Annotated in this window: 168 protein-coding genes; 75 read left to right on the top strand and 93 right to left on the bottom strand. The window is 63.2% G+C overall.

Features of this window, described 5'->3' with window-relative positions; all coding sequences use genetic code 11:
- Positions 1-574: 574 nt before the first annotated feature.
- The 8 genes from cysC to LJ656_RS24585 form a co-directional block, all read right to left on the bottom strand.
- The gene (gene cysC / locus LJ656_RS24620; RefSeq protein WP_230512126.1) at positions 575-1,177 is read right to left on the bottom strand and encodes an adenylyl-sulfate kinase; all 603 of its coding nucleotides are present in this window, start codon (positions 1,175-1,177) and stop codon (positions 575-577) included.
- 177 nt (positions 1,178-1,354) lie between these two features.
- A complete protein-coding gene (locus tag LJ656_RS24615) occupies positions 1,355-2,602 on the bottom strand; it encodes an MFS transporter (protein WP_230512125.1) in 1,248 nt (415 codons plus the stop codon).
- A gap of 28 nt (positions 2,603-2,630) precedes the next feature.
- Complete coding sequence (locus LJ656_RS24610) at positions 2,631-3,443, bottom strand: class I SAM-dependent methyltransferase (protein WP_230512124.1); 813 nt, start codon at positions 3,441-3,443, stop codon at positions 2,631-2,633.
- Positions 3,444-3,449: 6 nt separating this feature from the next.
- The gene (locus LJ656_RS24605; RefSeq protein ID WP_230512123.1) at positions 3,450-4,598 is read right to left on the bottom strand and encodes a hypothetical protein; all 1,149 of its coding nucleotides are present in this window, start codon (positions 4,596-4,598) and stop codon (positions 3,450-3,452) included.
- Between the two features lie 13 nt (positions 4,599-4,611).
- Positions 4,612-5,337 carry an SDR family NAD(P)-dependent oxidoreductase gene (locus LJ656_RS24600; protein WP_230512122.1) on the bottom strand — a complete coding sequence of 242 codons (726 nt, stop codon included), beginning with the start codon at positions 5,335-5,337 and terminating at the stop codon, positions 4,612-4,614.
- Positions 5,337-6,080, bottom strand: coding sequence for a sulfotransferase-like domain-containing protein (locus LJ656_RS24595; protein ID WP_230512133.1), 744 nt, complete (start codon positions 6,078-6,080; stop codon positions 5,337-5,339). The genes LJ656_RS24600 and LJ656_RS24595 overlap by 1 nt, the downstream gene beginning before the upstream one ends.
- A gap of 17 nt (positions 6,081-6,097) precedes the next feature.
- Entirely contained in the window at positions 6,098-7,324 is a 1,227-nt protein-coding gene (locus LJ656_RS24590; RefSeq protein WP_230512121.1) for a transaldolase family protein, read from the bottom strand.
- Positions 7,325-7,371: 47 nt separating this feature from the next.
- Positions 7,372-8,061 (bottom strand): HAD family hydrolase, encoded by a 690-nt coding sequence (locus LJ656_RS24585; RefSeq protein WP_230512120.1) that lies wholly within the window; start codon positions 8,059-8,061, stop codon positions 7,372-7,374.
- A gap of 170 nt (positions 8,062-8,231) precedes the next feature.
- Here LJ656_RS24585 and LJ656_RS24580 point away from each other — a divergent pair, with 170 nt between their 5' ends.
- Positions 8,232-8,873 (top strand): CGNR zinc finger domain-containing protein, encoded by a 642-nt coding sequence (locus LJ656_RS24580; RefSeq protein WP_230512119.1) that lies wholly within the window; start codon positions 8,232-8,234, stop codon positions 8,871-8,873.
- A gap of 26 nt (positions 8,874-8,899) precedes the next feature.
- On the opposite strand, the gene LJ656_RS24575 is transcribed toward LJ656_RS24580, so the two are convergent.
- From LJ656_RS24575 to LJ656_RS24525, 12 genes are all read right to left on the bottom strand, one after another.
- Positions 8,900-9,193, bottom strand: coding sequence for a contact-dependent growth inhibition system immunity protein (locus tag LJ656_RS24575; protein WP_230512118.1), 294 nt, complete (start codon positions 9,191-9,193; stop codon positions 8,900-8,902).
- Between the two features lie 4 nt (positions 9,194-9,197).
- A complete protein-coding gene (locus LJ656_RS24570) occupies positions 9,198-10,034 on the bottom strand; it encodes an RNase A-like domain-containing protein (RefSeq protein WP_230512117.1) in 837 nt (278 codons plus the stop codon).
- 322 nt (positions 10,035-10,356) lie between these two features.
- Positions 10,357-10,485 (bottom strand): hypothetical protein, encoded by a 129-nt coding sequence (locus LJ656_RS34910; protein ID WP_268998766.1) that lies wholly within the window; start codon positions 10,483-10,485, stop codon positions 10,357-10,359.
- Positions 10,486-10,867: 382 nt separating this feature from the next.
- A complete protein-coding gene (locus LJ656_RS24565; RefSeq protein WP_230512132.1) occupies positions 10,868-13,621 on the bottom strand; it encodes an ATP-dependent Clp protease ATP-binding subunit in 2,754 nt (917 codons plus the stop codon).
- Positions 13,622-14,033: 412 nt separating this feature from the next.
- Complete coding sequence (locus LJ656_RS24560) at positions 14,034-14,969, bottom strand: electron transfer flavoprotein subunit alpha/FixB family protein (RefSeq protein ID WP_230512116.1); 936 nt, start codon at positions 14,967-14,969, stop codon at positions 14,034-14,036.
- Positions 14,970-14,984: 15 nt separating this feature from the next.
- The gene (locus LJ656_RS24555) at positions 14,985-15,734 is read right to left on the bottom strand and encodes an electron transfer flavoprotein subunit beta/FixA family protein (protein ID WP_230512115.1); all 750 of its coding nucleotides are present in this window, start codon (positions 15,732-15,734) and stop codon (positions 14,985-14,987) included.
- Entirely contained in the window at positions 15,731-17,371 is a 1,641-nt protein-coding gene (locus LJ656_RS24550; protein ID WP_230512114.1) for a GMC family oxidoreductase, read from the bottom strand. The genes LJ656_RS24555 and LJ656_RS24550 overlap by 4 nt, the downstream gene beginning before the upstream one ends.
- Positions 17,368-18,591, bottom strand: a complete 1,224-nt coding sequence (locus tag LJ656_RS24545) for a CaiB/BaiF CoA transferase family protein (protein ID WP_230512113.1) — start codon at positions 18,589-18,591, stop codon at positions 17,368-17,370. The genes LJ656_RS24550 and LJ656_RS24545 overlap by 4 nt, the downstream gene beginning before the upstream one ends.
- Positions 18,584-20,362, bottom strand: a complete 1,779-nt coding sequence (locus LJ656_RS24540) for an FAD-binding protein (RefSeq protein ID WP_230512112.1) — start codon at positions 20,360-20,362, stop codon at positions 18,584-18,586. The genes LJ656_RS24545 and LJ656_RS24540 overlap by 8 nt, the downstream gene beginning before the upstream one ends.
- Before the next feature lie 12 nt (positions 20,363-20,374).
- Positions 20,375-21,556 (bottom strand): acyl-CoA dehydrogenase family protein, encoded by a 1,182-nt coding sequence (locus LJ656_RS24535; protein ID WP_230512111.1) that lies wholly within the window; start codon positions 21,554-21,556, stop codon positions 20,375-20,377.
- Positions 21,557-21,576: 20 nt separating this feature from the next.
- Complete coding sequence (locus tag LJ656_RS24530) at positions 21,577-22,401, bottom strand: HpcH/HpaI aldolase family protein (RefSeq protein ID WP_230512110.1); 825 nt, start codon at positions 22,399-22,401, stop codon at positions 21,577-21,579.
- Positions 22,402-22,413: 12 nt separating this feature from the next.
- Positions 22,414-23,895, bottom strand: coding sequence for an NAD-dependent succinate-semialdehyde dehydrogenase (locus tag LJ656_RS24525; RefSeq protein WP_230512109.1), 1,482 nt, complete (start codon positions 23,893-23,895; stop codon positions 22,414-22,416).
- 255 nt (positions 23,896-24,150) lie between these two features.
- On the opposite strand from LJ656_RS24525, the gene LJ656_RS24520 reads away from it, so the two are divergent.
- The 4 genes from LJ656_RS24520 to LJ656_RS24505 all read left to right on the top strand — a co-directional run bounded on the left by LJ656_RS24520 (position 24,151) and on the right by LJ656_RS24505 (position 28,819).
- The gene (locus LJ656_RS24520; RefSeq protein ID WP_230512108.1) at positions 24,151-25,179 is read left to right on the top strand and encodes a TRAP transporter substrate-binding protein; all 1,029 of its coding nucleotides are present in this window, start codon (positions 24,151-24,153) and stop codon (positions 25,177-25,179) included.
- A 77-nt stretch (positions 25,180-25,256) separates the two neighbouring features.
- A complete protein-coding gene (locus LJ656_RS24515; RefSeq protein ID WP_425606000.1) occupies positions 25,257-27,128 on the top strand; it encodes a TRAP transporter large permease in 1,872 nt (623 codons plus the stop codon).
- A 32-nt stretch (positions 27,129-27,160) separates the two neighbouring features.
- Entirely contained in the window at positions 27,161-27,871 is a 711-nt protein-coding gene (locus LJ656_RS24510) for a GntR family transcriptional regulator (RefSeq protein ID WP_230512106.1), read from the top strand.
- An 18-nt stretch (positions 27,872-27,889) separates the two neighbouring features.
- Positions 27,890-28,819 carry a D-2-hydroxyacid dehydrogenase gene (locus tag LJ656_RS24505; RefSeq protein ID WP_230512105.1) on the top strand — a complete coding sequence of 310 codons (930 nt, stop codon included), beginning with the start codon at positions 27,890-27,892 and terminating at the stop codon, positions 28,817-28,819.
- 29 nt (positions 28,820-28,848) lie between these two features.
- On the opposite strand, the gene LJ656_RS24500 is transcribed toward LJ656_RS24505, so the two are convergent.
- Entirely contained in the window at positions 28,849-29,073 is a 225-nt protein-coding gene (locus LJ656_RS24500; protein ID WP_230512104.1) for a hypothetical protein, read from the bottom strand.
- A gap of 276 nt (positions 29,074-29,349) precedes the next feature.
- Positions 29,350-29,553: a cold-shock protein gene (locus LJ656_RS24495; protein ID WP_230512103.1), complete on the bottom strand. Its 204-nt coding sequence runs from the start codon at positions 29,551-29,553 to the stop codon at positions 29,350-29,352.
- 801 nt (positions 29,554-30,354) lie between these two features.
- On the opposite strand from LJ656_RS24495, the gene LJ656_RS24490 reads away from it, so the two are divergent.
- The 8 genes from LJ656_RS24490 to LJ656_RS24455 all read left to right on the top strand — a co-directional run bounded on the left by LJ656_RS24490 (position 30,355) and on the right by LJ656_RS24455 (position 36,735).
- The gene (locus LJ656_RS24490; protein ID WP_230512102.1) at positions 30,355-31,341 is read left to right on the top strand and encodes a GNAT family N-acetyltransferase; all 987 of its coding nucleotides are present in this window, start codon (positions 30,355-30,357) and stop codon (positions 31,339-31,341) included.
- Positions 31,342-31,405: 64 nt separating this feature from the next.
- Entirely contained in the window at positions 31,406-32,164 is a 759-nt protein-coding gene (locus tag LJ656_RS24485; protein WP_230512101.1) for a DUF4118 domain-containing protein, read from the top strand.
- Positions 32,161-33,036, top strand: coding sequence for an alpha/beta hydrolase (locus LJ656_RS24480; protein ID WP_230512100.1), 876 nt, complete (start codon positions 32,161-32,163; stop codon positions 33,034-33,036). Before LJ656_RS24485 ends, LJ656_RS24480 begins: the two co-directional genes overlap by 4 nt.
- Before the next feature lie 143 nt (positions 33,037-33,179).
- Positions 33,180-33,929, top strand: coding sequence for a MipA/OmpV family protein (locus LJ656_RS24475; protein ID WP_230512099.1), 750 nt, complete (start codon positions 33,180-33,182; stop codon positions 33,927-33,929).
- A 723-nt stretch (positions 33,930-34,652) separates the two neighbouring features.
- Positions 34,653-35,072 carry a hypothetical protein gene (locus LJ656_RS24470; RefSeq protein ID WP_230512098.1) on the top strand — a complete coding sequence of 140 codons (420 nt, stop codon included), beginning with the start codon at positions 34,653-34,655 and terminating at the stop codon, positions 35,070-35,072.
- A complete protein-coding gene (locus LJ656_RS24465; RefSeq protein WP_230512097.1) occupies positions 35,069-35,776 on the top strand; it encodes a M35 family metalloendopeptidase in 708 nt (235 codons plus the stop codon). Before LJ656_RS24470 ends, LJ656_RS24465 begins: the two co-directional genes overlap by 4 nt.
- Positions 35,773-36,285, top strand: coding sequence for an OmpA family protein (locus LJ656_RS24460; RefSeq protein WP_230512096.1), 513 nt, complete (start codon positions 35,773-35,775; stop codon positions 36,283-36,285). Before LJ656_RS24465 ends, LJ656_RS24460 begins: the two co-directional genes overlap by 4 nt.
- Positions 36,286-36,498: 213 nt before the next feature.
- Positions 36,499-36,735, top strand: a complete 237-nt coding sequence (locus tag LJ656_RS24455; protein WP_230512095.1) for a hypothetical protein — start codon at positions 36,499-36,501, stop codon at positions 36,733-36,735.
- A gap of 207 nt (positions 36,736-36,942) precedes the next feature.
- Here LJ656_RS24455 and LJ656_RS24450 read toward each other — a convergent pair whose 3' ends face one another.
- From LJ656_RS24450 to LJ656_RS24440, 3 genes are all read right to left on the bottom strand, one after another.
- Positions 36,943-39,654, bottom strand: coding sequence for a response regulator (locus LJ656_RS24450; protein ID WP_230512094.1), 2,712 nt, complete (start codon positions 39,652-39,654; stop codon positions 36,943-36,945).
- Between the two features lie 27 nt (positions 39,655-39,681).
- A complete protein-coding gene (locus LJ656_RS24445) occupies positions 39,682-41,184 on the bottom strand; it encodes a chemotaxis protein CheB (protein ID WP_230512093.1) in 1,503 nt (500 codons plus the stop codon).
- 127 nt (positions 41,185-41,311) lie between these two features.
- Positions 41,312-42,211: a DMT family transporter gene (locus tag LJ656_RS24440; protein ID WP_230512092.1), complete on the bottom strand. Its 900-nt coding sequence runs from the start codon at positions 42,209-42,211 to the stop codon at positions 41,312-41,314.
- 455 nt (positions 42,212-42,666) lie between these two features.
- On the opposite strand from LJ656_RS24440, the gene LJ656_RS24435 reads away from it, so the two are divergent.
- Entirely contained in the window at positions 42,667-43,137 is a 471-nt protein-coding gene (locus LJ656_RS24435; protein ID WP_230512091.1) for a carboxypeptidase regulatory-like domain-containing protein, read from the top strand.
- A gap of 48 nt (positions 43,138-43,185) precedes the next feature.
- On the opposite strand, the gene LJ656_RS24430 is transcribed toward LJ656_RS24435, so the two are convergent.
- The gene (locus LJ656_RS24430; RefSeq protein WP_230512090.1) at positions 43,186-44,097 is read right to left on the bottom strand and encodes a LysR family transcriptional regulator; all 912 of its coding nucleotides are present in this window, start codon (positions 44,095-44,097) and stop codon (positions 43,186-43,188) included.
- 146 nt (positions 44,098-44,243) lie between these two features.
- Between LJ656_RS24430 and metE the strand changes: the two genes are divergently transcribed.
- On the top strand, positions 44,244-46,538 hold the full coding sequence (gene metE / locus LJ656_RS24425; RefSeq protein ID WP_230512089.1) for a 5-methyltetrahydropteroyltriglutamate--homocysteine S-methyltransferase: 2,295 nt from the start codon (positions 44,244-44,246) through the stop codon (positions 46,536-46,538).
- Between the two features lie 30 nt (positions 46,539-46,568).
- Here metE and LJ656_RS24420 read toward each other — a convergent pair whose 3' ends face one another.
- From LJ656_RS24420 to LJ656_RS24345, 16 genes are all read right to left on the bottom strand, one after another.
- Positions 46,569-47,438 (bottom strand): alpha/beta hydrolase, encoded by an 870-nt coding sequence (locus LJ656_RS24420; RefSeq protein WP_230512088.1) that lies wholly within the window; start codon positions 47,436-47,438, stop codon positions 46,569-46,571.
- A gap of 121 nt (positions 47,439-47,559) precedes the next feature.
- Positions 47,560-48,270, bottom strand: a complete 711-nt coding sequence (locus LJ656_RS24415; protein WP_230512087.1) for an ABC transporter ATP-binding protein — start codon at positions 48,268-48,270, stop codon at positions 47,560-47,562.
- Entirely contained in the window at positions 48,267-49,040 is a 774-nt protein-coding gene (locus tag LJ656_RS24410) for an ABC transporter ATP-binding protein (protein WP_230512086.1), read from the bottom strand. Before LJ656_RS24410 ends, LJ656_RS24415 begins: the two co-directional genes overlap by 4 nt.
- Positions 49,037-50,101, bottom strand: coding sequence for a branched-chain amino acid ABC transporter permease (locus LJ656_RS24405; protein WP_230512085.1), 1,065 nt, complete (start codon positions 50,099-50,101; stop codon positions 49,037-49,039). The genes LJ656_RS24410 and LJ656_RS24405 overlap by 4 nt, the downstream gene beginning before the upstream one ends.
- Positions 50,102-50,108: 7 nt before the next feature.
- The gene (locus tag LJ656_RS24400; protein ID WP_230512084.1) at positions 50,109-51,029 is read right to left on the bottom strand and encodes a branched-chain amino acid ABC transporter permease; all 921 of its coding nucleotides are present in this window, start codon (positions 51,027-51,029) and stop codon (positions 50,109-50,111) included.
- Positions 51,030-51,042: 13 nt separating this feature from the next.
- Positions 51,043-52,323, bottom strand: a complete 1,281-nt coding sequence (locus LJ656_RS24395; protein WP_230512083.1) for an ABC transporter substrate-binding protein — start codon at positions 52,321-52,323, stop codon at positions 51,043-51,045.
- Between the two features lie 95 nt (positions 52,324-52,418).
- On the bottom strand, positions 52,419-53,432 hold the full coding sequence (locus LJ656_RS24390) for an amidohydrolase family protein (protein ID WP_230512082.1): 1,014 nt from the start codon (positions 53,430-53,432) through the stop codon (positions 52,419-52,421).
- Between the two features lie 160 nt (positions 53,433-53,592).
- The gene (locus LJ656_RS24385) at positions 53,593-54,126 is read right to left on the bottom strand and encodes a 3-hydroxyanthranilate 3,4-dioxygenase (protein WP_230512081.1); all 534 of its coding nucleotides are present in this window, start codon (positions 54,124-54,126) and stop codon (positions 53,593-53,595) included.
- A gap of 45 nt (positions 54,127-54,171) precedes the next feature.
- Complete coding sequence (locus LJ656_RS24380; protein ID WP_062132788.1) at positions 54,172-54,588, bottom strand: RidA family protein; 417 nt, start codon at positions 54,586-54,588, stop codon at positions 54,172-54,174.
- A 7-nt stretch (positions 54,589-54,595) separates the two neighbouring features.
- Entirely contained in the window at positions 54,596-56,095 is a 1,500-nt protein-coding gene (locus LJ656_RS24375; RefSeq protein WP_230512080.1) for a 2-hydroxymuconic semialdehyde dehydrogenase, read from the bottom strand.
- 146 nt (positions 56,096-56,241) lie between these two features.
- Positions 56,242-57,228 carry a LysR substrate-binding domain-containing protein gene (locus LJ656_RS24370; protein WP_230512079.1) on the bottom strand — a complete coding sequence of 329 codons (987 nt, stop codon included), beginning with the start codon at positions 57,226-57,228 and terminating at the stop codon, positions 56,242-56,244.
- Between the two features lie 378 nt (positions 57,229-57,606).
- Positions 57,607-59,442: an acyl-CoA dehydrogenase gene (locus LJ656_RS24365; RefSeq protein WP_230512078.1), complete on the bottom strand. Its 1,836-nt coding sequence runs from the start codon at positions 59,440-59,442 to the stop codon at positions 57,607-57,609.
- A gap of 368 nt (positions 59,443-59,810) precedes the next feature.
- On the bottom strand, positions 59,811-60,257 hold the full coding sequence (locus LJ656_RS24360; RefSeq protein WP_230512077.1) for an SRPBCC family protein: 447 nt from the start codon (positions 60,255-60,257) through the stop codon (positions 59,811-59,813).
- A 145-nt stretch (positions 60,258-60,402) separates the two neighbouring features.
- On the bottom strand, positions 60,403-61,290 hold the full coding sequence (locus LJ656_RS24355) for a LysR family transcriptional regulator (RefSeq protein ID WP_230512076.1): 888 nt from the start codon (positions 61,288-61,290) through the stop codon (positions 60,403-60,405).
- Between the two features lie 78 nt (positions 61,291-61,368).
- On the bottom strand, positions 61,369-62,841 hold the full coding sequence (locus tag LJ656_RS24350) for a M81 family metallopeptidase (protein ID WP_230512075.1): 1,473 nt from the start codon (positions 62,839-62,841) through the stop codon (positions 61,369-61,371).
- The gene (locus LJ656_RS24345) at positions 62,838-63,653 is read right to left on the bottom strand and encodes an FAD-dependent oxidoreductase (protein WP_230512074.1); all 816 of its coding nucleotides are present in this window, start codon (positions 63,651-63,653) and stop codon (positions 62,838-62,840) included. Before LJ656_RS24345 ends, LJ656_RS24350 begins: the two co-directional genes overlap by 4 nt.
- Here LJ656_RS24345 and LJ656_RS35125 point away from each other — a divergent pair.
- Together LJ656_RS35125 and LJ656_RS24340 are read left to right on the top strand one after the other, a co-directional pair.
- On the top strand, positions 63,607-63,990 hold the full coding sequence (locus tag LJ656_RS35125) for a BON domain-containing protein (RefSeq protein WP_425605999.1): 384 nt from the start codon (positions 63,607-63,609) through the stop codon (positions 63,988-63,990). The genes LJ656_RS24345 and LJ656_RS35125 overlap by 47 nt on opposite strands.
- Positions 63,991-64,183: 193 nt before the next feature.
- Positions 64,184-64,576, top strand: a complete 393-nt coding sequence (locus LJ656_RS24340) for a VOC family protein (protein ID WP_230512073.1) — start codon at positions 64,184-64,186, stop codon at positions 64,574-64,576.
- 19 nt (positions 64,577-64,595) lie between these two features.
- Here the strand turns inward: LJ656_RS24340 and LJ656_RS24335 are convergent, their stop codons facing one another.
- Positions 64,596-65,195, bottom strand: coding sequence for an NUDIX domain-containing protein (locus LJ656_RS24335; protein ID WP_230512072.1), 600 nt, complete (start codon positions 65,193-65,195; stop codon positions 64,596-64,598).
- Positions 65,196-65,274: 79 nt separating this feature from the next.
- Here LJ656_RS24335 and LJ656_RS24330 point away from each other — a divergent pair, with 79 nt between their 5' ends.
- From LJ656_RS24330 to LJ656_RS24315, 4 genes are all read left to right on the top strand, one after another.
- On the top strand, positions 65,275-66,030 hold the full coding sequence (locus tag LJ656_RS24330) for a DeoR/GlpR family DNA-binding transcription regulator (protein ID WP_230512071.1): 756 nt from the start codon (positions 65,275-65,277) through the stop codon (positions 66,028-66,030).
- Between the two features lie 304 nt (positions 66,031-66,334).
- Positions 66,335-67,138, top strand: a complete 804-nt coding sequence (locus LJ656_RS24325) for a transporter substrate-binding domain-containing protein (RefSeq protein ID WP_230512070.1) — start codon at positions 66,335-66,337, stop codon at positions 67,136-67,138.
- Positions 67,139-67,502: 364 nt separating this feature from the next.
- Positions 67,503-69,227, top strand: coding sequence for an alpha,alpha-trehalase TreA (gene treA / locus LJ656_RS24320; protein WP_268998764.1), 1,725 nt, complete (start codon positions 67,503-67,505; stop codon positions 69,225-69,227).
- 171 nt (positions 69,228-69,398) lie between these two features.
- Positions 69,399-69,959 (top strand): hypothetical protein, encoded by a 561-nt coding sequence (locus LJ656_RS24315; protein WP_230512069.1) that lies wholly within the window; start codon positions 69,399-69,401, stop codon positions 69,957-69,959.
- A 126-nt stretch (positions 69,960-70,085) separates the two neighbouring features.
- Here LJ656_RS24315 and LJ656_RS24310 read toward each other — a convergent pair whose 3' ends face one another.
- The 3 genes from LJ656_RS24310 to LJ656_RS24300 form a co-directional block, all read right to left on the bottom strand.
- Complete coding sequence (locus LJ656_RS24310; protein ID WP_230512068.1) at positions 70,086-70,502, bottom strand: VOC family protein; 417 nt, start codon at positions 70,500-70,502, stop codon at positions 70,086-70,088.
- Entirely contained in the window at positions 70,502-71,035 is a 534-nt protein-coding gene (locus LJ656_RS24305; RefSeq protein WP_230512067.1) for a helix-turn-helix domain-containing protein, read from the bottom strand. Before LJ656_RS24305 ends, LJ656_RS24310 begins: the two co-directional genes overlap by 1 nt.
- A 101-nt stretch (positions 71,036-71,136) precedes the next feature.
- Entirely contained in the window at positions 71,137-72,210 is a 1,074-nt protein-coding gene (locus LJ656_RS24300; protein WP_230512066.1) for an AI-2E family transporter, read from the bottom strand.
- A gap of 412 nt (positions 72,211-72,622) precedes the next feature.
- Between LJ656_RS24300 and LJ656_RS24295 the strand changes: the two genes are divergently transcribed.
- A complete protein-coding gene (locus tag LJ656_RS24295) occupies positions 72,623-73,879 on the top strand; it encodes a hypothetical protein (RefSeq protein WP_230512065.1) in 1,257 nt (418 codons plus the stop codon).
- 99 nt (positions 73,880-73,978) lie between these two features.
- Here LJ656_RS24295 and LJ656_RS24290 read toward each other — a convergent pair whose 3' ends face one another.
- Positions 73,979-74,767: a ceramidase gene (locus tag LJ656_RS24290; protein WP_230512064.1), complete on the bottom strand. Its 789-nt coding sequence runs from the start codon at positions 74,765-74,767 to the stop codon at positions 73,979-73,981.
- Between the two features lie 266 nt (positions 74,768-75,033).
- On the opposite strand from LJ656_RS24290, the gene LJ656_RS24285 reads away from it, so the two are divergent.
- Positions 75,034-76,635 (top strand): phospholipase D family protein, encoded by a 1,602-nt coding sequence (locus tag LJ656_RS24285; RefSeq protein WP_230512063.1) that lies wholly within the window; start codon positions 75,034-75,036, stop codon positions 76,633-76,635.
- Between the two features lie 102 nt (positions 76,636-76,737).
- Here the strand turns inward: LJ656_RS24285 and LJ656_RS24280 are convergent, their stop codons facing one another.
- The gene (locus LJ656_RS24280; RefSeq protein ID WP_230512062.1) at positions 76,738-77,292 is read right to left on the bottom strand and encodes a hypothetical protein; all 555 of its coding nucleotides are present in this window, start codon (positions 77,290-77,292) and stop codon (positions 76,738-76,740) included.
- 165 nt (positions 77,293-77,457) lie between these two features.
- Positions 77,458-77,841 (bottom strand): SHOCT domain-containing protein, encoded by a 384-nt coding sequence (locus LJ656_RS24275; RefSeq protein WP_075305081.1) that lies wholly within the window; start codon positions 77,839-77,841, stop codon positions 77,458-77,460.
- A 632-nt stretch (positions 77,842-78,473) separates the two neighbouring features.
- Between LJ656_RS24275 and LJ656_RS24270 the strand changes: the two genes are divergently transcribed.
- On the top strand, positions 78,474-81,908 hold the full coding sequence (locus tag LJ656_RS24270; RefSeq protein WP_230512061.1) for an ATP-binding protein: 3,435 nt from the start codon (positions 78,474-78,476) through the stop codon (positions 81,906-81,908).
- Positions 81,909-81,958: 50 nt separating this feature from the next.
- On the opposite strand, the gene tssH is transcribed toward LJ656_RS24270, so the two are convergent.
- On the bottom strand, positions 81,959-84,679 hold the full coding sequence (gene tssH / locus LJ656_RS24265) for a type VI secretion system ATPase TssH (RefSeq protein ID WP_230512060.1): 2,721 nt from the start codon (positions 84,677-84,679) through the stop codon (positions 81,959-81,961).
- A gap of 390 nt (positions 84,680-85,069) precedes the next feature.
- On the opposite strand from tssH, the gene LJ656_RS24260 reads away from it, so the two are divergent.
- From LJ656_RS24260 to LJ656_RS24225, 8 genes are all read left to right on the top strand, one after another.
- On the top strand, positions 85,070-85,849 hold the full coding sequence (locus LJ656_RS24260) for a TagK domain-containing protein (RefSeq protein WP_230512059.1): 780 nt from the start codon (positions 85,070-85,072) through the stop codon (positions 85,847-85,849).
- Positions 85,833-86,669 (top strand): type VI secretion system accessory protein TagJ, encoded by an 837-nt coding sequence (locus LJ656_RS24255; protein ID WP_230512058.1) that lies wholly within the window; start codon positions 85,833-85,835, stop codon positions 86,667-86,669. Before LJ656_RS24260 ends, LJ656_RS24255 begins: the two co-directional genes overlap by 17 nt.
- On the top strand, positions 86,666-87,184 hold the full coding sequence (gene tssE, locus LJ656_RS24250) for a type VI secretion system baseplate subunit TssE (RefSeq protein WP_230512057.1): 519 nt from the start codon (positions 86,666-86,668) through the stop codon (positions 87,182-87,184). The genes LJ656_RS24255 and tssE overlap by 4 nt, the downstream gene beginning before the upstream one ends.
- Position 87,185: 1 nt before the next feature.
- On the top strand, positions 87,186-89,066 hold the full coding sequence (tssF, locus tag LJ656_RS24245; protein WP_230512056.1) for a type VI secretion system baseplate subunit TssF: 1,881 nt from the start codon (positions 87,186-87,188) through the stop codon (positions 89,064-89,066).
- On the top strand, positions 89,063-90,112 hold the full coding sequence (tssG, locus tag LJ656_RS24240; protein ID WP_230512055.1) for a type VI secretion system baseplate subunit TssG: 1,050 nt from the start codon (positions 89,063-89,065) through the stop codon (positions 90,110-90,112). The genes tssF and tssG overlap by 4 nt, the downstream gene beginning before the upstream one ends.
- A gap of 17 nt (positions 90,113-90,129) precedes the next feature.
- Entirely contained in the window at positions 90,130-91,245 is a 1,116-nt protein-coding gene (locus LJ656_RS24235; RefSeq protein WP_230512054.1) for a type VI secretion system protein TssA, read from the top strand.
- Between the two features lie 78 nt (positions 91,246-91,323).
- Positions 91,324-92,340 carry a fimbrial protein gene (locus tag LJ656_RS24230; protein ID WP_230512053.1) on the top strand — a complete coding sequence of 339 codons (1,017 nt, stop codon included), beginning with the start codon at positions 91,324-91,326 and terminating at the stop codon, positions 92,338-92,340.
- A gap of 38 nt (positions 92,341-92,378) precedes the next feature.
- Positions 92,379-93,791 carry a GlcNAc-transferase family protein gene (locus LJ656_RS24225; RefSeq protein WP_230512052.1) on the top strand — a complete coding sequence of 471 codons (1,413 nt, stop codon included), beginning with the start codon at positions 92,379-92,381 and terminating at the stop codon, positions 93,789-93,791.
- Here the strand turns inward: LJ656_RS24225 and LJ656_RS24220 are convergent.
- From LJ656_RS24220 to LJ656_RS24115, 22 genes are all read right to left on the bottom strand, one after another.
- Positions 93,696-97,154 (bottom strand): RHS repeat-associated core domain-containing protein, encoded by a 3,459-nt coding sequence (locus tag LJ656_RS24220; protein ID WP_230512051.1) that lies wholly within the window; start codon positions 97,152-97,154, stop codon positions 93,696-93,698. The two genes, LJ656_RS24225 and LJ656_RS24220, sit on opposite strands and share 96 nt — an antisense overlap.
- Positions 97,155-97,170: 16 nt before the next feature.
- The gene (locus LJ656_RS24215; RefSeq protein ID WP_230512050.1) at positions 97,171-97,437 is read right to left on the bottom strand and encodes a PAAR domain-containing protein; all 267 of its coding nucleotides are present in this window, start codon (positions 97,435-97,437) and stop codon (positions 97,171-97,173) included.
- A gap of 90 nt (positions 97,438-97,527) precedes the next feature.
- Positions 97,528-100,107: a type VI secretion system Vgr family protein gene (locus LJ656_RS24210; RefSeq protein ID WP_230512049.1), complete on the bottom strand. Its 2,580-nt coding sequence runs from the start codon at positions 100,105-100,107 to the stop codon at positions 97,528-97,530.
- A gap of 96 nt (positions 100,108-100,203) precedes the next feature.
- The gene (tssM, locus tag LJ656_RS24205) at positions 100,204-104,229 is read right to left on the bottom strand and encodes a type VI secretion system membrane subunit TssM (RefSeq protein WP_230512048.1); all 4,026 of its coding nucleotides are present in this window, start codon (positions 104,227-104,229) and stop codon (positions 100,204-100,206) included.
- A 12-nt stretch (positions 104,230-104,241) separates the two neighbouring features.
- Complete coding sequence (tssL, locus tag LJ656_RS24200; protein WP_230512047.1) at positions 104,242-105,588, bottom strand: type VI secretion system protein TssL, long form; 1,347 nt, start codon at positions 105,586-105,588, stop codon at positions 104,242-104,244.
- Positions 105,585-106,934 (bottom strand): type VI secretion system baseplate subunit TssK, encoded by a 1,350-nt coding sequence (tssK, locus tag LJ656_RS24195; protein ID WP_230512046.1) that lies wholly within the window; start codon positions 106,932-106,934, stop codon positions 105,585-105,587. The genes tssL and tssK overlap by 4 nt, the downstream gene beginning before the upstream one ends.
- A gap of 5 nt (positions 106,935-106,939) precedes the next feature.
- A complete protein-coding gene (gene tssJ, locus LJ656_RS24190; protein WP_230512045.1) occupies positions 106,940-107,485 on the bottom strand; it encodes a type VI secretion system lipoprotein TssJ in 546 nt (181 codons plus the stop codon).
- Positions 107,486-107,624: 139 nt separating this feature from the next.
- On the bottom strand, positions 107,625-108,107 hold the full coding sequence (locus LJ656_RS24185; RefSeq protein ID WP_230512044.1) for an Hcp family type VI secretion system effector: 483 nt from the start codon (positions 108,105-108,107) through the stop codon (positions 107,625-107,627).
- Positions 108,108-108,284: 177 nt separating this feature from the next.
- Entirely contained in the window at positions 108,285-109,766 is a 1,482-nt protein-coding gene (gene tssC, locus LJ656_RS24180) for a type VI secretion system contractile sheath large subunit (RefSeq protein WP_230512043.1), read from the bottom strand.
- A 68-nt stretch (positions 109,767-109,834) separates the two neighbouring features.
- Complete coding sequence (gene tssB / locus LJ656_RS24175) at positions 109,835-110,368, bottom strand: type VI secretion system contractile sheath small subunit (protein ID WP_230512042.1); 534 nt, start codon at positions 110,366-110,368, stop codon at positions 109,835-109,837.
- Between the two features lie 212 nt (positions 110,369-110,580).
- The gene (locus LJ656_RS24170; protein ID WP_230512041.1) at positions 110,581-112,242 is read right to left on the bottom strand and encodes an OmpA family protein; all 1,662 of its coding nucleotides are present in this window, start codon (positions 112,240-112,242) and stop codon (positions 110,581-110,583) included.
- Positions 112,242-112,928 carry a DotU family type IV/VI secretion system protein gene (locus tag LJ656_RS24165; RefSeq protein ID WP_230512040.1) on the bottom strand — a complete coding sequence of 229 codons (687 nt, stop codon included), beginning with the start codon at positions 112,926-112,928 and terminating at the stop codon, positions 112,242-112,244. The genes LJ656_RS24170 and LJ656_RS24165 overlap by 1 nt, the downstream gene beginning before the upstream one ends.
- A gap of 51 nt (positions 112,929-112,979) precedes the next feature.
- Complete coding sequence (locus tag LJ656_RS24160) at positions 112,980-113,564, bottom strand: fimbrial protein (protein WP_230512039.1); 585 nt, start codon at positions 113,562-113,564, stop codon at positions 112,980-112,982.
- 72 nt (positions 113,565-113,636) lie between these two features.
- Positions 113,637-116,474: a fimbria/pilus outer membrane usher protein gene (locus LJ656_RS24155; RefSeq protein WP_268998762.1), complete on the bottom strand. Its 2,838-nt coding sequence runs from the start codon at positions 116,472-116,474 to the stop codon at positions 113,637-113,639.
- Between the two features lie 12 nt (positions 116,475-116,486).
- Complete coding sequence (locus LJ656_RS24150; protein ID WP_425605998.1) at positions 116,487-117,260, bottom strand: fimbria/pilus periplasmic chaperone; 774 nt, start codon at positions 117,258-117,260, stop codon at positions 116,487-116,489.
- A 93-nt stretch (positions 117,261-117,353) separates the two neighbouring features.
- A complete protein-coding gene (locus LJ656_RS24145; protein WP_230512037.1) occupies positions 117,354-117,890 on the bottom strand; it encodes a fimbrial protein in 537 nt (178 codons plus the stop codon).
- Positions 117,891-118,147: 257 nt separating this feature from the next.
- Positions 118,148-118,798 (bottom strand): response regulator, encoded by a 651-nt coding sequence (locus LJ656_RS24140; protein ID WP_230512036.1) that lies wholly within the window; start codon positions 118,796-118,798, stop codon positions 118,148-118,150.
- A gap of 390 nt (positions 118,799-119,188) precedes the next feature.
- On the bottom strand, positions 119,189-119,905 hold the full coding sequence (locus tag LJ656_RS24135; protein ID WP_230512035.1) for a response regulator: 717 nt from the start codon (positions 119,903-119,905) through the stop codon (positions 119,189-119,191).
- Positions 119,906-120,372: 467 nt separating this feature from the next.
- A complete protein-coding gene (locus tag LJ656_RS24130; RefSeq protein WP_230512034.1) occupies positions 120,373-120,762 on the bottom strand; it encodes a BON domain-containing protein in 390 nt (129 codons plus the stop codon).
- A 49-nt stretch (positions 120,763-120,811) separates the two neighbouring features.
- Positions 120,812-122,137 carry an MFS transporter gene (locus tag LJ656_RS24125; protein WP_230512033.1) on the bottom strand — a complete coding sequence of 442 codons (1,326 nt, stop codon included), beginning with the start codon at positions 122,135-122,137 and terminating at the stop codon, positions 120,812-120,814.
- An 81-nt stretch (positions 122,138-122,218) separates the two neighbouring features.
- On the bottom strand, positions 122,219-123,406 hold the full coding sequence (locus tag LJ656_RS24120; protein WP_230512032.1) for a porin: 1,188 nt from the start codon (positions 123,404-123,406) through the stop codon (positions 122,219-122,221).
- Between the two features lie 76 nt (positions 123,407-123,482).
- Positions 123,483-124,664: a M20 aminoacylase family protein gene (locus tag LJ656_RS24115; protein ID WP_230512031.1), complete on the bottom strand. Its 1,182-nt coding sequence runs from the start codon at positions 124,662-124,664 to the stop codon at positions 123,483-123,485.
- Between the two features lie 111 nt (positions 124,665-124,775).
- Between LJ656_RS24115 and LJ656_RS24110 the strand changes: the two genes are divergently transcribed.
- On the top strand, positions 124,776-125,720 hold the full coding sequence (locus tag LJ656_RS24110; RefSeq protein ID WP_230512030.1) for a LysR substrate-binding domain-containing protein: 945 nt from the start codon (positions 124,776-124,778) through the stop codon (positions 125,718-125,720).
- Between the two features lie 33 nt (positions 125,721-125,753).
- On the opposite strand, the gene LJ656_RS24105 is transcribed toward LJ656_RS24110, so the two are convergent.
- Positions 125,754-126,023 (bottom strand): hypothetical protein, encoded by a 270-nt coding sequence (locus LJ656_RS24105; RefSeq protein WP_230512029.1) that lies wholly within the window; start codon positions 126,021-126,023, stop codon positions 125,754-125,756.
- A 337-nt stretch (positions 126,024-126,360) separates the two neighbouring features.
- Here LJ656_RS24105 and LJ656_RS24100 point away from each other — a divergent pair, with 337 nt between their 5' ends.
- The gene (locus LJ656_RS24100) at positions 126,361-127,509 is read left to right on the top strand and encodes a branched-chain amino acid ABC transporter substrate-binding protein (RefSeq protein WP_230512028.1); all 1,149 of its coding nucleotides are present in this window, start codon (positions 126,361-126,363) and stop codon (positions 127,507-127,509) included.
- A 78-nt stretch (positions 127,510-127,587) separates the two neighbouring features.
- Here the strand turns inward: LJ656_RS24100 and LJ656_RS24095 are convergent, their stop codons facing one another.
- From LJ656_RS24095 to LJ656_RS24085, 3 genes are all read right to left on the bottom strand, one after another.
- Entirely contained in the window at positions 127,588-128,031 is a 444-nt protein-coding gene (locus LJ656_RS24095) for a Fur family transcriptional regulator (RefSeq protein ID WP_230512027.1), read from the bottom strand.
- A 180-nt stretch (positions 128,032-128,211) separates the two neighbouring features.
- A complete protein-coding gene (locus tag LJ656_RS24090; RefSeq protein WP_230512026.1) occupies positions 128,212-129,639 on the bottom strand; it encodes a basic amino acid/polyamine antiporter in 1,428 nt (475 codons plus the stop codon).
- 11 nt (positions 129,640-129,650) lie between these two features.
- A complete protein-coding gene (locus LJ656_RS24085) occupies positions 129,651-131,087 on the bottom strand; it encodes a basic amino acid/polyamine antiporter (RefSeq protein WP_230512025.1) in 1,437 nt (478 codons plus the stop codon).
- A gap of 521 nt (positions 131,088-131,608) precedes the next feature.
- On the opposite strand from LJ656_RS24085, the gene LJ656_RS24080 reads away from it, so the two are divergent.
- Positions 131,609-131,950 carry a hypothetical protein gene (locus tag LJ656_RS24080; protein ID WP_230512024.1) on the top strand — a complete coding sequence of 114 codons (342 nt, stop codon included), beginning with the start codon at positions 131,609-131,611 and terminating at the stop codon, positions 131,948-131,950.
- Between the two features lie 165 nt (positions 131,951-132,115).
- Here LJ656_RS24080 and LJ656_RS24075 read toward each other — a convergent pair whose 3' ends face one another.
- Genes LJ656_RS24075 through LJ656_RS24065 form a run of 3 tightly spaced genes read right to left on the bottom strand, consistent with a single transcriptional unit; the run spans position 132,116 to position 137,687 of the window.
- A complete protein-coding gene (locus LJ656_RS24075) occupies positions 132,116-133,639 on the bottom strand; it encodes an efflux transporter outer membrane subunit (protein ID WP_230512023.1) in 1,524 nt (507 codons plus the stop codon).
- A complete protein-coding gene (locus tag LJ656_RS24070) occupies positions 133,636-136,695 on the bottom strand; it encodes an efflux RND transporter permease subunit (protein WP_230512022.1) in 3,060 nt (1,019 codons plus the stop codon). The genes LJ656_RS24075 and LJ656_RS24070 overlap by 4 nt, the downstream gene beginning before the upstream one ends.
- Entirely contained in the window at positions 136,692-137,687 is a 996-nt protein-coding gene (locus tag LJ656_RS24065; RefSeq protein ID WP_230512021.1) for an efflux RND transporter periplasmic adaptor subunit, read from the bottom strand. Before LJ656_RS24065 ends, LJ656_RS24070 begins: the two co-directional genes overlap by 4 nt.
- 1,248 nt (positions 137,688-138,935) lie before the next feature.
- On the opposite strand from LJ656_RS24065, the gene LJ656_RS24060 reads away from it, so the two are divergent.
- The gene (locus LJ656_RS24060; protein WP_230512020.1) at positions 138,936-141,050 is read left to right on the top strand and encodes an esterase/lipase family protein; all 2,115 of its coding nucleotides are present in this window, start codon (positions 138,936-138,938) and stop codon (positions 141,048-141,050) included.
- A 3,186-nt stretch (positions 141,051-144,236) separates the two neighbouring features.
- Here LJ656_RS24060 and LJ656_RS24055 read toward each other — a convergent pair.
- Both LJ656_RS24055 and LJ656_RS24050 read right to left on the bottom strand, forming a co-directional pair.
- Positions 144,237-145,214: a ParB/RepB/Spo0J family partition protein gene (locus tag LJ656_RS24055; RefSeq protein WP_230512129.1), complete on the bottom strand. Its 978-nt coding sequence runs from the start codon at positions 145,212-145,214 to the stop codon at positions 144,237-144,239.
- Positions 145,211-146,422, bottom strand: a complete 1,212-nt coding sequence (locus tag LJ656_RS24050) for a ParA family protein (protein WP_230512019.1) — start codon at positions 146,420-146,422, stop codon at positions 145,211-145,213. The genes LJ656_RS24055 and LJ656_RS24050 overlap by 4 nt, the downstream gene beginning before the upstream one ends.
- Before the next feature lie 1,053 nt (positions 146,423-147,475).
- Here LJ656_RS24050 and LJ656_RS24045 point away from each other — a divergent pair.
- Positions 147,476-148,879, top strand: a complete 1,404-nt coding sequence (locus tag LJ656_RS24045) for a replication initiation protein (RefSeq protein ID WP_230512018.1) — start codon at positions 147,476-147,478, stop codon at positions 148,877-148,879.
- A 246-nt stretch (positions 148,880-149,125) separates the two neighbouring features.
- On the opposite strand, the gene LJ656_RS24040 is transcribed toward LJ656_RS24045, so the two are convergent.
- Positions 149,126-150,658, bottom strand: coding sequence for a GntP family permease (locus tag LJ656_RS24040; RefSeq protein WP_230512017.1), 1,533 nt, complete (start codon positions 150,656-150,658; stop codon positions 149,126-149,128).
- Positions 150,659-150,660: 2 nt separating this feature from the next.
- Positions 150,661-151,647, bottom strand: coding sequence for a patatin-like phospholipase family protein (locus tag LJ656_RS24035; RefSeq protein WP_230512128.1), 987 nt, complete (start codon positions 151,645-151,647; stop codon positions 150,661-150,663).
- A gap of 394 nt (positions 151,648-152,041) precedes the next feature.
- Between LJ656_RS24035 and LJ656_RS24030 the strand changes: the two genes are divergently transcribed.
- From LJ656_RS24030 to LJ656_RS24000, 8 genes are all read left to right on the top strand, one after another.
- Entirely contained in the window at positions 152,042-152,413 is a 372-nt protein-coding gene (locus LJ656_RS24030) for a GFA family protein (RefSeq protein ID WP_230512016.1), read from the top strand.
- Positions 152,410-152,532 (top strand): hypothetical protein, encoded by a 123-nt coding sequence (locus tag LJ656_RS34905; protein WP_268998760.1) that lies wholly within the window; start codon positions 152,410-152,412, stop codon positions 152,530-152,532. Before LJ656_RS24030 ends, LJ656_RS34905 begins: the two co-directional genes overlap by 4 nt.
- 7 nt (positions 152,533-152,539) lie before the next feature.
- Entirely contained in the window at positions 152,540-153,280 is a 741-nt protein-coding gene (locus tag LJ656_RS24025) for a response regulator (protein ID WP_230512015.1), read from the top strand.
- Positions 153,277-154,623 (top strand): ATP-binding protein, encoded by a 1,347-nt coding sequence (locus LJ656_RS24020; protein WP_230512014.1) that lies wholly within the window; start codon positions 153,277-153,279, stop codon positions 154,621-154,623. The genes LJ656_RS24025 and LJ656_RS24020 overlap by 4 nt, the downstream gene beginning before the upstream one ends.
- A gap of 559 nt (positions 154,624-155,182) precedes the next feature.
- The gene (locus LJ656_RS24015; RefSeq protein WP_230512013.1) at positions 155,183-156,604 is read left to right on the top strand and encodes a basic amino acid/polyamine antiporter; all 1,422 of its coding nucleotides are present in this window, start codon (positions 155,183-155,185) and stop codon (positions 156,602-156,604) included.
- Between the two features lie 46 nt (positions 156,605-156,650).
- Positions 156,651-157,913 carry an arginine deiminase gene (arcA, locus tag LJ656_RS24010; protein ID WP_425605997.1) on the top strand — a complete coding sequence of 421 codons (1,263 nt, stop codon included), beginning with the start codon at positions 156,651-156,653 and terminating at the stop codon, positions 157,911-157,913.
- Positions 157,914-158,062: 149 nt separating this feature from the next.
- Positions 158,063-159,556 (top strand): Na+/H+ antiporter NhaC, encoded by a 1,494-nt coding sequence (nhaC, locus tag LJ656_RS24005; RefSeq protein WP_230512012.1) that lies wholly within the window; start codon positions 158,063-158,065, stop codon positions 159,554-159,556.
- 239 nt (positions 159,557-159,795) lie between these two features.
- Positions 159,796-160,134: an RcnB family protein gene (locus LJ656_RS24000; protein WP_230512011.1), complete on the top strand. Its 339-nt coding sequence runs from the start codon at positions 159,796-159,798 to the stop codon at positions 160,132-160,134.
- 120 nt (positions 160,135-160,254) lie between these two features.
- On the opposite strand, the gene LJ656_RS23995 is transcribed toward LJ656_RS24000, so the two are convergent.
- From LJ656_RS23995 to LJ656_RS23985, 3 genes are all read right to left on the bottom strand, one after another.
- Positions 160,255-160,944, bottom strand: coding sequence for a phosphatase PAP2 family protein (locus LJ656_RS23995; protein WP_230512010.1), 690 nt, complete (start codon positions 160,942-160,944; stop codon positions 160,255-160,257).
- A 277-nt stretch (positions 160,945-161,221) separates the two neighbouring features.
- On the bottom strand, positions 161,222-162,547 hold the full coding sequence (locus LJ656_RS23990; RefSeq protein ID WP_230512009.1) for a type II toxin-antitoxin system HipA family toxin: 1,326 nt from the start codon (positions 162,545-162,547) through the stop codon (positions 161,222-161,224).
- Positions 162,548-162,549: 2 nt separating this feature from the next.
- Entirely contained in the window at positions 162,550-163,041 is a 492-nt protein-coding gene (locus tag LJ656_RS23985; protein WP_230512008.1) for a helix-turn-helix transcriptional regulator, read from the bottom strand.
- A 603-nt stretch (positions 163,042-163,644) separates the two neighbouring features.
- Here LJ656_RS23985 and LJ656_RS23980 point away from each other — a divergent pair.
- The 3 genes from LJ656_RS23980 (at position 163,645) to LJ656_RS23970 (ending at position 166,067) form a co-directional block, all read left to right on the top strand.
- Positions 163,645-164,022: a hypothetical protein gene (locus LJ656_RS23980; protein WP_230512007.1), complete on the top strand. Its 378-nt coding sequence runs from the start codon at positions 163,645-163,647 to the stop codon at positions 164,020-164,022.
- Between the two features lie 11 nt (positions 164,023-164,033).
- Positions 164,034-164,249: a YMGG-like glycine zipper-containing protein gene (locus LJ656_RS23975; RefSeq protein WP_230512006.1), complete on the top strand. Its 216-nt coding sequence runs from the start codon at positions 164,034-164,036 to the stop codon at positions 164,247-164,249.
- Positions 164,250-164,501: 252 nt separating this feature from the next.
- Positions 164,502-166,067 (top strand): alpha/beta hydrolase, encoded by a 1,566-nt coding sequence (locus LJ656_RS23970; protein WP_230512005.1) that lies wholly within the window; start codon positions 164,502-164,504, stop codon positions 166,065-166,067.
- Between the two features lie 130 nt (positions 166,068-166,197).
- On the opposite strand, the gene LJ656_RS23965 is transcribed toward LJ656_RS23970, so the two are convergent.
- A complete protein-coding gene (locus tag LJ656_RS23965) occupies positions 166,198-167,382 on the bottom strand; it encodes an endo-1,4-beta-xylanase (RefSeq protein ID WP_230512004.1) in 1,185 nt (394 codons plus the stop codon).
- Positions 167,383-167,588: 206 nt separating this feature from the next.
- On the bottom strand, positions 167,589-167,900 hold the full coding sequence (locus tag LJ656_RS23960) for a BON domain-containing protein (protein ID WP_230512003.1): 312 nt from the start codon (positions 167,898-167,900) through the stop codon (positions 167,589-167,591).
- Between the two features lie 718 nt (positions 167,901-168,618).
- Between LJ656_RS23960 and LJ656_RS23955 the strand changes: the two genes are divergently transcribed.
- The 9 genes from LJ656_RS23955 to LJ656_RS23915 all read left to right on the top strand — a co-directional run bounded on the left by LJ656_RS23955 (position 168,619) and on the right by LJ656_RS23915 (position 178,634).
- The gene (locus LJ656_RS23955; RefSeq protein WP_230512002.1) at positions 168,619-169,773 is read left to right on the top strand and encodes a porin; all 1,155 of its coding nucleotides are present in this window, start codon (positions 168,619-168,621) and stop codon (positions 169,771-169,773) included.
- 204 nt (positions 169,774-169,977) lie between these two features.
- The gene (locus tag LJ656_RS23950) at positions 169,978-171,069 is read left to right on the top strand and encodes a LacI family DNA-binding transcriptional regulator (RefSeq protein WP_230512001.1); all 1,092 of its coding nucleotides are present in this window, start codon (positions 169,978-169,980) and stop codon (positions 171,067-171,069) included.
- Between the two features lie 168 nt (positions 171,070-171,237).
- Positions 171,238-172,485, top strand: a complete 1,248-nt coding sequence (locus tag LJ656_RS23945; RefSeq protein ID WP_230512000.1) for an ABC transporter substrate-binding protein — start codon at positions 171,238-171,240, stop codon at positions 172,483-172,485.
- Between the two features lie 128 nt (positions 172,486-172,613).
- On the top strand, positions 172,614-173,633 hold the full coding sequence (locus tag LJ656_RS23940; protein WP_230511999.1) for a carbohydrate ABC transporter permease: 1,020 nt from the start codon (positions 172,614-172,616) through the stop codon (positions 173,631-173,633).
- On the top strand, positions 173,630-174,460 hold the full coding sequence (locus LJ656_RS23935) for a carbohydrate ABC transporter permease (protein ID WP_230511998.1): 831 nt from the start codon (positions 173,630-173,632) through the stop codon (positions 174,458-174,460). The genes LJ656_RS23940 and LJ656_RS23935 overlap by 4 nt, the downstream gene beginning before the upstream one ends.
- A 59-nt stretch (positions 174,461-174,519) precedes the next feature.
- A complete protein-coding gene (locus LJ656_RS23930; RefSeq protein WP_230511997.1) occupies positions 174,520-175,857 on the top strand; it encodes a GH1 family beta-glucosidase in 1,338 nt (445 codons plus the stop codon).
- Positions 175,858-175,956: 99 nt separating this feature from the next.
- Positions 175,957-177,087 (top strand): ABC transporter ATP-binding protein, encoded by a 1,131-nt coding sequence (locus LJ656_RS23925; protein WP_230511996.1) that lies wholly within the window; start codon positions 175,957-175,959, stop codon positions 177,085-177,087.
- Between the two features lie 927 nt (positions 177,088-178,014).
- A complete protein-coding gene (locus LJ656_RS23920; protein WP_230511995.1) occupies positions 178,015-178,248 on the top strand; it encodes a type II toxin-antitoxin system Phd/YefM family antitoxin in 234 nt (77 codons plus the stop codon).
- Positions 178,245-178,634 (top strand): type II toxin-antitoxin system VapC family toxin, encoded by a 390-nt coding sequence (locus tag LJ656_RS23915; RefSeq protein ID WP_230511994.1) that lies wholly within the window; start codon positions 178,245-178,247, stop codon positions 178,632-178,634. Before LJ656_RS23920 ends, LJ656_RS23915 begins: the two co-directional genes overlap by 4 nt.
- On the opposite strand, the gene LJ656_RS23910 is transcribed toward LJ656_RS23915, so the two are convergent.
- Positions 178,613-179,689: a LacI family DNA-binding transcriptional regulator gene (locus LJ656_RS23910; RefSeq protein ID WP_230511993.1), complete on the bottom strand. Its 1,077-nt coding sequence runs from the start codon at positions 179,687-179,689 to the stop codon at positions 178,613-178,615. The two genes, LJ656_RS23915 and LJ656_RS23910, sit on opposite strands and share 22 nt — an antisense overlap.
- Positions 179,690-180,047: 358 nt before the next feature.
- Between LJ656_RS23910 and LJ656_RS23905 the strand changes: the two genes are divergently transcribed.
- From LJ656_RS23905 to LJ656_RS23870, 8 genes are all read left to right on the top strand, one after another.
- Positions 180,048-181,229, top strand: a complete 1,182-nt coding sequence (locus LJ656_RS23905) for an extracellular solute-binding protein (RefSeq protein ID WP_230511992.1) — start codon at positions 180,048-180,050, stop codon at positions 181,227-181,229.
- A gap of 60 nt (positions 181,230-181,289) precedes the next feature.
- A complete protein-coding gene (locus LJ656_RS23900; protein ID WP_230511991.1) occupies positions 181,290-182,207 on the top strand; it encodes a carbohydrate ABC transporter permease in 918 nt (305 codons plus the stop codon).
- A 3-nt stretch (positions 182,208-182,210) separates the two neighbouring features.
- Positions 182,211-183,041: a carbohydrate ABC transporter permease gene (locus tag LJ656_RS23895; protein WP_230511990.1), complete on the top strand. Its 831-nt coding sequence runs from the start codon at positions 182,211-182,213 to the stop codon at positions 183,039-183,041.
- Positions 183,042-183,113: 72 nt separating this feature from the next.
- On the top strand, positions 183,114-184,244 hold the full coding sequence (locus tag LJ656_RS23890; protein WP_230511989.1) for an ABC transporter ATP-binding protein: 1,131 nt from the start codon (positions 183,114-183,116) through the stop codon (positions 184,242-184,244).
- Positions 184,245-184,453: 209 nt separating this feature from the next.
- Positions 184,454-186,862 (top strand): beta-glucosidase family protein, encoded by a 2,409-nt coding sequence (locus LJ656_RS23885; RefSeq protein WP_230511988.1) that lies wholly within the window; start codon positions 184,454-184,456, stop codon positions 186,860-186,862.
- A gap of 76 nt (positions 186,863-186,938) precedes the next feature.
- On the top strand, positions 186,939-187,706 hold the full coding sequence (xylB, locus tag LJ656_RS23880; protein ID WP_230511987.1) for a D-xylose 1-dehydrogenase: 768 nt from the start codon (positions 186,939-186,941) through the stop codon (positions 187,704-187,706).
- Entirely contained in the window at positions 187,703-188,587 is an 885-nt protein-coding gene (locus tag LJ656_RS23875; RefSeq protein ID WP_230511986.1) for an SMP-30/gluconolactonase/LRE family protein, read from the top strand. Before xylB ends, LJ656_RS23875 begins: the two co-directional genes overlap by 4 nt.
- Positions 188,588-188,729: 142 nt before the next feature.
- The gene (locus LJ656_RS23870) at positions 188,730-189,728 is read left to right on the top strand and encodes a LacI family DNA-binding transcriptional regulator (RefSeq protein WP_230511985.1); all 999 of its coding nucleotides are present in this window, start codon (positions 188,730-188,732) and stop codon (positions 189,726-189,728) included.
- A 127-nt stretch (positions 189,729-189,855) separates the two neighbouring features.
- Here the strand turns inward: LJ656_RS23870 and LJ656_RS23865 are convergent, their stop codons facing one another.
- The gene (locus LJ656_RS23865) at positions 189,856-190,191 is read right to left on the bottom strand and encodes a hypothetical protein (RefSeq protein ID WP_230511984.1); all 336 of its coding nucleotides are present in this window, start codon (positions 190,189-190,191) and stop codon (positions 189,856-189,858) included.
- A gap of 207 nt (positions 190,192-190,398) precedes the next feature.
- Positions 190,399-191,853, bottom strand: a complete 1,455-nt coding sequence (locus LJ656_RS23860; RefSeq protein WP_230511983.1) for an amidase — start codon at positions 191,851-191,853, stop codon at positions 190,399-190,401.
- Between the two features lie 141 nt (positions 191,854-191,994).
- Between LJ656_RS23860 and LJ656_RS23855 the strand changes: the two genes are divergently transcribed.
- Complete coding sequence (locus tag LJ656_RS23855) at positions 191,995-192,903, top strand: LysR family transcriptional regulator (RefSeq protein ID WP_230511982.1); 909 nt, start codon at positions 191,995-191,997, stop codon at positions 192,901-192,903.
- Positions 192,904-193,108: 205 nt separating this feature from the next.
- On the opposite strand, the gene LJ656_RS23850 is transcribed toward LJ656_RS23855, so the two are convergent.
- Positions 193,109-193,486: a winged helix-turn-helix transcriptional regulator gene (locus LJ656_RS23850; RefSeq protein ID WP_230511981.1), complete on the bottom strand. Its 378-nt coding sequence runs from the start codon at positions 193,484-193,486 to the stop codon at positions 193,109-193,111.
- Positions 193,487-193,651: 165 nt separating this feature from the next.
- Here LJ656_RS23850 and LJ656_RS23845 point away from each other — a divergent pair, with 165 nt between their 5' ends.
- Complete coding sequence (locus tag LJ656_RS23845; RefSeq protein ID WP_230511980.1) at positions 193,652-194,536, top strand: alpha/beta fold hydrolase; 885 nt, start codon at positions 193,652-193,654, stop codon at positions 194,534-194,536.
- Positions 194,537-194,632: 96 nt separating this feature from the next.
- On the opposite strand, the gene LJ656_RS23840 is transcribed toward LJ656_RS23845, so the two are convergent.
- Entirely contained in the window at positions 194,633-195,604 is a 972-nt protein-coding gene (locus LJ656_RS23840; RefSeq protein WP_230511979.1) for a LysR substrate-binding domain-containing protein, read from the bottom strand.
- Positions 195,605-195,675: 71 nt separating this feature from the next.
- Between LJ656_RS23840 and LJ656_RS23835 the strand changes: the two genes are divergently transcribed.
- From LJ656_RS23835 to LJ656_RS23800, 8 genes are all read left to right on the top strand, one after another.
- On the top strand, positions 195,676-196,569 hold the full coding sequence (locus tag LJ656_RS23835; RefSeq protein ID WP_230511978.1) for an MBL fold metallo-hydrolase: 894 nt from the start codon (positions 195,676-195,678) through the stop codon (positions 196,567-196,569).
- 55 nt (positions 196,570-196,624) lie between these two features.
- Positions 196,625-197,632, top strand: a complete 1,008-nt coding sequence (locus LJ656_RS23830; protein WP_230511977.1) for an alpha/beta hydrolase — start codon at positions 196,625-196,627, stop codon at positions 197,630-197,632.
- Between the two features lie 428 nt (positions 197,633-198,060).
- Positions 198,061-199,485: an MFS transporter gene (locus tag LJ656_RS23825; RefSeq protein ID WP_230511976.1), complete on the top strand. Its 1,425-nt coding sequence runs from the start codon at positions 198,061-198,063 to the stop codon at positions 199,483-199,485.
- A 16-nt stretch (positions 199,486-199,501) separates the two neighbouring features.
- Entirely contained in the window at positions 199,502-201,286 is a 1,785-nt protein-coding gene (locus LJ656_RS23820; protein ID WP_230511975.1) for an IlvD/Edd family dehydratase, read from the top strand.
- Between the two features lie 88 nt (positions 201,287-201,374).
- Entirely contained in the window at positions 201,375-202,571 is a 1,197-nt protein-coding gene (locus LJ656_RS23815; protein ID WP_230511974.1) for a fumarylacetoacetate hydrolase family protein, read from the top strand.
- A gap of 21 nt (positions 202,572-202,592) precedes the next feature.
- Entirely contained in the window at positions 202,593-204,035 is a 1,443-nt protein-coding gene (locus LJ656_RS23810) for an aldehyde dehydrogenase family protein (RefSeq protein WP_230511973.1), read from the top strand.
- A 378-nt stretch (positions 204,036-204,413) separates the two neighbouring features.
- Positions 204,414-213,281 carry a hemagglutinin repeat-containing protein gene (locus LJ656_RS23805; protein ID WP_230511972.1) on the top strand — a complete coding sequence of 2,956 codons (8,868 nt, stop codon included), beginning with the start codon at positions 204,414-204,416 and terminating at the stop codon, positions 213,279-213,281.
- Entirely contained in the window at positions 213,282-213,629 is a 348-nt protein-coding gene (locus LJ656_RS23800) for a hypothetical protein (RefSeq protein ID WP_230511971.1), read from the top strand.
- The last annotated feature ends 123 nt before the right edge of the window (positions 213,630-213,752 follow it).

The raw sequence follows: 213,752 nt of genomic DNA, 5'->3' as shown, positions 1-213,752 counted from the left end.
ACTGTTTTCGGTTTCGTCAGAAACCGGTCGCTCACTCAACGTACTGACGATGATTAATCCGTCTTTCGACAGACAAACCTTCCTCTAATACTGTGTGAGGCTTTTGATACTTTTGCTATCCGGCGGCTCCGAAGAACCACCGTCGCATTCCGCATCAAGCGCCCACACTTATCGGCTGTTAGTTTTTAAAGATCTTTCGCTAAGAAGCTCTGCTTTCTTCGCGTCCGTCATCAAACGGGAGGCGAATTATGAAGAGCCAATGCGACACCGTCAAGCCCATTTTTGAATTTATTTTTTGGCTCGCGTTCAGGTAACGCTCGTCCAGGGATCACGATACTTCGCCGCCGCAACTGCCGCGTTGCCGTTGCCATATACCCTCGCGGCTGGTTTTTAGCAACGCCCCCTGTCACGGACAGTCGTGCGCCTGGAATCGGTCTCCTCGCATCTTTCGCGTTCGCGACAAGACAGTCACTCGTCCCAAGGAGCTGCGCGGGCCGTGCCTGTTCAGTGGGCAGCATAAGGAGTCGCCTATCCGGTGCCCGGCTCCCGGCCTTCCGTCGCCAACTTCTTCTGTTCACCACTGCGCTTCAAACCATTTCAGAACTTCATCGACTCCGTCCTCGATCGACATCTCCGCTGTGCCGATGAATACATCCGGACTCTCCGGTGGCTCGTATGGCGAATCTATTCCTGTGAAGTTCTGGATCACTCCCGATCTCGCGAGTCGGTATAGTCCCTTCGGATCCCGTGCCTCTGCCACTTCGACCGGTGCGTGGACGTGAATTTCGGCGAATCTGTGTCCGGCCGCCGTGGCCCGCGCAATTACACGGTCCGCGCGGAACGGCGAGATGAAGCAGACCAGAACGATCATGCCGGCATCCGCCATCAGCCTTGCTACTTCCGCGACCCGGCGCACGTTCTCGTGCCGGTCTACATCGCTAAAGCCGAGGTCCTTGCATAGGCCGAGCCTTACCGAGTCGCCGTCGAGTATGTAGGTCAAGCGGCCGGATGCGTGCAATCGCATTTCGACGCTGTTCGCGATCGTCGATTTTCCCGCGCCGGAAAGTCCGGTGAACCAGAGAATCGCCGGCATCTGTCGGAGCAAGCGCGATCTCAACGCGCAGTCGACTCGAAAATCGTGCGTCTGAAGCTGGGATGCGGACACGTCTAAAGTCATTTTCGACACTCCGTTCAGATAACGGAACGAGCAAGGCAATCGTGCGTTCCGCGCATGCCGTATCACCAGTTCCGCGATTTCGGCGCGGCGAACCGCCTCGGTGACGCTCGATCAGATACTCGGCCGCCACGTTCGCTGAACCGATCGCGACATCGTGGCCGCTTAGCCCAGCGGCCATCACGGGCGCCTCGCGAGACTGCCTCCGATCGGCAGCGTGCTCTCGCTTCGGTCGCTACGCAAAGCACACGTGAGCGCGAATTGCAGACATAGCAGCGCGGCGATCGCGGCGTAGACGCCGGTCAGACTGCCCAGTTGCGCTTTCGCCCAACCGCCCGCGAAGTTGCCCAACATGCCGCCGATCCCGACCATAACGTTGGCAATCCCAAACGCCTTCGTCAGCGCCAGCGGCGCAAGCGTTTTGCTCATGTACGCGGGTACCAGCCCGAAGATCGGATAAAACGACAGGCCGAATAGCACCGCCGACAGATACAGGCCGGCCACCCCCATCGGCAACCAGATCAACGCCGCTGCCACAATCGCGAAAGCGAAGGTAATCAGCAGCGCACGGCGCACACCGATCCGGTCCGCCAGCGCGCCGAGTGCGAAACCCGCGAACATCCCTATCGCACCGATCAGCGACCACACGTGGCCCGCCGTGGCAATCGAGTGATGAAGCTCTTCCCGGATCATCGGCACCAGATAGGTCTGATACGGCAGCAGCGTCAAGCCGTTGATAAACGCGATACCCCAGATCACCGGAAGCTGGCTCCGGCCCCCGGCTTCGATCGCTTGGTGCCGCTTAGGTTCGGACTGCGGATTGCTTCGTTTCCCGAAGAGTCGATAGCGGGCGAACACAAAGGTCGCGAGCAGCGTCAACACCATGGTCGCGCTGCCGGAGACGATCCAGACCGAGCGCCAGCCATAGTGAGGCACCGCAAATGGCACGAACAGTCCGTTCGCAAACACGCCATAGCTCGTGCCACTCGAAATCAAGCCCAGCAAGCGCGCGCGGTATGCTTGCGGAACATGCCTTGTGACGATCTCCGCCAGCGGCACGTACACTGAAGCTGAGCAGCCCCCGAGTAGCGTCAGCAATACGCCGGCCTGCAGCGCACTGGTGCTGAACGCCAGCGCAAGCAGACAGAGACCGCACAAGCCGACCGACAACAATGCCAGCGTGCCGCCGCCAATCAATGGGCTCACGAGGCTTCCGGCAAATGCGAATGCGAGAAAGCCGATCTGCGCGGCCGCCGTGATCGTGCCGACCGTCGTGTAGCCGAAATCGAGCGCCGTCTTCATCTCGATCACGACGGTCGCGAACAGATACACGCCAAATCCGTACGTCGCCGCGACAAAAGCTGTCAGCGTGGCGGCCAGCACGGCTGTTTTTGCCAATGCATGAGTCGTGTCCGTGGTTGCTTGCATGAAGTCCTCCTCCGCGTGGACAGCCGCGTCAGCGCGCCCGATTGCGGCAAACGTGAAGCACGAAGCCGCATGTCAACGGGTCATACCGTTCTTCGAAATCGCCGTAGGCGTTCAGATATTCGAAGCCGGCTTCCTCGATCGCGCGGCGCAACGCCGCTGCTCGAATCGGATGAACGGACAGGCGGTATTGCTCGGCGGCGGCGAACGAATAGACGAAATCCACGTTCTCGTCACTCATGTTCTCGAACTCGACGCGCACCGTTTTTCCGCAATACGCGACGTTTCCGGCCGGGCGATAGGTTCCGGCGAGAATAGCGTCGAAATTGCGCTGATCGATCAGCAGCAGGCCTCCCGGCTTCAGCACCCAGCGAAACTGGGCGAGCGCGGCCTGCCGGTCTGCCTCGGAGCGAAGGTGGCAAAAAGAACTGCCCAGACAGATCACTGCGTCGAAAACTCCGTGGATTCCGGCTGTCAGCGAGCGCCAATCGGCGAGATACACCAGCATCGACTGTCCGCAAGCGCGGGCGTTTTCGATTGTTCTTTCGACCATCGTGGCGCTGCCGTCCGACGCGGTGACCGCGAAGCCGGCGCGAGAAAGATCGATCGCGTGATACCCGGTTCCGCACGCAGCGTCGAGTACGGTGTTTACACCGCGTTGCTTCAATAGCTTCTGGAAGAAGCCGTTCTCCGCTTTCGCCCTGCCGTCCCAGTTAATCAGTTCGTCCCAGCGCTCGACGAACGAGCGGTGATACTGCCCGGCGAAATCCGCCGCGGCCGACGTGGCCGGTTCGACAATGTCTTGTTCCATTGAAATGGTCCGTGAAGATGCGGGAAGGGACAATCGTGCTTATGCCGCGGCGTTGATGTACGTCGCGTATGCGCGGTATTTCGCAGCCAGCTCCGTCGCGCGATCGAGACTTTCGTCCGGACGCAGGATGCGGCAGTCGTAACCGAGCAGCCGCTTCATGATGTCCATCGACCAGTCGCAGAAGCGCACCGTGCCATCGAGCTCGATCTGCTCGATACCGTCGGCCATCTGGCATTGCTCGTTGATCCACACCGCGTCGGCGACAGTGACGTGTTTCGGCAGGTCGAGCCGAACCTTCAGTCCATCGATCTCGACCGGGTAGCCGCCTGGCAGCCCTAACGGTCCGGGCGCGTGGGTCCGTACCGGCCGCTCGGACAGAAGGCCACGCAGCACACTGACCGCGGATGCGGCCGTCAGAATCTGACCGTCGATGCCGCCAAGGCGGCGATGACGGCTGCCCACTGCTTCGAGGATCGCCTTCACCGGAACCTCGGCGCTCACATCACTCCCATCGAGTTCGACATCCATGCAGAACGGTGCATTGGTCGGCTCGCCGTAGCGCGGCACGTAATGGCTGAAATAGTGCTGCGCGATCAGCTTTACGCAGACCAGTCGTGGCGACACGCCGAAGTGCTCGGCGATCGCCGCGCGGATCGCTGGTACGACGTTGCACACGTTGCCGATGCCGACGAGCGGCGCCAACCCGAGATGGCTGAGGATCGGATTCACCGCGTCCGGATACGCGGGGTTCACGACCACCGGCTTGACGCCGGCCGCGACGATCGCGGTCATCAACCGATGCATCAGCGTCAAATGCATCGGCAGCCACGGGCCGAACTGAGCCGCGTCGAGTTCATCGAAGTGACGCTTCGGCAGGTTCGTGATAATGCGCCACGATTGCAGCGATGCGCCATTGAAGATCACCGCGGGGTTGTGCGTCGCGATCACCTCGGCCGTGCGCGCCGTATCCAGCAGGTCCGCCGCGTCGGGCGTCACCCGTACGGTCCGGCCCAGTTGCAGCGCCGTCAGACGAACCAGATTGGCCAACCGCGTGGCCGACTCCAGACTCCTGCCGACGACGACGAGGTCCGCATGATCGTCGCGGGCGAGCAGATGAAGCACGTTGCCGGTCAGGTTACCGGTGCCGAAAAGCATGATGCGGCTGTTGCGATCAGTGATGCGGGACATATGCGTTCTCCGCTCAGCGTGGGTAAGCGCCGTTGTCCACCGGCACGATTTTTCCGGTCAAATGCCGGCTCGCGTCCGACAGCAGGAACATCACGACGTCCGCGACGCCTTCCGGCAAAATCGGCTCTTTCAGCGTTTCCTGACGCTGATATTCTTCCAGCCGATATTGCGGAATCCGGTGATAGATCGCGGTCTCGCGGATCAATGCGGGCGACACCGCATTCACGCGAAGGTAAGGCGCGAAATTCATCGCATTGCTCTTCGTCAGACCAATCACCGCGGCCTTGGTCGAGCCATAGAGCGCGTCGGAACTTCCGACTTCTCCGGCCACCGACGTGAGGTTCACGATCGCCGCTCTTTTGCCGGTTTGCTGCACGTGTGCGGCGAAATCCTTCGATAGATGAATTAGCGCGGTGAGGTTGACCGCAATGATGCGGTCGATCTCATCGTCGGAGTACTTGTAGACACTCTTGCCGTGGTAAAGACCGGCGTTGTTGACAAGTCCGTCGAGGCAATCGAAGCGCTCCGTGCAGCGCCCGAAAAAGCGTCGCAATGCACCCAGGTCGCCGACGTCGACGACCTCGCCGAAGAAGCTATCGCGCGGAAACTCCCGCGCAAGCCGCTCGATTGCCGGCCCGTCGATGTCGCAACCGATAACGGTTGCGCCTTGTGCCACACACTTTCGCGCGACTGCCGCGCCGATTCCGTTGCCCACGCCCGTGACTATCACTTGTTGCATCACACAACCTCCACCGGTAGACGAAGCTTCTGTTGGTTCAGCAGTTCATAGAACGGAAGATGATGCCGGTAATAACTTTGCAAGCGCGGATTCGTATCGATATCCACGGTATAGGTGCGGGCCGTGTTCCGCGTAATTGCGGTGCTTGCGCCGGCTTCGCTGTGCCACTCGCGCCATGCCTCCCATTGCGCGGGCATACCGGCGTTCCATTGCAGCGCGTCGGCGCGGTGCGCAATCCCAGCCGCATCGCAGAACGCCTTCATCGTCGCGTCGGGCCGGCTTGCGAGATCCTGTGCATGAATCACGACCGGAGGATTTCCGGTCAACTCGCGAACCCGCTCGAAAACCCGGTAAAGCGCTTCGTAACCGATCGCATCGAGCTTCATGTCGGGAAACAGTTCGGCATGCGACAGAATCGTCGTCTTCGGATCGCGAATAATGAAAGCGTTGGTCTGGTAGGCGAGAAATTGCGCATCGGCGAGCAGTTCGTCGACGCAGTGGTAGCACATATCCTTGTGAAAAATGTTGCTGCGAGTCGCCGCTTCGAGCAGACCGTCGCGCACTTGCCGATACGAACCCGCAGCGCTTTGCGACAGATGGTTGAACGGGATGTACTCGGCGTTGCTGCCTGCGAACCGGCAACTCGCAAAGGGCTCGTGAAAAACCTGAAAATCGCCGCGCTCGATGAACACACGCTCGAACGCCGTCGAAAGGGAGCGTGGGTGGGCCCATAGCGCAATCATCCGTTTCATTGTGTCCCTCACACGGCCAATGGCGACGGCACCCTGGCGAGCGGCGGCAAACTCGGTTTCGGGTGATGGCAGTGACGGGCCTGAAAGCCCTGAGCAATGAAATCGTGCATTCGCCGGACGCTTGCGCACGCTTCCGCCGCGGTGGTGATGAACGCGCCCTGATGATGAAAGGACTCGGCCGGCATGCCTTCGGCCGTGCTCGCGCTGGCAAAGTACGGCAACGACATCAGCCGCGCATGCAGAGCTGCCGGAATCGTTTCGAGTTCCTGCATGCTCCCCCGCTTCGCCACGTCTGGCAGCGTATAGTTCGCGTCGATCAGGCTTTTGAGCAGCGTGGGCGTGAGCGTATAGGCGATCGGCGTGCCCGCCGTTTTCTCGAGATGCCAGCAACTGACGGAGTCACCGGTTAACCCGGGATCCGCTTTGATACTGGAAAGAAGCAGCTTCGCGGGAATTCCGGAATTCGTTATCTCACTGAGCATCTTGCGAAAGATCGCCACTTCCGCCCAGCGAACGTCGGCGAGCCTAAGGTCGATCCCTCGGGCACGCGCCTGATCCAACAGATCTCCCTGACTGCCGAAACGGCCGATCATGAACGTAATGACACTGCGCCACCGCACTGGTGCGCTTTTACGCCGCTGCAAACCTGCCTCGATCGCCCGCAGACAGCATCGCACCTGCGGCACGGTATAGGAGAACGTGCTGTTGATCGAAATGCCGCTCGCGACGAGTTGCTCCACCGTCTCGTACCCCGCCGCGCTTCCGGGTATCTTGACCATCACGTTCGGACCCAGTGCGGCGAGTTCGAGACCCTGCTGATACATGCGGTGGCCGTCGAGGCAATCGCGGGGATCGACCTGCGCGCAGACCCAGCCGTATTTCCCGTCGGTGCTCTCCCACAAATACCTGAGGCGAGCGGCCGCGTCGCGCAGTACTGCCTTGTAGAGGCGCCAGTAGATCGATTGCAGCGAGTCGTATGGTGTTTCGTCTATGAGCCGGTGAACCTCGGTTTGCCAGTGCGCGGGTTGCTCTGTAATGCAGTCGGCGATTAGACGCGGGTTCGTCGTAGCCCCTCTGAATAGTGACCCGAGCGGCTCCCGCGAATTGAACAGTTCGCTGATATCTTTGCTGGAAAGTCGAATAGCCTTCGTCCAACTGTCGAATACCGCCGGCGATGAGTCCCACCACAATTCGGCATCCGAATTATATGACGCGATTTCACTCAGAAACCTCATTCTCTCTCCTCCTCACTATCTTATTCGGATACCTGTTGAGCAGACTTCTATAGTAATTGGTAATGCGAAATGAGATCCGGCAGCAAATGCATCTTTGAGAATGTGGCGGTCGCGCCGGCCGCGCTCAACTGCGTTGCGCGATGCTCGGGAGCGAAGCCGAGTACCGTCATGCCGGCTGCGACGCCAGCCTGAACCCCGACCACGCTGTCCTCGATCACGATCGTCCGGGCGGGGTCCACGCCCATTTCCCGCGACGCGTGAGTGAATAGCGCCGGGTCCGGTTTCCACGCGCCAATTTCGTATGCACTGAAGATTCGCCCGTCGAACCGGGAAAGTAGTCCGGTCAGGGATAGCGTCAGCCGAACCTTTTCGGACGGACCACTGGAGGCAACACAGCTCGGCGTATCAATGGCGTCCAGCGCGTCCGCGACGCCCTCGACCGCGCTCAGATTGGCGGTGAAACCCTTCGCCGATTCGGCCCGGAAATTACGTTCGAACGCCTCGGGGAGCTTGAGGCGATACGAGCGTTCGACTTCCTCCAGACACTCGGCGATCCGCCTGCCGCGGAAGCGGTCGACCGCGTAGTCATCTTCGATATCCACGCCCAACTGCCGCAACATCCCCGCCAGAATCGACAGTCCCAGCGGCTCGCTATCGACCAGCACACCATCGCAATCGAAGATGATCAGGCGCTCGTCCTCTGGCACCTCGCAATCTTTCACTTTGCTTTCGCTCATTGGTCCCCTCGTTTGCAAGGTGGGCGCGGGTCATGTCGAACTGATTCTGGCTACCGAAAAATAACCTGTCAAGGAGTTATTACCGGTTAATCGTAACCGCTATTTGCGATTTTCCCGGGGGCGCGATTTTATTCATGTGACATAATCCATGCACTCATTGGGGACCCGTCATGCCTGAACATCGTGGAAGGATCGAGACCATTCGTTTGATTGGCGGGAGCGCCTGTCTGGACTTCGTCAACACGGCGAACGGCCGGCGCGCGAACGGATCGCTCGGTTCGTTCGAGGAAAACCTGTGCAGTCCGAACGATGTGGCCACCTGGGCCGCACGCGCCAACCTGACAACGCCCGAAGAGCAGGCCACTCTTCTTCGCGCGATCGCGTCGGATCCGGCGAGCGCTAATACCCGACTGGCCGAACTGATTGCGTTCCGGGACCGGCTGTATCGTCTATTTGAGGCGACGGTGGATGGACGAGCGTGCGCGGACGGGACCGCGGAGCTGAACCGGATGCTTGCTCATACGCTGCCGTATCGGCATATCGCGGAGGGTGGAGACGGTGCGCCTTTTCAGTGGAATTGGATGCAGGCGATTACCGCGGAGAATCTGTTCGATCGAATTTTGGGACCGGTGGCACTGTGCGCCGCGGAACTTCTGACCGGCGAACTCGGCCGTTTGCGACTCTGCGCGTCGGACGATTGCGACTGGATGTTTCTCGACACGAGCAAGAGCGGGAGACGGCGCTGGTGCCAGATGGATGTGTGCGGCAATCGGGCTAAAGCGCGACGGCATGCGCGAGCGGCGGGGCTTTGAGTAGGTGGACTGAGCCGCGCTAGGGTCTACTCCTTCAGAAGGCGCTTCACGAGCTCAAAGAATGATGCAGTAGTGTGTCCCCAAGGGACGGGGTCGAAAGTGAAGTCGTACGCGGCCGCAAACGCATCATCAAGATTTTGCCCGTGATCGCAAGAAAACCTATTGATGTCATCGATCAGAATTAACTGTGCTGCAGGAGGGTTTTCGCTTTTGTATAGTGCAACGATATCCTCTATGGTATCTCCCCATAGCTCGACATCTTCTCCGAAGCAACTCTCAAGAAAGTTTGTCAGTTGCGGGTACGATTCAGTTTTTTCCATGAATTTACTTGGCTAGATAAGCAGTAATGATGTAGTAAGGCATACCGTTGTATCGCTTTTTTACCAAGAACATCTGGACCTTACTCAGTTTTATTAATTGCCCAGTTTTCCTATCCAGTCCATGCCCTACAAATCTCCCGGTGTCCCAACTTAATGGGAGTCTTTGGGGTCCGGAGCCTGACTGTGCCCAAACTTTGATTTTCGACGCATGTGTTTGCATGACTTCGGAAATTGCTCGCTCAGCTATTTCCTGATTAAAGAATGATGTAACCATTCTAGGCGAAGTTTCGCGCGCGAGCCTTGCCTGTAGCCACGCTCTGTCCTTTCCCACGTGCTTCTCAAGCGTATGACCGCCGATCCGGCCACCAGCTTTCGCCTCATGCATTTCCAGGTTAACCCGGCCCATTGTGACACGCGCGACGCGTGCCGCCTTGATCGAGCCCGCAAAACCGAACGGCACGAGGATATCGAGCGACATGCCGATTCGGTCTGCGGTGTCCGGACTAGCTTTCATCGCCTCCGCGAGTTTCGCGGTACCTCGCTGCGTCAGCGTTTGCGTGTCGGTGCCCGTCCAAAGCTGTCTCAACCCAGTTGCCGCCGTGTCCGAGCCATGTGCGCCGAACACGACGCATCCGGCTTTACTTGCCATCGTCGGTTCGGGCAGCACGCAGAGTGCGCCCGCTCCTACCATTTCCAGCACGCCACCGACGACTTGCAGGCCGCCCCAAAGCCGGTTTGAGAGCATCTCGGTCTGACTAATCGATGCCTTGGCCAGCACCGCTGCCAACTGCGGCGCGCTGAACACAACGCGCACACCGTCACGATCTTCTTCTGTCGACATTTACATGCACCGTCTAGTTATTCGCATAGCTAAGTTACTGGCAAACGACGATGCATGAAATGGGCGAAGGATGATTTTCGACGACCGATTTTTCTAAGTGTCCTGACGCACGTGACGCTTACTGTTCCTACGCATTAGGTTCGGTAGGTAATCGGCAAAGCTGGAATCCATCACCCCCTACATCTTTTTGGGTGATAGAGAACTCCTGATAGGAGAGCCTCCGGGCAGCGGGCTCTAGCGTTTGGGGCCAGCAGCTGGCGGAGGGAACTTCGCGCTGAGGGGTCGTGACTCGCGGGCAGACGCACAAGAACACCCGCAAGCCTTACTTCTTCGTCGCCGCCAGCTTTTGCCCAGCAGCACCACCGGCATCAGCAGGAACGAGCGCGCCGAACAGCACGAGGTCGGGGCTCGGGATCGTGAGTGCGAGGCGGTCGGCCCCGGGCTCAAACATGCGTGGATTCGATAACTCGTACCGTTATGCGTTCGCGGCGCCGCGCACATTCGGCATAAACGCCGACTTATTTCTGATGATCCGCCCGACCGCCCGCAACCTGCGAAAGCAGCAACAGGTATTCGACTTCACCTCAACCTCGCGAGACCCACGCTCAGGCTGTATATCCGCAAGGGCGCACGCCTGCCGGACTAACGGCGGCGCAAGCCACGCAGCAGCGGTTTTCCGGGCGCGTCCGCCAAAGCTGCCTCCCGTCCGATGTCTTCAACGAACTGCATCCGAACGACCATGCGAATCAGGAGCCGCGCAGTAGAATGACCGCCCGGCTCCTTGATAGCGGCAACGGCAACGGCCGCGCTCAGCGTCCTCTCCTGTCCGACTCCTAACTGCGTTCCGCCGACTTTCCCCCATTCTTCTTGCTCGCCGGACCGGCCTTCTTTTGCTTTGGCTTCGCTTCGCCCTCCACCTTGGCAAACGTGATGATGTCCCTGTCCTTGTCGTAGCTCACGTCTACCGTGTCGCCCGACTTGAGTTTGCCGCCGAGAACCTCCTTCGCGAGCCGGGTCTCCAGTTGCTGACGGATCTGGCGTTTCAGTTCGCGCGCGCCGAATTCAGGCCGGTAACCGACATTGGCAAGGTGATCGATGACCGGGTCCTGCACCCTGAGCGTGATGTCCTGGGCCGCGGCCGTGCGGGCGACGCGATCTAACTGTATCTGCACAATCGAGCGGATGTTCTCACGCGAAAGTCCATGGAATACGATGATTTCATCGATGCGATTCAGGAACTCGGGGCGGAAGTGGCCTTTCAGCACGTCCATGAGCTTTTCACGCATGGCTGCCTCGGTGTCGCGGTCCTTTTCAGTTCTCTGAAGGTTGTCCATGATGATGGACGCGCCAAGATTGCTCGTCGAGATGATGATCGTGTTGCTGAAGTCGACGACGCGGCCTTTGCCATCGGTGAGGCGGCCATCGTCGAACACTTGCAGCAGCACATTGTTCACGTCTGGATGCGCCTTCTCGATTTCGTCGAGCAATATCACGCAGTAGGGACGGCGGCGTACGCGTTCGGTCAGTTGTCCCCCTTCGTCATAGCCGACGTATCCGGGCGGCGCGCCGATCAACCGCGCGACCGCGTGCCGTTCCATGTATTCGGACATGTCGATGCGGATTACCGCCTGCTCGTCACCGAACACGGTCTCCGCGAGCGCCTTCGCAAGCTCGGTCTTGCCGACGCCGGTCGGTCCGAGAAACAGGAACGTGGCAATGGGCCGGTGCACTTGCCCCATGCCCGCGCGCGATAAGCGCACCGCATCGCTCACCGCGACCACCGCTTCGTCCTGTCCGATCACGCGTTCACGCAGCTTGTTCTCCATTTCGAGCAGTCGTTCGCGTTCTTCCTGCGTGAGTTCCGTAACCGGAATACCGGTGAGACGCGACACCACTTCCGCGACCGCCGCCACCGTTACTTCGAGTGTCTCCGAGCCGGTCTTGCGCTGCCACGCCTCGGTGAGATCTTCGAGCTTCGTCTGCTTCTCCTTGATGCGCTCCTCGAAGTTCTTCGCTTCATCGAAACGCTTGCGCGACGACGCATAGTCCTGCTCGCGCTTCGACTGCGCGATTTCCGCTTCCAGTTCCTGGATCTCGGGCGGGCGCGACTTCGCGCCGATTCGCACGCGCGCCGCGGCTTGATCGATGAGATCGATAGCCTTGTCGGGCAGGTAGCGAGACGTGATGTAGCGGTCCGATAGCTCCGCCGCCGCGACAAACGCTTCATCGGCGAAAGTGACCTGATGGTGTGCTTCGAGTTTGTCGCGCAGACCGCGCAGAATGACGATGGTCTGCTCGACCGTCGGCTCGGGCACGAGCACCGGTTGAAAGCGCCGCTCGAGCGCCGCATCCTTCTCGATGTACTTCTGGTATTCGTTGAGCGTCGTCGCGCCTATCAGACTCAGCTCGCCGCGCGCGAGCGCCGGTTTCAGCACGTTTGCGATATCGAGTCCACCCTCCCCGCCGCCTTGCCCCGCGCCGACTATCGTGTGCAATTCGTCGATAAACACGATGAGTTCATCCTGCTTCGCGGTGATCTCGTCGATCAACTGCTTCGCACGCTCTTCGAATTCACCGCGATACTTCGCTCCGGCGACCATCGAATTGATGTTGATCTCGATGAGCCGCTTGTTGCGCAAGTCTTCTGGCACGTCGTCGTTCACGATGCGCTGTGCGAGCCCTTCGACGATCGCGGTCTTGCCCACACCGGGCTCGCCGATCAGCACCGGATTATTCTTCTTGCGCCTCGCGAGCACCTCGATGGTGCTTTCGATTTCCTGCGCGCGCCCTAGCACCGGGTCGAGCTTGCCCTCGCGCGCCATCGCGGTGAGATCGCGGCCGAACTTGTCGAGCGTCGGGGTGCCGGTTGGCGTATCGACGCGGCCGTCTTCCGCACCCTTGCCGACGATCTTCACCACTTTCTGGCGCAGGGCCTCCGGCGTAACGCCGTACTTTCTGAGAAGCGTGCCGGCGATGCTGTCGGGCACGCCCGCAAGCCCGATCAGCACATGTTCGGGACCGACATACGAGTGTCCAAGTTCGCGCGAGGCCTGGAACGCATACTGAAAGGCTTTCTTCAAGCGCGGCGAAATCGTCATCTTTTCGACCGGCGTATCTGAATCGGCTTTGCCTTTTTGCGCGTGCTCGTCGATATAGCGACGGATGTCGTCGGCCGAAAGCTTCAGCTCCTTGAGGAGTGCCTGCACGACATCCATGTCGGCGAGCACGTAAAGCACCTGCTCGGTGTCGAGTTCGGTCTTCTGCAATTCGTGCGCCTTCTCGGCGGCGCGTTGCAAAAGCTCCATTGTCTGCTCGCTGAAAGCATCGGTCACGTCGACGGACTCGCGCGGCACCGAAGCGACCATATCCTCGTCGTCTTCTTCGCCGGCGCCGCCCATGTCACCCATCAGACGCGATAGACCCGAGCCGCCCAGCAGGGAATCGAACGGATTCAGCATGGTTTGGTGCCGCATCAACTGGCGGTAGTCGTACTCGCAAATCGACATGGCTTTGCGGCGGCCGTTCTGCACGACGGTCACCTGCGCAACCGCCGGACGCGCGTGGCAAATCTCGCAAAGGGCTGGCATATCAGTAATCTCCGGTTCGGGGCGATTCGATACCGATGGCGCACAGCGCTGATTGCCTTCGAGCCGCCGGGGGTCGAGGGTCGGGAATTCGTGGCGCACGCGGTCGCTCGCCTCCATGGCGAGTCGGCGGGTGTATCGCGCGTGATTCTCTGCACTTCTCACCAACGCGGCCACCGCCATAAGAGTAGCATTCGGCGTTCCGTTCAAAGCGCCTGTTCTGCTGCGGGCACCTCGCTCAGCCTTGAGCCGCTTTTGCAAGATCTGCAGCTTGTTGCAACTTTTCCCGCGCCCACGGGATCCCCGTCGCATTCGTGAGCGGCCTCTGCCGCGTAGACCGGGCACGCGGATAGCTGCCCGTCGCCCGCGTATCGCCCAAATCTCCTTAAGTATCAGGGCGCGATCTGTCCCGACCTCACGGCAATTGCCCAACCAGCTCCGGGACACTCGTGAAAAGGTCGCCGATAAGGCCATAGTCCGCAACGCTGAAGATCGGTGCCTCGGGATCTTTATTGATGGCCACGATCACCTTTGAGTCCTTCATGCCGGCCAAATGCTGGATCGCGCCCGAAATGCCGACGGCCACGTAAAGCTGCGGCGCGACGATCTTGCCCGTCTGCCCCACCTGGTAGTCGTTCGGCACGTAGCCTGCGTCCACCGCCGCGCGCGAGGCGCCCAATGCCGCACCGAGCTTGTCCGCCAGCGGCTCGAGCACCTTCGTGTAGTTCTCGCCGCTACCGAGGCCGCGACCTCCCGACACGATGATGTTCGCGCTCGTCAGCTCCGGACGATCGAGCTTCGTGACTTCGCGCTTCACGAACTGCGAAACCCCGCGATCCGCCGCCGCTTCGATCTGTTCCACCGATGCGTTGCCTCCATCAGGCGCAACGGCATCGAAACCCGTCGCCCGCACGGTGATCACCTTGATCGCATCACCCGATTGCACGGTGGCGATCGCGTTGCCTGCATAGATCGGGCGCTCGAACGTATCGCTCGACACCACCGCCGTAATTTCGCTGATCTGCGCGACGTCGAGCTTCGCCGCCACGCGCGGCGCAACGTTCTTGCCGTAGGCCGTGGCCGGCGCCACGATGTGCGAGTAATCCTTCGCGACGTTCAGCACGGTCGCCTCGACGTTTTCCGCAAGCCCTTCGGCCAATTGCGGTGCATCGGCCAGCAGCACCTTCGCCACGCCAGCGATCTTCGCTGCCGCGTCCGCCGCGCGTTGCGCATTGTGGCCCGCGACCAGAACGTGGACGTCGCCGCCGATTTTCTGTGCGGCAGCAACGGTGTTCAACGTGGCGCCCTTGATCGCTACGTTGTCATGTTCGGCAATTACCAGAATCATCATTTCCTCGCGCTCCCGTTACAGCACCTTGGCTTCGGTCTGCAGTTTCTCGACCAGCATCTTCGCATCGGCCACCAGCACGCCCGCACCGCGCATGGGCGGCTCTGCCACCTTCAGCGTCTTCAGGCGGGGAGCGACATCAACGCCGAGATCCTCGGGCTTGAGCGTTTCCAGCGGCTTTTTCTTCGCCTTCATGATGTTGGGCAACGTCACGTAGCGCGGCTCGTTCAGACGCAGATCGGTCGTCACGACGGCCGGCAGCGTCAGCGACAGCGTTTCCGCGCCGCCGTCCACTTCACGCGACACGGCCGCCTTGCCGTCGGCAACCGTCACCTTCGAGGCGAACGCCGCCTGTGGCAAATTCGCGAGCGCGGCGAGCATCTGGCCGGTCTGGTTCGAGTCGTCGTCGATCGCCTGCTTGCCGAGAATGACGAGTTGCGGCTGCTCTTTATCGACGACCGTCTTCAGGAGCTTGGCCACCGCCAACGGCTGCAGGTCTTCATTCGACTCGATCAGGATCGCGCGGTCCGCGCCGATCGCCAGCGCGGTGCGCAGCGTGTCCTGCGCTTGCGTGACACCCGCAGACACGACGATCACTTCCGTTGCGACGCCCGCTTCCTTCAGGCGCACCGCCTCTTCCACGGCGATCTCGTCGAACGGGTTCATCGACATCTTCACATTCGCAATGTCGACCCCCGTGCCGTCCGACTTCACCCGGACTTTCACGTTGTAGTCGACCACTCGCTTTACAGCTACCAGCACTTTCATACCGTCTCCTTCGAATAGGTCGAAGCCGTGCGCGCCGTCACCGGCGAGCGGATCATGTCAGCCGCGCGCTCGGCCAGCATCAGCACCGTCGCATTGGTGTTGGTCGAGGTGATCGACGGCATCACCGACCCGTCGACGATGCGCAGCCCGGTCGTTCCGCGCACCCGCATTTCAGAATCGACGACGCTCATTTCGTCCTCTCCCATCCGGCACGTGCCAACCGCGTGATACACAGTCGAGCCATTGTCACGCACGTATTTCAGCAATGCGTCATCGGTGTCCGCCTGACGGCCGGGTACGGTTTCGTCGACGATATAGCGGGCGACCTCGGGCTGCGCGAAGATCCGGCGGCCGATCTTCAGTCCTTCCACCATCGTGTTGCGGTCCAGTTCGCTGCTCAGGTACGACGGTGCGATCGTCGGCGCCGCCGTGAGGTCGCTGCTGGTGATGTGCACGTGCCCACGGCTTTCCGGGCGCATCTGCCAGACGCCGCAGGAGACGCCGGGCTCCGGCTCCAGCACCCCGATGCGTCCCTCGGCGAAGCTGCCTGGCGCGATCACGAACTGGACGTCGGGCCGGGTTGCGAGCCGCGTCTGCGCAAAGCCGCCGACGATCGCCGCGCTATAGGTCAATACGCCGGTCCCCGACACGACGTAGCGCATCATCTCGCGCGCGAGCGCGAGTCCGTGCGAGCGTTCGTTCGCGGTACCCGCGCCCCGTACCCGATAGCCGAGCCGCACTACATAGTGATCCTGCAAATTGTTGCCGACGCCCGGCAACGCGATGCGGGTTCGAATGCCCGCATTGTCGAGCACGTCCTGATCGCCGATGCCGCTCATTTCGAGCAGCCTGGGCGTGCCGATCACGCCGGCGCTGAGTATGACCTCGCGGGTCGCGCGAAACTGCACCGAAACGCCTGCGCTCGTCGTCGCATTGACGCCGCTCACGTGCTTGCCGTTCATTTCGAGCCCGGACACCTGGACGCCGGTCACCACCTTGAGATTCGGCCGCGCCATCGCGGGCCGCAGATAAGCGCGCGCTGCGCTGGACCGGCGGCGTCCGTCGCGCGTTTGCTGGTAGTACCAGATCGACGGACCGCGCGTGTCGCTGTTCGGATCATCGACAAACTCGAGACCGGCCTTTTGGGCAGCTTGCACGACCGCACCGCAAATCTCCGGCGGATTCTGCACCCGGCTGACCTGGATCGGACCCTGGGTGCCGCGTTGTGCACTGTTGCCCTCGGTCCACGTTTCCGAGCGGCGGTAGAACGGCAGACAATTGTCGAAAGTCCAGCCCCTGGCGCCCGACTGCTCCCAGCTATCGATATCCTGCGCAAACGGGCGCACATAAAGCAGGCCGTTGATCGCGCTGGAACCGCCGAGTCCGCGTCCGCGCGGAAACAGGATTGCACGGCCGCCGGTCTCGGCGTCGGCCCGCGTGCGATAGCGCCATGTCACGGTCGGATGATCGAGCAATCGCACGAAGCCGGCCGGTACGTGGATAAACGGGTGACGATCGCGCTCGCCGGCTTCGACAAGAATCACGTTGACGTTCGGGTCTTCGGTCAGGCGGTTTGCGAGCACGCAACCGGCAGTCCCCGCGCCGACGATCACGTAGTCCGTTGTGTACGATTTCATGACTTCTCTCCGACAGCGGCCGGTTCACGACCTTCGAGTGCGGCGATCTCCTCGTCGGAGAAACCGAACTCGGCAAATACTTCAGCCGTATGTTGTCCGAGCGTGGGCGGCGCACGGCGATAAGCTACCGGGCTGCCGTGAAAATTCACCGGACTCGCGATGTTCGTGACCCTGCCCGCAAGCGGATGTTCGATCTCGATGACCGCGTGGTTATGCGCGATCTGCGGGTCCTGCGTCAACGCGGTGTGATAGTCCTGCACGAGCGCGCATGGCACGTCCGCGGCACTCAGATGCGCGACCCAGTACTCGGCGGTATGCAGCAGAAACTGCTGTTCGAGGATCACGTCGAGCGCATGCCGATTCGCAGTGCGCGCGGTGTTGCCGACAAAGCGTTCATCGCCCAGCAAGTCTTCGCGGGCCAATGCCCGGCACAGGTTCTGCCAGAATTTTTCGGTGAAGCAGGCCGCGAAGAAATAGCGGCCATCGGAGCCCTGATAGTTGCGATACGGCACCATCGTCGGATGCCCGCTGCCCAGGCGCTCCGGCGCCTTGCCGCTTCGTAGCGTCTCGCCGTCGCGCGGGATGGTGCTGAAAAGCGCGGCCGATAGCAGCGACGTATCGATGCGCTGACCTTCGCCGTGCCGTTCCCGATGCAACAGCGCCGCACAGATGCCGAACGCGAGCAGCGCAGCCGCGCCGAAGTCCGGCAACGGCGCCCCGAGCCGCACCGGATTGCCGCCGGCTTCGCCCGTCATGTCCATGAGACCCGCCACGGCCTGCACGATCGGATCGTTCGCGGGCCATGCGGCGTAAGGACCGCTTTGTCCGAACGCCGACACGCTTGCATAGACGATCATCGGATTGCGCGCTTTCACGGCCTCGTAGCCGATGCCGAGGCGATCCACCGTGCCCGGCCGGAAGTTTTCGACCACGACATCCGCCTGCTCCGCCATGCGCAGAAATGCATCGCGTCCTTCCGGCGACTTCAGGTCGAGGCGGATGCTGCGCTTGTTACGGTTCTGCGACAGGAACTGCACGCTTTCGCCCTCGACGAATTGATTACCGAGATTGCGCGACAGGTCACCGGCCTTCGGTTCCTCGACCTTGATCACGTCCGCGCCGAGGTCGGCAAGCAGCACTGTGCCGACCGGACCCGCGGTCATGACGGTGAGATCGAGAATGCGGTAGCCCGACAACGGGCCGACTTGCTTCTTATCCATGATTTGCCACCTGAGAATGCGATCCGTCCGTGAGTTCGGCACGGGGATAATCGAGTACGTCGAAGACGAGGCGGAACGGGTCGGCCTCACCGCGCGTGAGGGTCAATGCATGACCGAAATGGGCGTCGTCGCGCTCGGGACAGTCGGTGCGATAGTGGCTGCTGCGCGATTCGCGCCGCTCGATACACGCCTGCACGATGAGCTCGGCGGTCGTCGCCATGTTGTCGATCGTCAACGCATCGAGCACTTGCGGCGGCGTGGCCCCGCCCCCTTCGGCCAAAGCGTCGCGCGCGTCGCGAGCGGCGGCTAACGCGAGGTTCAGACCGCTTTCTGTCTTCTCGACGAGGCAATGCGCCTGCATCGCCGCGCGCAGATCGGAGGCGATACGTCGGGCGTCGAACGATGCATTCGGTTTTAGCGCTGTTTCCAGGCGCTGCGCCAGCGGCGCCACATCGGATGAGCCGGGCGCTGCGCTGCCGCGTGCGAACGCGGCCGCACCCACGCCCGCGCGATGACCGAAAACCTGACCCTCGGCAAGCGAGTTGCCGCCCGGACGATCCGGACCGCGCACGCCGCCCGCGAGTTCGCCGATCACGAAGAGCCCCTCGATGGTCGACATCGCGTCGGTGTTGGTCATCCGGACACCGCCATTCAGGCACTGAAAAGCAATCCCGACCTCGAGCAGATCGCGCTTCGGGTCGAGTCCCTTGGCGCGCATCCAGCGCATGGTGTTCGGAATGGTGGCCGCCAACCGATCCTCGGCGATGTCGGCGAAAGAGAAATGCACCGCGCCGCGCTCCGTGCCTCGGCCCTGAGCGATTTCCGTTGCGATCGCGATATCGATGTAGCGCGACTCGTTCGAGATCGTGAACGGGAACACCTTCTCGTTCATCGCAGCTTCGGGCGTCACGCCCGCCGGCAGATAGTCCGGAAGGAATTCGTGACCGTTGCGATTGAGCATCTTCGGATGCAGGATGAAGCACGACTTACTGAAGAGTTGCACGTAAGGGTGCACCATCGCCGGCCCGAACTGGTGGAACTCCATATTCACGAGTTCTGCGCCGTGGCGGAAACAGATCGCCTGGCCGTCACCGGTCATCTCCGCTGTCGACACCTGCTGCGAGAACAGACCGTGCGCGCCGCCCGTGCCGAGCACGACGGCCCCCGCCGAGACCACCAGCAGCCGCCGCGAAGCGACGTCCATCGCAACCACGCCGCTCACGCGCCCTGTCGAATCGCGCAGAAGGTCGATCAACGCCGCCGGCTGACGGGTCTGAACACCGAGCTTTCTGGCTTGCCCGGCGAGCGCGCTCACGAAGGCCTTGCCGGTTTTGCCCTGCACGCCGAGCGCGCGCGCATAGCTGCCGAAGTCGCTGCGGATGAGCTTATAGCCATCGGCGACGCGGTCGAACGGCACGCCGAGTTCGATCAGGTCCGCGATGCGCTTCGGTGCGTCCTCCGCCAGCACGCGCACCAGCTCGCGGTCGATGAAGCCGGCGGCCGGGCGCATCGTGTCTTCGTAGTGCACCGCAGCGCTATCGTCGGGACTGCCGTAGCCGGACGCCCCCATGCTCATGATTTCGCTGGCGCCGTGCACCGTGCTGCCACCCTGTCCGACCGGCGCCTTGGCCAGCATGAGGACCTTCGCACCCGCCTGGGCCGCCGACACGGCGGCACGCGACGCCGCGCCGCCGCCGCCGACCACCACGACGTCGGCTTGCGCGTAGTCGACGCCAAAGCCGAATTTCTCCAATGTCCGAACTGCCGTCACGTCTGTCTCCGCTTACGATTTGAGCGCGCGCGCCACGATGTTGCGCTGGATTTGATTGGTGCCGCCGAAGATCTGGAACATCTTGGCTTCGCGGTAATGACGCTGCATCGCGTATTCGGCGGAGTAGCCATTGGCGCCCATGATCTGGATGCCGTCGGTCGCGACCTGCACGTAGGTGTCCGAAGCGAAGTACTTCGCCTGCGACGACTCCACGTCGCAGCTTTCGCCTTCGTCGAGCAGCTTCGCCGCCCGAAACGCCATCATGCGAGCGGCGTCCACGCGCGTCTGCATATCGGCGAGCAGATGCGACACGGCCTGGAAATCGATGATCGACTGCCCGAACTGTTTCCGCTCGTTCGCATACCAGCGCGCCAGATCGATCGCTGCCTGCGCGCCGCCCACGCACATCGCCGACAACGCGATGCGCTCCTTCGACAGCACCGTGGTGAGCTTTTTCCAACCCACGTGCAGGCCGCCGACAATCATTTCTTTCGGGACCCGCACCCCGTCGTACACCACTTCGCAGGTCCGGATAGCGTGGCCGCCGAGCAAATCGATCGGATTGATGGTCAGGCCCGCGGACTCCTTCGGTACGAGCAGGAGGCTGATCCCGTCGTGCTTCTTCGCTTCGGGATCGGTGCGCACCGCGGTCAGAATGTAATCGGCCTGCAGCGCGCCGGAAATCCACATCTTGGTGCCGTCGACAATGAAGTCGTTGCCGTCGGCCACGCCGCGCGTCGTCAGTGAGGCGGCATCCGAGCCGGAGCCGTTTTCGCTCAGCGCGAACGCAAGAAAGGCACGCCCTTCGGCCAGCTTCGGCAACACCAGGGCCTTGATATCGTCCGGCGCAAAGCGCGCCAGCGCGCCGCCCACCATGTTCACGTTGGCGTTCCAGAAACGCGCGAGCGCGATGGTGTGATACGCGACGACCTCCAGATAGGCGGCCATGTCGAGATAGCCACCGACGCCGCCGTACGCTTCCGGCAGCGTGATGCCGAACCAGCCCTGTGCGGCGGCCACCTTCACGAGCTCCTCCGGGAAGCGCTTTTCCTCGTCGCACTGGCGAACGTATTCCGGCGATGCATGGCGAGTCAGCACCCGATTCACCGAATCTCGAAACTCGAATTGATCGGCATTCAGATACGGTTTCAGGTCACGCCGGTTGACCAGATTGCTTGCGTATTCGGGATTCACTGTGTCTCCTCCTTGTCCGGTCAGGACGCCTTGCGTTGAGCGATGTCGGGTTCGGCCTGGCCGAGCGGGATGGCACGCAACATCTCCGAGCGCGACTTCGCCCCTGTCATCAGGAACGCAAGATCCGAGCCGCTGAGAATGAAACGCGCGCCTTTTTGCACGTAGGCGGTCATCAGTCCCTCGTCGTACACCCCGCCGACGCCCGGCACCTTGCCGTGCCGGTGACATGCGGCGCATACCGCGTCGACGGCGGCCGCTACCCGCATATGGCCGAGTTGTCCGGTGATGCCGAGATCCGCCGCGAGATCGGTCGCGCCGACCAGCAGCACATCGATGCCCGGCACCGCCGCGATCGCGTCGACGTTCTCGAGCCCTTCGCGGGTTTCGATCATCGCGACGACCAGCACCTCTTCGTTGATCGCGCGAACCACATCGGCGATCGGCAGAGCCTGAAAGCCGACTTGCGGCAACATGCCCGGGATCGACCGCCCGCCGGCAGGCGGGAAGCGGCACATATCGGCGATCCGCACGGCCTGTTCGCGGGTACTCACGTGCGGCACCACGATGCCCATCGCGCCGGTATCGAGCAGTCGAGTGGCGTGGAACGGCTCGTGCCCCGGCACGCGGATGATCGGCGTCACGCCGCCCACCAGAGCGGCGGCGCAAATCTGTGCGGCCGTGTCGACGTCCATCGAGTTGTGCTCCATGTCGATGAACAGCCAGTCGAAACCCGCCGTCTGCGCGATCTGCGCGATGTCGACGGTGCGGGCCTGGCGCAGCCCCATGCCGAGTGCCAGTTCACCCGCGGCGAGTTGCGCTTTCGCGTGATTCTTGATGGTTCTCATGATGGCTTCCGTTCAGGCGGTGGCGTCGAGCGGCTCGTCGTTCGCCAGTTCGAGGTTGATGAATTTGGTGTCCATGTAGTCGCGGATCGCGTTCGGTCCGCCTTCGCGTCCGAATCCGCTGTCCTTGCTGCCGCCGAACGGCGTCTCCGCCGTCGACGCGACGAACGTGTTCACGCCGACCACGCCGGCCTGCAAGCGCTCCGTGGTTTCCAGCGTGTTGCGCAGCGAGCGCGTGAAGACATACGCGGCGAGCGCGAACGGCAGCCGGTTCGCCTCGGTAATGACTTCGTCCATCGTGGTGAACGGGGTGAGCGTGCCGACCGGACCGAACGGCTCGTCGTTCATCAGGCCGATGTGCGAAGCGGGGTTGGCGACGAGCGTCGGCTCGTAGAACCAGCCGCGATCGAATTGCGACGGGCGCCGGCCGCCGCATAGCACGCTGGCGCCTTCACTCACGGCTTCATCGACGAGACGTTCGATCGCGTCGCGGCGCCTGGCCGTGGTCAGCGGACCGAGATCGGTGTTCTGCTGCAACGGATCGCCGACGCGTAGCGCCTTGGAGCGCTCGACCAGCGCCTTCACGGTCTCGTCGAAAATCGATTCGTGGATATAAAAACGTGTCGGCGACGCGCAAACCTGGCCCGCATTGCGGAACTTGCCTAGCGACGCCAGATGCGCAAACGCGCCGATATCAGCGTCGCGATGCACGATCACGGGCGCATGGCCGCCCAGTTCCATCGTGACCTTCTTGAGAGTCTTCGCGGACATTTCGACAATCTGACGGCCGACCGGCACCGAGCCGGTGAAACTGATCTTCGCCACGCGCGGGTCGGCCATGATCGTCGGCGTAATCGTGTCGGCTTTGCCGATCACCAGGTTGACCGCGCCGTCGGGGAAACCGGCATCGACGAAACAACGCACCAGCGCCATCGTCGCGCCGGCCGCTTCGTTCGACGGCCGGATCACGATCGTGTTGCCGGCGGCCAGCGCCGGGCCGATCTTGCGGGCCAGCAGCAGCAGCGGGAAATTCCACGGCGTAAAGGCGGCGACCACCCCGAGCGGCTCGTAATGCACCAGATACCGTCCGCCCTTGACGCGGCTTTCGTAAGACATACCGAACACCCGGCGCGCTTCATCGGCGAACCAGTCGATCGACTCAGCGGATGCATTCGCTTCGCCGCTGGCCTGTGCGATCGGCTTGCCTGTTTCGAGCGCGACGAATCGCGCGAGCTGCGGCGTGCGTTCACGGATGAGCGTGGCTGCGCGGCGCAGCAGCGCCGAGCGCTCCCACGGCGTGAGCTTGCGCATTGCGACTGTCGCGTGGGTCGCGCTGTCGATGGCCTCGCTCACCTGTGCCTGCGTGGCCAGCGGCAGATAGCCCAGCCGCTGCTGCGTGGCCGGATTGATCGAAGGCTGGCCATTTTCAGCCGTCCCGGCTTGCCAGCGGCCGCCGAGCAGCAAGCCGTGCTCGCGGTAGTGCTCCTCTAGTTCCATTTGCTTCCTCCTGACAGATATCGCGGATGTTCCGGGCTTTCTAGGTGCTTTCCCGGGGAGTCTCTTGCATGCACTCTTTTTCTTATATCAACACCTTGACATCGAAGTGTCAACACTTTTACAGTTTGTGTCAGCGAAATACGATCTGTCGCATGCACTTCCAGCAACTGAGGTTCACCAGAGTTCACAAAAAGAACGCCACCGGCGCCGCCGAATGCGTCATCCAGCAATTCCTTTCCATGGAGCGAGACGAAAATGAATGAGTTTTCCCGTCGTACCTTTCTTCAAACGCTCGGGGCCGCCTCGGTGGCGGCAATAGGGACCGGCGCGTTGCCGTCGATCGCTCGGGCGCAGAGCGCGCAGTTCAAGCTGAAGTACGCGAACAACCTCGCGCTGTCCCATCCGCTCAACGTGCGCGCGAAAGAAGCCGCGGACGCCATCCAGAAGGAATCCGGCGGCCGTGTCGAGTTGCAGATCTTCCCGAACGGTCAGATGGGCACGGATACCGACATGCTGTCGCAGGTTCGCTCGGGCGCCATCGACTTCCTGACCCAGGGCGGCGTGGTGCTGTCGACGCTCGTGCCGGTCTCGGCGATCAACGGCATCGGCTTCGCGTTCAAGGATTACAACCAGGTGTGGGCAGCCATGGACGGCGAGCTCGGCAGCCATATCCGCACGGCGATCTCGAAGGTCGGGCTCGTCGCGATGGAAAAACCGTGGGACAACGGCTTTCGGCATCTCACGAGTTCGGTCAAGCCGGTGCAAAGCCCGGCCGACCTCAAGGGTCTGAAGATCCGCGTGCCGGTCAGCCCGCTGTGGACCTCGATGTTCAAAGCGCTCGACGCATCGCCCACCAGCATCAACTTCAGCGAGGCGTATTCGGCGCTCCAAACCAAGGTCGTCGATGCGGAAGAAAACCCCCTCGCGCTGATCGAAACCGGACGCTTCTACGAAGTCCAGAAGTTCTGCTCGTTGACCGGCCATATCTGGGACGGCTTCTGGTTTCTCGGCAACGCGCGCTCCTGGGGCAAGCTGCCGCCGGACTTGCAGACGATCGTCGCGAAACACCTGAATGCGGCCGCAGTGGCTGAACGCGCGGACGTCGCCGCCCTGAGCACATCGCTGATCGGCAAGTTGCAGTCACACGGCATGGCATTCAACAAGCCCGACATCCAGCCGTTCCGCGCGTCGCTGCAAAAGGGCGGTTTCTACGACCAGTGGCGCAAGAAATACGGCGATGAAGCGTGGGCGTTACTGGAGAAGTACACGCAGAAGCTCGCATGAGCGCGGACCACCGAAGAGTTTCTGGAGAACGAGTCATGACTTCCCGAGTTCATCCCGAGCAGGTGTTCGCCCACGACATGGGCACGCCGAACGAACGACCCGCGATATCGAAGGTCGTGCGCGTCGGCAGCGCACTCGAAACGGCCATCAAGTGGATCACCGAAGTGCCCGCTGCGTTGCTGCTAGTGGCCGAAGTGGTGCTGCTGCTGACCAACGTTTTCTGCCGCTACGTGCTGCAGCAGCCATTGATCTGGGGTGACGAACTCGCGTCGATCCTGTTCATCTGGCTGTCGATGCTCGGCGCAGTGGTGGCGTTGCGGCGCGGCGAACATCTGCGGCTGACGATGTTCGTTGCCAGAATGTCCCCGCAAAACCGCGCGTTTGCGCAAACGCTGGGCAATTTCATCGTGATGACCTTCGTGCTCCTGCTGGTACGGCCGGCAACCGACTGGGCGATGAACGAATGGATCATCAGCACGCCGGCGCTCGATCTGCCCAATGCCATCCCCGCTGCCGCGATTCCCGTGGCGGCTGTACTGATGCTCGTGCTCGCTGTCACGCGCCTGCTCGAGCACTCGTCACTGCGCGATTGCGTGAAGGCTTTCGTGCTGGTGGCCGGGGTCGCAACGGTGCTCTATTTCGCACGGCAAGCGCTCGCGCCGCTGACCGCAGTCAGCCTGTTCCTGTTTTTCGCTGTCGGCGTCGTCACGATCATCTGTCTCGGTGTGCCGATCATGGTCGCCTTCGGGGTGTGCACGTTTGCTTATCTCGCAACCGTCACCGGCGCACCGTTGACGATTGTCGTGAGCACCATGAATCAGGGGATGTCGAGCCTGATCCTGCTCGCCGTCCCGCTGTTCATCCTGCTAGGCGCGCTGATGGAAGCGATGGGGCTGGCCGAAGCGATGATCCGTTTCCTCGCCTCGCTGATCGGGCACAAGCGTGGCGGCCTCGCCTATGTGCTGATCGGCGCGATGTACCTCGTCTCCGGCATCTCCGGCTCGAAGGTGGCGGATATGGCTGCGCTCGCGCCGGGCCTGTTCCCGGAAATGAAAAAGCGCGGTGCGAATGAGGGCGACCTCGTCGCCATGCTCAGTTCGGCGGCGGCCATGTCGGAAACCATTCCGCCCAGCCTCGTGCTGATCACGATTGGATCGGTAACCGGCGTTTCGATTGCCGCGCTGTTCACCGGCGGCTTCATGCCGGCCGTGGTCGGCGCGGTGGCACTCGCGGCAGTGGTCTGGTTCAGAAGCCGCGGAGAAAGCCTGCAAGGCGTGCAACGGGCCTCCGCGGCCCAGGTCGGCCGCGCATTGCTGATCTCTGTGCCTGCGCTCGCGCTGCCTTTCGTGATCCGTGCGGCCGTGGTCGAAGGCATCGCGACGGCGACGGAGGTGGCGACAATCGGCGTCGCTTACACTTGTGTGGTGGGTTTGCTACTGTATCGCCGCTTCGACTGGAGCCGGCTCTATCCTATTCTGGTGGAAACGGCGTCGCTGTCCGGCGCGATTCTGATCATCATCGGGTGTGCAACCGCGATGGGATGGGCGCTCGCGCAGTCAGGCTTCTCCGCGCAACTCGCCACGTTGATGATGGCTGCGCCCGGCGGCAAGCTCGGCTTCCTCGCGATCTCCGCGATTACGTTCGTGATGCTCGGCAGCTTTCTTGAAGGTATCCCGGCGATCGTACTGTTCGGGCCGCTACTGTTTCCGATCGCGCGCGCGATGGGCATCTCGGACGTGCATTACGCAATGGTCGTGGTGTTCGCGATGGGACTGGGCCTGTTCGCCCCCCCGCTTGGCCTAGGCTTTTATGCGGCGTGCGCGGTCAGCAAGGTCGACCCGTCCACCGCGATGCGCCGCGTTTGGCCGTATCTGGGCGCATTGGCGGGGGCCCTCATCGTGATAGTGCTGGTTCCGTGGGTATCGACGGGTTTTCTGCAAGCAAAATAAAGGCATCGAATAGCACAGAAAGGGCAATCGACATGAAAAACGTGTTTAACAGTGAACCGAACGGCAAGGGGAACGCGCGCGCGCCCGAGGTAATCGCGTCGAAGCTCGACGACATTCGCGAACAGGTGCGCGCGATGATTCAGCGGGGGGACCTGCGCCCCGGGGAACGCGTGAATGAGCAGGCGCTCGCCAACCAGATCGGCGTGGGCCGCAATTCGGCCCGCGAGGCGCTGCGCTCGCTCGAACAGGCGGGGCTCGTGCGGATCGTCCCCAATCGGGGCGCCGAAGTGCGGCGGCTCTCGCTAGAAGAGGCGATGGATCTCTACGAGATTCGAGCAGGGCTCGCGCGCACGGCGGGACGTCTCGCCGCGCTGCGCCTGACCACCGACGAGGAGCAGTCGTTGAACCTTCTCGTTGACGAGATGGACTCCGCCGTGGCCGAGCGCAACAGCCTCGTGTATCAGACGCTGAACACCGAATTCCACCGTCAACTCATGGCAGCGACCAAGAATCCGCGGCTGATCACGATCAACCAGGCTGTCGAAGATGAACTGACGCTTTACATTCACAAAGGCGTGTATTCGTTCGCGCAGATGCAGCGTTCCTCGAAAGAACACCGCGAGCTTTTCGAGGCGCTACGTGCGGGTCACGCCGACGCCGCTGCACAGGCTTTCGAGAATCACGTGCAGACGGGCAAGAAGCGCATGCTCGATACCGTGTCCACGAGCCCGTCCGAACGTTAATGAGGTTGGAGTAGCCTGTTGAAAACCATCGTATTTCTGGACCGCGCGACGCTGTCGGCCGATCTTCCCGATTTTCCCTTCCCACATCGCTGGGTCGAATATTCGGCCACTACGCCAGAACAGGTGGTAGAGCGCTGCCGCGACGCGCAGATCGTCGTGACGAACAAAGTGCCGCTGACGGGGGAGATGCTCGCGCGGTTGCCGCAACTGGAAGTGATCGGCGTGCCGGCCGCGGGGGTCAATCATCTGGATATGGAAACATGCCGCCAACGGAGCATCGGAGTGGTCGCGTGTCCCGGCTATTCAACGATCTCCGTGCCGGAGCACGCGTTCGCACTGATGCTCGCGCTGCGCCGCAATCTGGTTCCTTACTGGAACGACGTTTATGCCGGACGCTGGAGCGGGTCACCCACTTTTTACGCTGAACTGCATCCAGTCCAGGATCTGCACGGTTCGACGCTCGGCATCGTCGGTGCCGGTCACGGTGGAAAGCGACTCGCCGAACTGGCCGGCGCGTTCGGCATGCGTGTGCTGTTCGCCGAGCGCAGGCACGCCACGGCGGTGCGCGAAGGTTACACCGCATTCGACGAGGTGCTGCGCGAGGCGGATGTGATCAGCCTGCACTGCCCGCTTACCGACGAAACGCGGCATCTGTTCGGTCTCGCCGAATTTGAGCGAATGAAGCGCAGCGCGTCGCTTGTCAATGCCGCGCGCGGCGGCATCGTCGACGAGGGGGCGCTGATCGAGGCGCTCGACCGCAAGCTGATTGCGAATGCAGCGCTCGACGTCCTCGAGCAGGAGCCGCCAGCGGTCGATCATCCGCTGTTGACCCGCGCGCGCGCGGATCTGATCGTGACTCCACATGTCGCATGGCGGACTCAGGTGGCGATGCAGCGGCTCGTCACACAGCTCGCGCAAGGCATCGAACAGCATTACGCGCGGCGCTGAAATTGAGCGTTTCGAACTGGCGCGTCGCTTTAACCGCGCGTGTCGACCCAGTTGCGAGCCCAGCGTGTGGAGTGCTGCAGCGCCTGCTCTTCGCTCTTGAAGTAGTCCAGCGAATAGAACTGGTAGCGGCCTTCGGCACGCATGCTATCGATGCGTTCGAGCAGCAGGTTGGATGAAAAACTACCGTCGGGCAAACGGTGCGTCGAGGGTTGAACGGCATAGCCGTTGTAGTGGTGAATTTGTTGGTTCTGCATTTTAATTTTAATGATATGCGGGCAAGCGCGCTCTTTGCGAATTTGCGCGGAGACGCCGATTCAAAGCCATTACTAGCCGGATTCGAAGCGTTCGGAAAAGCAAAGGCGGGCGTTCAAGCCCAAGGGGAGTGAGGTGCAACGAGGCGTATGGCGCTTGGCAGGCTGCTGAATCAACAGATGCAGCTAAAAGCGATCGCGCCAACTTTGGGAGACAGTGCTCCGCGAGGGTGTCGCTGCAGCCCGGCGTCCGTCTCCGGAGGCCGGGCCCTTCAAACTTTACAGCGGCTTGATGTTAGCCGCTTGCAGACCCTTCGGGCCTTGCTTCGTTTCGAAGGTCACCTTCTGATTTTCAGCCAGCGTCTTGAAACCGTCGCTTTTGATTTCGGAGAAGTGCGCGAACAGGTCGTCGCCGCCCTTGTCCGGGGTGATGAAGCCAAAGCCTTTGGTGTCGTTAAACCACTTTACGGTACCGGTATCCATGAAGAATCCTTGAAAAAAAATGCGGAAATTGCTCTGGTGAGCAGCGAATGAAGCGTCAAGGAGGGAGAGGACAACGAATACCGCTGAGGAGCGAGCAATTGATGAACAGCAATCGAACTTCTTGAACTTCGGCCGCCACACTAACCGGCGGATGACGCCAGCGTCAATACTTATCTTGTAACTGTTTGGCCAACAGTCCGTTTTGCGAACCAACGGATGCGGCGGCTCCGGGGCTCAGCGCCTTGCCTGGCATGGCGTGGCATCGCGCTCAGGTTAGACGGAGCTGGCAGGCAGCAACCGCTCCGAGCGCAGTCCTTGAGCTTGATCCCGGGCTTGCCATCAACGATTGCTCTCGAAGGGCAGCGGCCGAGGGCGTGCTGGGTGGTCTACGGTCGGTCTTAATGACCAGCACCTGCGTGTGCGGCCTTTCCATCGGCGCGGATTGAGTTTCAGATAAATGCTTAAGAAACGCTTAAGCGCCTTAAAAACTCGACAAATAAACTTCTCAAGCCTTATATGCCGGGGCCGATAGACAGAATGGAACAGACTTCATTGGACACCTCAAAGGTTGGCAGATGTCTCGCTAAGTGTTTCCTAAGCTTCGCGGACTATGGTGTCGGTAGTTCGGTGCATGTGAACCACTGGTTTGCTGGGAAGAGTCGCGCTGCACGGACGTGAAGCCGGGAGCGAACGCGATACCGCATCTGACCGGTAAGCGCTTACTGTTAAGCGACATAAAGCTGGCATAATCTGCGCGCCAGATTTTGTCCGCTCACTCTCCCCGCTCGCGCGCGCCACGTCATGCTACGACTCGAAGATCTGGAGCATCCTCCCGAAGGCTTTTTGAAAGACTTACCGGAAGGCGGCGCATTTTATGAATCGCTCCGCGGAACAGAAATTGAAGGTTGTCATTTCGGTTATTTCGCGGTGTATCGCGACGATCGGCTGGCAACGGTGGCGCCTTATTTCGTGATGGATTTTCACCTCAATACGCTGTTGCCCAATGGTGCGCTAAAAACGGCGTTGAGCTGGATAAAGTTCAGGCTCGGCTGCATCGGCAATCCGACGACCGACTACGGCCAGATCGAAGGCGAGGTGTCTGAAGAGACGCTCACCTGCATTCAGCGCGCGTTGTCGAACAAGGCCCGGCTTCTCGCGTTCAAGGGCTTCCCCGAAGGGCTGCCGCTTCCGGCTTTCGTATGTGCCAAAAGTTTGCCGGTGCCGGTCGTGTCACTCGACAGTAACTACTTCTCGTCCCTGAAGAGCGATCGTCGCAATCTGCTCAAACGCAAGCTCAAGAAGGCCGCGCCACTGCGTTACGAGGAGCATGATGGCGTGCCTGCGCATTTGCTTGAGCGGGTTTATGCGCTGTACCTGAAGACCTGGCAGAAGGCCGACATTAAATTCGAGCGGCTGACGCCAGACTATTTTGCGCACACCGCGCATATCAGCAAGTATTTGCTGTTTTTCGAGGGCGATACATTGATCGGTTTTACCCAGCTGATCGGTAGAAATGGGGTGCTGGTCAATCGCTACGTCGGGCTGGATTATGAACGCAGCGACGCCTATGGGCTGTACTTCGCGATGTTCGTTCGCACCATCGAATACGCGGTCCGGGAGCGTTATCGCGAGGCGGAACTTGGCGCGACGTCCTACGAATTCAAGCGGATTCTCGGCGCACGCCAAGTGCCTACCTGGAATTATTTCCGCCACACCAATCCGCTGGTACATCGCGTTCTTACGCTTCTGAAGGGGATGTTCGAGCCTTCCGCATCAGAGTTGCGATGAAGCTGGCCGCGTGCATTGGCGCACAAGTTAGCTCGCATCGGTCGTTGCACTGTTTCGAAGATATATGAAAGTAAAAAATTCCAATCGCTGGGCACCGCGGGGAATCCGACCCTGGCTTTACACCGCGTTCGCCGTCATCGCCGCGGGCACCGTCCGGATAATGCTTCATCCGCTCCTCGGGCCCATCATGCCAGGTACCGCCTTTCTGCTCGCCGCGGCGCTCGTCCAGTACTTCTTCGGAATGACGCGCGCGATCGTCGCGATGGTTCTGGGGCTCTTCATCGCCGATTACCTGTTCGTGCCGCCATACGGAGCGATCGCCACGCTCGATCAATCCGATCTCGCGCTCGTCATTTCATACCCGCTGATCACGCTGGTCGTGATCTGTTTGATCGAGCGGCTGCGTCGCGCGCAGTTCCGCGCGGAATTCATCGCGAGCGTCGCTCAATCGCGTTATGAAATGCTGCTGAGGCTCGACAACGAGCGGGCGCTGGCGAGCCGCGCTGCTGATGAAACGCATCGGCTGCTGCGGCATCTGCCGCACTATCACGACGACATCGTTCTGATCAAGGCATTCGAGCGGCGCGCGAGCGCCGTCGGTGCAGCGGGCTCTGCCCCAAGCGAGCCCGGCATCGCCGAAGGGACGCGATTCGGCAGCCTGCACCCCGAAGATCTCGTGCGGCTCTCAGCGACCACCCATCCTGGCAGCCAGCGCGTGAGGATCGGCACTGGGGGCGTCTATCGGGCGATTGTCTGTATCGCCGAGCGCTTCACGACCCATGCAGGCGACTTCCTCGTGTTCCGTTTGGAAGATCCGGCATGAATCCGGTTAAAAGCATCGTTTATGAAGCAGGCCAGCACGCGGTGTTATTGCTGCATGGGCTGTCGAGTTCGCCGCTCGAAATGCGCTTTCTCGCGCGGGCACTGTATCGGGAAGGCTATACGGTCATCGCGCCGACCTTCGACGGCTACAGTGCGGGAACGACTGAGCAGCGGATGGAAGCATGGCTCGCCGCGGCCGTGAGCGAATTCGATGCGCTCAAGGCGAAATATCACACTGTGTCGATCTGCGGACTGTCGATCGGGGCAACGCTCGCGATTGCGCTCGCCGCCGAGCGGCCGGCGGCTGCGGCGTTGATCCTGCTCTCCGTGACGCTCGAATACGACGGCTGGGCGATCCCCTGGTATCGCTTCCTGCTGGGCTGGGCCTGGTACACACCGCTGCGCCACCGCTGGCGCTATCGCGAAGGCGAGCCATACGGGTTGAAGAACGAAGCATTACGCGCGAAGATCGCGCGCGCGATGCAGAAGGACGCCATCAGCGAAGTGGGGCCGTCGACGATTTCGCTGCCTGCGCTACACGAAGCGAGCCGCCTGTCGGCCAAAGTGCGTCGGCAGCTTCCGGCGATCAAGGCGGACACCCTGATCATCCACGCGATCGACGACGAAACAGCGAGCCCGCTCAATGCGCGTTTCGTCGATTCGCAAATCGGCGCGAGTTTTTTGCGGACTATCTATCTCGACGATTCGTATCACATGATCACCTCGGACAACGAGCGCGAGATCGTTGCGCGGGAGATCGTCATGTTCCTGCGCGAGAGCGACGCCACGCGCCACGCCGGCGACGGGACTGCTCCGGTCGTGTCGAAGGCGCTTGCGCGAAGACTCCGCCAGATTGCGGCAGTGGGCAACTGAGTGATCGCCTGTGAGCCGTACGGCTTGTCGAAGCTACCTATGTTTGTTTGAGAATTCGAATGACATGTTCTGTTGTTTTACGCCTGGCCCTGCCGGCGCTCTGCGCAGCCTGGCTGGGCACCGCGGCGGCCGAAGATCTTCCCGTGACCGCAACGGCCGGCGCGACGAGCCCCGATGTGTCGTCCGGTACGGGTAACGCGTCGAAATGGAAGATCTCGGTGGGCCCCGGTGTCATGATTTCGCCGAAGTATCCGGGTTCGAGCGCGTTCAGCGTGTTGCCGCTGCCTTCGCTCGATATCTCTTACGATGACAACCGGATCTTCTCGCAAGGTTTCGACGTGCTCGGCGTGAACTGGCTGAAGAGCGATACGTATCACGTCGGCACGTCGATCACGTTCGACTTCCAGTCGCGCAGCGAATCCGACGATCCTCGTCTGCATGGCTTGGGCAACGTCCATGCCGGTCCCAAACTCAAGCTGTTCGCCGATTACTCGTACTCGTTCCTGATGGGTTCGGTGGCGGCGCTTCAGGACATCGCCGGGACTGGTCAGGGTCTTCTGCTTAGCGCGGATCTTGCGGCGAATCTGCCGGTGACATCGCGCTGGTTGGTGTCGATCGGGCCGGGTGTCACGTGGGCGAATGCGGTCTATATGAAGACGATATTCGGCGTGTCCGCGCAGCAGAGTGCCGCGTCGGCTCTTCCTGCGTATCGGACCTCGTCCGGGGTTCGCGACGTGCACCTGACCGGCTATACAAGCTATGACTTCTCGCCGCACTGGACGGGATCGGTGTTGTGCACGGTGGGTAAATTGCAGGGATATGCGGGCGGCAGTCCGATCACGCAGCAGCGCACTGAAATTACCGCGTTTACCGCGTTGAACTACAAGTTTTGACGGGCACGCGGTGAGCAACGGGTCTCGCATTGGCCGCCCTGACTCCGCCGCCCCGTCGGCCGCCTATACGCCCTTCCCCTCCGGCAGAACGAAAAGCGGATTGATCTCCGCTTCCCGCAAACGGGAGCCCAACTGAATCAGCCGTTCGGACTACGCCACCGCGCTGCGCCGTCTGTTGCCGCGCGGACGAATCTGGACGCGCGAGCCGCACACTGACGGCGGCAGGACTCAGGCGGCCGCGCTCGATGCGCTGGCGGCTACGCCCGCAACGCTCGACCGCGACGCGCTTGCGACTACACCGTGAGCGGTATCGAAGGTCATACAGGAAAGCTGAAGGTTCCGGCGAACTCGCCAGCTAGTGATGACGCTCCATATGCATTTCAAAGTACCGTTGAGGTTTTTCCCCCCTCGGGCCGCCGTTCGGTCGGCCTATCCTCCGCTTCATTCCCGCCAACTCCCGTTCTGCTTCTATCTTCCGATTTGATAAATGTCGTCTTTGCTGTTTTTAGGCCAAAGAAAAGGAGTTCTTTAGGAAAAGTCCTAAAGACGTGTGCGACGAAATCGCGCTAGCTTCCATCCGACCTCAGACCAATAAGAACTGAGGGTAACCGGTGGCGTTGCGTTGCAGTGCGGTCGGAATGCCCCGTACGCGATGCGCGCCATTCACCAATGGGAGACCATATGGCTGTGAGGATGCGGCCCGCAGCGGACATCATTGCGGACATGAAAAAGAAGTTCAACGAAGCGTTCGAGGGGGCGAACGGACAGGAGTGCATTCGTTGCCGCGTGACATTCAAGATATTCAAGAGCTTCCCGGATGTCCCTTACGCACAAACGATGAACCAGCAGACTGGCGAAATGATTCCGACCAGTTCTATCAAGGCATTGCCAAGCGGTTACGACATGCGGCAGGCGATCGGAGAGACGTTGGGTTGCAAGTGCATTCCTCGCTCACCGGGTCGTTACTACGAGCGGTACGTCGTCAAGGATGACGAAGGCAATCCCGTCGCGAACGTTCCATATCGCATTCTTGCGCGAGGCAAACCGATTCAGTCCGGAGTAACAGATTCAGAAGGCATGACGGAGCGCATCGCGACCCCGCAATCAAAGTATGTAACGCTCGAATTGGAGAATGAGGTATGAATAGCAATGAGTATGGCTTCAGAGTTCCGACGGAAGTAGAAGATGACGATTGGATTGTTGTTCATCCGGGAACATGGACAAATACGAACCCCAATTCGTTGGTGGAAGTGGTGATCAATACGACGCCGATCTGCCCGAACATGAGCAATAAGGAGTTCAGAAAGGAAGTCATGAGGGCACGTGATATCGGCGTCAGCTTGATCAAACAACGTATCAAGGCCGTGGCACTCTGGGAAGAAAAGGAGCAGGAACGCGCGCAAGCTTTTTTCGCCCGCTCAGACGTGGAAATGCGAACGTATCTCGGCACGAGACTGCCGCGATTGATGAAGGCGATGCAGCAACTGGTACCCGAAAATATAATTCGATGGGACAGTCGAACAGGTAAACCGATGTCATGTAGCCTCAAACCACACAAACCGGATTCCCAAGCCTCAGTGTGCAAGCCCGATTCGGAAAAGCGGATTATCGCTATCCATTCAGCTTACTGCGAGAAACCGTTCGGCAGGCTGTCGGTAGGTTGCAAGGTGAAGACGATTATCCACGAATGCACCCACTTCACCGACACTTTCAATTCCGATGATCACGTTTATGTGGACTCGGAAGCCGGGGCACGGTTCTGGGCTAGCAATAATCCCGAACGAGCGTTTGAGAACGCGGACAGCATAACGGGATATATCGCAACTTTCGATATCGAAAAGAAATGAAAGCCACAAGACTCAATCTACGGTGTCGCGCTCTGGCCGTCGCTCTCGCCTTGTGCGTGTGGAGTTGCGAATCGGCTTACGCCGAGCACTCGCAGGAAGTGGCTCCAAAGCCGGCGGGAACCTGCCGATTCCTTAAAAGCGTTGAATTGGAGTTGCCATTTAACACTACCGAGCTTTCGAAAGAACAGCGCCAGACAATTGCAGCGGCTTTTGAAGGTACAAAGGCGTGGCCAAAGGTCGATATTCAGGCATTTGTCACTGCTGGGGCTTATACAGGCGAACGCGATCTGGAAAATCTGAAACAGCGTCGCGGCGAGCTGGTAAAAGCGTATTTGACGGAACTGGGCATGAAAAGCGAGGCGATATACGTCTGGCCTAAAACCATGACGGATTTTTTTGTGGTGAAGCGTCCCGACGGCGAACCCGCTGTTCAAGCGATCTACATCGAATTGACTCCGATCTGCGCGGGCAGTTGTCAATGGATGTGCGATGATCCACGGCCGAAATAGCATCAAGAGTGGTGAGAGTAGCCGGATATGTAGCCACTTTTGATACAGACGAAATAGAAAAAATATGATTACAAGTTCCGCACCCTTGCCGGCGTGTTTAGCTTATGCGTGAGTCTTTGCGGACCAGCTTTCTCAGGGCAAGTAGTCGACGGCATGAAGGCGGAGCGGCAAACCTCCACCGGATGTCGCTTTGTTGAGCACGTGGATCTACAGTTGCCATTCAACACGACAGCGCTCTCGAAGGATGACCGGCAGGCAATCGAAAAAGCTGTGAGAAAAGCACAGGAATGGCAGAGACTTCCATATGTGGAGCTTCAGATTATCGTAGTCTCCGGCGCATATATCGGCGAGCGTGATCTGGATATCTTGCAGGATCGGCGTGGTGAGGTGGTTAAGAGACTTCTGGTGAAGCTTGGAGTCCGGAGTTCGGAGTTCGGAGATATATGTTGAACCTAAAACACTGACCGATGTGCATGCGAAAAAATTGCCTGACGGCAGGATTCTCGTCAACCAGATAGAAATTGAAATAAGTCCACTTTGTAAAGATGGCTGCGAGCGCATGTGCGACCATCCACGGCTGGCTCCGCAGGCGGAGTAGCATGAGCAGGGTTGCGCTTCGCGCATAGCGCTGACTGGCAACCGGACCGTGGGCGCGAATCACGCGCGATACTTCGCCTCCGACTGCCGCAGAGTCTCCTCGGCGCGTTCGCGCTCCTGCTTGTCCTGATGGCCGGCGATGATGACGGCGGCCGTCTGCGTCACGATGTCGGCAAACGCCAGGTCGTCCGGTGTCGCCTCGCGTGGCGCGCGAAAGTACATCGCCAGGGTTCCGACCGCCTGATGCTCGCGCGTCTTGATCGGAAACGACCAGCAACCGCGGTAGTCGTGCGCGAGCGCGATGTGCGTCCACGCCGCCCAGCGGGGCTCCTCCAGCACATCACGGGTCAGGACGGGCTGGCCGGTCGGCACCGCGAGCCCGCACGCGAGCGAGTCTTCGCCGATCACGAAGCCGTCGACCATATCGAGGTATGCGTCGGGCATGTTGCCCGCGCTGCGCACCGGGTGCAGGTACTTGCCCTCGCGATCGGCGATGTAGAACGCCGTTCGCGCCTGGCCAGCGGTTTCGGCCACAACCATCTCGGCGACCACGTTTAGCGACTTTTCAAGTGGCGCTCCGCGAGCGGCCAGTTGCAGCGCCTCGTTCTGCCGGCGCGTGCGTACCTCGCTCGCGCGCAAGGCCGCGGCACTGCGGCGCCGTTGCGAGATGTCGCTGAAGACGACGGCCACCCTGCGCTGCGCCGGCTCGCCGATGCGGAACGCGTGGACCTCGTACCAGCGATCGCCCAACGCCTTCGCGCTGGCCTCGAAACGCTGGGCCTGGCCGGTCAGCGCGACCTGGCCGTAGCGATCGAACCAGTACTGCTCGTGATCGGGGGCAATCTCGCGCATCCGGCGCCCTTTCGCGTCGACGATCCCCGTGTGTCGTTCGAAAGTAGGGTTGACGTCGATGAACCGGTAGTCGACTGGCTTTTCTGCTTCGAAAATCATCTCGAAAATGCAGAAGCCTTCGTCAATGCGCTCGAACAGTTGCCGGTACTTCTCTTCGCTCTCGCGCAGCGCGCGCTCGGCGCGCTTTCGTTCGGTGATGTCGGCGAAGATGACGGCGACCCGGTTCTGTGCGGTGTCGACCGAGAATATGTTGAGATCGAAGGTGCGCCCGAGCGTGCCTTCCGATTCTTCGACTCTCAACGGTTGGCCGGAGTCGATGGCCTGCCCGTAAAGCTCTGCCCAGCGGGGATTGGGCGTGCCCAACAGCTGCGTCGCTGTCTTGCCCACCGGGAAAGGCATGCCCGTCTGCCTGACAAAAGCCGGGTTCGCCTGAATGAAAAGAAAGTCGGCCCAATCGCCTCGTGCATCGCGCATCACTTCGACGACAGTGCAGGCCTCATCCATCGATTCGATCAGCCGGCGGTACTTTGCCTCGCTGTCACGCAACGCGGCGTCTGCCCGTGCGCGCTCCAGTGCCGCCTGCAGCCGGGCGATCAGTTCGCGCGGAGAGAACGGCTTGGCGATGTAATCGTCGGCGCCCGCCCGGAGCCCCTCTATCCCGGCTTCCTCGCCTGCCCGCGCGGTCAGCAGGACGACCGGCACATGCGCGAGCCGTGGGTCCTCGCGGATCTGCTGGAGCAGCTCGAAGCCGTCCAGCGCCGGCATCATCACGTCGGTCAGCACCAGGTCCGGCACCTGCTCGCGCGCGAGCGCCAGCGCCTGGGCGCCGTTGGCTGCCAAAGTCACACCCCAACGGCCGGCAAGCAGGCGGCGCAGGTAGGCGCGCAGATCGGCGTTGTCGTCGACGATCAGCAGATGTCCGCCGGCGAGCCGCGATGCTTCGGGTACAGGTGGATCGAGCAGATCTTCCACCACGTCCGACAGGGGTGCATCCGGCTGTGCCAGCCAGCGCGCCGCTTCGGTGGCGAGGTCCGTCGCCAGCAGCGGCTGCGACGGCTGCCCATCGCCGTCGACGACCTCGGTGCGCAGCGGCTGTGCATTGAGCGGCAACCACACAGTAAAGGTGCTTCCCTCGCCTTCGATGCTGCGCACCGTCAGCTGGCCACCCATGCGATGGACCAGGTCGTGCACCAGCGCGAGCCCGATGCCCGCGCCCTCCGAGGTACGCGCCTGTGAGCCGCGCACCCGGTGGAAGCGCTTGAAGATGTTCTGCATCTCGCCGGTCGGGATACCGATACCGGTATCGCTCACCTCGAGTTCCGCATGCAGCCGCAGCGCCTTGACCCGCACGGTGATCGACCCTTTGAAGGTGAATTTGAGGGCGTTCGCCAGCAGGTTGGAGACGATCTGCTCCCACATCCCGCTGTTGACCGGCACCGCGGGAAGAGTGGGCGCGATGTCGACATGCAGCGCGAGGCCTGCCGCCTCGATCGCGCTGCGGAACGCGCTGGCGATGTCGACGGTCAGTAGCCCGAGATCCGTCTGCACGACAAGCGCCTTGCGTCCGCGCACGTCGATTTGCGAGAAGTCCAGCAGGCTGTTCACCATCCGCAAAAGTCGCCGCGCGCTGCGCACGGCGGCATCGAGGTCCGCCTCGACGTGACGCGGTAGCGCGCCGCGCTCCCGGCTCAGCGCCTCAAGCGGTGCCAGCAGCAGCGTCAGCGGAGTTCGGAACTCGTGGCTGACGTTCGCGAAAAACTCGTTCCTGGCACGGTCCAGTGTCGCAAGCCGGTCCGAACGTTCGCGCTCCAGCTCCTTCGCACGGGCGTTGCCAAGGCCGGCCGCGATCTGCTGTACCAGTGTCTCAACGAAGCGGGCATGAGCCCCGTCGTAGGGCCGATGCCGCGCGTGGCCCAGCACCAGAATGCCGTGCGATGGGTCGGTCGGCTACGCGCGCAGAGGCGCCAGCATGACCTGCGACGCCCGCGGGCAGCCGGACTCGTCGGTGAGCGCTTCGGCCAGCTCCGACAGGCGGCCGTCGGTCAGGTCGACCAGCGTCGGGACGGCCGAAGCCGCTCCGGGTTCGCCGACAACCCGCGCCAACGGCCAGCCGGCAGCATGGGTGGACGCAACGTGGATGAGGTGCGGTGCCGCGACCGACCCCGCAACCAGGTTCGCGGAAGCCGCGAGCGTTGCCTGCAGACCGCGCGGATCGAGCAGATAGATGAGGCCGAACGGAACATTAGCCCGGTCGGTTTCCAACGCGCTGACCGCGGCGAGGCAGGCTTCGTGGCGCGTCGCAGCTTCCGCCTGGCGTACCGCGAGCTCGTGCAGCAGGCGCATGCGGCGCTGCGCGATTACGTCGAACGTAGTCTCCCAGAGCATGCACCGTATCCCCGCCACACGCCCGGCGGCGTCACGCAGCGGGGCGAGCGACAGGTTGGCAAAAACCTCCTCAGTGGCGCCGCCGCGCCGCACCAGCATCGCCAGATCAAGCTTGCCCGCGGGCCGCCCCTGGTTCAGCACCTGCTCGACCAACGGGTCGATTCGCTCCCATTCGCTGTCCCAGTTCAGTCTGGCCTCCCGGCCGAGCGCAGCCGGATGGCGCGCACCGAGAAAGGTGTTCCACGCCTCGTTGTAAACCTCGACCTGCTGACGACCCCACCAGAGCGCAACGGCATGCGGCGAATCGACCCCTTCGCGCACGAGGGCCCGGAACGGCTCCGGCCACCCCAGTGCGGGCCCCAGCGGCGTCGCATGCCAATCACGCTCGCGAGCGGCGAGCGCAACGTCGCCCTGTTCGCCGAAGGCCGCGACGATCGCACGAAGTTCGGCCCGGGTGCGGGCGTGCGGCGCGCCCTGCGCGAGTTCCGCCAGCACATCGCCGAGATCGGCCAGCGGCACGACGAGGTCGGTTGCGCCGATCCGGATCGCCGCCGCGGGCATGTCGGCGCGTTCGCAGGAGTCGGGCGACTGAGCGAGGACGCGACCGCCAGCCGCGCGTAACTCGTTAGCGCCCGCGCTGCCGTCGTTGCCCATGCCGCTCAGAATAACGGCGATCGCGCGCGGGCCGAAGCTGCGCGCGGCGGACACGAGGAGTCGGTCGATCGGCTTGCCCATCGCGCCTTCCGGGTTGTCGGCGACAACGACAGTGCCGTCCGGCAGCAGGTCGACGAACGACCGGGGCGGGCACGTCCACAGAGTGCCGGGGCCAATCAGTTTGCCGTTGTGAAGCCGTTCGATGCGCAGTTTCAGGTGCTGCAGCACGCTTTCGGGCGCGGCGCCGGGCGGCAGGTGCAGCATGGCCACGATGGGCAGCACGAAGTCCGGGCCGAGACCCGCGGCGAGTTTGAGCAACGCGGCAAGGCCGCCGGCGGAAGCACCGACCACCACGACGTCGTAACTCCCTTCGCTTGCGCAGCTTTCGTAGGGATGCATCGACGCATTCATAGCGGCCTCGCTTGCACTGCGACGATGGGCCGTCTGCAACCCGCCATCGTCTGTCCGCAGGGGATTCACCCATCATACGGCGGTCCGCGAAAGGGTGGAAACGGCTTACATCCCGGCTTGCTTCAGGCTAGAGCGCCGGGCCTTCGGGTGGCTCTTCGCGAATCGCCACCGCGATCGAACTCCCGACGATCGCCATGATTCCCAGGACTGAAATCAAGCCTGGCGTTTCGCCCCATACGAAGAATCCGAACAGCGTTGCCCAGATGATGCTCGTGTAGGTGTACGGAGCAAGCTTCGCAGCATCTTCGCGCCGTACTGCTACTGTAAAAAGCAGCTGGCCGGCTGTGGCGAATAGAGCCAGGAGTGCCATGATGAGCAGGTCGTCAAGCGTCGGCGTCCTCCACGCAAACGCCAGAGAAACACCGGTAACCGCAGTGCCGAAAACCGTGAAGAAAAGCACAGTGATGCTCGAGTCGTCGCCGACCTTGAGCTTGCGGATCTGAATCATCGAAAGCGCGCCACACAATGCGCTCATCAGAAGCAAAGATGGACCAATGAGATTCGCGAGGCTACCTTGCGGCCGGACGACCAGAAGCACTCCGAGAAAGCCTACGCACGCGGCGACCGCATTGCGTGCCAACAGGCGCTCGCCGATGAGCATCGGGGCGAGGACAACGACGAAGATCGCCTCCGAATAGACAATCGCCACGGCCTCACTTAACGGCAGATACGGCAAGCCCGCAAAAAATAGAGCGGAAGCTCCGAGAAGCGTGATCGCGCGCGTTGTCTGTCCGCGCAAGTCGATATTCCTGACACGGGCGGTTAACCGCCCGCCCCTAACGCTGACCAGTACGGCAGGCACGATGCCGAACAGCATCCGAAAAAACGTGACTTCGTTCGCTGGATAATTGAGCGCCACTGCTTTGCCCAGTGCATCGACGACAGCGAAACAGAACATCGATATCAGTATTAGCGCGATCGTTTGATATTGGGCGGTGCGGTCGGAGACTAGAAGGTTGGGGCGCATATACGCTTCCGGCTGTCGTAGGGCCTCGTTGCAGAGTCGCCAGATTGTCAGTGATTCGCCAGCGACTGTCCAACGGCGGTTCGTGGGCCGCCAGGGACCGCGCCGACAATAAGAACGCTTCCCACTACGAGAACCGACGCTGTCACGGAAATCTCACCTATGCCTTTTGCGTCGCACTATCGCGACCGGATTCCCACTCAAGCCGGTCAAACCAGTGTTGGAATTGACTTGCCGTTTGTACTATGTTTCCCTACAGTGCGGCGGAGACTGACGGGCCGGCTCTACCGCCGTGTGTCGTACCAGCAGTAATTCGGTAGCGCGGGCATTCGCGGCTGATTCGCGAATGCCCGCGCCTGTTATCTGTTCTTACGATGTATTTCACCTGAGACTTGCCGTCGGCCTCGCGGACAGTTGCTTTTGATGCGCGGCCGACATCACTGAAAGGAGCAGTCACGATGAAAATGCAACACAACGCCCCCCTGCTCGCGTCGACCCTGCTCGTCGCGGCATTTGCACTTGGTCAGGCAAGTGGTGCGATTGCGCAGACCGCCTCCCAACCGGCCCCGAACGAGATCCATAGGACCGGCATGCCCCCCACGCAGCAGCAGGGCGACGTATCGTACGTGACGGGTGGCGTGGGTCGCGACGAGTCGGCGGCGCTGCGGCAGGCACGCAGGCAGTGGCCGCTGTCGCTGCAGTTCACCGGGCCCGGCTCGAGCTATGTGGCCGACGTCCAGGTGCGGATTGCCAAAGGCGGCACGACCGTGCTCGATACCACTTCGAAGGGGCCATACCTGCTCGCGCGGGTGCCCCCCGGGCGTTATACGGTCACCGCGACTTACGGCAGCGTGACCAGGAAGGAGACGGTCAACGTCCATGGCAACGGCAGCGGACGCGCGGTCTTCTCGTTCCCGTCCAGCCATTGAGCCTGGTCGCGGCGGCGCTGAAGCTCACGCGCCGCCGCGGCCGGCCCGTTAATGCGGCACGAACCGTCCCCCCTGCCACTGCGCCCCCCGCGCGAACTCCACGAACGAGCGCAGATAATCGATTGAAGCATCCCCCTCGCGCGTGCCCAGAAAGATCTGCTTCGCAATCCCCTCCTTCCCAAGCTTCACACTCGCGACCGGCATCCGCTCCGAGTACTCGTCGGCCAGCCAGCGCGGCAGCGCCGCCACCCCGCGATTACTCGCGACCATCTGCAACATGATGTCGGTGGTCTCGATCGTCTTATGCCGCCGCGGCGCCACGCCCGCAGGCCGCAGAAAATAGTTGTAGATATCGAGCCGATCCGTCTCGACCGGATACGTGATCAGCGTCTCGCCCACCAACTGCTCCGGCTTCACATACCGGACCTTCGCAAGCGGATGCCCGTCCGCGACCACCAGCACCTGCTCGTAGTCGAACACCGGCTCGAACCGCAACCCCGGACGATTCAATGGATCGGGCGTCACCAGCACATCGACGTCATAACCAAACAACGCGCCAATCCCGCCGAACTGAAAGCGCTGCTTCACGTCGACATCCACATCGGGCCAGCGCGCGAGATACGGCGACACCACCTTCAACAGCCACTGATAACACGGATGGCACTCCATCCCGATCCGCAACGTGCCGCGCTCGCCCTGCGCATATTGCTTCATGCGCTCCTCGGCCTGCTCGAACTGCGGCAGCAACCGCTCGGCCAGCGCCAGCAGATACTGCCCCGCCTGCGTGAGCCGCAAGCTTCTCCCCTCGCGATCCCAGATCGGCGTACCCAGTTGCTGTTCGATCTTCCTGACCGTATGACTGAGCGCGGATTGCGTCAGGAAGAGAGTGCCGGCGGCCGCGGTGAGCGAACCCTGCCGAGCAACTTCGCGAACGATGACGAGGTGAATGCGTTCAAGCATGGCGCGGGACTCGCATGGCAAAAATGGTAGATGAATAAAACTAATGGATGAATGAAATAATGCCATTTTATTTCATCGGTCGATAGCTCTATCATCGCTGCCACTTCGTCAGTTTTGACGCATTTCTCTACCGGATGGCAACGCACATGGTTACCACACACAATCTCGGCTTCCCGCGCATCGGCGCTCAACGCGAACTGAAGTTCGGCCTCGAACGCTACTGGAAAGGCGAGTCGTCGCGCGATGAACTGAAGGAGCTCGGCGCGCAATTGCGCGCGCGTCACTGGAGCGATCAGCGGGGGCTCGACCTCGTGCCGGTCGGCGACTTCGCGTTCTACGACCAGGTGCTCGACATGAGCTTCACGCTCGGCAATCTGCCGGAACGCGTGCGCGGCTTTCATGGCGACAAGCTCGACAACTATTTCCGCGTCGCGCGCGGCCGCTCGGCGCAGGGCGAGGAACAGCACGCCGGATGCTGCGGCGGGGTCGCCGCCGGAGAAATGACGAAGTGGTTCGATACCAACTACCACTACATCGTCCCCGAATTCACCGCCGGCACCCAGTTCAACCTCGATACGTCGAACTTCCTCGAACAGCTGCGCGAAGCCCGCGAACAACGGGTAAAAGCGAAGCCGGTCATCCTCGGCCCGCTCAGCTACCTATGGCTCGGCAAGGCCAAGGACGGCTCCGACAAACTCGCGCTGCTGCCGCGCATCATGCCGGTGTACCGCGCGCTGCTCGACTACTTCAGGGTGATGGATGTCGAGTGGGTGCAGATCGACGAGCCGGTGCTGGCAACCGAACTCGAACCGGCGTGGCGCGACGCGTTCACAACCGCGTACGCCGGCTTCGAAGAGCGCGGCGTCAAGCTGCTGCTGACCACCTATTTCGGTCAACTGAAGGAGAATCTCGACCTCGCGTGCGCTTTGCCGGTCGACGGTCTGCACATCGACGCGATCAACGCCCGCGACGAACTCGCGCTCGCCGTGCAAAAGCTGCCCGCGCACAGCGTGCTGTCGGTCGGCGCGATCAACGGCCGCAATATCTGGAAGACCGATCTGAACGCGACGCTCGAATGGCTCGCGCCGCTCGCGCAGCAACTCGGCGAGCGTCTGTGGATCGCGCCATCGTGCTCGTTGCTGCACGTACCCGTCGATCTCGCAAGCGAAGCCAGGCTCGATCCGGAAATTCGCTCGTGGCTCGCATTCGCGCTGCAAAAACTCGATGAGCTTCGTATCCTCGCCGCCGCGCTGAATGGTCAACGCGACGCGGTCGCGGCGGAGCTGGCCGCCAACGCCGCCGCGATCGCCGCGCGCCGCCAGTCGCCGCGCGTGCACAACCCGGCGGTCAAGGCCGCGCTCGCGCGCATCGACGCGCAGCTCGGCAAGCGTCAGAACGGCTATGCAGCGCGTGCGGAGAAACAGGCCGCGCTGCTCAAGCTGCCCGCGTTCCCGACCACGACAATCGGCTCGTTCCCGCAAACCGCCGAAATCCGCCGCGCGCGCAGCCAGTACAAAAGCGGCGCACTCGAGCACACCGGCTACCAGGCCGCGATGCGCGCCGAGATCGAGCGCAGCGTGCGCGAGCAGGAACAGCTCGGCCTCGACGTACTCGTGCACGGCGAAGCGGAGCGCAACGACATGGTCGAGTACTTTGGCGAGCAACTCGACGGCTATGCGTTCAGCCAGTTCGGCTGGGTCCAGTCATACGGCTCGCGCTGCGTAAAACCGCCGATCCTGTTCGGCGACATCAGCCGCCCGAACGCGATGACGGTCGAGTGGATCGGCTACGCGCAATCGCTTACCGACAAGCCGATGAAGGGCATGCTCACCGGCCCGGTGACGATTCTGAACTGGTCGTTCGTACGCGACGACCAGCCGCGCTCGGTGTCGTGCTATCAACTGGCGCTGGCGATCCGCGCGGAGGTGCTGGACCTCGAAAAGGCCGGCGTGCGCGTCATCCAGATCGACGAAGCGGCGCTGCGCGAAGGTCTGCCGCTGCGTCGCGCGCAGTGGGGCGACTATCTGCGCTGGGCGGTCGAGTCGTTCCGGATCGCCGCGAACGGCGTCGGCGATGCCACGCAGATTCACACCCATATGTGCTATTCGGAGTTCAACGACATCATCGCGTCGATCGCCGATATGGATGCCGACGTGATCACGATCGAGACTTCGCGCTCGGATATGGAGCTGCTCGACGCGTTTGACCACTTCAACTATCCGAACGAAATCGGCCCGGGCGTGTATGACATCCACTCGCCTAACATCCCGACCGAGCAGCACATCGTGCAACTGATGCGCAAAGCCGCCGAGCGGATTCCGGCGGAACGTTTGTGGGTGAACCCGGACTGCGGTCTGAAGACGCGTCAGTGGGCGGAAGTGCTGCCGGCGCTCAGCAACATGGTTGCGGCCGCGAAGACGCTGCGCGCTCAGGCGCAGTAAGTTATCGAGGAGCGGGGGCCGCCCCGCTCCTTACGCACCCCTGATCATCCGCAACACCGCCTGAAAAAGCGCACTTTCCGGCTCGGCCAGTTCATTGACCAGATTGAAGTGATTCGAGTGCGTATTCGGCACCAGCGTCACCGGCAAGCCGCGCCGGCTGACGTCTTCATGAAACTGCAGCGTCTGGTTCCTGAACCCCGTCGTCTCCAAGCCGCCCACCGTCAACAGCAGCGGCGGCGCCATATTCGGCAGACACAAAGCGGGACTGAGCAACGCGGCCTGATCCGGGTACAGCCGCAGCCATTCGTTCACGCCGATCTCGCACAGAGGCCGAATATCGTAGAGGCCACTTAACCCAACCACGCCCTTGATCAGGTCCTGCGGCACGTTGAAGCGCCGCTGCCAGTCGTCCGCATACAGCATCCCGGCCAGATGAGCGCCGGCCGAACTGCCGCATATGTAGATCCGCTGCGTATCGATCCCATAAGCGCCGCCGTGCTGGTACAACCACGCAATCGCGCTGCGCACTTCACGCACCACTTCGGCGAGCGTCGCTTCCGGCAGCAGCGTGTATTCGATCATCGCGACCGCGACGCCCGCCGCGGTGAATGCGGCCGCCATCGAGCACGCGTCTTCCTTGCGTTGCGAGCGCCAGTAGCCGCCGTGAATAAAGACGAACAGCGGCGCGGGCCGCGCGGCCGCCACGCCCGGAAAAATATCGATCCGCTCGGCCTGCCCCATCCCATAGCGCAGGTCGAGAATGCCCGCGCAACGCTCGCGCGAGTCGCGGGCGAGCGACGCATAGATCGCCATCTCGGCATCGAAGTCGCTCACCGAGGCCCGCGCGTTGTACTGCACCGCGCGCTCGGCGAGATCGGCGAAAGTCAGATCGAACGGCATCGAGGAATCCTTGTCGGTGAATGCGGGCCTGCACTCGCAGTGCAACCGCAATCCGTACGCAAAAAAGCCGCGAGCCCGATAGCCCGCGGCAAACACACACCCAGAAAAGAGCCACCCGGGTTCAGATACTCAGATGCGCATGCAACGCGTCCGCTTCGGCGCTCAGCTGCGAAGACGTGCCTTGCCACACCACCGCGCCCTTCGACATCACGTAGTGGTAATCGGCAATCGCGAGCTGCGACGCGAGATTTTTATCGATGCACAGAATCGCAAGACCCGTCTTCTTCAACTCGGCGAGGCACTTCCAGATCTCCTCGCGAATCAGCGGCGCGAGACCTTCGGTGGCTTCGTCGAGAATCAGCAAACGCGGATTGGTCATCAGCGCGCGGCCGATCGCGAGCATCTGCTGTTCGCCGCCTGAGAGCGCCGAGCCGAGATTGCGCGCGCGTTCCTCGAGACGCGGAAACAGCTGATAAACCCGTTGCAGCGTCCACAAGCCGCCAGGCCGTTTGACCTCGCGCGCGGTCGCCACCAGGTTCTCGCGCACGGTCAGCGTCGGGAAGATATGCCGTCCTTCCGGCACCAGCCCGACACCCGCGCGCGCAATCCGGTACGACGGCGCGTTGTCGATCGACTCGCCCGCCATGCGGATCGAGCCGCGCCGCGTTTTGAGCAGACCGGCGATCGATTTGACCGTGGTCGACTTGCCCATCCCATTGCGGCCGAGCATCGTCACGAACTGGCCGTCATCGATATTCAGTTCGACGCCGAACAGCGCCTGGCTGCGGCCATAAAACGCTTCGAGCGAAGCGACTTCGAGCAGGCGGCTCATGCATGGCTCCCTGACAGATTCGACGGCGCTTGCTCATCGCCGAGATAGGCCGCGCGCACGGCCGGATTCGCGCGGATTTCGTCGGGCGTGCCGGTGGCGAGCGCCTTGCCGTACACCAGCACGGTGATCCGGTCGGCCAGCGCGAATACCGCGTCCATGTCGTGCTCGACCAGCAGCATCGCGTGCGTGCCCTTCAGCGCCCGCAATTGCGCGGTCATCTGCACCGTTTCGGCCTGACTCATGCCGGCCATCGGTTCGTCGAGCAGCAGCAGTTGCGGCCGGCTCGCCAACGCCATCGCGAGTTCGAGCTGACGGTGTTCGCCATGCGCCATCTCGGCGACGCAGACCTCGCCCTGCGCGGCGAGCCCGGTCTGGTCGAGCAGCGCGAGCGCTTCGTCGAGCACCTCGCCGCGCGCGCCGAGCCGGCTCCAGCAATTGAAGCGCGACGCGCGCTGCGCATTGACCGCGAGCAGCACGTTGTCGAGCGCCGTGTATTCGGGCAGCACCGAGGTGATCTGATACGAGCGCGCGAGCCCCAGCCGCGCGCGCCGCTCGACCGACAGTTGCGTGATGTCGTGGCCGGCGAAACGGATCGTGCCTTCGTCGGGCCGCAGTTCGCCGGCCAATTGGCCGATCAGCGTGCTCTTGCCGGCGCCGTTCGGGCCGATCACCGCGTGAATCTCGCCGGGCTCGACGCTGACGCTGAAATGATCGGTCGCGGTGAAGCCGCCGTAGCGCTTCACCAGTCCTTCTACGCTCAACAGACTCATTGCGCACCTCCGTGCGCGGCGCGCTTGCGTTCGCGCTCGCGACGCTCACGCCGCGCATCGACAGAGGCAACCAGACCGATCAGACCGCGCCGGCTCAGCAGCACCGCGATCACGATCAGCGGTCCCATCACCAGCATCCAGTGCTCAGTGACGCTCTTCAGTCCTTCTTCGAGCAGCACGATCGCGAGCGTGCCGACCAGCGGCCCGACGAACGTGCCCGCGCCGCCGATCACCACCATCACGATCAGATCGCCCGACATCGTCCACGACATATACGACGGCGCGACGAACTGCGTGAGGTTCGCGAACAGCATGCCGGCGACCCCGCACAGCATCGCCGCGCTGACGAACACCGCGAGCTTCATCCGCGTGGCCGGCACGCCGAGCGCGCGCATGCGGCGCTCGTTGATGCGAATGCCGCCGAGCGTCATGCCCGCCGCGCTTTTCAGAAAGCGCCGGCCGAACAGCATCAGCACGATCAGCAAGGCGGCGGCGACGTAGTACAGCGTGACCGGATCACCGAGCGACACGCCGCCGAAGCGGCTCGCGCCGGCCAGCGCGAAGCCGTCGTCGCCGCCGTACTCGCGCAGACTCACCGCGAAGAAATAGAACATCTGCGCGAACGCGAGCGTGATCATGATGAACGCGATGCCGCTGGTGCGCAGCGCGATCGCGCCGGTCAGCAGTGCAACCAGCGCGCACACCAGCAGCGTGGTCAATAGATGCACGCCGCCGCTGACGACGCCATGTTGCGCGAGCATCCCGGTCACGTAAGCGCCGAGACCGAAATACAGCGCGTGACCGAAGCTGACCATGCCGCCGACGCCGAGCATCAGATCGAGCGACAACACGGCGATCGCGAGAATCGCGATACGCGCGAACAACACCACCAGAAACGGCTGGCCGCTGAGCGCCGCATACGCGGGCAGCGCGAGCAGCAGCACGGCGAGCAGCCAGCCGAGCCGGTCGACGTAACTCGCGCGACGGCTCGCGGCATCCGCCGCGCGTGGCACGAGCGGCGCGGGGCGCGCGCCGGGTGCGGAAGCAGGAGTAGGCATCATGTCGGCTTCACGAATGTTTGACGGGGAAAAGACCCTGCGGACGCCACGCGAGCACGAGCGCCATCAGGATGTAGATCAGCATCGACGCGAGCGCGGGCCCTGCCGTATCGGCACTGCTGCGCTCGAGCACCTGGCGCAGCAACGCGGGCAGCAGCGTGCGCCCGAGCGTATCGATCACGCCGACCAGCAGCGCGCCGAGAAACGCGCCCCGAATCGAACCGATCCCGCCGATCACGATCACCACCATCGTCAGGATCAGCACCGGCTCGCCCATGCCCGGCTGCACCGACAGAATCGGCCCGGCCAGCAGTCCGGCGATCCCGGCGAGCGCCGCCGCGACGCCGAACAGCACCGCGTTGAGCAGCACCACGTTGACGCCGAGCGCGCCGACCATCTCGCGATGCGTGGCGCCCGCGCGGATCAGCATGCCGATGCGGGTGCGATGGATCACGAAGTAGCAGCCGCCGGCGACCGCGAGCCCGACCCCGACGATCAGCAGCCGGTACGCCGGATAGTGCAGACCAAACAGATCGACCGCGCCGGCCAGCGCCTCGGGCACTTCCATGTAGTACGGCGACGGACCCCAGATCGTGCGGGTCAGTTCGTTGAAGAACAGGATCAGGCCGAACGTCGCGAGCACCTGGTCTAGGTGATGGCGCTGATAGAGCCGCCGGAACACCACCGATTCGAGCAGCATCCCGAGCGCGACCAGCGCGACCACCACCGCGAGCGCGGCCAGCGCGAACGAGCCGCTCAGGTTATAGACCAGCGCGCCGACGAACGCGCCGACCATATACAGCGAACCGTGCGCGAGATTGACGAAATTCAGAATGCCGAAAACGAGCGTCAGCCCGGCCGCCATCAGAAACAGCAGCACGCCGAGCTGCAAGCCGTTCAGGCATTGCATGACGAGCAACGTGAGGTTCATCGCGTGGGTCCGCTCAGTTCATCCTGCATTGTTGTGCAATGGGGTTGCTCACCTTCGGCACGATCGGCCCCTTCGTCTCGAACGACGCGCCGTTCGCGCCGCGCACCACGTCGACGCGATAGAAGCCGGCGCGCGGGAACTGGTTCGCGTCGAAGCTGAACGGCCCGCGCACCGACTCGAACTTCGCGTTGGCCAGCGCCTGGCGCAGCGCCTTGCTGTCGGACACGTTGCCCTTGACCGTCGTGAGCGCGGTATCGAGCAGCGTGGCCGCGTCGTACGATTGCGCCGCGTACATCGACGGCGCGCGGCCGTATTTCTTCGTGAACGCCGCAACGAACTGCATGTTCTGCGGATTCTTCAGGTCCGGTGAGTACGGCGCGCTGGTGATCGCGCCGACCGCGAGTTCCTTCAGCGCGGGCAGCGTGGTGCCGTCGATCGTCGACACCGAGATCAGCGGAATCTTGCCGAGCAGCCCCGCCTGGCGGTATTGCTTGACGAAATTCACGCCCATCCCGCCCGGATAGAACACGTACACCGCATCCGGCTGCGCGGCCTGCAATTGCGCGAGTTCCGCCGAATAGTCGGGCTGGTTGACCTGGGTGTAGACCTCGTCGGCGATCGAGCCGCGATAGTCGCGCTTGAAGCCCGACACCGCATCGCGGCCGGCCTGGTAGTTCGGCGCCATCACGTACACGCGTTTGTAGCCGAGGTTGGTCGCCAGTTGACCGCCGGCCTCGTGCAACTCGTCGTTGTTCCACGAGGTCGAGAAGAACAGCGGCGAACAGCCGGCGCCGGCCAGTTGCGTCGGCCCCGCGTTCGAGCCGATCAGCACCACGCCGGCGCTCGTCACCGGCTTGTGGATTGCCATCATCACGTTCGAAAACGTCACGCCGGTGATGATCTTCACGCCGTCGCGGCTGATCAGTTGCTGCGCTTCCTGCAACGCGAGGTCGGGCTTGAGCTGGTCGTCCTGGCGCACGATCTGCACCGGCACACCGCCGAGCTTGCCGCCTTTCTGTTCGACCGCCAGCATCAGCGCGTCGTACTGATCCTGACCGAGCGCGCCGCCGGGCCCCGACAGCGTGCCGATGAAGCCGATCTTCAGCGGCGCGGCATTTTCCGCCTGAGCCGCCGCCGACGCGGACGCCGGCAGGCAGGCCAGCGCGGCCAGCGCGCCGAGCACGGCCAGCGCGGCGCGGCGGTGGCTGCGGGGGTGGCTGCGGGTGTGGTCAATGCAATTCGCTGCGCCAATACCAATTCGGCGCGACGAACGGCGAACGAACGTAACGGTCATGACAAGCCTCCTACCGGGTAACGAATGTGTGTGTTTTACGGCTGTTGCTGTTGGCGCATTCAGTCCGCTCATTGAGTCCGCTTATTGAGTCCTTTTTAAACGGCGCGCTCGAGGTCGATACCGAAGAACCGCGCGGCGTTGCCCGCGCAGATATTGCCGCGCTGCTGCTCGTCGAGCCACTCGCTGCTGGTGACGAGTGCGCCGATCTGCTGTTCGCCGAGCGGGAACGGATGGTCGGAGCCAAGCATCACGCGCTCGGCGCCCATCACGTCGACCAGCAGACGCAGCGCGCCGTGATCGAACACCGCGCTGTCCACATAGAAGCGATCGACATACTCCGACGGCGGACGGGGGCAATCCTTGCGCACGATGTCGCGGCACCGCCACGCGTTGTCGACGCGGCCCAGCAGGAATGCGAAGCTGCCGCCGCCGTGCGCGAACGCGAGCTTCAGCGAACGCGGAATGCGCTCGAACGCGCCCGACAGGATCAGCGACAGAATGCCGAGCTGGGTTTCCGCCGGCATCGCGACGAGCCAGGGCAGCATCCACTGCTTCATGCGGCCGTCGGTCATCATGTCCCACGGATGCACGAGCACCGCAATGTCTTCGAGCGCGCAATGGGTGAGAAAGCTCACCAGGTGTTCGTCGTCGAGGTCGCGCGGGCCCAGGTGATTGCCGATCTGCACGCCGACGTGGCCGGCCGCTTTCGCGCGGCTCGCCTCGCGGCACGCGAGTTCCACGTCTTGCAGCGGCACCTGCGCGAGTGCCTTCAGGCGGTTCGGCGCATACGTGCAGTGTTCGAGCGCGAGGTCGTTCATCTTCGCGGCCCAGTCCGCCGCGGCGCGCGCTTCGTAGCGGTAGCCGAACATGATCGGCGTCGCGCAGATGATCTGCGCGGCGACCCCGACCCGGTCCAGTTCCTCGATACGCGCGACCGGATTCCACAGCGCCTCGCGCACCGGCCGGAAGCTGCGCTCGCCGACCATGATGTTGCCGGTCTCACCGCCCGCGTCCACCTGCAGCCACGGCGCGCTGGCGGCATCCAGCCGGCTCGCGTCTTCCTGCCCGATGCGCGGGAAGAAGTGCGAGTGCATGTCGATTTTCTTCATGTTGTCGAACTCTGTAGGTTTGACCACGGACCGCCGCGCGCGCGACTGCGCTCACGCTGGGGACCGCGGTCGGTGCTGCGTCTCTCGGGTTCCGGCCACGTGGCTTTGAATTTCGCGTGGGTGGCGTTCCATGCGCTCACGCCACGCGCGGGCGTTCGGTTCAGGCCGCCTTGCCGCGATGCACGAGTCCGCAATGCGGGCAGGTGCGCAGCTTTTCGTCTTTGTAGAACGCGGCGAACAGCGGCGGCAGATCGGTCACGATGTTCTTCAGTTGAACGTCCGCACGATGCACGAGGCCGCCGCAGCCGTCCTCGCTGTCGCAATACCATTCGAAGCCGTCGATGTCGCCTTCCGGCCGTTGCCGTTCGATCACGAGGCACGCGCTGTCCGCTTCCGGGCGTTGCGGCGAGTGCCTCACGTGCGGCGGCAGCAGCATCACATCGCCTTCGCGCAGATCGACACGTTCCTTCTTGCCGTCGATCCACAGGTTCAGATACGCGTTGCCGCGCATCTGATAAAAGAACTCTTCGCTCGGATCGTCGTGGTAGTCGGTGCGATGGTTCGGACCGCCAACGATGGTCACGATGAAGTCATGGTCCTGCCAGATCTGCTGATTGCCGACCGGCGGTTTCAGCAGATGAGCATGCTCGTCGATCCAGCGGTTCAGATTCAGCGGCGGCGTGAAACGTGACATCGGAAGTCTCCTGAAACAGCAAACGTTATGACTGGCGGCGCGTCCCTAGCGCGGCTTGTAGGCGACCGCCTTGATTTCGATAGCCAGATGCGGATGCGGCAGCTGGTGCACGGCGACCGTGGTGCGGGCCGGCCCTTCGGCGTCGAAGTACTCGCCGTACACCGCGTTATAGCCGCCGAAGTCGTTCATGTTGACGAGGTACGTGCAGATCTCGACCACGTCCTTGAGTGTCGCGCCTTCGCTCGCGAGGATGTCGCGGATGTTGTCGAGCACCGCGCGGGTCTGCTCGCGGATGTCGAGCTGCATCGTGCCCATCGCGTCGGCCTGCGCGCCCGCGATCGTGTTGTCGGCCCGGCGCGAGCTCGTGCCCGACACGAACAGGAAGTCGCCGGCGCGCTTCAGATGCGGATAAGCGCCGCGCGGACGGGCTTTTTCGGGCAGCAGTTGGGAAGAAACGGTCATGAGGTCCTCACAGTTTGACGCAGATGGTCGACAGCTCGGAATAGAAATCGAGCGAGTGACGGCCGCCCTCGCGGCCGAGGCCCGAGTGTTTGGTGCCGCCGAACGGCGTGCGCAGATCGCGGCTGAACCACGTGTTGACCCATACGAGGCCGGTATGCATCTGACGCGACACGCGATGCGCGCGCGACAGATTCGTGGTCCACACGCACGCGGCCAGACCGTATGCGCTGTCGTTCACGCGGCCGATCACTTCGTCTTCCGCGTCGAACGGCGCGATGTGGCACACCGGTCCGAAGATTTCCTCGCGCACGCAGCGCGCGCTGTCGGGCAGGCCGGTCAGGATGGTCGGCTCGACATACGCGCCCTCGTCGCGCACGTCGTTAAATCGCGGCGTGCCGCCGCCGGTGACGACCGTCGCGCCCTCTTCGCGCGCGAGCCGGTAGTACGACAGCACCTTGTCGCGATGGCCGTGCGAGATCACCGGACCCATGTCGACATTCGCCTCGTCCGGGTAACCGAGCTTCATCGCTTCGGTCTTCTCTTTCAGCGCCGCGACGAAGCGCTCGAAAATCGGCCGCTCCACATACACGCGCTCCGAGCACAGGCACACCTGGCCCGCGTTCGTGAAGCTCGAACGGCGCACGCCTTCGACCGCCGCGTCGAAGTCCGCATCGGCAAACACCACCGCCGCGTTCTTGCCGCCGAGTTCGAACGAGATTTCCTTCACGTCGTCGGCGACCGCCTTCATGATCGTGCTGCCGGTGCGCGATTCGCCGGTGAACGTGATCGCCGACACGTCCTTGTGCTTCGTCAGCGCCTCGCCGGCCGAATTCGGTCCGAAGCCGTGCACGAGATTGAACACGCCCGGCGGCACGCCCGCTTCGTGCATCACTTCGGCCAGCAGCGTCGCCGACGAGGGCGTCTCTTCCGACGGCTTGACGACCACGCAGTTGCCCATGGCGAGCGCCGGCGCGACCTTCCATGTCATCAGCAGCATCGGCAGATTCCACGGCGAGATGATGCCGACCACGCCGAGCGGCTTGCGCACCACGTAGCTGAACTGATCGGAGCCGTCGGCCGCGCGGCTTTCGAAGATGTCGTTCGGGGTGGTCGAGATCAGTTGCGCGAAGGTGCGGAAATTGGCGACGCCGCGCGCGATGTCGAGCGTGCGCGCTTGCTGCACCGGGCGGCCGGTATCGGCCACTTCGGCCGCGACGAACTCGTCGAAGCGGCGCTCGATGCCATCGGCGATCCGATTGAGCAGCGCCGCGCGCTGCTGCACGTCGAAGCGGCCCCACGAGCCGGAAAGCGCCGCACGGGCCGCGCCGACCGCGCGGTCCACTTCCGGCGCGCGCGCTTCGCTGACCAGCGCGAGCACCGCGCCCGTTACCGGGCTGCGGTTTTCGAAACGCGTATCGCTGGCGACGAATTCACCGCCGATGTAGTGGCGCAGCAACGGCGGCGCGCCGGCGGCGGACGAAGAAGGAAACGAAAACGGATAGCTCATCTGCATGGATTCCTGCGTAGAACGGATGCACTGAGTCTAAGAGGCCGCTTTCATAAAAAATAATAACGATTTCGTGCGCGGCTATTCCTGTTGTTTATACCAGCGGACGCACGCATGCCGCCGCGCATGCGCGCGCCTTCAGCCGTTCATTCGGCGATGCGCGCGGCGCTCTCGCGCAGGCACGCGATAAAGCGTTCGCAGGCCGGGCTGATCTGCTTGTCCGCGCGCGTCGAGAAGCCGACCGCGCCGAAATCCGCGGCTTCGCGCAGCGGCACGATCGCGAGTAAGCCCGCGTCGACGAATTGCTGCGCGGCCGCGCGCGGCATCAGCGCGACGCACTCGCGCTCCAGCAGCAAGCCGATGTTGGTCAGCATCGATAGCGATTCGACCCGGTCGACCGGCAGCGGCAGACCGGCGTCCTGGAACAGCCGTTCCGCGCGCATGCGGGTCGGCGAATCACCGAGCGGCAGGATCCACGGCAGGTTCGCGAGATCGGCCAGACGCGGCCGCGCGGGCAGCGCGAGCGCATGACGCGCGCCGGCCACCACGCAGATCGACTCCTGGAACAGCACTTCGTGATGCAACGGAAACGCGCTCGCGAGCGGCAGTTCGCGCTCGGGCAGACGGCCGACCACGATGTCGAGATCGCCGGTCGCGAGCGCCGGGAACAGTTGCGCGGTGGCCGCTTCGCGCACGGTGACCAGCATGCCGGGCGCCTGTTCCTTGAGCAGACGGATCGCCATCGGCAACAGCCGCGCCGACGCGACGATCAGCGTGCCGACGATCAGATGACCGGCGGTGCCGCCCTGCAACGCGTTGATTTCGTCGGTCAGGTAGCGCAGCTCGGTGTTCATCGATTTCGCGCGACGGCCGAGCAGCTTGCCCAGTTCGGTCGGCACCACGCCGCGATTGGTGCGCTCGAATAACGGCGCGCTGAAAAACGTTTCGAGTTCCTGCACCGCCTTCGTGATCGCGGGCTGTGTCATCCCAAGTTCCTTGGCCGCGCGCAGCAGCGAACCGCTGTCGATGACCTTCGCGACCAGAATCAGTTGCTGCAATTTCAGCTTGCGCGACAGCGAGACGTGCGACAGCTCCGGAACGCGCTCGATCGGGCGGCGTACGTCCTTGTTCATGTTCGACTCTCCTCCACGGTTCACGAACCGCGCGCCGTCGGCGACGCGTGAATTGACGCAGATATTACCGTTCCGACTATTCACAGCGGGTCTTTTTATTATTTTTTCCGGGCCGCGCGCTCCAGATTCGACGTGCTTTTTGCCCGTGCCCGCCGGCGCAGGCCGTCAAGCAACCACGATGTTGCCCGTCAATCGAGCTCAAGCGAGCAGATCATAATCAGGAAAACCGATGAATAAAACCGCGACGTTCGCCGCGGCCGCGCTGGCCTGACCGGCAGCAGCGGCACGCGCGCGCAGATGGATGATGTGACGGCTACGTCGTCGAGCAACCGCCAGGTGCTTGTGCGGGTGGGGATCCGGCACACGTTCTGATGGCGTTCAATTGCCGTTCAGGGTTTCCATGCTCAGGAACGGCAGGCTCGCGCGACAGCCCGCTTCGACCAACTGCCTGCAACGCTCGAACTCGGCAATGCGGTAGTCGAAGAAATAGCGGGCAGTCGCGCGCTTTTCCGCGTAGAAGGTCTCGGCCGAGTCAGTGGCATGCGCGATGCGCAGCGTACGTGCCCATGCGTAGGCCAGCAGTAGCCAGCCGATCATCGCAAGGTAATCGTCGGCGACGCGATAGGGCAGTTCTTTATCGGCGGCGCTTTGTTCGAGAAGCTCTTCGGTGATTTGCGACGCGCTTGCGCACAGTTGTTCGAGCGTGTGGCCGATGCGTGTGAGCTCGGCAGGTGCGGTTTCCTTATGCGAGCATGCGGCTGCTTCGTCGAGTATGTGCGCGAGTAACTCGCGCAGCTTTTCACCGCGATCGCCGATCGTTTTGCGTACCAGCAGATCGATCGCCTGAATCTGGTTGGTGCCTTCGTACAGCATCGACACGCGACTGTCGCGCACCGTTTGCTCGATCCCGTATTCGTGGATGTAGCCGTAGCCGCCGAACACCTGCAACGCGTTCGATGCCGCCGCGAAGCCATTCGCGGTGAAAAACGCTTTTGCGACCGGCGTCAGCAGCGACGCGAAGCGCTCCGCTTTCGCGCGCTCGTTTTCGTCCGGATGATGCGCGGCGATGTCGAGCCACTGACCGATCCACAAACCGATCGCACGCTCGCCTTCGACCACGCAACGCAGATCGAGCAGCGTACGGCGCATCGCCGGATGCAGCGCGATGGGCGCGGGCTGCGCGGGGTCGCCGCGATAGTCAGCGGGAGTCGTGATCGCGCGCATCTGGGTGCGCTCGGCCGCGTACGCACTCGCGCGTTGCCATGCGGTTTGCGCGTGCGCGACGCCTTGCATCGCGACCTGCAAACGCGCCGCGTTCATCATCACGAACATCGCGGCCAGGCCGCGATGCGCTTCGCCGATCATCCAGCCGAGCGCGTCTCCGAAACGCATCGTGCAGGTGGGGCTAGCTTTCAGGCCCATCTTTTTCTCGATACCTTCGCAATGCACGCCGTTGCGCACGCGCTGCGGCGAGCCGCTATCGTCGAGCCACTGCGGCACCAGGAACAACGACAATCCGCGCGTGCCGGCCGGTGCTTCGGGCAAACGCGCCAGCACCAGATGCACGATGTTGTCGGTCAGATCGTGCGCGCCGCCGGTGATGAAGATCTTGTTGCCGCTGATCCGGTACGCGTCGCCGAGTTCGCTGCGAACTTCCGCGGCGGGTACCGCCTTCGCGCGCAGCAGGCCAAGATCGGTACCGGCTTGCGGCTCGGTCAGACACATCGTGGTCAGCCACTCGCCGCTCACGATTTTCGGCAGATAGTGCGCCTTCAACGACTGCGCGCCGTGCGCGTGCAGGCATGCGCTCGCGCCATGCGTGAGGCCAGGCGACATCAACCACGCGTGATTGGCCGCCGCCAGCATTTCGTGCAGCGCGACTTCGAGCAGTTGCGGCAAGCCCTGGCCGCCCGCGTCCGCGCTGATCGCGAGTGCCGGCCAGCCGCCGTCCACATACGCGCGATACGAGTCGCGAAAACCCGCCGGCATCGTCACTTCGCCGCCTTCGAAGCGGCAGCCTTCAAGGTCGCCGCTGCTGTTTAGCGGTGCGACCTGTTCGGTTACGAAGCGCGCGGCTTCTTCGAGAATCTGCACAGCCGTCGCGGCGTCGAGATCGGCCCAGTCGGGCACGTTGCGCCAGACGGTGGCCGCATCGAGCCATTCGTCGATCACGAAGCGCATGTCGCGTAGCGGCGCGCGGTAAGAAGACGTCATATCGGCTGCATCCTGAATGCTGGCGGGTCGGGGCGTGGGTTTGCGGGGTTACAGGGAGAACACGGTAACCGCGATGAACGCGGTAATGGCCCGGTTTCAGGGGGGCATTTAATATCAGGTTGCCTGATAAGTAAAGAGGCGTTTGCCCTGGGGTGAGTTGGGACTCTACGGGGGTATTGCGGGGGTATTGCGGGGGTATTGCGGGGGTATTGCGGGGGTATTGCGGGGGTATTGCGGGGGTATTGCGGGGATATTGCGGAGGGATTGCGACGGTATTGCGCTGAGGGTCGGCCGGTTTCGCGAAGATCAGCGCGCGGTGTTCTCCGTGATTCGCCACGCGGCGAATCACGGAGCTGCTGGTGCCCGCTTCAGTCCGGAATTTCAGGCTCGACCAGCTTCGCCAGTTGCGCGAGCGACTCCTGCCAGCCGAGATAGCACATCTCGACCGGGATCATCGCCGGGATGCCTTCCTGCACGATGTTCAGTTCGGTCCCGCACGACACCGGGCGCAGTGACACCGTGGTCTCCATCTGACCGGGCAGATTCGGATCGTCGAAGATATCCGAATAGCGGATCTTCTCGAACGGCACCAGTTCGAGGTACTCGCCGCCGAACGAATGGCCGTTGCCGGTACCGAAGTTGCGGAACGACATTTTGAAGGTGCCACCGACCCGCGCGTCGAGGTGATGAACCTGACACGTGAAGCCGTACGGCGGCAGCCACTTCGCGGTCGCATCGGGTTCGAGAAACGCACGGTAGATACGCTCGGGAGTCGCGCGCAACACGCGGTGAAACTTGACGGTTCCGGTAGTCATGGTGATCGCCTTTCGCGGGAGGGTTGGACATACTCTCACGACGTCGGGCGGGTGGGGGAATCGACAGGGGGGAGGATCGGGGGAAACCCGTAGGCGTCTCGGCGCCGATATCGTGTATCGCACGATACGCGTGGCTATATTTAGTTCACCTCCCCCCAACCGACGCATGAACGATCTGTAAAAACGCGTCGACCAGAGACGACGACGATTCCGAGGGCCTGACAAGGCTATACACACTGAGAGTCGGTGTATCCGGAAGCAACGGCAGAACGGTGACGCGCGCGTTCGCTTCCGCTATCGGCCGTGCCACGAGTACCACCGCGGAAGTGTTCAGAGCAAGCGCGACGCCGAGCCCCGATGCCGTGCACAGCAACGCCCGCAATGGCGGCTGGAGATCGGCCTCGATAAAGGCATTGGCAATGAAGCTCTCCTGCGCTCCGCTCGGATCGGTGTAGACCCATAGCGCCTCCTGCAAATCCGCAAGGGAGCGGGCGCCCGCAAGATCGCCGTCGCTATGTACGGCGAGCGAGAATTCGGTCGAGAAAAGCAGTTCGCCGACCGGATCGGCGCTGCGGTTCATAAACGACGGAATTGCGCAGAGTGCGACGTCGAGCGAGCCATCGTCGAGGCGATGCGACATCTGTTCGCGTTGATACTCGAATACTTCCAGACGGATGTCGGGCAGCTGGCCAACGAATCGCTCGATTACCTTCGGTCCGAGCAAAACGGAAACGGCCGGAGTCAGACCCACGCGCAACCGCTCCTGATGAAGTCCCCGGTGTGTGCGAAGCTCTTCGTCGGCGCGTACCATCTCCGCCAGGATCGACTGAGCTCTCGGCAGCAGAATCCGCCCGGCCGCCGTCAACGGCATCCCGTGCGGCGTGCGCTGGAACAGCGAAACTTCGAAACGTTCCTCGAGCTCGCGAATGGTTTTCGAAACCGCAGCGGTTGTCTTGTTGAGCCGCGCCGCGGCTTTAACGAGACTGCCTCCTTCCGCCAGTGCAAGGAATGCCCTGAGTTGATGATTTTTCATGCTGACATTCCGAATCCGTGAAAATCTTCGCAAAGGTTGCTGGCCACCGCCGAGCAGTCTGCTCCGGCCGCGGGTCGCCTAGACCAGCAGAGCGGGCGTGGCTTGCGCATCGATCGGCCAGATCGGTCGACGCACGTGCTGATAGCGCATCGCCGAATAGTCGCGCCGCAGCGGGCCGGTGCCGTCGACGAACAACACCTTCGCGGCGATCGGACCGAAATGCGCGTAGAAATGGTTGACGGATTTGACGAACACCATCTGCTTCGACAACGGATCGATCCCGACCTGCGTGAACGCTTCGAGGCTGAACGCCTGGGTTCTGCCCGTCGTCAGCGCAATCTCCACCCCGCCGATGCGGATCGCCGCCGCATCACCGCACTCGACCCGGCTGTTTCCGAACAACTGCCACGCACCACGCTTCAGGCCGATTACTTCCGCGACGCAATCGACGGGCGTACCCGAGGTCGGCGCGACCTTACCACCCACGCGCAACGGCATGGTCGCGCCAATTCCCGCATCGAGGCAAAGTTGCACCGTAACCGGATCCCAAACCGGCCCGAACGCGACATTGTCGAGCTGCCTCGCAATGAGTCGCGCCAACACTTCGGTGTTGTCCGACGGCGCGCCGCCGCCCGCGTTGTCCGTCGGATCGGCGATCACCACCGGAAACGCGGACGAGGACAGGCCGGCGTCGATCGCCGCGTCGATGCTGAGCAGCGGCGGCGCCGTTTGGCCCCGCATACCGACCAGTTCGTTGCCGAGGGTTGTCGCCAGTTCGTCGCCTAGTGCTTTCGCGTCGTTCGTGTACACCAGTATGCGAGTGCTGAGATCGGGCGAATCGCCGTAGACAAAGCCATGCACCACCGAAATCGACAGCACCTCGTCGGCGCGCTCCGCCTCGATCGACTTGATGCGATCGACGAACGCCCGCATTGCCGGCGCGCTGGTCGGGTACGAATCGATCTGGCGACAGTCGTACAGCGACGCGACCGGGCGCCAACCCCGTTGGACAATTCCGCTGACTATGTCGATCAAACGATTCGCCTGTTCGACGATATCGGTGTGCGGGTACTCCTTGTACAGCACGATTACATCGCTATGCGCGAGGCGCTTTTCAGTGACGAGGCAATGCGGGTCGAATTCCACACCGATCACGCACTTGTCGCCGACCAGCCGGCGCACGCGCTCGATCAGGTCGCCCTCGGTGTCGGGATAGCCGAACGCGATCATGCCGCCATGCAGGCCGAGCAACACCGCATCGACCGGCAGCGCGGCGCTCAGTTGCGAGAGGATTTCATCGCGCAGTTCTTCGTAGGCCTGACGACTTGTCGGCCCGGCCGGCGTCGCTCGAAAGCAGCTTCCTTCGACGAGCTGGAATTCTCCGGCCGCGGCCCGGCGTTGGCTGACCCACATCAATTCGGCACCGGCGATCGGCGCGGCGGTATGCCCCTGCCCCGGGCGCACGTGGCCCTGACGGAACGTTTCGATACTGGTGGGCAGATTGACGAAGGAGTTGGTCTCGGTCAGAAGACCGGCAACGAATATTTTCATGGCTTGACTCGTGTCGGATGGCTGGGAACGGTGGCATCGTGAAGCAGGAACGGACTGACATCGATGACCGGGCGCTGCGACAGACAGAGACTGGCGGTCAGCGCGCCGGTAGCGCAGGCGAGCGTGAAGCCGAGCGCGCCGTGGCCTGTGTTCAGCCACAGATTGCGATAACGGGTCGGTCCGATAACCGGCTTGCCGGACGGCGTGGCGGGTCGCATCCCGGCCCACGCCTCGGCCTCGTCGTAACGCGCGGCCCCCGGCAGAAAGTGTTCGGCCTGGCGCCGCAGCACTTCGATGCGCGCGCGTCGGACACGCGCCGGGGTCGGGCCGATATCGACCATCCCCGCGATCCGCAAACGCTCGCCCAGGGTCGCGTAGACGATCTTGTGATGCGTATCGGTGATGCTGACCCGTGGTGCCGCGCCAGTTACCAAAGGCGCGGTCAGGCTATATCCGGTCAGCGGATAGACCGGCACGCGCAGTCCGGGCAGGTCGAGCAAGCCGATCCCGCCCGCGCCGAGACACGCCACGAAAATGCCGCCGTCGAGCCGGCCAAGCGAGGTGTCGATCGCATCGACCGAGTCGATGGAACCTTGCCGTGTGACCAGCGCGTGGATCGCGGTATTGAATAGAAACGTCACGCCATAGCGCTTTTTCAGTACGTTGGTCAATGCCATGCAGAATGCGCGGCAATCGCCGGCTTCCTCGGAGGGCGTGTAAATGCCGCCCACCAGATGACGGGCTTGCTCTTCGAGCGCGGGCTCGATCGACACGCATTCAGCGGGCGAGACGTCGCGCTGCTCGCAACTCATTGTTTTTGCCAGTTGCCGAGGCTATGCGGGCGATAATCTTCCGGCCGCTTCGTCGAAAAGCTCGCCGGCGACCCACCCGTCGCAAGACACCATCGCTGCGGACAAGAATCTGGCAACGGCTGTCAGAAAAGCATTGAAGCAAGCGAAGCATCAGGGCCTTAAGGCAAGCTACATTCGCGTTCGGGTAAAACACGGTGTCGTAACGCTCAGTGGGGTTGTCGTCGACGAAACACAGATCGACCTTGCACGACGGGTTGCAACCAACGTTCAGGGAGTTACTGGAGTCGTGTCGAAACTGGTTGTCAATCCGAACGTCGGATTACGGGGCAGTCAGTAGTACTTTGCGGCTTAAGGCTATCGCAGCTCACACAGCGACGCCGACCCCGCGGCGACGCTCGCACAGCGCCGCCATCGCTGCGGACCCCGAACTGATTTATGATCTGATCCGTGCAAGCCAGCCAGACCGGCGCGCGTCGTCAGTCATCGAAACGCGCGCGCTGACCGAACGCCCCACTTCCGGGAGACGCAACTTGATATCGCATCTGTTCATCGGCGTGAACGACTTCGATCAGGGGTTCGAACTCTACTCGGCATTGATGCGAGAACTCGGCCATCAACTGAAGTTCTGCGACCGCGACAAACCGTGGGCCGCGTGGATGGCGCCCGATGCGCCGCGCCCGCTGCTCATTATCGGCGAGCCGTACAACGGCAAGGCAGCGCACGGCGGCAATGGCCAGATGATCGCGCTACTCGCGCGCGACCGGCCGACCGTCGACCGCGCCTATGCCGGTGCGATCGCTTGTGGCGCGACCTGCGAAGGCCCGCCGGGCCTGCGACCGCACTATCACGAGAACTACTACGGCGCGTACATCCGCGATCTCGACGGCAACAAGCTGTGCGTGTGCTGCCACGCCGAGCCGTAACGCAATGCTTGCACGCAGGCTACAACGAACGCCCGGCGCCCAATTCGCGTAACGCGAGGTATTGCAGCAACATGATCGTCTTGCCGTCGACAATCTCGCCGTCGTCGATCATTTGCAATGCGGTGCGTAGCGGCAATTCGAGTACTTCCAGATCTTCTCCTTCGTCGACGACCCCGCCGCCATCGTTGATCCGCATCGACGCGTCGTATTCGCCGATAAAGAAATAGAGCTTCTCGGTCACGGACCCGGGGCTCATATACGCCTCGAACACCTTGCGAATCTCGCTGACCCGGTAACCGGTTTCTTCCTCGGCCTCCAGACGGATGCGCTCCTCCGGCGACGCGTCGTCGAGCAGGCCGCCCGGCGCTTCGATCAACATGCCGTCGTGTCCATTGACGAACGCCGGCATACGGAATTGCCGCGTCAGCACGATGTTGCCGGAGCGCGGACTGTGCAGCAGGATCGTCGCGCCGTTGCCGCGATCGTAGGTCTCGCGGTTTTGCCGTTGCCACGTGCCGTCGCGGCGCAAGAAATCGAACGTCACCTTCTTTAGCGTGTACCAGTCGTCCGACAGCAAGGCGGTATCGACGATCCGTACCCGGTCTCTCGTGGCAGTCATGGCGTCTCCTGTCGACCAGTGATGGCCAGTCATGGTATCGTGCAACTTCGTGCAATTTCAAGATATTTCGTGCAGCCGTATGTTGACGACCCAACGCAAGAAAGCGATCCTCGACGAGCTCGCCCGCCACGGCCAGGTGCTGGCCGGCGCGCTGAGCGAGACGTTTGGCGTGTCGGAAGACACGATTCGCCGCGACCTGCGCGAACTGGCGGCAGAGGGACTGCTGCAGCGCGTGCACGGCGGCGCGTTGCCGGCCTCGCCCGCGCTCGCGTCGTTCGAGCAGCGTCAGGATATCGAGTCGGCCGCCAAGCGGCGCATCGCCCGGCGCGCGGCCGCGATGATCGCGCCGGGGCAGACGGTGATCGTCGACGGCGGCACCACGTCGGCGTTGCTGGTCGGCGAATTGCCGGCCGATCTTCGGGCCACGATCGTCACGCATAGCCCTGGCGTCGCGGCCGCGCTCGCCGCTCATCCGTGCGTCGAGGTGATCCTGATCGGCGGCCGGCTCTACAAACATTCGATCGTCGCGGTCGGCGCCGCCGCGATGGAGAGCATCGCGCGCATCCACGCCGACCTGTATTTCATGGGCGTAACCGGCGTGCACCCGAGCGCGGGCCTCACGACCGGCGACTTCGAAGAAGCCGCGATCAAGCGCGCGCTCGCCGCCCGCGCGGCGGAAACGGTAGTGCTCGCGTCGGCGTCGAAATTGAACGCCGCGTCGCCGTTCGTCATTGGCGAACTCTCGCTCGCGCAGGCGATCGTGGTCGAGAAGAAAACCGGCGCGGAATTGACGAAGCCGATAGAAGCGGCCGGGGTTACGGTGGTGAGGGCGTAGCGAAGCGAGTGCCGCGCGGCGGATACACCCCTATAGACAAAGCTCCCCGTTACCGCTTGCGCCGCTCACCGCCGCCGAATTCTCACAAAGCGCTAACAGACGACTTTTGGAGTGCTAGGATGGTGCGCGCAATCGGCCGGGCGTTCCGCGTATGGCATCGCGGCCCGCAAGCGGATTGCGCACCCCGCCGCGAAGACGCTGCATCCAGACCAAAACCGCCTTCGCGTGCACCCCGAAACGATTCGATTATCGGGACATCATTGCGTTGTGCAGAATCACGCTCAAAGCACACTGGAGACACTCAATGAAATTTTCGAAGCTGCTGCTCGTCAACGCGCTGGCTCTGTCGGCCCTCGGCTTTACCGCGCTCACCGCCCATGCCGAAGATCTGCTCGACTCGGTCAAACGGGCCGGAGTCCTGAAGATCGGCCTCGAAGGCACCTACCCGCCGTTCAACTCCCGCAATAAGGAAGGTCAGCTCGAGGGCTTCGACGTCGACGTCGCGAAAGCGGTCGCGGCGAAACTCGGCGTGAAGCCCGAGTTCATTCCGACCGAGTGGAGCGGCATTATCGCGGCGCTGCAAAGCGGCAAGTTCGACGTGATCGTCAACCAGGTGACCATCACGCCGCAACGCAAGGAGGCGCTCGACTTCAGCCAGCCGTACACGTTTTCGACCGCGCAGCTGATCCAGCGAGCCGACGACAAACGCGAATTCAAAGCGCTGGATGAATTCAAAGGCGACAAAAAGATCGGCGTCACGCTCGGCACCAACTACGATCAACTCGCGCGCGCGGTGCCGGGGATCAACGTGCAGACCTATCCCGGCGCGCCCGAAAAACTGCGCGATCTGGCAGCCAAGCGTATCGACGCGACGATCGACGACCGTCTGATGCTGCCGTACATCATCAAGACGTCGAACCTGCCGCTGCGCCCGGGCGCGTTGCTCAAAGGCGCCGAGCAGAACCAGGCCATTCCGTTCCGCAAGGGCAATCCGAAGTTCGCCAAAGCGCTCGACGATGCGCTGACCGAATTGAAACAGGACGGCACGCTGAAAAAGATCTCGATGCACTGGTTCGGTCAGGACGTCACCCAGCCGGTCGCGCAGTAATTCCGCACAGCTCGTTGAGGTATCCGCGCCGGCTCGATCGATCGCCGGCGCGGGTATATCGCTTGCTCCGCCAGCCGTTTCTTTCGCGCGATCAGGTCTGATCGACGCTTCTATTGCTTCAAACAGCGAAGCACGCGCAAGTACTCCATCACACCTTTCTATTGCCGATATTCACCGCGCAATCCGCACGCTGAATGCATGCTGAATATGTTGCGCCGCAGTTGCCCAATGATTTGAAACCATGCGATGCTTGCGAGGCCTTTGATCCGGCCACCTCGTGCGGGACGCGTATGCCGCTTGCAGCAAACGGCATCGAACGGCATGCGAAGAGACCAGTGAAATGCCCAACCACTCCGGAGGCATCATGCACATTCAGTTACGGTCTCGCCGCGGTACCGCGTCATGCAAGGACGCGCAATTCATTAGCGCTTCGCCCGCCAGGTTCTCTCCTTTTCTCCGCCGCTCTTCTCATAGTCAGTCAATCCGCGTGAAATGGCGACGCGCGCCATTAGTACTCAGCGCGGTCTGCACCGCCACGCTGTTATTCACTTCCGCAAATGGTTTCGCCGATACCCAGGTGGGCGCCGCGCTGCCGCCCGCACCCGACATCCTGTACGGCGATCTATTCGTCGCGGTTCAAACAGCGCAGATCTACGACGACCAGAAAACCTTCGTCGACGCGACGCCCAACGCCGATCCGGCCACGATCGTGCAGTTGTACGAAGCACAGAAGAACCAGCCGAACTTTTCGCTGAAGAACTTCGTCAACCAGTACTTCACGCCGCCAATCGACCAGGGCATCACGCCACCGGCGAATCAAAGCCTGCGTGAACACATCGACTGGCTGTGGAACGGCCTCACGCGCACAACGACGAGCGCGCCCGACTACAGCTCGCTGATTCCGCTGCCCAAACCCTACGTGGTGCCGGGCGGCCGGTTTCGCGAAGGCTACTACTGGGACACCTATTTCACGATGCTCGGTCTGCAGGAGTCGGGACGCGAAGATCTCGTCGACAACATGCTCGATAACTTCGCGTACCTGATCGACACCTTCGGCCATATTCCGAACGGCAATCGCACCTATTATCTGAGCCGCTCGCAACCGCCGTTCTACTCGTATATGGTCGAGCTCGCCGCGCAGAAGGAAGGCAATACGGTCTATCAGAAGTACCTGCCCGCATTACGCAAGGAATACGAGTACTGGATGCAAGGCGCGGACAGCACGCCGCGCGGCGGGGCGACGCGCAATGTAGTGGTACTGAGCGACGGCACCGTGCTGAACCGCTACTGGGACGAGCTGGACACGCCGCGCGACGAATCGTACCTGGAGGATGTGCAGACCGCGCGGGCGAGCGGGCGGCCGGCCAACGAGGTCTATCGCGATCTGCGCGCGACCGCGGAAAGCGGCTGGGACTTCAGTTCGCGCTGGTTCGGCGATAACCAGACGCTCGCGACCGTGCGCACGACATCGATCGTGCCGGTCGACCTGAACAGCCTGCTGTTCCATCTCGAGACGACGATCGCGCATGGCTGCACCGTGACGCGCGATGTCGGCTGCGTCGCGCGCTTCGTCGGCCATGCGGCGCGGCGCGCGCAAGGGATCAACCGCTATCTGTGGAACAGCAACGGCTACTACGGCGACTACGACTGGCAACTGCGCAAAGCGCGCGACAACCAGACGCCGGCGATGCTGTACCCGCTGATGGCCGGGCTCGCGTGGCCCGATCGCGCGTGGAAGACCGCGCAGACCGTCCAGCGGGTATTGCTGAAAGACGGCGGACTCGCGACCTCGACCTACGCGACCACGCAGCAATGGGACGCGCCGAACGGCTGGGCGCCGCTGCACTGGATCGCGATTCAGGGCCTCAAACGCTATGGCCGCGCCGACCTTGCGCAGACGATCGGCACGCGCTTTCTGGCCGACGTGCAGAACGTCTACAAGACCCAGCAAAAGCTGGTCGAGAAGTACGTGGTCGAAGGCGCGGGAGAAGGCGGCGGCGGCGGTGGCGAATATCCGTTGCAGGACGGCTTCGGCTGGACCAACGGCGTGACGTTGATGCTGCTCGATCTGTATGGCGGCGGGCAATAAATCGCGTGATGCGGGGGGCGGGCGGAACCGATCGCGCCGGCTGCGCGGCGCGGCCACCGTTTTAAGTTTCGTTTAAGTGTCGCCTCGCATATTTCGCCGGTGATCCCGTCTTGGGGTCGCATGGTTCTTTCATTATTGATTCTTGCAGTATCGATCGATGGAGATACGAATATGCGCTTTCGTTCGTACCTGGCAGCCGGTGCCGCGGCGCTGCTTCCCGCCCTTGCGCTGGCCGGCCAGCCCAACGCTCAGCCCGCGGAGCAAGCCGCCGCGCAACCGCTGTTTATCAGCGTCAATGGTCAGGCGGTTCCGGTGAAAACCGAGACGCGCGTCGTGCAGACCGCGTCGGGCCCGCTGAAAATCAGCACGTGGAGTTGGCGCAGCCCGCAAGGCGGCGCGAGTGTCGCAATGCAGTCGGGCACGACAAGCGTGCCGCCCGAACTCGCGCTGCGGCAGATGCAGGCCATGCAGGCGATGCAGTACCAGATGCGCGCCGCGCAGATGCAAATGATCGCGATGCAGCAGCAGATGCAACGCCAGATGATCGCGCTACAGCACGCCGCGTTAGCGGGCGCGTTCGCGACGCCGACGCCGCACAGCGTGGTATTCGCGGCACCGGTCGGCGCGGCGCCGCAGCAGGTGATCATTCTGAACCCGCTGCGCCGCAGCGCGCCGCCGGCCCCTGCGCCCGCCCCCGCCGTGCCGGCGAAAGGACCTGAGATCAAGGTCTGACGCGGTTGCCGTTTCCGATACGTTCCACCATCCGCGACCGCCGGCAATCGCCGGCGGTTTTTTTACGGCTATTCAAGCTGGCGGCTACCCCGGCAGCGCAATCGACCGCCGCGCCGCCGCCCCCGCCTATTGCGCGCCCGCCGCCTTCTCGATCATCTTCCAGCCGTTGCCCGCCGGATCGCGAAAGCCCGCATCGACGTTGCCGTAGCGATCGATCGGCTCCTGCGTGAATTCCACCCCGCGCGCCTTCAACTGCGCGTAGCTCGCGCGGCAATCGGCGACCGCCAGCACGAGAGGCGGCATCGCTCCCTTGGCGACCATCGCGCGCAGCGTTTGCGCGGTCGCGTCGTCGTGCACCGGCGGCCCGGGCGTAAACAGACCCAACTGGAACGACGGCTGCTCCGGATGACTGACCGTGAGCCAACGGTACGCGCCGTTGCGCACGTCGGTGTGCACCTGAAAGCCGAGTTTGTCGACATAAAAAGCGAGCGCTTCGTCCTGATCGTCGACGTACAGGCCGACCACATCGATACCCTGGTTCATCACACCTCCCTGGTTGAGGGCTCGACTGTAGCGTCGAGCGCGCGGCGGCGCTTCTCCAAAACTGCGATCGTCAGATCGGGGCGTTGCGCGGCCTTCAGCACGCAGCCGGGCACGCGTTCGGGTTCGGACCGACTGGCGCGCGCGGCGATGCGCATCTCGCCCGGACTCAGATCGGTGATGTCGCGAAAGATCCGCCCGAATGTGCCCAGGCTCTCCCAGCCGGTCGCGAACGCGATCCCGGTAATGTCGAGTTCGGTGTCGCGCAACAGCGCGATCGCCTGCTCGATGCGGCGCGTGAGCAGATAACGATGCGGCGGCACGCCGAAGGCCCGCTTGAACGAGCGCGCGAAGTGCGCGTCCGACACCCCGCTCACTTCGGCCAGACGCCGCACCGGCCACGCCTCGTGCGACGCGGCGTCCATCCGGTCTTTCGCGCGCAGCAGGCGACGCAGCAACGCGGGGTCTTCGAGCGCGGTTGGCCGGGCGGGTGCCGGCGACGGCAACGCGGCGTTTCGAGGCTGGCGAGATGACATGGGATCAAGCCCGGTAGTTGCGGGTCACGCGATACGACGCGGCAATCGACATAAGTTTAGTTCGATGGCCCGCGCGGCAGCCGCCCGGGCGATTTTCGCTTTCACGCGGTCTGCTCGCTCTTGCCGTAACTGAGCCGGCCGTTCTTCGACAGCAGCACCGCGACCGGCCGCGTCATTTCGAATTCGGAGAAGATGATCGTCATGCTGACCGTGATCGGCACCGCCAGAAACGCACCCGGCACGCCCCACAGCGCGGACCACACCGCCATGCTGGCGAGAATCGCAAACGGGCTCAGGTTCAGCGAGTTGCCCATCAGGTACGGGTCGAGGATGTTGCCGATCACGAAGTGAATCGCGCTCAGCGTCAGCAGCACGATCAGGATCGAGTTGACATCGCCGAACTGCAGCACCGACATCAGCACCGGGAAAGCGACCGCGAGCACCGAGCCGATATACGGCACGTAGTTCAGGAGCGCGGTGATCACCGCCCACAATCCGGCGAATTCGAGCCCGACGCTGCGCATCGCGAGCCAGCAGATCGCGCCGAGCACGACGCCGAGAAAGGTCTTCAGCGCAAGGTACGCGCCGATCCGGCGGTTGATGTCGGTCACGACGCTGCGAATCCGCGCGGCATTGCTCGAATTCGCGGACATCCGCATCAGCTTCTCGCCGAACGTGCCGCGCTCGACCAGCAGAAAGCTCGCATACAGCACCACCACGAAGATATCGATGATCACCGACGACAGCGACGCGAGCATCCCGGTCACCACCGCCTGGATGTTCAGCTGCGCGAGGATGTTCCGGCGCAGCGACTCCCAGGTCGGTTCGCTTTCGAGGTGCAGCAGCGTCGCGATCTTCTGGATCATCGCGAGCACCGAATCCTGGTAGCGCGGCGCGAGCGCGACGAGCGCGTCGTAGTTCGCGACCAGCATATCGACCGCGAAGAAGATCGCGGCCGCGATCAGGAAGATCGACAATCCGTAGCGCAACTGCACCGGCATCCGTTTGCCAATCCCCGGGATGCGCGCGAGCAGCCGCGTGAAGTCGACGATCACATAGACGGCGATCGCGCCGAACACGATCGGTACGAACACCACGCGCCCGATGAACAACAGCCAGCCCACAATCAGAAGCAGCACTACTACGTATACGGACGCCTGCAATCGGTCAGTCATCGGTCGGTGCTCCATGAATCCGCGAACAGATTTGCCTCGGGGTCGCGCCGCGCGGCCAGCGGCGCCGGGCGGACAGCACCGATCTTCGCACATAACGATGACCTGTCCCAGAAAATGCGCGCCAGATCCCGCCGGCCAATTCAAGCCGTAAATGAGTTTCGGACACCCCAAAACGCGCCATCAGAAAGTCGCAAAGTGTCGTGATTCACCGGGACCGCTTACGAGATGCTTCTGCTACGCTCAATAAAAAGGGATTCATCCTACTTGAGACGAACGGCGCACCGCCAGCGCCGCGCGGCGGCATTGTATTGCCGGTCGTTTCACTCGATGAAAACCGCGTGGACGTGGCCGTGCGGTATCAGCGTCTGATATCCGCCCGCACGTAACTTTCAATCACAGCACGGAGTACGAGATGCTGGAACGGCTAGGGTCGCCATTCGTCGCAATGGGTCTGGTATTAATGCTTGCCGGTTGCGGCGGCGGGGGCGGCGGCAGCTCCCCGGCCGGCGCCGGTTCGAACGGCACGGCGGGCTCGACACCCGCTTCGAGTCCCACACCCGCATCGAGCCCGACACCGGCGTCGAGTCCCACGCCCGCCTCGGGCGCGGCCGCCACCACGCCGACGCTCGCGGCCGCCACGCCGATCCTCGACGGCACCACGCTCGGCGACGCCAACTGGCCCGACGGCGTGACCGCGTCGGGTGGCACCGGCTCTCCGGTCGGCGGCCTGACCTGCGGACTGCGCAGCACCGCGTACACCTACGCGCATCTGTCGATCTACCAGAACGGCAAACTGCTGTCGCTGCCGACCAAGATCGGCACCGTCGCCCCGACGATGGCCGCGCCGACCGGCTGCGCATATCCGATCCACACGGTCGATGCGAGCGGCAAGATCCACATCGACTCGACGGGCGGCGCGTCCTATACCCTCGGGCAGTTCTTCGCGATCTGGGGCGAGCCGCTTAGCGCCTCCAATGTCGCGGGCGTGACCGGCTCACCGATCGCGATCTACGTGAACGACGGCGGCGCGCTCACGCAATACACCGGCGACCCGTCGAGCCTCGTGCTGACGCCGCACTCCGAAATCACGATCATGATCGGCACGCCGCTTACCCAGGTGCCGACGTACGCGTGGACCGATCCGCCGCCGTTCGACCCGAACCCGATCACGCTCGTCTATGGCGGCACGGTGGGCACCACCGGCTTCTGGCCCGACGGCGACACCGCGACGGGCGGCGACGGTTCCGCGCCGGTCGACGGCCTGACCTGCTCGCCCGACATGAGCGTGCTGTATCACGTGCACGCGCACCTGGCGATCATCAAGGACGGTCAATGGCTCGCGCTGCCGCAGAACATCGGCATCCCGGCGTCCTGCAACTATGAAATGCACACGCATGACCACACCGGCATCATCCATATCGAAGCGCCGAGCGAAAAGACCTACACGCTCGGGCAGTTCTTCGACGTGTGGGGCCAGCCGCTGACGAACAACAACGTCGCCGGGATCACCGGGGACGTGGTCGCCTATATCAACGACAACGGCGATTCGCGCCGCTACATGGGCGATCTGCGCAACATCGAGCTGACCTCGTTGCGCGACGTCACGTTGCAGATCGGCACACCGCCGGTCAGCACGCTGGCGACCTACTCGTGGTACGAACCGCAGTGAGTTCGACGGCGCCGCGGTGAGTTGAAGGCGCCGCGGCGAATTGAAGGGGCCGCGGTGAGTTGAACAGGCCGCGGCGAGTTGAATAGGCCGCCGCGCGTATCAGCGCGGCGAGCCCGAATGACCGATGCCGGCCGGCCGCCGCGACACGCTGCCCGCGGCCGCGCGCGGCGTCGCGTTAGCCACCAGAATCATCGACGCACCCGCGAGACCGCTCGACACGTGCTTGAGCGCATGTCCGGCGATCACGTGGTGGGTCAGCTCCCAGATCTGCCAGTCGAGGCTTTCGAAAATCTTCGCGACGCCGTAAAAGACGATCACGAGCGACCACGCGAACACGCCATCCACCTTGCGCGTCAGCGTCATCCCGACGATCAGCATCAGCCCGCCGAATTGCAGGATCGCGTACGGCCACAGGCTGTTGAACACAAGCCAGTAGCCGACCGTCGCCGGCGACACGATCGCGAGAATCAGCAGTTGCGGCCAGCCGACCCGCTCGCCGCTCCACGACGTCCACAGCATCGCGAGAATGCCGGCGAACACGATCGTCATCGGCAGGCGGTCCCAGACCAGCGTCGCGTCGGTCGGTGTCATGTGGTAGTAAGCCGAGCCGAACGCGGTCAGCACCAGCCCGAACGCGGCCACCACCATGCCGGGAAATTGCAGCGGCTGGCGCGCCGCATGCCGGCGCACCCAGCCGATCGCGAGCAGGCCCGCCGCGAGGATCACCAGATTCGACAGCACGTCCGCCGCATTGTGCAGCGGGCCGAGCGAGCGCTGGTCGGCGAAGTGGTGATAGGAGGCCGCTTGCGCGAGCGGCCAGATCAGCTGCAACAACGCGCCGATCACGAACAGCAACACGCTACCGGTCAGCAGGCGGGAAGTCTTCACGTTACTCGGCTCCGAAGTGGACTAAACGGCCGCCAGCCCGGGTTGATCCCCGTTCGAATTCGCGCGGCGTGTCCGTATCATCGGACAAAGCGGTTTGGCCAACAAGAGCGCTTTGCGGATACCGGTAAGCCGGCGGCCATAGTATTCTGCTGGCACCCTGCAACGCGGCATGCAAGAGCCCGCCAGGCGATACGGTGCCCTGCTTGCGACGTATCGAGCGTGGAAACAACCCGGCCCGCGACGACCCAAAGGAACCTCCCGACTTCATGCAAGTGCAGAAACATCCCCTGCCGTTCGCGCGACGCCGCTGCATCGGCGCACTGTCGGTTCGGCCGGTCCTCGTCGCGCTGCTGTGCGCGAGCCTCGTGGGCGGCTGCGCGCTGCCGTCGCTCGAAAGCCGGCCGGAATCGCACGCGCTGACGCCCGCGGTGGCCGCCAGCACCGATCTGGGCCGCGCGGTCGCCCCCGAGGTGGCCGCGCATGCGGGCCTCGCCGGCATCTATCCGCTGTCCGATGCGCATGTCGCGTTCGCCGCGCGCATGGACCTGATCCGCTCGGCGCAGCGCACGATCGATATTCAGTACTACATCTGGCGCAACGATCTGACCGGCACGTTGCTACTCGAACAGCTGCACGAAGCGGCCGACCGCGGCGTGCGGGTGCGGCTGCTGCTCGACGATCTGGGGATTCCGTCGGCGCTCGACCCGACGCTCGCGGCACTCGACGCGCATCCGAACATCGAAGTGCGGCTGTTCAATCCGTTCGTCGTGCGCAATCCGAAGTTCGTCGGCTTCCTGACCGACTTCCCACGCGCGAACCGGCGCATGCACAACAAGTCGCTGACCGCCGACGGCACCGCGACGATCCTCGGCGGCCGCAACATCGGCGACGAGTACTTCGACGCGACGGACGGTGTCGTGTTCGCGGACCTCGACGTGCTCGCGGTCGGCCCGGCGGCCACCGATGTATCGAATGACTTCGATCGCTACTGGGCGAGCGCGTCGGCCTATCCGGTCGAGCGAATCGTCCCGCATCAGGGCATCGGACTGCTGGCGGAGCTCGAACGCAAGGCGCGGGCGATCGGCGAGGACCCGGCGGCCGCCGAGTACCGGGAAGCGCTGCGCGGTCCGCACGTCGTGCAGAAAATGCTCGACCGGCAACTGCCGTTCGATTGGGCCAAAACGGAGATGATCAGCGACGACCCCGCGAAGGGTCTCAACAACGCGCCGCCGGAAGCATTGATTGGGCACCAGATGCGCGAGGTGCTCGGCGACCCGCACAAGGAAGTCGACCTCGTATCGCCGTATTTCGTGCCGGCGAGCGCCGGCACGCAGTATCTGACCGACCTCGCGGCGCACGGCGTCGATGTGCGCGTGCTGACCAATGCGCTCGAAGCGACCGATGTGGCCGCCGTGCATTCGGGCTATATGAAGCGGCGCATCGAGCTGCTGCAACACGGCGTGCACCTGTACGAACTGCGGCGCGTGCCGGGCAGCGCGCACAAGAAGGAGCAGTCGCCGGGACCGTTCGGCAGTTCAGGTTCGAGCCTGCATGCGAAAACCTTCGTGGTCGACTCGCAGCGGGTGTTCGTCGGCTCGTTCAATTTCGATCCGCGCTCCAAGCATCTAAATACCGAGCTGGGTCTCGTGATCGACAGCCCCGACCTCGCGACCCAGGTCGACCGCAAGTTCCTCGCGTTGCTGCCGACGGTCGCGTACTCGGTGCATCTCGACGAAAACGGCAAGCTGTACTGGATCGAGCGCAACGGCGACGTCGAAATCCGTCACGACACCGAGCCCAATACGACGTGGTATGCGCGGCTCGGTGTGTGGATGCTGTCGATCATGCCGATCGAGTCGCTGCTATAGCGGCGGGGGCGGCGGCGATCGCGGCGAGCTGCACGTTGCTAGCTGCGGGCGGCACGACCTCGACTTGCGTGGCGGGTCGTGTCGTTGGGTGGGAACGCGCGCTCAGAAGCGCCGGAAATCGCGATCGCGCAACGGATCGGGCGTGCGCAGCGTTTCGCGCAATACGCCGTCGGTGTCGAACGAGAAATTGAACAGCAGCGGGGTGATGTTGTTTTCGATGTACCGGTACGACCAGACTTCGCGTTGCGAACGACGGAAAAACGCAGTTTCCACCGGCCGTCCGAAATTGATCAGCACGTCGTCGCGGGTCCATTTGCCGATTTCCGCGCGATTGAATTCGCTTAGCTGCAACACCTGACGCACGTCGACGATCTTGCCGGACGCGTCGATATCGGCGGCCACGGTGGTCGTGCCCATCGGCTGCGTCGGCCACATCAGGCGGCGCCCGCCGCCCGGCAAGTCATACACTTCGCGCGGCTGACCCATGCGGGCGATGATCGTCGATTGATCCTGCCCCGCCTGGAATTGCTGCCACGGCTGCGCGCACGCGCTCAACACCAATGCGCTCACGCAGATCAGCGCTGCGCGGCGCCACTTCAGTGACGCGCGCGCGGCGCGCGCAGTCGTGCCGGGAACGCGGGCGAAGCGGGTCAACATGGAGTTCTCCCGATAACGTGGGGTTCGGTCGTGCGCGGTCGGGCCGGCGGCGCTGGCGGAACTGGCGGCGGTGCTGGCGGATAGGCGCGCAACCGTGCGCGCGCTGCTCGCCGGCGACCGCCGGCCGCGTCGCCCTATGTTCCGTCAGCTCGCGTGATGCGCCGCTTACTGCATCAGCTTCGCGCGCAGGCGGGTGTGCTCTTCCGCGGTAATCGAGCCGGACGCTTTCAGCTTGTCGAGCTTTTCGAGTTCGTCGGCGACGCTGAAGCCCACCACGTGGCGCAGATCTTCACGCACCTGTTTCGCGCGCGCCTCGTTGCGCTCCGCCATCCCGCGATGCTGGGTGATCAGATACGCGAAGATGCCGATATACGGCAGGATGATCAGGAAAATCACCCACAGGACTTTGCCCCATCCCGATACGTCATGACGCCGGAAAAGGTCGCCGGACACAGTAATCAGCAGCCAGAACCACAGAATAAAAATAAAGATCGAAAAGATGTCAGCCAGAAAGTTCGTGAATGTGAAACCATCGTTAAAGAAAAGCATTGTTGTTCTCCTGTCATTCCGGTTGCAATTGAAAGACCTAACTGATTCCGACCTCTGGTTGCGCGCTATCGCGAGCGTTCGCAACAGCACGACAGCGCCGAAAATCTACCACGAGAGCATGTCCGCCGCGCGCATGGATTCAATATCGCCGAAATGAAAGGCGTGTATGGAATCGAACGAATCGCGGCAAGCGACGCCTCTAATTCAGCGCGTAGTTCACCTATCCTCCTTGCGAGTCATGACCTTACTCCCTGATAGCGACCTTTTTTAAGCTTTATAACTTAAGCGAACGCGACAACGCGAGCACTTTTTGAGGATTCCGTTCGATCCAGGATTCTGTCGCGGGATCAGAAATGTCAACAGAATCGCCACACCAGGCACGCGGGGCACCTCCATAAATAGCCACTCACCCACAAAAATTCGCGGCGGCAACCGACGCGCGTGAAAGGGGGCCAGCCGCCGCCGAACAATCTGAAAATATGCATAAGAAATCGTACCAGTCCTATTTAATGGGACGACCGCGTCTGGTCAACTCGCCGTTCCGGGATAAGTGAAAAGAGTCGGCGCCTGACAGCTCGCTTTTCAGAGCTTCGTTTGCAAGCCGCCCGCCTACGGAACGTTCCGGTATCGTCATGTCGTCCACCTCCTCCTACAGCGTCTTGAACCAGTTGCGCCGCTATAAGCGGCTGCTCGTGTTCGGCGGCGGCGTGGTGACGACACTGATGCTCTTGATCGCGCTCGCGCTCGCGATCCTTTCCGCGGTGCGCGCGCACATCGCCGCCGAACGCCAGGCGTTCGTCGTCTACCACGATCGCGTGATGGAGCAGGTGCGGGCGAGCGAAGCGTCGTTTCGTATCGGCATCGTGGGCTCCGAGCGGGCCTGGCCGGACAGCGAGAGCGTCAACCCTGCGCTGGTCGCTCAATTCCGCCAGCAGGGCGGCGAGCTACTGTTGCAGCCGACGCCGGCCGACCTGCAACAACGCGTGTTCGCGGTCAACCCGGCCGCGCTGCGCGATGACACGATCCGCCGCTATCTCGCGCTCGCCGAGCAACTGAGCCGCTCGCGCACGATCCACTCGCTCGCTCGGGGCCGCCAGCTGCCCGGCTACTTCTACAGCATCACCTACGACATCGCCGGCATCATGCCGTCGCCGCGCGCCGACGCAGCGTGGCCGCCCACCGCCACGGCGGCCGAGCGCGAACGGCTGATGGCCGCGCTCGCCGAAGGCGTCACCGGCTTCGGCGATAGCCGCACGGGCGCGCAGACCGGCATGCACCGGCAACTGTTCTGGCTGCCGCCCGCGCTCAGCCCGCTGACCGGCAAACCGGCGATCCGCCTCGTCGCGCCGCTGCTGCACGACGACGAACCGTTCGCGATGGTCGTCACCGAATACGAGCCCGATTTCCTGACCGCGCCGTTCGCGGCCGAAACCCGCTTCGGCGGTATCTATACGATCATCGCCGGCGACGGCACGATCGTCTCCAGTACGATCCCGCTCGCGCGCGATGCCGGGCTCGTCGATCCGCTGCGCACGCTGGCCATTACGAAAAAAGCCGGCGAGAGCTGGCACGACGGCATCCTGCGGATTTCGGGCCCCCTCGGCGATACGGGCTGGATGCTGGTGCATGCGTGCACGTGGCGCGAAATCATCGCGGGTATCGGCGTGCAGCTGGTGATCGGCGCGACGGCGACCGTCATCATGCTGATCGCCGCGTGGAGCTTTCTGATGTCGTTCAGAAAGCGCGCGGTGCGTCCCGCGCTCGATCGCTCGCAGCGTCTATTCGAAAGCGAACAGCTGAACCGCACACTGATCGAAACCGCGCCGGTGGGGCTCGGACTGATCGCGTTGAAGGACGGCACGCCGCTGTTGCGCAGCCCGACCATGGTCGCCACGGCGAAGCGCGTGGTGGTGCCGGCGCCGACGCTGTCGGCCGAGCTTGCGGCGCGCTATCACGCCCGCGCGCGAAGCGGCGCGCCGGACGACGACGAGGTGATGCACGAAGAGATGACGCTGCCCACGCGCGACAGCGATTCGATCGATCTCGCCGTCAGCGCGACGCCGTCACGCTACCAGGGCGAGGACGTGCTGGTGGTCGCGGTCACCGACGTGACCGCGCACCGGCGTCTCGAACAGCGTCTGCGCGAAGCCCGCGAAGCCGCGGATTCGGCCAACGCGGCGAAGTCGGCGTTTCTGGCCGCGATGAGTCACGAGATCCGCACGCCGCTGAACGCGGTGCTCGGCAATCTGGAATTGCTCGCGCAATCGCCGCTGGACGCGTTGCAGCGCGACCGGCTCGCGACGATCCGCGCGTCGTCCGAGGGACTGCTTGGCATCATCAGCGACGTGCTCGACTTTTCGAAGATCGAGGCCGGCGAGATGACCCTCGAGGACATCGAGTTCGATGCGCTCGACGTGATCACCCGCTCGCTGACGATGTTCGCGCCGATCGCCCAGGCGAAGGATCTGCGGCTCGTCGCAAACCTCGGCACAGCGGTCTCGCTTCCGATGCGCGGCGACCCGACGCGGCTCGGCCAGGTGATCAACAACCTGCTGTCGAATGCGATCAAGTTCACCGAGCACGGCGACGTGACGCTGCGCGTGTCGGTGCCCGACATGGCGGTGCTCACGGGGCTGCGCCTACAGCTGGAGGTCGAGGACACCGGTATCGGTATCGGCGCGCGGCAGCAGGCCACGATCTTCCAGCCGTTCAGCCAGGCGGACCGGTCGATCAATCGCCGCTTCGGGGGCACGGGCCTGGGGCTCGCGCTGTGTGCGCGGCTGACCCGCGCGATGGGCGGTGAGATCACGATGTGCAGCGAGCCCGGCTGCGGCAGTTGTTTCACTGTGCGCGTGCCGCTCGGCGATCCGCTCGCCGCGCCCGAGATGCCTCGCTTCGCCGGCGAGACGGTCACGCTGGTGGCGGCCAGCGAAGCTTCGCATGCGTACGCGGTCAGCGCACTGCAGGCGTGGGGGCTCACGGTCAACGCGTATCAGCATCCGGTGCAGGTCGATACGGCAACGCTTGAGCGCAGCCGCACGCTGCTTCTGCTCGGCGAACGCGAAACATGGCATGCGGACGACGAGAACCGCTTGATCGAAGGGGCGTCGTGGGTAATCGATTGCACCGCCGACGGTCCGTTGCATCCGATCGCGACAGGCCGGCTCGTACGGGTATCGACCTTCAGCCTCGCCGCGCTCGCACGCGCGTTGCAACATACGCTGCGCAACCTGCCGCTCGCGGCGACGGCCGAAACACCGCCGGTACTGCCGCGCCGCCTGAAGGTACTGGTCGCCGAGGACAACGCGACCAACCGCCGTCTGTTCGAAGAACAGCTGGCGATGCTCGGCTGCACCGCGACGGTTGTCGAAGACGGAGCGCGCGCGCTCGCATGGCTGTCGCGCGACTCGTTCGACGTACTGATCACCGATCTGTCGATGCCGGTGATAGACGGCTATGAACTGACACGCGAAGCGCGCCAGCGCTGGCCGCGCATGCCGGTGATCGCGGCGACCGCGTCGGTCACGACGGAGGACCGCGCGCGCTGCGAGGCGGCGGGCACCACGAGAATGGTGACGAAGCCTTTATCGCTCGTGCGCTTGCGAGCGACGCTCGCCGAGGTCACCGGGCTTGGCGTAACCGGGGCAGCGCTGAACTTCTGCGATGAAAGCCCGCCTCGGGCTACGGCTGATCTTGCCGTTGCCCAGTCGGCGCCGCGGTATCGCGCCGGCAACGCCCTTCGAACTAGCGCAGACACTCATGATGGTGACGGGCTGCTCGGCGGCCGGCCACTGCCCGCGGCGCTGCGTCAGACCTTCCTCGACTCGTTCGACGCGTCACTCACGGTCATTGCCGCTGCCCAGCGGGACAACGACGCGCCGCGCGTGCTGGCCGAACTGCATTCGATGCTCGGCGCGCTGGGCGTGTTCCGGCAACATGCACTTGCCGCGCGCTGCGCCGCGCTGCAAATCCGCATCAAACAGACAGGGCTCGCTGATCTCGGCGACCTCGATATCGCCGCTCATCTGCGCGACGCGCAGGATACCGAATTGACTTACGGCGGCTAACTGGCGGGCGCCTGCTTATCCACCATTGCGGGCAGCAACCCGCGCCACCCTCATCCAACTGCGGGCGCTTCGAATACGAGTGCCTCGGGGGGTGCCGCCGCCGGATCGGCCACGTTGATCATGATGTGGGTCAGCACGCTTTTTGATGCGAACGCGTCGAGCCATTGCCGTGCGAGACGGGGCAGAATGTGCTGCTCGATAAAGCCGATCAGCACGCGTGCGCCGGTCTCCTGCACCAGGCAGCGGCCCACGATGTAGTCGACCACCTCCGGTGCATAGCTCAACTCGATGCCGTTGTTATCCGCCATCCGCCGGATCACATGGTTCAGATGGAGTCGCACGATTTGCGCCAGCGAATCTTCGCCGAGCGGGCGATATGGCACCACCGTCATCCGCCCGAGGAACGCGGCCGGGAACGCCTTCAGCAGTTCCGGCGCCAGCGCGGAGCGCAGACCGTCGAAGTCCGGCGCGAGCATCTCGTCCGCGCACAGACTCGCGGTCAACTCCGAGCCCACATTGCTGGTCATCAGGATGGTCGTGTTGCGGAAGTCGATATAGCGACCGTCGCCGTCCTCCATGTAGCCCTTGTCGAGCACCTGGTAGAACATCTCGTGCACGTCGCCGTGTGCCTTTTCGATCTCGTCGAGCAACACGACCGAATACGGACGCCGGCGCACGGCTTCGGTCAACACCCCTCCCTCGCCATAGCCGACGTAGCCGGGCGGCGCACCCTTGAGCCCTGACACCGTATGCGCCTCCTGATACTCGCTCATATTGATCGTGATCAGATTCTGCTCGCCGCCATACAGTGCCTCGGCCAATGCGAGCGCGGTCTCGGTCTTACCGACGCCGGACGGTCCCGCAAGCAGGAACACGCCGAGCGGCTTGCGCGGATCGGCGAGTCCGGCGCGCGCGGTCTGCACGCGCTCGCCGATCTGCCGCAATGCATCGAGCTGACCAATCACCCGCTCAGCCAACGTGGCAGGCAATAGCTGTACCGCGCTGACTTCGTCGGTGACCATGCGTCCCACGGGGATGCCGGTCCAGTCCGAAACGATTTCCGCGACGATTTGTTCGTCGACCTGAGGAAAGACCAACGGCGTGTCCGCCTGCAGGTTCGACAAGGTCTCCTCCAACTGCCGCAAAGCCGCGATCGAGGTTGCGGCGCACTGTGGCGCTGCGGCTGCGGCGTCGGTCTCGACGTGGACCTCGGGCGACGCTTCGGCCTCCACGGGTGCGCTCAACGCGCTGCGCGCGTTCGACAGCGCTTGTGCCGCTTCGGCCTGTGCCTGCCATGCCGCCTCGACAGCTCGCTCCTCCAGCTCGAGCATCGCGATGCTCGCGTTGACCTCGGCCAACGCTGCCTCGCTGCCCAAACCGATCCGGGTCTCGCTATCGAGCAACCCGGCCTCGACACGCGCGGCCTGCAGGCGCTCGCGAATCCGCTGCAACTCGCGCGGGGGCGCATGCTGCGACAACGCGACACGCGCGCAGGCGGTATCGAGCAGGCTGATCGCCTTGTCCGGCAATTGACGCGCTGGAATGTAGCGGTGCGACAGCGTCACCGCCGCGCGGATCGCCTCGTCGAGTACCACGACGCCATGATGGCTCGCGAGCGTATGCGCCAGACCGCGCACCATATTGATTGCGGACGGTTCCTCCGGCTCCGCGATCTGCAGTACCTGGAAGCGGCGCGTGAGCGCCGGGTCTTTTTCGATGTGCCGCTTGTATTCGGCCCATGTGGTCGCGCCGATCGTGCGCAGCGTGCCGCGCGCGAGCGCCGGCTTCAACAGGTTCGCCGCGTCGCCGGTGCCCGCCTGGCCGCCCGCGCCGATCAGCGTATGGATTTCGTCGACGAACAGCACCACCGGTACCGGCGACTTCGCCGCCTCCTCGAGTACGGCTTTCAACCGCGCCTCGAACTCGCCCTTCATGCTCGCGCCGGCGACCAATGCACCGACGTCGAGACTCAACAGCCGCACGTCGGCAAGTTTAGGCGGTACCTCGCCAGCGGCGATCGCCCGCGCGAGCCCTTCGACCACAGCGGTTTTGCCCACGCCCGCGTCACCGGTCAGCAGTGGATTGTTCTGGCGGCGGCGCAGCAGCACGTCGATCATCGTGCGGATCTCGACCTCCCGGCCGACCACCGGATCGATTTCGCCGGCCCGCGCGCGGGCGGTCAGATCCGTGCAGACCTGCGCGAGCGCCGAGCCTTTCGCGGGCGCAGCGAGCGCGCCGGAAGCCTCGCCCGGCAGAGCCGCCGAGAAGTCGCTCTGGTCGTAAGGCGTTTCGTCCGCTTCGGGCGAACCTGCGATCCAGCCGGGCAACGCATCATGAAGCCCATCCACGCCGATCTTGCCGAATTGCGGCGAAATGGCCAGCAACACACGCCGCAATTCCGGCGTCTCGACGAGTGCGGCGACAAGCCACGCGCCGCGAATCCGGCGGTCGCCGAACGCCAGCGTGGCGATCACCCACGCGCGCTCGATCGCCGCTTCGACGTGATGCGAGAAGTCGCTGAGCGCGCTCGCACCGGACGGTAGCGCAGCGAGCGCGGCCTGCAGATCGCGCTCGAGCAGTTCGCGACTTATTTCGCAGTGCCGGGCAATCCGGTGCAGATCGCCGTCGGATTGCGCGAGCAGTTGATGCAGCCAGTGCACGAGTTCGATATACGGATTGCCGCGCAGCTTGGAATACGCGGTGGCCGATTCAATACTGCGAAAGAGTGTCGCGTCGAGCTTGCCGAACAGCGCGTGCCGTGAAATAGACATAGGAACTTACAAGCAAAGAGTTTCGAAAGATGTGACACAGCATAGCCCTTCAATCGCCATCTGTATTTGGGCCGTCGCCCATATTCCGCTCGCGATGCACGAAGTACCATTCTTTTCAACACGCATCCGCACGCCGCGTTTGCGCACCGTTTGATGGGCTGGTTTGATGGGCTGGTTTGATGCGCTGTCCTGATGAACGGTATTCATGTACCGCATTGGCGCAGATCAGCAGGCGTTTTTTTGCTGACCGTTTTCCTATTTCCGCAGCAGGAGGGTTTTTCGTATGTTCACGTCGCCAGCTAACTTCTTTCACGCTCGCTGAGCGGCAGCACCATGGCCACCTATCAGGCCCGCTGGGATAACTCACCGCTCGCGGCAGACTCGCTCAGGATGTTCGCTAGAACAACCGGGCCCGACGCGCCGCCACCGCCCGCGCCGGGGTCGCCTCACGAGTGCGCGCCGGACACTGGTTCGGCCGACTGCGCTTCGGGCCAGGACGACACGCGACCCATCGACGCCGACCAGTCCGGCGAGCACGAACCGACGGCTGCTTTAAAGTCCGAGCCCCCGTGCGAAGCGCTGCCCGCCGCGGCGGCCGACTTCAGCGACCTGCTCGCGCTCGCGGACGGCTGCGCCGACGACCCGCTATTGCAGATCGGCCGCGAGCCGCTCCCACTGGAACAGGGCGGGCTCGACAGCGAATCGTTGCGGGTCACCGAGTACCCCGACGAAACGGACCCGCTCAGCGCCCTGACGCTCGAATATCGCCGCGCATTGCTGAGCCAGCGCAGCGATAACGCACATCAGTTGAAAACGACCACTGCGGAAGGTACCGGCCCGGTGATCAGGGTCTCGCACGACACCTTCGCCGAGCTCACGAGTCACTCGCATCCCGAAGCATCGGTGGTCGATCTGCTGACTGAGGGCAAGACCGTCGACACGCTGCTCGAAAGTCTCGACACATTCGGTGCCGAGCAGATTTTCGAGGCGAACCAGACGCACGAAATTCTCGCGTTGCTCGCGCCGCACGGGCTGTCCGCGCGGCGCCCCGGCCCCACTGCGCAGCTTGCGCGCGCCGAACACCATATGGTCAGCGTCGACAGCTACATGCCGATGCCGAATTCAATTGAAGACGAAGCCCCGAAAATTGCCGATGAACATGATCACTGATTCGCTCGCCCTTCCCGCGGCGACCCTCCACAATCTACTCGGCACGTTGAGCCTTGGAGAGCTGAAAGCACGCACCGTCGAGCACGTGCGTAAGCATCCGTCGAACGTGCGCGAACGCTGGCTGCTGTTCGAACTGCTGTGTCTCGACGGCGAATGGGACCGCGCGCTTCAGCAATTGCAGACGTGGGCCACGCTCGAGCCCGAGGGCACGTCCCGCGCACAGATGTATCGCGGGCTGATCCAGAGCGAGATGTTCCGCACCGAGGTGTTCGCGGGCCAGCGCACACCCGGGGAGATCGACCCGCTGCCCGCGTGGGTCAATACGCTGGTGCAGGCGAACGCCGAACTCGGCAAGGGCAACCTGACTGCCGCCGACCAGTTGCGGCGCGCCGCCTTCGACGAGGCGCCGACCACCCGCGGAGAAAGCGAGACGATCGGCGCGTTCGAGTGGCTGACCGACAGTGACAGCCGGCTGGGTCCGGTGTGCGAACTGGCCGTCGCCGGGGGCTATCGCTGGGTACCGTTCGACGCAATCAAATCGCTGACGCTCGGCCCGATCACGTCGCTGACCGACCTCGTCTGGCGCTCGGCGGTGGTGGGACTGCGCAACGCGACCGTGCTGCGCGGCTATCTGCCGGTACGCTACCCCGGCTCTGAAAACGGGCCGACCGAACTCAAGATCGCGCGCGAAACCAGTTGGCAAGACGTCGGCGAAACAGGGGTGCTGGCACTCGGCCAAAAGACCTGGAGCACCGATAACGGCGACTTCGGTCTGCTCCAAATCGGCGAGTGTCGCTTCATTTACGACGAGCAGCCATGAGCGCGTCCGACATCCGCCATCGCCAGGCCTATTTGCCGTCGCTGATCGATCGTCTGCTCGACGACGCGCCTCAGCGGCGTACTGAGCACCCGAATGCGTATGCGCCCGACGCCGAACGCATGCATCGGATCATCCAGCGCGATCTGAGCCTTCTGTTCAACACGACCAGCCTCGACGACGAGTTCGACACGACGCGGTATCGCGCGGTCGCCGACTCGGTCGTCAATTACGGCATCGCCGCGCTATGCGGCAGCTATCTCACCAATCGCAACTGGGAGACCGTCGAGGCCAGCGTGCGCGCCGCGATCGTCCGCTTCGAGCCGCGCCTGATTGCCGACGCGCTACGTATCAGGCCAGTGCACAGCGAAAATCCAATCCGCTACAACCAGTTGGCCATCGAAATCAGCGGGCTCATGCACTGGTCACCGTATCCGCTCGAGTTCCGGGTTCAAAGCGCGTTCGACATCGAAACGAACCACGTCACGTTCGCGCAGGACTCGCACCGGGAGCACTGACATGGAGCCGCAATTCCTCGATTACTACAACCGCGAATTGACCTACATGCGGGAGATGGCCGGCGAATTCGCCGCGCAGCACCCGAAAATCGCGCGCCGTCTCGGAATGGAGGGCATCGAGATCGCCGATCCGTACGTGGAGCGGCTGATCGAGGCGTTCTGCTTCACGTCGGCGCGCACGCAGATCAAGCTCGACGCCGAGTTTCCGCGCTTCACGCAGCGGCTGCTCGAAGTGGTCTATCCGAATTACGTCGCACCGACGCCGTCGATCGCAGTCGCGCAGTTGCTGCCGAGTCTGAGCGCCGGCGATTACACGAAGGGCGTGGTAGTGCCGCGCGACAGCATGATGCGCTCCGCAATTCCGCCCGGCGAGCAGACGCCGTGTGATTTCCGCAGCGGCCAGGACGTCAAGCTGTGGCCAATCGAAATCGCGGAGGCGCGACTGACCGCCGTGCCACCTGATATTCCGAACACCGACCGCCATTTGCTGCCGCACCAGCAATTGCGCGGAGCATTGCGGCTGCGCCTGCGCACGACCGGCGCGGTCACCTTCGACCAGATGACCGGGTTCGACCGCCTGCCCATCTACCTCGGCGGTGACGAGCGCATCGCGTCGCATCTGTTCGAGTTGATTCATGCCGGCAGTGTCGCCGCCGTGGTGCGCAGGTTCGGCGCGCCGCGCGGCGAAGGACACGTGATCGCCAAACTGCCGGTCGAGTTCGAAGGGCTGCAGGCCAATCAGGGCTTGCTGCCGCTGACGTGGAACACGTTCCACGGCCACAATCTGCTGCAGGAGTATTTTGCGTGCCGCCAGCGCTTCTATTTTTTCGCGCTCACGCAACTGTCCAGCGGCCTCGCGCAGGTGAACAGCAACGAGGCCGAAATCGTGCTGCTGCTCGACCGTCTGCCGGATGAATTGGCCACCCACGTCGACGCGTCGCGCTTTCTGCTGTTCTGCACCCCCGTCATCAATCTGTTTCCAAAGCACACCGACCGCGTCGAAATCAATCGCGCGCACGCGGACTTCCATCTGCTCGCCGACAGTACACGGCCGCTCGACTACGAGATCTTTTCGGTGTCGCGCGTGCATGGCCAGAAGACCGAGACGTCGGACGAGACCGAATTCAATCCGCTCTATCAAACCCTGCATAGCGACATCGGCAATCACGGCCGCTATTTCTCGATACGCCGCGAGCAGCGCACGCTATCGGACAATGCGCGCAAGTACGGCACGCGCACGCCGTATATCGGCACAGAAGTCTTCGTGTCGCTAGTCGATCAGACGGAAGCGCCTTATGGTGACGACATCCGCTATCTGTCGGTCGATGCGTGGCTCACGAATCGCGACCTGCCGCGTCTCGTCCCGCGTAATGGCAAGACCGATCTCACGATGTCCGATTCGGTGCCGATCGAAGGCGTGCGTCTCGTGCTCGCACCGAGCGCGCCACGCCCGCCCTACGCGAGCGGCTCGGCCGCGTGGCGCCTGATCCGCCAGTTGAGCTTTAACTACATGCCGCTCGCGGAACTCGATCACGGCGATGGCGGCCAGGCGTTGCGCAACATGCTCGGCCTCTTCATCACTCCAGGCGAGCACGAACAGGCCCGTCAGATCGAGGCGCTCGTCGGTGCGCGTACCGAACCGGTGGTGCGGCGCCTGCCGGGGCATGGTCTGCTCGTCTACGGGCGCGGCGTGCGCTGCGAGCTGACGGTGGACGAAACCGGGTTTTCCGGTGTCAGCCCGTATCTGTTCGGTCTCATACTGGAGCACTATCTCGCCCGTCACGTGTCGATCAACGTGTTTACCGAGACCGAACTGCGTTCGATGCAGCGCGGCCTGATTACCCAATGGCGGCCGCGCATGGGCGGCCGTGGCGCGGTATGAGTATGGACCTGCAGCATACCGGCACGGGCGCGCCGACCCGCTCGCTCGATCCACAAGCGCTCGACGCGTGGTTCGATCCGGATACGCCGTGGCGATCCGGCTTTCTGAGCCTGTTGCGCGCGATCGCCGCGCGTGATCCGCAGATGCCGTTGCCGGGCACCGCGCGTCTGCCGCGGGAAGAGCCGTTCCGGATCAGCCAGCAGCCAACGCTCGCGTTCGCGCCGCGTGAGATCGCTTCACTCGGCATTCGCGACGGCCGCCTCGACGTGCGCCTGTTCGGGCTCGGCTTGTGGGGTCCGCAGGGGCCGTTGCCGCTTCACATGACGGAGCTGGCCTACAGCCGGGTCGAGAGCCATCAGGACCGCGCGCTCGTCGAACTCGTGGACCTGTTTCATCATCGCGCGCTGTCGCAGTTCTATCGCGCGTGGGCCGGGTCGCAGGCCACCGCGTCGCTCGACCGGCCCGACAACGAAACGTTCTCTTTCTACGTCGCGAGTCTGAGCGGCGTCGACCCGGCCGATGCACGGCGCTCCTGTCTGGCCACCCACGCGCGCTATAGCGCGGCGGCACACCTCGTGCGCGAGGCGCGCAATCCGGACGGCGTCGCCGCAACGCTGTCGCATTACTTCGGCGTGCCAATGACCGTCGAGGAATTCGTACCGCACTGGATCCTGCTGTCCGGCTCGGAGCACTCGAAGCTCGGCATCCCGGGCCCGGCCGCAATCATCGGCGATTGCGCGCAGCTCGGCGAGGCCATTCCGGACCGTCAACACAAATTCCGGCTGGTCGTCGGGCCGCTCGATCTCGATCAGTACCTGCGACTGACGCCACACGGCGAAGATCTGCCGACCTTCGTCGAATGGGTGCGGGCCTTCGTCGGCCACGAATATGCGTGGGAGGTCAAGCTGCTGGTCAAGCCGCGCGCGGCGCCGCCGGCGCGTACCGGCACGACGCAACGGCTGGGCTACTCGACGTGGCTCGGCGAATCGCTGGACGAAGCGCCTGTCGTCGGCATGGTGTTCGAACCCGAGCAATACAACGCCTGATTCTGGAGTTTCTACCGATGAACGCCCCTTCGTCCGCCGCCGCGTTCCGTTACCTCGATCTTCTCGAACCGGTCGATGCCGACGCGCCCACCGGACCCGACCTTGAATACGATCCGGATTTCGTCATGCTGCTCGCCGATGCGGCGCCGCGCATCGAGGCGCAGTACGGCAATTTCGTCGAAGTGCCGCCGGCAGCGAACTGGGCCGAGATCGAGCGCGCCTGCCGCGCACTGCTGCTGCGCACCAAGGACATTCGCGTCGCGGTGATTCTGCTGCGCTGCCGGATGCGAATCGACGGCGCGGCCGGATTGCGCGATGGCCTGGCATTGCTCAAGGCGCTGCTCGAACGCTACGGAGAAACGCTGCATCCGCTGCCGGTGTTCGAAGGCGAGCGCGACCCCGCCATGTACGCGAACGCGATCGCCGGTCTCACTGACCCGGACGGCGCGCTGGCCGACGCACGCGACATTGCGTTGCCGAAGGCCGCCGGCGCGCAGTTGCATTTGCGCGATATCGAGAAATCCTTGGCGTTACCGCGCCACAAGGATGCGCTTGCGCCGGAATCGGTCGCGCGCCTGCTGAAGGAGTTGTCGGGCAGGCGTAATCCGGTCGTATCGGCGTTTGCCGAAGCGCATCGCTCGATCGTGGGCATCGCCGAGTGGTGCAGTACGGCACTGGGCGCCGATGCGCCGGACCTCGGCGCGCTCGCGCGCCTGTTGCAGCCGTTCGCACAAGCTGAACTCGAAGGCGGCCCTGCACCGATCTCCGCTATCGCGCCAGCCGATGCGCAAGGTGCCTGCGCTGCGGGGGCACCCGTTGCAGGCAGCGGCGCAGCCGACACGGCGGCGGCAGCGGCGGCGTCGCCGGCCCCCACTATCCCCGCGCCGGCCTCATCCGATGCCCTTGCCGCATCGCCTACCGTCGCACCGGCCGCCACGGCCGCAAGCATGGATCGCTGGAGCGCACTCGCCGCCATTCAGGAAACCCGCATCTGGTTCGAACAAAACGAACCGAGCAGTCCCGTCATCGTGTTGCTGCGTCAATCGGAACGAATGGTGGGCAAGCGCTTTTCGGAACTCGCCCATGTCATTCCAGCCGAGCTGCTAGCTCAGTGGGACGAGATGGACAACTGAGGGCAAGCGGCGCGCGAGTGCGCAGCTTGCTATTTTCGCCAACCCCTTACGGTACGCCGGTCAAACCAAACTATTCCAATGAAAACATTCGTCCAGTTTCTCGTTGTGGTGTGTTTCGCGATTCCTCGTCTCGTTTCCGCGAGCTGTAACCAGTTGACGCCGGCGCAGGTGGCCGGCGAGATCGAGGCAGGCTTCGGCGCCGCGCAACAGCTTCTCATCAGCGTGCAGTTCCAGGAAGCCTCCGTGTCGATCGACCCCGACCTGCCGATTGGCACGGTAATCGCCACCGGGGAGTCGCCCGCTCTCGCGACCGATACCACCTTCGCCGACTGCACGAGCGGCGGCAACGGCGGCACTATCGCATTCGACTATTCCGCGGCAACGCCTTCCACGGTATCGGGCGTCTACAACACAAACATCCCGGGCATCGGCTTTCGGACGACCTATATGCGCGCAAGCGGCAACAATTCCACTATGCCGTTCGTATCGACGATCGCCGGGGCTGGACGGGACACAAACTTCGCCCAGCTTCTCAGCGGGGCGAAATTCAGCATCGAGCTGGTGAAGACCGGGGACATCGACAGCTTCGCGACCGTGGTGCTCAACACCGTCGGCAGCGGCATTGCCAACGGCGACGGCAGTCAGGTCGTTCTGATCACCGGCGGCAGTATCAACGTCAAGGTGCTGCCCAGTTGCGCGGTCAACGCGAGCACACTGAACATCGATTTCGGCACGTTCGGCCCGGCCGACGTATCGACCACCGCCGGCCCCACGCAGCCAGTCGACTTCACCGTGCTCTGTACCGGGCCTACGCCACCGGCCTCCATTACCGCCGTGCTGTCCGGCACCCCGGATGCGAACGACGCCAGCATGCTACAGAACACCGGCGCGACCAATCTCGCAATCCGGTTGCGAGAAGTGTCCAGCAGCACGATCCTGAAGCCCAACGATCCGGGCAGCACGCTCGTCCATAGGCCGAACGGCAATATGCAATCTCCGTTCGGGCTCGAGGCAACGGTGCTGCGCGTCGGTACCGTTGCGCCGACCGCCGGCAGGATTCAGGCAACCGCGACGATCACGATGACCATTCTTTAAGCCGGACACGGCGACAACCTTTTGCAATGACGACCCGCATGGCCGCTCAACCTCCGACAACGCCGAATTCAATCTTTGTGCAGATCGCGAGTTATCGCGATTCGCAATTGATTCCCACCTTGCTGGATCTGATCAACAACGCAAAAAGTCCCGATCTGTTGCGCATCGTCGTTTGCTGGCAGCACGCTTCCGACGAACCGATCGGCGCTTTCTGGCGTGAGGGCATCGGCAAATGGCGCAAGGAACAGGTTGACGGCCGGACTATCCATCATCTGTCTTATCGCGACGCGAAAATCGAACTGATCGACGTCCCGCACATGATGACGCAAGGAGCATGCTGGGCTCGCAACCTGCTCCAGCAGCGCTATCGTGGCGAGCGCTATACGTTGCAGCTCGACTCGCATCATCGTTTCATCGACGCGTGGGACGCTGCGGCCATCGAAATGCTCGAGTCGCTGCGCGACAAAAGCGCTAAGCCGGTGCTTACCACCTACCTGCCGATGTACGACCCGGAAAACAATGGCAGAAACGACGACGTGCCGTTCGTCATGGCCTACTCATCTTTCAGCAAAGAAGGCGTCGTTCTGTTTAACTCCAAACGCCTGGCGGATTGGGACAGGCTCGAGCGTCCGGTGCGTACGCGCTTCTATAGCGCACATTTCGCGTTCGCCGACGGCCACTTCGCCGAAACCGTGCAGCACGATCCAAACTACTTTTTCCTCGGCGAAGAGATCTCGATTGCGGTCCGCGCATTCACGCACGGCTACGATCTGTACAGCCCGCATCGGATAATCGGCTGGCACGAATATACGCGTGCTCATCGTGTGAAGATGTGGCACGACCACAATCACGAAGCCGCGGCCCGCTGCGAAATAGACGAACCGTGGCATGAGCGCAACCAGCGTTCCTTGCAGCGCAATCGCGCATTGCTCGGCATCGATGGAGAAACGGCTCCGGCGGAGCATTTCGGCAAATACGGACTCGGCACCGAACGAACACTGGCCGACTACGAGGCCTATGCGGGAATCAGCTTCGCCTGGCGTGGCGTTCAGCCCGCAGTACTCAATCATGAGCCGCCCGTGCCAGGCGCACAGCGCGGGGACGAGGCGGCCTGGAAAGCATCACTGCTACGCGCATACGACCTGCGGGTCTACGTACGCCAAAAGAGCTTCGATAAACATGGTGCCGCCCCCGGTGTCCCGGTAACGCTGCCGGCAGCGACGTCGGCCACGGTCACTGTCCACGGCAGCGGCGAAACGACACTGCACGAGGAACACGTCGACGCAAAGCGCTTGTTGCGATATCGAAAAGACGAGCGGCTAGACTTCCATTTGAGCTTCCATCTGAGCTTCGGATCAGAGCTTGAACGGATCCCAACCGCCTATACAGTCGCCTTGTTCGACGAGGGCGGCAATCTGCTGAGCCGGGTCCGCCGCGAGATCGACGCATGACGCTTCCGCGCCGGCAACGTACGGCCGCGTCTGCGGCTGCGCGTGGCCGAGCGGATTGCACCACGTCAGCGGATTCGGTGCGTAGCGATAAGGGCTGACACCGGCCTCGCCGATTCGATCGGGGCTAATGTAGCGGCCGGCGCTTGGATCGTAGAACCGCGCACCGTTGTAATGCAGCGCCGTTTCATCGTCCGCGTATTGGCCGGCGTAACGCAAAGGCTGAGCCACTGCGTCACCGTGTCCCCACTCCAACGCAACGAGAGTACCCCAGGCCCGATAGCGCCTGCTCCAAACCAACTGGCCCGATTCGTCGGTTAGCGCGACAGCGGTGCCGGCTGCATCGGTGTGATAGTGATAGACCTGCGTGTCCCCGATCTTGCCGTCGTCGTCGAGGCTTTGGTCGATGCATGCTAACGGCGCAAAACCGGTTGAGCGAGGCGGTTCCGGCTGATACAGGTAGGTGCGTACTACGGTTTGGCGCTGCTCCTGCAACAGACGAGCCCCCTGCCACACATAGCGCGTGACCTCGTCGTGCACCGGTATGGGCGACTGCTGCGGTTGATACGAAGATCTCTGCGACGCATCAGCCTCGACGCGCTTCGAAATGCGCCGGCCGAGTGCGTCGTATTGATAGCGCACGGTGCGGCCGTTGCGATGGACAGCAATGAGCCGCCCCTCCGCATCCCAATCGAGGGACAACGTGTGGTCGCGCCCGCTTCTACGCACCAGTTGGCCCCACGCATCGTAGTCGTAACGATAGCCCCGGCACTCGCGCAGCCGATGATCGGGATGGGCGGCCGGCAACCAGTTGCCACCGGGTGCGTCGAGCAGGTTGCCAGCGCCATCCCAGGTGAAATACTCGATGTCCAGCGGCTCCGACACCCGTCTCAGCATACAGCCGCGCCGGTCATAGTCGTACCAGCTCTGGTCTTCGCCCGGGCCCTTGGCTCTGACGATCAGGTCGGCTGGACTGTAGTCGACGTCGTGCGACAGTTCGCTTGCCCATTTGGGCTCGGCAGTCGACGCGCACTGCTCGGCTCCGAGCAGAGAACGCCACCACACCGGCAAGCCCAGCATCGAATAACCGGTATGCGTGCGCAACGGGCCCTGCGTACGCGCGACCTCGCGGTGCATCGCGTCATACCAGAAGTGCGCGATCTGCCGGTCGTCCAGTTCGACGAGCGCGATGTCGCCGGTTGCAAAGCGGCGCGTACGTACCAGTTGTCCCTGAGGGAGCCGGGTCGCGACAAGCCGGCCGGTCGCGTTATACGTATAATGCAGCGCGCCGTTTGCGCCGTGCTCCGCGACCACGCGGCCCGCCGTATCGTATTCGAAGCGGATTTCGTCCGCCCCAAGGCCGAGCAACTCTCCCCGCTGCGTTGGCGTGCGGCTGATGCCCTCGAGTAAACCGCGTGGACCGTAGCGATAGGTGTAACGGTTGTGCTCGGTTTCGCGTTGAACCAGAGCGCCCGCGTCGTCATAGGCAAACGTTTCCCGGCGTTGCAGCGGGCCCGCCTGCCACGTGATGCGGGCGATCAGCCCCGCCTCCGTATAGTCGAAGCTGCGCTGCACGCCATCCGCATCGGTAATCGCCACGCAGTGGCTCGCATCCCACTGCATCGTTTGCACCGCGCCGTTCGAACTTTCGATGCGCACGGGCCGGCCATGAGCATCGTACGTGCGCGCGATCACGTGGCCCTCCTCGTCGACCCCACGCACGACGTTGCCGCGCCGGTCCCGCTCCCAATGGCGGCTCTGGCCGCTCGGTCCGACGAACGAACTGCGCTGACCAGCGGCGTTCCATGTATGGCGCTCCACGCGCCCGTCTGGGCGCGTTACGGTCAATGGCCGGCCGAGACGGTCGCGCTCGATTCGTGTGACCGCGCCGAGCGCGTCGGTCACGCTGACACAGTAGCCGTTGACGTCGTATTCGTAGGCCGTCGTACCGCCATCGACCGCCGTGCACCGGATCACTTGCCCCCACGCATTACGTTCGAAGCTGGTGGCATGGCCCGCCGCGTCGGTCGCGCGGGCAATCTCGCCATCGGCCCCGTATTCGAAGCGCGTGACTTCTCCGGAGGGCGTCTGGCAGTGCAACGGCTGCAAGCGATCGTTGCGCGCCCACAGCCACGCGCGGCCATCGCCGAGCGCAACCGATACCGGAGCGCGCGATGCGAACGCGTACTGCGTGGCGCGAGTCTTGCCCTGCGGATCCGTCTCCGATACCAACCGTCCGAGCGTATCGTAGGCGAGCCTCACCACCCGTTCGCCGGGCAACTGCACGGTGAGCGGCGCGTCGGCGTCCCCGTAGTCGAAACGGTAGCGTCGGCCGTCGAAGTCCGTGTGTGAGAGCACGCGGCCCAGGTCATCGCATTGCCAGCGCGCGCTGCGGCCGAACACGTCGGTGACTTCGCTGGTCCGGCTGTCGACATCGTACGTAAAGCGCTCGCGCGCGCCCTCAGAGGTGACCCGTTGAACCACCCGCGCGGTCGCGCCGACGCTCTGCCACACGTAGCGCGTCGCCATTCCCAGCGCGTCGGCTTCCTCGACGATGCGGCCATCGCGGTACGCGAAGCGACGCACGAGTTCGCCGGCACGATTGCGCACCTGGGTCAACTCGCCAAGTTGGCTGTAGCCGTACTGGACCAGCGCGCCGGAGGGGCCGCCGTCGATACACTCGACGGCGCTCAGGCGTTTGCCCGCTTTGACGCCCATCAGCGTTTCGTAGTGCATCCGCAATTCGTGGCCGCAAGTGCCGCGCATCCGCAGCAGGCGCCCGTCGGTATCCCAGATCAAACCGATTCGCTGCTTGCCCAGATCTTCGACGTACTTGAGCCGCGCGATTCCATTTGCGTCGAACTCGCCGAACACCCGGTAAAGCGGCTGCAGATCCGCCACGACGATCCGACCATCGCTCAGGTGCGCGACGTGTAACTGAGCGGACGTTGCGATCACCTGCTTTCCACGCTCCGGAAACGGCACGCTGAGCGTGCTGCCGTATTCATCGGTATAGACGAGCTGGTCGCCGTGCTTGTGCAGCGTGACTTCCCAACGCGTACGCCAACCGACGCCAAGCAGACCGACTGCTGGCTGCGCACTCGAATAGCCGCGCGACCAGCCGAGCGGCAGACGGCCGCGCAACTCAAAATCGGTTTCGCGGGCGGGCAGGCAGACCTTGCTCCCGGTCGGCACGTCGACGCAGCCGCACAGGATGCCCGACAGCGCGGGTCGTATCCGATACCGGTCCACCACGTCGCCCAGCCGCTCGCAGCGGTCGAGCAGCGGCCCGGCACTCGCCAGCGGCAACTTGACACCGGGCAACTGCACCAGCTCCCCTCCGATTCCCGCGATTCCAGTCGTCACTTCGATACCCTCGCAATCACGATCCGATCAGCACGTCCATCGATCCGGTAGCGATCGGTGAGCCGCACGACGCGAGACAACCGGCAAACGCCGCCGGCAAGCTGTTGATCGTGACGGAAGACGAACCGAGTACGACTGCCTGGGCGGACGGGTGCAACCCGCACACTGCGCAGCTCAAGCCGACGAGTGCTGCGGGAAGTCCATTGATAAATACAGACGGTGAGCCGGTGACGACGGCGCCGCCGTGTTTGATTGCATCGCCTTTTCGGGCTGCTGGAAACATGCTGAATGTGCTCCTTGAGCAAACTGAAGATCCGGGCAACTGCCATGAGCCTTTACGCCCTGCAGTTGCCGGGTTGGAACGAGCGTCGTATTAGGCCTCTTGCCTCACCGTACTTGGCGGCGGCTCCTCGGTCTCTGGAGGTTCCTCGGTCTCCGGAGGCTCCTCGGTCTCCGGGGGCTCTTCGGTCGGCGGCGGCTCTTCGGTCTCCGGCGGTTCTTCGGTCTCCGGCGGTTCTTCGGTCTGCGGCGGCTCCTCGGTCTCCGGCGGCTCCTCGGTCGGCGGCGGCTCCTCGGTCTGCGGCGGTTCCTCGGTCTCCGGCGGCTCCTCGGTCTGCGGCGGCTCCTCGGTCTGCGGCGGTTCCTCGGTCTGCGGCGGCTCCTCGGTCTGCGGCGGTTCCTCGGTCTGCGGCGGCGGCTCCGTCTGCGTCGGCGGCTCCGTCCCCCCTGGCGGAGTCATCCCCGGCGGCGAAATAATCGGCAAGTTCGCCACCGCGAGCAACGCCGACGCCAGCATCGGCAACTCGACCGGCGGAACCTCCACCGCGGCGAGCGCTTCGAGCGGCAGATGCACGCCACTGCTACCGCAATCGTCATCACACGGATTGAGTTCGAGCGGCGCCCCCTCCACCACGACCCGGTCGTCGCCCTGCACGGTGATCTGCTTGCCGATCAGCTTGATCACACCGTCCGAACTCATGGTCAGCGACGACTGACCGCAAGTGATCGACAGTGAACTGCCGGCCAGCAACTGATACGCACCACCGACCGTATGCGACGACAAACCTCCGATCGTGACGGCCTGCGCACCACCGACCGAGACGGTACGCGCGCCGCCCACCTTCAGCGACGACACGGCGCCGACCTCGACCGACTGCGCAAGCTTGAACCTCTCCGTGACGTCACCCATCACGTCGAGCACGTACGGGCCAGCCGCGGAGACGTTCATCCCGGCGCCGACGGTGAGCGTGTGCTCGGCGGCCACGCCGACCGTGAAGTCGGCGCCCACGGTGTGCGACTCGCTCGCCTTCGTCAAGCGGGTCATCTCGCGTTCCGCCTGGATCATCACCTCTTCGGCACCGGCCTTGTCCTCGAAACGGATCGTGTTGTAGTTCTGCGTGCCGCCTTCCAGCGAGCGGCTCATCAGTCCGCTCTGCGTCGCATTGCCCGGCAGTTCCCAAGGCGGTCGCGTCATCGTGTTGTAAAGACTGCCGGTGATCAGCGGACGATCCGGGTCGCCATTCCAGAAGTCGACGATGACCTCCTGGCCGATCCGCGGAATATAGATGCCGCCGAAGCTCGCGCCGGCCCACGCCTGACTGACGCGAACCCAGCACGAGTCCGTTTCGCGGTTGCGCCCGTAGCGGTCCCACACGAAGCGAATCCTGACCCGGCCGAACTCGTCGGTCCACAACTCGTTGTCCGGCGGCCCGACGACAACCGCCGACTGCGGCCCGTTCACAAGCGGCTTCGGCGTATTGCGCGGCAACCGGAACATCTCGCTGGTCGGCTGCACCGCGAACTCGTTCTTGCACGTGTATTCGTAGGCACTCCCCGATTCGTCCGGCGTGCCGGTCAGTGTCAGTTTCGAGCCGATTACCAGGTACTCGACGTTCGCGGCCGTGTAGTAGTAGTCCGTCAACTCGAAAGCCTGGCCGCACGCGAGTCCACGCACGTTGCCTTGGCCCTTGCCGCGCCGCGCGGGCGCGCGCAGCGTTTCCATGCGTACCCGCGCGAGCAGTGCGCCGTGGCCGGCGTCGGTATAGTCGCCCGGCCATTCATAGCGCTCGAGCGTGTTCCAGCTGGTGTCGCGCGGTTGCTGGTTGATCGCGCGCATGTCGGCACGCGAGCGGGTAAAGTCGAAATCGCTCGTCACGTAGTGACCGGTGCACAGCGTTTCCGTGGTGGAAAACTCGCTGATGTACTCGGCATCGGTCTTGCCTTCCTGCGGCTGGAAACGCAGCGTCTGATACGCGGGGTTTTGCGATTTGCGGTGCACGCCGACGTGATCGCACAGCACGAGCCGGTGCTTGCTGTCGGAATGCTCGAAAAACCAGTAAATCCCCCATTCCTCCATCAAGCGCTGGATGAAACGGAAATCGGTCTCGCCGTACTGCACCTGAAACGCGCGCGGCTCGTTGCGCGGGCTTTCGCCTATCACCCCATAGCGGCTCGCGTCGAGACGCTTTTCGACGGGGAACGGGTAGTCCTTCAGGACCTCGTCGATGATTTCGACGACGGTCTTGTCCTGAAATATCTTGAAGTCGGAGGTCAGGTCAGCGAGCCACAGCCACGGCCTCAGCACCACGCGATATACGTTGTAACGGCCTTCGCGACGCAGATACGACGCCTCGGCGACCAGCCCGGTGATCTCGCGCCGCGCGGCGGCCAGGTCGAGCGCCACGCCGAGCGGCTGATCGAGTTCGATCGTCACGGTCATTTCCTTGCCGAGCAGCGCGCTCAGATCGACGTTCGCGCTGACGGCGAGCGGCACCGTCGTATCGTCGGGGGTGCGCAGTTCCAGCTTGTATTCATACAGCTTGCCGAGCTCTTCCTCCCCTTCCAGTTTCAGGAATTCGAGCGCGGGCTGCCCCAGCAGTTGAGGCATCGCCGCACTGGAGACCGTGACCGTGCGATTCTGAACAGCGACTTGGTTCAAAGCGTTATTCGACATGCACTCCTCTAGCTTCGATTTTCGGTTCGTCGACAACGAACCAGTGAGAAACGGCGCGCCGGCACCGGCCGGTTCATCGCGGAAAATTCCCGGACATTAGCCGGCCACATCGGTGAGCCCCCCTGCGGTGACAGGCGCGCGCTCGGCAGTGCTGCCCGCGCGGCCCGGGCAGCGAAAGCCCCTGAGCAAAGCGATCAATTGCGGTCCCGAGTGCGAGCCGGACGTCATTTCGAGCACCGCATGACGGTCGTCGAAATTGAAATCCACCGCTGAACGGCTGGCCGACAGCGTCGAGCTCGTGTGACCGCGATCGATCAGGCGAAACAGCGCCCACGGCCCTTCGGCCATCAACGTCGACGTGTCGGGCCGCACGCGCGGATTCGCGGTAATGCCGGCCATCGAGCCGCCGCGCGGTCCGGGCCAGGTGATCGGATAAGTGGTGACGGGCCCGTGCGCATAGCGCAAGCTCTGGCCGTCGATGTCGATCGTCAGATCAGTAATTTCCGGGTCCAGCGACACGACCTTCAGTCCCATCTTCCAGGCCATCCGGTTCGCACCCGGATCGCGGAAAAAGGTTTGACGGATCGCGGCGGCACGCTCGAACGGCTCGAGACTCGGACCGCGCATCGGCGGCATGCCGGGGCTGACCGATTTGTACCGCCACGGCCGGATGCTCGTATCGACCCGGCTCGCGAGCGTCTTCTGGAAGAAATCGTCGAGCAGCCCGCCCGCCGCGAATACACGGTTGAAGTCGTCGATATCGACGTCCTGACCGCCTGCCGCGAACGGATATTTGCCTTCGATCGCGCGACGGCATTCGCCGCCGACACTCGATTCGACCTGCAGCGTCAGCAGCGAGCCGACTCCGCGGTCGACCTTGTTCATCGATTGCGACGCGAGACCCGCAAGCACCGCGCGAAACGGTGCAGGCAGCTTTTCCGCCTCGAGTTGCAGCGTGGCGCCGAGGTCGTCGACCGCCGGCATCGTGTTGGTGGCGAGCACGTTGCCGGCCATCACGACGCGGGTGTACTGCTCGTTGATCAGACCAATCACCGCATCGAGCCGCAACGCGCTGCTGCTCACCGGCGCCGGCTGCGCGGCCGACGCCGGACCCGACGCGGAGGCCGTGACGATACCGGCCTGGCCGGTCACGACTTCGCGCAGCGCGTCGAAACGGCTGTCGACCAGTTCGCGCTCCATCTTCTGCTGCGTCAGCTGGCCGAAGGCGGTCGCGGCGGCGACGGCGCTCGCCGCGCGCGCGACCCGCGAGCGGCTGGTCAGCAGCTTCATCGCGCCGTCGGTAACGGCCGGCTCGTCCGCGCCGGCGGCCGCCGACAGCGAGGTCTCGCGCACCGCGGTGCGGGCGAGCCGCGCCAGCGGCGAATCGGGCGCTGCCAGCGCGCGCAGCGTCTGAAGATCGGCCGAGAACGTGCCACGCGAGCCGGATGCCGGTCTGATTTCGTCGAGAAACTGCTGCCAGTGATTGCCGTAATCGGTCAGAAACTGGCGGCGGATGTCGTCGGCGAGTCTGTCGTTGCGCGCGCGCAGCGCGTCGCCGGTGGCGACGGCCCGCCAGCGCGACGTCGCGCCTGCCTCGCCCATCACCCACGTGTCCTCTTTTTGCGCCTGCGCGAGAAACTCGGGCAAGCGCTTATTGAACACCTCGTGATAGCCGTCGTACGTATAGAGACCCGGTATGCCCCGTTCGAGCGTCGAGCCGTCGACGAGCTTGAACACCGTCAACGCCTGCGGACCGGCCGCGCTGAGCAGCGTGACGTTCTCCGGCGCCTCGGCCGCCATCGCTTGCATCGCACGTTCGTAGAGCCGCCCGGCGGCCGGATTGCGGCCGAGGAAATCGCGTGCGCGCGCGACCAGCGGCGCGTTCATCGGCGTTGCGGGCGTGGCGGGCACGCCGGCCGCGAACAACGCATCGAGGTGGCGCGCCATCACGCTGCGCTCGCCGAGCGACGCGGCGCTGTTCGTCTGTTCCCAGTCGTTCAATACCCATGCCTTGATCGCTTTCGCGTCGTAGTGCGAACGATCGAACAGCATCAGGTACACCGACAGCGTGCGATAGACGCCGTCCGCGTCCTGTGCGCCGAGTTGGGTATCGAGTGCCGTTTCGAACCGGCCGACGATTTGCGGCAGCAACATCTGCCGCAGCAGTCTCGCGTAGGTCTCGTCAGCCGCGCTGCTGACGGCGGGCGCGCTATAGAGTCCGTAGCGCCATGACAGGCCCGGGCTGTTCAGGTCCACGTCGCGAAACTGCGGCAGATCGCGCGACGCCGACAGAATCGGCCCGGTCGAACCGGGCTGCGGCGCTTTACGCAGCGCTCCGACGCGCGCGGCGAGCGCGTCGGACTTCTTGTCGATCGCGGCCAGGTACTCTCGGTTATTGCCGTAACTCACGATCAGCCCGCCGAGCAGCCACACCGCCGCGACGATCGCGAGCAGATGGCCGACCACGCGCAGCGCGCGAAAACGTATCTCCCAGTACAGATTCGGCCGCACCAGATGCCCTTCTGCGAGAATCACGCGTTGGAACAGATTGCGCAGAAAGTAGCCGCGATAGGCGGTCGGCCCTTCCTGGCCGGATGCGAATGCCGAGGACGACAGGCCTGCCTTCGACTCGCCGCCGAACAGTCCGGCCAGCCCGCGGCGCAGCCGCTGCAACAGGGTTGAACGATCGGCCGGCACCACCTCGTGGGTCTGCGCCGCGCTGGTGAAATAGACGCCGCGCAGCGTGCTGTTCAACTGCGCGTCGTCGTACTTCGAGTCGAGAAACACCAGCGCGAGCAGTTCGGTCAGCTCCGCGCCGAGGCTGCGAAATTCCGACGGCAGCGCATACAGCTTCTTGCGCCGATCCACCTCGTAGACTTCCTGCAGGCGCGTATTGATGCCGTCCTCGAGCCCGCGTTCGAGCTCGCGCAGCTCCGCCGCGCAGGTCAGACGCAATGCGTCGCGGCTGTGCTCCTCGTCGTCGTCCCGATAAGGCAACGTGAAGCCGAGAATCTGCGCGCGGCTTTCCGCGGTCAGCGACTGGAAATATTCGCCGAAACCGGGCAACAGATCGAGCTTGGTCACGAGCACGTAGACCGGAAAGCGGATGCCGAGTTGCTGACGCAATTCGCTCAGCCGCGCGCGCAGCGACGCGGCCAGCGCGGTCCGCTCGGACGCCGCGCAGCTAAGCAGTTCCTCGGCCGATACGACCAGCAACGCACCGTTGATCGGCGCACGCGGCCGCCGCTTGCGCAGCAGTGCGAGGAAACCCTGCCATTCCTGCCCGTTCGTGAGCTGCCGCTCGGCCGCGGTCGCCCCGTCGTCCGACGGGCCCGCTGCCGCGTCGTGGACCGTATAGCGGCCAGCGGTATCGATCAGTACGGCCTCGTTGGCGAACCACCAGTCGCAATTTTTTGTTTGCACGCGCTGGCTGAGCGACGTCGCGACCATCTGGTCGGCGTCCGGAAAATCGAGACCCGAATTCAGAACCAGCGTGGTCTTGCCGGCCCCCGGCGAGCCGACCACCATGTACCACGGCAGTTCATACAGGTAACGCTGGCTTTCGAGCAGGCGACGCACTCCGGCCGGGCCGCCGCGCAGACGCTTGAGCTTGTCGATCGCTTTCGCGACCACGCTATTGAGGTCACGGATTGCCGCGCGCCCCGCCGGCGGCGCTGAGTTAGCGTCCTTCGCCTTGCTGCCGAACGGATGCAGCACGCGTTGCAGCATCACCTCGTCGCCGCGCACGGTCTGCCACAGCCGATAGAGCCGGTAGATCGCGTAGCCGGCGAGCAGCAGCGAGATGGCCAGCACCCGTGACCACGACGCCCCGAACGGATGCGCATCGCCGAAGGCGAGCAGCGGTCCGAAATACCACAGCGCAAGAGCCAGCAGCGCCACGCCGATCGGCGCGGGCGACCAGTTGAGCAGCAGGAACAGCAACAGCGCCAGCAGTATGACGATGGCCAGCGTGCGCGACAAAATGCTTTCCAGGGGCTGATAATCGCCGAACGCGATCAACGGTCCGATGAACCAGATCGCCGCGGCGGCAACGAGAATTGCCGCGAATACGAGCGCCTGGCGCGAAATAATGAGCTTCCAGAAACGGTTCAGAAAAGACATGGAGGTTTCCCGTTATTGCGTGACGAAGACTTCCACGCGTCGATTGCGGGAACGACCTTCCACCGTCGCGTTGTCGGCGACGGGTTGCGTATCGCCCTTGCCGACCGCGACCACGCGATCGGCGGGCATACCGTGCGCCTTCAGCGCAGCAGCGACGAACGCCGCGCGTTGCTCCGACAACACCTGGTTGTTCGGAAACTCCGCGGTGCGAATCGGCCGGTTGTCGGTGTGGCCGGTCACGGTGACGTGGCCGCCGACTCGCACGACTTCCTGCGCGACCTTTGTCAGCACCGGATCCAACTCCGGGCGGATCCGGCTCTGGCCCGGCAGGAACACGTAATCGCCCTTGAAAACGACTTTGCTGCTGCGCTCGTCTTCGTCGACCGTCACCTGGCCGCGCGCGATCTCGTTCTTCAGCAACACCGACAGACGCAGACGCTGCGGCACGACCGTCGGTTCGACTTTCACCGCCTGACCGATCGAGAGAATCTTCGCGTCGAGCGTACGGGTGTCGGTCAGCAGTTCGTACTTGTACCAGGCGAAGAGCGCGAAGACGGTCAACGCGGCGACACCCGCGCTCGCCCAGACTGGCACGCTTCTGAGCAGCGGCATCCGGCCCGGCTCTTCGCCACGCCAATGCGGTGACAGCTCGAGACGCAGCGTGTCGCGCGCGCCGCTGATCAGCGTGAGCAAACGTTGGCGAATCTGCTCGAGATGTCGCGGACCATCGACGACCACGCTGTAGCGCCCCTCGAAACCGAGGCCGAGAATGCGATACAGCACTTCGAGCACGTCGATATATTCCTGCGGGTCCGTGGCCATCCGGCCGATCAGCAGGAAGAACTTCTCGCCGCCGTCCACTTCGCCTTCGAACGTGATCAGCAGACTGCGCGCGGCCCATACGCCGACCCCGCCCCAGCGCGTGCGGTTCGCGGCTTCGTCGAGTGCGGTGCACAGCGCATAGCGGACCGCCGCGACGTGCTTCCACGGCAGATTCGCCTTGTCGCAGACTTTCTGAAACGCGCTCACTTCACGTACCAGCAACGCACGCAGGCCTTCGACCGCGGCGCGCGATTCGAGCGCAGCCGGCATGTCGGCCAGCATCCGCAACAGCGGCTGCGCGGCCTCGCGCAACGGGTTCTGAGCGAGCGCCATGCGCTCGAGGCGGACGGTCAGATCTTCAGGCGGATCGAACGCGGTCGCATCGACGGCCGGCTCAGGACCGGCCCCCGCTGCCGTGGCCGAACTCGTTGCCGGGCGCCCCGCTGCGAACACCGATGGCGGCTCGTTGCCCGAGGTGCCGGAATCCGGCTCCGCCAGAAAGTTGAACGCGTCGTCGACTGGTGCACCTGTACTCATTTTTGACGTACGCCCCACAGTTCAAGCTTGAGTTCCGGGAAATGTCCGGCGATATGCATCGCAAGGCCGCCGTGGCGCGCGACCTGCTCCCAGAACGGTCCCGAGCGCGCGAGCTCGAAATAGACGAAACCGGAATTGAATGGAATCTGCCGTGGCGGCACCGGCAGCGACGACATCGTCAGCCCCGGCAGGTGCGAGCGGATCAGTTCCGGCAGACGCTGCGGATGGCTGATCTTGGTCTGCGCGAGGAACTGCTGCTGCAGCAGTTCGGGGGGCATTTGCGCGCCGACCGCAAGCACGAGACTCGAATAGCCGGCGAGTTCGGTCGGCAGCACGCTCGCCGTGCGGATGCCATGCGCCTGCTCGGTGAGCGGAATCGGCTGCGCGCCGCGAATCAGCACCTGGTTCAGCAGATGGTGCACCTCATCGACCAGCGGCCTGATGCTCTTGTATAACTGCGCGTGGTCATAGCCTGGTGCCGGCGCCGGACGCCGCGTCTGCGGACGCACGAACGTCGACAGTTCACCGGCGAGCAGCGCCAGTTCGCGGTACAGCTCCACCGGCGCGGTCTCCTCGAGCTTGCAGATATGTTCGAGCAGCGGCTCATAGCGATTGAGTACCTGTAGCAGCAGATAGTCCGCCACTTCGGCTGCCGTGCCGGTGCGGCCATCGGTGCCGGAAAGACGGGCCGCCAATGCGTCCGCACGCAGTCTCGCGAGTCCGTGCAACTGCAGCGTCCATTCACGCAACAGCGGATTCGCGCCGTACGCGGTGACCGGCGGAATGTGCTCGGCGCTATGCAGCGACACTGCGCCATCGGCCTGCAGCGCATTGACGCGCGTCAGCGCAATGCCGATCCACGACTGTGTCAGCTCCTTCTCGGGCAGCAGCCGCATCCGCAGATTCGCGAGCTGCACGGGCTTGGGTCCTTGCCCGATCGCGTTGCTGTCGCGCAATTCCGTGTCGTACGCGAGATAGCGCGCGAGCGAGCCGCTCTGCTCGGCAAACGCGGTTTCCTCGGTATTGGGCAAACGCAGCGGGACCGCGAGATAAATCAGCTGGTCCTGATGTTCCGGGCCGATCGTGAGCGGCGGCGGCGGCGGCGTGAGACCCGGCACGTCGAACGGTGTGCCGTCCGGAAATACGCCGACTCCGCTCTTGAACACGATCTTGCCGAATCCGAGTGATTCCTGATCGATCTCATAGCGGCCGAAGCCCCAGAAAAAAGGACTCAGTGGCGCACTGCGGCGATGCGCGAGCGATTCGAAATACCGTTCCTGCTGTTGAAACAGCTGCGGACGCAAGAACAGGCCTTCGCTCCAAACAACCTTGTTATACCAACTCATCGAAATTAGTCTGACTTTGAAATCGAAACAGCGCGCTGGTCCAGTTGGACCGTTAGCTTCTGCGTCTTGTCTGGAATGGCCATCCGGTACCACGAGGCGTCGGGCGCGACCGGCAGTCGATAGACCGTCCGCCACACGGATTTCCCCAACTCGCGATAACCGGCCAGCACACCGATTGCGGTGGTGGCGGGGTTCGACTTGCGGGTAATCTCGCGCTGGTCGCCGGGGCGCAAAATGAACTCGTCGACCATCAGCACGTCTTCGCCCAGTACTTTTTTGTCGTCGCTTTGCAGCGTGAAAAAGTCGGCGCTCTCGAAAGCCGTTGCGGACTTCAACTCGTAGACGCGCACCTGGATCGGTGCCGCGTTGCCCCACTCGTTCGGATTGACGCTGTCGTTAGCGACGATCCGTAGCCGTAGATTCATTTGCTCCTTTGCGACCGGCGTCGGTGTGCTGCTGCACGCGCTCACCAGCACGCATGCGCTACCGAGCGCGAGCCATGCGGTGAAGCGTAGCCATATCGCAAAGCGGGAGAATAGATTCGGAACCATCTGAGGAAAACCAACGTGATCTCGCACGTCGCCCTGAATGAATTAACCAGGATACCTGCATCCAGCCTGGCATCCTGGCTAAGCAAGGTGGACGCTCACCGGGAACCCGGTGAGGCCACGATTCAGGCACACATATGAGTTAGGCGGTGTTCTTCTTGATGTCGAACGTCGCCGTAATCGCACCGCCACTGCCGCCCTGTGCGTTCTGCACCATGTACTCCTGCTTCAGACGGGCAAACGACAGACGCACTCGTTCGGCCGGCCGCGATTCGCTGTCGCTGACGCCCGACGGATGGACTGCGGTCACCAGCACGTCATTCATCGTGAACTTGATGTACTCGAGCGGGCTGCCGCCAGCCTTACGCACGACGAGCTTCGCTTCGTCGATATGCTTGCCGGTCAGGCAGTACTGGGTCAGGTTCGGAGTGGCGCGATCGATGTAGTGCTCGAACTCGAGGTCGTCCACCGTTGCACGACCCGCACCGCCGCCGGAGCCGACGTGCATGTTGGATTGCTGCGTGACGCCCCACGACCAGCTCAGGACATCGATTTCGTCCTTGTGGCTTGCGTCTTCCGACTCCCCATCAATCCCGTTGATCTTGAGAAAGATGTCTTGTGCCATGAAAGTACTCCTTGGTACGTGATTAGTTTTAAGGATGCTGATTGGAAGCCAGGCATATTTAATGAGCGCCTGTCCATCGCTCAGTTACCGGTATTTAGCGACCGGAATTTGATTTGCGATCACACCAGTCCCATCGGGTTGTCGAATTCCGTCTCTCACCGAACCAGCTACGCTTGCTCAAGCCGCTTCCTTCACCATCGGCAGCTTTGCGACGAGACGAAGCGAAACAGTCAGGCCCTCGAGCTGGAAATGCGGACGCAAAAAGAACTTCGCCTGGTAGTAGCCGGGATTGCCCTCGACGTCCTCGACCACCACTTCGGCGGCCGCGAGTGGCCGACGTGCCTTGGTTTCCTGCGACGAATTCGCTGGGTCAGCGTCGACGTACTTCATCACCCATTCGTTGAGCCACTGTTGCATTTCGTCGCGCTCCTTGAAGGAGCCGATCTTGTCGCGCACGATGCACTTCAGGTAATGCGCGAAGCGCGAGCAGGCGAACAGATACGGCAGACGTGCCGACAGATTTGCGTTCGCGGTCGCGTCCGGGTCGTAGTACTCGACTGGCTTCTGCAGCGACTGGGCGCCGATGAATGCTGCGTAGTCGGTGTTCTTGCGGTGGATCAGCGGCATGAAACCGTTCTTCGACAGTTCGGCCTCGCGGCGGTCGGAGATCGCGATTTCGGTCGGACATTTCATGTCGATGCCGCCGTCGTCGGTCGGGAACGTATGGCACGGCAGGTTCTCGACCACACCGCCGCTTTCCACGCCGCGAATCAGTGTGCACCAGCCGTAGTGTTTGAATGAACGGTTGATGTTCACGGCCATCGCATACGCGGCGTTCGACCACACATAGCGGCGATGATCGGAGCCGTCGGTCGCCTCCTCGAAATTGAATTCGTCGACCGGGTTGGTCTTGATCCCATACGGCAGACGCGCGAGGAAACGCGGCATTGCGAGACCGATGTAGCGCGAGTCCTCCGAATTACGCAGCGAGTTCCATGGTGCGTACTCGAGGTTCTGCGTGAAGATCTTGGTCAGATCACGCGGGTTCGCGAGTTCCTGCCACGAATCCATTTGCAGCACCGACGGAGCCGCTCCAGTAATGAACGGCGCGTGCGATGCGGCCGCAACCTTCGCGATCGACGCAAGCAGATCGACGTCGGGCGGTGTGTGATCGAAGTAATAGTCGGCCACGAGACAGCCATATGGCTCGCCGCCCAATTGCCCGTATTCCTCTTCGTAAATCTGCTTGAAGAATGGACTCTGGTCCCACGCGATGCCCTTGTAGCGCTTCATCGTGCGGCGCAGATCATCTTTCGACACATCCATGAAACGGATCTTCAGTTTCTCATCCGTTTCGGTATTCGTGACGAGGTGGTGCAGGCCGCGCCACGCGCTTTCCAGTTGCTGGAAATCCTCGTGATGCAAGATCAGATTGATCTGCTCGGATAACTTACGATCGATCTCGCCGATGATCGATTCGATATTCTTGTATGCGTCGTCGGACACGGTCACCGACGTGAGTAGCGCCTGCTGCGCGAGCGTTCGTACCGCACCTTCGACCGCTTCGCGCGCGCGTTCGGTTTTCGGTTTGAACTCACGCGACAGCAGTGCGTTGAACTCCGATTGATTGGTCACGCTCGCCGCTTCTTTGGCGCGCATATTCGCTTGATTTTGGCCCATCGTTTCCCCACTGATTTAAGGCTGAGCTTTCGCGTGGAAAGCGGGAATCATTCCTTGTTCGCCGGCTCTGCGGCCGAAGTTGCTGACGGCTTCGGCGCCTTCGCCAGCGCCTGCAGCAGCGCCGGGTCTCTGAGCACCTTGCTGACGAGACCTTCCGCGCCGCTCTTGCCGTCCATGTACGTTTGCAGGTTTGCAAGCTGCGTGCGTGCTTCGAGCAACTGCGAAAGCGCATCGACCTTTTTGGCGACCGCTGCGGGAGAGAAGTCGTCCATGCTCTCGAACGTGATGTCGACCATCAGCTGGCCTTCATTCGTCAGCGTGTTCGGCACCGCGAACGCGACACGCGGCTTCATCGCCTTCATCCGCTCGTCGAAATTGTCGATGTCGATGCTGAAGAACTTGCGATCGCCGACGGCGGGCAGCGGTTCGAGCGGCTTGCCCGACAGGTCGGCCAGCACGCCCATCACGAACGGCAGTTCGACCTTTTTGTCCGAACCGTAAATTTCCACGTCGTATTCAATCTGAACGCGGGGAGCACGATTACGTGCGATGAATTTTTGAGAACTGTTAGAAACCGGCATAGTGCTCTGACGTTATTTCGCTCAAGAGAAAAGAGAAGCGGCGATACGGCAAACTGGTAAGAAGCCGATCAGCACCTGAGTGATACTAAATTTCCAGGCGGCGAGAAGATATGGGCGATCGCCCAAATGTGGATGGCAGTTCGTCGCAGCTATTAACGAGACCGATGCCGTGTACCGGCAGCACGCATCACGACCGCAATGCTTGGCAAGCGCTAGCGCTCGCTCGAATCCAGAATGAGGGTAATTTCGACGCGGCGGTTCATTGCGCGCCCGTCATCGGTCTGGTTGCTTGCGAGCGGTTGCGTATCGCCATACCCCTGAATTGCAAAGCGAGTGACAGGTAATGCCGCGGTGTTGACGAACCAGTCGCGAATCGCCCGCGCTCGTGCCTCGGAAAGCTTCTGGTTGGCGGAGCTGGAGCCGACGTTGTCGGTGTGACCCGCGATCAGAATCCGTTTGTCCGGATTCGCACGAATCAGATCCAGCGCACTTCGAAGTCGAGGCTCCGCGCCTGGCTTGAGCGTAGTCTTACCGCTGTCGAACAGCGACAGATTGTCGATCGTCACACCGACCACGGGCGGACGCCACTCGGCAATGGCGCGCTCGAGCGGCGCTTGCAGCTCGGTGCCACGATAAAATCCCCAGCCCAAAGTGGCCGGCACACCGCCGCGCGCGTAGCCGGCCAGTTCCGCGTCACGCGTTCGCAGCGCTTCGACCTGGACGCGTCTCGCGTCGGCCAGTGACTCGGGCGTGCGCCGGTAGCCATCGAGTTGCTGCGTCACCCGCGCGACCAACCGGCTGTTCGACCATCCCGCCACGCCAAGCGAGACGACCAGCGCCACAGCCGATGCCGCCACCGCATGCACGATCAAACGATTCTGTGCGTACGCCTTCTGGTGCGCAACCGACACGCCGGCTATCCGACATGCGCTAATGTCGGGCAGTGGCAGAGGTTGTCCTTCCGGCGACGTCCGCGGCAACTGCAAACTCGTCTTGCCGGTCAACCAGCGTGTCCACGCGCCGTGGTGCGGTGGTAGATACCCGACATCGGCCAACAGCACCCCGCGCAGCGAGAACGGCGCGGTGTTTGCGAGCGACGTGAGGATCGACAACAGCGCGGTGTCCTCGAGCCAGTCGAACACCGAATGCGCGAGCCCGGCCGGGGTCGTCCGCTCGCCCTGCGTGCGTGAAAGCCATGCGCGATCCAGTTGCTGGCGGATCACGCGTACGCGTTGCCGCGCATTTTCGCTGGCGGGTTGCGTGCCGGATATGTGGACCACATCGATGTCGACCACATCGCCATACCAGAGCGGCGACGCCACGGCACCGGAGCGTGCACCGAGACACGCGTAGATCGCGATATAGCAAGGCAACGCGCACGCGCGGTGACGGGTGCTTTGATCGAGTGCGTATCGCCAGCGCGAAAACTGTTGACGAAGCGTCGCGTCGTCCCGGTCGCCATCGGGGACAACCGGTATCCACACGGCATCCGGCCAGCGCTGATGGGACGCCTTGATCGTTGCAATCGACTCGGCGAGTTCGTCCGGGCTGGGAACCAGCAGCCATACCGCGCCGCCGTAATGGCGTCCCACCGATGCGTGTTCGGGCTGGTCGAACACCGCTGCCGCGTGCGGCCCCACCACTAGGATGATCGGCAGTTCGGGGGACGCGACAGGTTGAACAGTGATGGACTTGCGCGCCGCGCGGCGCTGCCCGTGAATGAGCAGCGCCGCAGCGCCCAGCGCTGTCAATACGATCAGCGCTGGCACGAGCGGCCACCACGGCTGAAGATGAGCGGGCAAACCTAGCCATAGCAGGCTTGCGATCAGCGGTGCGATCCAGAGCAACGGTGCGCGATAGCGGTCGGCGAGCATCACTGGACGTCCTCATGCGGGGCAGTGCTAATCGGCGCAATAGCTGGGTCCGGCAAGCGGCCGATCGCCGAGCGCAGACTCGCATCGAAAGCGATCCACAACGTGCCGATAGCAACGGCCGCGACCATCACAACGCCGGCGATCCAGCGAGTCAGCTCCGCCCGCGACGATGCGGTCGCGCCCTTTGCCGCGCCAGTGGAGGTCGTCTGAATCGCTCCAGAACTGGCTGGCTCTGCCGGTGCAAGCCGATCCAGCGCCGACTTCACGCGCTGGAGGCAGGCCCCCGCGCTTTCCCGATCGCCATCGAAACCGAGTTCGAGCACGATGCCGTACAACTCGAGTAAGCCGGCATCCTGACGACCAGTAGCGAGCAACGCGTCGATCCGTGCCCGGACGCGCACCGCGCCGTCGCTCACGCGATGAAACCGCATCTGCAGCGATTCACGCAGCCATTCGTGCTGTTGTCGTAGCGGCAATACACGCAACGTCAGTTCATCGAGCAGCACGCATTGCGCAAGACTGATTTCGTCGATCCTGGCTGGCGGGCAGCTTGCATCGCGCAGGTCGTCGCGCAGTGTCTCGACCAGCGTGCCGCAACGCGCACGCCACGAATGGATGTCGGGTATTGCCGCGCCGCAGCCCAACAATTCGGCATGGAGCGCTGTCGCGCGCAACTGGGTCAGCATGGATCGCGGTGCGTCGAGCATCATCAAGGCAACATGTATTCGCTGAACGCGTCAGGGTACTTCGACGACATACGTGACAAAGGTGCTCACGGTGCCGGCCGTGGCCCGCCCCGTTGCGTAGTAGCTCGCAATGAAGTTCGCCTGCGTTGGATCGGTCGAGGTGACCGGAATGACATTCATTGTGGAGCGATCGCCGATCCTGATCGGCGAGCCGTCCGCGTTCGCGAGCATCACCTGCACGTTGGTTGCCGACGCCGCGTTGCCCGCGTTCTGGGGATTGAGGTAACCGGTGACGGAATCGGCTGCCGGACCGCTTTCGAAATACACGCGCGCGCCCGTCACGCCGCTCGGGCATTGCATCGTGATACTGAACGGCGTGGAACCCGCCACCGCCCCGGGCTCCGACAACGACTGCGCCGATACCGTAGGCAGCGTCACGGTCATATCGGGCGAGCTGATCAACGGACACGTCGTCGGCACGTAGGTCCCGGTGAAATTGAGCGTGACGGAAGGCGCAGACTGCGCTTGCGCATTGATAGATCCCAGCAAGGCACTGGCCATCAGACCGGCTAGAAGACTGAACCTGAGGCCTGGCATCGAGCCGACACTGCGGATGTATTTTTCGATAATCTGCATTTTCCGACCTCCCCTGTCGGCGCAATCGTTGGAACCGCGACGCTGTCGTACCATTGCGTCGCGGCTCGCAATTCACTGAAGCGAACTGACCAGATTCGAGCTCGCCGAACGTTTCGCCACGGCTTTCGCCGGCGGGGACCAGACCAGCGTCGGGTCGCAGCTCAGCTTGATGCGTGCGACGATCCCCGTGGGCCGACTGGTATCCGTCGTGTCCTCATCCGGTACCTTGTAGGCCATTACGCACTGCTGCGCGTCGTCGTTGCCCCAGCGCACTCGCAACTTGCCTTCGCCCTCGAGGCCGCGCAGATACGCGAGACCGCCCTGGCCGACGATACCCACCGATTTCTCGGTCTCGTCGAACAGCTCGGTACCCATCGGCAGCGCCTTGCCCTCCCGATCTTCGACTTCGGCGAACAGCGGCGTGCCCTGCGTGGTCGCGATCTTCACCTTCACCAGCGAGTTCGCGCGCGGCACCACCTCCTCGCTGGTGTTGCCCAGTTCGATATCGAGCGGCACATCGCTCGGGTCGAGAGCGACGGTATTGACACGGTATGGCGTCAGCGACGACACCACCGCATAGCCGTTGTCGTCGATCCGCGCGCCCTGGCCGTTGATGATCCGGCCGCCCTTTGCCCCTTTCGCCTCGACCAGTGCGAACGCCTGACCGAGCGGCGGACTCAGCGTGACGCCACCGTCGTGGATGATCACCGCGCCGTCCGCATTGAATGCGGCCTGGCGCGTCTTGTTGCCGACCGATGCATTGCCGTTGAAGGTCGCGTACGGCGCGCGGTAAGTCGCATACCCGCCACCCGACACCGCGCGGTTGTCGCCGGAAACGATTCGCGACGCAGTGATCCCGTAGTTGATCGGCGTAGACCCGGTGGTATTACCCGAGGCCGTGGCCTGGATCGAGCTGTCGCCGTTCGAGGTATGTGAAAGATTGGTGGTCAGATAGTCGAACATGTGCGACTTGTTCGAATCCACGCGGCCGAGCGGAATAGTGAGATTCAAGCCCACCTGCGTGTTCATGCCCGCGTTCTGCAAACGTGTGCGCTGCCCATACAGCGAATAGGAGATGCGCTTGTACGAGCTGTTAAAGCCGAGCTGATACTGAAGATCGTAACCCTTCGACGCGCCCCAATAGTTTTGCGAACTGCCGGCAATGAACAGAGAACTGGACTCGCCGATCGGCTGGTTGATGTTCAACTGCAGACGGCTACGCGTGCGATAGTCGTAGATGCCGGACCGGTCCCCGGCGACGTTACGGGCATAAATGGCGTCGCGCAGGCTATAAAAGCGTGAGGTCGAATAGCGGTAAGCCGCAACCGAGAAGTTCGTGTTCAGCCCCGGCACCATCTTGCTGTAGCTGAGCCGGGTACTGTAGCCGGGACTACCACCCGACTCCCCTGGCAAATTGACGCCAGCCGCGGTGACGTCCAACGCGAATGCGCCGATTGGCGTATTCAACGCAACGCCAACCAGTCCTGCCCAGTATCCTTCCGAAAACTGGCCACCCGTGTAGCCGGTCAACAGGTTGGTCAGGCCGCGCTGATAAACCGCCTGTGCGACCCAGGGCTGCTTGTCGAGAACAGTGTCACGGTAGACCCCGGCCGTCACGTTGAAACGCGAAATACCGGGGCGCAGCAACTGCGTGACGGACGCGAACGGGACGAAAAAGGTCCGCTGGCGGCCGTCCGCTTCGGTGATGGTGACCTGCAAGTCACCGCCGTAGCCGGTTGCCGGCAGGTCGCTCAACTCGAACGGGCCGGGCGGTACGCTGGTCTCGCTCAGGATGATGTTGTTCTGCCGCACCGTGACACGCGCATTGGTGTCCGCCACGCCGCGCACGACCGGTGCGTACGAGCGCATCGAATCCGGCAGCATGCGGTCGTCGCTGGACAACTGCGCACCGCGCACATTGAACGAGTCGAACACGTCGCCGCTCGTCGAGCTGTCGCCGATCGTGAATTGACTCCTGAGCGCCGTGACGTCGTGTTGCGCGTACAGCGCGACGCTCTGCCAGCGCGCGTCGGCCGAACGGTTTTGCCACGTCGCGGTGGAGCGCTGACGAAAACGCCAGCCGCCGACGTTGAACCCACTTTGAAGACCGAGGTAGACGCTGCTCAGGTCGACGCCAGTGCTGTTCTGGTGACTCGCATAACTGGCCAGACTGTATTGCACGAAGCCAGCGGTAATGCCGTTGTCCCAGCGGGATGGGTCGACATAGCCGGCTGCTTCCTTGCGCAACTCAAGCTGAGGAATCGACACATCGAGTTGCAGATCCGCGGTGTTGAACGATGCGGTCGATCCCGGCACCGCCTCTGACAGCGGGACACACTGCGAGGCCTGCTCCGCGCCGCCGAGGTCGCCCATACCCGCGGCCTTGTAGCGCTCGAATACCCGACTGGTATCGACGCCTGCGCGGTCGAGATTGGCCATTGTGAAGCACGGTGCGGCGATATCCGAATCCGCCACCGCGTCAAAGCGCACCTCGAAGCGTCCGCGCTTTTTTCCGTTGACGTATAGATCGAGCGGATACAGTCCAGGCGCCACCGGATTGCCCCGCGTGTAGCGCGACAGATCGGCGACATTCCCAGTAAAGAACGCCGGATTGAACTCGACTTCCTGCGGCGGTTCGATCGGCGCCGCCTGGCCTGTTGGAATAACCGCCGGCGCTGCCTCCGGCACGTCAACCGCATCGACCTCTAACGGTTGAGCCGACTCTGGGCCCGTGCAATCGCCGGACAGATTCGCCTCCGAGCCGTCCGGCAAGCATGCCGCAACCGCCGGGCTCGCGGAAAATACCCAACCTGACGCTATGAATGCCGCCCACGCAAGCGGGTGACATCTGAAGGGGACACTACGGACTACTGATTCAATCGCCGTCTTCTTATTCCGCACGCAGGCCATACCGAAATCCGTTTATTGACTTTTTTGTGCTTCTGTAAGCTGTGCACTACCAAGCTCAGCCGTGCCCTTCACTGCGCTGCCGAAGTCGTTCAATACCGCATACGAAACCGTTGCAGGCGCCTTGATATCCAGCTTGCCGGTTTCCGGAAGGAGATCGACGTATCCGAACGGAGGTGCCATGTCTGGCCGCAGCGCGACCTTCTGGCTTCCCGCCTCGACGGTCGCGCTCCCGAATGAAACGTAGTAAGGCGAAGGATTCTCGACCCGGATAACGCGCTCGCCGTGTCCGCTCGATTGGACGTGCCATGTCAATTGCGAGCGAGCCGCGGTGGGATCGTCGAGCAACGATGCGGGCCGATAGAACATCTTGATCCGCGTGCGGAACGCAAGCTGAATCATGTTGCGATCTTCGACGTTGGCCGGTTTCGGCGGAATTTCCAGCACATTTAGCCAATAGACAGACTCGCGGTCTGTCGGCATGTCACCGCCCGCGAACATGATGCGCAACGCCTGACCGCGATGAGGCTCCACGCGAAACACCGACGGCAACAGCGTGAACGGGACCTTGATTTCGTTCGGCGCGGCCGTGGCATCGCCGTCGTCCAGCCACGCCTGAACCAGCGCGGGCCGGCTATCGGCGTTGTTCAGTCGAACATTGACTTCGCGGTTCTGTGCCGGGTAGATGACCCGCGTACCGGTGATGGTGACGGCAGCCTGTGCAGCAAACGTAACCACGCTGCAGATAACCGCCGCCACCCAAAGAATAGGGAACTTCATTGAACGCATTCGCCCCTCCAGGCTCGCTGAATTGCGAGCATGTGCGTCGGGTTGCCCTCCCACAACGAAGGGCAACCCTCTACCACTCAGCTTCGGATTCGCTTACTGGTATGCCAACGTGTAGCGGACGATGGCCGTCACCTTACCGGCCGTGGTTGCATCCGTTGCGTAGTACTGACCGCCGTAGCTCATCGTTGCTTCGCCGTTCTGGATCGGCACGGCCGTACCCGTGCTGCCGAGCAGAAGCGCGTTCGTGCCGTCCCGATCGAGCAACTGCACCTCGACGTTCTTGGCCGCATCAGCCTCGGGAGCCTGATTGATCGCGTTGCGCGTATCCGGGTTCATGTTCGTGGTCTCGAAGTGCGCCGCGACACTGGTCAGTTCCGACGGGCAAGCCGACACCGAGATGTCGAACATGGTCGAACCGGCCGTTTGGCCTGCAGCGGCCAGCGACTGCGTCGACAGGGTCGGCAGCATCACCGTCTTGTCTTCGTCGCCCGTGTTGATCTGGCAGGTCTCACTCGTCAGTTGGCCGTTGAACGTGACTTGCCCGGTGCCCGGCGCCGATTGTGCAAAAACCATCGGTGCGACGGACACGCCCATCAGCGCGATCATCAAATGCGAAATTTGCTTTTTCATGAATCATTCCTCTTCTGTTTCAAACTATTAACCTTTGTAAAGCCGGTGCATCCAGCAATCTCCAAGGCAGAGAAATGATGTCATCGACGCGAATCGCTGTTAATGGGCCGATACCCAAAATGCAAGACCATTTAAGCTAAGCGCCCAACGAAGAAAGCAAACAGAGAATTGATCTCAAAAACGTATTCTCAAAAATACGACCGCCGGGAAGCGCGACCGTAACCAGCGCGCAACGGTCCGAACGAACCAGAACAATGCTACGAGCAGTGCCACTCGCGCATGATGGTCACGAGTTCTATATCGTTTTTTGCGCCGAGCTTCTTCATGCCTGCGTTTTTCTGATTGCTGACCGTCTTCGGACTGCGCTTGAGCCTGGCGGCGATAGCGCTAATCGACATGCCGTCGCAGATCATGCGAACCACGGTGGCCTCCTTCTCCGACAAAGCGCCCGGGGTGGCGCCCGTTTCCGTAGTCAGCGCGTTCGACTGCAGCACCTTGTCCATCAACGATTCGGGCACGTAGACGCTCTGGTTTCTGGCAGTGCGGACCGCTGTCGGCAGATTGACGAAGCCCTCCTGCCCTTTACCGATAAAGCCGGCCGCCCCCGCATTGAGCGCGGCCGAAACAATATAGGGAGACGAATGGGAACTCAGAAATACGACTCGTGTGGCGGGTGCGACTCGCCGGATCCGGTCGAGGAGACCGAGACCGTCGGCGTAGGGATCACCTTCGAATTCGTAGTCGCATACGAGCACTTCGACCGGCACTTCGTCCAGCAGATCGAGCAACTGCTGAATACTTTCTGTCTTGAAGCAGACCTCGATGTCCGGACACTTCAGAAGCAGATGTTCGACGCCCAGCAGAATAAATGGGTGATCGTCGGCAAGACCTACTCTTAACTTTCTCACACATGCTCCACAGCCACACTGGCAAGACTGTCCGCACCAGCAAAGCCGGCCGCGACGTCCCTGCCACATTTCGAAAACAATTTCACTTCGTCTGACGCAAGATCTACAAGCTCGGTGACGCCTATCTGACGTTAATAAACAAACTCGTTGTGGTGATTTCCAATTCAACGAAAAGTCGATGGATAGAAAGGAATATAAAAATATCTTTTGGATGTTGTCACGGAACCAACCGCAATCACACTCGATTGGCGATCGCGGGTTCGACGAGAGGCGCACGATGCAATACGCCCGTCGCGAAGGAACTCGGGTTGTTCTGGGATCGCGCCGGCATGAAGTGCCAGCCGGAATATCCCGATACCAGATAGTGACCTATGCGGTGTCGCACCGCACTCAGACCGCTTTGGGAGGGCCTATTTCGTTCACGACGAATTCGGACGAGGCGATCGACGCCGACGGCATGACCAATCCGGTCTCCATTCCATAACGCACCAGATCAGCATCGCGGTCGATGCCTAGCTTGAGCATCGCCGCGCCTTTTTGCGTACTGATCGTTTTCTTGCTCCGGCGCAGCAGCGTGGCAATTTCCGTAACCGACATACCCGAGACGTAGAAGCGCACGACTTCCAGTTCGCGCCTGGTCAAGGGTGCGCCCGTCACGTTACCGCGCGCCCCGAGCTTGAGCGAATCCGCAATCGCCACCATGCGCGGCGATAAATAGCGGCCATTAGCATAGGCGGCGTGTACGGCTATCGTCAGATTGCTGATCGGATCGGCTTTGCTGAAGACGCAGATATTGCCGCCATGCATCAATACCCGTAACACCACCGGATTTTCCATCATGCTCAGTACGACGATCTTCAGATTCGGATATTGCTCGCGGATGAACGAAAAGAGCGCCAGTCCATCACCATGCGCGCCGCCGGGCATCACGTAGTCCGATACCAGCACATCGCAAGGCAACGTGCCCAACGCCTCCATCAGCTCGCCGGAATTCGACGCGGTGCCGACAACGGAAATCGTATTGCTTCTTTCGAGTTCGTACCTGACGCCTTCGAGGATCACCGGATGATCGTCGGCGACGATGACTCGGATTTGAGATGAAGTCATGATAGTTTTCCATAATCACGGCGATTGAAATCGTTCGGAAAACACTACCCTGCGCGCCGGTGACCCAAGACCGGTCCGACCGGAATTGCAGCGCGCTGCCATGTTACTGACAGCAGTGCAGGAGACGCCGCAACAGGTTCGCAAGGTGAATTTTCGGCTGAACACTTCTGAGGCCGTGCCCAACGGGCAATGGCGTGACAAGGAATTTAGACATAGTCGCGGCTGCCGATAATAGGCATAGTCCTAGAAAACACTGATAACTTCGAAAATAGGACTAGGACTACTTTGACGATTTGGAGCGGGACACTTGCGGGTTACGGCGCGCTAAATGTTTGCGCCGTCGAACCGCGGTGGGGGAGAGGACGGTCATGCATGGTCGTCCGGCTGCAAGCCATCCACGCGGCTCGAGCCAGACGAACACTCATCTAAAAAAGTACCGCGTGCGACGCTCTGTTAATGCGATAAGGCTAGTTGCTGCCCCGGCTACTGAATTCCTTGCGCACCGCGACGCGGTTAATCACCGACTGCACGCCGGACACGCCCTTCGCCACACTGGCCGCGAGTTCGACTTGCTCGGCGGTCGGCACGCTCCCCGTCAGCGTCACCACGCCGTTGCTCGCGCGAACAGTGACATTGCTCGCGCGCAGCCCCTGGTTCTTCGCAGCCCTGAACGCGCGGCGCACATCCCGCGCGAGTTGCCGGTTGGCCGTCCTGATCTCGGCGGTGCTTTGCGATGCTGACACCGGCGGCTCAGCCGCCCGGGCCGATCCGGTCGTCTGCGGTTGCGCGTGAGCATTCAGGCAACCGAGCACGAGTGCCGTCGCGCCCGCGAGCTTGATTAATTTGTGTACGTTCATTGGTTCTCCTATTGTCTGTGGCCGGGCGCATCGGCGATGAGCCCGGCGGTTAATCGGTAATGCGCTCGTCGAATGCAATCAGCGCCGCGAAGCTCACTGCACTGCATGCCGCCATGTACCACACCGGCGCATAGGCGCTGCCCGTTGCGCCGATCAGCCACGTCACCGCGAACGGCGCGAAACCGCCGAACAGCGTCACGCCGACGCTATAGATAATGCCGAGCGACCGCCCGCGCATCTCGCGCGGAAAGCCCTCGAGCAGCAGCAGGAAGCCGGCCGGATTCGCGACGACCCACAGCCCGATCAGCAACGCGACCGCTGCGAGAATCGGCACCAGCGACGCCGCATGCAGCATCAGCGCGAAAGCCGGATAGAGCGCGACCAGGGTCGCGACGGCCGTCGCGTACAGGATCGGCTTGCGCGAGCCCAGCCGGTCGGTCAGCTTGCCGCAAAACGGCGACGCCACGGTCAGGATGAGTCCGGCGAGACCGCTCGGCAAAAACGCCGCCGCGCCCGCTGCATGGGTGAAACGCGTGAGCCACGACGGCAGATAAAACACGAGGATGTACATCGACGACGTACTGCCGACCATCAGCAGCGTGCCGAGCACGATCCGCCGCACGTCGTAGCGCGCCGGCACGGCAGCCCGCTCGCGGCTCTGCGGCGCTGCGTGCAACGTCTCATGAAGATGGCTGCGAATGTACAGCCCGACCGGGCCGATCAGCAGACCCGCCAGAAACGGCACGCGCCAGCCCCAGCTTTCGAGCGCGGCGGGCGTCAGCACATGCGTGAGCAACATCCCGCACAGCGCGCCGGCGAGCGCCGACGCGCCCTGGCTCGCGAGTTGCCAACTGACCAGATAGCCGCGCGTGCCGGGCGCGGCCGACTCCATCAGGAACGTTGTCGCTGCGCCGACTTCGCCGCCCGCCGAGAAGCCCTGGATCAGACGGGCTGCGATGATCAGCAGCGGCGCGGCGATGCCGATTTGCGCGTAGGTCGGCGCGAGACCGATGATCGCCGTGCCGAGCGCCATCATCAGAATGGTCAGCGTCATCGCGGCCTTGCGCCCGCGCCGGTCCGCATACGTGCCGATCACAATTCCGCCGAGCGGCCGCACGACGAAACCGGCGCCGAAGGTCGCTAACGACAGCAACAGCGGCCCGTACGAACCGCCGACCGGAAAGAACAGCTTGCCGATCAGCGCCGCAAAAAAGCTGTAGACGGTGAAGTCGAAGAATTCGAGCGCGTTGCCGAGCGAGGTCGCGAGAATGACCCGGCGGCGGCTCGGCGCCGCGGCCGACGCCGGGCTCGATGCGGCATGCGACGCGACGGCATCGCGCGATCGGGTAACCGGTGGACAAATAGTTGGCTTCATGCGAGTGACTCTTCAGATGCGGACAAAAGTGCGCAGCACAGCTGGGCCTGCGCCGCGCCAGGTCCGCGTTGCAACCCGGACTCAGAACAGGTGATAGATGCCGACCGACGCCGTCATCGGCGTGGTGCCAAGCTCAGGCGACGCCGAGCCGGTCTGCAACGGCAACGGATTGCTGTTCAGGATCACGGTCGAGATGCCGTAGTTGCGGATGAAACCCGCGCGCGCATACAGCGACGTGCGCTTGGACAGCGAGTAGTCGTAGCCGAGCATCACGCCGAGCGCCGAATCCTTCGCCGGATCGCCGGCGGCGTCGTGCACGCCCGAGGTATCGCGGTAGACCACCGACGCGCGCACCGCATGGCGGCCCCACGGCACCGTCGCGCCGAGCAGATACGAACGCGCGATGCCGTTGCCCTCGAGCTTCGGCGCGACCTGCGAGAACGCGGCCGACAGCACGTACGAACCGACGTCGTAAATCGCGGACACCCCGTAGATGTCGTTGCGCACGGTCTGCAAGCCGGCCGCGGTCTGGACCTCCGGACTCCACACACGGTTGTACGCGCCCGCCAGATACAGCGTGCCATTGGTCCACGACGCCACCACGCCCTGATTCGACGCATTCGGCGAGACGCCCGCCTGGTTGGTGAACGCGTACATGAAGGTCGCACCGAAGCCCATCACGCGCGGCGTGGTCCACGACACCGCGTTGCTCTCGCGCACCAGCACCTGACTCGAACCCGGCCCGAGGTCCGCGTTGTAGCCGACGCCCCTGGCGGTCTGCACCGCGCCGCCGGCGAGCCACGTGACGACCGAGTTGGTCGTCACTTCGCCGAACGGGTCGATGAATTGCGGCAGGTTCGCGGTCGGCTGCAGGCCGAAGCGCAGCGCGCCCCATCGCGCCGAGTTCAGGCCGACCCACGCGGCGCGATCGAACAGCGTGTTGCTGGTGCCGAACGCGCCGTTGTTCGCGGTAAAGCTGTTCTCGAGGTTGAATTCCGCCTTCAGACCGCCGCCGAGATCCTCCCGCCCGAAGACGCCGAACTGCGATGTATGGACGCCGCCGCTCTGGGTTTGCCAGCGCGCGTTGCCGCCGACGCTCTGGAAGTTCAGTCCCATGTCGACCGCGCCGTACAGCGACACGCCGTTCTGCTGGACCGCGCTTTGCATCGTCGGCCACTCGGACAGCGACTGCTGGAGATACGAATCGGCCCATGCCGCGTGCGACATCAGCGCCACAGCCGCGGCGCAAACGGTCTTTTTATATTTCATTTGAATCCCCGATATGGACGTAATCTGGCCGCCGGCACGGCGGCATGCCGGCCGGCGAAAAGCGGATTGGCGAAATTCAGGCGCTCAGATATTGCTCGACGAGCGTGGCCCAGTAGGCGACGCCGATCGGCAGCGCCTGGTCGTTGAAGTCGTAGCCGGGGTTGTGGATCATGCAACTGCCGTGACCCTCGTGACCGTTGCCGAGTGCGACGTAGCAGCCCGGCACTTTCTCGAGCATCCACGAGAAATCCTCGCCGCCCATCATGCCCGGCGGCAGCGGCAGGATGTTCTGCGCGCCGACCACCGCGGCGACCGCCGCGCGGGCGCGTTCGGTCTCCTGCGGAGTATTCATCAGCACCCGCGTGACCCGCTGGTAGTCGATCTGCGCGCCGACCCCGAAGCTGGCCGCCTGGCTTTCGACGATCTCGCGCAGCCGCGTTTCGATCAGCTTCTGCACGTCGGTGCTGAGCGTGCGCACGGTCAGCAGGATCGTCGCGGTATTCGGCACGACGTTGTGCGCGGTGCCGGCCTGGATCGCGCCGACCGTCAGCACCGCGGCGTCCGCCGGCGGCACGTTGCGCGCGACGATCGTCTGCAGCGCCATCACGATGCTCGCCGCCGCGACCACCGGATCGCGACCCAGGTGCGGCATCGCCGCGTGCATGCCCCTGCCGGTCAGCGTGACCGTCACCATGTCGGACGATGCGGCCATCGCGCCCTGCTGCACGATGAACATGCCGACCGGCACGCCCGGTGCGTTGTGCAACGCATACACCGCATCGCACGGGAAGCGCTCGAACAGGCCCTCTTCCATCATCCGCACCGCGCCGCCCTGTCCTTCTTCGGCCGGCTGGAAAATCAGGTTCAGCGTGCCGTCGAAGCGGCGCGTTTGTGCGAAATAATGCGCGGCGGCCAGCAGGATCGCGGTGTGACCGTCGTGGCCGCACGCGTGCATCTTGCCGTGGACCTTGCTCGCGTAAGGCAGGCCGGTGTCCTCGATGATCGGCAGCGCGTCCATGTCCGCGCGAATGCCGATCGTGCGGGTGCCGTTGCCGACTTTCAGACGGCCGACCACGCCGGTGCCGCCGATACCCTCGGTGACCTCGTAGCCCCAGGCCTTCAGCCGTTCGGCGACCAGCCGGCTGGTTTGGATTTCCTCGAATCCCAATTCCGGATGAGCATGAATGCGGCGGCGTAATTCGACGAATTCGGCCGCCTGTTCGCTAATCTCGGGATGAATATTGATGTTATCGGCCAACGCCCTTTCTCCTTGGTCTGTCTCTCTGTGATGCCGCGCGGGGCAAGGGCCCGGCGCGAATTGAGAGCCAGTCTACGAGAGCGGCGGCGAATTAAAACATGATAAAGTTTTATGCCCATAACCATTGGTTATGGTATTTACCCTAGGGTGATAAAGGCAATGGCAATCAAGCTTCATCAATTGCGCGCGCTGGTGGCGGTCGCGGATCACGGCACGATCGTCGGTGCGTCGCGCGCGCTGTTCGTCAGTCAGCCGGCGGTCACCAAGGCGATCCGCGAGCTGGAAACCGATATCGGCATGTCGCTGTTCGGCCGCAGCACGAATGGCGTCGCACTCACGCGCACCGGGGAATCGTTGTTGCGGCATGCGCGGCTGATCGTCGGCGAACTGGGCCGTGCGGAACAGCAGATGGCGATGGAGCGCGGCGCGCAGGAAGGTCGCGTGACGATCGGCCTGACGCCGCTCGCGGCACTCACATTGCTGCCCGACGCGTACGCGCGTTTTCGTCACGATATGCCGCAAATTACGGTGGAATTCCTCGAATACAGCGCGGTAAAATTGCAGGACCAGCTACGTCAGGGCGCGCTCGATTTCGCGGTCGCTTCAGCGGCCGAAGCCGTGATCGATCCGTCGGTCCAATGCACAGAACTCCTGACTTTCCCGCTGCAGTTCACGGTGCGAGCGAACGGCGCGCTCGCCAACGCCAACTCGCTCGTTGATCTGTGCGACGCCGAATGGATACACGCCGACACGACCGACGAATATCCGCAATATGTGGTCAATCTGTTCGAGCGTCAGGGCCTGCCGGCGCCGCGCCGGATTACGCGCTGCACGTCGCAATCGCTGATGTACAGCCTCGCGATCAGCATCGACGCGGTCATGGCGTGGGCATCGCACACGCTCGAGGTGGTCAACCTGACCGGGCATCTGAAGAAGCTGGATTTCGTCGAGACCTCGCGACGTGCGCAGTTGCATCTGATGCAGCGCGAAGGCGCGATTCTCACGCGGCCCGCCGAATACTTCATTCGCTGTATTCACCGCGCGGCGATTATGTGACGCAGTCGAGAGGACGAGCCGCAACGCGAACCGTCAGCCCGATTCCTTCCGCTCCGGTGGTTGCCGCGGGCGCTCCGCCGCCTGATCTCCCTGCTGTACCGGTTCGCGCGTACAGGCGTCGGCGGGGGTGACAGAACGCACGTCGTCGCGGCAACACGCATAGACCGGAAAACCGTATGCGTTCGTCCCGACGATGGTGGTTGGCCCATGCAGCGGGCACACCGCTTTCATCGCGCCTCCCGAAACATATGGATCAAGTAAGTTCATCGTACTCGTCGCCGAGCCGGCGCGCTTGATCGCCATGGCCGCGCTATTCATATGAAGATGAATCGAAAGAGTGTCGCCCCAACGATCGACGCGTTCATAACCGCTGCGAGAGCGTGACCCGCGCCACCAAGCGGGTATTTATCCGAATGTCCGGCTTCATTTTGGCGTGTGGAAATGCTTACAGGGGAAGTCGCGCATGTTCGAACCGAAAACATGTCTACGCAAATCTTTTCGTGCAATCGCCGCGGCATCCCTCACCTGAGCGGCCGGTCCGGTACCACGCTTTCGTTGCAGCAGTCCCCGCGCAGTGGCACCAGAGGCGGCTCGCACGACCCACCGATAACCTCATGCCTGACGGCAAACTGGAGATAACATGCGTGTCGCGAAGATCCTCCGTCCTATCGCAGTTGCGGTCGTCTCACTCGTCGCTATGGCACCGCTCGCGTCGCGCGCGGATACGGTCGTAAAAATCGGCTTTGCCGCGCCGCTCACCGGACCCAACGCCAACTACGGCAAGGATCTGGAAAATGGCGTGAAAATGGCGCTCGACGACGCGAAAGCGCAAGGCGTCAAAATCAACGGCCAGCCTGTTTCGTTTCAACTGATCGCGCAGGACGACCAGGCCGACCCGCGCATCGGCGTGCAGGTCGCGCAAAAACTCGTCGACGAAAACGTGGCCGTCGTCGTCGGACACTTCAACTCGGGGACGACCATTCCCGCTTCCAACCTGTACGAAAAAGCGGGCTTGCCGGTCATCGATCCGGCCGCCACCAATCCGACCATCAGCGGTCGCGGCTTCAAGAACATCTTCATGGTCATTTCGAGCGACGCACAGAACGCCGGCACGGCCGGCGCGTATGCGGTCGAGACGACGAAGGCGAAACGCATCGCGGTGATCGACGACCGCACGGCCTTCGGTCAGGGCGAAGCCGACGAGTTCGTCAAAGCGGTCAAAGCGCACGGGGGCAACATCATCGATCACGAATACACGACGAATCAGGCGACGGACTTCAAGACGCAGCTTACGAATCTCAAAGCCAAGAACCCCGATGTGATTTTCGTCGGCGCGCTCAATCCGCAGGCGGCCGGCATCATGAAGCAGATGAACCAGCTCGGCATCAAGGCGCAGTACGTGGGGGGCGGCGGCGTCAAGGACATCGATTTCATCAAGCTCGCGGGCGACGTGTCCGAAGGCGCGATGGCATGGGAGTATGGTCGTCCGCTCGACAGCACGCCCGTCGGTGCGAAGTTCGCCGATCGCTTCAAGCAGAAGTTCGGCGAGGATGTCCTCTCGTATGCGCCGTTCGGCTATGACGCGACGTGGGCAGCCATCAAGGCGATGCAGGCCGCCAATTCGACGAATCCTGACGACTACCGGCCGAAGCTGCAGAGCATCAGCTTCGACGGCATCACCGGCCATATCGAATTCAACCCGGACGGCTCGTTGAAGAACGGCTCATCGACGGTCTATCAGGTGAAGAACGGCCAATGGGTGACGGTCAAAACGGTGAGCGGGCTCTGAGCGAATCCGTCACGACGTTCTCGTTTCCGCCCTTCTGAGTTGTTGCGTGAGAGCGGCCCCGGACGCGGGCCGCTCGCGCTATCGAAATCGCAGCGGCTTTGTCCGTCCTGCTAGTCGGCATTGCGGACACACACCGAACAACACCTGCTGCTGCGCCGACACCTCGAAGTCGAAGCGTTCGGCGACGTCCCGCTGCCGCGTGCGAATCTCGTCGTCGAAGAACTCCTGGATGTCGCCGCAGCCAGTGCAGACGAGATGCTCGTGCTGCTTGCCGTCGTTCAGTTCGTACACCATGCGTCCTTCGCCGAGCGCGATGCTGCTCAGCAAGCCGCTTTCGACCAGCAGTCCGAGCACGCGGTAAAGCGTCCCCAGACTCACGTTTCGCGTGTCGCCGTTCAGGCGCTTGTAAAGCTGTTCCGCGCTGAAGTGCTCGCGCGCGTGCTGATGAAAAAACTCGAGCACGAGCACGCGTGGCAGCGTGGTGCGCAAATCGGCTCGCTCGAGGATCCGGTGAATGTTCATGGGGTGGTGGCAACGCTGGACGAACGGCCGAACCGCGGCCGCGACGCGCCGATGCGGGCGATGCGACGGGTGCTCGGAGCGGCCTTCACCCTGCATCGCGGGACGAGCGGGGAGAGAGCGAGAACTATGGGGGGAGCGTGCTTAAGACAGGCTTAAGGCCAGCAACGAATCACGGCGGCGTCACGTCGCAAAGTACCTCCGCACCAATTCCGCCGACGCCACCAGCGCGGCCGCCAGCACGACCGCAAACAAACCGCGCTCGAGCAGCGTAAATACCTGCCGCCGCCCCTTGCGCCGCTCAGCCAGATAGAACCACGCGGTGGCCGCCATATAAAGCACGGTCGACATCAACAGATAGTGCAGCCCGCCCGCGTACACGAGAAATAGCGCATACGCACAGCCGGCCAGCGCGAGCATGAAATCGATGCGCCGCGCCCACGACTGCCCCGCGTACGACTCGCCGCTCGATGCGAGCTTGAGCCCGTAGCCGGCAACCAGCAGATACGGAATCAGGTTCATCGAGGTCGTGAGTTCCTTCGCGAGCGTGAACGCCTCTTTCGAAAATAGCGTGATGATCAGAAACACCTGAATCACCAGGCTCGTCATCCACATCGCGGCGACCGGCACGTGATTGCGGTTCTCCCTGCCGAGAAACGCCGGCATCGTGCGGCTCTTGCCGGCGGCATGGAGAATTTCCGCCGCGAGCAGCGTCCACGCGAGGTAGGAGCCGAGCACCGACAGCAGCAGGCCGAGCTTGACCACCACCGCGCCCCAGCCGCCGACCGCGGCGCTCAGCACCCCGGCCAGCGACGGATTTTTCAGCGCCCCCATCTGCTCGCGCGGCAGCACGCCATACGACAGCAGCGTGACGATCACCATCAGCGCGAGCACGCACAGAAAGCCGAGCACCGTCGCGACACCGACGTCGCGGCGCTCGCGCGCATGGCGGGAATAGACGCTCGCGCCCTCGACGCCGAGAAACACGAACGCGGTGCCGAGCATCGTCTTGCGCACTTCGCCGAACAGACCGACGGTCGATGGATCGGGAGCGGTCCACAGATTGTCGATGAACAGATCCCACTTGACGCCGGACAACACGAGCACCGAGAACAGCCCGAGCGCGAGCAGTTTCGCGACCGTCATCGACGCATTCAGAATCGACGTGCCCTTCACGCCACGCAGAATCAGGAAATGAAATATCCAGATCAATGCCGACGAGCTGACGATCGCGCTCAGCGTATTGCCGGCGCCGAACGCGGGCACGACGATCGCGAGCGCCGACTTGATCAGCACCAGATAAGCGACGTTGCCGAGACAGCTGGCGCACCAGTAGCCGAACGCCGACAGGAAACCGGTATAGCGGCCGAAGCCGACCCGCGCATAGGTATAGACGCCGACGTCGAGTTCGGGCTTGCGCCAGGCGAGCCGTTGAAAGATCAGCGCGAGCGTCAGCATGCCGGTGCCGGTGATCGTCCAGCCGATCAGCGAACCGACCACACCGGTATAACGGCCGAGCGACTGCGGCAGCGAAAACACCCCGACTCCGACCATCGAGCCGACCACCATCGCCATGAGCCCCGGCGCTGAAAGTCTGACGCGCTTGTCCATCGTGCGAACGCTCAGATGACGATGGTCCCGGTCGCGAGACCGATCAGCGCGGCCAACGCACCGCAGGCCGCGACCGCGAAGATGACCCACTCGACTTTCGAAAACACGCGCTGGCCGCGCTCGCGTTTAGCCAGCACATAAAGCACTGTGCCGGGCGTATAGAGGAGTGCGGACAACATCAGGAATTTCGGGCCGCCCGCGAACAGCAAAAACGCGGTGTACAGGGTCGCGAAGATCGCGACGAAATACTCTTTGCGCAGCGCACCGTTCGCCGCGCCGCCGCCCTGCTCGCGATCGCGACGCGCGGCCTTGATTCCATACGCGGCCACGAGGAAGTAAGGGATCAGCGCCATCGAACTGGTGAGGTTGAGCATCAGCGCAAAGGCGTCGGTCGACCAGTACGTGCTGATCACGAACAGCTGCACGACGGTGCTGGTCAGCCAGATCGCGGCGACCGGCAACTTGCGTTCGTTCTGCCGCGAGAACACGCGCGGCATCGTCTCGAGACGCGCGGCGGCGAACAGCACTTCCGCGCAGATCAGCGACCACGCGAGGTACGCGCCGAGAATCGACACGATCAGGCCCGCGCTGATGAAGATGACGCCGAACGGACCGAGCAGCGCGCCGAGCACCGCGGCCATCGACGGTTGCCGCATCAGCGCGATGTCGGCGCGCGGCAGCGTCGCATAGGGCAGCAACGTCACAAGCACCAGCAGACACAGCACCGCGACGAAGCCAGTGATGGTCGCCACGCCGACGTCCGAGCGTTTTTTCGCATAGCGCGAGTACACGCTCGCGCCCTCGATGCCGACGAACACGAACACGGTGACGAGCATCGTCGCGCGCACTTGCGAAAAGAGGCCGGTGCTGAATGCGTCGCTGCCTTCCCACAAATTCGCGCGGAACATGTCGATGCGAAACAGCACGATCAGAATGATGATGAACAGCACGATCGGGATCACCTTCGCGACCGTGACGATCGTGTTGATCATCGTGGCCTGCTGCACGCCGCGCAGCATCACCAGATGGAACAGCCAGATCCCGACCGACGACACGATGATCGCGGTCGCCGTATTGCCGTTGCCGAAGACCGGTACGAACGCGCCGAGCGTCGACTTGATCAGCACCCAGTACGACACGTTGCCGAAGCAGCCTGCCATCCAGTAACCGAATGCGGACAGAAAGCCCGCATAGTCGCCGAAGCCCGCGCGCGCATAAGCGAATACGCCGGCGTCGAGCTCGGGGCGCCGTTCGGCGAGTGCCTGGAACACCCGCGCCAACGCATACATACCGATGCCCGCGATACACCACGCGATGATCGCGCCGAACGGTCCGGTTGCGCGCGCGAAATTACGCGGCAGCGAGAAAATCCCTGCGCCCACCATCGAGCCGACGACCATCGCGGTCAACGCGGGCAACGACAATTTGGTCTCGGTCTGAGTTGCCATTGTTTACCATTCTGAAAAGTAAGTTTTATCCGGAAAGCAACCGCAACACGCCTGCAATACCTAACGCCAGCCTGACGGCCATCATAAATTATCTTCCCCGCGGTGACATCAAAACGACCTCGATAAAGCGCGTTTAAACGGTCGATACACGCGCTAACTCGCGCGCTATTGGCCGTTGTGAACCGCATGCGGATTTGACAAGCGAGTCAAATCCTCTATCCTCGACAACGGGTTAATCGTCGTCTTACGATACGTACCCGTTGCATGCTTCGAGCAGAGTGTTAAAGTGGGCGCTGCGTGCAACGTACATGCGCTTTGCCGCCGGCGGGAAAGAATATCTTTGCCTGACTATGTCATCCGTAAGTCAGTCGCGCGGCGGCATTGGAATCGCGCGGAAATGTGAAGGTATATTCCTGAGCATTCCGACAACCCCGTCAGGCAATAGCCGGGGGGCGCGGTCACAAAAACATCTGTTCAGCAACTCCGTAAAGTAATTAGTGGTATTAACTGGTGGAGTCTAAATGATGGCACGTACTACTCTTGGAATCGCTTCTGCATTGGTCGTCTTCAGTGTTCTCGCTGCCGGACCGGCACTCGCGCAGCAGCCGGCCCAGCCGGACGCCGGTGCCGCGCCCCCCGCGGGCGCCGCACCGGCTGCTGGCGCAAATACAACGCATAGCGACCCGATCGTTCAGAAACGGATGGAAGTGCGCGAGGCGAACAAAAAGCAACGCGCGGCGAACGCCGAGGCTCGGGCGAAAATGAAGGAGTCACAGCGGCAGGCCCGCGAACAGCGCAACCAGTCGGTTTCGGAATCGCGTCAGCGCGCGACGGCGACGATGTCGGCGTCCGCGCCTCAATAAGCGGACATCGTCGGGGCTTCCCGCGCCGGCGCGACGTCGCCGGCGTGATTGCGTACTGTTGGGTTTCCGCTTGCGCCCCGACCGCGGCCCGACTGCCGGAGCAAATAGCAAAAACGCCGTCGCCGCAATCTAGCGGTGACGGCGTTTTTATTTAGGCATCCGGTCTTATTTGGCGTTCTCGGCGGCTTGCTGTGAAGCCGGCGCCGGTCCGCTTGCGGTCGCGGGCGCCGGTTCCGCGGGCGCTTGCCCGTTCGCAGCCACCGGAGGATTCGCGAGCCAGCCGCCGCCCATCGCCCGGAACAACGCGAACTGCGCCTGCAATTTTCCAACCTGCTCCCTGACCTGCGACGACTGGCTTTCCAGCAACGCAACCCGCACCTGATCGATATCGAGGCGACCGGTATCGCCGACTTCATAGCGGCGCTGCACCTGGCCTAGCTGCGTCGTGCGTCGCGTGACTTCTTCGTCACGTGCCTTGAATAGCTCGTCCTGGCGGTTCAAGCGTGCCAACGCGCGTTCGACGTCGTAGAACGCGCCGAGCGCCGCCTTTTCATACGCGAAGTTCGCCTGCTGCGCCTGCGCATCCGACGACTCCACTTGCGAGCGCCGCGCGCCGAAGTCGATCAGCGGCATCGCCATCGCCGCGCCGAACAGCCAGAACGTGCTCGGCCCCAGACTCTGACCGGCGATCTCCCAGCCATTGCGCGCGAGCAACGCGCTCAGCGACACGGTCGGCCAGTAATTGAGACGCGCGACGTCCGACTGCCGGACCGCCGCGTTCAGACGCGCCTGCGCGGCGATCAGGTCCGGCCTGCGCATCAGCAGGTCGACCGGCTGGCCCGGCTCGATGCCCGGCAGCGCCGCCATCAATGTATCGCTGTCGTCGAGGACTCCTGCGAATTCCTCCGGCTGCACGCCGCACAGATTCTGCAAATTGAGGCGCGCCTGCGCGATGCCGTTCTCCACTTCCTGCAAGCGCGCTTCGACCTGCGCGCGGCCGGCGCGCGCCGCTTCGATATCGGTGCTGAGCACGAGCCCCGCGGTGAAACTCTTCTCCGCGATATTGACGAAATCGTCCGCGATCGCGTGACTTTGCAGCAGGATCGTGCGTTGTCGCAGCAGCCCGCGATACGTGACGTACAGATCGGCGACACCCGACACCACGCTCAGACGCACCGCTTCCGCATCGCCCGCGGCCGCGCGGGTCTGCTCGCGGGACGCCGACAGTCGGGCCCGGCCGCGCCCGAACAGATCGACCTCCCATTGCGCCTGCAGGCCGACGCGCCAGAACTGCGCGTCGGTATTGTTGATGCCGAGTATTTCCTCGAACTCGAGCTGCGTTTCGCCGCCGTGATAGCGCGCGGCGCTCACGCCGACACCGACCGACGGCAGCAACTGCGAGCGAGCCGCGCGAATGCCGGCCTGCACCTGGTCTACGCGCGCGAACGCGGTGGCAATGTCGAAGTTGCGGGCCAGCGCAAGTTCGATCAGCCGGTTCAGCGTCGGATCGTTGTACTGGGTCCACCATGTCGCCAGATCCTGCGCGGACATCGGCGTCGCCGCGGTGCTTTGCGCCTGCGAATATTGCGGCGCGAACTCGGCCGGCTTCTCGAGCTGCAGCGATCCGGTGCAGCCGGCTTCGAGCAGCAGGGCCGCGATCGCAAAGAGGTAAGGACGCGCGCGGATCATTTTTCCTCCGGGTGTTGGCCCGGCTCCCATTCCGACTGCCTGATCGAAAACAGCATCGAGTACAGCGCCGGTACCGCGACCAACGTCAGCACGGTGGCAAAAGCCAGGCCCGCCATGATCGTGATCGCCATGTCCTTGAAGAAAGGATCCCATAACAACGGCGCCATCCCGAGCGCGGTCGTGCCGCCGCCGAGGACCACCGGCCGCAGCCGGCTCATCGCACCCTGGGTCACCGCCTGCATGCGCGGCACGCCCGCGGCGATCTGGCTGTCCATCTCTTCGACGAGCACGACGCCGTTCTTGATCAGCATCCCAAACAAACTCAGGAGCCCGAGCAGCGCCATGAAGCCGAATGCGCCGCGAAACAGCAGCAGACCGAGCGTCACGCCGCAGATCGACATCGGCACGACGAGCAGCACGACGAGCGCCGGCCTCAGGCGTCCGAACATCATCAACACGATCAGCGCCATCGCGATGAAACCGAGCGGCAACTGCCGGAACAGGCTCTCCTGCGCACGGGTCGACGATTCGTGCTCGCCGCCCCATTCGAAGCTGTAGCCGGGTGGCAGTTTGATGTTCTCGATGCCAGGACGGATGCGGTTGAACGCGTCGACACTATTCTGGCCATAGACCGGATTGGCCGACACAGTCAGCGTGCGAATCCGGTTCTCGCGCGCGATCTGGCCTTCCTCGGTGCCGACCGTGAAGCTGCCCACCACGTCGCCGAGCGGCACGTAACGGCGCAGCCCCGCGCTGAATACCTGGAGGTCCTGAAGACCGGCCACGCCGCGCGTATAGTCGGGCGAGCGGAGTACGATCGGCAGCAGCTGATCGCCCTCGCGATAGATACCGGCGCGCAGGCCTTCGGTCGCATAAGCCATCGTGTCGGTGACCTGCCGGCGCGTGACGCCCAGCGAACGCGCGCGCGATTCGTCGAATTGCGGCCGCACGATGCTGATCGGATTCTCCCAGTCGTCGCGAATCGCGATGATGCGGCCGTCGGCCGTCAGCACCTTCTGCGCTTCCTGCGACAGGCGGCGCAGCTCCGCCGGATCGGGTCCGGAGAAACGCGCCTGAATGGCCGCGCCACCGCCAGGACCGAAGTTCGGCCGCGTGACGGTCCAGTGCTGTTCGGGGAAGCGCTTTTTCAGATCCGCTTCGATTTCGGGCAGCATGTGATCGATCAGACTCTGATCCTTCGCGCCGACGATGAACTGCGCATACGACGGATCGCGCGTCTCCGGATCGTAGACGAGGAAGAAACGCGTCGCGCCCGAGCCGATATAGGTCTGCACATTGACGACGTCCTCATGCTTGAGCAGCACCTTCTCGACTTCGCGGCTCCTTTCGACGACCGCGCGAATATCGGCGCCGCGTGGCAGGCGCATATCGACATAAAAGATCGGCGTGGTCGACGCGGGGAAGAAGCTCTGTTCGACGAAACGGAACGCCCAGCCGGCAAGCACCGTCATCGCGACGAGGCCGATCACCACGATTACGCGCCGGCGGGTGACCCATGACAACAGCTCGCCATAGCGCTTGTACAGTTTCGACTTGAACGGGTCTTCATCGATGATGTCCGCGGGTTTGAACAGATACGTGCCGAACAGCGGCGTCAGCGCGATCGCGATCACCCAGCTAAATAGCAGCGAAATGGCAGCCACGGCGAACAGCGACGCGCAGAACTCGCCGACCGAATCCGGCGACAGGCCGATGCCCGAGAAAGCCAGAATCCCGACGATGGTCGACGCGAGCAGCAACCATTGGCTCTGCTTGAGAATTTCGGTCGCCGCCTGCAGATGCGACATGCCGCGCTGGACCTTCACGAGCATGCCCTCGACCACCACGATGCTGTTGTCGGTCAGCATCCCCATCACGATGATCAGCGCGCCGAGCGAGATGCGCTGCAACTCGATGCCCGCCGCGTACATGATCAGCAGCGTACCGAGGATCGACAGGAACAGCTCGACGCCGAGCACGACGCCCGCGCGCCAGCCGAGCGCGATGCCCAGCGCGACACCGACGATCGCCACCGACAGGAACACGTCGAAAATGAACCCTCGCACGCTCTCGTCGACGACCTGCGGCTGATCGTAGAGCGAATGAAGCTTCATACCGATCGGGCGATCGCGTTCCAGTTCGGCGAGTTTCGCCTTGATGTCCGCGCCGACTCGCACCACGTTCACGCGCGGTCTCGCGCTAATGCCGATCGTGACCGCCGGCTGACCATTGTAGTGAATCACCTGATTCGGAATCGTCGCGTAGCCGTGGCTCACGCGCCCGATGTCGCCGAGCAGCAGCGGTCCGCCTGCATTGCCGACCGGCAGCGAGCGGATCGCCTGTAACGAATCGAGTGAGCCGGTCGGCGCGATCCGCAACGACAGATCGCCGACGCGTTCGCGGCCCGCGGGACGTACCTCGTTTTGCAGGAACAGCGTCTGCGCGAGATCGTCGGTGGACAGATTGTTGGCGATCAGTTGCGACTGGTCGACGTCGACCGAGATCTGCTCCTGCTGGTTGCCGGCGATCACGATGTCCGACACGTCGTCGAGCGTCAGCAACTGGCGGCGCAGTTCGCGCGCATATTCATACAGCTGCGCCTGCGTATAGCCCTCGCCGGTCAGCGCATAGAACATCCCGTAGACGTCGCCGAAACGGTCGAGCACGAGTGTCGGGCCCGCGCCCGGCGGCAAGCGGATCTGCGCATCCGATACCGTCTTGCGCAACTCGTCCCACACTTGCGGCAGTTGTGCCGACGTGTACTGATCGCGGATCTGCACGCGCACTTCCGAGTACCCCGGCGTCGAACGCGAATTCAGTTTTTCGACCTGCGGCATCTGTTGAATCGCGCTTTCGATCCGGTCCGTCACTTCCTGCTCGACCTCGTGCGCGCTCGCGCCCGGATAGAGCGTGACGACGACCGCGGTCTTGATCGTGAACTTCGGGTCTTCGAGCCGGCCGATGTTGAGGTACGCGAAGATGCCGCCCAACAGCGAGATCAGCGTCAGCACCCACGCGATCAGCGGCTTTTCGATAAGAGGGCGGGCGAGGTTCATTGAGGTGCATCCATCGGACGGACTGCCATTCCCTCTTTCATGAACTGCGAGCCGCCTGCCACCACGCGGTCGCCCTCCGCCACCGCGCCGCTGACGACCGCGTCGTCATTGCGGATTTCGCGCACGTTGACCGGCACCGCGTGCACGCGACCGGACGCGGCATCGTAGCGCCACAGACTGCGCTGACCGTCGGCGCCGATCGACAGCGCCGCGATCGGAATCGCGTAGTAACTGTTGTCGCGCTGCGCGACCTGCCGCGCGGTATCGGAAATCTGCACGCGCAATGCCATGCCGGGGAACAGCAACGCGCTTTGCTGGCCCTGCACCGAGAACACCAGTCGATAGCCGCCGGAAGTCGGCGTGCTCTGCGTGGTCCGTTCGCGGAACACCAGCGGAAAGCGCTCGGTGGGCCGCTCGGGCAGCCAGGCTTCGGCACGCAGCGTCTTGTCGACCAGCAGGCGCTCGGCAAGGCTCTGAGGTAGATCGACGCCGATATCGACGCGGCCGACGTTTTCGAAATTGAAGGCGGGCGCCCCCGCCTGCACCATCTGCTGGACTTCGATGTTGCGGCGAGCGACCCGGCCGTCGAACGGCGCGACCAGACGGGTGTTGCGCAGGTCGCGGCTCGCCAGATCGCGGGCCGCGCGCGCGGCGTCGGCGGCTGCCGATAACTGGTCATAGCCGGCCTGCGACAGAATCCCGTCCTTGCGCAATACCGCCTGACGCTTCAGGTTGTCGGCGAGCTGCTGGTACTGCGCATTCGCGCGTTGCAGCTGCAGCGCGTAGGGTTCCTCATCGATCCGCGCGATCAGCTGACCGCGTTTGACCGCCGCGCCTTCGAGCACCGCAATCTGCACGACGCGGCCCGGCACTTCGAACGCGAGCGGCGAAATGCTGGTCTGCTCGACGCGGCCGGTGAAAATACGGATCGCAGAGGCATCGGCCGGTTCGAGCCGGGTCAGCTGCACAGCCGGCCGCGTATCGGCGCTCACCGTTTCGGTCTGGCGTTGGCACGCGGCCAGGGACAGCGCAACTACACAACAGAGCAATGCGGCGCCGGCCAGTCGGGGAACCGGCGCTGCAGCGAAGCGGTTTGCATTCATGACGTTCTCGGCTGACTACTGGCGCAACCCGGGTCGAACGCGCGGCCACACTGCACCTGACGGTTGCGCGCTGGCGCCGCTTAACAGGTTGCTCAGGACTTCATAGGGTTCCGTTGCAGCGGCGCCGTGAGCGCGTTCGCTGCAACATCCAAAGCCATTCCGATTCAGAGGCTTGCCTGCGCCCTCTTATCATCCCGGCACCGTCGATCAAACGCTGTATTGGAAGTTACGGTGATTTGCCGGTTGGCACTTGCGCAGCGCGAAGCAGTGTTTTCATGCTCGTTCCTCGTGTTCCAGATTCATTCCCTGTTCGTTGGCGTAACCAGTCGAACTGGCAGGCCACTTGCTCTCCGGACAACGACTCAGAGGATTAGCTATTTGGGTTAAAGGACAATGACTGCAACGGCAATACGCGTATTGGCATTCCGACTCCGCTTATCAGGCATCCGGTCATGCGGACGATCCGTTGGCTCGCGCCGAACCGACAGTCAGTCCGCTTAAGCTTCGATAAGCGGTATCGCCACGACATCAATAAGCGGAGCACTCGTGTCACGTGTACGTCACCGTCCCCTCGCAGAGTTCATTAGCGGCATGATGGCCGATCAATGCACGCGCCGTCAATTGCTGTGGATGCCAACCAACGGAAGAAGATTTATTCCATGTTTTTCTGACGTCCATCGTCGAAAAGACCGGGGTGCCTATTCCGCTTTGCCAAGCAGCGCTTTGATGCGGTAATCGCTATATGTTTAAAGGAATCGCGCTTCGTCTATGGCGAACACAGTTGAATTGCTATTCGGCCAACTTTCATCCGGCATTCGATCCACGGCGCCCGCCTTTGCTGTCCTTGCGCAAGCAATTGGCCACGCGTACAGTACTCGGCGAATCGAGCCATTCCTTTGGACTCGCTTGTCCCCTACGGCTGGTTGCGGCACATAAGTCGAATCGGCGCGCGACGGCCGCCGGCCGCAGCCGCGCCACAGTCGGCCGGCCACGCAAAGCTCCGCGCAATCGGCGGGTTTCTTCCGGTCATTCAGCGATGACAAGGGCCCACAGCACGATGACTGACTGCACGGCAGCGCGTAAGACTGAACCATGCGCTGCGCGCCGGAATATACGTCGCGCGACCGGGGCCATCGCATGATGACGCGCGCGTGCCGGCTATCGATTCCTCGCGGTCTGACGCTCGCGCTGGTCGCGCTCAGTATGCTATCCGGCTGCGCGATGGTGACCGTCAGCTCGCTCGGCCCCGAGCAGTACATCGCAATGCGGCGCGGCGATATTCTGTCCACCGGCCGGCTCAGCGCGGCGACGCGCGACACGCTGCACGTGGCCGCACTCGACGAGAACACCTGTCAGCGCGCGCCGCTCGACTGCATCCATACCATTTCGAGCCTCGGCGCGATCAACACCGATCGCCGGCTCGCGAGCCTCGCCGAGTTGTCGCTGCAAATGGCCATTAACAACACACCGGCCAATGCGACCGAATGGAGCGACGCGCAATTCGATCTGTGGCTCAGAGCCGTGCGATTTTCCTATGCGTTCCTGTTCCTCGGTCAACGCACCGCCGGCGAGCGCGCGTTCGAGGATCGGCAAACCCAGGTGCGCGACTACTATAACTATGCGGCGCAGGAACTCGCCCGGGCGCTGTTCGTGCACGGCGCGCTGCATACCGACGCCGGCAGCGACGAGCCGGGCACGCAGCTGATCGCGGGCTGGAGCATCCATATCGATCTGAGCCGGGTGCGTTTGCCGGAAGGCGTGCGCGAACCGCGTGAGGTGATCCCCGCATCGCGCCTGTCGTTCGCGGGAATCCGCAGCATCTACCGGCGCGATGGCCTTGGCGCGGAACTCGTCGCTGTCATGAACGTGGCGCCGCCCGAACAGCCTGGCGAAGTCGATGGCAATGCGGCGGACGCGCAGCGCAGCGAGATCCGTGCCGACGCCGCAGCCGGTACTGACGCCGACGCCGGCGGCAATATGCGCGGCAGCACAGATGCGCAGGCCGCGGCCGGCATGTCGCCGCGCGGCGGTGCGCGGCCGAAGCGGCCCGCGCGGGTGACGCAGTTTTTCAGCGAAATGCCGTCGCCCAACGTGACCGCGCTGATCGGCTTCAGCGAAGATTCGCTCGAACAGGTGCTCGCGTCGCACGACGTCGTGTTGTCGGTCTACGATCCGTATCGCGAAGAGAGCGTGCAACGGCATGGCCAGACTGTGCCGCTCGCGGCGAACTTCAGCGCGGGCTACGGTATCTGGCTCGCCCGCTCGGGCTTTGCCGGTCAGTCGCTGCGCACGTTGTTCGGACGCGCGCGGGGGATCGATAGTCCGCGCATCTATATGATGCAGCCGTACGATCCGAATCGCCGGATCATCCTGATGCTGCATGGTCTCGCGAGCAGTCCGGAGGCATGGGTCAACGTCGCCAACGAAATTCAGGGCGACGAACTATTGCGCCAGCATTTTCAGGTGTGGCAGGTCTACTACCCGACCAACGTGCCGATTCTGGTCAACCTCGCGCGCATCCGGCGCGCCGCGCAACAGACGCTCGCGCACTTCGATCCGTATGGCTCGGCACCCGCGTCGCATGGGATGGTGCTGATCGGGCATAGCATGGGCGGGGTGTTGGCGCGACTGCTGGTGTCGAGTTCCGGCGACGAACTGTGGAGTGCATTCAAGGACGCGTACGTGCCTGAAGGGGCGGACGTCGATCGCGATGAAGAGCGGCTCAATCGGCTGCTGAGCTTTACGCCGATGCCGCAGGTCGAACGCGCGATCTTCATCGCCGCGCCGCATCGAGGCACGCCGTTCGCGAGCAACCGTTTGTCGCGTTGGGCCGCGAACCTTGTGCGCTTGCCGCTCGCGCTGCTCAATGAAATCGAAGACGTGCTGCAGACCGCGACCGACATCGATTCGCAGGGCACGACACTGCACGTGCCGAACAGCATCGAGCAATTGCGCGAGAGCGACCCGATGATCCGGGCGACCTCGCAACTGCCGATCAGTCCGCAAGTGTGCTTTCACTCGATCATCGCGCGACGCCGCGAGAACGGCCCGCTCGACGATTCCAACGACGGGGTGGTGCCTTTCCACAGCGCGCACCTCGCGGGCGCGCTTTCAGAGAAAGTGATCGTGGCCGGGCATAGCGTGCAGGAAACGCCGCAGGCGATTCTCGAAATCCGGCGGATCCTGCACGAGGACATCGAGCAGGTCGATCTGCGGGGTGAGGTTTGCGGGGAAGCGGGGGTTGGGACATAAATGCGCGGATGGGCGTGGAAATGTCTTGGAAACCCGTGTTCGGGCGCGTTAATTTATTTGCTACAAATTACGTATTGAATGCTACGTGTTGCGTAGCTGTGTGCGGGCGGATGCGTTTAAGACTCGAGGTTGTGCGAGTGAGCCCGATTTTTGGGTAGATACCGCCCTTTTTCGTGGAACATTGGCTATAAATTTTTTAAATTTTGTTTAGAAACATTGGGTTACGACCGAATGCTGATGTGCTTTGATGTTTCACGGCGAAAAAATAGGCAGATTCGCTTTGGGGTAGAGCGTTATTGCGCTGGAGCGGGAAGTAGCGAGGTAATTTGTTTTCTATAAGGATGGCAGCTAAGGTTTTGTTATGTCCCCGTTTATCGGCTGACATCCGCTGTGATCGATCCTCACCTTCTCCGGTCGTCGATATGTGGGACTTGTCACGCTGAGCCGATGAGTACGCGTGGCGTTTTTTCGCGCGACGGTCAGCGCGATGGCTTGCAGGGGTGAGTTGCGGACGACCATTCGCGACAGATGCTCAAGACCCACACCTCGCCTACACTCTCTCCTTTCTTTTCGATATCGGCTTGCGGTTCGCCCCAAATGATGTCGCGATGGTTGCGGTGTAGCGCGGCGGCTGCGACTGCTTTGTTGAAGAGAAGCGGCTGCGCGACCGGATAACACGCGCGCCGAGACACGGACATGCTCCTGGAGGGAGCGGCGCCGCTGCTCAAGACGGCCGCCAGTACGCGTCCCAAACTATCCCCGATCTTTAACCCCGCCAGTCGCGCGACGCTGGCTGACCTTTCAAGAGGATCGGCCATTGGTCAGGCGTTGATGAACGGCAGCCGTGGAACGCGCGGGCCGCATTGGATCAGTCATCGCTGGCGGGACGGCGGAGCGGTTACCTAGCGAGGGTAGATATTCCTAACTGCACCAACCGCGGTGGAAGTGGGTGCCTTGTCACCGAAACTCGCTGGATCCTGAGGCCTTCTCGCGATCGCCTTGATCAAACACGGGCCTCAATCTAGTTCAATTCGGCGCGGTTATTGCGTTGTCACCGCGCCGGTTTCGGGGCCGTGCAGCATGGTGATGCTTCTTCCCAACTCTGTGGGAAGGCGTTGCCGACCAGCGCTAAATCGCTTCGGACGCTCACGATCGATGAAGGCCCTGCGGCAGCTCTCGTCACAGCGGGGCTCTGAGAATCTGATCGAGAACAAGATTTAGGCGCGGCGCTTCTGCGCGGACAGCAGAGCTTGCTGCCATCGCGCTCGCTCGTGCAAACCCACGAAGGCCGGACTCATTGCTCCGGTCGAGCCCGGCTTTGAGTTTGTCGTTGTCCGGCTGACCGTTCTCAGCTCACTGCTCGTGATTTTCGGCTCATCGATCCAACTGAGGAAAGTTGATCGAGGTCGCCGAGGGGTGACCAGCAGGTACCAAGTCGCGTTGTTCCCTACATTGTCCGGCGGGCCGGACCTCCAAAAACGCCAGCGCGCAACAGGTTTCTGATTTGAGATTTGAAGCGGCTCGGAGATAAACGTCCTGCCCGGTTCCATCGCGATGCATTCGCCATTGGCGGCCCAAAAAAGTTCGCACCGCTTCGAGCGCGAGTGCGCGCAATGATGGGCGAAAGATCCGGCGCCTGTGCAATCAGTGGGGATAAGCGCAAACAGTCCCCCGTTGCGTGGGCCTATTGGTCGGACTCGCTTACGGCAGACTTCTCGTTCAGTTAGGCAGATGACGCGGGTGCGTCAATATCCCGACTCCGCGTGGCGAAACCCAGCATAGGCGGCCCTCCTGCTCGCGCGGCAACGCAAATATTGGCCTCACGCCAGTGAGAGGCTGTGACAGTAATTTCGCGCCACCTACGGGAGGGAGTGGCGCAACAAGGTGTCAACCAATCCGCGGACCGGTATCGGTCTGCGCTGTCTGGTACGCCTGGGGACGTTTTTCGTCGTCCGCTATATATATTCGCCGCCCGCAGTTCGATGCGGCACAGCGGTATTTCTGCTTCCGGTAGCACATACGTCGGTGCGGCTCTCGACACACCCGCGCGTAGCGTGAGTATCAACTCCGATGATCTGTCGGCGACAACGAATGATCGATGTACGGTAATCATGCGACACATCCACCCACGCCTCATCCCATCGGGTTGGCGGCTCATCTGTGGCAGCAATCCAGACGCCGACCCAGACTGTCCTCGCAGCCGTCGAATGCGTGAGCACGCCTGCGGGATACAGACAATTCGATCTTTCAGGCCGGGCCGCACCTTTAAGCGATGGCTGCTCGGCTATGCATCGGCGACCGTATTCACGGCAGGACGATCGAGTGCCGGGACGTCCCGCAATCTTTGCCTTTGATGCCCAACCGCTAACCGATCGTCGAACTGTCTAGCCTCTAGACACTGACCGCTGGCCAATCGCTAGCCGTTGAACGCGCCCGTGGCAGCTTCGGCGTAGCTGTGTGAATTCTGGAAACCGTCCGCGCGTAGCCGCCGAACATGTCAGCTTCGGATGCCCCGTCGCGAAACGCGTGCCCAGAAGAGGCCAGATGGTTTTTCTGAACCGCAGCCACCGAACGGCCAAGCTCGAAGTGCTTCCCACCCAACCGCTGTCGCGTGTGTCTAGACTCTAGACACCCAATTCCGCCTCCGCCGAGTCGCTCCTCCGCCGACGCTAGGTTCAGGTGTCTATACTCTAGACACCTGCCTGCGCCTCTCCGCGAAACATATAAGTCCTGAACCATTCCCGTCCGATTATCGGCTCGACTGTCTCTAGCCAACAGACTGCTCCCCTTCGTCGAACGGAGGGCGTCCTCGATGCCCCTCGGCCCCGGCTCAAATGTGTGCGCCCCGGCCCTAGACGCATGCCGCTGCCCATCCGTCGCGATCGAGTTGACTTCAGGCGCGTCGCCAGACATTGGCGGGAGTCCCTAGAGTTCAGACTCCCGCCGTCATCCATCCCGACGACCGTGACCGCAGGCGCCGATTCATATTCTCCAGCCCTGCGTGTCTAGACTCTAGACACCCAACTCCGGACTTCTCGCTCCCCCCTCGCCTAGGCCACTCACCGCGCGCCCGTGACGGAGTGTCTAGAATCTAGACACCAAATACTCTCTCCCCAGCTCGCGACGCCACCACCAATAAAAAAGCCCGCATTAAGCGGGCTCTTTGCTAAACCAACAAACCAACTATCAATCCGTCGCCTTCGGTTGCAACTGGAACATCTGTCCAATCAACTGGCGAATCTGGATTTCCTGCGCTTCGGTAATCACACCTGTCTTTATCTTGATCGTGAAATTGCTGATGTCCTTCGTGATGCTGCCCGCCTGATCGCGTCCGGCGAAAAACTTTTCGATGCTGCGGCCGCTGGTACCGGTCGACGTCGTCTGCCGGGTGGCCAACGCGGTAATCGCCGCGGCCGCCTTTCCCTGATCCATCTCGCCCCTGACCAGCAACGGCCAGATTTCACGAGCAGCCTTAACGCCATCGTCCCCATGCTTCTTGATCGCCGCCGCGATTGCCTGCGCCGCCGTTCCGCCCAGCAGTCGAGGCTGAATATCCAGATCCTTCTTGATGAAATCCGGCAGATTCTCGAACGACAGGAACTGATACAGGCCTGCGCGTGACAAGCCCATCGCTTCGGCCAACCGCTTGCGATTCGGAAACTCCGTCTCCGAGCGGCGAATCGCGACACCAATCTCGTAGTCGGCCAGGTCGTCGCGGCTGATGTTTTCGACCATCGCGAGCACGGCCATGTCCGAGTCGGAGCAATCCGCAACCACTGCCTTGATCGTGTCGAGGCCCAGCATCTTGTGTGCGCGCCAGCGCCGCTCGCCCGCCACGATCTGATAGTCGTCGCCCGTCCGCCGAACCACGATCGGTTGCATCAACCCGACTTCGCGGATCGACTCCGCAAGTTCGGCGAGTTTGGCTTCGTTGAACACGCGACGCGGCTGCCACGGATTCGGCAAAATCCCGCCCACCGGCAGTTGCGACGCGACGCCGGTGGACTCAAGTTCCTGCACGCGAAGTTGCGCAACGGCCAGTGCGCCCGCGAGACCCGGAGCCGTCTGGGTGCGATTGCTGCGCTTCACCTCATCCTCATTGATGGACGAGGTTTTGCGAATGCCGGACGTCTTGGCCAGCAGCTGTTCTCGCATATTGCTCATTGCGCGTTCCTCCATTTTTCCGAATAAATCTCATCGATCCATCGACAGTAATCGACGAGAGGTTGCCGCACGCGTTGCAGCGATTTGGCCGCGCTGTGGTTGCTGCTGATATCGAACACGGTCGAGAACGCCAATGCGCCGGTGCTCATCACGGAGCTCGCCGGCACCTCGATCGAGTGCAGCCAGTTTTCGTACGCACTTTGCGCCCAGGCCCGCACGATCGGCGCGGACGAATTGCGCCCGTAATCGACCCGCGACAACACCAGCGAAACGAAGTCGTATCTCTTGTCCTTCTCGAATTTGATAAAGCTTTTCGACACGTCCGAGAACAGGCGCCAGAAAGACAGCGAACTGATGAAGTCGAGATTTTCCGGCACCATCGGCATCACCATCGCGTCGGCGGCCAACAGCGCATTCAGGTTCATATACGACAGCGACGGCGACGTATCCATCAGGATGTAGTCGTACTTTTTGCGCAGCGGCTCGAGGCCCTGGCGAAGCACAGTCCAGAAGCGGAAGCCCGGCCGCATTTTCTGCATGGCCGGCAGATGAAACTCGGCGCCGATCAATTCGGTATGCGCGGGAATCAGGTCGATGCCGTCCCAGTACGTCGACTGAATCCGGCCTTCAAGACCACCTTCGATGTCCTGGTCATAGACGTAGGGCAGTACCGTGTCTTCCGGCGTCACATCTTTTTCCGCGTACAGGCCGCACAATTCGGACAGCGATGCCTGCGGGTCGAGATCGACCACCAGCACTTTGCGGCCGCGCAGCGACAGTCCTTGCGCAAGACACATCGTGGTGGTCGTTTTGGCGGAGCCGCCTTTGAGCTGCGCGGTGATGATGATCTTGCCGTCCGGCTCCTTCAGACGCGTGACAAGCGGCGTCTGGTAGATGTCCGAAATCTTCTGCACCCAGATCCGCGCCTCTTCAAGCGTAAAGGTACGCGTGCGGCCGGTGCCCGCGGCCGTGCCCGATGGCAGTTCGCCGTCGCCTTTGGTCGCCAGGTACTGAACCTGCGAATGCGAGATGTTGCACATCTCCGCGATTTCGCCGGTTTTGAAAACGGGAGCCGTTTTTCTTGGACGCGGAGCCAGAATCGTCTCGCGAAGCTCATTCGTAAAAATGCTGACTTTTTCTGCGAACTGGCTGATCTGTTCAAAGTGAACGGTTCGGTCTACGGCAGGAAGTTGGCTCGTTCTGACCATTCTGAGGTTTTTCCGTGAAATTCTAGAAACCTCAGAATACAGGAAATACTTGAAAATAGCTTTTTAAATTACTGTTTTTATGCAGTTTTCTTGATCATTCTCACATTTTTCCGGGACCCGCGCGTCAAAACACATCGCTTCCAGCGCTCCATGAGCGCAGCCGCTCGCCCTGAACACGCACAAATGACCTCACCTTGCTTGCTCCGCGGGCCTTTCCAGTCGCCTCGCTGATCAAAAAATCAGCAACAGGTGAGGTCATTTGTGCACTTTCGCGGTTCCGCGACTCGCCCTTCAGACGGTCGCGCACAATCGACCTCACCTTCAAACCGTTCCGGTGACCCGAAACACCGTGATTACATCGCCTGGAGTCCTTCCCAACGTCAAACGCACAACGAACCTCACCTGGAAGATCCCTCCGCAAAGCTCCGAAGCCGCCATTTCCCAGGCCGGAAAAAGTACGTCAAGCGGTCAAAGCACAAGCAACCTCACCATCGCCTCAAAAACATCGCGATAGCGGAAACGACAATTGCACAATCAACCTCACCATGCTGCGTTGCGCCATTTTTTTTGTTTCTGCTCAGCTGGGTTGGTGGGTTGTTTTTTAAAAACGACAACGAACCAACAAACCTACAGAGAAAGGCAATCTCGCGTCGATTCAATTACTTAGGGTTTCCAAGGTGAGGTGCATTGTGTCAAGGGTGAGGTTGAATGTGTTCAAAGGTGCGGTTCGCTGTGCAGCAAGGTGAGGCTTTTTCCCCACCAAGGTGAGGCTCCATGTGCATCGGCGACGCGGGTATGGCAAAGGTGAGGTAGGTTGTGCGCCGCGCTCGCCGCAGCGGCGGGAGTGCCGTCGCATAAGGCTTCGCGGCTGCGCGCAGCGGTTTGACGGTGAGGTTGCTTGTGTATGACCGTGAGGTTTTGTGTGCGCAGCGGCGTTCGCGAAGTCGACCTTCGCCGCGCACCGGTCCGGCGTGCGCGATGGTGAGGTTCTGTGTGTTGACAGCTCACCAACACCTGCTTAGAGTCCCGGGAGCGAAAAAGTGGACGAAAACCATGGCAGCGGAGAATCCGGAAGAGAGCAAGTCCAAGGCGACCTCGCGTCAAATGGCGCTAGCGCTGTTCGAAGACATGTTCGACCAGGGATTGCGCATCAACGAGGCCAATCGCGAAATCGGCTATCAGCGCAACGACTTCTTCACCGAAATCGTCAACATGGGGCTGCCGGCGCGGCGCTTTCTCGATGCCGCGTACTTCATCGTCGCGCAGGAGCCCGAGCAGCGCGACCAGTACGACGTCGAGCTGAACTACTTCAAGTGGCTGATGCGTTACGACAGCCGCAATCTGAAGCATCTGCGCACGATCGCCGACGAAGCGCAGAACGCCAAGGTCCGCGTGACCAATACGCCGGCGGACCGCGACCCGACCGAAAACGACCTGTGGGTGCAGGTTCAGCTGATCGGTATGGTCGGCTTTCATCGCGGGCGGATGCGCTTCGACGTGCATCCGCGGCTCGTACCGCATATCCGCGACCCGCAGAAATCGCACTGGCTGAGTCTGCGTATTTCCACCGCCTTCACGCGCTCGCTCGCGCGCGCGATCTACGACAAGGTGCTGCCGCACGTACCCGCCGCGCGCACCGACTGGATCCAGCTCGAGGAGATGCGCAACTGGCCCGGCAAGATGGGCGCGAACGCGGCGATCTTCAAATATTTCAAGCGCGACTGGCTCGAACCGGCGGTGCGCGAGATCAACGAGGTGTCAGATATCGAGCTGTCGTATGAGACGCGCACCGCATCGACGACCTCGAAGAAGATCGACCGCATCCGCTTTCTGCTCAAACGCAAGGACACCGCCGACGCGGTGCTCGCGAGCCTCGCGGACGCGAGCCACCTGTACAAGATTCTCACCGACGAGTTCGGGCTGTCGACCAAGCAGTTCACCGAGATCTCGGAGAGCCGCGATATCTGGACCGACGAGCGCATCCAGCAGGCGGTCGAATACACGCGCTTCCGGATCAAGCGCGGCCAGGTCAAGAAGAGCCCGGCGGGCTATCTGATGCGAGCGCTGCGCGACAACTGGAAGATGTCCGACGCCGAGCGCACGATGGTCGACGTACAGGCCAAGCTGCTCGCCGACGAGGCGCAGGAGCAGGCGGTGCGGACCGAAACGCGCCAGAGCATCGCGCACAGTCACGCGACCCGCGAAGAAGAAGTGCGCGCGCGCATGAACGAAGATTCGCGCAAGGGCCGCGACTACTTCAGTGCGGCCGACGCGAAGACCCGCAAGGAGCTGATGCACGCGTGGACGACGTCGCGCGAAGGCAAGCTGATGCTGCGGCGGATGAAGCTCGAGGCGTCGACGGTGACGGAAGAGGCGATCTTCGCGAATACCGAGCTGGTCTGGTATCTGGGACAGTTCGTGTTCGGCCGGATGAACGCGGCGCGCGCGGCCGCGTGATGGTGCTGAGAGTGCTGAGAGTGCGAGGATCAGCGCGCTGAGAGTGCGGTGATAGGGCGGTCATAAGGGCGATCATAGGTCGTTGATACCGTGGCCCGCGCAGCCGGCCCTGCAAGCCGCTAGGGTGGCGAGCGGAAACACAAAGGGGTCTTGCATCGACGGCAACCACCGTCAGTGCAAGACCCCTCGATACTTCCGGCCCCCGTTCGGGCGCCTGCACCAAAACCAGAATGCCGTATTGTGTCTTCAGAACGACCCGAACAGCGTCCCCAGCACGATCACCACCACCAGCGCGAGCAGCGCGCCGAGAATCCCGACGATCACGATGTCCCGATAGCTCTCGCGATGCGTCGAGCCGCACACCGCGAGCAGCGTGACGACCGCGCCGTTGTGCGGCAGGCTGTCGAGCGTGCCCGACGAGATCACCGCGACCCGGTGCAGCAACGCCGGATCGATCCCGTACTGGCCGGCCAGTTGCAGATAGGTGCTGCCGAGCGCATCGAGCGCGATGGTCAGGCCGCCGGACGCGGAGCCGGTCAGCGCCGCGAGCAGGTTGGTGGCGACCGCCAGCGACACCAGCGGCCCGCCGCCGAGCCCGAGCACCCATTCGCGCACCAGTTCGAACGCGGGCAGCGCGGCGATCACCGCGCCATAGCCGACCAGACTGCCGACGCTCAGCACCGGCAGCACCGACGCGTTCGCGCCGGCATCGATGGTCGCGCGAAGCGCCGGCAAGCGGCGGCGATTGAGCAGGATCAGCACGACGATCGCGACGGTCAGCGCAACGCACACGCCCCATACACCGCCGACCGCCGCCAGCGAGGTCTCGCCCCAGCGCGGCTCGGCCAGATAATCGGCGTCGATGCGCGGCAGCACTAGCACGTTCATCACGAAGTTCAGCAGCACGACCAGCACCAGCGGCGTCATCGCGACGCCGAACGACGGCAGGTCCTCGCTGAGATGGCCGCGCGTCGCTTCTTCCGGATCGAAACTTTGCGACACGGTCGCGCGTTCGCGCACGAGCGCCGCGTCGGGCGTCGGTCTCGCGGCCGGTGCAGCGGCGACAGCAGCACCCGCGGCGGCCCCCGCGCCCGCGACGGCAACGCCGTCGAACCCTTCATTAGCCGCCTGCGCGCGCGATTGTTGCAAAGACAGCCACCACAGCCCGAACCCGATCATCACGATACTTGCGATCACGCCGAGCCCCGGCGCCGCGAACGGCGTCGTGCCGAAGAACGGCATCGGGATCGCGTTCTGGATCGCCGGCGTGCCGGGCAATGCGGACATCGTGAAGGTCGACGTGCCGAGCGCGATCGCGGCCGGCATCAGCCGGCGCGGAATATTGGCGGCCTGGAACAGCGCGGTGCCCATCGGCGCGATCACGAAGAACGCGACGAACAGGCTCACACCGCCATAGGTGACGAGCGCACCGCCGATCACGACCGCGAGGATCGCCCGATGCGCGCCGAGCTTTTCGGTCATATAGCCGGCGATCGCCTTGACGGAGCCGCTGTCTTCCATCAGCTTGCCGAACAGCGCGCCGAGCAGGAATAGCGGGAAGAACTGCGCGAGAAAGCGCGCGGCGCTGTTCATGAAGGTCTGGGTCCAATGCGCGAGAATCGGCTCGCCCGAAATCGCGGCGGCCAGCATCGCCGCGAACGGCGCGAGCAGCAGCACGGTCCAGCCGCGATACGCGAAACCGATCAGCAGCGCCAGACTCGCGAGCATGCCGAACAGACCGAGCCCGATCGCGAGCGGTGACAACGTAATGACGTCCATGGTCAGACTCCGTCGAGCAACGCGTCGAGATCGAGCGACGAACGCACGCCGATCGAATCGCCGTGCTCGGCGAGGAACGCTTCGGCCGCGCGCCGGCCCTCGTCGCGCAGCATGGTCAGGAAACTCCACTCGGCGTTCAGCTTCGACGAATAACCGAGTTCCTTCATCACCTCGCTCGAAATCCGGTGGATGCGCATTTGCGCCCAGTGACGGCCTTCGTCGCTGCCGGCGTCGGCCGCGCGGCGCAGCAGCGCGATCATCCGCAGCTCCTTGAGCAGCGGCGCGTTGAACGCGACTTCGTTCAGCCGGCTGATGATGTCGCGCGCGCTGCGCGGCGTCTCATCGCGCTCGACCGGGTTGACCTGGATCAGCAGCGTGTCGCTCGACGTGCATTCGCGCACCAGCGGCGTGATGGTCGGATTGCCCGCGTAGCCGCCGTCCCAGTAGTCCTCGCCGTCGATCTTCACCGCCTGGAACAGCGTCGGCAGACAGCCGGATGCGAGCAGCACCTCGGGCGTCAGATCGGCATTGCGGAACACCCGCGCCTGGCCGGTGCGCACGCGCGTCGCGGTGATGAACAGCTTGATCGGCGCATTGCGCAGGTGCTCGAAATCGATCGACTCCTGCAGGATCTTCTGCAGCGGATGCACGCCGCGCGGATTCAGGTCGTACGGCGAGAACATTCGCGCCGCGAGATCCATCGCGATGAAGAACGGCGAATAGTCGAGGGTCCAGCGGCCCATCATCACGTCGAACGGACTGCGCCGGAACGGGCTGTATACCGACGCTTCGAACACGCGTCGCCAGAACGCTTCGAGCGCGGCACGCGCGCCGGCGGCGCCGTCGCGTTGATAGCCGCTCACCATCACGGCCGCGTTCATCGCGCCGGCCGAGGTCCCCGAGATACCTTCGACTTGCAGCCACGGCTCTTCGAGCAAACGGTCGAGTACGCCCCAGGTGAATGCTCCGTGCGAGCCGCCGCCTTGCAGCGCGAGGTCGATGCGGGCGGATTCGCGGGGAGTGGACTGATTATTTGTTGCGGCCAAGACAACTCCGAAAGTGAGGAGTGCTCCGTTTCGAGCTGGCACCGAGAGATACGGCGGACAAAACAACGGCAGGCTGAATTACGGTTGAATTACGCGAGGTTCAAGCGCGCAATGAATGCGGCCCGCGTTGAATTGGTGCGGCGCCGCAACGCAACCTGGCTATTGGAAGTGTGCCGCGATTAAAAGTCAAGCGTATTCATTTTTCACCTTCGGCGTCACAACCGAGCACACGTTAATTGCAAGCTTATGTATCGGCGCGATGGACAGATACATTACGACATATTCGGACAGACGAACCAGGCTATAAAGCAGACATTGTCAAATCACGGAGTGCACGATGAGCGCCGCTGTACTGCAAGGGTCCTGTCACTGCGGGGCTGTTCGCTTCGAAGTCCAGACCGGAATCACGCCCGCCGGCCGCTGCAACTGCAGCCTGTGCCGCCGCAAGGGCGCATTGATGACGCCGCTCTTTCCGGCCGAGCAACTGAAGATTCTGAGCGGCGAAGACGCGCTGACGCTGTACCAGTTCAACACGAAGGTCGCGAAGCACTATTTCTGCAAGCATTGCGGCATCTACCCGTTTCATCAGACCCGCAGGGACCCGGGGCAATGGCGCGTCAACATCGGTTGCCTCGACGGCGTCGACCCGTATGCGCTCGCAGCCAACGTGGCCGACGGCGCGAGTCTGTCGGTGCTGGAGGACGCATGAGACGCCTGCTCGCCATCGCGGCGCTGATCGCCGGCGGTCTCGCGGCCGAACTCGCGCAACCGTTCCAGTGCAACCTGCTCCAGCCGGGTGCCGTGCAACCGAAACGCCGCAACAGATAAACCGTCAATGGAATCCACCGACCACGTATTGATCGTCGACGACGATCGCGGCATTCGCGAACTGCTTGCCGGCTATCTGGAGAAGAACGGCATCCGCGTGTCGCTCGCGGCCAACGGCCGGATGATGCGCGCCGCGCTCGAAAACGGCGCGCCGGACCTGATCGTGCTCGACCTGATGCTGCCCGGCGAAGACGGCCTCGAACTATGCCGCGAGTTGCGCTCCGGCAAATTCCGCACGGTGCCGGTGTTGATGCTGACCGCGCGCAACGAGGAAGCCGACCGGATCGTCGGCCTCGAAATGGGCGCCGACGACTACCTGACCAAACCGTTCGCGGCGCGCGAATTGCTCGCGCGGATTCGCTCGGTGCTTCGCCGCGCGCGTATGCTGCCGCCCGGCATGCAGGTGAGCGAGTCGGCGCAGATGCTGTGCTTCGGCGACTGGCGTCTGGACACGACCGCGCGCCATCTGCTCGACGCGGACGGCACGATGGTCGCGCTCAGCGGTGCCGAGTACCGGCTGCTGCGGGTGTTTCTCGATCATCCGCAGCGGGTGCTGACGCGCGACCAGTTGCTCAACCTGACCCAGGGCCGCCAGGCCGACCCGTTCGACCGTTCGATCGATCTGATGGTGAGCCGGCTGCGTCAGCGGCTGCGCGACGGCGCGCGCGAGCCGCGCTACATCAAGACACTGCGCAGCGAGGGCTATGTGTTTTCCGCCGCGGTGAGCTCGCTCGCGGAGCCGCGATGAGCGCGCTGCCGTTGCCGCAACGCGCGCGCGGCTGGCGCTGGCCGCACTGGCCGCGCACGCTGTTCGCGCGGCTCGCGCTGATCCTGTTCGTCGGGCTCGCGCTCGCGCAGACGCTGTCGTTCTGGCTGACCATGACCGAGCGCGACCAGACGATGACCAATGTGATGATGGGTTATATCGAGCGCGAGGTCGCGAGTTCGGTCGCGCTGCTCGACCATCTGCCGCCCGACGAGCGCGCGCAGTGGCTGCCGCGGCTCGCGCGGCGCAGCTACGAATTCATGCTCGGCCCCGGGGTGCCCGGCGCGCCGGTCGATGCGAGTCTGTCGGCCCGGGTCGCGCAGTCGATCGGCGACGGCATCGGCACGCGCTATCCGTTGACGGTCAACGCGGTGCCCGGCGAGCGCGAGCGCCTGCAGGTGCATCTGCGCCTAACCGACGGCACGCCGCTGACGATCGATCTGCGGCCGATGTCCGGCGCGCCGCTGTCGCGTTGGCTGCCGCTCGTGCTGACGCTACAATTGGTCGTGCTGGCCGCCTGCTGCTGGCTCGCGGTGCGGCTCGCAACCCGGCCGCTGCACCAACTGGCGCTGGCGGCCGACACGCTCGGCCCCGACCTGAAAGCCGCGCGCCTACCCGAGAGCGGGCCGTCCGAAGTGGCGCGCGCCGCGCGCGCGTTCAACGCGATGCAGGACCGGATCGCGACCTACATGACCGAGCGCATGCAGATACTCGCGGCGATCTCGCACGATCTGCAAACGCCGATCACCCGCATGCGGCTGCGCGTCGACACGATGGACAGTGAAGCGGAGGCCGCGAAGCTGCGCCAGGACCTGCACGAGATGGAGGCGCTCGTGAAAGAGGGCGTCACCTACGCGCGCACGATGCACGGCACCGCCGAGGTGCCGCTGCGGATCGACCCCGACGCGCTGTTCGACAGCCTCGTGTGCGACTACGTCGATGCGGGGCAGGACGTGACACTGCAGGGGCGTTTCGGCCAGTCGCTGACCGTGCGGCCGCAGGCGTTGCGGCGCATCGTCGGCAATCTGGTCGATAACGCGCTGAAGTACGGCGGGGCCGCGCAGATCGAGATCGGCGCGTTGCACGACGGCGAGGCGACCGTAGCGGTGCTCGATCGCGGCCCGGGGATTCCGGCCGAAGCATTGGAGACGGTGTTCGAGCCGTTCTACCGGCTGGAGGGTTCGCGCAACCGGCAGACCGGCGGCACCGGGCTGGGACTTGCGATCGCACGGCAACTCGCGCTCGCGATGGATGCGACGCTGACGCTGCATAATCGCGCGGGCGGCGGACTCGAAGCGCGCCTGAGATTGAGAAAATTGCTTTAAATATAAATGGCGTATCACAATACCGGAGCATGTATTGACAATCTCGCCGTATTCGCGTTTTTGTTCGATACGACAATAGCATTGTCAAATTACGGTCGCAATTGATGCCAATTGCGGCTCTCTTAAAACTACGCATGCCGCTCAATTGCGCTTGCCGAATCACCGCGTAACGCTCTTTGCGCGGTCCGTCCACTTCGCGGGTGCGTGCGGTTTCTGCTCCGCCCGCGCAATCTCGCCATCATGCCGCCGCGTCGAGCCGTTGCTCCGACGAATTGTCTTATTGCCGCGTTGCGATTATGCGCGGCGATCGCGCGCGCATTCATCAAAGGCTCGACACCCAGCGCCATCCAGGGTATGCGTGAGCGAATCAAACGGCACGCATCGAAAGAACTGCAATTTAACCTGCCATTCAATTGACAAACGCCAACGGACACCCCATTCTTTTCACGTCTTGGCTGGCAGAGTAGTGCGGCTGATCGGAACTCGATTGGTCGAGAGACACGTTTCGTTCGTATCTGATTACAAACCGTAGTTAAAAAGGTAACGAAGAGGAATTCGAATGGCGTCTACTCCACAGAAAATGTCAAAGATGCAGCTCACCGGGATGGTGGTGGGCGGCATGGTCGGCGCCGGGATCTTCTCCCTGCCGCGGACCTTCGCGAATGCCACCGGGCCCATAGGCGCCATCATTGCGTGGCTGATCGCCGGTACCGGCATGTATATGCTGGCGCGGGTGTTCCAGTCGCTGGCCGAACGAAAACCCGATCTGGACGCCGGCGTGTTCGCGTATGCGAAAGCGGGCTTCGGCGATTATCCGGGCTTTCTTTCCGCCTTCGGCTACTGGATCGGTAGCTGTATCGGCAACGTCTCCTACTGGGTGCTAATCAAGTCGACGCTCGGCGCGTTTTTCCCGGTGTTCGGCGACGGCAACACGTTGGTCGCGATCATCGTCGCATCAATCGGCATCTGGCTGTTCCACTTCATGATCCTGAAGGGCGTGCAACAGGCGGCCTTCATCAACAGTATCGTCACGGTCGCCAAAGTCATTCCGATCGTGGTGTTCATCGTGATCCTGATCTTCGGCTTCAGGATGGACCTGTTCCAGGCCAATCTGTACGGCGGCGGTCTCGAAGGCGGCATCGTCGAACAGGTGCGCGCGACGATGCTGGTCACCGTGTTCGTCTTCATCGGTATCGAAGGGGCGAGCGTCTACTCCCGCTATGCGCGCGAGCGCTCCGATGTCGGCCAGGCCACGATCCTCGGCTTCATCGTCGTCACGACGCTGATGGTGCTGGTGACGATGCTCCCGTACGCGGTGCTCGCGCGTGCCGACGTCGCCGGGATGCGGCAGCCGTCGATGGCCGCGGTGCTCGAATCGGTGGTCGGTCACTGGGGCGCGGTGTTCGTCAGCGTGGGTCTGCTGGTGTCGGTGCTGGGCGCCTATCTCGCGTGGTCGCTGATCTGCGCGGAAGTGCTGTTCACCGCGGCCAAGACCAAAGACATGCCGGCGGTGTTCGCGAAGGAAAATGCCAACAAGGTGCCGGCCAACGCGCTGTGGCTGACCAACATCGTCGTGCAGCTGCTGGTCATCAGCACGTACTTCTCGCGCGACGCGTTCGCGCTGATGCTCAATCTGACCAGTGCGATGTCGCTGATACCGTATCTGTTCGTGGCCGCATACGGGTTCATGCTTTCGAATCGCGGCGAGAGTTACGACGTGCGCCCCGAGGAACGCCGGCGCGATCTGATCATGGCGGCTGTCGCGGTAATTTATACGGTGTTCATGATCTGGGCGGGCGGCCTCAAATTCATTCTGCTGTCCGCGGTGTTGTATGCGCCCGGCACCGCACTTTACGTGTGGGCGCGGCGCGAACAGAACAAGAGCGTCTTCAAGGGCTCGGACTGGATTATCTTTATCGCCGCCGCGATCGGCGCGATCATCGGTGTTTACGGACTTGCGACCGGCAGAATCGCACTCTGAAGGATTCCATTGAACGTAGCTGGCCAATACTGGCATTCAGGAGATCATGATGGCGAATACAGACGCGAAAGCGGGCGGTTTGGGTGTCTACTCCGAAGTCGGACAATTGCGCAAGGTGATGGTGTGCGCGCCGGGCATCGCGCATCAGCGCCTGACCCCGAGCAATTGCGACGAGTTGCTGTTCGACGATGTGCTGTGGGTCGAGAACGCCAAGCGCGATCACTTCGATTTCGTCACGAAGATGCGCGACCGCGGCGTCGAAGTGGTCGAGATGCACAATCTGCTCGCGGAAACGGTCGCGGTGCCCGAGGGCAAGAAGTGGATTCTCGACAACCAGGTGGTGCCCAATCAGGTCGGTCTCGGCTTTATCGATGAACTGCGCAGCTATCTGGAAGGGCTCGACAATCGTAAGCTGGCCGAAACGTTGATCGGCGGTCTGTCGATTCACGACTTTCCGGAAGCGCACGGCGGCAAGGCGCTGGAAGTCGCGAAGGAGGCCGCGCAAGGCACCGAATATCTGCTGGCGCCGCTGCCGAACACGCTGTACACGCGCGACACCACCTGCTGGATCTACGGCGGCGTCACGCTGAACCCGCTGTATTGGCCGGCGCGTCACGAAGAGACGATCCTCACCACCGCGATCTACAAGTTCCACCCGGACTTCGCGGGCAAGGTCAACGTGTGGTGGGGCGATCCGACCCAGGACCATGGCCTCGCCACGCTCGAAGGCGGCGACGTGATGCCGATCGGCAAGGGCGTCGTGCTGATCGGCATGAGCGAGCGCACCTCGCGTCAGGCGATCAGCCAGCTGGCTGCCACGCTGTTCCAGAAGGGCGCCGCCGAGCGCGTGATCGTCGCGGCAATGCCGAAGATTCGCGCGGCGATGCACCTCGATACGGTCTTCACGTTCGCGGACCGCGATTGCGTGCTGGTCGCGCCCGACTTCATGGCGAAGACCCGCACGTTCTCGTACCGGCCGAGCAGCCATCCGAGCGGCGTCGAATTGCATGCGGAAAACAAGCCGTTCACCGACGTGGTGGCCGAGGCGTTGGGCCTGAAACAGCTGCGCGTGGTCGAGGCCGGCGGCACCGACTACCAGCGCGAGCGCACGCAGTGGGACAGCGGCGCGAACCTCGTGTGCGCGTCGCCGGGCGTCGTCTATGCATACGACCGCAACACCTACACCAACACGCTGCTGCGCAAGCAGGGTATCGAGGTGATTACGATCGTCGGCGCCGAACTGGGCCGTGGACGTGGCGGCGGCCACTGCATGACCTGCCCGATCATCCGCGATCCGGTCGACTACTGATCGTTTCGGCGCAGCAATCCAGCGGCTGACTGGAAAGGCGCCACCCGCTCGCGAAGCCGGCGAGCGGGTGGCGGCACGTGCAGCGCGGCAGTGCATGCCGCGCGACGGCCACGCGTTCGCGGCGGCCGTCGCTACGGGGAACATTGCAAATGAAGAGGCCCGAAACACCGCAGCCGGTCACGATGACCGAGGCAATTATTCCAATCGCGAGCCTCGTCGTTCTGGTGGGGCTGTCCTTCTATCTGTTCGGCGACGCGGGTGCGGGCGGCCCGAACCAGGTCGGCCTCGTGATCGCGACGATGATCGCGGTGTTCATCGGCTGGCGCCGCGGGCATACGCTGGCGTCGCTCGGCGAGGCGGCGGTCGCCAGCGTCAGCACCGGCATCGGCGCGATCTTCATCCTGTTCGCGGTCGGCGCGTTGATCGGCACGTGGGCGCTAAGCGGCACGCTGGTCGGGATGGTCTATTACGGCCTGAAGCTTCTGAGTCCCAATTATTTCTATGTGACCGCGGCGGTCATCTGCGGCTTCGTGTCGATGAGCATCGGCAGTTCGTGGACGGTGGCCGGCACGATCGGCATCGGCCTGATGGGCATCGCGCACGGGATGGGCCTGAATCCGGCCATCACCGCCGGCGCGATCATCTCGGGCGCGTATCTCGGCGACAAATCCTCGCCGCTGTCCGATTCAGCCAATCTCGCCGCGGCGGCCGCCGGCGTCGACCTCTACCGGCATCTGCGCGAAGTGTTGTTGACCTCCGCACTCGCGATGATCGTCTCGCTCGGGCTGTTCTATCTGGTCGGCAGGCCCGGCGATTTTGACGCCAGCGGTGAAATCCAGGCGATGCAAGGAGCGTTCCATATTTCGCTGTGGCTGTTCGTGCCGCTGATTCTGGTGATCGTGCTGGCGCTGCTGAAGACGCCGCCGTTTACCGCGATCTTTCTCGGCGCGCTCGCGGGCGGCGTGCTCGCGGTGTGCGTGGCGCCCGAACGGGTGATCGCGTTTGCGGCCGCGAGGCCCGATGTGCCGGAATGGCTCGCGGTCGTCAAAGGCGTGTGGCTTGCGCTCGCGAACGGCTACAAGCTGTCGACGGGCAATCCCCAGCTCGACCTGCTGGTCTCGCGCGGCGGGATGGAAAGCATGCTCGACACGGTGTGGCTGATCATCACCGCGCTCGCGTTCGGCGGCGTGGTCGAGAAGTGCGGGGTGCTCGAGCGCGTGATCACGCCGGTGATCGAACGGGCGAAAAGCGCTGGTGCGTTGGTGGCGTCGCTGGTGGCCTCGATCGTCGCGACCAATATCGTGACGGCCGATCAGTACATTGCGGTGGTTCTACCCGCGCGCATGTTCAAGAACGCTTTCGCGCAGCGCGGCTTCGAGCCGGTGGTGTTGTCGCGCGCGGTCGGCGATGCGGCGACGCCGACCGGCGCGCTGATTCCATGGAACAGTTGCGGCGCATATATGGCGGCGACGCTCGGCGTGTCCACGCTCAGCTATGCGCCGTATGCAGTGTTCTGTTTTCTGAGTCCGCTGCTGACGGTGGCGATTGCGTATGCCGGTGTGCGCATGCCGCGTATCGCGACGCCAGCCGCGCCGGCCGCGCCGGTTGCATCGGCTGGCCCGCCCCTCGATCCGGACGCATGAAGCTCGGCGGTTGCGCGCGGACCGCACCGCTTGAAGTCGAAAATCCTTTTACTATACTTTTAACGACTTCGAGTAATACCTGAATTTATGCTTTTTATTTAATCCGATTGAGGTAATTGCATTCGCTATATACCGACTATCGGCGGCAATGTACTTCGAGTCGTCGTTGTGGATTTGCGAGCAGTTCGATGATCGCATCACGTGAATGCCATGACTTTTTCACCGCACGGAGGTTCGACATGAATAAACGGATGATTGCGCAACTCATCGCTGTCTGCTTCTCTGGCGTATCGGCGATTGCGATCGCGGCGGGACCGCCACCCCCGCCGCCGGATGCCGGTGCGACGGGCGGTTCGGGGCGCATGCAGGTGATGCCGTCGATTCCGCATCGCGACTGGCATAAAGGCCAGCGCGTGCCGACCGACTACCGTGACCACATTTTCGCGTTGGACGACTGGCGCGGCCACGGCCTGAACGCGCCGCCGCGCGGCCATAGATGGCTAGGCGTGAACGGCGACTACATTCTCGTGTCGACCAACAACTGGACGATCTCGACCATCGTGCCGGGAACGCAGTGACGCGCAAGCCGTCAGTCTGAACCCGCCATCTGCTCTGATGCCCGGGCCTTGCGGTGAGCGCGGTTTGCGCGCCGCAAAACCCGGGCAATTCTTTTGGCCGGCCACGCGAGCCGCAACGGCTCAAAAATGCACGACGATGCTGCTCGCTGCCTTGCGCAGTTCGTCGAACTGCGTGACCAGTTCGAGGCAGAGAATGAAGGCCAGCGCCGCCGAAGGTCCCGGATAGCGTTCCATCCACCGCAGCGCCGGCGTGGCGTAACGCGCGCGCAGCGCGTCGCGCGTCATCAGCACGGTAATCCCGATGCCCACTGCGGCGCCGGCCAGTAAATCGGTCGGGTAGTGGTAGCCGAGATACGCGCGCGGCACGCAGATAAAGAGCGCGGTATAGAGAATCGCCAGCACGCCGACCCAGCGCCAGACCAGGAAAATACCAGTGGCGATCGCCATCCAGAGCATCGCGTGATCGCTCGGAAACGAACTCCAGTCCGTCAGCATCGAGTCTTTGGTTGCGTTGGCGAACTGCAGATGCAGTTCGGGGCTGTAGATCGGGCGTACCCGGAACGGCAGCCAGTGCGTCAGCGCTCTGCCGAGGAACAACGCGACGAGGCCGCTCGCCAGCGTTGCAATCACCATCTCGCGACGCCATGCGCGGCGCTCGTCTTGCTGAAACCACATCCACCACAGCAGCGGAATGAGAACGAGGCCTTTGAAGGTGTAAAGGTTGGCGATCGCGCGAATGGAAAGTGTCGCGATAGGGCCGAAATGAAGACTCGACAGATAGGTTTCGATGGACGAATCGAAGCTGTTCATTTTGTTGTAAGAAATAGGTGCTTATCGCGATGGAGAATCAGCATAAGCCATTCGCCGCGGATATATTTTAATTGCTTACGTTCATTGACAAAATTTACTTAACATTTTCATCGTCAACTTTTCAGTGACATCTACGCGATAACAGCGCGCCGGTCGGATGCTGGCCAGGCCGGATCCAACTATCGGGTCGCCGCCAGCCGCGAAACGCGCAGTCCTATTCTTCATACCACACCCGCAGAGCGCGCCCGTTGTGCCCCAAGTGCTTGTCCGCCGCCGGCTACCGCGCGAGCTTTTCGTTCAGACGGCGCATTCCGCCGAATACCGCATCGGCCACATCCATCGGAAAATCGCCGGGCAAGCGCGACGCCACCTGTTCGATCACGGCTTCGGTCTGCGAACTCAGTTCGTCGATCAGCGCGTCGACGGCGGCCGCGGAAAAGCCGGCGCGTTGTCCTTCGGCGATCCAATGGCGGCGCTGAATCTGATTGAGCAGGTAGTGGACGTTCCTGCCGCGGACCGCCATCGCCAGTTTCACTTTCTGCGGCGCCAGCCGACCCGCGCCGCTGCCGATGATCGGATGCGCGGACAGCACGTCGTACAGCGGCGTGGCTTCGTAGCGATTGCCGGGCAGGTGCGCGATGCTGAAGTTTTTCGCGTGGCCGTCGGTCGCGGCGAGTAGCCAGAAAACCAGTTGCGCGGCGAAAAAGTTGCGCCGGTCGGTCTCGGTCCGCGCGGACCCCGCGAGGATCGCCATGATCGTTTCGATGCCGGGGCCGCCGTCGGACTCGTATTTATGCAGCGCCGAGCGGCCGGTGGCCTGGCACATGTCCTCCTGCGGCAGTCGCACGATCCACGATGCGTCGCGCGAAAGACGCCGATCGAAGCGCTCGACGATCAGCACTTTCTGTTCGTCGAACTGAGCGATTTCGCAGCGCGCGACCGGCAGCCCATACGCGGCGACGATCTGCGAGCAGAGCCATTCGTTTTCCACCGACGTGCGCATGTCGGCCCGCATGTTGCCGACGAGCCCGAGCGGCAGCTTGAAGATATGAGTGGTCGGGGTGCTGCCTTCGGGCAATAGCCAGCGCTCGCGATGCCGCAGCAACGCGGTTTTTTCCTGCGCGCCGGCGATCGATAACCGCAGGTCCTCGAGCGGATCGTGTTGCCCGAGCGGCGCACTCGAGGTGGTGCCGCGCAGCAGCGCGCCGATCTCGGCGTCGCTCAGTTCGCGGCCGCGGATGCTGGTGAGGTCGGCCGGCGCTTCGTCCGGCGGCAGCATCTGCAGCGCGCCCACGCAGTCGCGGCCGAGCGCGCTGAGCAACGGAAACGGCGCGGTGCTGCCGATTCGGAAGCGGGCCGCGATGCGGCGCCGGATCGGTTCGCTATCGGGCAGCAGATTGTCGAAATAGTCGGCGACGAGCTGGCCGCGGTACGGCTGATTGCCGGGCGTAAACGGCAGCGACAGCGACAGCGGACGGCCCTGCGGATCGTCGAGCCACGCGTCGAGATAGGTCAGACGCTCGCCGCCGCGGGTCGTGTCCCAATAGCCGACCGGCAGGCCGTTCATCCACAGGTTAAGACGGGACGAGGTGCTGCGCGCCATGCTTACCACTCCTCGCGCTTTTTGCCGCTGCCGGCCGCCGCGCGTGCCGGCCGGTTCGTTGCGACCGCGCGCGCGCCGCCGGTGTCGCGCGCGGCGGTGGCCGGGCCCGGGGAGCGCTCCGCCGCGGCCGTGCCGCGCGCCTGCGCCGGAGTCTTCGCGGGGCCCGGCTGCTTGCGCGCCGCGCGCGTGGCCGGTCCGGCGCCGCTGCCGCCGCTGGCCTCTGGTGCGCGTTTGGCGGCCGGCGTGCGCGTTGGCGCGGCGGGTTGGTGGTCTGCGGCGCCCGTCTGCGAGAGCTTCAGATCGACCCGCAGAATTCGCAACACCTTGAAAAGCCGCTCGACGCTGACGGCGGCCGGATTGGCTTCGAGTTGCGCGTAGGTTTGCTGGGTCACGCCAAGGCGTGCGGCCATCGCGGCCTGAGTGAGGCCAGCGGTTTTCCTGAAGCCTTGCAGGATGGGCCGCAACTGGTTCAGCGTGATGATCGCGTAGTCCACGGACGGTCTCCGGTCGGGGGCGAGGCGGCGTAACAGTCTAAAGCCTGTAAATACCAGATACAGTCTATACACTGTATTTCGCATTTACAAGCTAACGACTGTAAATCACGCAGCCTGAACGGGCTCAACAGATCTGCACGGCGCGTGTGGGCCCGCACCAACCGCGCAACTAACGGTCAAGCCCGCAAATCGTACCCAAGTCGCTGCTGCGCAGCCAGATCAGCATCCAGCGAGTGTCGGCGGCCCGCGAGCGAGTGCCGTCCGCAATCACCCGCAATTGCCGGGATTGACCATTGATCTGCATTACTATCGAAGAAAATGTGCGAACAACGAATAAATAAAATGTCAACTAATGCCAATCAACGGTTATTCGGACGCGTCAAAACAAGCTGCCCGACAGGTCCGCGATTCAATCCGCTATTTGGGTGCGCCACCTTTAAATAGACTTGGAAATCGCGTGAAACGCGGTAGACTTCAAAGCGTCCGGTGAACCCGAAAGGAGACGCGACGAACCCCACACCATTCTTTCAAATAACCCGATCTGCGCCGCCGGATACGCTCGGCGGCAGGCCGCTGGAGAACATCACTTCACTGGAGTCTGTAATGGCAATCAAACCACAATGGCGAACGCTGTTATCTCTGACTTTCGTGTCGCTCGCAATGGTGGGCAATGTTGCGCGCGCGGAAAACATTCCAATTGTCACAGGTCAGCAATGGATGGCCTCGTCGGACGACGCGAAGAAAGCGTATCTCGTCGGTATCGCGAATGTGATCGACATCGAGCGCGCGTATGCCGGTAATTCGGCGAGCAGCAACGACATCGCGCAACGCTTCGGCAAGGGCATGCAGGGCCAGTCGCTCGACAGCGTGCGTCAGGGGCTCGACAGCTATTACACGGCCAATCCCACGATGATCCAGCATCCGGTGATCGAAACCCTCTGGTTCCAGATGGTCGTGCCCGGCCTGAAGAAAAACCCATAAGGAGCCCGATCATGAAACGACTTGGATGGATCGTCAGCATTGCGACGCTGGCTGCGATGGTCGGTTGCGCGGACATGAGCCCGCGGACCCAGAACACGGTGGGCGGCGCGGCACTCGGCGCGGGCGCCGGCGCGGGTATCGCGGCCATTTCGGGCGGCGACGTGTGGACCGGCGCGATCATCGGCGGCGCGGCGGGCGGGGTGGCCGGCAATATCCGCGGCCGTTGAGCGCGAACTGTCGCGCGAACCGTAGCGCGCGTTAGTTATTCGTTCGTAAGCAGGCCGGGGCGGGACGTGTGTCGCGCTCCGGCCTTGCCGTTTACCGCGCGACATCCGCTCATGCGACGCTCGCGTGAGCGGGTTTGAATCGATGCTTAAAAGACCTTAGGATATCCGCACCGGAAGCCGTCGTGACGACGGCATCAGCGCGCTCGCAGCGAACCGTCCGCGCGCGGTGCAACCTTCATCAAGAGAGCCGGAATGCTACGCACGTCGTGGAAGGTAATAAAGATAAGCACTGTGGTGGTGATCCTGCTGGCGGTGATCGCATTCGCACTGCGTGCATGGTATTCGCAACGCGGACCGGAACTGTCGGTCTGGCACACCTATGTGCCGCGCGAAATGAGCGTCGACGAACTGAATACCGCCGACTGGAATGCGTATATCAAGGTGGAGAACCGGATCTTCGACGACGTGCGCGTCAACGTCGTCGAAAAGATCCGGCCGTCCGAGCGCATTCCGGCGAACCGCTATTACAAGGGCTCGCCGATCTATCCGGAGCAATTCGCCGACAACTGGAACCGTTCGTACATTCTCGAACCGTCGGGCCCGCCGGTCGGCGCGGTGATCCTGCTGCACGGGATGACCGATTCGCCGTACAGTCTGCGGCATATCGCACGCCGTTATCGCGACCGCGGTTTCGTCGCGATCGGTATCCGCTTGCCGGGACACGGCACGGTGCCGGCCGGTCTCGCCGATGTTCGCTGGCAGGAATGGACCGCCGCCACCCGGCTCGCGGTACGTGAGGCGCGGCGTCGCGTCGGTCCGGACAAGCCGCTCGAACTGGTCGGTTTTTCGAACGGCGGAGCGCTCGCGCTGCAATACGCACTCGACGCGATCGAAAATCCCGCGCTGTCGCGACCCACGCGCGTCGTGCTGATTTCGCCGATGATCGGCGTCACGCGTTACGCTCGCTTTGCCCGCCTCGCCGGTTTGCCGGCGATCTTGCCGAAGTTCGCGCGGGCCGCCTGGCTCGGCATCGTGCCCGAGTTCAACCCGTTCAAGTACAACTCGTTTCCGGTCAACGGCGCGCGTCAATCGTATCTGTTGACGGCCGTGATTCAGGAGCAGATTGGGCGGCTCGAGCGCGAGAACCGGCTCGATACGTTGCCGCCAATTCTGACGTTCCAGTCGGTGACCGATTTCACGGTCAGCACGCCGGCGGTGATGTCATCGCTATATGACAAGCTGCCCGAGAACGGCAGCGAAGTCGTGCTGTTCGACCTGAATCGCAGCGTGCGCTTCCGGACCTTCCTGCGAGTTGCTTCGTACACCGCACTGTCGCGCCTGCTGCGCATCGGTCCGCAAAACTATCGGACCACGGTGATCGCGAACGTGTCGCCGGATTCCGCGCATATGGTCGAGCGCAGCGTGTATGCCGACGAAGTGCAAACGCGCGTGCGGCCGTTGGACATCGATTATCCGCAGGACATCTTCTCGTTGTCGCACGTCGCGATTCCGTTCCCGGTCACCGACGCGTTGTACGGCATAGCGCCGGACGACTCGGAGAACTTCAACGAGAACCTCGGCACGCTCGCACCGCGTGGCGAGCGCGGCACGCTGATCCTGACACTCGACACGATGTTCCGCATCGCATCGAATCCGTTCTACCCGTATCTGCTGCAACGTATCGACGAAGGGATCGGCAAGATGCCGGGGCCGGTCGTCAAGTCGCCGCCGCGCACGCACGAAACCGCGGACGGTCAGCCGGACGATTTCGCCACGCAACTCAATGAACTCGAGGAGGCCGGGTCCGACGAGCCGTGATACGGCGATGATGTAACCGGCCCGGGTTCGCGCCTTCGCGCAGCCGGCCGGCCAACCTCACGAGATGGCCCGCGCTTCGGCGCGGGCCATCTGCTTTGCGGCGCATGAATCTCGTCGAGCGGGCACCGCGTCACGGCTGGTAAGACGGCTCCACCACGGCCCACAGCGCTGCTTTCGGCTGCAAACTCGCATCGAACGGCAGCGGCAGATTGGTGCGCGCGACCGGCGTCGACGTCAGCCACGTGTGCTTGTCCGAATAGCCCCAGAACGTCACCGCCTTGATGCTCGGCTCCTGCTCGAACAGCGCAAACACCGCGCGATATCTGTCAGCCTGCGCGCGCTGCAGATCGTTCGGCACCGGCTGGCCGACATCGGGCAGACACGCATACGGATCGCTCCAGCAGGCGCCCGGGTCGCTATACAGACTCACATCCAGTTCGGTCACCTGATTGTCGAGGCCGAGCGCGGCGACATCGTCGAAGGCCTGCTTGATGCGCGGCAGCGGCGGCCAGTTCACGCTGATATGCATCTGATGTCCGACGCCGTCGAGCGGCACACCCTGCGCACGCAACTCGCGAACCACCGCGAGCAGCTTTGCGCGCTTGACCGGATCGTCGGTGCTGTACTCGTTGATATAGAGCTTGACGTTCGGGTCGGCCGCGCGCGCGGCGCGAAACGCGATCGCGATGTAGTCCTTGCCGAGCGCGCGGTACCACGGACTGTCCTCCCGATAGAGCTGGTTCGGCTCGTCGCTGATCACTTCGTTGACCACGTCCCACGCATACAGCTGGCCGCGAAAGTGCGTGACGACGTCGGTCACATAACGCTCGAGCCGCGCCGCGACGACATCGCGATATTGCGGGTCGTGGGGCTCGCCGGCGAAGAACCAGGCCGGCGCCTCGGTCCAGTTGCCCGCCTTGAAGTGCCACACGAGCGTATGGCCGCGCACCGCGATTCCATGCGCGTTGGCGAACGCGACGATTTTGTCGGCGGCCGCGAAGTCGTATTGGCCCGGGCCGACACCGATCGTGCCGGGCTTCATCTTGTTCTCGGCAGTCAGGCTCGAAAACTGTGCGGCGAGCAGCGCGGCGTCGGCGGGACTGTCGAGCGAATCGGGTTCGATCGCCGCGCCGACCTTGAAGTGCGCGGCCATCACGCTGCGCAGCGGCGGCAGCGCCTCGGCGGGCGCCGCCGCCAGCGGCGCGCCGTCGTGAGCGAGCGGCGCGTGGCTGTTCGCGCAGCCCGCGGCCCCCAGCGCGCAGCACAGTGTCGTGGCCAGATGAAGCAGGCGTCGCAAGGTACGTCGAGTGCGCATCCCGTAGTCTCCCGAAGTGATTGTTCTTTGAAAGCGCTTTCTAACGGTAAATAACGTTACCGGTAACAGCGAATGGTACGGGGCGACCGCCGCAGCCGCCATGCGGGATTTACCTGACTGCTATAACAGGTGGCGCGAGACAGATAGCGCGCGGCCGGTTAGAGCGTCGTCCGCGCGGCGATCCAGTTTGATTCGATGCGAGTGCTTCAATGCGAGCCCAACGAGCCGCCGTCAGGCGAGAGCCGGTTGTCCACCGAGGTCACGCCGGGCACCGACAATGCGCTGCGTTCGGCGCGCGACACATGTTCGAGCTCGGGCACCCAGCCGATCAGCATGACCCGGCCGGAATGGGCGAACACGAACACATGAGACATCCCCACGCCGCTACGGGCCTCGGCGACGCGTACGTCATGGGCGAGCTGCTTATCAGTGAGCTGCGTATCGCTCTGCGCATAAGCGGCCGGCGCGATTGCGCCCGCCATCAGCAATACGAGTGTGGAAGCGACAACTGTTTTCACGATACCTCCTTGCACAAATACCAGGGTGTGCGGGCCAAGCCGGCCAGCGAGTCTTCCGGTTCGGCTGCGTGCGCAGCTGCGGAAGTGGGTCGGACAGAATCGCATTCACGACGCGCGCGCTGTATCGCGACGCGCGCGGCCAAGGGTTCTGTCGATCGGGGCGTAGGGCGGTCGTGCCGTCGCCCGAAGAAAGTGTGGGAGTGCGGTGCGTTCGGGCGGAACGTCGCGCGGGCGGCGTGGCGGGCGAACGGGGCTGCGTATGCATTGATGATAGACACAAAATTTCGCGCCTGCTGCGCAGGCCGGTGTCGATCGTCAAGTCCAATCCGTCCCAAATGATGCCAACGGCCGTTGCATCTTCACAACATCGAACTCATTTCGCGCTTGCAATTGGCCGTCTTTTCGCAGCAAAGAAAACGCCGCCGCATCGTGATGGTGCCGCCGGCGCCGCGTCCTGGTGCATGGATTCGAACCGGGTTGCGGCGCTTGTGACCATCACGAAATGGTCACAAAGCGGGGTGCTACTTCGGCTTGGTCCGGCGCGCAATAGTTATCGGTAACAGCGTTTTCCCTGAGCGTGCAATTCGAGGCGCGGTGCGGGCTCGTCCCTATAATCGCCTCGAAATGTGCTGAGGACATTTCGACAAGAGGGGAACGCGTCGAGTATGAATGCGTCCTGAGCGGCTTGGAGACGCCCAATATATATATAGGAAAGCTAATGAAGAAGAAGCTTATTGCTTTGTCGGTGATGGCGGCGGCAACGACGGTGGCACATGCGCAAAGCAGTGTCACGCTGTACGGCCGGATCGATAACGGTATCCAGTTCGAAACCGGCCTGCCGGGCGGTCACGCCTGGTCGGCGCAAACCGGCGACTGGGGTTGCTCGTGGTTCGGCCTGATGGGCTCCGAAGATCTCGGCGGCGGCACCAAGACGGTGTTCCAGCTCGAAGGTCAGCTCAACACGATGACGGGTGCGTCGGCCGGCAACCTGTTCGGCCGTCACGCGACGGTCGGCCTGACCAACGACCACTGGGGTCTGTTCAAGATCGGTAACCTCGGCGCCGGCGAACTGGCGCAGGACAGCTGGGGCACCGACCCGCAGGTGATGCAGCGCTACGCAATTTCGACGCTGGTGCGCGGCCGTAACTGGACCAGCACCAGCAACGGCGCGGAGTACAACTCGCCGGTGCTGTTCGGCGGTCTCGTGTTCAAGGGCCAGTATTCGCTGACCAACAACACCAGCTGGAACTCGGCGCCGGTCAACTCGGCGGGCGTGCCGACCGGCCAGGGCCGTACCAACGCGATCGAAGGCGTCTATACGTGGGGCGGCGGCGATTTCCGCGTGATCTATGACGAAGTGCGCGGCGCCAACGGTTCGTTCAACAACGTGTACTCGGCTTCGCGCATGGCGCTGGTCGGCGGCACGTATGTGGTCGGCCCGGTCAAGTTCTACGTCGGCTACCAGCACCTGAGCGCACCCGATGCGACCAACGCGAGCATGGGCGTGACCGACGCGTCGCAACCGGCCGGCGTCAGCGCACCGACCGGCGTGAATCACGAGTGGCTCGGCGCCGCCTGGCAGGTGACCCCGGCCACGCAGATCACCGGCGCGGTCTATCACGCGAACGCGAACAACGGCAATGGCAATGCGACGCTGTTCACGCTCGCCGCCACCTACGCGTTGTCGAAGCGGACCTTCTTGTACACGGAAGCCGGCTACGTGCGCAACAGCTCGACGTCGAACATCAATCTGGGCAACGGTCCGTACGGCAACAACAACTTCGATCCGGCGACCGGCACGTCGTCGAACAGCAACCCGAACTATGGCCACAGCCAGACGGGTGTGTTCGCCGGGATCATGACCTCGTTCTAAGTAGTACCTGCCTGACCAGCAATCGTAGTGATCTCTTTGCTTGAAGTACTGCTTCTATCTCTTTCATAGAGAGGCCGGTGCGACGCTTCCTCCACCCTCGTCGCATCGGCTGCTTTTTCTCTTTGCCCAATTCATGACCGCACGTAGCGCGTTTTTCCGTATTTGAAAGCGCTTTCAGAACAGCAAACCTCGCATAACCGACTCATGACCGACCACGGCTCCGACGATCGATCCGGCGCACCCCAGCTACCCGAGGTACCGCTGGCGCCGAACGTGACGCTCGAGGAAATCGCGCGCGCGGCCGGCGTGTCGCCGAGCACCGTGTCGCGCATTCTGAACGGCACCGCGCGCGTGCTGCCGGCCAAACAGCAGGCGGTCGAAGAAGCGATCGCCCGTTTCAACTACCGGCCGAACATCCTCGCGCGCGGGCTCGCGAGCGGCCGCACCGAAACGATCGGCGTGCTGACCCAGGCGGTATCGAGCCCGTTCTACGCCGAGTGGCTGCGCGGTATCGAGGAAGCATTGTATGAACCGGGTTTCACGCCGATTTTCGTGAGCAGCCGCTGGAATCTCGCTGACGAAAAAGCCCGTCTCGAACAACTGATCGCGCGCCGGGTCGACGGGATCATCCTGCTGCACGCGCAGCTCGACGAAGCGACGCTGACCGACTACGCGCGCTGGGCGCCGATGCTGGTGCTCGGCCGCTCGGTGCAAAACAGCGCGGCGCTCGCAGGTCTGCCGATCGACAACCTGCAGGGCGCGCGCGACGCGACCCGCCATCTGATCGAACAGGGGCATCGCGAGATCGCCTTTATCGCCGGGCCGTCGAATCACGAGGATGCGATCGAGCGCCTCGACGGCTATCGCAGCGCGCTCATTGAGGCCGGCATCGGCTTCGATCCCGAACTCGTCGAGCAGGGCGACTACCTCGAAACCGGTGGCGTCGCCGCGATGGAGCGGTTGATCGCGCGTCATCCGTCGTTTAGCGCGGTGTTCTGCGCGAACGATCAGACCGCGTACGGCGCGCGCCTCGCGATGTTCCGCCGCGGCGTGCGGGTGCCCGACGACGTGTCGCTGGTCGGCTTCGACGATCTGCCGACTTCGTCGTATATGACCCCGCCGCTGACCACGGTGCGTCAGCCGACCTACGAAATCGGCCGGCTCGCCGCACAGGGGATCGTGCGGATGATCCGCAAGCAGTCGATCGAACTCAGCCCGATTCCGCTCACGCTGGTCGCGCGGGAAACCACCCGGCGCATCGCGCCGCCGCTGAGCCGGGGAGACGCGCGTGGGTAGCCGCCGGCCTTTCAGCACGCGTTTTTTTCGCATGACGTGAAAGCGCTTTCAAAACCAGGCGCCGCGCATAACGGACACAACAGCAGCAAAGACAACAGGGGAAGCACGTCAGTCGTAGTAGAGCAGTCATCGAATGCCATTCACAAACGATTCAACAGGAGACGAGTAATGAAATTCCGCTTTTCGGGCCCCGCCGCCGCAGTTCTGCTCAGCCTCGCCGCAGCCGGCGCGCACGCCAACACCACGCTGACGGTCGCGGTCTTCCCGAAGCTGGATCAGGAAATCAAGGATGCGCTGCCCGCGTGGAAGAAGCTGCATCCGGACGTCGATATCAAGGTGTCGTCGCTGGAGATCGCCGATCACCATAACGCGATGACCACCGCGCTCGCGACCAGCTCGAACCTGCCCGACGTGATGGCGGTCGAGGTCGGCTTTATCGGCCGTTTCGCGGCGGGCGGCGGTCTGCAGGATCTGTCGAAGGCTCCGTACAGCGCGGGCCAGTACAAGAGCCAGTTCATCAACTACACGTTCGCGCAGGCCACCACCCAGGACGGCGCGATCGTCGGTATGCCGGCCGACATCGGTCCGGGCACGCTGTTCTATCGCAAGGACATCCTCGACAAGGCGGGCGTGACCGAAGCCGATCTGACCAAGTCGTGGGACTCGTATCTGGCGGCCGGCCAGAAGATCAAGAAGGCGACCGGCGCGTATCTGATGGCATCGTCGCGCGACATCGAGGACATCTACATCCGCGCGGATCTGAAGGAAGGCGACGGCGTGTACTTCGACAAGGCCGGCAATCCGGTCGTCACGTCGCCGCGTTTCGTGAAGGCGTTCGAACTCGCGAAGAAAGCGCGCGACCTCGGCCTCGACGCGAAGATCACGCCGTGGTCGAACGAATGGGCCGAGAGCTTCAAACGCGGCACCGTGTCGACGCAGATGATGGGCGCGTGGCTCGGCGGCCACCTGTCGTCGTGGATCGCGCCGGACACCAAGGGTCTGTGGCGCGCGACCAATCTGCCGAACAATGCGTACGCATCGTTCGGGGGCACTTTCTACGCAATTCCGGCGAAGGCGACGCAAAAGCCGATGTCGTGGGAATTCATCAAGTTCCTGACCACCCGCCAGGACACCCAGCTCGCGTCGTTCCGTTCGATCGACGCATTCCCGGCGCTGGTCGCCGCGCAGAACGATTCGTTCTTTGCCGAGCCGGTCGCGTTCCTCGGCAACGAGAAAGCGCGTTTGATCTGGCGTGATGCGGCTTCGCACATTCCGTCGATTCAGCGCAGCAAGTACGACCAGGTTGCGGAAGAGGCGGTCCATTCGGCGCTCGACAAGGTGGTCGACGACGGCGCCGACGTGCATACCGCGTTGCAGGAAGCGCAGGACCAGATCGCGCGCCGGGTCCGCCGCTAAGCAACGTAGCTGGCCTCAAAGCGGCTTCGACGAAGCGGCGTGCGATGGCGCGCCGCCACTCGAGCCGCGTGCTGCAAACAGCGTGGCCGGTCCCCACACCGGCCACGCCCGACTGGACGGAACTACTGATGAACACTCCGCTGCCCACGACCGAACAGATTGCGCGCGACGGCCTGAGCGCGCTGCCGCCCCTCGCGGCGCCGCGCCGCAAGTCGCGCTTCGATCCGGTGAAGGTCGCGCCGTACCTGTTTCTCGCACCGTTTTTCGCGCTGTTCGCGCTATTCATTGCGTTTCCGCTGCTGTTCTCGCTGTACCTGTCGTTCCAGAGCTGGGACGCGACCGAGGGACTCGCGAGCATGAAGTGGGTCGGCCTGTCGAACTTCACGTTTACGCTGACCGACCCGTGGTACTGGAAGTCGCTGTACAACACCGCGTCGATGGCGATCATGTCCGGCCTGCCGCAACACCTGGTTGCGCTGCCGCTGGCGTTCTTTCTGCAGACCGCGTTTCGCCGCTGGCGCAATTTCGTGGTCGGGCTGTACTTCCTGCCGTTCATCACATCGAGCGTCGCGATCGCGCTGATCTTCTCGTCGCTGTATTCGACCGACTTCGGGATGATCAACCTCGCGATCGCCGAGCTGGGCAAGCTGCCCGGCCTGCACTGGATCGTGCCCGCGCATCCGATCGAGTGGCTCTACAACCCGAAGAACGTGAAGCCGGCCGTGTCGGTCGTGATCTTCTGGCGTTACGTCGGCTGGAACACCGTGCTGTATCTGTCCGCACTGCAAACCATTCCGAAAGACCTGTACGAGGCCGCGCGCATCGACGGCGCGAACGGCTGGCAACAGTTCACGCGTATCACGATTCCGCTGATCAAACCGATGATTTTCTTCGCGGTCACGCTGTCGATCATCGGCGGTCTGCAACTGTTCGAAGAGCCCTTCATCCTGCTGCCGAACGAAGGGATGGGCACGAGTCAATCGGGTTTGACGACCGCTGTTTATATGTATCGCACTGCCTTCCACGACGGCGACTTCGGTACCGCGAGTTCGATCGCCTGGCTGCTGTTCATTTCGATTGCCGCGCTGATGTGGCTGAACTCGCGCCTTTTCCACCGCAGCGGCATGAATGAGGAGAACCAGCGATGAAATCACCGAACCGCAAAGGCCGTTACATCGGCTACGCAATCGTGCTGGCGGGCGCGCTGCTGATGTTCTCGCCGTTTTACTTCATGTTCGTGTTCGCGACGCACACGAGTTCTGAAATCTTCTCGATGCCGCCGCCGCTGTGGTTCGGCAGCGCGTTCTTCGACAACATGGCCTCGCTGATGCGGCATATCCCGTTCTGGCGCAATCTCGGCTGGAGCTTCTATACCGCGGCGATCCAGACCGTGCTGACGCTGCTGGTCACGTCGATGGCCGGCTACGCGTTCGCGATGTACGAGTTCCGCTTCAAGAAGACGCTGTTCGCGATCGCACTGACCGCGATGCTGGTGCCGCCGTTCCTCAGCATGATTCCGACCTTCATGACGATGAACCTGCTCGGCTGGATCGATCAGCCGCGCGCGCTGTACGTGCCCGGCGCGGCCGCCGCGCTCGGCGTGTTCCTGATGCGCCAGTACGTGGCCTCGGCGATCCCGGCCGATCTGATCGAGGCGGCGCGTATCGACGGCTGCGGCGAGCTGCGCATCTACTGGAGCATCGTGATGCCGCTGCTCGGGCCGGCGCTGGGCACGCTCGGGCTGATCAGCTTCATTGGGGCGTGGAACAACTTCCTGTCGGCGCTCGTCGTGCTGCGGTCGCCGTCGATGTACACGCTGCCGCTCGCGCTGCGCATCCTGCAAAGCCCGACCAATTCCGATTGGGGCGCGGTGATGGCAGGGTCCGCGGTCGCGGTGCTCCCGCTGCTGGTGCTGTTCGCTTTTACTTCGCGGCGTTTGATCGACGGTCTGACGACCGGCGCGGTCAAAGCCTGAGCCGAACTCTCTTTCATTCGATGCCCTCGCGGGCATGACCATTCAGGACAACCATATTTATGCCGACGTATCGATTCAACGAAGACTTCGTCTGGGGCGTGGCCACCAGTTCCTACCAGATCGAAGGCGCAGCGAATGAGGACGGCCGCGGCCCGTCGATCTGGGACGCGTTCTGCAAGGTGCCGGGCAAGGTCGTCAACGGCGAGAGCGGCGACGTCGCCTGCGATCACTATCATCGCCTCGAACAGGACCTGGATCTGATGGCCGGCCTCGGTCTCGACGCCTACCGCTTTTCGATCGCGTGGCCGCGCGTGCAGCCGGACGGCCGCGGCGAATTCAACGAGAAAGGTCTGGGCTTTTACGACCGTCTGGTCGACGGCCTGCTCGAGCGCGGCATCCAGCCGTTCGCGACGCTGTATCACTGGGACCTGCCGCTGTCGTTGCAGAACACGCAGAACGGCTGGGAAAACCGCGACACCGCGTATCGCTTCGCCGACTACGCGCGCACGATCGGCAAAGTGCTGGGCGACCGGGTCGCGTCGATCGCGACGCATAACGAGCCGTGGTGCACCGCGTGGCTCGGCAATGCGACCGGCTATTTCGCGCCGGGCAACGCCGACCTGAAGAAAGCCGCGCACGTCGCGCACCATCTGCTGCTGTCGCACGGTCTGGCGTTGCAGGCGCTGCGCGCCGACGGCGTGAAGGCACCGCTCGGCATCGTGCTGAACCAGTCGCCCGCGCATGGCGCGACCGATTCCGCCGCGGACCTCGCGGCCGCGTCGCTCGAATACGCGAAGTTCGTGCGCTGGTACATGGACCCGCTGTTCAAGGGCGAATATCCGGCCGAGGCGCTCGAATGGTATGGCGCGAACGGCCCGCAAGAGGTGATTCTGTCCGGCGACTTCGACGTGATCGGCGCGCCGATGGACTTCCTCGGCGTCAACTACTACACGCGCATTTTCGCCAGCGCATCGGGCGAAAAGCGTCCGCCGGGCGCGCTCGGTTTCACCGACATGGACTGGGAAGTCTATCCGCAAGGGCTGACCGAACTGCTCACGCGCCTGAACGCGGACTATAAGCTGCCGCCGATTTACATCACCGAAAACGGCTGCGCGGCGAAAGACGTGCTCGAAAACGGCCGCGTGCACGACGCGGACCGCGTGCGCTTCTACGATCTGCATCTGGCCGCGTTGTCGGACGCGGCGCAGAAAGGCGTCGATATCCGCGGCTATTTCGCGTGGAGTCTGCTCGATAACTTCGAATGGGCGTCGGGTTACGACAAACGCTTCGGCATGGTTCACGTCGACTACGCGACCCAGCAGCGCACGCTGAAAGACAGCGCGCTGTGGTATCGCGACGTGATCGCGGAACACACCGGCGTCGCGGCCGCGCGCTGACGCCGCACCGAACCTCGCGTGGCGCGCAAGAGTAATGGGGCAGTGGGATAGCGTCACGCGAGGTCTTTGCAAGGTTAAGGATTCAGGAGGACGTATCAAATGGGCGAACTCGCATTGCGCAACGTCACGAAGACGTATGGCGAAGGACCGCAGGTGATCCAGGGTATCGATCTGCACATTCCGGACGGTCAGTTCACGGTATTCGTGGGGCCCTCCGGTTGCGGCAAATCGACGATGCTGCGGATGATCGCCGGGCTCGAATCGGTGACGGGCGGCGACATTCTGATCGACGGCGTGCGGGTCAACGATCTGCAGCCCGCCGATCGCGGCATCTCGATGGTGTTCCAGAGCTATGCGCTGTATCCGCATATGACGGTCGCCGACAACATGGGCTTTTCGCTGAAGCTCGCCGGCAAGTCGAAGCGCGAAGTGCGCGAGGCGGTCGGCCGGGCCGCCGAGATTCTGCAGATCACCCATCTGCTGGAGCGCAAGCCGAAGGCCTTGTCGGGCGGTCAGCGCCAGCGCGTCGCGATCGGCCGCGCGATCGTGCGCAAGCCGCGCGTGTTCCTGTTCGACGAGCCGCTGTCGAATCTCGACGCGGCGCTGCGCGTGCAGATGCGGATCGAACTGGCGAAGCTGCATCGCGAGCTGGGCACGACGATGATCTACGTGACCCACGACCAGGTCGAGGCGATGACGCTGGGCGAACAGATCGTCGTGTTCAACAAAGGCCGCATCGAACAGACCGGCGCGCCGCTGGATCTGTACGAGCGGCCGGCCAACCGGTTTGTCGGCGGCTTTATCGGCTCGCCGCAGATGAATATGCTGGCCGCGTCGCTGGTATCGCAGGACGAGAACGAGACCGTCGTGATGCTCGGCGGCGCGAATCAGCGCATCGCACTGCCGGGCGTAACCGCGCAGTCGCTGAACGGCGAGCTGACGCTCGGCGTGCGCGCCGAGCATCTGGGCATCGGCTCGCTGGATACGGGGCTCGCCGCGCGCGTGGAACTGGTCGAGCATCTCGGCGACGTGTCGATCCTGCATGCGCGCCTCGACGGGATGGCGCATGCGATCGCGCTGAAGCTCGACCGCAAGGATGCGCGGCACGCGGTCGGCGCGCGGGTCGGCATCGTGGTCGCGTCGGCGCAGGTCACGCTGTTCGATGCGAACGGCGCGGCGGTCGCGTTCGAGCGCCCGGCGGTCGACGAGGACTTGCGGGCGCTCGCCTGACGGGCCGGTGCGATGAAGACTCGACGAACGAAACCCCCCGCGGACGAGCGCGCAAGAACGGCAGCGCCGAGCGAGCCGGCACCGCGAGCCGATGCGTCGGGCGCGCCCGACGCACCTGGGGCGCCGACTACCGGCCTCGAACCCGGACGCAGCGCCGGCGCCGCCGAGCCACTGCCGGGCGCCTGGCTGGCGAGACCGCGCGGGCCACTGTACACGTGGATCGTGCATTTCGACCCGGATCCGTCGGCCCGAGATAAGTAGGCACTTCATTCCAAAAGGCGCGGCCGAAAGCCCCGCCGGACGGATAACGGGGCCAGTTACCGGTATCACAAAAGCTTAGGTAAACCCCCCATGGCGGCGGACCAGATGCGCCATTAACATCCGCTAACGTTAAGGGTAACGTCAAATGTTCGTGCCTCGTCGAGGAGCAGGTCGCACAACGGCAAATTGCGCTTCCCATAACGCGCCGCCGCGCTTCACGGCGTGGCGATCCGCTGCAACGAGCGCCGCGCAGACGGCGCCGCGCAACATCCTCTCGCTAGCAGTACGTACCCCGCGATTCGCACAGGTCCCGGAGGCGCACAACAGAACAGGTTGTCGGCGCCGCCGGCGTGCCCGCCCCCGACCCGGGTGGCGCAGCGGTGCCGCTCTGGCACCGGCGGGCTACTTGCGCTACTTCAAGACACGATTGCAGGACCGCGCCGGCGCCGCGAGCGTCGCCATCGCGCGGTCGCCGCGAGCGCGTCGCATCAGGGCAGGACTGAAGCTGGAGAGAGCTTCAGGAAGGAACTCGGGCAGTAACGAGTGAGGCAGGTGTGAGGCAGGTTTGATAAAGACGGTCAGGTCGCGCAGCAGTAGCGTGCGAGAGCCGACGCGGCGGCCCGGCACAAAAATAACCGTTGGAATTTCAGTTGGGTGGAGAGCGTCATGGAAAAGCGAGTATCCAAAGCCATTTTCAAATCCCGCGCGTGCGAATTGTTTCGCCAGGTCGAAGCGTTGGGTGAAACCGTGATCGTGACGGACCGGGGGCATCCGACCATCGAGATCCGGCCGTATCGCAGCAAGCAGGAAAATCCGCTCGAGCTGCTGCGCGCGTCGATCACGCACTTCAACCTCAAGCATGCGCTGCAACCGGTCGCCGCGGAGCAGGAAGAGGGATGATCACGCTCGATACGCTGGCGCTGGTGTGCTGGCTCGGCAGGCAGAAGGCGCTGAGCCAGGCCGCGCACGAGGCGATCGACCGCGAGCTCGACGGCGGCGAGATCCTGATCTCGGCGATCAGCGCGCTGGAGATCGCCGAGCTCGTGAAGGCGGGCAGTCTGGGTTTGTCTATGGATGCGCGCAGCTGGCTGTCGACGTTTCTGTCGCTGGACGGCGTGCGGATGATTCCGGTCGACACCGAGATCGCGTTCCGCGCGGCCACGCTGTCGCCGGCGCTCAGCTCGCATCAACGGCTGATCGTCGCGACCGCGCGCACCTACGGCGGCGCGCTGGTCACCTCCGATGCGAAGGTGCGCGCGTCGACTTATGTAGAAACGATCTGGTGACGGGCGCGGCGCTGCTTCGTGCGGACCGGACCGGTGGAATCGCGCACCACCAGTTCGGCCGGCAGCGTGATGCGCTGCGAAGCGGCGTCGATGCCGGCGATCTGCGCGAGCAGCGTGTTGACCGCCGAGCGCGCCATCTGCTGGAACGGCTGGCGGATCGTGGTGAGCGCCGGATGGAATTGTTCGGACATCGGAATATCGTCGAAGCCGATCACCGAGATGTCGTCCGGTACTCGCAGACCCGCTTCGCGGATCGCGGCGATCACGCCGAACGCGCTCTGGTCGTTGGCGGTGAAGATCGCGGTGGGCGGCTCGGGCAGGTTCAGCAGGTCGAAGGTGACGTCGAACGCCATCATCTGCGACAGGTCGCCCGCCGCGACCAGCGCGTCTTCGCGCACGAGGTTCAGGCGCGCGAGCGTGTCGTGATAGCCGCGCTGGCGATCGCGCACGCCTTCGATGGTTTCGTCGCCGGCCAGAAAGGCGATCCGCTTGTGACCGAGTTCGGCCAGATGCTCGACCGCCAGACACGCGCCGCCGTAGTTGTCGACCGAGACCGACGGAAAGCCCGTCAGTGTGCCGCGTTGATCGACCACGACGACCGGCACCTTGGCGGTGGCGAGCGCTTCGAGACACAGCGATTCGCGCGGCAGGATTGCGAGGATGCCGTCGGAGAATTGCTGGATCAGGCCGAGCAGATCGTGATGAGTATGACGGTCTTCGTCGAACACCGTGTAGACCAGCATCTCCATGCCCGCGCCGCGTGCCGCGCGGCCCGCGCCGAGCACCAGTTCGCTGGAAAACTGCGTGTCGAGCGTCGGCGTGATGATGCCGATGATGCCGTTGCGGCCGCCGGAGAGTTTCTGCGCGGTGCGGTTGACCACGTAACCGATGTCCGACGCGATGCGCAGTACTTCGTCGCGGGTTTCGCGCGACACGCCGGGGCGGCCGTTGAGCGCGCGCGACGCGGTCATCTGGGAGACGCCGGCCAGCTTCGCGACATGCTCCAGCGTGGGCGTCTGCCTGGCCATGCGGGTGGAAGGAGTGCGAGAAGTCATCGTTGGTTCGACTCGCTAATCACGTTAGCGATACCGTTTATGTAGTCGCTATTCTACCAGAGGCGTTGTCATTTCAGCCCCATGCTCAGGGGGCTAATCTGATGCAGGATGCAAGCTTTAAGGTTCTGATACCAGGTAAAATCCCGCATAGCCGTAGTTCGAACGCTGCCCTAACATTCGCTAACGTTAAGGCTAACGTTGGAGACCCGGCGGTTTCTTATAAATCCTAGAAAGGAGACATAACATGGCGAACCCGGCTTTTTCAAAAGCGCGGTCCATCGTCGGCGCCACGGCGCTGCTATTTACGTTGTCTGCAGTAGTTTCGAACGCCGTCGCGGCGGAGTCCAGGACGCTCACCGTGTGGGACCAGCAAACCAATGCGTCGTCGAGCAAGATCATTCGCGACGCGTCGGATCGCTTTGAGAAGTCGACTCCGGGTTACAAGGTCGAAAATTCGCACGTGCTCAACGAGGCGTACAAGACCAAGCTGAAGGTCGCGTTCGGCGCGAACCAGCCGCCTTGCGTGTTCGAGAACTGGGGCGGCGGCGGCCTTCACGAGTACGTGCAGTCCGGTCAGATCCTCGACCTCACGCCTTACCTGAGCAAGGATCCGGCGTATCGCAACCGCTTCATGCAGTCGTCGTGGGACGTGACCACGTTCGACGGCAAGACCTACGGCGTGGCCGCAGAAAACGCCGCTGCCGCGGTGATTTTCTACAACAAGGAAACCTTCAAGAAGTACGGCATTACGCCGCCGAAGACGTGGGATGAACTGATGCACGTGGTCGAAGTGCTGAAGTCGCACAACGTCGCCGCGTTCTCGCTCGCGAACAAGAACAAGTGGACCGGTTCGATGTACTACATGTACCTGGTCGACCGGATCGGTGGTCCGCAGGTCGTGAAGGACGCGCTCGCGGGCAAGGGCAAGGGCTTCGAAGACCCGGCCTTCGTCGAAGCGGGCAAGCGGATTCAGGAACTGGTGAAGGCCGGCGCGTTCGCGCCCGGCATCAACGGTCTCGATTACGACTCGGGCGCGTCGCGCCGTCTGCTGTACTCGGGCAAGGCCGCGATGGAGCTGATGGGCGCATGGGAAGCGTCGACGATCGCCAACGAGGCGCCGGCGTTCTCGAAGGATCTGGACTTCTTCCCGTTCCCGACGGTGCCGGGCGGCAAGGGCGATCCGCGCGACCTGATCGGTACGGTCGGCGACGGCTTCCTGAGCATCTCCGCCGAGTGCAAGTCGCCGGATGCGGCGTTCAAGCTGATCCAGTCGCTGACCGACGATCAGGCGATGCAGGCTCGCGCGTCGGATGACCACAAGCTGCCGCCGGTCAACAACGTGCGAATCGACGATCCGTTCACGCAGCGTCTGCAGAAGCTGCTCGCCGCGGCGCCGAGCGTGCAGTTGTGGTACGACCAGGCACTGCCGCCGGCGCTCGGCGAAATGCACAAGGACACGACGCAGCAACTGTTCGGTCTTTCGCTGACGCCCGAGGCCGCCGCGCAGCAAATGCAGGCCGCCGCGAAGAAGGGCGGTTAATCTCCAGTTCAACGGAAAAGACCGGCCGTCACCGCGAGGTGCCGGCCGGCAGACAAGCTCGTGAATATCGCACTCTCCGCTACACCCGAACGCCGGCTGCGGCTGTCGCCGCAAACGTTGGTCACGGTCGTGTTTCTCGCGCCGTCGCTGCTGCTGCTGGCCGTTTTCCTGCTCTATCCGCTGCTCTCCAGTTTGCGGCTGTCGCTGCTCGACTGGAACGGCCTCGGCAATACCGCCCGTTATATCGGCTTTGCTAACTGGGCCCGGCTCGCACACGACATGGTGTTCTGGCAATCGCTGAAGAACAACGTGATTCTCGCGGTCGCGTCGATCGTGATCCAGCTGCCGATCGCGCTCGCGCTCGCCGTGCTGCTGGAAAAAGCCGGCCGCGGCTCGCGCCTGCTGAAGGTGCTTTATTTCCTGCCGCTGCTGATGTCGAGCGTCGCGATCGGTGTGCTGTTCAAGCAGATCTACGACCCGAATTTCGGCCCGCTCAATCTCGCGTTGCAGGCGTTCGGCCTCGACAGTCTCGCGAAGGACTGGCTGGGCGACCCGCATTTCTCGCTGGCCGCGACGATCGCCGTGATCATCTGGCAGAACGCGCCGTTCTACATGATTCTGTTTCTGGCCGGCCTTTCGTCGATGCCGGCCGAGGTCAACGAGGCGGCGCTGCTCGACGGCGCATCGCAGTGGACCATTTTCTGGCGCATCAAGCTGCCGCATCTGCAAGGCACGGTGCGCACCGCGGTGATCCTGTCGGTGCTCGGTTCGCTGCGCTACTTCGATCTGGTGTTCGTGATGACCGGCGGCGGCCCGGAAGGCTCGTCCGAGGTGATGGCCACCTATATGTATCGCACCGTGTTCAGTTCGTTCCAGCTCGGCTACGGCAGCACGATCGGCTCGGCGATGTTCCTGATCGTCATCGCGGTGGCGGCGGTATCGATGTATCTCAGCCGTCGTTACGCAACCGAGGTTTGAACCATGAACAAGAAATTTCGCTTTCCCCGCATCGGCGTTCCTCTGCTTGCGATCATCTGGCTCGGCGTCACGACGATCCCGTTTATCTTCATGGTCGTCTCGAGCTTCAAGAGCCAGGAAGAGACTTACACGAGTTCCGTGTGGGCGCTGCCCGCGCACTTTTACTGGGGCAATTACGCCGCCGTTCTGCAGGGCCCGTTCTTCACCTACTTCCGTAACAGCGTGTTTACGGTAGGCGTGTCGGTGCTGCTGATCACGATCATCAGCGCGATGGCGGCATATGTGTTCGCCCGCGTGCGTTTCGCGCTGAACAAGACGCTGTTCGGTCTGGTGGTGGCCGGGATGATCGTGCCGCTGCACGCGACGCTGGTGCCGATCTATCTGCTCACGCGCAACCTCGGCTTCTACGACACCGCGTTCGCGCTGCTCGGGCCGTATGTCGCGCTGAGCCTGCCGGTGTCGATCTTCATCCTGACCGAGTTCATGCGGCAGATTCCGCGCGAACTCGAAGAAGCGGCGCAACTCGACGGCTGCAGCCCGTTCCGGATCTTCTGGCGCATTTTCTTCCCGCTGTCGGCGCCGGGGCTCGCGACGGTCGCGATCTTCAACGGCATCGGTCTGTGGAACGAGTTCATCTTCGCGTACATGCTCACGTCGACCGCCGAGCACCGTACGCTGCCGCTCGCGATCTGGGACTTCATGGGGCAATACGCGTCGAACATCCCGTCGATGCTGGCCGTGCTCGTGCTCACCTCGCTGCCGCTGATCGTCGCCTATGCGTTCGGTCAGGAGCGCGTGATCAAGGGAATGATGGCCGGCTCGCTGAAGGGCTGAGCCGCCTCGCCTACCACCTCGACAACGCGCGGGCTGAAGCCGGCCCGCGCACCGAACTTCGCATACAACGTCATGGCAAGCATCTCCCTTACTAACGTCCAGAAGTCCTATACGAGCGGCACCACGGTGATTCGCGACGCCAACCTCGAAGTCGGCCACAACGAATTCTGCGTGTTCCTCGGCCCGTCGGGTTGCGGCAAGTCCACGCTGCTGCGGATGATCGCCGGACTCGAATCGATCACCGACGGCGAGCTGCGAATCGACGGCCAGTTGATGAACAGCGTCGAACCGGCCAAGCGCCAGGTCGCGATGGTGTTCCAGAACTACGCGCTGTATCCGCATATGAGCGTGTACGAGAACATGGCCTTCGGTCTGCGCCAGGCGAAAGTCGACAAGGCGATCATCGACCAGAAGGTGCGCAGCGCGGCCGCCGCGCTGCAACTGGACAGCTATCTCGAACGCCGTCCGGCCGCGCTGTCCGGCGGCCAGCGTCAGCGCGTCGCGATCGGCCGCGCGATCGTGCGCGAGCCCGGCGTGTTCCTGTTCGACGAACCGCTGTCGAATCTGGACGCCGCGCTGCGCGTGCAGACCCGCACCGAAATCGCCCGCCTGCATCGCGAGTTCCGCCGCGCGAGCGCGGTCTACGTCACGCACGACCAGATCGAAGCGATGGCGCTCGCCGACAAGATCGTGCTGCTGCACGCCGGCGCGGAGATGGAGAAGCACGGCAGCATCGCGCAGATCGGCGCGCCGCTCGATCTGTATCACCGGCCCAAGAGCCGCTTCGTCGCCGGCTTTATCGGGTCGCCGAAGATGAACTTCCTGCCGGCCAAAGTGCTCGCGACCGACGAGCGCGGCATCGAGGTCGAACTGACGACCGGCGAGCGGGCGCGCGCGCAGGTGGACGGCCGGCGCCTGACGGTCGGCGCGCAGGTCACGCTCGGCGTGCGTCCCGAGCATCTGGCGCTGCCGTCGAGCCAGCCCGGCGTGCAGACGATCCGCTGTGCGGTGCGGCTGGTCGAGCGGATGGGCGAGCACAGCTACGTGCATCTGGCCGGCGGCGCGCGCGACGGCAATCCGATCATCGCGAAGCTGCCCGGCGACGGCGGCGTGAGCGCCGACGAGCGGATCGAACTGGCGCTGGCACCGGATGCGTGTCACGTGTTCGACGACAAGGACTTCGCGCTGCCGCGTCTGCACTGAGTTCAGCGGCGCCAGCGGCCGCGGCTCACCCGTAGCCGCGGTCGACTCGCGCCCGCACTCGATCGATCAGCAGGACTGCGAATATTCGCAGGGAAAATGAAAACGTAGGGATCGCATCGCCGTTGATCCAACGCCCCGCCGCGCGCGGGCGAATCACGGCGGTGCCGGCGCTTCGCGCGCTTCACACAACAGGACAAAAGGAGTTTTCGATGTTGCTTCGGCAAGGTGACGTTCCGCTCTACCGCAACAGTGCGGCGACCGTGGAGGAGCGCGCGGCCGATCTGCTCGCGCGCATGACGCTCGACGAAAAGATCGCGCAGTTGCACGCCGCGTGGCTGAAGCTGTCGGCTGACGGCAAGCACAAGGCGCGCAGCATCGACTTTGCGCAGAGTGCGAACCAGAGCACCGTCGACGAAATTCTCCAGCACGGCCTCGGCCAGATCACCCGGCCGCTCGGCACCCACACCGTCGAGCCGAAGGAAGGCGTGCGCGCGCTCAACGAGCTGCAGCGCAAGATGGTCGAGGACACCCGCCTCGGCATTCCGGTGATGGCGCACGAAGAGTGTCTGGTCGGGCTGATGATCAAGGACGCGACGCTGTTTCCGTCGCCGCTGAACTACGCGGCGACGTGGAATCCGCAGCTGGTCGGCGAAGTCGGCCGGATCATCGGCGAACAGGCGCGCTCGATCGGCTGTCACCAGGGCCTCGCGCCGGTGCTCGACGTATCGCGCGATCCGCGCTGGGGCCGCACCGAGGAAACCCTCGGCGAAGATCCGTACCTGGTCGGCGTGCTCGCCTGCCACTACGTGAAGGGTCTGCAAGGCGAGCGCCGCGATCTGCTCGCGACGCTCAAGCATTTCGTCGGCCACTCGGCCAGCGAAGGCGGCCGCAATCATGCGCCGGTGCACGTCGGCCCGCGCGAGCTGAACGACGTGTTCATGCTGCCGTTCGAGATGGCGGTCAAGCTCGCGAACGCCGGTTCGGTGATGCCCGCGTATCACGACGTCGACGGCGTGCCGTGTCACGGCGACCGCGCGTTGCTGACCGACACGCTGCGCGACAAATGGGGCTTCGACGGTCTGATCGTCGCCGATTACGCAGGTGTCGACCTGCTGTTCAGCCACCATGCGGTGGCGCGCGACAGCGCGTCGGCGGCGGCGCTCGCGTTCAACGCGGGCCTCGACGTCGAACTGCCGGGCCACGAGTGCGCGGTGCATCTGAAGGAAGCGCTGGCGCGCGACGAGATCACCGAAGCGACGATCGACGCCGCGGTGTCGCGCGTGCTGCGCACCAAATTCCAGCTCGGCCTGTTCGAGAATCCGTACGTCGATCCGGAGCGCGTCAACGTGAAGAGCGCGGCCGCGGGCGATACCGCGTATCAGGTCGCGCTCGAATCGGCGGTGCTGTTGCGCAACGAAGGCGGCGTGCTGCCGTTGCAGACGAACGGCGCGGACAAGATCGCGGTGATCGGCCCGACCGCCGACGACCCGCTCGCGCTGCTCGCTGGCTACAGCTTCCCGGTTCATCTGATCAATAGCGGCGAGCAGTCCACCGCCTCGATCGCGACGCCGCTGCGTGCGTTGCGCGCGCTGCTCGGCAACGAGCGCGTGATCCACGCGCGCGGCTGCGACATCATCAAGGAGCGCCGCGCCGGCGCGCCGGTGTTCCCGGGCGACGTGTCGCTCGATCTGAGCGGCGACGCGAAACGCGACGACGAACTGATCAGCAAGGACACCCAGCAGATCGCGGCGGCCGTCGAAGCCGCGCGCGGGGCCGGCGTCGCGCTGGTGTTCGTCGGCGACCTCGCGGGCCTGTTCCAGTCCGGTACGGTCGGCGAAGGCTCGGACACCGACAGCCTCGAACTGCCCGGCGTGCAGCAGCAATTGCTCGAAGCGGTGGTCGCGAGCGGCACGCCGACCGTGGTCGTGATGACCGGCGGGCGGCCGTACAACCTGGGCGGTCTCGAAGACCGGATCGCCGCGCAGATCATCGCGTTCGCGCCGGGCGAGCGCGGCGCCGAAGCGCTCGCCGATCTGCTGGTGGGCCGCGCCAATTTCAGCGGTCGTCTGCCGCTGTCGGTGCCCAAGAGCGCGGGCGCGGTGCCGTACGTGTACAACCATCGGCTGAAAAGCGCGGGCACGCCGGTCGCCTACCACTTCGGTTGCCGCTACCCGTTCGGCTTCGGGCTCGGCTATACGCAGTTCCGCTACGGCGAGCTCGCGCTCGCGCAAAGCGAAGTGGCAATCGACGACGGCACGATCGAACTGAGCTTCGCGCTCGAAAACATCGGCGCGTGCGACGGTACCGAAGTCGTGCAGATCTATGTGCGCGACCGTCATGCGTCGGTCGCGCGGCCGGTGCGCGAGTTGAAGGCGTTCGCACGGGTTCCGCTGGCGAGCGGCGCGGCAACGCGGGTGCGGGTCAGGCTGCCGGTCGACATGCTGAACTTCACCGACGCGCGCGGCGAGCGTATCGTCGAGCCGGGCGACTTCGATCTGCTGGTCGGCAGCTCGAGCCGCGATATTCATCTGAGCGGCACGGTCACGGTGACCGGCACTGCGACCCGGACGCTGCCGCGCGACTGGCGCATGCTGGCCGAAGTCGATATCGTGTCGTAATTTGAACGGCAGCCGGCCGCCCGGGGGCTCTCCGGGCAGTCCCACTCGAACCCTACTCGAAACAACGGAATATCTGATGTCGTACGCAATCTACCCGAGCCTGGCGGACAAAACGGTCGTCGTCACCGGCGGCGGCAGCGGGATCGGCGCCGCGATGACCGAGGCGTTCGCGCAACAGGGCGCGCGCGTGTTCTTCCTCGACGTCGCCGAGGCCGATTCGCTGGCGTTGCAGGAAAAGCTTCGCGATGCGAAGCATCCGCCGCTGTTCCGGCGCTGCGATCTGCGCAACGTCGATGCGATCAACGAGATGTTCGCGTCGATCGTCGCGGCGGCCGGTCCGATCGACGTGCTGGTCAACAACGCCGGCAACGACGACCGCCATGAAATCGGCGAACTGACCGCGAGCTACTGGGACGACCGCATCGCGGTGAATCTGCGTCACCAGTTCTTCTGCGCGCAGGCCGCCGCGAACGGGATGCGCGAGGCCGGCCGCGGCGTGATCCTGAATCTCGGCTCAGTGTCGTGGCATCTGGCGCTACCGAATCTGGCGATCTACATGACCGCGAAGGCCGGCATCGAAGGGCTCACGCGCGGTCTCGCGCGCGATCTCGGCGGCGCGGGCATCCGCGTGAACTGCATCATCCCGGGCGCGATCAAGACGCCGCGCCAGATGGCGCTGTGGCAATCGCCGGAAAGCGAGGCGAAGGTCGTCGCGAGCCAGTGCCTGAAATTGCGCATCGAGCCCGAGCACGTCGCGCGCATGGCGCTGTTTCTGGCCTCGGACGACGCGTCGCGCTGTTCCGGCCGCGACTACTTCGTCGACGCAGGGTGGTACGGAGAATGAGCATGCCGGTCCCTGTGTGCGTGTGGCCGGTCGGCGCCGAACTCGGCGAAGGACCGCTGTGGCAGGCCGCCGAGAACGCGCTGTATTTCGTCGATATCAAGGGCCACCGGATCCACCGGCTGGCACTCGATAGCGGCGAGCAGCAAAGCTGGCAGGCGCCGGATCAGCCCGGCTTCATCGTGCCGCTGGCGGACCGGCTATTCGTATGCGGATTGCCCGACGGTCTGTATTGTTTCGATGCGACCAGCGGCGCGTTCGCGAAGCTGATCGACGTCGAATCGCAATTGCCGGGCAACCGCCTGAACGACGGTTTCGTCGATGCGCAGGGACGGCTGTGGTTCGGCTCGATGGACAACGCCGAAGTGGCGCCGAGCGGCACGCTGTATCGTGTGAACGAAGCCGGCGAGGCGCTCGCGCAGGACGACGACTACGTGATCACCAACGGCCCGGCGATGAGCCCGGACGGGCGCACGCTGTATCACAACGACACGATGCGCCGGGTGGTCTACGCGTTCGACGTCGCTGCCGACGGCACGCTGTCGGGCAAGCGCATTTTCGCGGCGATTTCGGGCGACGGCCACCCCGACGGCCTCGCCGTCGATGCTGACGGTTTCGTGTGGGTCGCGCTGTTCGGCGGCTGGCGTATCGAGCGTTATTCTCCGGCCGGCGAACTGGTCGACCAGGTGCCGCTGCCGTGCGCGAACGTGACCAAGCTCGCGTTCGGCGGCGCCGATCTGCGCACCGTGTACGTGACGACCGCATGGAAGGGCCTGACCGCGGTCGAGCGTCAGCATCAGCCGCAGGCGGGCGGGCTGTTCTTGTTCCGCGCGCCGGTGGCCGGGCAGGCGCAGGCACGCTGCACGGTCGGCTTCGCGCGGTAGAACAGCGACAGCCGATGTCAAGCCAGGATATCGTCGCGAACGCTCCGGCGCAGGCGGCCAGGTATCATGTGCGTTCCGTGACTCTCGCGCATTCGTTCCGCCTCTTACCATGACGTTGTCCAGGCTAGCCGTCCCGCCCCGTATGTCCGATGTCGCCGAACGCGCGGGCGTTTCGAAGATGACCGTGTCGCGCGTGCTCGCGGGCCGCAACGTATCGCAGGCGACCCGCGAGAAAGTCCAGAAGGTGATCGACGAACTCGGCTACGTCGCCGACGCGGCCGCGGGCGCGTTGTCGTCGGGCCGCTCGGAGTTCGTCGCGGTGCTGGTGCCGTCGCTGTCGAGCTCGAACTTTTCGGACACGGTGCGCGGGCTGAACGCGGCGCTCACGCCGCACGGGCTGCAACTGCTGCTCGGCGACACCGCCTACAGTCTCGAACAGGAAGAACTGCTGGTGCGCTCGATGCTGCGCCACCAGCCGCGCTGCGTCGCGCTGACCGGTGGCCGCCACACCGACGCGACGCGCGCGCTGCTGCAGCGCGCCGGCATTCCGGTGGTCGAAATGTGGGACCTGCCGAGCGATCCGATCGATACGGTGGTCGGCTTCTCGAATTCCGCGGCGGCGCGCGCGATGGTCCGCCATCTGCACGAACGCGGCTACCGGCGCATCGGTTTCATTGCCGGCGCGAGCGAACTGGACCGGCGCGGCGCCGACCGGGCGCGCGGCTACGTCGCCGAAATCAGGGCGCTCGGCCTCGGCGAGCCGCGCGTGATCCGGCTCGGCGAGTCACCGATCACGATGAGCCACGGCGGTCCGGCGATCAGCGCATTGCTCGAAGCGTGGCCCGACACCGACGCGGTGATGTGCGTGAGCGACATGTCCGCGTTCGGCGCGATCATGGAATGTCACCGGCGCGGGCTGTCGGTGCCGGGCGATATCGCGGTGGCCGGCTTCGGCAATTTCGAAGTGTCGTGGTGCTGTCAGCCGAGCATTACGACGGTGTCGGTCGACGCGTACGGAATCGGCCGGCGCGCCGGCGAAATGCTGCTCGCCGCGCTGGCCGAACGCGAGACGGGCGCCGCGCCGCAGCGCAGGAAGGCGGCGAAGATCGACTTCTCGGTGATCGCGCGCGACAGCGCGTAGGCGCCAGAACCCTTAACCACAACGAACCGTGTGATCGTGTCGATCACGAACGCCCGGCGGGCGCTCACGGCCTCCGCCGAATGCCAGTCGTGATCGAACAGTTTCGAAGGGTGGGCGACCAAGGCACTTATCCGCCGAAAATCCGGTTCACATCGCTGCCCACATAAGTGCCGACAGTCAGGACTTGCTTCTTGGTGCCGTCATATAAGATCAGGCCGCACAGCACGTCGCCGAACTGGGGGCCATAGGCGTCGGCAGCGGTGTTCGAAAGCAGATCGTCCGCGACAGTCGCTGTCCCCACCGCGGAGAGCGCGAATTTTACGCCGGGCGCATTGCTCAAAAACGCAATGAGCTGCTCCGAAGTCGAAAAAAACCTCGGAAGCTTGAGGGAAGAACCGTCCACTTGCTCGAGCAAAGCACGCTTCACTTCGTATAAGCCCATGCCGACTGTGTACAAGATCATGGCTGCCCCCTGGCTGAACGTCTATTGTGCTGAAACATAGCAGTTCCGACGCGTTGATTCGGACATTGTGTCCGCGCTTCCGGACGGCCGACGACGGCTCCCGCCGCGTACCTCCGTGCACCTCGAGACCCGCCGCCTGCCGCGGTAGCAACGGTCCGGGGAACGATGCGTCGAGCCTGCTTGCCGAGACGCTTCGGTGAGTCGTTGTCACTTCGACCGACTCCCGGCCCACAACATCGGTCGGCGATCGATCCACGGCCGGGCCTCCTCGAGTTGCCCGGCAAGTCGCAGCAACGTGTCTTCCCGCCCGAATCCTGCCGCGAACTGCATGCCGATCGGCAAACCGGTTGACGGATGCACTTCAAGCGGAACGGACATCGCAGGGACGCCAGAAACATTGAAGGGTGGCGTGAACGGCGAATGTCGAAAGACCCGCTGCGTCCATTCGAGACCGGTCATCGATTCGGCGCCTACGTCATAGGTGCCGATCGCCGGTGCCATCTGCGGCAAAGTCGGCGTGAGCAACAAGTCGACCTCCTCAAACCATGCGCCGACCGACCGCGTGACCTGGTTGCGCATCGCTAGCGCCGCAGCAAAGCTGGATGCTTTCTCCTCCTTGCCGTACTGAAAACAGGCCAATGTGGCTGGCTCGAGCGTCGTGTTGTCGATCGGACGGCCGGTCGTTGCTGCGAGGCCCTCGATCCAGCCGACGAGCGTTGCTGTCCATATGGTCGCGTTCATCTGCACGAAGGCATCCCACGAAGCGCCAAGCGTCGGCTGGAGTTCGACGACCGTATGGCCGAGCGCTTCGAGAAGACTCGCTGTCGAAGAAGTTGCTGCCGCGATAACCGGATCGGTACGTTCGCCATTCCATGGGTCGAGCATCAGGCCGATCTTTAACTTGCCGGGTTCGCGGCTGACTTCGGATAGGAAGCTTCGCGCCGGCGCGGGGGTTATGTATGGCTCGCCGGCTGCGTGGCCCTGGATCGCATCGAGCAGCGCGGCGCTGTCCCTCACGCTGCGGCTCACGCCCAATTGCACGCCGAAACCCGCGAATACTTCGTCAAGCGAGGGCCCGTTCGAACTGCGGCCCCGCGTAGGTTTAAGACCGAACAGGCCGTTATAAGCGGCCGGCACGCGAATGGAGCCCGCCGCATCTGTCGCATGGGCGAGCGGGACCAGGCCCGCTGCGACCGCTGCGGCCGCACCGCCGCTGGAACCGCCGGCACTTGACTCCGGCAGCCACGGATTACGAGTCGCGCCTTGCAGCGTCGACTCAGTGGTCGTACTGAAAGCCATCTCCGGCGTGGCAGTGCGTCCTATCGTGATCAGTCCCGCCGCGCGAAAGCGCGACATCAACCACGAATCCTCGGTAGCGACGACGCCTTTCGCAAGCCGACTTCCCAGCTCGAGCTTCTTGCCTTGCATGCTTACCGCAAGATCTTTGATCAGAAACGGCACGCCCGCGAGCGGGCCGCCCTGGCAAGCTCCTGCGCCGCTGTCGGAAGCGGGCCAGCTCTCGATGACCGCGTTGATGTCTGAATTAACGAGTGTGATCGCCTCACGTGCGACTTCGGCAAGCTCAGCCGTCGTGACATCGCCGTTTGCGACTAGCTCCGCGAGGCCGATCGCGTCGTATTCCGTGTATTCGCTCAGTTTCATGTTCTCTCCGTATGGGTGAAGTAAACGATAGGGCAGGCCGGAGAAGGTGATTAGTCGGTGTCCTTGGCAAGGATTGAGCCATGCATGGGACAATCCTCCAGGCAATGTCACTAACAATTTTCGCGCGGTACGCGGGTTCCGATGACCAGAGATCTCAACGACACACTCGTTTTTGTTCGCGTCGTGCAGGCGGGCAGCTTCACCGCGGCGGCGAACGCCCTGCAGATCCCGAAGACGACGGTGAGCAGGCGCGTTCGGCAACTCGAGGCGCACCTTGGCACGGCCCTGTTACACAGAACGACGCGAAAGCTACGCCTGACGGAAGCAGGTGCGGCTTATTTCGAGCGTTGCAACGGAATCGCCAGACAACTCGACGATGCGGAGAACGCCGTTCAACAGATTCGTGGCACACCTGGGGGGTGGCTGCGCGTGACGCTCCCGTATTCGTTTGGCGCCACGTGGATAGCGCCATTGATCGCCGGCTTTTGCGCGCGCTACCCTGACGTGCGCGTCGATATCATCGCGACGCATGTGCCGCTCGATCTGTTCGGCGAGAACGTGGATGTTGCCCTGCGCCTTGGCGCGCTTCCTGATTCGAGCCTTGTGGCGCAGCGGCTTGGCAGCTTTTCGACGTCGGTCTACGCCAGCCCGGCGTATATCGACAAGCATGGCGCGCCCGAGAGTCCGAGCGATTTAAGTCGTCATCCGGCGCTTGCTCTGCATCAGGCGCGCACCGACAACGGCTACACATGGTCGTTGGGCAAGGCGGGGCGGAAGGCGAAGCACTTTGCGCTGAATCCGGTGATCGTGGCAAGCGATCCCGTGCTGCTGGTGGACGCTGCGCGTGGCGGCAACGGGGTGTTGTTGGCGATGGACGCGAGCATGGCATCGGAGGTCACAGCCGGACGTCTGCGCAAGGTGCTGCCCGAATGGATCGGCCCACCGCAGGATCTCAATGCTCTTTTTCCGAGGGAGCGCGTGCCGTCGCCGAAACTGCGAGCGTTCCTGCACTACCTGAAGACTCAATTGCGTTTTACGCATGCGACGTGACAGGGAATCGTTGCCCGCAGCGGCCGCATATCCAGGCTAGCTTAAGTGCGAGCAAATCGATGAACAGCCGAACCTTTGCAGGGAAATGACGGCGATCAGGATACGCGACATATACGCATATCTCGTCCGTGTAAAACGCAGGCAACAGGTGTCGGAGGTGGCCTGCGGCGACGTCCCCCTCGACCGGGCAGCCGTCGTGCTCTCGCTAACGCTCCCGCAATACGTGCTGGTCATAGGCCTGTTGCGCCTGCTCGATTACATGCAAGTGTTCGATCGACCAGTCGTACACGGCGCCAAACGGGACCTGGAGCGTCCGGCCGAGGTCCGTGATCGAATATTCGACTGCCACCGGCGACGTGTTGAGCACCTTCCGGGCGATCAGGCCATTGCGCTCGAGACGCCTCAACGCCTGGGTGAGCGCCTTGTGCGTGATTCCTTCCAGCCTGCGCTTGATCTCATTGAAGCGCGTCGGTTTCTGCGTCAGCAGCGTAAGGATCATCACCGACCATTTGTTCGCCACCTGATCGAAGAACGACCGCGCGGCGCAGTCCGCAAAGAAAACTGGGTCTACCTCGCAGGTCATGCCGGTTTCCTCCTGTATATCTACGCACCTCAAAGTGCGTAATTGACTGTAGATATCCAACGTATAGCATGACGTCAGGTTAATTGCACTGCGCGCGGCGATCGTCGCAACCACACGACCGATCTGCTGATGTCGCAGTCGTGTATAAACTGATTTGGAGTCCAGATGGACATTGCACAGCGAGAACTTTCCCGTCGCAACCTGCTGAAGGTCGCCGGTGCTGCGGCGATTGCAGCCACGCTCGGCAGCCATGAAGCCCTTGCTGCAACGAAACCGCTTGCCAGATTGTTCGCGACAGACACAGGTGCCGGCAAGAACGTCATGTTTCTCCACGGCTGGACTTGTGATTCCCATGACTGGAGTTGGCAACTGCCGTTTTTTGAAAGCCGGTGCCGTGTCATCGCTGTCGATCTGCGTGGACATGGCCGATCGGAACTGATGGGGCCCGGAAGTTATACGCCCGCCGACTACGTCGCCGACATCGAAGCGATGATTGCGACGAAGTATCCGGGACAGAAGTTCAATCTCGTCGGGCATTCGATGGGTGGCCAGATCGCCGCCCGGCTCGCCGCGAAGCGCCCGGATCTGATCAGCGCGGTGGTGTCTGTCGACGGTGCGCTCGGCTTTTCCGGCGCTGCCGCCGAGCTGTTTGCGAAAACCACACGTGACCTGCATGCGAACGATCCCGGCAGCGTAGCGACAGCGTTGTTTCAGCTGGTCTATGACCGTAACACCGACCCGGCGTTCAAGCGTTGGCATGCGAGGCGCGTCTTGGGCACGCCCATGCATGTCGTGCGCGAATCCTTCGGTCCGCTGTTCTTCGGCAACGATCAGGTAGGCAACGGAGAAGCGAGCGCGGTGTTCTGCAAGAACCTTTCCGTTCCCGTTTATCACTTGTCCCGCGACCCCGAGCAGGCGGATCGCATGCGCCCATGGTTCTCGCATCCGAAGTCGAAAGTGGATGTATGGACCAATACCGGCCACTGGATCATGCAGGATCGCAGTGACGACGTGAACGTTGCCATCGCCGCGTGGCTCGACGCGCTATAACCCACGGCCTTTGCCAAGCCTTCTCGAGGCTGGACTGATCGCCCGCTTCGGCAAGAGTCGCTCAAAGCCTTGGCCCCGTTGATGCCGCGATGGCCCCTAAGGGACCTCGGCCATGTCGACCAGTCCAGGCGACGGCGTGATGCCCTCAATCTGCGCGAGGATGGGTTCTATCTGCTGCCGCAGCCATTCGGACGCCGGATCGCGGTCGGAATGGGCCGCCCACACCATCGAGATGGGCGTGACGGCAAAGTCGAACGGGACCGGGCTTGCCACCAGCCCCATTAGCGGTGCATACCGGCTAACGATCCTCGATGGCAGCGTCGCGATGACGGGCGCGTGCATGACGGTGCTGAGCACGGTCAGGAATTCGGGTGCCGCCATCGCCATATCGAGCTCCACGCCTGCCGCGCGTACCGCATCTTCCAGGCAGCCACGAATGCTCGCGTTCTGGGAAACCATCGCGTGTTTTTGAGCGAGGTAGGCGCTACGGCTGATGGGCAGAGCCAGATCGAGCAGGGCGGGGTTGAAGCAGCACATCAAGGATTGCTCGAACAGCAGCTTCCAGCGATGCCGTTCCGCACCCTCGCCAAAACAGCCGACGCCGAGGTCGATTGCGCCTTCGTCGAGCATTCGATGCACCTCGTTCGGTTGCGCGGGGCGTGCCAGGAGCTTGATCCCTGGCGCGCATCGTTGAAGCTGCGCCGTCAAGCCCGGCATTGACAGCACTTCGAGTTCGCTCGAAAAAGCGATCGAAAAAGTCCGTTCCTCCTCTTCCGGGCAAAACTTTTCGCGCGTGGTGATCGCATGCTGGGCCTGCTCGAGGATCCGGTTGATCGCCGCCGCCAGCGCCTGCGCACGAGACGTCGGTTTCATCACCTGTCCGACGCGCACGAACAGCTCGTCATCGAGCAGCACGCGCAACGTTCCGAGGTTGTGGCTCATGGCCGACTGCTGGATCTTCAAACGGCTGGCCGCCCGCGTGACGCTGCGCTCGCGCATCAGTGCGTCGAAGGCGACCAGCAGGTTGAGATCGAACGACCACAAATTGAAATGATCAATGGACGACATGATTTGAATCGATTTGTTCGCTGGATCTCGCGAGCATAGACTACAGGCGAGTTTTTAACCAGCGAGTCCAAATGATTCACCCGAATAAAACCTACGCGATCGGCGACGTTACGGTCACCAAGATCGAAGAAATGCGCCTGAGCGTCGCGCCGCCTTCCTTTCTCTACCCCGACTATGAAGCTGCCGAACTCGCACCCAATCTGCACTGGTTGACGCCGAGCAATATGGACGTGGGCAGCGGCAACCTGATCCAGAGCATTCACAGCTGGCTGGTCCGCACGCCGCACCACACCATCCTGATCGATACGGGTTCTGGAAATGACAAGGAGCGACCGCGCAATGCCGTTTTCCACCACCTGAACACGCCGTATCTGCAGCGCCTCGCCGCCGCCGGCGTGCAACCGCAAGACGTCGATTACGTGCTGCATACGCACCTGCACGTCGATCATGTCGGCTGGAATACCCGGCTCATCGACGGCCGTTGGGTGCCGACCTTCCCCAATGCGCGCCATGTGTACTCCAAAGCCGAAGAGGACTATTACGGTACCTCCGATAGCCACAACGAAGTGAATGTGCCCAGTTTCGGCGTCTTCGAGGACAGCGTCGCGCCGATCATTGCCTCCGGACAGGCGGAGCGCATCAGCAGCGACGGCGGCGATTATCTGGACTACTTCACCTTCCGTCCGACCATGGGTCACAGCATCGGCCACATGTCGATCGAACTGCGCTCCGAAGGGAAGGCGGCTCTGTTTACCGGCGACGTGATGCACCACCCACTGCAGGTGGTGCGCCCGGACTGGAACTCGGTGTTCTGCGAATGGCAGGACGCGGCGCGCGCGTCGCGCCGCTGGGTGCTAGAGCTTGGCGCCGAACACGACCTGCTGCTGTTCACGCCGCACTTCGCAGAGACTTCTGCCGGCTACGTAACTCGCCACGGCGAACGTTTCGGCTGGCGGTACGAATAATGATCGAGGATCGACGCGCCACCACAACTTCGCAATGCTGCATATGCCAAACGTCATGAAACAGAACATCGCAATCAACGGAACCGAACTCGTGTTCGACGAACTGCGAGTACCGACCGGCACACCCGGCATCGACCTCTATGTTCGCAACAAACGGCCAGCCTCTCTGCATACTTTCATGCCCGAACGCACCATTGTGATGGTTCACGGTGCGACCTTCTCATCGGGCAGCCTGTACGACGTGCCGTTCAACGGCATGTCGTTCATCGATTATCTGGCGGCTGCCGGATACGACGTCTATGCGCTGGATGTGCGCGGCTACGGCCATTCGGCACGCCCCCCGGAAATGGAACAGCCAGCCGACCAGAGCCTGCCGGTCGTCAATACTGACACGGGCGTGGCCGATCTTGGCATGGTGATCGACCATGTGCTGCAGCGACGCGGCCTGGAGAAAGTGTCCGTGTTCGGCATGTCCTGGGGCGGGACGGTCGCGGGCGCTTATACCAGCCGCAATAACGACAAAGTTCACAAGCTGGTCCTGCTGGCTCCGCAATGGCTCAGCGACGGGCCGATTCCGATCGACAGCGGCGGCCCGCTCGGCGCCTGGCGCCTGGTCCCGGTGCGCGAGAGCAAGGCGCGCTGGCTCAGCACCGCACCGGAGCATGGCCGCGCGACCCTGGTGCCGCAAGGCTGGTTCGAACAATGGGCCGATTTCACGCTGGCAGAAGATCCATGGAGCAGTGAGCGCGCGCCGAACCAGCTGCGCGCGAGCAACGGCCCGATCCAGGATATCCGCGACTACTGGCGGGTGGGGCGCAAATATTACGAACCGGCCGACATCCGTGTGCCGGTGTTGCTCGTTCACGGTGAGTGGGACGTTGACGTGCCGATCGAACTTGCCCAAGCGTTGTTCCTTGAACTGCGCAACGCGCCGTACCGCCAGTGGGCGGAAATCGGCGAGGCCACCCACCTCGTTTTGCTCGAGAAGAATCGCCTGCTGGCCTTCCAGGCGATCCGTGACTTCTACGATCGCGCTTTCGAAGCGGAAACGGCAAAGCACTAACGCCAGGCCATGGGCAGCCGGCTCTATCAGAGTTCGAAGCGCGGATGGGCTCACCCCGCCCCACTTCTGCCAGTCGAACCTGCCCGTCGTCAACGGCGGTTTCTGAAGTTCAAGCGACGTTCCGGCAACCAGCTCGGCCGGGCTGGCCCCGGTCCTTGTCTGAATGCTGAGCTTTGCGGTCCGCTTTCACCCTGGATAGTCGACGCCGGGCTCCAGGGGCCAACAGTTACGGTTCCCGTACCGATAAAACCCGACTCAGGGATATCCCTTGGTTGTTCGGACGGTAAGCCGCGCGTAACATGCACGACCATAAATGTTACCGGTAACTTTCTATCGGCGGCGTGCGTGGGCTGGGTGGAGGCGGATTTCATCCGCACGAGGCCCGACGCGACGGCATTTCCTACGATAAATACGCTACGGAGATACGAATGAGTGCTGTACCTTCCGCGGGCGCCGGCTCCGCCGCGCGCATCGACGAATTCGAAGAAAAGACTTATCGCAAGGTCGTGCGCCGGCTGCTGCCGATCCTGCTGCTGTGCTACGTGGTCGCGTATCTGGATCGCGTGAACGTCGGCTTTGCAAAGCTGCAGATGCTCGACGATCTCGGCCTGTCGGACACGATGTACGCGATCGGCGCGAGCGTGTTTTTCTGGGGCTACTTCATCTTTGAAGTGCCGAGCAACGTGTTCCTGCATCGCTACGGCGCGCGCTTCTGGATCGCGCGGATCATGTTCACGTGGGGCATCGTGTCGATGGCGCTCGCGTTCGTCGCGCCGCTCGCGCAGCTTGCGCACGTCGAAACCGCGACGATGTTCTACATCCTGCGGTTTCTGCTCGGGCTGTGCGAGGCGGGCTTTTTCCCCGGCGTGATCCTGTATCTGAACTTCTGGTTTCCCGCGCAGCGCCAAAGCCGCGTGATGTCGGGCTTCCTGATCGCGATGCCGGTCAGCCTGATGCTCGGCGGCGTGGTGTCCGGCTGGCTGATGGAGAACACGGCCGGTCTGCTGGGCTTCCAGGGCTGGCAGTGGATGCTGCTGATCGAGGGCGTGCCGTCGCTGCTGACCGCGTTCGTCGTGTATTTCTCGCTCGACGACGGCATCGAGCAGGCCCGCTGGCTGACGCCGCAGGAAAAGACCCTGCTCGCCGCCAACCTGCAGCGCGAAAGCACGCACAAGACCGCGCGCTTCGGCGCGGCGGTGCGCGATCCGCGCGTGTGGCTGCTGGTCGCGATCTTGCTCACGTTCAATACCGGCTTCTACGGCCTCGCGTTCTGGCTGCCGTCAATCATCAAGGCGACCGGCGTGCAGGATCCGCTGCATATCGGCTTGCTGACCGCGATTCCGTACGGCGTGGCGATCATCGCGACGCTGGCCAATGCCGCGCACTCGAAGAAGACCGGCGAGCGGCGCCTGCATGCGGCGATTCCGGCGCTGATCGGCGGGATCGGCCTGATCATGAGCGCGGCATTGGCGCATCATGTGGTGTTGGCGATCACGTTCCTGACCATCGCGACCGCCGGCATTCTCGCGCTGATGCCGATTTACTGGACGTTCCCCGGCCAGTTGCTGTCGGGCGCCGCGGCGGCGGCCGGTATCGCGATGATCAACGCGATCGGCAACCTGTCCGGCTTTACCGGTTCGATGATCACCGCGGTCGCGAAGAATCTGACCGGCGACATCAACAACGGCACTTATGCGCTCGGTGCCTGCCTGCTGGTCAGCTGCGTGCTGATCCTGCTGGTGCCGCGCGCGATGCTGGAGCGGACCGGCTCGCCCGCGGGCGACGAAGCCGGCCGCAACCCGACGCGCGCGGCGAACACCACGCAACGCGCGCGCGAAACCCTTACACCATGACAGAGAGATAAGCATCATGTCAGCATCCACCCCGCGCCGGCTGCGCAGCCAGGAATGGTTCGACGATCCTTCGCACGCGGACATGACGGCGCTGTACGTCGAGCGTTTCATGAACTACGGTCTGACGCGCGAAGAGTTGCAGTCGGGCCGGCCGATCATCGGCATCGCGCAGACCGGCAGCGATCTCGCACCGTGCAACCGCCATCACATCGAACTGGCCGCGCGCACCAAGGCCGGTATTCGCGACGCCGGCGGGATTCCGATGGAATTCCCGGTGCACCCGCTCGCCGAACAGAGCCGCCGGCCGACCGCCGCGCTCGACCGCAATCTCGCGTATCTGGGCCTCGTTGAAATCCTGCACGGCTTTCCGCTCGACGGCGTGGTGCTGACCACCGGTTGCGACAAGACCACGCCGGCCTGCCTGATGGCCGCGGCGACCGTCGATATGCCGGCAATCGTGCTGTCCGGCGGCCCGATGCTCGACGGTTGGCACGATGGTCAGCGGGTCGGCTCGGGCACGGTGATCTGGCATGCGCGCAATCTGCTCGCGGCCGGCAAGATCGACTACGAAGGCTTCATGGAGCTGACCACCGCTTCGTCGCCGTCCATCGGTCACTGCAACACGATGGGCACCGCGCTGTCGATGAACAGTCTCGCCGAAGCGCTCGGCATGTCGCTGCCCGGCTGCGCGAGCATTCCGGCCGCGTACCGCGAGCGCGGCCAGATGGCTTACGCGACCGGCAAACGGATCGTCGATCTGGTGCGCGAGGACGTGCGGCCGTCGCAGATCATGACCAAAGAGGCGTTCGAGAATGCGATCGTGGTCGCGTCGGCGCTCGGCGCGTCGACCAACTGCCCGCCGCATCTGATCGCGATTGCACGGCATATGGGCGTCGAATTGAGCCTCGACGACTGGCAGCGCGTCGGCGAAGAGGTGCCGCTGATCGTCAACTGCATGCCGGCCGGCGAATATCTCGGTGAGAGCTTCCACCGCGCGGGCGGCGTGCCCGCGGTGATGCGCGAACTCGCGAACGCGAAGCTGGTGCACGAGGACTGCCTGACGGTGTCGGGCCGCACGATGGGCGAGATCGCGGCCGCCGCGCCCGCGCCGGATCGCGAAGTGATCAAGACAACTGACGATCCGCTGAAACACGGCGCGGGCTTCATGGTGCTGTCGGGCAACTTCTTCGACAGCGCGATCATGAAGATGAGCGTGGTCGGCGAAGCGTTCCGGCAGACCTATTTGAGCGAGCCGGGCGCGGAGAATACCTTCGAGGCGCGCGCCATCGTGTTCGACGGTCCCGAGGACTATCACGCGCGCATCAACGATCCGTCGCTGGAGATCGACGAGCACTGCATCCTCGTGATTCGCGGCACCGGCACGGTCGGTTATCCGGGCAGCGCCGAGGTCGTCAACATGGCGCCGCCGGCGGAGTTGATCCGCCAGGGCATCACGTCGCTGCCGACGCTCGGCGACGGTCGCCAGAGCGGCACGTCGGCGAGCCCGTCGATTCTGAACATGTCGCCGGAAGCGGCGGTCGGCGGCGGCCTCGCGCTGCTGCGCACCAACGACCGCATTCGCGTCGATCTGAACGCGCGCAGCGTGAACGTGCTGGTCGACGAAGCCGAACTCGCGCGACGCCGCGAGACCGTGAAATTCGACATTCCGCCCGCGCAAACGCCGTGGCAGGAGCTGTATCGCAAGACGGTCGGCCAGCTCTCGACCGGCGGCTGTCTCGAACCGGCAACGCTGTATCTGAAGGTGATCGCCGAGCGCGGCAACCCGCGCCATTCGCATTGACGTGCGGGCGACGAGGCCGCGCCGCTTCCTTGAAGCGCGCGCGGCCCGCCCCGCGCCGTTTCCCAACTACTTTTAAAGACCCGATCCCATGTCCGCAATTTCTCCTTCCAGCTTTCTCCCCGACGATCTGAACGACGCGTTGCTGGTCGGCCGCGTGTGGCGCGACACCGGCGCGCACGCAGGACCGTGCGTGGTCGTCGTGCGCGGCGGCGAGGTATTCGACATCACCGCGAGCATCGCGACGACCGCCGATCTGTTCGAGCGCGACGATGCCGCGCAATTCGCACGCAAGGCGGCCGGCGAATCGCTCGGCCCGGTTGCGCAACTGATCGCCGCGAATCTGCCGGAGGCGCTGGCTGCCAATGCACCGGCCGTGCGTCTGCTCGCGCCGTGCGACGTGCAGGCGATCAAGGCCTGCGGCGTGACCTTCGCGGTGAGCCTGATCGAACGCGTGATCGAGGAGCAGGCGGGCGGCGATCCGGCGAAAGCGAAGGAAGTGCGCGAGACGATCGCGTCGACGATCGGGACCGACCTGTCGAAGATCAAGCCGGGCTCGGAAGCGGCGATGAAGCTGAAGGCCGAACTCGAACGTCGCGATGCGTGGTCGCAGTACATGGAAGTCGGCATTGGTCCGGACGCCGAAGTGTTTTCGAAGTCGCAGCCGATGTCGGCGGTCGGCTTCGGCGCGGACGTCGGCCTGCTGGAAGCGTCGGTGTGGAACAACCCGGAACCGGAAATCGTGCTGGCGGTGAATAGCCGCGGCGCGGTGGTCGGCGCGACGCTCGGCAACGACGTGAATCTGCGCGACATCGAAGGCCGCTCGGCGCTGCTGCTCGGCAAGTGCAAGGACAACAACGGCTCGTGCGCGATCGGCCCGTTCGTGCGGCTGTTCGACGAGCGCTTCTCGCTCGATACGGTGCGCACGGCGAGCGTGTCGCTGCGCGTGGAAGGCGCCGACGACGACTTCGTGCTCGACGGCGTGAGCCATATGAGCGAGATCAGCCGCGACCCGGCCGACCTCGTCGCGCAGACGTGCGGGCGCCATCACCAGTACCCGGACGGCTTCATGCTGTTCCTCGGCACGATGTTCTCGCCGATCAAGGACCGCGACGCGCCCGGCGCCGGCTTCACGCATCACCTCGGCGACCGCGTGACGATCTCGACCCCGCAGCTCGGCGCCCTCACCAACACGGTACGCCTGTCCACCGAAATCGAACCGTGGACCTTCGGTGTGCGCGCGTTGTATCGCAATCTCGCGGCGCGTGGCCTACTCGGCGACGCATAACGTCTTCAGGAGGATCAACACATGAGTCAGTTTGCTAACTACATCGACGGCCAGTGGGTCGACGGCGCGAGCGTGTCGCGCAACGTCAATCCGTCGAATCTCGACGACGTGATCGGCGAATTCGCGCAGGCCGACGCCGAGCAGACGCAACGCGCGATCGGCGCCGCGCGCAAGGCGTTCGCGACGTGGTCGCTGTCCACGCCGCAACAGCGCTTCGATCTGCTCGACCAGGCCGGCAGCGCGATCCTCGCGCGCAAGGCCGAACTCGGCCGGCTGCTCGCGCGTGAAGAAGGCAAGACGCTGCCCGAGGCGATCGGCGAAGTGGGCCGCGCCGCGCAGATTTTCAAGTTCTTCGCCGGCGAAGCGCTGCGGCTCGGCGGGGAAACGGTGCCGTCGGTGCGGCCCGGGATGACCGTCGAGATGACGCGCGAGCCGGTCGGCGTGGTCGCGCTGATCACGCCGTGGAATTTCCCGATCGCGATCCCCGCGTGGAAGATTGCGCCGGCGCTCGCGTACGGCAACACCGTCGTGATCAAGCCGGCCGATCTCGTGCCGGCGAGCACGTGGGAGCTGGTCAAGATCATCGCCGAAGCGGGCGCGCCGGCCGGCGTGATCAATCTGGTGATGGGACGCGGTTCGGTGGTCGGCGAGGCGCTGGTGTCGTCGCCGGATGTCGATGCGCTGAGCTTCACCGGTTCGGTGGCGACCGGCCGCGCGATCGGCGCGAAGTGCTTCGAGTCGGGCAAGAAATTCCAGCTGGAGATGGGCGGCAAGAACCCGATGGTGGTGCTCGACGACGCCGATCTCGACGTCGCGGTCGAAGCGTGCATCAACGGCGCGTTCTATTCGACCGGCCAGCGTTGCACCGCGTCGAGCCGGCTGATCGTGACCGAAGGGATTCATGACCGCTTCATCGATGCGATGAAGGCGCGCATGCAGAAGCTGACGGTTGGCGATGCGCTCGCGGACGGCACGCACATCGGCCCGGTCGTCGACGATAAACAGCTGGCGCAGGACGAGCGCTATCTGGCGGTCGCCCGCGAAGAGGGCGGTACCGTGTTCGGCGGCGAGCGGGTCGATAACGCAACGCGCGGCTACTTCCTCGCGCCCGCGCTGGTCACGCAGACCACGCCGGCGATGCGGATCAATCGTGAAGAAGTGTTCGGGCCGGTCGCGTCGGTGATCAAGGTGAAGGACTACCAGGAAGCGCTGGCGGTTGCCAACGATACCGAGTTCGGGCTGTCGGCCGGCATTTGCACGACTTCGCTGAAGTACGCGAGCCATTTCCGCCGCCATGTGCAGGCGGGGATGGTGATGGTCAACACCGCGACCGCGGGTGTCGATTATCACGTGCCGTTCGGTGGCCGCAAAGGTTCGAGCTATGGTCCGCGCGAGCAGGGCAGTTACGCGCGCGAGTTTTATACGACGGTGAAGACTGCTTATATCAATCCGGGTGCGGTTTGATGTGAACCTCTGACGGCTGTCGCCGCGGAAACGGAACTGGCCCGCCATCGCAGTGAATTGCGATGGCGGGCCAGTCTGTTTTTGGTGTTCGGGATCGCTCGTGTGATTTTCGATCGGGACAGCGGACATAAGACTTTTAAAGTCCGTTTATACATTTTAAATAAATAAGCCAAACCATTAAATATAGATAAATAGACCAAACTTCAGATTTGTCCGGTGTTTGCCCTCAGCTCGCTCTGATAGCCTGCGTTCCTCAGTCATCCAGATCAGTTCGAGGGGCGACGCCTGAACGGCCATCAGAGCCCGGTGTCGTCGGAAAGGTATTCGAACGCCGCTGCATTGCGCAGGGTTTCGTTCGGCCTCACAGACACCGCAAAAATGAATAACCGTTGTCTCCGGCTTGTATTCAGCAAGCTCCGGGGTATGCTCATCGCCGTTGCAGAGACTGCAAACGCGCATGGAAATGCAGGTCGCGGTGAGAGCGGCCCGTCAGTCGCGCTGCCATCCTTCACGCTTTTCGCGATGCGTCACACCGCATTCGCCGCGCTGATCCTCGCCGGATTCGCTCCCGCTTTCTCGAATGCGCAGATCGTGCCGTCCGGCGCGCACGCGCCGGACGTGATCGGTACGGCCAATGGCCTGCCGCAGGTGAATATCACGAAGCCGTCCGGCGCGGGCGTATCGCTCAACACGTATTCGCAGTTCGACGTGTCATCCGGTGGCGCGATTCTCAATAACTCGCCCGTTAATACGCACACCGAACTCGCGGGACAGATATCGGGCAATAAGAATTTCGGCGCAAACGATGCCGCGAAGCTGATCGTCAACCAGGTCAACAGCAATAACCCGTCGTTGCTGCGCGGCTATGTCGAGGTCGCCGGACAGAAAGCGGGCGTCGTGCTGTCCAACAGCTCGGGCATCGTGGTCGACGGCGGCGGTTTCATCAACACCACGCGCGGCATTCTGACGACCGGCAATCCGCTGATCGATGCGAATGGCAATCTGACCGGCTTCGACGTTACCGGCGGCACGATCACGGTTCAGGGTGCGGAATTCAATGCATCGAATATCGACCAGGTGGATTTGATTGCGCGCGCGGTTAAGGCGAATGCCGCGATCCGTGCGAATACGCTGAACGTCGTGGCCGGCGCGAACCATGTCGATTACGCGACGCTGAAGGCGACGCCGATTGCGGGCAATGGCGCGGCGCCCGGTGTGTCGATCGATGTCGCGCAGCTCGGCGGGATGTACGCGAACCGTATCGTTCTGGTGGGCAACGAGTACGGCGTTGGGGTCGCGAACGCCGGCACGATCGCCGCGCAGGCCGGCGATCTGACGTTGACCACGTCGGGGCAACTCGTCCAGTCGGCCAGGATGACCGCAAGCGGCAATCTCGCGATCGACGCGGCAAGCGTGGCGAACAGCGGCACCGTCTACGCACAGCAGTCGACCTCGATCGCGACGGCCGGCGCGCTTGCGAATAGCGGCACGCTGGCCGCGCAGCAGCACACGTCGATCAGCGCGGGCAGCGTTGCATCGACCGGTGTGCTCGGCGCGGGCATCGACAGCGATGGCGCGCTTGTGGGCAACGGCGATCTCTCGGTGACATCGGCGGGCACGCTTTCGGCGAGCGGACACAATGCCGGCGCGGGCAACGTCACGCTCTACGGCGTAGCACTCGACCTCGCCAATGCGCAGACCTGGGCAGGTTCGGCGCTCGCGCTGAGCGCTAGCGGCGGTAACCTGAGTCTCGTTAATGCAATGACGGGCGCGGGTTCGTCCATTACGGCAAACGCGGCAGGCACGCTCGACAACAGCGGCGGCACACTCAACGCGCCCCAGCTTGCGATTCACGCGGCGAACCTGACTAATCGCGGCGGCACTGTTACGCAGACGGGCACCGGCCCGATCAACGTTGCGGTCTCCGGCACTGTGGACAACACCAGCGGCACCTTGCAGACGAACAGCGCGGATCTGGCGCTGACGTCGGCCGCGATTCTCAACGACAACGGCACGATCAGCAACTCGGGCACCGGCATCCTGTCCGTGCAGACCGGCTCGCTGTCGAACGATGGCGGCACATTGGCGACCAATGGCGCGCTCGAGGTGCAGGCGGAAGCAGTATCGAACCGGAGCGGTACGCTGGCGGGGCAGTCGTCGGCGGATTTTGCGGTGGGCTCGCTGGACAACGGAGCCGGTGGTCAGATCAGCGCCCGCAACGTGTCGATTGCGGACAGGGGGCGGTTCAGCAACGCGGGCGGCACCGTACAGGCCGACGGTACGCTGGGCGTCAGCGCACAGACGGTGGTGAACGACGGCGGCAGCATCTCCAACGCAGGGCCGGGCGCCACTACCGTCAATGCGGCCGCTGCGCTGACCAACACGGCAGGCGGCGTGATCGGCGGCAACGGCGACGTGGCGGTGTCCGGCGGCAGCATCGACAACGGCGGCGGCTCAGTCGTCGCGAGCGGCGCGCTGACCGCGCAGTCGGGCGGCACACTGAATAACGCGGCGGGGCTCATCCAGTCGAACGGCAGCGCGTCTGTGTCCGCGCAGGGGGCGCTCACGAACGTGGGCGGCCAGATCGGCACGAACGGCGGCACGGCCACGCTGAAAATTTCCGGCGCATCGCTCGACAATAGTTCGGGCCGCATCGCCAATATCGGCACCGGCGCGACGACGGTGAACGCCGGCGCGATCACGAACAGCAATGCGGGTGGAGTCGCGGGCGCGGGTGTGATCGGCGGCAACGGCGACGTTACGCTTGCGGGCGCGTCGTTGTCGAATACCCAAGGCGGTCAGATTATCGCGGGGCATGACCTGACGCTCGATGAATCGCAGTCGGTGGACAATTCGGGCGGCACGCTGTCCGCCGCGAACGACCTGACGCTCGACGGCGCGGGAGCGGCGGTGAGCAACGTGAACGGCTCGATTCATGGCAACGGTGTGGTGAGCCTCGATAGCGCGTCGTTGGATAACACGTCGGGCAAGATCGGCAACGATCAGCGCAGCGGTGGCGGCATCGCGATCACGACGGGTACCCTCGCGAATCAGAACGGCGCGATCGGCAGCGACCGGAACCTGACGCTCACGACGAACCAGCTCACTGGCGACGGTACGATCGTCGCGGGCGTCGACGGCGCGGTGACGGTCAACGGCGACTACACGAACCATGCTGCCAACCAGATTCAGGCGAACCGCAATCTGGACTTCACGGTCGTGGGCAACCTCACCAATCAGGGCACGCTGGGCGCGGTCAATGCACTGACGGTCAACGCCGCGAACATCGACAACCAGGCGGGCGCGGACCTCAATTCGTCCAGTACGACCGTCAACGCGGCGAACGCGATCACCAATGAAGGCCGCATCGAGGGCGATACCGTTGCGACGAACAGTGCAACGCTGACCAATACCGCCACCCTCATCGGCGATACGGTCACGCTCAACGGCAGCCAGTCGATCGTCAATAGCGGGGCCGCGGCGATCATCGCGGCGGCATCCGAAGTGAATCTGTATTCGCGCGGCGATATCTCGAACACCGGCGGCGCGAATATCTTCAGCCTCGGCGATATTCACATCGCCGCCGACGCCACGCGCGACGCGAACGGTCTGCTCGCCAACCGCAGCCGGTCGGTCACGAACGACCAGTCCACCATCGAGGCGCAGGGAAACATCGAAGTCGCCACGCAGACGCTGACCAACTCGCGGCCCGCGCCGACGGTCGAGAACGTGACAACCGATGTCGAATCGGTTCACCAGACCAAGCGCAGCAAGTACATGGCCTGTACGCCGAGCAATGGCAACGGAAATGCGGGCTGTGGTGATTCGGTGTGGTCGGGTCCCTACAAGACGCCGCTCACGGCGATCTACGCCGCTTCGGACGTCGTTTCGGAAACCTCCGGCCCGAACGCTACCGACCGCGCGCTCGTCGTGAACGCGAACGGTGTCCAGCAGACGATCTGGTACAACACGTCCACGAAGAATCCCGATGGTTCGGTCACGGTCACCTACTGGGACGGCTACGACCCGAACATCAACTACGATCCGGCCACCGAATATGCGGTGCGCAGCGACGGCCACAATGGCTACCAGCGCGTGGAGATCGCACGCGATACCACGACGACCACGCAGGAGGACCAGGTGACCGGGCCGCAAGCGAAGCAGGCGCAACTGCTCGCGGGGGGCAACCTGGTGCTCGCCAATGTCGGCACGCTGAACAACCTGAACAGTGCGATCGCGGCAGGCGGTTCGATCCAGATCGGCAGCACCGCGCAGACCGGCTCTCTCGATCCGGCCGGCAGCGGCAACTACGGCGGCACGCAGGTCAACAACGTCGGCCAGACGCTGTACCAGTACCAGCGTCAGGACATCGTATCGACGTACGCATGGAACGAGAACATTACGCGGGACGTGGGCCAGGTGACCCAGCCGTCGATCGTGCTGACGCCGGTTGCGATAGGCGGCACGGGCGGCACGATCATCGCGAACGACGCCGTGGTGATCAGCGGGACCGATATCAACAACACCAACGTCGCGGCGGCGAACTCGTCGACGGGCGCAACGGGCGGCACGCTCGGCGCGAACCAGGCACTGATGGGCCAGAAAGCAAATGCGCCGCAGACGGTCGCCGATAGCGCCGGCTCGCTGCATATCACGCTGCCGACGAGCGGCCTGTATTCGCTCAATACCGCACCGAATGCGTCGTACCTCGTCGAAACAGACCCGCGTTTCACGAGCTATACGCAATTCATCAGCAGCGACTACATGCTCGACCAGCTCGGGCTCAATCCGCAGAGCGTGGAGAAACGCGTTGGCGACGGACTCTACGAGTCGCAACTGGTCCGGAACCAGATTACGCAACTCACGGGCCGGGTTTATCTGCAAGGCTATAGCAGCAATCTCGACGAATACACCGCGCTGATGACGGCGGGCGTGAATGTCGCCCAGCAGTTCGGCCTCGCGGTGGGCATCGCGCTGACCGCGGCGGAGATGGATGCACTGACGAGCGATATCGTGTGGCTGGTCAGCCAGACGGTCACGCTTCCGGATGGAACGACGCAATCGGTTCTGGTCCCGCAGGTCTATCTGGCGCAGACGCACGCGAACGATCTGCAGGCAACCGGCGCGCTCATTGCCGCCGACGATCTCCAATTGCACGCGACGGGCAGCGTGAGCAACAGCGGCACGATCAAAGGCGGTACGCAGACGGTGGTGAGCGCGACGGACATCCTGAACCGTGGCGGCGCCATCGGCAGCAGCGGCAGTGACGGAACCACGGTCGTTTCCGCGACCGACGACGTGGTCAACGCTTCGGGACTGATCTCAGGAAATCGCGTTGCGGTGCTGGCGGGCAACAATATCCTCAACACGACACTCGTCGATGCGACCGGAGTCAGCTCGGCCGCGGGCGACAGTAAAGCGAACACGACACTACTCGGCGCGCAGGGCACGATTGCATCGACCGGCGACATGGTGATTGCAGCGGGTAACGACCTGACCGTGCGGGGCGCGAACATCAGCGCGGGCGGCGCTGCGCAGATCAGCGCCGGCCATGACATCACCGTCGATGCGGTGCAGTCCACTACATCGCAATCGCTCGCGCAGAACGATCAGCATCACTGGGAAGAGAGCACCGTCATCAACCAGACCAGCGCGATCACCGCGGGTGGCGATCTGGCGATACAGAGCGGCAACGACGCAACGTTCAAGGGTGCGACGGTGACGGCTGGTGGTGATATGGCAGTCGTCGCGGGCGGGGATCTGACGGCGACCACGGTGACGGATACGGCGAAGTATGACAACGTAGCCACCGACGGCAGCTCGCGCAAGGAAGTGGACCATACCTACGACGAGCAGGCGGTCGGCACGACCTTTACGGCGGGGGGCAATGCGACGCTTGGCGCGGTCAGCGCGGATGCGGGCAAGGGTAATGTGACGTTGAGCGGGTCGACACTCTCGGCCGGTACGGGAGCAGCGACGATCGCCGCAAGCGGCGACGTCACGCTGAACGAAGCCCGCGAGGAGCACGACAGCTATCAGGCGGTTCAGTCGAAGCGCGGCAGTTTCGTGAGCGGATCGACGACCGACACGATGCAGGCGACGCAGGCGAATATCGGCGTGGCGAGTACGGTGTCGGGTGATTCGGTGACGGTGCAGGCCGGGCGTGATCTGACCGTTCAGGGTAGCAACGTAGTCGGCACCAACGATGTAAAGCTCGGCGCGACAGGCAATGTCAATATCACGGCATCGCAGGACACGCAGCAATCGCAGAGCAGTTATCAGAAGAAGGAATACGGCTTCCTGTCGGGCCTGAATCTGCTGAACCAGCTCGACGGCGGCCTGCAGGGCTACACGATCGGCACGCGCACCACCACCGACGCGCAACAGGCTGCGCAGACGACGAACAATGGCAGCGTGATCGGCTCGCTCAACGGCAATCTCACCGTCACGGCCGGCAATGACGTGCATGTGACGGGCAGCACGCTGCACGCAGCCAACGATCTGAATCTCGCGGGCAAGACCGTGACGATCGATGCCGCCTACGACACCGCCACCCAGAACCAGCAGCAGTCGTTCAAACAGACGGCGATCTCCGGGGGCGTCAGCAATCCGGTGATCGCGGCCGTGCAGACCGCGAACCAGATGCGCAAGGACGTCAAGAAGACCGACGGCGACGCGCGGCTCACCGCGCTTGCTGCCGCAACGACCGGCCTTGCTGCGAAGAACGCCTACGATGCGGTGATGAGCGATCCGACGAGCGTCGGCGGTGTCGGTATCAATGTGTCGCTTGGCACGAGCCACAGCAACAGCAGTTCGACGGCGTCGTCGAGTACCGCGGTGGGCAGTACCGTATCGGCGGGCCACAACCTGAACATTGCGGCGGCCGGCGAGGGAGCGGACAGCAATATCAACGTGATCGGCAGCGATCTCAGCGCGGGCAATAACGCCACGCTCGATGCCGAAGGCGCGATCAACCTGCAGGCCGCGCAGAACACCGACAGCCAGCAGAGCACGAACAGCGGATCGAGCGCGAGTATCGGCGTGACGTTCGGCGTCGGCAAGTCGAACGGCATCTCGTTCAACGCGGGCGTATCCGGTACGAAGGGCAACGACAACGGCGGCGATACGACGTGGACCAACACCCACGTCAACGCAGAGAACATGCTGACGCTCCAATCGGGCGGCGATACCAACCTGAAGGGCGCGGTCGCGGATGGGCAGCAGGTGATTGCCAGCGTCGGCGGCAATCTGAATATCGAAAGCCTGCAGGATACGAGCACGTACAACTCGAAGCAGCAGAGCGGCGGTGTGTCGGTGAACGTGTGCGTGCCGCCGCTGTGTTACGGCGCGTCCAGCGTGGCGGGCAATATCGGCCAGCAGAAGCTGAACAGCAACTATGCGAGCGTAACGGAGCAGTCGGGTATCGGGGCTGGCGACGGCGGCTTCCAGATCGACGTGAAGGGCAATACGGACCTCAAGGGCGGGGTGATTTCCAGCAGCGATGCGGCGGTTCAAAGCGGCGTCAACAGTCTGACGACCGCGACGCTCACGCATAGCGATATCGAGAACCGGGCCGAATACAGCGGACAGTCGTTGGGGATCAGCGGCGGCTTTGGCGGTGAGATCGGCAAGAGCCAGAGCGGTACCGCCGACAACGTCAACCCGGTTCCGGGCACGACGCTGCCGAAGAACGGCGGCGGGCCGAGCGGCCTGACGATGGCGCCGCCGATCGCGATGAGCGCATCGGGCGATGCGAGCGGGACCACGAAGAGCGCGATCAGCGGCGGCACGATCACGATCACCGATGGCGCGAAACAGCAGCAGCTGACGGGGCAAACGGCGGAGGAGGCGGTTGCCAGTATCAACCGCGATACGTCGGACACGCTGGGGTCGGTCGCGCCGATCTTCGATAAGGACAAGATCGAGGCCGGGTTCGATATCACGAGCCAGTTCATCAACCAGGTCGGCACGTTCGTCGGCAACCGGGCAAAGGAGGCGGATGCGGCGAAAGCGGCGGCGAATGATCCGAAGCTGACGCCGGAGCAGCGCGCGCAGGCGCAGCAGCTGGCGGATCAGCTCAATGCTGAATGGGGGCCGAGTGGGACCTACCGTCAGGTGCTGACGGCGTTGAGCGTGGCGGCTGGCGGGAACGTGACCGGTAGCGTGGGGCAGTTTGCGCAGAGTGCGACCGTTGCGTATTTGCAGGAATTGGGTGCGAGCGGGGTAAAGGGCATCGCGGACTATCTGGACAAGGACAGCACGGCGGCTGGTGAAACAGCACGCGCCGCCTTGCATGCGATTGTGGGTTGCGCGGGGGCGGCGGCCAGCAGCCAGAGTTGCGGCGCGGGTGCGATGGGAGCGGCGGCGAGTTCGGTGCTCGGTAGCCTGCTTTCGTCGACGGAGGGCATGTCGGCGGAAGATCGCGAGGCGCGGGAAAACCTTGTGACGAGTCTGGTTGCCGGCATAGCAGCGGTCTCGGGAGCGAATGCAGCGACTGCAAGCGGTGCTGCGCAGATTGAAGTGGAGAATAATCAGGTTTCGATTCTTGCGCCTACAAAGAACCCGCTGACGACCGATCTGGTGAAGACGTTCTGTTCAACGGGTAACTGTACGGACGAGCAGGTGAGCCAACTGCTTCAGGCGCAGAATCAGATCAATGAGGCGGCAGGCAAGAACGCGGTGACGGCGGCTGCAGCGGCGGCGATTGTTGTGGCGGTGCCCGCGCTTGCAGTGCTGGGGCCGGAAGCGTTGGCGTTGGCGTTGTCGAATCCTGCTGCGGCCGTGAATGCTGGCATCATTACGGCAGAGACGGCTGCGGCGATCGCGACGAATTCGGTCACGCCGGGGGTGGTGGTTGAGGGGGTTGGGGCGAAGGCATCGGGCGAATTAGCAACAAAAATTGACGTTGAAATTGCTGCTGGAAAGTTCGAATATCTTTTTGGTAATGTGACGAGTAGCACTCATAATGCGGCAAGATCAAATCAGCTAGCTTTGGAAATGAAGCGGCTTGGAGTATCCGATACACCGGAGGGGCATGCGATGATTTCAGAATACCTGAAGAACGTGGTGAACACGGACGGAAATATATCGCGAACGTTCTCGAGCCAATATGGAAATTTTGAAGTAAGGGATTCGCTATTCATTGGCCCATCAGGTCAGGCAGTGAAGCTGGAAAGCACGTTTCTAGTGAATGCTGACGGGACGCGACGTCTTAGCACTATTATTCCATTCCAAACAGGTAAGTAAATGGATTTTCCGACAACAGATTATATTTTGGCAGAGTTCGGTATCGAGCCCGTAGAGCAAGAGGCCGAGATTGCTCTTAGTTCGTATTGTGTAATTTCAAAAGAGGGTGACCTGAAATTGAATTTTTCATTCAGCGAGGTTTTCAGGTCATTCCAGGTCCGGTTATGCATCGATGGTCGTGAAATAATGGATTTCACTAGCGAAAATGTGCATCGAATTGAAATATATCGCGATAACATCGGAGAAGGTATTCGGGCAATATTTGAAATTCAAGGCGTTAAAGCTGAGTGCGTCGTAAGACTTAATCCAGACATTCAGTGTCGTTGGTGGTTGCTGTCAGCAGAATAGTGAGCTTGCCCCCGAAAAACGAATCTCTTGCTGAGCGGTAAACTCACGCAAGGAGAAAACATTGATGACAAGCAAGGCAAAGCGAGCGCAGTACACGCTCGAGTTCAAGCTGGAAGCCGTGCG

Origin of the sequence: Paraburkholderia sejongensis (genome assembly GCF_020880815.1) — a bacterium.
Taxonomy (GTDB): domain Bacteria; phylum Pseudomonadota; class Gammaproteobacteria; order Burkholderiales; family Burkholderiaceae; genus Paraburkholderia; species Paraburkholderia sejongensis.
This window is presented reverse-complemented; position numbering and strand designations above follow the sequence as displayed.

Excerpts from the sequence above, each read along its gene's own strand:
- LJ656_RS24060 (WP_230512020.1), top strand. The coding sequence starts at position 138,936 with ATGATGACGCGCGCGTGCCGGCTATCGATTCCTCGCGGTCTGACGCTC.
- LJ656_RS34910 (WP_268998766.1), bottom strand. The coding sequence starts at position 10,485 with ATGTTTGAGCCCGGGGCCGACCGCCTCGCACTCACGATCCCGAGCCCC.
- LJ656_RS23835 (WP_230511978.1), top strand. The coding sequence starts at position 195,676 with ATGATTCACCCGAATAAAACCTACGCGATCGGCGACGTTACGGTCACC.
- LJ656_RS23810 (WP_230511973.1), top strand. The coding sequence starts at position 202,593 with ATGAGTCAGTTTGCTAACTACATCGACGGCCAGTGGGTCGACGGCGCG.
- LJ656_RS24145 (WP_230512037.1), bottom strand. The coding sequence starts at position 117,890 with ATGAAAAAGCAAATTTCGCATTTGATGATCGCGCTGATGGGCGTGTCC.
- LJ656_RS23815 (WP_230511974.1), top strand. The coding sequence starts at position 201,375 with ATGTCCGCAATTTCTCCTTCCAGCTTTCTCCCCGACGATCTGAACGAC.
- LJ656_RS23845 (WP_230511980.1), top strand. The coding sequence starts at position 193,652 with ATGGACATTGCACAGCGAGAACTTTCCCGTCGCAACCTGCTGAAGGTC.
- LJ656_RS23870 (WP_230511985.1), top strand. The coding sequence starts at position 188,730 with ATGTCCGATGTCGCCGAACGCGCGGGCGTTTCGAAGATGACCGTGTCG.
- LJ656_RS23945 (WP_230512000.1), top strand. The coding sequence starts at position 171,238 with ATGAAATTCCGCTTTTCGGGCCCCGCCGCCGCAGTTCTGCTCAGCCTC.
- LJ656_RS23965 (WP_230512004.1), bottom strand. The coding sequence starts at position 167,382 with ATGCGCACTCGACGTACCTTGCGACGCCTGCTTCATCTGGCCACGACA.
- tssH (WP_230512060.1), bottom strand. The coding sequence starts at position 84,679 with ATGTCTATTTCACGGCACGCGCTGTTCGGCAAGCTCGACGCGACACTC.
- LJ656_RS24085 (WP_230512025.1), bottom strand. The coding sequence starts at position 131,087 with ATGGCAACTCAGACCGAGACCAAATTGTCGTTGCCCGCGTTGACCGCG.
- LJ656_RS24415 (WP_230512087.1), bottom strand. The coding sequence starts at position 48,270 with ATGAGCCGCCTGCTCGAAGTCGCTTCGCTCGAAGCGTTTTATGGCCGC.
- LJ656_RS24150 (WP_425605998.1), bottom strand. The coding sequence starts at position 117,260 with ATGCGTTCAATGAAGTTCCCTATTCTTTGGGTGGCGGCGGTTATCTGC.
- LJ656_RS24600 (WP_230512122.1), bottom strand. The coding sequence starts at position 5,337 with ATGCAACAAGTGATAGTCACGGGCGTGGGCAACGGAATCGGCGCGGCA.
- LJ656_RS24615 (WP_230512125.1), bottom strand. The coding sequence starts at position 2,602 with ATGCAAGCAACCACGGACACGACTCATGCATTGGCAAAAACAGCCGTG.
- tssG (WP_230512055.1), top strand. The coding sequence starts at position 89,063 with ATGAGTATGGACCTGCAGCATACCGGCACGGGCGCGCCGACCCGCTCG.
- nhaC (WP_230512012.1), top strand. The coding sequence starts at position 158,063 with ATGAAGAGGCCCGAAACACCGCAGCCGGTCACGATGACCGAGGCAATT.
- LJ656_RS24520 (WP_230512108.1), top strand. The coding sequence starts at position 24,151 with ATGAATGAGTTTTCCCGTCGTACCTTTCTTCAAACGCTCGGGGCCGCC.
- LJ656_RS24105 (WP_230512029.1), bottom strand. The coding sequence starts at position 126,023 with ATGGCGATCAAGCGCGCCGGCTCGGCGACGAGTACGATGAACTTACTT.
- LJ656_RS23885 (WP_230511988.1), top strand. The coding sequence starts at position 184,454 with ATGTTGCTTCGGCAAGGTGACGTTCCGCTCTACCGCAACAGTGCGGCG.
- tssC (WP_230512043.1), bottom strand. The coding sequence starts at position 109,766 with ATGCGCGCCAAAGAAGCGGCGAGCGTGACCAATCAATCGGAGTTCAAC.
- LJ656_RS24325 (WP_230512070.1), top strand. The coding sequence starts at position 66,335 with ATGAAATTTTCGAAGCTGCTGCTCGTCAACGCGCTGGCTCTGTCGGCC.
- LJ656_RS24480 (WP_230512100.1), top strand. The coding sequence starts at position 32,161 with ATGAATCCGGTTAAAAGCATCGTTTATGAAGCAGGCCAGCACGCGGTG.
- LJ656_RS24435 (WP_230512091.1), top strand. The coding sequence starts at position 42,667 with ATGAAAATGCAACACAACGCCCCCCTGCTCGCGTCGACCCTGCTCGTC.
- tssM (WP_230512048.1), bottom strand. The coding sequence starts at position 104,229 with ATGTCTTTTCTGAACCGTTTCTGGAAGCTCATTATTTCGCGCCAGGCG.
- LJ656_RS24390 (WP_230512082.1), bottom strand. The coding sequence starts at position 53,432 with ATGAAGAAAATCGACATGCACTCGCACTTCTTCCCGCGCATCGGGCAG.
- LJ656_RS23920 (WP_230511995.1), top strand. The coding sequence starts at position 178,015 with ATGGAAAAGCGAGTATCCAAAGCCATTTTCAAATCCCGCGCGTGCGAA.
- LJ656_RS24570 (WP_230512117.1), bottom strand. The coding sequence starts at position 10,034 with ATGTCGACAGAAGAAGATCGTGACGGTGTGCGCGTTGTGTTCAGCGCG.
- LJ656_RS24260 (WP_230512059.1), top strand. The coding sequence starts at position 85,070 with ATGTTCGCTAGAACAACCGGGCCCGACGCGCCGCCACCGCCCGCGCCG.
- LJ656_RS23940 (WP_230511999.1), top strand. The coding sequence starts at position 172,614 with ATGAACACTCCGCTGCCCACGACCGAACAGATTGCGCGCGACGGCCTG.
- LJ656_RS24295 (WP_230512065.1), top strand. The coding sequence starts at position 72,623 with ATGCTGGAACGGCTAGGGTCGCCATTCGTCGCAATGGGTCTGGTATTA.
- LJ656_RS24185 (WP_230512044.1), bottom strand. The coding sequence starts at position 108,107 with ATGGCACAAGACATCTTTCTCAAGATCAACGGGATTGATGGGGAGTCG.
- LJ656_RS23820 (WP_230511975.1), top strand. The coding sequence starts at position 199,502 with ATGTCAGCATCCACCCCGCGCCGGCTGCGCAGCCAGGAATGGTTCGAC.
- LJ656_RS24235 (WP_230512054.1), top strand. The coding sequence starts at position 90,130 with ATGAACGCCCCTTCGTCCGCCGCCGCGTTCCGTTACCTCGATCTTCTC.
- LJ656_RS24375 (WP_230512080.1), bottom strand. The coding sequence starts at position 56,095 with ATGAGCTATCCGTTTTCGTTTCCTTCTTCGTCCGCCGCCGGCGCGCCG.
- LJ656_RS24500 (WP_230512104.1), bottom strand. The coding sequence starts at position 29,073 with ATGCAGAACCAACAAATTCACCACTACAACGGCTATGCCGTTCAACCC.
- LJ656_RS23915 (WP_230511994.1), top strand. The coding sequence starts at position 178,245 with ATGATCACGCTCGATACGCTGGCGCTGGTGTGCTGGCTCGGCAGGCAG.
- LJ656_RS24160 (WP_230512039.1), bottom strand. The coding sequence starts at position 113,564 with ATGCAGATTATCGAAAAATACATCCGCAGTGTCGGCTCGATGCCAGGC.
- LJ656_RS24345 (WP_230512074.1), bottom strand. The coding sequence starts at position 63,653 with ATGAGTTGCGAGCAGCGCGACGTCTCGCCCGCTGAATGCGTGTCGATC.
- LJ656_RS24445 (WP_230512093.1), bottom strand. The coding sequence starts at position 41,184 with ATGAATGCGTCGATGCATCCCTACGAAAGCTGCGCAAGCGAAGGGAGT.
- LJ656_RS24510 (WP_230512106.1), top strand. The coding sequence starts at position 27,161 with ATGAAAAACGTGTTTAACAGTGAACCGAACGGCAAGGGGAACGCGCGC.
- LJ656_RS24545 (WP_230512113.1), bottom strand. The coding sequence starts at position 18,591 with ATGGATAAGAAGCAAGTCGGCCCGTTGTCGGGCTACCGCATTCTCGAT.
- LJ656_RS24405 (WP_230512085.1), bottom strand. The coding sequence starts at position 50,101 with ATGATGCCTACTCCTGCTTCCGCACCCGGCGCGCGCCCCGCGCCGCTC.
- LJ656_RS24025 (WP_230512015.1), top strand. The coding sequence starts at position 152,540 with ATGGAATCCACCGACCACGTATTGATCGTCGACGACGATCGCGGCATT.
- LJ656_RS24565 (WP_230512132.1), bottom strand. The coding sequence starts at position 13,621 with ATGCCAGCCCTTTGCGAGATTTGCCACGCGCGTCCGGCGGTTGCGCAG.
- tssK (WP_230512046.1), bottom strand. The coding sequence starts at position 106,934 with ATGAGTTGGTATAACAAGGTTGTTTGGAGCGAAGGCCTGTTCTTGCGT.
- LJ656_RS24330 (WP_230512071.1), top strand. The coding sequence starts at position 65,275 with ATGTTGACGACCCAACGCAAGAAAGCGATCCTCGACGAGCTCGCCCGC.
- tssE (WP_230512057.1), top strand. The coding sequence starts at position 86,666 with ATGAGCGCGTCCGACATCCGCCATCGCCAGGCCTATTTGCCGTCGCTG.
- LJ656_RS24440 (WP_230512092.1), bottom strand. The coding sequence starts at position 42,211 with ATGCGCCCCAACCTTCTAGTCTCCGACCGCACCGCCCAATATCAAACG.
- treA (WP_268998764.1), top strand. The coding sequence starts at position 67,503 with ATGCACATTCAGTTACGGTCTCGCCGCGGTACCGCGTCATGCAAGGAC.
- LJ656_RS24225 (WP_230512052.1), top strand. The coding sequence starts at position 92,379 with ATGGCCGCTCAACCTCCGACAACGCCGAATTCAATCTTTGTGCAGATC.
- LJ656_RS24040 (WP_230512017.1), bottom strand. The coding sequence starts at position 150,658 with ATGGACGTCATTACGTTGTCACCGCTCGCGATCGGGCTCGGTCTGTTC.
- arcA (WP_425605997.1), top strand. The coding sequence starts at position 156,651 with ATGATGGCGAATACAGACGCGAAAGCGGGCGGTTTGGGTGTCTACTCC.
- tssF (WP_230512056.1), top strand. The coding sequence starts at position 87,186 with ATGGAGCCGCAATTCCTCGATTACTACAACCGCGAATTGACCTACATG.
- LJ656_RS24015 (WP_230512013.1), top strand. The coding sequence starts at position 155,183 with ATGGCGTCTACTCCACAGAAAATGTCAAAGATGCAGCTCACCGGGATG.
- LJ656_RS24460 (WP_230512096.1), top strand. The coding sequence starts at position 35,773 with ATGAAAGCCACAAGACTCAATCTACGGTGTCGCGCTCTGGCCGTCGCT.
- LJ656_RS23805 (WP_230511972.1), top strand. The coding sequence starts at position 204,414 with ATGAATAACCGTTGTCTCCGGCTTGTATTCAGCAAGCTCCGGGGTATG.
- tssB (WP_230512042.1), bottom strand. The coding sequence starts at position 110,368 with ATGCCGGTTTCTAACAGTTCTCAAAAATTCATCGCACGTAATCGTGCT.
- LJ656_RS24355 (WP_230512076.1), bottom strand. The coding sequence starts at position 61,290 with ATGAAAAATCATCAACTCAGGGCATTCCTTGCACTGGCGGAAGGAGGC.
- LJ656_RS23875 (WP_230511986.1), top strand. The coding sequence starts at position 187,703 with ATGAGCATGCCGGTCCCTGTGTGCGTGTGGCCGGTCGGCGCCGAACTC.
- LJ656_RS23800 (WP_230511971.1), top strand. The coding sequence starts at position 213,282 with ATGGATTTTCCGACAACAGATTATATTTTGGCAGAGTTCGGTATCGAG.
- LJ656_RS24335 (WP_230512072.1), bottom strand. The coding sequence starts at position 65,195 with ATGACTGCCACGAGAGACCGGGTACGGATCGTCGATACCGCCTTGCTG.
- LJ656_RS24385 (WP_230512081.1), bottom strand. The coding sequence starts at position 54,126 with ATGTCACGTTTCACGCCGCCGCTGAATCTGAACCGCTGGATCGACGAG.
- LJ656_RS24120 (WP_230512032.1), bottom strand. The coding sequence starts at position 123,406 with ATGAAATATAAAAAGACCGTTTGCGCCGCGGCTGTGGCGCTGATGTCG.
- LJ656_RS24575 (WP_230512118.1), bottom strand. The coding sequence starts at position 9,193 with ATGGAAAAAACTGAATCGTACCCGCAACTGACAAACTTTCTTGAGAGT.
- metE (WP_230512089.1), top strand. The coding sequence starts at position 44,244 with ATGGTTACCACACACAATCTCGGCTTCCCGCGCATCGGCGCTCAACGC.
- LJ656_RS24465 (WP_230512097.1), top strand. The coding sequence starts at position 35,069 with ATGAATAGCAATGAGTATGGCTTCAGAGTTCCGACGGAAGTAGAAGAT.
- LJ656_RS23890 (WP_230511989.1), top strand. The coding sequence starts at position 183,114 with ATGGCAAGCATCTCCCTTACTAACGTCCAGAAGTCCTATACGAGCGGC.
- LJ656_RS24420 (WP_230512088.1), bottom strand. The coding sequence starts at position 47,438 with ATGCCGTTCGATCTGACTTTCGCCGATCTCGCCGAGCGCGCGGTGCAG.
- cysC (WP_230512126.1), bottom strand. The coding sequence starts at position 1,177 with ATGACTTTAGACGTGTCCGCATCCCAGCTTCAGACGCACGATTTTCGA.
- LJ656_RS24070 (WP_230512022.1), bottom strand. The coding sequence starts at position 136,695 with ATGAACCTCGCCCGCCCTCTTATCGAAAAGCCGCTGATCGCGTGGGTG.
- LJ656_RS23935 (WP_230511998.1), top strand. The coding sequence starts at position 173,630 with ATGAAATCACCGAACCGCAAAGGCCGTTACATCGGCTACGCAATCGTG.
- LJ656_RS24045 (WP_230512018.1), top strand. The coding sequence starts at position 147,476 with ATGGCAGCGGAGAATCCGGAAGAGAGCAAGTCCAAGGCGACCTCGCGT.
- LJ656_RS24410 (WP_230512086.1), bottom strand. The coding sequence starts at position 49,040 with ATGAGTCTGTTGAGCGTAGAAGGACTGGTGAAGCGCTACGGCGGCTTC.
- LJ656_RS24305 (WP_230512067.1), bottom strand. The coding sequence starts at position 71,035 with ATGTCATCTCGCCAGCCTCGAAACGCCGCGTTGCCGTCGCCGGCACCC.
- LJ656_RS24400 (WP_230512084.1), bottom strand. The coding sequence starts at position 51,029 with ATGAACCTCACGTTGCTCGTCATGCAATGCCTGAACGGCTTGCAGCTC.
- LJ656_RS24020 (WP_230512014.1), top strand. The coding sequence starts at position 153,277 with ATGAGCGCGCTGCCGTTGCCGCAACGCGCGCGCGGCTGGCGCTGGCCG.
- LJ656_RS23840 (WP_230511979.1), bottom strand. The coding sequence starts at position 195,604 with ATGTCGTCCATTGATCATTTCAATTTGTGGTCGTTCGATCTCAACCTG.
- LJ656_RS24550 (WP_230512114.1), bottom strand. The coding sequence starts at position 17,371 with ATGAAATCGTACACAACGGACTACGTGATCGTCGGCGCGGGGACTGCC.
- LJ656_RS24490 (WP_230512102.1), top strand. The coding sequence starts at position 30,355 with ATGCTACGACTCGAAGATCTGGAGCATCCTCCCGAAGGCTTTTTGAAA.
- LJ656_RS24430 (WP_230512090.1), bottom strand. The coding sequence starts at position 44,097 with ATGCTTGAACGCATTCACCTCGTCATCGTTCGCGAAGTTGCTCGGCAG.
- LJ656_RS24595 (WP_230512133.1), bottom strand. The coding sequence starts at position 6,080 with ATGATTGCGCTATGGGCCCACCCACGCTCCCTTTCGACGGCGTTCGAG.
- LJ656_RS24515 (WP_425606000.1), top strand. The coding sequence starts at position 25,257 with ATGGGCACGCCGAACGAACGACCCGCGATATCGAAGGTCGTGCGCGTC.
- LJ656_RS24230 (WP_230512053.1), top strand. The coding sequence starts at position 91,324 with ATGAAAACATTCGTCCAGTTTCTCGTTGTGGTGTGTTTCGCGATTCCT.
- LJ656_RS24350 (WP_230512075.1), bottom strand. The coding sequence starts at position 62,841 with ATGAAAATATTCGTTGCCGGTCTTCTGACCGAGACCAACTCCTTCGTC.
- LJ656_RS23950 (WP_230512001.1), top strand. The coding sequence starts at position 169,978 with ATGACCGACCACGGCTCCGACGATCGATCCGGCGCACCCCAGCTACCC.
- LJ656_RS24300 (WP_230512066.1), bottom strand. The coding sequence starts at position 72,210 with ATGACTGACCGATTGCAGGCGTCCGTATACGTAGTAGTGCTGCTTCTG.
- LJ656_RS24030 (WP_230512016.1), top strand. The coding sequence starts at position 152,042 with ATGAGCGCCGCTGTACTGCAAGGGTCCTGTCACTGCGGGGCTGTTCGC.
- LJ656_RS24165 (WP_230512040.1), bottom strand. The coding sequence starts at position 112,928 with ATGCTGACCCAGTTGCGCGCGACAGCGCTCCATGCCGAATTGTTGGGC.
- LJ656_RS23995 (WP_230512010.1), bottom strand. The coding sequence starts at position 160,944 with ATGAACAGCTTCGATTCGTCCATCGAAACCTATCTGTCGAGTCTTCAT.
- LJ656_RS23975 (WP_230512006.1), top strand. The coding sequence starts at position 164,034 with ATGAAACGACTTGGATGGATCGTCAGCATTGCGACGCTGGCTGCGATG.
- LJ656_RS24155 (WP_268998762.1), bottom strand. The coding sequence starts at position 116,474 with ATGGCCTGCGTGCGGAATAAGAAGACGGCGATTGAATCAGTAGTCCGT.
- LJ656_RS23955 (WP_230512002.1), top strand. The coding sequence starts at position 168,619 with ATGAAGAAGAAGCTTATTGCTTTGTCGGTGATGGCGGCGGCAACGACG.
- LJ656_RS24315 (WP_230512069.1), top strand. The coding sequence starts at position 69,399 with ATGCGCTTTCGTTCGTACCTGGCAGCCGGTGCCGCGGCGCTGCTTCCC.
- LJ656_RS24360 (WP_230512077.1), bottom strand. The coding sequence starts at position 60,257 with ATGACTACCGGAACCGTCAAGTTTCACCGCGTGTTGCGCGCGACTCCC.
- LJ656_RS24170 (WP_230512041.1), bottom strand. The coding sequence starts at position 112,242 with ATGCTCGCCGACCGCTATCGCGCACCGTTGCTCTGGATCGCACCGCTG.
- LJ656_RS24380 (WP_062132788.1), bottom strand. The coding sequence starts at position 54,588 with ATGACCGTTTCTTCCCAACTGCTGCCCGAAAAAGCCCGTCCGCGCGGC.
- LJ656_RS24365 (WP_230512078.1), bottom strand. The coding sequence starts at position 59,442 with ATGACGTCTTCTTACCGCGCGCCGCTACGCGACATGCGCTTCGTGATC.
- LJ656_RS24055 (WP_230512129.1), bottom strand. The coding sequence starts at position 145,214 with ATGAGCAATATGCGAGAACAGCTGCTGGCCAAGACGTCCGGCATTCGC.
- LJ656_RS24075 (WP_230512023.1), bottom strand. The coding sequence starts at position 133,639 with ATGATCCGCGCGCGTCCTTACCTCTTTGCGATCGCGGCCCTGCTGCTC.
- LJ656_RS24560 (WP_230512116.1), bottom strand. The coding sequence starts at position 14,969 with ATGATGATTCTGGTAATTGCCGAACATGACAACGTAGCGATCAAGGGC.
- LJ656_RS24310 (WP_230512068.1), bottom strand. The coding sequence starts at position 70,502 with ATGAACCAGGGTATCGATGTGGTCGGCCTGTACGTCGACGATCAGGAC.
- LJ656_RS24125 (WP_230512033.1), bottom strand. The coding sequence starts at position 122,137 with ATGAAGCCAACTATTTGTCCACCGGTTACCCGATCGCGCGATGCCGTC.
- LJ656_RS24370 (WP_230512079.1), bottom strand. The coding sequence starts at position 57,228 with ATGAACAAGGACGTACGCCGCCCGATCGAGCGCGTTCCGGAGCTGTCG.
- LJ656_RS24605 (WP_230512123.1), bottom strand. The coding sequence starts at position 4,598 with ATGTCCCGCATCACTGATCGCAACAGCCGCATCATGCTTTTCGGCACC.
- LJ656_RS24580 (WP_230512119.1), top strand. The coding sequence starts at position 8,232 with ATGCCTGAACATCGTGGAAGGATCGAGACCATTCGTTTGATTGGCGGG.
- LJ656_RS23850 (WP_230511981.1), bottom strand. The coding sequence starts at position 193,486 with ATGACCTGCGAGGTAGACCCAGTTTTCTTTGCGGACTGCGCCGCGCGG.
- LJ656_RS23865 (WP_230511984.1), bottom strand. The coding sequence starts at position 190,191 with ATGATCTTGTACACAGTCGGCATGGGCTTATACGAAGTGAAGCGTGCT.
- LJ656_RS24525 (WP_230512109.1), bottom strand. The coding sequence starts at position 23,895 with ATGGAACTAGAGGAGCACTACCGCGAGCACGGCTTGCTGCTCGGCGGC.
- LJ656_RS24555 (WP_230512115.1), bottom strand. The coding sequence starts at position 15,734 with ATGAAAGTGCTGGTAGCTGTAAAGCGAGTGGTCGACTACAACGTGAAA.
- LJ656_RS24215 (WP_230512050.1), bottom strand. The coding sequence starts at position 97,437 with ATGTTTCCAGCAGCCCGAAAAGGCGATGCAATCAAACACGGCGGCGCC.
- LJ656_RS24050 (WP_230512019.1), bottom strand. The coding sequence starts at position 146,422 with ATGGTCAGAACGAGCCAACTTCCTGCCGTAGACCGAACCGTTCACTTT.
- LJ656_RS23970 (WP_230512005.1), top strand. The coding sequence starts at position 164,502 with ATGCTACGCACGTCGTGGAAGGTAATAAAGATAAGCACTGTGGTGGTG.
- LJ656_RS24470 (WP_230512098.1), top strand. The coding sequence starts at position 34,653 with ATGAAAAAGAAGTTCAACGAAGCGTTCGAGGGGGCGAACGGACAGGAG.
- LJ656_RS24530 (WP_230512110.1), bottom strand. The coding sequence starts at position 22,401 with ATGAGAACCATCAAGAATCACGCGAAAGCGCAACTCGCCGCGGGTGAA.
- LJ656_RS24485 (WP_230512101.1), top strand. The coding sequence starts at position 31,406 with ATGAAAGTAAAAAATTCCAATCGCTGGGCACCGCGGGGAATCCGACCC.
- tssL (WP_230512047.1), bottom strand. The coding sequence starts at position 105,588 with ATGAGTACAGGTGCACCAGTCGACGACGCGTTCAACTTTCTGGCGGAG.
- LJ656_RS24110 (WP_230512030.1), top strand. The coding sequence starts at position 124,776 with ATGCCCATAACCATTGGTTATGGTATTTACCCTAGGGTGATAAAGGCA.
- LJ656_RS23860 (WP_230511983.1), bottom strand. The coding sequence starts at position 191,853 with ATGAAACTGAGCGAATACACGGAATACGACGCGATCGGCCTCGCGGAG.
- tssJ (WP_230512045.1), bottom strand. The coding sequence starts at position 107,485 with ATGGTTCCGAATCTATTCTCCCGCTTTGCGATATGGCTACGCTTCACC.
- LJ656_RS24590 (WP_230512121.1), bottom strand. The coding sequence starts at position 7,324 with ATGAGGTTTCTGAGTGAAATCGCGTCATATAATTCGGATGCCGAATTG.
- LJ656_RS34905 (WP_268998760.1), top strand. The coding sequence starts at position 152,410 with ATGAGACGCCTGCTCGCCATCGCGGCGCTGATCGCCGGCGGTCTCGCG.
- LJ656_RS24090 (WP_230512026.1), bottom strand. The coding sequence starts at position 129,639 with ATGGACAAGCGCGTCAGACTTTCAGCGCCGGGGCTCATGGCGATGGTG.
- LJ656_RS23980 (WP_230512007.1), top strand. The coding sequence starts at position 163,645 with ATGGCAATCAAACCACAATGGCGAACGCTGTTATCTCTGACTTTCGTG.
- LJ656_RS24100 (WP_230512028.1), top strand. The coding sequence starts at position 126,361 with ATGCGTGTCGCGAAGATCCTCCGTCCTATCGCAGTTGCGGTCGTCTCA.
- LJ656_RS24130 (WP_230512034.1), bottom strand. The coding sequence starts at position 120,762 with ATGAACGTACACAAATTAATCAAGCTCGCGGGCGCGACGGCACTCGTG.
- LJ656_RS23895 (WP_230511990.1), top strand. The coding sequence starts at position 182,211 with ATGAACAAGAAATTTCGCTTTCCCCGCATCGGCGTTCCTCTGCTTGCG.
- LJ656_RS24095 (WP_230512027.1), bottom strand. The coding sequence starts at position 128,031 with ATGAACATTCACCGGATCCTCGAGCGAGCCGATTTGCGCACCACGCTG.
- LJ656_RS23830 (WP_230511977.1), top strand. The coding sequence starts at position 196,625 with ATGAAACAGAACATCGCAATCAACGGAACCGAACTCGTGTTCGACGAA.
- xylB (WP_230511987.1), top strand. The coding sequence starts at position 186,939 with ATGTCGTACGCAATCTACCCGAGCCTGGCGGACAAAACGGTCGTCGTC.
- LJ656_RS24000 (WP_230512011.1), top strand. The coding sequence starts at position 159,796 with ATGAATAAACGGATGATTGCGCAACTCATCGCTGTCTGCTTCTCTGGC.
- LJ656_RS24395 (WP_230512083.1), bottom strand. The coding sequence starts at position 52,323 with ATGACCGTTACGTTCGTTCGCCGTTCGTCGCGCCGAATTGGTATTGGC.
- LJ656_RS24275 (WP_075305081.1), bottom strand. The coding sequence starts at position 77,841 with ATGCTTTTCTTTAACGATGGTTTCACATTCACGAACTTTCTGGCTGAC.
- LJ656_RS23825 (WP_230511976.1), top strand. The coding sequence starts at position 198,061 with ATGAGTGCTGTACCTTCCGCGGGCGCCGGCTCCGCCGCGCGCATCGAC.
- LJ656_RS24280 (WP_230512062.1), bottom strand. The coding sequence starts at position 77,292 with ATGTTGACCCGCTTCGCCCGCGTTCCCGGCACGACTGCGCGCGCCGCG.
- LJ656_RS24135 (WP_230512035.1), bottom strand. The coding sequence starts at position 119,905 with ATGACTTCATCTCAAATCCGAGTCATCGTCGCCGACGATCATCCGGTG.
- LJ656_RS23925 (WP_230511996.1), top strand. The coding sequence starts at position 175,957 with ATGGGCGAACTCGCATTGCGCAACGTCACGAAGACGTATGGCGAAGGA.
- LJ656_RS23990 (WP_230512009.1), bottom strand. The coding sequence starts at position 162,547 with ATGGCGCGCAGCACCTCGTCCCGTCTTAACCTGTGGATGAACGGCCTG.
- LJ656_RS23930 (WP_230511997.1), top strand. The coding sequence starts at position 174,520 with ATGCCGACGTATCGATTCAACGAAGACTTCGTCTGGGGCGTGGCCACC.
- LJ656_RS24585 (WP_230512120.1), bottom strand. The coding sequence starts at position 8,061 with ATGAGCGAAAGCAAAGTGAAAGATTGCGAGGTGCCAGAGGACGAGCGC.
- LJ656_RS24285 (WP_230512063.1), top strand. The coding sequence starts at position 75,034 with ATGCAAGTGCAGAAACATCCCCTGCCGTTCGCGCGACGCCGCTGCATC.
- LJ656_RS24270 (WP_230512061.1), top strand. The coding sequence starts at position 78,474 with ATGTCGTCCACCTCCTCCTACAGCGTCTTGAACCAGTTGCGCCGCTAT.
- LJ656_RS24210 (WP_230512049.1), bottom strand. The coding sequence starts at position 100,107 with ATGTCGAATAACGCTTTGAACCAAGTCGCTGTTCAGAATCGCACGGTC.
- LJ656_RS23910 (WP_230511993.1), bottom strand. The coding sequence starts at position 179,689 with ATGACTTCTCGCACTCCTTCCACCCGCATGGCCAGGCAGACGCCCACG.
- LJ656_RS24495 (WP_230512103.1), bottom strand. The coding sequence starts at position 29,553 with ATGGATACCGGTACCGTAAAGTGGTTTAACGACACCAAAGGCTTTGGC.
- LJ656_RS24080 (WP_230512024.1), top strand. The coding sequence starts at position 131,609 with ATGATGGCACGTACTACTCTTGGAATCGCTTCTGCATTGGTCGTCTTC.
- LJ656_RS24255 (WP_230512058.1), top strand. The coding sequence starts at position 85,833 with ATGAACATGATCACTGATTCGCTCGCCCTTCCCGCGGCGACCCTCCAC.
- LJ656_RS23855 (WP_230511982.1), top strand. The coding sequence starts at position 191,995 with ATGACCAGAGATCTCAACGACACACTCGTTTTTGTTCGCGTCGTGCAG.